This is a genomic window from Grimontia sp. THUN1695 (assembly GCF_059704325.2).
Genome location: NZ_AP046577.1, coordinates 173,015 through 403,700, shown reverse-complemented (window position 1 = coordinate 403,700; position 230,686 = coordinate 173,015). Strand labels below are relative to the sequence as shown.

The 230,686-nt window shown below is 50.7% G+C and carries 205 protein-coding genes, 18 tRNA genes, 3 rRNA genes, 1 other RNA gene and 3 pseudogenes (2 of these 230 cut by a window edge); 79 read left to right on the top strand and 151 right to left on the bottom strand.

What is annotated here, in order from left to right:
• A protein-coding gene (gene purL, locus AC6IB1_RS05360; protein ID WP_497568123.1) for a phosphoribosylformylglycinamidine synthase crosses the window boundary here: on the bottom strand, positions 1 to 402 show its 5' portion. 3,507 nt of this gene lie to the left of the window's left edge; only the first 402 of its 3,909 coding nucleotides appear in the window; the start codon lies at positions 400 to 402; its stop codon lies beyond the left edge, outside the window.
• A gap of 136 nt (positions 403 to 538) precedes the next feature.
• Between purL and AC6IB1_RS05355 the strand changes: the two genes are divergently transcribed.
• From AC6IB1_RS05355 to AC6IB1_RS05345, 3 genes are all read left to right on the top strand, one after another.
• Positions 539 to 706 (top strand): hypothetical protein, encoded by a 168-nt coding sequence (locus AC6IB1_RS05355; protein WP_497568122.1) that lies wholly within the window; start codon positions 539 to 541, stop codon positions 704 to 706.
• Positions 707 to 768: 62 nt separating this feature from the next.
• Positions 769 to 2,316 carry a membrane-bound lytic murein transglycosylase MltF gene (gene mltF, locus AC6IB1_RS05350; RefSeq protein ID WP_497568121.1) on the top strand — a complete coding sequence of 516 codons (1,548 nt, stop codon included), beginning with the start codon at positions 769 to 771 and terminating at the stop codon, positions 2,314 to 2,316.
• 99 nt (positions 2,317 to 2,415) lie between these two features.
• The gene (locus AC6IB1_RS05345; protein WP_005506833.1) at positions 2,416 to 2,577 is read left to right on the top strand and encodes a hypothetical protein; all 162 of its coding nucleotides are present in this window, start codon (positions 2,416 to 2,418) and stop codon (positions 2,575 to 2,577) included.
• Here the strand turns inward: AC6IB1_RS05345 and tadA are convergent.
• Positions 2,574 to 3,098, bottom strand: a complete 525-nt coding sequence (gene tadA, locus AC6IB1_RS05340; protein WP_497568120.1) for a tRNA adenosine(34) deaminase TadA — start codon at positions 3,096 to 3,098, stop codon at positions 2,574 to 2,576. The genes AC6IB1_RS05345 and tadA overlap by 4 nt on opposite strands.
• 42 nt (positions 3,099 to 3,140) lie before the next feature.
• Positions 3,141 to 4,028 (bottom strand): LysR family transcriptional regulator, encoded by an 888-nt coding sequence (locus AC6IB1_RS05335; protein WP_497568119.1) that lies wholly within the window; start codon positions 4,026 to 4,028, stop codon positions 3,141 to 3,143.
• A 171-nt stretch (positions 4,029 to 4,199) separates the two neighbouring features.
• Between AC6IB1_RS05335 and AC6IB1_RS05330 the strand changes: the two genes are divergently transcribed.
• Entirely contained in the window at positions 4,200 to 5,330 is a 1,131-nt protein-coding gene (locus tag AC6IB1_RS05330) for an S-(hydroxymethyl)glutathione dehydrogenase/class III alcohol dehydrogenase (protein ID WP_005506844.1), read from the top strand.
• A gap of 66 nt (positions 5,331 to 5,396) precedes the next feature.
• Positions 5,397 to 6,239 carry an S-formylglutathione hydrolase gene (gene fghA, locus AC6IB1_RS05325; protein WP_497568118.1) on the top strand — a complete coding sequence of 281 codons (843 nt, stop codon included), beginning with the start codon at positions 5,397 to 5,399 and terminating at the stop codon, positions 6,237 to 6,239.
• A 92-nt stretch (positions 6,240 to 6,331) separates the two neighbouring features.
• Here the strand turns inward: fghA and AC6IB1_RS05320 are convergent, their stop codons facing one another.
• From AC6IB1_RS05320 to guaB, 3 genes are all read right to left on the bottom strand, one after another.
• A complete protein-coding gene (locus tag AC6IB1_RS05320; protein WP_497568117.1) occupies positions 6,332 to 7,891 on the bottom strand; it encodes an AbgT family transporter in 1,560 nt (519 codons plus the stop codon).
• Positions 7,892 to 8,254: 363 nt separating this feature from the next.
• Complete coding sequence (gene guaA / locus AC6IB1_RS05315) at positions 8,255 to 9,832, bottom strand: glutamine-hydrolyzing GMP synthase (RefSeq protein WP_497568116.1); 1,578 nt, start codon at positions 9,830 to 9,832, stop codon at positions 8,255 to 8,257.
• A gap of 72 nt (positions 9,833 to 9,904) precedes the next feature.
• On the bottom strand, positions 9,905 to 11,371 hold the full coding sequence (gene guaB, locus AC6IB1_RS05310) for an IMP dehydrogenase (RefSeq protein WP_497568115.1): 1,467 nt from the start codon (positions 11,369 to 11,371) through the stop codon (positions 9,905 to 9,907).
• Between the two features lie 164 nt (positions 11,372 to 11,535).
• On the opposite strand from guaB, the gene xseA reads away from it, so the two are divergent.
• The gene (gene xseA, locus AC6IB1_RS05305) at positions 11,536 to 12,864 is read left to right on the top strand and encodes an exodeoxyribonuclease VII large subunit (protein WP_497568114.1); all 1,329 of its coding nucleotides are present in this window, start codon (positions 11,536 to 11,538) and stop codon (positions 12,862 to 12,864) included.
• Positions 12,865 to 12,900: 36 nt separating this feature from the next.
• On the opposite strand, the gene AC6IB1_RS05300 is transcribed toward xseA, so the two are convergent.
• Entirely contained in the window at positions 12,901 to 13,119 is a 219-nt protein-coding gene (locus AC6IB1_RS05300) for a YfgJ family double zinc ribbon protein (RefSeq protein ID WP_497568113.1), read from the bottom strand.
• 640 nt (positions 13,120 to 13,759) lie between these two features.
• A complete protein-coding gene (gene gmhB, locus AC6IB1_RS05295) occupies positions 13,760 to 14,317 on the bottom strand; it encodes a D-glycero-beta-D-manno-heptose 1,7-bisphosphate 7-phosphatase (RefSeq protein ID WP_497568112.1) in 558 nt (185 codons plus the stop codon).
• 158 nt (positions 14,318 to 14,475) lie between these two features.
• On the opposite strand from gmhB, the gene tsaA reads away from it, so the two are divergent.
• The 6 genes from tsaA to AC6IB1_RS05265 all read left to right on the top strand — a co-directional run bounded on the left by tsaA (position 14,476) and on the right by AC6IB1_RS05265 (position 19,804).
• Complete coding sequence (gene tsaA / locus AC6IB1_RS05290; RefSeq protein WP_497568111.1) at positions 14,476 to 15,180, top strand: tRNA (N6-threonylcarbamoyladenosine(37)-N6)-methyltransferase TrmO; 705 nt, start codon at positions 14,476 to 14,478, stop codon at positions 15,178 to 15,180.
• A gap of 66 nt (positions 15,181 to 15,246) precedes the next feature.
• On the top strand, positions 15,247 to 16,962 hold the full coding sequence (locus AC6IB1_RS05285; protein WP_497568110.1) for a proline--tRNA ligase: 1,716 nt from the start codon (positions 15,247 to 15,249) through the stop codon (positions 16,960 to 16,962).
• Between the two features lie 253 nt (positions 16,963 to 17,215).
• Positions 17,216 to 18,367 (top strand): patatin-like phospholipase family protein, encoded by a 1,152-nt coding sequence (locus AC6IB1_RS05280; protein WP_497569091.1) that lies wholly within the window; start codon positions 17,216 to 17,218, stop codon positions 18,365 to 18,367.
• Positions 18,368 to 18,474: 107 nt separating this feature from the next.
• Positions 18,475 to 19,329, top strand: a complete 855-nt coding sequence (locus tag AC6IB1_RS05275) for a GGDEF domain-containing protein (RefSeq protein ID WP_497568109.1) — start codon at positions 18,475 to 18,477, stop codon at positions 19,327 to 19,329.
• An 80-nt stretch (positions 19,330 to 19,409) separates the two neighbouring features.
• Positions 19,410 to 19,616, top strand: coding sequence for a YaeP family protein (locus AC6IB1_RS05270; RefSeq protein ID WP_005506875.1), 207 nt, complete (start codon positions 19,410 to 19,412; stop codon positions 19,614 to 19,616).
• A complete protein-coding gene (locus tag AC6IB1_RS05265; protein WP_497568108.1) occupies positions 19,616 to 19,804 on the top strand; it encodes a DUF4250 domain-containing protein in 189 nt (62 codons plus the stop codon). The genes AC6IB1_RS05270 and AC6IB1_RS05265 overlap by 1 nt, the downstream gene beginning before the upstream one ends.
• Before the next feature lie 69 nt (positions 19,805 to 19,873).
• On the opposite strand, the gene AC6IB1_RS05260 is transcribed toward AC6IB1_RS05265, so the two are convergent.
• From AC6IB1_RS05260 to rpsB, 19 genes are all read right to left on the bottom strand, one after another.
• A complete protein-coding gene (locus tag AC6IB1_RS05260; RefSeq protein ID WP_497568107.1) occupies positions 19,874 to 20,185 on the bottom strand; it encodes a c-type cytochrome in 312 nt (103 codons plus the stop codon).
• A 69-nt stretch (positions 20,186 to 20,254) separates the two neighbouring features.
• Positions 20,255 to 21,577, bottom strand: a complete 1,323-nt coding sequence (gene tilS / locus AC6IB1_RS05255) for a tRNA lysidine(34) synthetase TilS (RefSeq protein WP_497568106.1) — start codon at positions 21,575 to 21,577, stop codon at positions 20,255 to 20,257.
• 122 nt (positions 21,578 to 21,699) lie between these two features.
• Positions 21,700 to 22,662, bottom strand: coding sequence for an acetyl-CoA carboxylase carboxyl transferase subunit alpha (gene accA, locus AC6IB1_RS05250; protein ID WP_497568105.1), 963 nt, complete (start codon positions 22,660 to 22,662; stop codon positions 21,700 to 21,702).
• Between the two features lie 61 nt (positions 22,663 to 22,723).
• Positions 22,724 to 26,203 carry a DNA polymerase III subunit alpha gene (dnaE, locus tag AC6IB1_RS05245; protein WP_497568104.1) on the bottom strand — a complete coding sequence of 1,160 codons (3,480 nt, stop codon included), beginning with the start codon at positions 26,201 to 26,203 and terminating at the stop codon, positions 22,724 to 22,726.
• Positions 26,204 to 26,268: 65 nt separating this feature from the next.
• Entirely contained in the window at positions 26,269 to 26,871 is a 603-nt protein-coding gene (gene rnhB / locus AC6IB1_RS05240) for a ribonuclease HII (RefSeq protein WP_497568103.1), read from the bottom strand.
• 3 nt (positions 26,872 to 26,874) lie between these two features.
• A complete protein-coding gene (gene lpxB / locus AC6IB1_RS05235; RefSeq protein WP_497568102.1) occupies positions 26,875 to 28,014 on the bottom strand; it encodes a lipid-A-disaccharide synthase in 1,140 nt (379 codons plus the stop codon).
• Positions 28,014 to 28,802, bottom strand: coding sequence for an acyl-ACP--UDP-N-acetylglucosamine O-acyltransferase (gene lpxA, locus AC6IB1_RS05230; RefSeq protein WP_497568101.1), 789 nt, complete (start codon positions 28,800 to 28,802; stop codon positions 28,014 to 28,016). The genes lpxB and lpxA overlap by 1 nt, the downstream gene beginning before the upstream one ends.
• A 2-nt stretch (positions 28,803 to 28,804) precedes the next feature.
• Positions 28,805 to 29,257 carry a 3-hydroxyacyl-ACP dehydratase FabZ gene (gene fabZ / locus AC6IB1_RS05225; protein WP_497568100.1) on the bottom strand — a complete coding sequence of 151 codons (453 nt, stop codon included), beginning with the start codon at positions 29,255 to 29,257 and terminating at the stop codon, positions 28,805 to 28,807.
• A 141-nt stretch (positions 29,258 to 29,398) separates the two neighbouring features.
• The gene (lpxD, locus tag AC6IB1_RS05220; protein ID WP_497568099.1) at positions 29,399 to 30,424 is read right to left on the bottom strand and encodes a UDP-3-O-(3-hydroxymyristoyl)glucosamine N-acyltransferase; all 1,026 of its coding nucleotides are present in this window, start codon (positions 30,422 to 30,424) and stop codon (positions 29,399 to 29,401) included.
• Positions 30,425 to 30,432: 8 nt separating this feature from the next.
• Complete coding sequence (locus AC6IB1_RS05215) at positions 30,433 to 30,942, bottom strand: OmpH/Skp family outer membrane protein (protein ID WP_497568098.1); 510 nt, start codon at positions 30,940 to 30,942, stop codon at positions 30,433 to 30,435.
• A 21-nt stretch (positions 30,943 to 30,963) separates the two neighbouring features.
• Positions 30,964 to 33,363, bottom strand: a complete 2,400-nt coding sequence (gene bamA, locus AC6IB1_RS05210) for an outer membrane protein assembly factor BamA (protein WP_497568097.1) — start codon at positions 33,361 to 33,363, stop codon at positions 30,964 to 30,966.
• Between the two features lie 37 nt (positions 33,364 to 33,400).
• A complete protein-coding gene (gene rseP / locus AC6IB1_RS05205) occupies positions 33,401 to 34,756 on the bottom strand; it encodes a sigma E protease regulator RseP (RefSeq protein ID WP_497568096.1) in 1,356 nt (451 codons plus the stop codon).
• Complete coding sequence (gene ispC / locus AC6IB1_RS05200; RefSeq protein ID WP_497568095.1) at positions 34,753 to 35,949, bottom strand: 1-deoxy-D-xylulose-5-phosphate reductoisomerase; 1,197 nt, start codon at positions 35,947 to 35,949, stop codon at positions 34,753 to 34,755. The genes rseP and ispC overlap by 4 nt, the downstream gene beginning before the upstream one ends.
• 66 nt (positions 35,950 to 36,015) lie before the next feature.
• Positions 36,016 to 36,864, bottom strand: coding sequence for a phosphatidate cytidylyltransferase (locus tag AC6IB1_RS05195; RefSeq protein WP_497568094.1), 849 nt, complete (start codon positions 36,862 to 36,864; stop codon positions 36,016 to 36,018).
• Positions 36,865 to 36,875: 11 nt separating this feature from the next.
• Positions 36,876 to 37,646, bottom strand: a complete 771-nt coding sequence (gene uppS / locus AC6IB1_RS05190; protein WP_497568093.1) for an undecaprenyl pyrophosphate synthase — start codon at positions 37,644 to 37,646, stop codon at positions 36,876 to 36,878.
• Positions 37,647 to 37,727: 81 nt separating this feature from the next.
• Positions 37,728 to 38,285 carry a ribosome recycling factor gene (gene frr, locus AC6IB1_RS05185; RefSeq protein ID WP_497568092.1) on the bottom strand — a complete coding sequence of 186 codons (558 nt, stop codon included), beginning with the start codon at positions 38,283 to 38,285 and terminating at the stop codon, positions 37,728 to 37,730.
• Between the two features lie 57 nt (positions 38,286 to 38,342).
• Complete coding sequence (gene pyrH, locus AC6IB1_RS05180; RefSeq protein ID WP_497568091.1) at positions 38,343 to 39,071, bottom strand: UMP kinase; 729 nt, start codon at positions 39,069 to 39,071, stop codon at positions 38,343 to 38,345.
• Between the two features lie 86 nt (positions 39,072 to 39,157).
• Entirely contained in the window at positions 39,158 to 40,003 is an 846-nt protein-coding gene (tsf, locus tag AC6IB1_RS05175) for a translation elongation factor Ts (protein WP_497568090.1), read from the bottom strand.
• A gap of 131 nt (positions 40,004 to 40,134) precedes the next feature.
• Positions 40,135 to 40,863, bottom strand: coding sequence for a 30S ribosomal protein S2 (gene rpsB, locus AC6IB1_RS05170; RefSeq protein ID WP_005506915.1), 729 nt, complete (start codon positions 40,861 to 40,863; stop codon positions 40,135 to 40,137).
• Between the two features lie 330 nt (positions 40,864 to 41,193).
• Here rpsB and map point away from each other — a divergent pair, with 330 nt between their 5' ends.
• From map to AC6IB1_RS05155, 3 genes are all read left to right on the top strand, one after another.
• Positions 41,194 to 41,991 (top strand): type I methionyl aminopeptidase, encoded by a 798-nt coding sequence (gene map / locus AC6IB1_RS05165; RefSeq protein ID WP_497568089.1) that lies wholly within the window; start codon positions 41,194 to 41,196, stop codon positions 41,989 to 41,991.
• A gap of 48 nt (positions 41,992 to 42,039) precedes the next feature.
• The gene (gene glnD / locus AC6IB1_RS05160) at positions 42,040 to 44,661 is read left to right on the top strand and encodes a bifunctional uridylyltransferase/uridylyl-removing protein GlnD (RefSeq protein ID WP_497568088.1); all 2,622 of its coding nucleotides are present in this window, start codon (positions 42,040 to 42,042) and stop codon (positions 44,659 to 44,661) included.
• A gap of 119 nt (positions 44,662 to 44,780) precedes the next feature.
• Positions 44,781 to 45,158, top strand: coding sequence for a DUF3461 family protein (locus AC6IB1_RS05155; RefSeq protein WP_497568087.1), 378 nt, complete (start codon positions 44,781 to 44,783; stop codon positions 45,156 to 45,158).
• Positions 45,159 to 45,200: 42 nt separating this feature from the next.
• Here the strand turns inward: AC6IB1_RS05155 and truC are convergent, their stop codons facing one another.
• Positions 45,201 to 45,932: a tRNA pseudouridine(65) synthase TruC gene (gene truC, locus AC6IB1_RS05150; protein WP_497569090.1), complete on the bottom strand. Its 732-nt coding sequence runs from the start codon at positions 45,930 to 45,932 to the stop codon at positions 45,201 to 45,203.
• 5 nt (positions 45,933 to 45,937) lie between these two features.
• Positions 45,938 to 46,255 carry a YqcC family protein gene (locus AC6IB1_RS05145; protein WP_497568086.1) on the bottom strand — a complete coding sequence of 106 codons (318 nt, stop codon included), beginning with the start codon at positions 46,253 to 46,255 and terminating at the stop codon, positions 45,938 to 45,940.
• Positions 46,256 to 46,409: 154 nt separating this feature from the next.
• On the opposite strand from AC6IB1_RS05145, the gene AC6IB1_RS05140 reads away from it, so the two are divergent.
• From AC6IB1_RS05140 to AC6IB1_RS05125, 4 genes are all read left to right on the top strand, one after another.
• The gene (locus AC6IB1_RS05140) at positions 46,410 to 47,447 is read left to right on the top strand and encodes a DUF3549 family protein (protein WP_497568085.1); all 1,038 of its coding nucleotides are present in this window, start codon (positions 46,410 to 46,412) and stop codon (positions 47,445 to 47,447) included.
• A gap of 3 nt (positions 47,448 to 47,450) precedes the next feature.
• Complete coding sequence (locus tag AC6IB1_RS05135; RefSeq protein WP_497568084.1) at positions 47,451 to 47,759, top strand: DUF3301 domain-containing protein; 309 nt, start codon at positions 47,451 to 47,453, stop codon at positions 47,757 to 47,759.
• Positions 47,760 to 48,740: 981 nt separating this feature from the next.
• Complete coding sequence (locus AC6IB1_RS05130; RefSeq protein ID WP_497568083.1) at positions 48,741 to 48,980, top strand: DUF2789 family protein; 240 nt, start codon at positions 48,741 to 48,743, stop codon at positions 48,978 to 48,980.
• Between the two features lie 63 nt (positions 48,981 to 49,043).
• Positions 49,044 to 49,322: a hypothetical protein gene (locus tag AC6IB1_RS05125; protein ID WP_497568082.1), complete on the top strand. Its 279-nt coding sequence runs from the start codon at positions 49,044 to 49,046 to the stop codon at positions 49,320 to 49,322.
• Here AC6IB1_RS05125 and AC6IB1_RS05120 read toward each other — a convergent pair whose 3' ends face one another.
• Both AC6IB1_RS05120 and syd read right to left on the bottom strand, forming a co-directional pair.
• Complete coding sequence (locus AC6IB1_RS05120) at positions 49,323 to 50,096, bottom strand: Zn-ribbon-containing protein (RefSeq protein ID WP_497568081.1); 774 nt, start codon at positions 50,094 to 50,096, stop codon at positions 49,323 to 49,325.
• A 6-nt stretch (positions 50,097 to 50,102) separates the two neighbouring features.
• Entirely contained in the window at positions 50,103 to 50,648 is a 546-nt protein-coding gene (gene syd / locus AC6IB1_RS05115; RefSeq protein WP_497568080.1) for a SecY-interacting protein, read from the bottom strand.
• 62 nt (positions 50,649 to 50,710) lie between these two features.
• Here syd and queF point away from each other — a divergent pair, with 62 nt between their 5' ends.
• The 4 genes from queF to xni all read left to right on the top strand — a co-directional run bounded on the left by queF (position 50,711) and on the right by xni (position 56,094).
• The gene (gene queF / locus AC6IB1_RS05110) at positions 50,711 to 51,556 is read left to right on the top strand and encodes an NADPH-dependent 7-cyano-7-deazaguanine reductase QueF (RefSeq protein WP_497568079.1); all 846 of its coding nucleotides are present in this window, start codon (positions 50,711 to 50,713) and stop codon (positions 51,554 to 51,556) included.
• Positions 51,557 to 52,099: 543 nt separating this feature from the next.
• Positions 52,100 to 53,656, top strand: a complete 1,557-nt coding sequence (locus tag AC6IB1_RS05105; RefSeq protein ID WP_497568078.1) for a GGDEF domain-containing protein — start codon at positions 52,100 to 52,102, stop codon at positions 53,654 to 53,656.
• Positions 53,657 to 53,853: 197 nt separating this feature from the next.
• Positions 53,854 to 55,224 carry a nucleotide 5'-monophosphate nucleosidase PpnN gene (ppnN, locus tag AC6IB1_RS05100; protein WP_497568077.1) on the top strand — a complete coding sequence of 457 codons (1,371 nt, stop codon included), beginning with the start codon at positions 53,854 to 53,856 and terminating at the stop codon, positions 55,222 to 55,224.
• Between the two features lie 93 nt (positions 55,225 to 55,317).
• Positions 55,318 to 56,094, top strand: a complete 777-nt coding sequence (xni, locus tag AC6IB1_RS05095; protein WP_497568076.1) for a flap endonuclease Xni — start codon at positions 55,318 to 55,320, stop codon at positions 56,092 to 56,094.
• 27 nt (positions 56,095 to 56,121) lie between these two features.
• Here the strand turns inward: xni and rlmM are convergent, their stop codons facing one another.
• From rlmM to AC6IB1_RS05075, 4 genes are read right to left on the bottom strand one after another with little or no spacing between them, the layout of a single operon-like run.
• Complete coding sequence (gene rlmM, locus AC6IB1_RS05090) at positions 56,122 to 57,189, bottom strand: 23S rRNA (cytidine(2498)-2'-O)-methyltransferase RlmM (protein ID WP_497568075.1); 1,068 nt, start codon at positions 57,187 to 57,189, stop codon at positions 56,122 to 56,124.
• A 60-nt stretch (positions 57,190 to 57,249) separates the two neighbouring features.
• Entirely contained in the window at positions 57,250 to 57,624 is a 375-nt protein-coding gene (locus AC6IB1_RS05085; protein WP_497568074.1) for a DUF423 domain-containing protein, read from the bottom strand.
• Positions 57,621 to 58,247 (bottom strand): alpha/beta family hydrolase, encoded by a 627-nt coding sequence (locus AC6IB1_RS05080; protein WP_497568073.1) that lies wholly within the window; start codon positions 58,245 to 58,247, stop codon positions 57,621 to 57,623. Before AC6IB1_RS05080 ends, AC6IB1_RS05085 begins: the two co-directional genes overlap by 4 nt.
• Positions 58,244 to 59,149: a transcriptional regulator GcvA gene (locus AC6IB1_RS05075; protein ID WP_497568072.1), complete on the bottom strand. Its 906-nt coding sequence runs from the start codon at positions 59,147 to 59,149 to the stop codon at positions 58,244 to 58,246. Before AC6IB1_RS05075 ends, AC6IB1_RS05080 begins: the two co-directional genes overlap by 4 nt.
• 380 nt (positions 59,150 to 59,529) lie before the next feature.
• Between AC6IB1_RS05075 and csdA the strand changes: the two genes are divergently transcribed.
• The 6 genes from csdA to phaC all read left to right on the top strand — a co-directional run bounded on the left by csdA (position 59,530) and on the right by phaC (position 66,000).
• Positions 59,530 to 60,753, top strand: a complete 1,224-nt coding sequence (gene csdA, locus AC6IB1_RS05070) for a cysteine desulfurase CsdA (protein WP_497568071.1) — start codon at positions 59,530 to 59,532, stop codon at positions 60,751 to 60,753.
• A 25-nt stretch (positions 60,754 to 60,778) separates the two neighbouring features.
• Complete coding sequence (gene csdE / locus AC6IB1_RS05065) at positions 60,779 to 61,204, top strand: cysteine desulfurase sulfur acceptor subunit CsdE (RefSeq protein ID WP_497568070.1); 426 nt, start codon at positions 60,779 to 60,781, stop codon at positions 61,202 to 61,204.
• A 550-nt stretch (positions 61,205 to 61,754) separates the two neighbouring features.
• Positions 61,755 to 62,495 (top strand): SDR family oxidoreductase, encoded by a 741-nt coding sequence (locus AC6IB1_RS05060; protein ID WP_497568069.1) that lies wholly within the window; start codon positions 61,755 to 61,757, stop codon positions 62,493 to 62,495.
• Positions 62,496 to 62,512: 17 nt separating this feature from the next.
• Positions 62,513 to 63,724: an acetyl-CoA C-acetyltransferase gene (locus tag AC6IB1_RS05055; protein WP_497568068.1), complete on the top strand. Its 1,212-nt coding sequence runs from the start codon at positions 62,513 to 62,515 to the stop codon at positions 63,722 to 63,724.
• Between the two features lie 47 nt (positions 63,725 to 63,771).
• Positions 63,772 to 64,119 carry a phasin family protein gene (locus tag AC6IB1_RS05050; RefSeq protein WP_005506969.1) on the top strand — a complete coding sequence of 116 codons (348 nt, stop codon included), beginning with the start codon at positions 63,772 to 63,774 and terminating at the stop codon, positions 64,117 to 64,119.
• Between the two features lie 63 nt (positions 64,120 to 64,182).
• Positions 64,183 to 66,000, top strand: coding sequence for a class I poly(R)-hydroxyalkanoic acid synthase (gene phaC / locus AC6IB1_RS05045; RefSeq protein ID WP_497568067.1), 1,818 nt, complete (start codon positions 64,183 to 64,185; stop codon positions 65,998 to 66,000).
• A gap of 76 nt (positions 66,001 to 66,076) precedes the next feature.
• Here the strand turns inward: phaC and tcdA are convergent, their stop codons facing one another.
• On the bottom strand, positions 66,077 to 66,877 hold the full coding sequence (gene tcdA / locus AC6IB1_RS05040) for a tRNA cyclic N6-threonylcarbamoyladenosine(37) synthase TcdA (protein WP_497568066.1): 801 nt from the start codon (positions 66,875 to 66,877) through the stop codon (positions 66,077 to 66,079).
• Complete coding sequence (locus tag AC6IB1_RS05035) at positions 66,874 to 67,848, bottom strand: LysR family transcriptional regulator (RefSeq protein ID WP_497568065.1); 975 nt, start codon at positions 67,846 to 67,848, stop codon at positions 66,874 to 66,876. The genes tcdA and AC6IB1_RS05035 overlap by 4 nt, the downstream gene beginning before the upstream one ends.
• Positions 67,849 to 67,963: 115 nt before the next feature.
• Here AC6IB1_RS05035 and AC6IB1_RS05030 point away from each other — a divergent pair, with 115 nt between their 5' ends.
• From AC6IB1_RS05030 to AC6IB1_RS05020, 3 genes are all read left to right on the top strand, one after another.
• Positions 67,964 to 69,283 carry an aspartate aminotransferase family protein gene (locus AC6IB1_RS05030; RefSeq protein ID WP_497568064.1) on the top strand — a complete coding sequence of 440 codons (1,320 nt, stop codon included), beginning with the start codon at positions 67,964 to 67,966 and terminating at the stop codon, positions 69,281 to 69,283.
• Positions 69,284 to 69,292: 9 nt separating this feature from the next.
• A complete protein-coding gene (locus AC6IB1_RS05025; RefSeq protein WP_497568063.1) occupies positions 69,293 to 70,126 on the top strand; it encodes a beta-keto acid cleavage family enzyme in 834 nt (277 codons plus the stop codon).
• Positions 70,127 to 70,247: 121 nt separating this feature from the next.
• The gene (locus tag AC6IB1_RS05020; protein ID WP_497568062.1) at positions 70,248 to 71,216 is read left to right on the top strand and encodes a TAXI family TRAP transporter solute-binding subunit; all 969 of its coding nucleotides are present in this window, start codon (positions 70,248 to 70,250) and stop codon (positions 71,214 to 71,216) included.
• Between the two features lie 63 nt (positions 71,217 to 71,279).
• Here the strand turns inward: AC6IB1_RS05020 and mltA are convergent, their stop codons facing one another.
• Both mltA and AC6IB1_RS05010 read right to left on the bottom strand, forming a co-directional pair.
• Positions 71,280 to 72,362 (bottom strand): murein transglycosylase A, encoded by a 1,083-nt coding sequence (mltA, locus tag AC6IB1_RS05015; RefSeq protein ID WP_497568061.1) that lies wholly within the window; start codon positions 72,360 to 72,362, stop codon positions 71,280 to 71,282.
• Positions 72,363 to 72,452: 90 nt separating this feature from the next.
• A complete protein-coding gene (locus AC6IB1_RS05010) occupies positions 72,453 to 72,797 on the bottom strand; it encodes a DUF2850 domain-containing protein (protein WP_497568060.1) in 345 nt (114 codons plus the stop codon).
• 177 nt (positions 72,798 to 72,974) lie between these two features.
• On the opposite strand from AC6IB1_RS05010, the gene argA reads away from it, so the two are divergent.
• Complete coding sequence (gene argA, locus AC6IB1_RS05005) at positions 72,975 to 74,330, top strand: amino-acid N-acetyltransferase (protein ID WP_497568059.1); 1,356 nt, start codon at positions 72,975 to 72,977, stop codon at positions 74,328 to 74,330.
• Here the strand turns inward: argA and recD are convergent.
• From recD to AC6IB1_RS04985, 4 genes are all read right to left on the bottom strand, one after another.
• Complete coding sequence (gene recD / locus AC6IB1_RS05000; protein WP_497568058.1) at positions 74,296 to 76,293, bottom strand: exodeoxyribonuclease V subunit alpha; 1,998 nt, start codon at positions 76,291 to 76,293, stop codon at positions 74,296 to 74,298. The genes argA and recD overlap by 35 nt on opposite strands.
• A complete protein-coding gene (recB, locus tag AC6IB1_RS04995) occupies positions 76,280 to 79,861 on the bottom strand; it encodes an exodeoxyribonuclease V subunit beta (protein ID WP_497568057.1) in 3,582 nt (1,193 codons plus the stop codon). The genes recD and recB overlap by 14 nt, the downstream gene beginning before the upstream one ends.
• A gap of 135 nt (positions 79,862 to 79,996) precedes the next feature.
• On the bottom strand, positions 79,997 to 83,392 hold the full coding sequence (gene recC, locus AC6IB1_RS04990) for an exodeoxyribonuclease V subunit gamma (RefSeq protein WP_497568056.1): 3,396 nt from the start codon (positions 83,390 to 83,392) through the stop codon (positions 79,997 to 79,999).
• A gap of 127 nt (positions 83,393 to 83,519) precedes the next feature.
• On the bottom strand, positions 83,520 to 84,476 hold the full coding sequence (locus AC6IB1_RS04985; protein ID WP_497568055.1) for a TDT family transporter: 957 nt from the start codon (positions 84,474 to 84,476) through the stop codon (positions 83,520 to 83,522).
• Between the two features lie 128 nt (positions 84,477 to 84,604).
• On the opposite strand from AC6IB1_RS04985, the gene AC6IB1_RS04980 reads away from it, so the two are divergent.
• Complete coding sequence (locus AC6IB1_RS04980) at positions 84,605 to 85,513, top strand: LysR substrate-binding domain-containing protein (protein ID WP_497568054.1); 909 nt, start codon at positions 84,605 to 84,607, stop codon at positions 85,511 to 85,513.
• Here AC6IB1_RS04980 and AC6IB1_RS04975 read toward each other — a convergent pair.
• Positions 85,510 to 86,196 (bottom strand): DNA-3-methyladenine glycosylase I, encoded by a 687-nt coding sequence (locus AC6IB1_RS04975; protein ID WP_497568053.1) that lies wholly within the window; start codon positions 86,194 to 86,196, stop codon positions 85,510 to 85,512. The genes AC6IB1_RS04980 and AC6IB1_RS04975 overlap by 4 nt on opposite strands.
• Before the next feature lie 81 nt (positions 86,197 to 86,277).
• Here AC6IB1_RS04975 and AC6IB1_RS04970 point away from each other — a divergent pair, with 81 nt between their 5' ends.
• On the top strand, positions 86,278 to 86,574 hold the full coding sequence (locus AC6IB1_RS04970; protein WP_497568052.1) for a YebG family protein: 297 nt from the start codon (positions 86,278 to 86,280) through the stop codon (positions 86,572 to 86,574).
• Positions 86,575 to 86,800: 226 nt separating this feature from the next.
• Positions 86,801 to 87,832, top strand: coding sequence for a 2,3,4,5-tetrahydropyridine-2,6-dicarboxylate N-succinyltransferase (gene dapD / locus AC6IB1_RS04965; RefSeq protein WP_497568051.1), 1,032 nt, complete (start codon positions 86,801 to 86,803; stop codon positions 87,830 to 87,832).
• A 73-nt stretch (positions 87,833 to 87,905) separates the two neighbouring features.
• On the opposite strand, the gene AC6IB1_RS04960 is transcribed toward dapD, so the two are convergent.
• Positions 87,906 to 88,274, bottom strand: coding sequence for a DUF2799 domain-containing protein (locus AC6IB1_RS04960; protein WP_497568050.1), 369 nt, complete (start codon positions 88,272 to 88,274; stop codon positions 87,906 to 87,908).
• A 164-nt stretch (positions 88,275 to 88,438) separates the two neighbouring features.
• On the opposite strand from AC6IB1_RS04960, the pseudogene AC6IB1_RS04955 reads away from it, so the two are divergent.
• A pseudogene (locus AC6IB1_RS04955) lies at positions 88,439 to 88,556 on the top strand (transposase); the annotation flags it as partial.
• 235 nt (positions 88,557 to 88,791) lie between these two features.
• On the opposite strand, the gene AC6IB1_RS04950 reads toward AC6IB1_RS04955, so the two are convergent.
• From AC6IB1_RS04950 to rluD, 12 genes are all read right to left on the bottom strand, one after another.
• Positions 88,792 to 88,868 (bottom strand) — tRNA-Trp (locus AC6IB1_RS04950).
• A gap of 33 nt (positions 88,869 to 88,901) precedes the next feature.
• Positions 88,902 to 88,978: transfer RNA gene (locus tag AC6IB1_RS04945), tRNA-Asp, on the bottom strand.
• Between the two features lie 42 nt (positions 88,979 to 89,020).
• Positions 89,021 to 89,136: ribosomal RNA gene (gene rrf, locus AC6IB1_RS04940) — 5S ribosomal RNA — on the bottom strand.
• A gap of 131 nt (positions 89,137 to 89,267) precedes the next feature.
• A 23S ribosomal RNA gene (locus tag AC6IB1_RS04935) occupies positions 89,268 to 92,259 on the bottom strand.
• 254 nt (positions 92,260 to 92,513) lie between these two features.
• A tRNA-Ala gene (locus AC6IB1_RS04930) sits at positions 92,514 to 92,589 on the bottom strand.
• Positions 92,590 to 92,679: 90 nt separating this feature from the next.
• Positions 92,680 to 92,755: transfer RNA gene (locus tag AC6IB1_RS04925), tRNA-Val, on the bottom strand.
• A 67-nt stretch (positions 92,756 to 92,822) separates the two neighbouring features.
• A tRNA-Lys gene (locus AC6IB1_RS04920) sits at positions 92,823 to 92,898 on the bottom strand.
• Positions 92,899 to 92,900: 2 nt separating this feature from the next.
• A tRNA-Glu gene (locus AC6IB1_RS04915) sits at positions 92,901 to 92,976 on the bottom strand.
• Between the two features lie 170 nt (positions 92,977 to 93,146).
• Positions 93,147 to 94,698 (bottom strand): 16S ribosomal RNA (locus tag AC6IB1_RS04910).
• The 16S, 23S and 5S rRNA genes sit together here with 6 tRNA genes alongside, the layout of an rRNA operon.
• Positions 94,699 to 95,399: 701 nt before the next feature.
• Entirely contained in the window at positions 95,400 to 97,973 is a 2,574-nt protein-coding gene (gene clpB / locus AC6IB1_RS04905; RefSeq protein WP_497568049.1) for an ATP-dependent chaperone ClpB, read from the bottom strand.
• Between the two features lie 109 nt (positions 97,974 to 98,082).
• Positions 98,083 to 98,820, bottom strand: coding sequence for a peptidoglycan editing factor PgeF (pgeF, locus tag AC6IB1_RS04900; protein ID WP_497568048.1), 738 nt, complete (start codon positions 98,818 to 98,820; stop codon positions 98,083 to 98,085).
• 2 nt (positions 98,821 to 98,822) lie between these two features.
• Positions 98,823 to 99,800, bottom strand: coding sequence for a 23S rRNA pseudouridine(1911/1915/1917) synthase RluD (gene rluD, locus AC6IB1_RS04895; protein ID WP_497568047.1), 978 nt, complete (start codon positions 99,798 to 99,800; stop codon positions 98,823 to 98,825).
• A gap of 196 nt (positions 99,801 to 99,996) precedes the next feature.
• Here rluD and bamD point away from each other — a divergent pair, with 196 nt between their 5' ends.
• From bamD to pheA, 3 genes are all read left to right on the top strand, one after another.
• Entirely contained in the window at positions 99,997 to 100,728 is a 732-nt protein-coding gene (gene bamD, locus AC6IB1_RS04890; RefSeq protein WP_497568046.1) for an outer membrane protein assembly factor BamD, read from the top strand.
• Positions 100,729 to 101,096: 368 nt separating this feature from the next.
• Positions 101,097 to 101,438 carry a ribosome hibernation-promoting factor, HPF/YfiA family gene (gene hpf / locus AC6IB1_RS04885; RefSeq protein WP_497568045.1) on the top strand — a complete coding sequence of 114 codons (342 nt, stop codon included), beginning with the start codon at positions 101,097 to 101,099 and terminating at the stop codon, positions 101,436 to 101,438.
• A 292-nt stretch (positions 101,439 to 101,730) separates the two neighbouring features.
• Positions 101,731 to 102,900, top strand: coding sequence for a prephenate dehydratase (gene pheA / locus AC6IB1_RS04880; RefSeq protein WP_497568044.1), 1,170 nt, complete (start codon positions 101,731 to 101,733; stop codon positions 102,898 to 102,900).
• Between the two features lie 62 nt (positions 102,901 to 102,962).
• Here the strand turns inward: pheA and tyrA are convergent, their stop codons facing one another.
• The 9 genes from tyrA to ffh all read right to left on the bottom strand — a co-directional run bounded on the left by tyrA (position 102,963) and on the right by ffh (position 110,538).
• On the bottom strand, positions 102,963 to 104,090 hold the full coding sequence (gene tyrA, locus AC6IB1_RS04875) for a bifunctional chorismate mutase/prephenate dehydrogenase (protein WP_497568043.1): 1,128 nt from the start codon (positions 104,088 to 104,090) through the stop codon (positions 102,963 to 102,965).
• Between the two features lie 5 nt (positions 104,091 to 104,095).
• Positions 104,096 to 105,172 (bottom strand): 3-deoxy-7-phosphoheptulonate synthase, encoded by a 1,077-nt coding sequence (locus tag AC6IB1_RS04870; protein ID WP_497568042.1) that lies wholly within the window; start codon positions 105,170 to 105,172, stop codon positions 104,096 to 104,098.
• Positions 105,173 to 105,545: 373 nt separating this feature from the next.
• On the bottom strand, positions 105,546 to 105,989 hold the full coding sequence (locus tag AC6IB1_RS04865; RefSeq protein WP_497568041.1) for an HdeD family acid-resistance protein: 444 nt from the start codon (positions 105,987 to 105,989) through the stop codon (positions 105,546 to 105,548).
• Between the two features lie 192 nt (positions 105,990 to 106,181).
• A complete protein-coding gene (gene yjjG, locus AC6IB1_RS04860) occupies positions 106,182 to 106,856 on the bottom strand; it encodes a pyrimidine 5'-nucleotidase (protein ID WP_497568040.1) in 675 nt (224 codons plus the stop codon).
• 116 nt (positions 106,857 to 106,972) lie between these two features.
• Positions 106,973 to 107,326: a 50S ribosomal protein L19 gene (rplS, locus tag AC6IB1_RS04855; protein ID WP_497568039.1), complete on the bottom strand. Its 354-nt coding sequence runs from the start codon at positions 107,324 to 107,326 to the stop codon at positions 106,973 to 106,975.
• A gap of 26 nt (positions 107,327 to 107,352) precedes the next feature.
• Positions 107,353 to 108,108, bottom strand: a complete 756-nt coding sequence (gene trmD, locus AC6IB1_RS04850; RefSeq protein ID WP_497568038.1) for a tRNA (guanosine(37)-N1)-methyltransferase TrmD — start codon at positions 108,106 to 108,108, stop codon at positions 107,353 to 107,355.
• 37 nt (positions 108,109 to 108,145) lie between these two features.
• On the bottom strand, positions 108,146 to 108,673 hold the full coding sequence (rimM, locus tag AC6IB1_RS04845) for a ribosome maturation factor RimM (RefSeq protein ID WP_497568037.1): 528 nt from the start codon (positions 108,671 to 108,673) through the stop codon (positions 108,146 to 108,148).
• Positions 108,674 to 108,705: 32 nt separating this feature from the next.
• Positions 108,706 to 108,954, bottom strand: coding sequence for a 30S ribosomal protein S16 (gene rpsP / locus AC6IB1_RS04840; protein WP_002540065.1), 249 nt, complete (start codon positions 108,952 to 108,954; stop codon positions 108,706 to 108,708).
• Positions 108,955 to 109,176: 222 nt separating this feature from the next.
• A complete protein-coding gene (ffh, locus tag AC6IB1_RS04835; RefSeq protein ID WP_497568036.1) occupies positions 109,177 to 110,538 on the bottom strand; it encodes a signal recognition particle protein in 1,362 nt (453 codons plus the stop codon).
• Between the two features lie 270 nt (positions 110,539 to 110,808).
• On the opposite strand from ffh, the gene AC6IB1_RS04830 reads away from it, so the two are divergent.
• From AC6IB1_RS04830 to AC6IB1_RS04815, 4 genes and pseudogenes are all read left to right on the top strand, one after another.
• Complete coding sequence (locus tag AC6IB1_RS04830; RefSeq protein ID WP_497568035.1) at positions 110,809 to 111,606, top strand: cytochrome C assembly family protein; 798 nt, start codon at positions 110,809 to 110,811, stop codon at positions 111,604 to 111,606.
• Positions 111,607 to 111,729: 123 nt separating this feature from the next.
• Positions 111,730 to 113,004, top strand: coding sequence for an HlyC/CorC family transporter (locus tag AC6IB1_RS04825; protein WP_497568034.1), 1,275 nt, complete (start codon positions 111,730 to 111,732; stop codon positions 113,002 to 113,004).
• A gap of 184 nt (positions 113,005 to 113,188) precedes the next feature.
• Positions 113,189 to 113,956, top strand: a pseudogene (locus AC6IB1_RS04820) (PAS domain-containing protein); the annotation flags it as partial.
• A gap of 30 nt (positions 113,957 to 113,986) precedes the next feature.
• The gene (locus tag AC6IB1_RS04815) at positions 113,987 to 114,490 is read left to right on the top strand and encodes a methyl-accepting chemotaxis protein (protein ID WP_497569089.1); all 504 of its coding nucleotides are present in this window, start codon (positions 113,987 to 113,989) and stop codon (positions 114,488 to 114,490) included.
• Between the two features lie 60 nt (positions 114,491 to 114,550).
• On the opposite strand, the gene AC6IB1_RS04810 is transcribed toward AC6IB1_RS04815, so the two are convergent.
• The 5 genes from AC6IB1_RS04810 to AC6IB1_RS04790 form a co-directional block, all read right to left on the bottom strand.
• Complete coding sequence (locus AC6IB1_RS04810) at positions 114,551 to 115,651, bottom strand: ABC transporter ATP-binding protein (RefSeq protein WP_497568033.1); 1,101 nt, start codon at positions 115,649 to 115,651, stop codon at positions 114,551 to 114,553.
• A 5-nt stretch (positions 115,652 to 115,656) separates the two neighbouring features.
• Positions 115,657 to 116,538: a carbohydrate ABC transporter permease gene (locus AC6IB1_RS04805; protein WP_497568032.1), complete on the bottom strand. Its 882-nt coding sequence runs from the start codon at positions 116,536 to 116,538 to the stop codon at positions 115,657 to 115,659.
• Complete coding sequence (locus AC6IB1_RS04800; protein WP_497568031.1) at positions 116,525 to 117,430, bottom strand: carbohydrate ABC transporter permease; 906 nt, start codon at positions 117,428 to 117,430, stop codon at positions 116,525 to 116,527. Before AC6IB1_RS04800 ends, AC6IB1_RS04805 begins: the two co-directional genes overlap by 14 nt.
• Before the next feature lie 75 nt (positions 117,431 to 117,505).
• On the bottom strand, positions 117,506 to 118,753 hold the full coding sequence (locus AC6IB1_RS04795) for an ABC transporter substrate-binding protein (RefSeq protein WP_497568030.1): 1,248 nt from the start codon (positions 118,751 to 118,753) through the stop codon (positions 117,506 to 117,508).
• Between the two features lie 132 nt (positions 118,754 to 118,885).
• Positions 118,886 to 119,929, bottom strand: a complete 1,044-nt coding sequence (locus AC6IB1_RS04790) for a LacI family DNA-binding transcriptional regulator (protein WP_497568029.1) — start codon at positions 119,927 to 119,929, stop codon at positions 118,886 to 118,888.
• Between the two features lie 292 nt (positions 119,930 to 120,221).
• On the opposite strand from AC6IB1_RS04790, the gene AC6IB1_RS04785 reads away from it, so the two are divergent.
• Positions 120,222 to 121,457, top strand: coding sequence for a YbiU family protein (locus AC6IB1_RS04785; RefSeq protein ID WP_497568028.1), 1,236 nt, complete (start codon positions 120,222 to 120,224; stop codon positions 121,455 to 121,457).
• A gap of 77 nt (positions 121,458 to 121,534) precedes the next feature.
• On the opposite strand, the gene AC6IB1_RS04780 is transcribed toward AC6IB1_RS04785, so the two are convergent.
• The 21 genes and pseudogenes from AC6IB1_RS04780 to pncC all read right to left on the bottom strand — a co-directional run bounded on the left by AC6IB1_RS04780 (position 121,535) and on the right by pncC (position 140,512).
• Positions 121,535 to 122,143 (bottom strand): transglycosylase SLT domain-containing protein, encoded by a 609-nt coding sequence (locus AC6IB1_RS04780; protein ID WP_497568027.1) that lies wholly within the window; start codon positions 122,141 to 122,143, stop codon positions 121,535 to 121,537.
• Between the two features lie 85 nt (positions 122,144 to 122,228).
• Positions 122,229 to 123,782 carry a glutamate--cysteine ligase gene (gene gshA, locus AC6IB1_RS04775; RefSeq protein ID WP_497569088.1) on the bottom strand — a complete coding sequence of 518 codons (1,554 nt, stop codon included), beginning with the start codon at positions 123,780 to 123,782 and terminating at the stop codon, positions 122,229 to 122,231.
• A gap of 133 nt (positions 123,783 to 123,915) precedes the next feature.
• Positions 123,916 to 126,750, bottom strand: a complete 2,835-nt coding sequence (locus AC6IB1_RS04770) for a M16 family metallopeptidase (protein ID WP_497568026.1) — start codon at positions 126,748 to 126,750, stop codon at positions 123,916 to 123,918.
• Between the two features lie 19 nt (positions 126,751 to 126,769).
• Positions 126,770 to 127,201 (bottom strand): YqaA family protein, encoded by a 432-nt coding sequence (locus AC6IB1_RS04765; protein ID WP_497568025.1) that lies wholly within the window; start codon positions 127,199 to 127,201, stop codon positions 126,770 to 126,772.
• Entirely contained in the window at positions 127,188 to 127,775 is a 588-nt protein-coding gene (locus AC6IB1_RS04760; RefSeq protein ID WP_497568024.1) for a beta-phosphoglucomutase family hydrolase, read from the bottom strand. The genes AC6IB1_RS04765 and AC6IB1_RS04760 overlap by 14 nt, the downstream gene beginning before the upstream one ends.
• Positions 127,772 to 128,723: pseudogene (locus AC6IB1_RS04755) on the bottom strand (NADP-dependent oxidoreductase). The gene AC6IB1_RS04760 and the pseudogene AC6IB1_RS04755 overlap by 4 nt, the downstream one beginning before the upstream one ends.
• Before the next feature lie 104 nt (positions 128,724 to 128,827).
• Positions 128,828 to 129,958: a sodium ion-translocating decarboxylase subunit beta gene (locus AC6IB1_RS04750; RefSeq protein ID WP_497568023.1), complete on the bottom strand. Its 1,131-nt coding sequence runs from the start codon at positions 129,956 to 129,958 to the stop codon at positions 128,828 to 128,830.
• A gap of 10 nt (positions 129,959 to 129,968) precedes the next feature.
• Positions 129,969 to 131,750, bottom strand: a complete 1,782-nt coding sequence (oadA, locus tag AC6IB1_RS04745) for a sodium-extruding oxaloacetate decarboxylase subunit alpha (RefSeq protein ID WP_497568022.1) — start codon at positions 131,748 to 131,750, stop codon at positions 129,969 to 129,971.
• A 37-nt stretch (positions 131,751 to 131,787) separates the two neighbouring features.
• Positions 131,788 to 132,036 (bottom strand): oxaloacetate decarboxylase subunit gamma, encoded by a 249-nt coding sequence (locus AC6IB1_RS04740; protein ID WP_497568021.1) that lies wholly within the window; start codon positions 132,034 to 132,036, stop codon positions 131,788 to 131,790.
• Between the two features lie 440 nt (positions 132,037 to 132,476).
• Positions 132,477 to 132,553: transfer RNA gene (locus AC6IB1_RS04735), tRNA-Arg, on the bottom strand.
• A gap of 45 nt (positions 132,554 to 132,598) precedes the next feature.
• Positions 132,599 to 132,675: transfer RNA gene (locus AC6IB1_RS04730), tRNA-Arg, on the bottom strand.
• Positions 132,676 to 132,691: 16 nt separating this feature from the next.
• Positions 132,692 to 132,784, bottom strand: a tRNA-Ser gene (locus tag AC6IB1_RS04725).
• Positions 132,785 to 132,794: 10 nt separating this feature from the next.
• Positions 132,795 to 132,871: transfer RNA gene (locus AC6IB1_RS04720), tRNA-Arg, on the bottom strand.
• A 46-nt stretch (positions 132,872 to 132,917) separates the two neighbouring features.
• Positions 132,918 to 132,994 (bottom strand) — tRNA-Arg (locus AC6IB1_RS04715).
• Between the two features lie 12 nt (positions 132,995 to 133,006).
• Positions 133,007 to 133,099 (bottom strand) — tRNA-Ser (locus AC6IB1_RS04710).
• A gap of 281 nt (positions 133,100 to 133,380) precedes the next feature.
• Positions 133,381 to 133,578 carry a carbon storage regulator CsrA gene (gene csrA, locus AC6IB1_RS04705; protein WP_002537591.1) on the bottom strand — a complete coding sequence of 66 codons (198 nt, stop codon included), beginning with the start codon at positions 133,576 to 133,578 and terminating at the stop codon, positions 133,381 to 133,383.
• 539 nt (positions 133,579 to 134,117) lie between these two features.
• Positions 134,118 to 135,539, bottom strand: a complete 1,422-nt coding sequence (locus tag AC6IB1_RS04700) for an IS1182 family transposase (RefSeq protein WP_497568020.1) — start codon at positions 135,537 to 135,539, stop codon at positions 134,118 to 134,120.
• A gap of 134 nt (positions 135,540 to 135,673) precedes the next feature.
• The gene (alaS, locus tag AC6IB1_RS04695) at positions 135,674 to 138,256 is read right to left on the bottom strand and encodes an alanine--tRNA ligase (protein WP_497568019.1); all 2,583 of its coding nucleotides are present in this window, start codon (positions 138,254 to 138,256) and stop codon (positions 135,674 to 135,676) included.
• A 155-nt stretch (positions 138,257 to 138,411) separates the two neighbouring features.
• Positions 138,412 to 138,864: a RecX family transcriptional regulator gene (locus tag AC6IB1_RS04690; RefSeq protein WP_497569087.1), complete on the bottom strand. Its 453-nt coding sequence runs from the start codon at positions 138,862 to 138,864 to the stop codon at positions 138,412 to 138,414.
• A complete protein-coding gene (gene recA, locus AC6IB1_RS04685) occupies positions 138,861 to 139,904 on the bottom strand; it encodes a recombinase RecA (protein WP_497568018.1) in 1,044 nt (347 codons plus the stop codon). The genes AC6IB1_RS04690 and recA overlap by 4 nt, the downstream gene beginning before the upstream one ends.
• Before the next feature lie 110 nt (positions 139,905 to 140,014).
• Positions 140,015 to 140,512, bottom strand: a complete 498-nt coding sequence (pncC, locus tag AC6IB1_RS04680) for a nicotinamide-nucleotide amidase (RefSeq protein WP_497568017.1) — start codon at positions 140,510 to 140,512, stop codon at positions 140,015 to 140,017.
• 150 nt (positions 140,513 to 140,662) lie between these two features.
• On the opposite strand from pncC, the gene mutS reads away from it, so the two are divergent.
• Positions 140,663 to 143,200, top strand: coding sequence for a DNA mismatch repair protein MutS (mutS, locus tag AC6IB1_RS04675; protein WP_497569086.1), 2,538 nt, complete (start codon positions 140,663 to 140,665; stop codon positions 143,198 to 143,200).
• 89 nt (positions 143,201 to 143,289) lie between these two features.
• Here mutS and rpoS read toward each other — a convergent pair whose 3' ends face one another.
• The 9 genes from rpoS to AC6IB1_RS04630 form a co-directional block, all read right to left on the bottom strand.
• The gene (gene rpoS, locus AC6IB1_RS04670) at positions 143,290 to 144,267 is read right to left on the bottom strand and encodes an RNA polymerase sigma factor RpoS (protein ID WP_497568016.1); all 978 of its coding nucleotides are present in this window, start codon (positions 144,265 to 144,267) and stop codon (positions 143,290 to 143,292) included.
• A 54-nt stretch (positions 144,268 to 144,321) separates the two neighbouring features.
• A complete protein-coding gene (gene nlpD / locus AC6IB1_RS04665; RefSeq protein ID WP_497568015.1) occupies positions 144,322 to 145,290 on the bottom strand; it encodes a murein hydrolase activator NlpD in 969 nt (322 codons plus the stop codon).
• Positions 145,291 to 145,300: 10 nt separating this feature from the next.
• Positions 145,301 to 145,921, bottom strand: a complete 621-nt coding sequence (locus tag AC6IB1_RS04660; RefSeq protein ID WP_497568014.1) for a protein-L-isoaspartate(D-aspartate) O-methyltransferase — start codon at positions 145,919 to 145,921, stop codon at positions 145,301 to 145,303.
• Positions 145,922 to 145,931: 10 nt separating this feature from the next.
• Entirely contained in the window at positions 145,932 to 146,681 is a 750-nt protein-coding gene (gene surE / locus AC6IB1_RS04655) for a 5'/3'-nucleotidase SurE (protein WP_497568013.1), read from the bottom strand.
• Entirely contained in the window at positions 146,662 to 147,720 is a 1,059-nt protein-coding gene (truD, locus tag AC6IB1_RS04650) for a tRNA pseudouridine(13) synthase TruD (RefSeq protein ID WP_497568012.1), read from the bottom strand. Before truD ends, surE begins: the two co-directional genes overlap by 20 nt.
• The gene (ispF, locus tag AC6IB1_RS04645; RefSeq protein WP_497569085.1) at positions 147,713 to 148,195 is read right to left on the bottom strand and encodes a 2-C-methyl-D-erythritol 2,4-cyclodiphosphate synthase; all 483 of its coding nucleotides are present in this window, start codon (positions 148,193 to 148,195) and stop codon (positions 147,713 to 147,715) included. Before ispF ends, truD begins: the two co-directional genes overlap by 8 nt.
• Before the next feature lie 19 nt (positions 148,196 to 148,214).
• Positions 148,215 to 148,949, bottom strand: a complete 735-nt coding sequence (ispD, locus tag AC6IB1_RS04640) for a 2-C-methyl-D-erythritol 4-phosphate cytidylyltransferase (RefSeq protein WP_497568011.1) — start codon at positions 148,947 to 148,949, stop codon at positions 148,215 to 148,217.
• A 28-nt stretch (positions 148,950 to 148,977) separates the two neighbouring features.
• Entirely contained in the window at positions 148,978 to 149,250 is a 273-nt protein-coding gene (gene ftsB, locus AC6IB1_RS04635; protein WP_005501884.1) for a cell division protein FtsB, read from the bottom strand.
• 192 nt (positions 149,251 to 149,442) lie between these two features.
• Positions 149,443 to 150,078, bottom strand: a complete 636-nt coding sequence (locus tag AC6IB1_RS04630) for a LysE/ArgO family amino acid transporter (protein WP_497568010.1) — start codon at positions 150,076 to 150,078, stop codon at positions 149,443 to 149,445.
• 296 nt (positions 150,079 to 150,374) lie between these two features.
• Between AC6IB1_RS04630 and AC6IB1_RS04625 the strand changes: the two genes are divergently transcribed.
• The gene (locus tag AC6IB1_RS04625; protein WP_497568009.1) at positions 150,375 to 151,076 is read left to right on the top strand and encodes an oxidative stress defense protein; all 702 of its coding nucleotides are present in this window, start codon (positions 150,375 to 150,377) and stop codon (positions 151,074 to 151,076) included.
• Between the two features lie 97 nt (positions 151,077 to 151,173).
• Here the strand turns inward: AC6IB1_RS04625 and serA are convergent, their stop codons facing one another.
• The 5 genes from serA to zapA all read right to left on the bottom strand — a co-directional run bounded on the left by serA (position 151,174) and on the right by zapA (position 154,590).
• Positions 151,174 to 152,403: a phosphoglycerate dehydrogenase gene (gene serA, locus AC6IB1_RS04620; RefSeq protein ID WP_497568008.1), complete on the bottom strand. Its 1,230-nt coding sequence runs from the start codon at positions 152,401 to 152,403 to the stop codon at positions 151,174 to 151,176.
• A 267-nt stretch (positions 152,404 to 152,670) separates the two neighbouring features.
• On the bottom strand, positions 152,671 to 153,324 hold the full coding sequence (gene rpiA / locus AC6IB1_RS04615) for a ribose-5-phosphate isomerase RpiA (protein WP_497568007.1): 654 nt from the start codon (positions 153,322 to 153,324) through the stop codon (positions 152,671 to 152,673).
• A gap of 117 nt (positions 153,325 to 153,441) precedes the next feature.
• Entirely contained in the window at positions 153,442 to 154,044 is a 603-nt protein-coding gene (locus tag AC6IB1_RS04610) for a 5-formyltetrahydrofolate cyclo-ligase (protein WP_497568006.1), read from the bottom strand.
• Positions 154,045 to 154,079: 35 nt separating this feature from the next.
• Positions 154,080 to 154,262: non-coding RNA, 6S RNA (gene ssrS, locus AC6IB1_RS04605), on the bottom strand.
• Between the two features lie 16 nt (positions 154,263 to 154,278).
• The gene (gene zapA, locus AC6IB1_RS04600; RefSeq protein ID WP_497568005.1) at positions 154,279 to 154,590 is read right to left on the bottom strand and encodes a cell division protein ZapA; all 312 of its coding nucleotides are present in this window, start codon (positions 154,588 to 154,590) and stop codon (positions 154,279 to 154,281) included.
• A 271-nt stretch (positions 154,591 to 154,861) separates the two neighbouring features.
• Here zapA and AC6IB1_RS04595 point away from each other — a divergent pair, with 271 nt between their 5' ends.
• The 4 genes from AC6IB1_RS04595 (at position 154,862) to AC6IB1_RS04580 (ending at position 159,520) form a co-directional block, all read left to right on the top strand.
• Positions 154,862 to 155,431 carry a YecA/YgfB family protein gene (locus tag AC6IB1_RS04595; protein ID WP_497568004.1) on the top strand — a complete coding sequence of 190 codons (570 nt, stop codon included), beginning with the start codon at positions 154,862 to 154,864 and terminating at the stop codon, positions 155,429 to 155,431.
• A 42-nt stretch (positions 155,432 to 155,473) separates the two neighbouring features.
• On the top strand, positions 155,474 to 156,679 hold the full coding sequence (gene ubiH, locus AC6IB1_RS04590; RefSeq protein WP_497568003.1) for a 2-octaprenyl-6-methoxyphenyl hydroxylase: 1,206 nt from the start codon (positions 155,474 to 155,476) through the stop codon (positions 156,677 to 156,679).
• Entirely contained in the window at positions 156,679 to 157,890 is a 1,212-nt protein-coding gene (locus AC6IB1_RS04585) for an FAD-dependent 2-octaprenylphenol hydroxylase (protein ID WP_497568002.1), read from the top strand. Before ubiH ends, AC6IB1_RS04585 begins: the two co-directional genes overlap by 1 nt.
• Before the next feature lie 421 nt (positions 157,891 to 158,311).
• Positions 158,312 to 159,520: a deoxyguanosinetriphosphate triphosphohydrolase family protein gene (locus AC6IB1_RS04580; RefSeq protein WP_497568001.1), complete on the top strand. Its 1,209-nt coding sequence runs from the start codon at positions 158,312 to 158,314 to the stop codon at positions 159,518 to 159,520.
• A 175-nt stretch (positions 159,521 to 159,695) separates the two neighbouring features.
• Here AC6IB1_RS04580 and eno read toward each other — a convergent pair whose 3' ends face one another.
• From eno to rlmD, 5 genes are all read right to left on the bottom strand, one after another.
• Complete coding sequence (eno, locus tag AC6IB1_RS04575; RefSeq protein WP_005501903.1) at positions 159,696 to 160,997, bottom strand: phosphopyruvate hydratase; 1,302 nt, start codon at positions 160,995 to 160,997, stop codon at positions 159,696 to 159,698.
• A gap of 81 nt (positions 160,998 to 161,078) precedes the next feature.
• On the bottom strand, positions 161,079 to 162,713 hold the full coding sequence (gene pyrG, locus AC6IB1_RS04570) for a CTP synthase (RefSeq protein WP_497568000.1): 1,635 nt from the start codon (positions 162,711 to 162,713) through the stop codon (positions 161,079 to 161,081).
• A gap of 140 nt (positions 162,714 to 162,853) precedes the next feature.
• A complete protein-coding gene (gene mazG / locus AC6IB1_RS04565) occupies positions 162,854 to 163,672 on the bottom strand; it encodes a nucleoside triphosphate pyrophosphohydrolase (RefSeq protein WP_497567999.1) in 819 nt (272 codons plus the stop codon).
• A gap of 60 nt (positions 163,673 to 163,732) precedes the next feature.
• Entirely contained in the window at positions 163,733 to 165,943 is a 2,211-nt protein-coding gene (gene relA / locus AC6IB1_RS04560) for a GTP diphosphokinase (protein ID WP_497567998.1), read from the bottom strand.
• Positions 165,944 to 166,004: 61 nt separating this feature from the next.
• Complete coding sequence (gene rlmD, locus AC6IB1_RS04555; protein ID WP_497567997.1) at positions 166,005 to 167,321, bottom strand: 23S rRNA (uracil(1939)-C(5))-methyltransferase RlmD; 1,317 nt, start codon at positions 167,319 to 167,321, stop codon at positions 166,005 to 166,007.
• A gap of 191 nt (positions 167,322 to 167,512) precedes the next feature.
• Here rlmD and barA point away from each other — a divergent pair, with 191 nt between their 5' ends.
• A complete protein-coding gene (gene barA / locus AC6IB1_RS04550) occupies positions 167,513 to 170,257 on the top strand; it encodes a two-component sensor histidine kinase BarA (protein ID WP_497567996.1) in 2,745 nt (914 codons plus the stop codon).
• Between the two features lie 51 nt (positions 170,258 to 170,308).
• On the opposite strand, the gene acpS is transcribed toward barA, so the two are convergent.
• The 11 genes from acpS to rpoE form a co-directional block, all read right to left on the bottom strand.
• On the bottom strand, positions 170,309 to 170,692 hold the full coding sequence (gene acpS, locus AC6IB1_RS04545; protein WP_497567995.1) for a holo-ACP synthase: 384 nt from the start codon (positions 170,690 to 170,692) through the stop codon (positions 170,309 to 170,311).
• Positions 170,692 to 171,423, bottom strand: a complete 732-nt coding sequence (gene pdxJ, locus AC6IB1_RS04540) for a pyridoxine 5'-phosphate synthase (RefSeq protein WP_497567994.1) — start codon at positions 171,421 to 171,423, stop codon at positions 170,692 to 170,694. The genes acpS and pdxJ overlap by 1 nt, the downstream gene beginning before the upstream one ends.
• Positions 171,420 to 172,133, bottom strand: coding sequence for a DNA repair protein RecO (gene recO, locus AC6IB1_RS04535; protein WP_497567993.1), 714 nt, complete (start codon positions 172,131 to 172,133; stop codon positions 171,420 to 171,422). The genes pdxJ and recO overlap by 4 nt, the downstream gene beginning before the upstream one ends.
• A gap of 33 nt (positions 172,134 to 172,166) precedes the next feature.
• Entirely contained in the window at positions 172,167 to 173,081 is a 915-nt protein-coding gene (gene era, locus AC6IB1_RS04530; RefSeq protein ID WP_497567992.1) for a GTPase Era, read from the bottom strand.
• Positions 173,078 to 173,752: a ribonuclease III gene (gene rnc / locus AC6IB1_RS04525; RefSeq protein WP_497567991.1), complete on the bottom strand. Its 675-nt coding sequence runs from the start codon at positions 173,750 to 173,752 to the stop codon at positions 173,078 to 173,080. Before rnc ends, era begins: the two co-directional genes overlap by 4 nt.
• 11 nt (positions 173,753 to 173,763) lie before the next feature.
• A complete protein-coding gene (gene lepB / locus AC6IB1_RS04520; protein ID WP_497567990.1) occupies positions 173,764 to 174,663 on the bottom strand; it encodes a signal peptidase I in 900 nt (299 codons plus the stop codon).
• A 60-nt stretch (positions 174,664 to 174,723) separates the two neighbouring features.
• The gene (gene lepA / locus AC6IB1_RS04515; RefSeq protein WP_497567989.1) at positions 174,724 to 176,520 is read right to left on the bottom strand and encodes a translation elongation factor 4; all 1,797 of its coding nucleotides are present in this window, start codon (positions 176,518 to 176,520) and stop codon (positions 174,724 to 174,726) included.
• 75 nt (positions 176,521 to 176,595) lie between these two features.
• Entirely contained in the window at positions 176,596 to 177,090 is a 495-nt protein-coding gene (locus AC6IB1_RS04510; RefSeq protein WP_497567988.1) for a SoxR reducing system RseC family protein, read from the bottom strand.
• Positions 177,087 to 178,061, bottom strand: a complete 975-nt coding sequence (rseB, locus tag AC6IB1_RS04505; protein WP_497567987.1) for a sigma-E factor regulatory protein RseB — start codon at positions 178,059 to 178,061, stop codon at positions 177,087 to 177,089. The genes AC6IB1_RS04510 and rseB overlap by 4 nt, the downstream gene beginning before the upstream one ends.
• Positions 178,061 to 178,687: an RseA family anti-sigma factor gene (locus tag AC6IB1_RS04500; protein ID WP_497567986.1), complete on the bottom strand. Its 627-nt coding sequence runs from the start codon at positions 178,685 to 178,687 to the stop codon at positions 178,061 to 178,063. The genes rseB and AC6IB1_RS04500 overlap by 1 nt, the downstream gene beginning before the upstream one ends.
• Before the next feature lie 30 nt (positions 178,688 to 178,717).
• Positions 178,718 to 179,296 (bottom strand): RNA polymerase sigma factor RpoE, encoded by a 579-nt coding sequence (gene rpoE, locus AC6IB1_RS04495; protein WP_005501933.1) that lies wholly within the window; start codon positions 179,294 to 179,296, stop codon positions 178,718 to 178,720.
• Positions 179,297 to 179,759: 463 nt separating this feature from the next.
• Between rpoE and nadB the strand changes: the two genes are divergently transcribed.
• A complete protein-coding gene (nadB, locus tag AC6IB1_RS04490; protein WP_497567985.1) occupies positions 179,760 to 181,373 on the top strand; it encodes an L-aspartate oxidase in 1,614 nt (537 codons plus the stop codon).
• 54 nt (positions 181,374 to 181,427) lie between these two features.
• On the opposite strand, the gene AC6IB1_RS04485 is transcribed toward nadB, so the two are convergent.
• The 3 genes from AC6IB1_RS04485 to AC6IB1_RS04475 form a co-directional block, all read right to left on the bottom strand.
• A complete protein-coding gene (locus AC6IB1_RS04485) occupies positions 181,428 to 183,236 on the bottom strand; it encodes a methyl-accepting chemotaxis protein (protein ID WP_497567984.1) in 1,809 nt (602 codons plus the stop codon).
• A gap of 126 nt (positions 183,237 to 183,362) precedes the next feature.
• Positions 183,363 to 183,713 (bottom strand): protein YgfX, encoded by a 351-nt coding sequence (locus AC6IB1_RS04480; RefSeq protein ID WP_497567983.1) that lies wholly within the window; start codon positions 183,711 to 183,713, stop codon positions 183,363 to 183,365.
• A gap of 28 nt (positions 183,714 to 183,741) precedes the next feature.
• Complete coding sequence (locus AC6IB1_RS04475; RefSeq protein WP_497567982.1) at positions 183,742 to 184,002, bottom strand: FAD assembly factor SdhE; 261 nt, start codon at positions 184,000 to 184,002, stop codon at positions 183,742 to 183,744.
• Between the two features lie 183 nt (positions 184,003 to 184,185).
• Here AC6IB1_RS04475 and ygfZ point away from each other — a divergent pair, with 183 nt between their 5' ends.
• The 3 genes from ygfZ (at position 184,186) to AC6IB1_RS04460 (ending at position 186,128) form a co-directional block, all read left to right on the top strand.
• A complete protein-coding gene (ygfZ, locus tag AC6IB1_RS04470; protein WP_497567981.1) occupies positions 184,186 to 185,166 on the top strand; it encodes a tRNA-modifying protein YgfZ in 981 nt (326 codons plus the stop codon).
• Positions 185,159 to 185,647 (top strand): aminoacyl-tRNA deacylase, encoded by a 489-nt coding sequence (locus tag AC6IB1_RS04465; protein ID WP_497567980.1) that lies wholly within the window; start codon positions 185,159 to 185,161, stop codon positions 185,645 to 185,647. Before ygfZ ends, AC6IB1_RS04465 begins: the two co-directional genes overlap by 8 nt.
• Before the next feature lie 277 nt (positions 185,648 to 185,924).
• Complete coding sequence (locus tag AC6IB1_RS04460) at positions 185,925 to 186,128, top strand: DUF1107 family protein (protein WP_005501954.1); 204 nt, start codon at positions 185,925 to 185,927, stop codon at positions 186,126 to 186,128.
• Between the two features lie 82 nt (positions 186,129 to 186,210).
• On the opposite strand, the gene gcvH is transcribed toward AC6IB1_RS04460, so the two are convergent.
• The 7 genes from gcvH to tkt all read right to left on the bottom strand — a co-directional run bounded on the left by gcvH (position 186,211) and on the right by tkt (position 194,709).
• Positions 186,211 to 186,603, bottom strand: coding sequence for a glycine cleavage system protein GcvH (gene gcvH, locus AC6IB1_RS04455; RefSeq protein WP_497567979.1), 393 nt, complete (start codon positions 186,601 to 186,603; stop codon positions 186,211 to 186,213).
• 211 nt (positions 186,604 to 186,814) lie between these two features.
• Positions 186,815 to 187,648, bottom strand: coding sequence for a small-conductance mechanosensitive channel MscS (gene mscS, locus AC6IB1_RS04450; RefSeq protein WP_497567978.1), 834 nt, complete (start codon positions 187,646 to 187,648; stop codon positions 186,815 to 186,817).
• 219 nt (positions 187,649 to 187,867) lie between these two features.
• On the bottom strand, positions 187,868 to 188,761 hold the full coding sequence (gene mscS, locus AC6IB1_RS04445) for a small-conductance mechanosensitive channel MscS (RefSeq protein ID WP_497567977.1): 894 nt from the start codon (positions 188,759 to 188,761) through the stop codon (positions 187,868 to 187,870).
• A gap of 220 nt (positions 188,762 to 188,981) precedes the next feature.
• Positions 188,982 to 190,058, bottom strand: a complete 1,077-nt coding sequence (fbaA, locus tag AC6IB1_RS04440; RefSeq protein WP_497567976.1) for a class II fructose-bisphosphate aldolase — start codon at positions 190,056 to 190,058, stop codon at positions 188,982 to 188,984.
• 218 nt (positions 190,059 to 190,276) lie between these two features.
• Entirely contained in the window at positions 190,277 to 191,440 is a 1,164-nt protein-coding gene (locus AC6IB1_RS04435) for a phosphoglycerate kinase (protein WP_497567975.1), read from the bottom strand.
• 71 nt (positions 191,441 to 191,511) lie between these two features.
• Positions 191,512 to 192,540, bottom strand: coding sequence for an erythrose-4-phosphate dehydrogenase (gene epd, locus AC6IB1_RS04430; RefSeq protein WP_497567974.1), 1,029 nt, complete (start codon positions 192,538 to 192,540; stop codon positions 191,512 to 191,514).
• A gap of 171 nt (positions 192,541 to 192,711) precedes the next feature.
• Positions 192,712 to 194,709: a transketolase gene (gene tkt, locus AC6IB1_RS04425; protein ID WP_497567973.1), complete on the bottom strand. Its 1,998-nt coding sequence runs from the start codon at positions 194,707 to 194,709 to the stop codon at positions 192,712 to 192,714.
• Positions 194,710 to 195,137: 428 nt separating this feature from the next.
• Between tkt and metK the strand changes: the two genes are divergently transcribed.
• The 7 genes from metK (at position 195,138) to ruvX (ending at position 200,598) form a co-directional block, all read left to right on the top strand.
• Complete coding sequence (gene metK / locus AC6IB1_RS04420) at positions 195,138 to 196,292, top strand: methionine adenosyltransferase (protein ID WP_497567972.1); 1,155 nt, start codon at positions 195,138 to 195,140, stop codon at positions 196,290 to 196,292.
• Between the two features lie 99 nt (positions 196,293 to 196,391).
• Positions 196,392 to 196,883 carry a SprT family zinc-dependent metalloprotease gene (locus tag AC6IB1_RS04415; RefSeq protein ID WP_497569084.1) on the top strand — a complete coding sequence of 164 codons (492 nt, stop codon included), beginning with the start codon at positions 196,392 to 196,394 and terminating at the stop codon, positions 196,881 to 196,883.
• Between the two features lie 131 nt (positions 196,884 to 197,014).
• The gene (gene endA, locus AC6IB1_RS04410) at positions 197,015 to 197,707 is read left to right on the top strand and encodes a deoxyribonuclease I (protein ID WP_497569083.1); all 693 of its coding nucleotides are present in this window, start codon (positions 197,015 to 197,017) and stop codon (positions 197,705 to 197,707) included.
• Between the two features lie 84 nt (positions 197,708 to 197,791).
• Complete coding sequence (gene rsmE, locus AC6IB1_RS04405) at positions 197,792 to 198,523, top strand: 16S rRNA (uracil(1498)-N(3))-methyltransferase (protein WP_497567971.1); 732 nt, start codon at positions 197,792 to 197,794, stop codon at positions 198,521 to 198,523.
• Between the two features lie 13 nt (positions 198,524 to 198,536).
• Positions 198,537 to 199,484, top strand: a complete 948-nt coding sequence (gshB, locus tag AC6IB1_RS04400; protein WP_497567970.1) for a glutathione synthase — start codon at positions 198,537 to 198,539, stop codon at positions 199,482 to 199,484.
• A 109-nt stretch (positions 199,485 to 199,593) separates the two neighbouring features.
• Positions 199,594 to 200,157, top strand: a complete 564-nt coding sequence (locus tag AC6IB1_RS04395; RefSeq protein WP_497569082.1) for a YqgE/AlgH family protein — start codon at positions 199,594 to 199,596, stop codon at positions 200,155 to 200,157.
• Positions 200,158 to 200,166: 9 nt separating this feature from the next.
• Positions 200,167 to 200,598, top strand: a complete 432-nt coding sequence (gene ruvX, locus AC6IB1_RS04390) for a Holliday junction resolvase RuvX (RefSeq protein WP_497567969.1) — start codon at positions 200,167 to 200,169, stop codon at positions 200,596 to 200,598.
• A 36-nt stretch (positions 200,599 to 200,634) separates the two neighbouring features.
• Here ruvX and AC6IB1_RS04385 read toward each other — a convergent pair whose 3' ends face one another.
• Both AC6IB1_RS04385 and AC6IB1_RS04380 read right to left on the bottom strand, forming a co-directional pair.
• On the bottom strand, positions 200,635 to 201,750 hold the full coding sequence (locus tag AC6IB1_RS04385) for a PilT/PilU family type 4a pilus ATPase (RefSeq protein ID WP_497567968.1): 1,116 nt from the start codon (positions 201,748 to 201,750) through the stop codon (positions 200,635 to 200,637).
• Positions 201,751 to 201,752: 2 nt separating this feature from the next.
• Positions 201,753 to 202,790, bottom strand: coding sequence for a PilT/PilU family type 4a pilus ATPase (locus AC6IB1_RS04380; protein WP_497567967.1), 1,038 nt, complete (start codon positions 202,788 to 202,790; stop codon positions 201,753 to 201,755).
• 26 nt (positions 202,791 to 202,816) lie between these two features.
• Here AC6IB1_RS04380 and AC6IB1_RS04375 point away from each other — a divergent pair, with 26 nt between their 5' ends.
• The 7 genes from AC6IB1_RS04375 to hemW all read left to right on the top strand — a co-directional run bounded on the left by AC6IB1_RS04375 (position 202,817) and on the right by hemW (position 207,639).
• The gene (locus AC6IB1_RS04375) at positions 202,817 to 203,521 is read left to right on the top strand and encodes a YggS family pyridoxal phosphate-dependent enzyme (protein ID WP_497567966.1); all 705 of its coding nucleotides are present in this window, start codon (positions 202,817 to 202,819) and stop codon (positions 203,519 to 203,521) included.
• 49 nt (positions 203,522 to 203,570) lie between these two features.
• Complete coding sequence (gene proC, locus AC6IB1_RS04370; protein WP_497567965.1) at positions 203,571 to 204,389, top strand: pyrroline-5-carboxylate reductase; 819 nt, start codon at positions 203,571 to 203,573, stop codon at positions 204,387 to 204,389.
• Positions 204,390 to 204,398: 9 nt separating this feature from the next.
• Positions 204,399 to 204,965 carry a YggT family protein gene (locus AC6IB1_RS04365; RefSeq protein WP_497567964.1) on the top strand — a complete coding sequence of 189 codons (567 nt, stop codon included), beginning with the start codon at positions 204,399 to 204,401 and terminating at the stop codon, positions 204,963 to 204,965.
• Positions 204,966 to 204,968: 3 nt separating this feature from the next.
• Positions 204,969 to 205,274, top strand: coding sequence for a DUF167 family protein YggU (gene yggU / locus AC6IB1_RS04360; protein WP_497567963.1), 306 nt, complete (start codon positions 204,969 to 204,971; stop codon positions 205,272 to 205,274).
• A 77-nt stretch (positions 205,275 to 205,351) separates the two neighbouring features.
• On the top strand, positions 205,352 to 205,786 hold the full coding sequence (locus tag AC6IB1_RS04355) for a DUF4426 domain-containing protein (protein ID WP_497567962.1): 435 nt from the start codon (positions 205,352 to 205,354) through the stop codon (positions 205,784 to 205,786).
• Between the two features lie 92 nt (positions 205,787 to 205,878).
• Positions 205,879 to 206,478, top strand: a complete 600-nt coding sequence (locus AC6IB1_RS04350) for an XTP/dITP diphosphatase (protein WP_497567961.1) — start codon at positions 205,879 to 205,881, stop codon at positions 206,476 to 206,478.
• 6 nt (positions 206,479 to 206,484) lie between these two features.
• Positions 206,485 to 207,639: a radical SAM family heme chaperone HemW gene (gene hemW, locus AC6IB1_RS04345; protein ID WP_497567960.1), complete on the top strand. Its 1,155-nt coding sequence runs from the start codon at positions 206,485 to 206,487 to the stop codon at positions 207,637 to 207,639.
• 74 nt (positions 207,640 to 207,713) lie between these two features.
• Here hemW and AC6IB1_RS04340 read toward each other — a convergent pair whose 3' ends face one another.
• From AC6IB1_RS04340 to trmB, 3 genes are all read right to left on the bottom strand, one after another.
• Positions 207,714 to 208,475, bottom strand: coding sequence for a DUF2884 family protein (locus AC6IB1_RS04340; RefSeq protein WP_497567959.1), 762 nt, complete (start codon positions 208,473 to 208,475; stop codon positions 207,714 to 207,716).
• 83 nt (positions 208,476 to 208,558) lie between these two features.
• Positions 208,559 to 209,479 carry a glutaminase B gene (gene glsB, locus AC6IB1_RS04335; RefSeq protein ID WP_497567958.1) on the bottom strand — a complete coding sequence of 307 codons (921 nt, stop codon included), beginning with the start codon at positions 209,477 to 209,479 and terminating at the stop codon, positions 208,559 to 208,561.
• Positions 209,480 to 209,583: 104 nt separating this feature from the next.
• Positions 209,584 to 210,300 carry a tRNA (guanosine(46)-N7)-methyltransferase TrmB gene (gene trmB, locus AC6IB1_RS04330; RefSeq protein WP_005502009.1) on the bottom strand — a complete coding sequence of 239 codons (717 nt, stop codon included), beginning with the start codon at positions 210,298 to 210,300 and terminating at the stop codon, positions 209,584 to 209,586.
• 185 nt (positions 210,301 to 210,485) lie between these two features.
• Here trmB and mutY point away from each other — a divergent pair, with 185 nt between their 5' ends.
• The 7 genes from mutY to AC6IB1_RS04295 all read left to right on the top strand — a co-directional run bounded on the left by mutY (position 210,486) and on the right by AC6IB1_RS04295 (position 213,626).
• Positions 210,486 to 211,556 carry an A/G-specific adenine glycosylase gene (gene mutY, locus AC6IB1_RS04325; RefSeq protein WP_497567957.1) on the top strand — a complete coding sequence of 357 codons (1,071 nt, stop codon included), beginning with the start codon at positions 210,486 to 210,488 and terminating at the stop codon, positions 211,554 to 211,556.
• Positions 211,557 to 211,566: 10 nt separating this feature from the next.
• Positions 211,567 to 211,839 carry an oxidative damage protection protein gene (locus AC6IB1_RS04320; protein WP_005502015.1) on the top strand — a complete coding sequence of 91 codons (273 nt, stop codon included), beginning with the start codon at positions 211,567 to 211,569 and terminating at the stop codon, positions 211,837 to 211,839.
• Positions 211,840 to 211,997: 158 nt separating this feature from the next.
• Complete coding sequence (gene mltC / locus AC6IB1_RS04315; RefSeq protein WP_497569081.1) at positions 211,998 to 213,074, top strand: membrane-bound lytic murein transglycosylase MltC; 1,077 nt, start codon at positions 211,998 to 212,000, stop codon at positions 213,072 to 213,074.
• Positions 213,075 to 213,210: 136 nt separating this feature from the next.
• Positions 213,211 to 213,286 (top strand) — tRNA-Phe (locus AC6IB1_RS04310).
• Between the two features lie 72 nt (positions 213,287 to 213,358).
• Positions 213,359 to 213,434, top strand: a tRNA-Thr gene (locus AC6IB1_RS04305).
• Between the two features lie 33 nt (positions 213,435 to 213,467).
• Positions 213,468 to 213,543: transfer RNA gene (locus AC6IB1_RS04300), tRNA-Phe, on the top strand.
• 7 nt (positions 213,544 to 213,550) lie between these two features.
• Positions 213,551 to 213,626 (top strand) — tRNA-Asn (locus AC6IB1_RS04295).
• 60 nt (positions 213,627 to 213,686) lie between these two features.
• Here the strand turns inward: AC6IB1_RS04295 and AC6IB1_RS04290 are convergent.
• From AC6IB1_RS04290 to AC6IB1_RS04235, 12 genes are read right to left on the bottom strand one after another with little or no spacing between them, the layout of a single operon-like run.
• Complete coding sequence (locus AC6IB1_RS04290) at positions 213,687 to 215,378, bottom strand: PP2C family protein-serine/threonine phosphatase (RefSeq protein WP_497567956.1); 1,692 nt, start codon at positions 215,376 to 215,378, stop codon at positions 213,687 to 213,689.
• Positions 215,379 to 215,399: 21 nt separating this feature from the next.
• The gene (locus AC6IB1_RS04285) at positions 215,400 to 215,699 is read right to left on the bottom strand and encodes an STAS domain-containing protein (protein ID WP_497567955.1); all 300 of its coding nucleotides are present in this window, start codon (positions 215,697 to 215,699) and stop codon (positions 215,400 to 215,402) included.
• Between the two features lie 8 nt (positions 215,700 to 215,707).
• Positions 215,708 to 216,886 (bottom strand): methyl-accepting chemotaxis protein, encoded by a 1,179-nt coding sequence (locus AC6IB1_RS04280; RefSeq protein ID WP_497567954.1) that lies wholly within the window; start codon positions 216,884 to 216,886, stop codon positions 215,708 to 215,710.
• A complete protein-coding gene (locus AC6IB1_RS04275) occupies positions 216,879 to 217,922 on the bottom strand; it encodes a protein-glutamate methylesterase/protein-glutamine glutaminase (RefSeq protein ID WP_497567953.1) in 1,044 nt (347 codons plus the stop codon). The genes AC6IB1_RS04280 and AC6IB1_RS04275 overlap by 8 nt, the downstream gene beginning before the upstream one ends.
• Positions 217,922 to 218,569: a chemotaxis protein CheD gene (locus AC6IB1_RS04270; protein WP_497567952.1), complete on the bottom strand. Its 648-nt coding sequence runs from the start codon at positions 218,567 to 218,569 to the stop codon at positions 217,922 to 217,924. Before AC6IB1_RS04270 ends, AC6IB1_RS04275 begins: the two co-directional genes overlap by 1 nt.
• A gap of 43 nt (positions 218,570 to 218,612) precedes the next feature.
• Positions 218,613 to 219,464, bottom strand: a complete 852-nt coding sequence (locus tag AC6IB1_RS04265; protein ID WP_497567951.1) for a CheR family methyltransferase — start codon at positions 219,462 to 219,464, stop codon at positions 218,613 to 218,615.
• Positions 219,465 to 219,466: 2 nt separating this feature from the next.
• Entirely contained in the window at positions 219,467 to 221,842 is a 2,376-nt protein-coding gene (aer2, locus tag AC6IB1_RS04260) for an aerotaxis transducer Aer2 (protein ID WP_497567950.1), read from the bottom strand.
• Between the two features lie 5 nt (positions 221,843 to 221,847).
• The gene (locus AC6IB1_RS04255; RefSeq protein ID WP_005502037.1) at positions 221,848 to 222,321 is read right to left on the bottom strand and encodes a chemotaxis protein CheW; all 474 of its coding nucleotides are present in this window, start codon (positions 222,319 to 222,321) and stop codon (positions 221,848 to 221,850) included.
• A gap of 9 nt (positions 222,322 to 222,330) precedes the next feature.
• Positions 222,331 to 222,837 (bottom strand): chemotaxis protein CheW, encoded by a 507-nt coding sequence (locus AC6IB1_RS04250; protein WP_005502039.1) that lies wholly within the window; start codon positions 222,835 to 222,837, stop codon positions 222,331 to 222,333.
• Positions 222,838 to 222,845: 8 nt separating this feature from the next.
• Positions 222,846 to 224,939, bottom strand: coding sequence for a chemotaxis protein CheA (locus AC6IB1_RS04245; RefSeq protein WP_497567949.1), 2,094 nt, complete (start codon positions 224,937 to 224,939; stop codon positions 222,846 to 222,848).
• Between the two features lie 21 nt (positions 224,940 to 224,960).
• Complete coding sequence (locus AC6IB1_RS04240) at positions 224,961 to 225,320, bottom strand: response regulator (protein WP_040528169.1); 360 nt, start codon at positions 225,318 to 225,320, stop codon at positions 224,961 to 224,963.
• 43 nt (positions 225,321 to 225,363) lie between these two features.
• Positions 225,364 to 225,666, bottom strand: coding sequence for an STAS domain-containing protein (locus AC6IB1_RS04235; RefSeq protein WP_325064434.1), 303 nt, complete (start codon positions 225,664 to 225,666; stop codon positions 225,364 to 225,366).
• 336 nt (positions 225,667 to 226,002) lie between these two features.
• Between AC6IB1_RS04235 and AC6IB1_RS04230 the strand changes: the two genes are divergently transcribed.
• Positions 226,003 to 226,078 (top strand) — tRNA-Phe (locus tag AC6IB1_RS04230).
• A 72-nt stretch (positions 226,079 to 226,150) separates the two neighbouring features.
• Positions 226,151 to 226,226, top strand: a tRNA-Thr gene (locus AC6IB1_RS04225).
• Positions 226,227 to 226,371: 145 nt separating this feature from the next.
• Here AC6IB1_RS04225 and mrcB read toward each other — a convergent pair.
• Both mrcB and hrpB read right to left on the bottom strand, forming a co-directional pair.
• On the bottom strand, positions 226,372 to 228,714 hold the full coding sequence (mrcB, locus tag AC6IB1_RS04220) for a penicillin-binding protein 1B (RefSeq protein WP_497567948.1): 2,343 nt from the start codon (positions 228,712 to 228,714) through the stop codon (positions 226,372 to 226,374).
• A 10-nt stretch (positions 228,715 to 228,724) separates the two neighbouring features.
• Positions 228,725 to 230,686, bottom strand: the 3' portion of a protein-coding gene (gene hrpB, locus AC6IB1_RS04215; RefSeq protein ID WP_497567947.1) for an ATP-dependent helicase HrpB. Its footprint extends 495 nt past the window's final position; only the last 1,962 of its 2,457 coding nucleotides appear in the window; its start codon lies off the right edge, out of view — the gene reads right to left on this strand; the stop codon is at positions 228,725 to 228,727.

Sequence of the window (230,686 nt, the reverse complement as noted above, 5' to 3'; positions counted from 1 at the left end):
CCGATCATGAAGCAGCCCTGCCAGCTCTTTTTGCTGCTCTGCCGATAAGTCTGCTGACAGTTCAACATAATAAGCCGTGCCACGCTCAAGGCGTTTGACTTGACTCAGGCCACAGTTGTGAGCGATGTCAGTGGCTTTGGAGGACCAAGGAGAAATGGTGCCAGGGCGAGGCGTGACGAGGAAAAGGGTTCCGGTCGGTGTATGCTCGGCGATGGTCGGGCCGTAAGTAAGCAGGCGATCCAGCTTTTGTTTTTCGTCTTCACTCAAAGGAGTACTGAGATCAGCAAAATGAATATACTCAGCATAGAGGCTGGCTACTGGCAAATTATTACTTTTGCAGCTTTCCAGCAGTTTTTGGATTCGAAATTCAGACAGAGCGGGGGAACCACGCAAAATTTCCATGTGCGTACGTCTCTCGGTTAGCGATGGATTAAAGTGATATTGACCTAACCCCATGATTTATCACACAGGGAGTATTTATAGCAGTCATGCCAATATCACTTATAATGGCTTCGGGCCCGTATTATAGGGGAAAAAAGTGAGCGATGTAACACTTGACGCAACCGTTTGCGTAACTTTTTTTGCCTTGCTATTTTTGCGCAATTATTCACCACAAATGTTAATGACCTATCATTTAGATAACAACAGTTGGGTATACTTCCCTGCCACTATTCGCTACATTCGCCAAGTTGTAATTACCGCTTAACTTTCAGCTTTAAGCCAGCTTTGATATAACAGTCCCCAAACTCTAGATGTAGGCATAATTTTTTGAACGAGAACGCTGTAAAACAAATCTATCAACTGCTTACAGGCCTTTTTCTGGCGCTTCTTCTCGCGGGATGCGAATGGAAATATGATGACAGAACAGCACTGGAAAAAATTCGTGACCGTGGTGTTTTACGCGTAGGTACGCTGAATAACAAGCTTTCCTACTACATCGGCCCAGATGGCCCAACCGGTCTGGACTACGAACTCGCCTCCCAGTTTGCTCATAGCTTGGGCGTCAAACTTGAGATGCAGCCAGCCTATACGCTCTCAGGCCTTTTTCCTGCCTTAGAGCGCGACGATGTTGATATCATCGCCGCCGGCTTAACCATCACCAAAGATCGGCTCGAGCATTTTCGCCCTGGGCCAGCGTATTATTACGTCACCCAACAGCTGGTGTACAAAAATGGCCATTGGCGCCCGCGTAAAGTGACCGAGATAAACAAAGGTGGAGCCCGTGTCGCGGTAGTGGAAGGCTCCAGCCATGCTCTCACCCTTCAGACCATTCAACGTGAATCCCCCGAACTTGAGTGGGAGAGCGTCACAGATGCCGATGATGATGAACTGTTGAAACAAGTGGCCGACGGCAAGCTCGACTTCACCATTGCTGACTCAGTGGATATCGCCCTGGTACAGCGCACACACCCTTCGATCGCCGTTGCCTTAAGCCTCACAGAGGAAGAACCGATAGCCTGGTTTATGAAAAAATCACAGGACGACAGTGTGTATGCCTTGATGATCGAATTTTTTGGCAAAAAGGCCAAAAACGGTGAACTGGCAGCACTGGAAGAAAAATATTTTGGCCATGTCGACAGTTTTGACTTTGTTGATACCCGTGCCTTCTTACGGGCTATTGATAAAAAGCTTCCCAAGTGGGAACCACTGTTTAAAAAATATGCCGATGAATTTGACTGGCGTTTGCTAGCTGCGCTTTCCTATCAGGAATCACACTGGAACCCACGCGCCGTTTCACCAACCGGTGTACGCGGCATGATGATGTTGACCTTACCAACAGCAAAATCTGTCGGTGTTAAAAACCGACTCGATCCGGAGCAGAGTATCCGCGGTGGCGCTGAATACCTTCGCAAAATGCTCCACCGCGTGCCGGACAGTGTGAATGAGCACGAAAAAATCTGGTTTGCATTGGCCTCTTACAACGTCGGATTTGGTCATATGATGGATGCGCGCCGGCTAACCAAAGCCCAGGGTGGCAACCCTGATTCTTGGGCGGACGTGAAAGAGCGCTTACCTTTATTGGCTAAGCGTCAGTACTACAAGCAAACACGCTACGGATATGCCCGCGGCTATGAAGCACTGAGCTATGTGGAAAATATCCGTCGTTACTACCAGAGTATCGTCGGCTATGAACAGGACGAAGCGCAAGCTATCGCCAGCGACATGGCGGATAACCTTGATGGGTTACAAACCATCAAGGTTGATGAGCCGGATGACACTGTTAACAATGAGACCGAGAGGGTTGAAGAGCAATCCATTGGCGGTAAAAAAGCCAATGATGCCAAGTCGCAGGAAGAAGACGACAAATCTGGCTAAGCTTGTAGCATTGTCATCATCTATTCACACTCTGTGTTTATAAATGTAACCTCCGAGCGCAGAACAATGACTGCGCTTGTTTATTCAAAGGAAGTACGGATGTTTGCGAAAAAACGAAAAGCCCAAGCCAGTTTTGCCCGTAACTCCAGTGCAGCATTAAACCGCCGTAAGCGTAAGCGTAACGTCGCCCTGAAAAAAGTGCTGTGGCGACAGCGTACATTCGCAATCCGCGAATTTGCCATGATGGATGAACGTTATTAATTGCTGGTGTTTCGGGAAGGATCCTGCACCACTTTGCGCGCTTCTTTCTCTGCTTTTTTCTCCTGACGGCGACGGCGGAAAAAGGCCTGCAGTTGCTCACGGCATTCCTCTTCAAGCAGCCCCCCCTGAAACTGCACATGGTGATTCACACCGTCATAACTCAGCAGGTTCATCACACTCCCTGCTGCCCCCGTTTTATAATCCGGCGCGCCGAAAACCACCTTACCAATCCGGCTGTGCACCATGGCTGACGCGCACATTGGGCATGGTTCCAGCGTGACATACAGTACTGCATCTAACAGGCGGTAGTTTTGCAGCGTTTTTCCCGCCTGACGCAGTGCCATCATTTCAGCGTGTGCAGTGGCATCATGCTGGCCAATCAGGCGATTCCAGCCTTCACCTACTACCACACCGTTATGGACCACCACGGCACCGACCGGCACTTCTCCTTCTGCTTCGGCCTTGGCTGCCAGCGCTATCGCACGGCGCATAAACTGCTGATCTAATTCACTCTGTGTCACTGTATTTCAATCTCAAGTTTACTCTGCAGTGGAGTATAACACTCACTGTTTGTTAGGATGATACGCCAATTTCGCTGCCAGAAAATCCACCAGCAATTTCACCCGGAGTGGCTGTAAGCGGCGGTGAGGAAACAAGGCCCAAATCCCTTCTTCCATGTCTTCATAGGCATTGAGTACCTTGACCACTTTTCCTGAAGCCAGTGCATCGTTCAGGTAATAGTCAGGCAACTGGATAAGCCCTTTGCCACGAATCGCCGCATCCAGCAAAGCAATACCACTGTTACAACGAAGTAATCCCCTGACCCGCACCGAGCGCTCTTTCCCCTCTTCACGGAATCGCCAGTAATCATGCTGGCCACGAAGACAATTGTGCTGAGCCAATTCTGACAGGGTATGTGGCGTGCCATGTTTAGAGAGATACGCCGGAGAACCACAGACAATCAGACGGCGGGTTGAGAGACGTTTGCACACCATGGAAGAATCGGTTAAACGTCCCAGACGTAAAGCAACATCACAGGAGGCATCAACAAGATCCAAGGTGGCATTGGTCAGATCAACATCAATCTGGATCTCAGGATACGCATCCATGAAGTCAAGGATCAGCGGCATGACGACCTTTTCCCCATACGTCACCGGAGCAGTCAGCTTGATATGACCGTTGGGTGTTTCATGTAACTGGGTCACCGCGATCTCGGCTTCTTTTAAACCATCGGCCAACAGCCGGCAATGCCGGTAGTAAATATCCCCTTCTTCTGTGGTTGACACCTTTCGTGTGGTTCGGAATAAAAGTCGGGTATTTAAACGCTCCTCCAACAGGGAGATCTGTCGGCTGATATGTGCCGTCGACGCACCGAGGCGCTTTGCGGCTTTGGTAAAACTTGCCGTCTCCACCACCGCCAAAAACTCTGAAACCCCTTGCCACTCTGACATTGTTCCCTACCAGTAAAAGTCTATTGCCACTAAAGTGGATTATCACACAAACAGAAACAAATAGACTAAGTGTCACACTTAACGTGTCACAAAACTGAACTCGCTACCCCTGCATATATCACCTAGGGTTAGACGATAAGGGACTGACCAGATCAAAAAGAGGATGTATTCATGGCAGAACAATTTATTAAGTCTCGTGCAGCGGTTGCATGGGAAGCGGGCAAACCCCTCAGTATCGAGGAAGTGGATGTCATGCTACCCAAAGCAGGCGAAGTCCTGGTGCGTATTATTGCGACCGGTGTTTGCCACACCGATGCTTTCACCCTCTCCGGTGACGATCCTGAAGGAATTTTTCCGGCCATCTTGGGACACGAAGGCGGTGGCATTGTGGAAATGGTCGGCGAAGGCGTCACCAGCGTTGAAGTGGGCGATCATGTCATCCCGCTTTACACCCCAGAGTGCGGCGAATGTAAATTCTGTCTGTCAGGCAAAACCAACCTTTGCCAGAAAATCCGCGAAACCCAGGGCAAAGGCCTGATGCCAGACGGCACTACCCGTTTTTTCAAAGACGGTCAGCCTATCTATCATTACATGGGCACCTCAACGTTTTCTGAGTATACGGTATTGCCTGAAATTTCACTGGCAAAAGTGAACAAGGAAGCGCCTCTGGAAGAAGTGTGCCTGCTGGGCTGTGGTGTCACCACCGGTATGGGTGCCGTATTAAATACCGCGAAAGTGCAAAAAGGCGATACCGTCGCGGTATTCGGCCTGGGGGGGATCGGCCTTTCTGCCATCATTGGTGCCGCCATGGCAGGGGCCAGCCGTATCCTTGGTATCGATATTAATGAAAGTAAGTTTGCACTGGCGAAAAAGCTGGGAGCGACAGATTGCATTAACCCGAGCAAATACGATAAACCCATTCAGGACGTGATTGTGGAAATGACCGATGGCGGTGTCGATTTTTCCTTTGAATGTATCGGAAATGTCAATGTGATGCGCTCAGCACTGGAATGCTGTCACAAAGGCTGGGGGGAATCGGTGATCATTGGCGTGGCCGGCGCGGGACAAGAAATCTCAACCCGTCCATTCCAGTTGGTCACCGGCCGAGTCTGGCGCGGAAGTGCCTTTGGTGGTGTGAAAGGGCGTTCAGAATTGCCGGAAATCGTCGAACGTTACATGGCTGGCGAATTCAAACTGGATGATTTTATTACCCATACCATGGGTCTGGATGCCATCAATGAGGCATTCGATCTGATGCATGAAGGCAAGAGCATCCGCTCTGTCATCCACTATGATAAGTAAGCCGCTTTTCTCACTCAATAAAACCCCACGCAGGCGGCACAACACCGCCTGCTTTGGAGTCCAAACATGAGCCTTGAAAATATCAGCAGTAACCACAGTTTCGGCGGTTGGCATAAACAATATACCCACACCTCGCGCACGGTTCACTGCAAGATGCGCTTTGCGATTTTCCTGCCACCACAAGCATCAGAATCCAACCGGGTACCTGTGCTTTACTGGTTATCAGGATTGACCTGCAGCGACGAAAACTTTATGCAAAAAGCAGGAGCGCACCGCGTGGCTGCAGAATTGGGCGTAGCCATTGTGGCACCGGATACCAGCCCCCGCGGTGAAAATATTCCTGACGATCCGGACGGTGCCTACGACTTCGGTATTGGTGCAGGTTTCTACCTGAACGCGACTGAAGCCCCCTGGAACCGTTTTTACCAGATGTACGACTACGTAGTAAAAGAACTGCCTACTGTTATCGAAGCACACTTTCCGGTCAACAGCGTAAAAGCGATCGCCGGTCATAGCATGGGCGGTCATGGCGCATTGACCATTGCCCTGAAAAACAGTGACGATTACCGTTCAGTGTCGGCGTTTAGCCCCATCGTTAACCCAGCGGCTGTTCCATGGGGTGAAAAAGCCTTTACCCATTATCTGGGGGAAAACCGCGAAACCTGGTTCCAGTACGACAGTTGCGCTTTGATCAAACAAGCAGGTAAGCATTTGCCTATACTGATTGACCAAGGGGATGCAGATCAATTTCTGCATGAACAGCTCAAACCCGGAAATCTTTTGCAAGCGGCAGAAGACGCCGGTTATCCGTTAGAACTGCGCATGCAGGAAGGTTACGACCACAGCTACTACTTTATCGCCAGCTTTATTGAAGACCATCTGCGTTTCCACGCCAAACACATGGGCTAACGGCACCATATAATAACAAAACCCAGCATTGGCCGGGTTTTGTTGTTCGGGTCTGCCTTTACCGCCAATGGAATATTGGCGCAGGAAAACACTTAGAGCTGATAGGTATAAGGTGCCTGAATGCCCAGAGGAATACCCAGCGCCCAGTATGCCATAAGGAACAGTGACCAGCCGATCAGCATCGCAATCGAATACGGCATCATCATCGATGCCAGGGTGCCAATACCCGTGCTCTTCACATAGCGTTGGCAGTACACCACTACCAGCGGGAAAAACACCATCAGTGGCGAGATAATGTTGGAAACTGAGTCACCCACACGATATGCCGCTTGCGACAACTCTGGGGAAATACCCAGCGCCATCAGCATTGGAACCAGGATTGGACCAATCAATGCCCATTTCGCTGACGCAGAGCCAATTAAAAGGTTAACAGATGCCGTCAGCAGGATCATACCAACGATGGTCAGTTGCGCTGGCATATTTAACGCTTTCAGGAACGCCGCCCCTTCCAGTGCCAACAATGTGCCGATATTTGATTGGCTGAATGCGGCAAGGAATTGCGCACAGAAGAAAGACATTACCAGATACGCACCCATGGTTGCCATGGTATCACCCATAGCTTTGATGATATCGCCCTGAGTCTTAAACGTACCCGCCACTCGGCCATACACCACCCCTGGGATCACAAACAGGATAAAGATCAGTGGCACGATAGATTTCATCAATGGCGCAGAGAATGCGGTCAGCTCGCCTTCTGAGGAACGCAGTGCGGAAGATTCAGGGATCAAAGCCACCACCAGCAGCGCAATGCCCGCAAGCATCACAAGACCTGCACGATTGAACGCTTTACTTTCAATCGCCGAGAAGCTGCCCAAATCCGGTGCCTTTTCTGCATCGTCGTCGATAGGTAATTTGCTCAGACGTGGTTCGATAATTTTCTCTGTCACATACCAGCCGATCGCCACAATCAAAAATGATGATAAGCCGGTAAAGTACAGGTTTGCCAACGGGTTCACCACATAGTCTTTATCAAGCACCTGGGCAGCTGACTGGGTAAAGCCTGCTAACAATGGATCAATACCCGCAGGAATGAAGTTAGCAGAAAAACCACCGGACACACCGGCAAATGCCGCTGCAATCCCTACCAACGGATGACGACCAGCAGCGTGGAAAATAATCCCGCCAAGTGGGATCACTAGCACGTAGCCGGCATCTGCTGCTGTGTGTGACACAATCGCAACCAGAATCAGCGCCGGTGTCAGCAATTTCTTCGGTGTCACATTGAGCATTTTTTTCAGGCCAGTAGTGATAAAGCCTGAGGCATCAGCGACACCTACACCCAACATCGCCACCAAAACAATCCCCATGGGGGCAAAACTGGTGAACGTCGTCACCATATTGGCCAAGAAACTCGCCAGCGCTTCGCCCGTCAACAGGTTCTTAATTTCAACAGCCTGGCCAGTAACAGGATGGGTCAGGCCAAAATCGACCTGAGAAAGAATGGCGGACAGGCCCCATATAATTAGAAGTCCATAGAAGAACAGGAGAGCGGGTTCAGGGATCTTATTGCCTGCTTTTTCAATCCAGTTCAGGAACTTTTCCATACCGCCACTTGGCGCGTCAGGACGATTGCTCATGGCATGGTTACTCATTTAAAGCTCCGAGTTTTTACAGTGTGTTTGCATAGAATGATCGAATTCGCTGATAAGCTTGAAACGACGTCATAATTGGTAAGCAATACAAAATACACATATGAAACCAAATTGACAGTGACTAATCTCAATTAAAATCATTTTTTCAGCACATTAGTTCAATTTACACACCAATAAAAACACAAAACAAACAAGGATGGCCAGAATAAATAACACAGAAAACATCAGCGTTACTTTTGGCGTAAGCAGTGAGTATTAAACACCAGGCAAGGGAAAAGTGTCGTGGTACTGAGAGGGACTCAGAGAAAAGAAAAGACACGCGATGCGTGCCTTTATCTTTATATTGACAGGAAGTAAGGGAGCTTATTCCCACTCAATCGTTGCAGGCGGCTTACCGGAGATGTCGTAAACCACGCGGCTGATACCGTCAACTTCATTGATGATGCGGTTGGATACACGGCCCAGGAAGTCATACGGCAGGTGTGCCCAATGCGCGGTCATAAAGTCGATGGTTTCTACAGCGCGCAGTGACACAACCCAATCATACTTGCGGCCATCGCCCATCACGCCGACAGAGCGCACTGGCAGGAAGACGGTAAATGCCTGGGAAACCTTGTTATAAAGGTCTGCTTTGTGCAGCTCTTCAATAAAAATAGCATCTGCACGGCGCAGCAGGTCACAGTATTCTTTCTTGATTTCGCCCAGTACACGTACGCCAAGACCAGGCCCTGGGAATGGGTGGCGATACAGCATGTTGTATGGCAGACCCAGTTCCAGACCAATCTTACGTACTTCGTCCTTGAACAGCTCTTTAAGCGGTTCAACCAGACCCATTTCCATGTCATCCGGCAAACCACCTACGTTGTGGTGAGACTTGATAACGTGCGCTTTACCGGTCTTGGATGCGGCAGATTCAATTACGTCTGGATAGATAGTGCCTTGCGCCAGCCACTTCGCATTTTTCAGCTTCTTCGATTCTTCATCAAAGACATCGACAAACACATGACCAATCTTCTTACGCTTCTCTTCAGGATCTGAGATGCCTTCAAGCGCTGACAGGAAGCGCTCTTCCGCATCAACATGAATAATGTTCAGGCCAAAGTGGTCGCCGAACATTTCCATCACTTGCTGTGCTTCGTTAAGGCGCAGCAGGCCGTTGTCTACGAACACACAGGTTAGCTTGTCACCGATAGCACGGTGAATAAGCATCGCCACCACAGAAGAATCCACGCCGCCAGACAGGCCGAGGATCACTTCATCATCACCCACCTGTTCTTTGATTCGTGCAATCGCATCTTCAATGATAGAAGCCGGTGTCCACAGGCGTTCACAACCACAAATGTCTAGTACGAAGCGCTCCAGCATACGGTGCCCCTGACGGGTATGCGTTACTTCCGGATGGAACTGAACGCCATAGAAACGCTTCTCTTCATTCGCCATAGCAGCAAACGGGCAAGTCTCCGTCGATGCTACTTTGACAAAGTCAGCCGGGATTTCCACCACTTTGTCACCGTGGCTCATCCATACATCCAGCACGCCTTTGCCGTCTTCGTTAATGGCATCTTCAATACCTTCAAACAAGCTGCCCGCGTTATCCAGCGTCACTTTCGCGTAACCAAACTCGCGCTCTGTTGAGCCCGCGACTTTACCGCCAAGCTGCTCAGACATGGTTTGCATGCCATAGCACACCCCCAGTACCGGTACTCCTGCGTTAAACACATATTCAGGCGCACGTGGTGAACCTGCTTCTGTTACGCTTTCTGGACCGCCGGAAAGGATGATGCCGTTTGGGTTGAAGTCACGGATATCCTGCTCATCAACATCCCAGCCCCACAGCTCACAGTAAACACCGATTTCACGGATACGGCGCGCGATCAACTGGGTGTATTGAGAGCCAAAGTCGAGGATCAGAATACGTTGGTCATGAATATTTTGGGTCATTTTCAGCTTGTCTCAAAAAGTCTTCGATACAAGGGGGCTTGCACCCCCATGCTTTAAAATACGGGCGGTGAATTACTGGCCAGTACGGTAATTTGGTGCTTCTTTGGTGATGGTCACGTCATGTGCGTGTGATTCTGTCATGCCTGCACCAGTAATGCGCACAAATTCAGCCTTGGTACGCAGATCTTCAATGGTGGCAGAACCGGTCAGTCCCATGCATGAGCGCAGGCCACCCATTTGCTGGTGGACAATCTCTTTCAGGCGGCCTTTATATGCCACACGGCCTTCAATGCCTTCCGGTACCAGCTTGTCTGCTGCGTTATCACTTTGGAAATAACGGTCAGATGAGCCTTTAGACATCGCGCCCAGAGAGCCCATTCCGCGGTAAGATTTGTACGCACGGCCCTGATAAAGCTCAACTTCCCCCGGAGATTCCTCGGTACCGGCCAGCATTGAGCCCACCATCACACACGATGCGCCAGCCACTAACGCTTTACACAGGTCTCCGGAGAAACGGATACCACCGTCAGCGATAACAGGAATGCCATATTGTTCCGCCACTTCAACCGCATCAGAAATTGCCGTGATTTGAGGAACACCCACACCGGTAACGATACGGGTAGTACAGATTGAACCTGGGCCAATACCCACTTTCACCGCATTCACACCGGCTTCAATCAGTGCTTTTGCACCTACACCGGTTGCCACGTTGCCGCCGATAATTTGCAGATCAGGGTATTTTGCACGGGTGTCACGGATACGCTGGAGCACACCTTCGGAATGGCCATGGGACGAATCGATAAGCAGAACGTCAACACCCGCCTCAACCAGTGCTGCGATGCGCTCTTCGTTACCAGCACCGGCACCAACCGCTGCACCCACACGCAGACGGCCTTGCTCGTCTTTACATGCGTTTGGTTTGCGCTCAGCTTTCTGGAAATCTTTTGCTGTGATCATACCCGCGATGTGGTGGTCATCATTCACCACCAGAATTTTCTCTACGCGGTGCTTTTGCATCAGCTTTTGCACTTCTTCCGGGCTTGCACCCTCTTTAACCGTCGCCAGTCGCTCTTTCGGCGTCATCACTTCTGCCACTTTCAGGCTTAGGTCAGTGACGAAACGGACATCACGACCAGTAATGATCCCGACCAACTCGTTGTTTTCCGTCACCACTGGGAAACCAGCAAAGCCATGTTTTTCGGTCAGGGCTTTTACATCTGCAATGGTTTGCTCCGGCGTCACAGTGATAGGATTGGAAACCACACCGGCTTCGAAAATCTTCACCAGGCGAACCTGCTCAGCCTGTTGCTCGATAGACATATTTTTGTGGATAAAGCCAATGCCACCTTCCTGAGCCAGCGCAATCGCCAGACGCGCTTCGGTCACTGTGTCCATTGCCGCAGAGATCAGCGGAATGTTCAGAGAGATAGATTTGGTCAGCTGTGTGCGCAAGTCGGCAGTGTTCGGCAGAACTGTGGAGTGTGCTGGAACCAGCAGTACATCATCAAAAGTAAGGGCTTCTTTAGCTATTCGTAACATTGCAATATCTCACGCCAAAATAATATAAGGGACTTCAAAATATTGCCGCCGCATTATACTGACGGCGCAAACGTTTGGCTACAGATTTTTGCGAAATCATTTGGCTTTCAGATTTGCCCTCTTTAACATGGCTTCATCTTGCTGAAAAAAAGATGCATTTCGCTATGAATCTCACCAACAACAATATCTATACAGTCTCCAGACTGAATGCCGAAGTCCGTTTATTGCTTGAAAACGAAATGGGTATTGTCTGGCTGGTTGGCGAGATCTCAAACCTCACCATGGCAACCTCTGGCCATTGGTATTTCACCCTGAAAGACCGCCAGGCCCAGGTGAAATGTGCCATGTTCAAAGGTAATAACCGCCGCGTTGCATTCAAACCGGCTAACGGTAACCAGGTGCTGGTGCGTGCAAGGCTCTCTTTATATGAACCGCGCGGCGACTACCAGATCATTGTTGAAAGCATGCAACCGGAAGGTGACGGCCTGCTACAACAACAGTTCGAAAAACTGAAAATGCAATTAGCCACGGAAGGGCTCTTTGCTGCCAGCCTGAAAAAGTCGCTGCCCGAGCAACCAAAGCGCGTTGGTGTGGTGACATCCAGTACCGGTGCTGCACTGCACGATATCCTTCATGTACTGAAACGCCGTGACCCCAGCCTGCCGGTGGTGATCTATCCGACCCAGGTACAGGGTAAGGATGCCGCCATCCAGATTGCACAGGCGATTGGACGTGCCAACAGCCGCAATGAGTGTGATGTACTGATCGTCGGACGTGGCGGTGGCTCACTCGAAGATCTCTGGTGCTTTAACGAAGAAATTGTCGCCCGTACCATTGCCGCCAGCACGATTCCTATCGTAAGTGCTGTTGGCCATGAAATTGATGTAACTATCGCGGATTTCGTGGCAGATGTGCGCGCTCCTACTCCATCCGCTGCTGCAGAACTTGTCAGCCGTGATACCTCGGTTCGCGCACAACAACTTTCACAGCGCACAGACCGGCTTGCCCATGCCTTCAGTCGCCATCTAAGCCGCTCACTGGAGCAACTGACCCGGTTGCAACACCGTCTGGCATTGCAACACCCGAAAGCACGCCTGCAGCATCAGGCACAGCAGCTTGATGAGCTTGAAAGGCGTTTGCACCAATCCATACGCTACCGGCTGCAAACCGACGCACAGCGTCTGGACAGGGCGCTTGAGAAACTGGAACGCTACTCACCCGCCAATCAAATCCCCGGGCAGAAAGCCCAGCTGGGCTATATGGAGCAACGCCTTATTGACGCAATGCGCAGGCAATTACGCCAACACCAGCATGCACTGGCGCTTAAGATGGAAACACTGGATGCAGTCAGCCCACTGGCTACTCTGGCACGTGGCTATTCCATTACCCGTAACGAGAGAGGGGAAGTGATCCGCTCTGTATCCATGCTGAAATCCGGGGATCAGATCATCTCGTCATTTGGTGATGGTGAGATCCAGTCAACCATCAACTAGGATCAGGACATCACAGACGGTATCTCACACCGTTTTTTACGGCTCGAATACGATCTTCGCACTCGACTTCGATTTAAGCTCGTTGCAGGTGTGGCAAAAATAACTGGTCGATCCGCACGCTTGCAGCTTTTCCAACTGTGATTCACAAGCCAGACAAAACGCCTGTTTTAAAAAGCATTTTTCACATTTCTTGCAGTGATAAATGCCATCACCCCATGTCAGGTACGACCCACAGTCCGGGCAGTGATTTTCCATTGCAGCCTCTTTACCTCTTCCACTTCGCAGTTTGCTGACCCAAGGATGCACAAGGATCCTTCTGCCGCTATTCTAAACATTCCAAGGCGCTAAAACGAACAGCCAGACGCTGGATCCTATCAAGATCGTCAGATCACAGCGTTTATGGGATCCGATCAGCGATCACCCCTCAAAAAAATATTTATCAATACAACCCCCGAAAGCATAAGTTACATATTCTGTATTTGGATTTTATTTAGAATTTTATACTTATTAATTGCGTTAAAAAACAAAAAATACAATATTTTATAAATTAAAGATGGTTTATTAGCCGTGTATTAATTCGTCACTGTGGCCTGAAACGATATTTCCCGCCAATCCATCCTCTTTTTGTGATCAAGATCAATAAGTTCACATCCATAAACTGTCCGATCCCTAACGTCATTGTCCGGTAATAAGCATTTTTAACTCTTTGTTTTGCATAAAAATGGAGAAATAACTGCCATGAATTACAGGAAAATGCTCTCAATGCACAAATTACACAGGTTGTCATTCCATCTTCATGCTTCTGTCAATATCAACGGCGACAGGTATAAAAATACCCTCAGTCATTGGAATACTGAGGGTACTCTTCGGGTCAGTTGCTCGATGTCAATGCGCCTCATTTAGCATTGCGTAGGTAATCTGGCACATCCGCAATACTGTCTAACACGACAGTGGCTAATTTCTCACCTTCTTCTGATAACGCCTTCCCCGTACGAACCAGGATTTTCGTACCCACGCCAGCCGCTTCTGCTGCTCGCATGTCGTCGGCTTTATCACCTATCATGACAGACTTACCCATGTCGATATTCAGGAAGTCTCGCGCAGAAAAGAACATACCCGGTTGTGGCTTGCGACAATCGCACTCCTGCTTGTATCTGTCATCGCCATAATCAGGGTGATGTGGGCAATAATAAATGCCATCGAAATCCACGCCTTTATCGGCAAAATTCCAGTCCATCCACTCGGTCAGGCTCAAGAACTCATCTTCGGTGTAGTAGCCTCGTGCAATACCAGATTGGTTCGTCACCAACACAAGCAGATAGCCCATTTCCTTAAATGCACGGCATGCATCGAAGACGCCGTCTATATACTCAAAATCATCTGTGGTACTGACATAGCCGTGATCCACATTAATGACACCATCTCTATCGACAAAAACCGCTGGTCTGGCCAAAGCTCTACCCTCTATACATAGTTACAGGGCAATTATGACATGCATTGGGGGCGCAAGCACCCGCCATGATGGGGATAAAGACACGCATTCTTACCACTTGCTGGTGAGTTAGCTATCTATGGTAAAGTGCCAACGATTGAATTGAGAGATACTTGCTTATGAGCTATTCGCTGACACCTGTCGGTCATATACAGTCGCCCTTTAAAGAAAAGTTTGCAATACCACGCCAACCCGGTCTGGCCCCCAGTGCCATCGCTTCAATTGTCTTGGAAAATGACGCCAATAATCCCGATACCGTTCGGGGCATCGAGCAATTTTCCCATCTGTGGATACTGTTTTTATTTCACCAGAATCTGGAGCAGGGATGGACGCCTACTGTCCGCCCCCCCCGTTTAGGTGGAAATGAACGTATTGGGGTGTTTGCAAGCCGGGCAACATTCCGCCCTAACGGGATTGGTATGTCTGTGGTTCCGTTAAAAGGCATAAGACAAGAGAAAGGCCATATCATTATTGATATCAGCAGTTGTGATTTGGTCGATGGCACGCCAGTGATTGATATCAAACCTTATATCCCTTATTCCGATGCCATTGCTGATGCTATTGGCGGTTATGCAGCAGAAGCACCATCTACACTTGATGTCCAATTCAGTGAAGCTGCCATGCATATACTGTCAAAAGACCTATCAGGCCAGCATAAACAGCAAGTGATTAAAGAAGTCCTCGCCCAGGATCCAAGGCCTGCTTATAGAAAGGGGAAACCTGATACCAAAGAGTATGCGGTTCATTTATTTGACTTGAATGTAAAGTTTACCGTTGATGAACCCATTATCACTGTCACAGCGATAGAAGCCTTTGGTGAATAGGTCTCTCGCTGGTAATATGACGCACTCATACCCTCCTTACTGTAAATAGATAAACGGATAGCTTAGATGCGTACCAGTAAATACCTTCTTTCTACGTTGAAGGAAACACCAAATGACGCAGAAGTGGTCAGCCACCAGCTGATGCTGCGTGCCGGCATGATCCGCAAACTGGCTTCAGGCCTGTACACCTGGTTGCCAACCGGTTTGCGCGTGCTGCAAAAGGTTGAAAATATCGTTCGTCAGGAAATCAATAACGCAGGTGCGATTGAAACCCTGATGCCCGTGGTTCAGCCGTTTGAGCTATGGGAAGAGACTGGCCGTTCTGAAAAGATGGGGCCAGAGCTACTTCGCTTCACTGATCGCCATGAGCGTCCGTTTGTTTTAAGCCCGACAGCGGAAGAAGTGATCACGTCGCTGGTTCGCAATGAAGTGAACTCTTACAAGCAGCTTCCTTTGAACCTGTATCAAATCCAGACCAAGTTCCGTGATGAAGTGCGCCCACGTTTCGGTGTAATGCGTGCACGCGAATTCTCGATGATGGATGCGTACAGCTTCGACCTCGACAAAGAAGGCCTGCAAAAATCTTATGAAGCAATGCACACTGCGTATTGTGCAGCGTTCGACCGTATGGGCCTCGACTACCGCCCAGTGCTTGCTGATACCGGTGCAATCGGTGGTTCTGCTTCTCACGAGTTCCACGTACTGGCGAACAGCGGTGAAGACATCATTGCTTTCTCTAGCGAATCGGATTATGCCGCCAACATTGAAATGGCCGAAGCCGTTGCGCCTGCAGGTGAACGTGCGGCACCAACCCAGGAAATGACACTGGTCGACACGCCTGATGCAAAAACTATCGCGCAGTTGGTTGAACAGTTCGGCCTGCCTATCGAGAAAACCGTTAAGACCTTGTTTGTGAAAGCGTCTGACGCGGTTGATGCTGACTTGGTTGCCCTGCTGGTTCGCGGCGATCACGAGCTCAATGAAATCAAAGCCGAGAAACTGCCTCAAGTTGAAGCGCCATTGCAGTTTGCAACAGAAGAAGAGATTCGCGCAGTGGTTGGCGCAGGCCCAGGCTCTTTGGGTCCGGTTGGCCTGACAGTACCATTCATTGTTGACCGCAGCGTTGCGGTGATGAGTGACTTCGGCGCTGGCGCAAACATCGATGACAAACACTACTTCGGTATCAACTGGGGTCGTGATGTTGAACTGGGTGACGTGGCAGATATCCGCAATGTGGTAGAAGGTGACCCAAGCCCATGCGGCAAAGGCACTATCCAGCTGAAACGCGGTATCGAAGTGGGTCACATCTTCCAGCTGGGCACCAATTACTCTGAGAAGATGGGCTGTGGTGTTCTGGGCGCAGATGGCAAAAACGTGATCCTGGAAATGGGTTGCTACGGCATCGGCGTATCACGCGTTGTAGCCGCAGCCATTGAACAGAACCATGACGAAAACGGTATCATCTGGCCTGACGCCATTGCACCATTCACTGTGGCTATCGTGCCAATGAACATGCATAAGTCAGAGCGTGTGAAAGAAGCGGCTGAAAAACTGTATGCAGAACTGACTGCTGCAGGTATTGAAGTGCTGTTTGATGATCGTAAAGAGCGTCCGGGTGTTATGTTCTCTGACATGGAACTGATTGGTATCCCACATACTATCATTATCGGTGAGCGCAGCATGGACAACGGTGTATTTGAATACAAGCACCGCCGTGACGGTGAAAAAGTGCCGGTAGACATGGAAAACATGGTTGAGTTTGTAAAAGCAAAACTGGCTTAATGCTCTCCTGTTCTATCAAACGCCTCCAACTGGAGGCGTTTTTACAGGACGCCATTTTCGTTGAAACCTGCTGTTTCGTTCACAATCTCATATCCATAAAAGCGCCCCCAACGCCTTCTCTCTTCTTTTAACGGATAAGTGCCTTACCAGCATGGCTGAAGTAAGCTTCCCTCCTTTTTATACCCAAGCTTATACCCAAGCAACGCTTCTGGTTCATACTGAAAAGAAAGACAATCCAACAGGTAATCAGGTTATGGTAGCCAACCCCCCCCCACCTTCTCCACAGAAGCATATTGCCTTGCTGTTAACAGGCGGTGGTGCTCGTGCGGCATATCAAATCGGGGTATTGAAGGCCATTGCGGAATGGTATCCGCGGGTACATCACAGCCCATTTACCATTTATTGTGGCACCTCAGCCGGTGCGCTGAATGCCACCTCACTGGCTTGCCATGCGTCATGTTTCCGACTCGGCGTCAAAAAACTGTCTTGGCTTTGGACTCATCTTTCAACACCGGATATATTCAAAAGCTCATTTTCAGGCATGTTCTACCATATTGGCCGACAAGGCTTTGCGCGTATGCAGGCCCAGTATCATTGCGATCCCCCTTTTGGTTTGTTAGACAACCGCCCTCTTCGTACACTCTTAAATAATGTGCTTCAGTTCAATAAGATAGAACACCAGATAATGACAGGTAATTTACGGGGACTGGCGATCACCGCCTCCAACTACCAGACCAGCCGATCTGTCACGTTTTATCAGGGGCAACCGGATATTGAACCCTGGACGCGTTCACGGGCGATAGGTATTCCCAGCCAGATCACCACCGAACACTTGCTCGCATCCTCCGCAATTCCTATTGTATTCCCAGCCTCACAAATTGGTCATAGCTATTATGGCGATGGCTCCGTTCACCAAATCGCACCATTACGGCCCGCATTAAAAATGGGGGCAGAACGGGTACTCATCATTGATTTAAACCCCCGTCAATCTGAGCAAAGCCATGGCCTTGCCCATGCTCCCGGACTGGCCGCTCTGGGCGGACACTTGATGGATGCAATTTTTGCCGACACGTTATCGGCAGACCTTGAGCATCTTGATCGTATGAATGCTCTGGTTAACGCCATGCCAAAGACAAAAGCTGAAGCACTGTCATTGCGACAAGTCGATGCCTTCCACCTGTCTCCTTCCGAGCCCTTTGAGTCACTCGTCGAACGCTATTACTGCGACATGCCTATTGCAGTGAGAGGATTGATGAGAATACTGGGCATCAGTCCCGTTGAAGATACAGCCATGACCAGTTATCTGCTGTTTGAATCAAAATACATCAATCAGTTAATTGACATGGGTTATAAAGATGCTCAGGATCGTCGAACTGATTTAGCTGCATTTCTCGCTGGCGAGTGATCTCTATTCACTGATGAAGTACAAAAGCACCTCAAAATTGGAACGCTTTTTGCTTTTATTGATTAAAGCATAAACAGTGACAGTGTTAGGTTTCTGAGGCAAATTCGATGAGTACGCAACTGGAACAAATTAAAAAAGCGGCGATACAAACCCGTCGTGTTCCTTTGGGCGCGGATCAACGCCTGATGGTGATGCAGAAACTTCAAGGACAGCTGGATATCGCGCCGTTATTTGATGCATTCACCCAAGAGCTTGAAAAACAAATCGACATTACCCGCCTGATCTGGGAGCACCAAGAAATTTCCCATATCGTCCGGCGTGGAGGATCATCAGACTACCGCCAGACCTTCTCACTGAAATTCACCAACACCCCGCTGGGCATGCTGCAATACTGCACCCCTTACAAGCTCGATGATGACGAAACGGCCCTTATCCATACTTATCACCGTTTACTGGCTGGCCCTTTAAGTAATGCGATTGAATATAACCGCGTACGCAACATGGCCCTGCTTGACAGCCTGACCGGATTAAATAACCGAACCAGTTTTGAACAGGATCTCCGCCAGTCTATTGCAATGACCGAGCGGAACAACCATGGTCTGATCCTGATGATTTTCGACATGAATAACTTCAAGCAGGTCAACGATACCTATGGTCACTTAGATGGCGACAACGTGCTACGCCGCTTCTCCTTGTTACTAAAAGAAGCCATTCGCGCCTCTGACCGCTGCTATCGCATTGGTGGTGATGAATTCGCGGTCATTTTGACACCGGCTACAAAAGAATCTGCACAGTTGGTAAACGAACGTCTCAAATCCTTGGTTGCCAAAGACTTACTGTTGTCAGCCCACAACATTTCCAGCTCCGTCGGTTGTACCGCCTACCGTCAGGGCGACAATCATATGTCAATCTTTGAACGTGCCGACCGAAGCATGTACCGCAATAAATCTCGACATCGCTAACCCCCACCCAATCAAGCTTCAACGCTCCATTACGGCGCTTTTTGCGTTATATTTTCCTTGGTTTTATAAAAGGAGTGGCTATGAAAGTCTACGAATGTTGCGATTTGATCCGTCAACGCTATTCAGAAATTGGCAGCGGCGAACAGGGGTATATCCCAAGTGCCATTGCCTGCGCCATCCGCGCGTTGGATGCCATCGCATCTGATGAACGCATTCCGGAAGAAAAGCGTGAACAAGCCGCCTTTGCCGCCGCGAATCTGCTGATCAGTGACCACGAGGATGCATAATGAACCTAAAAAACTTTGAAGGCATGGATACCATCATGTTGATGAGTATCGTGAACATGAAATTACGTGATGAATTCAGCTCTCTGAATGAGCTCACCACATACTTCGATATTGATGAAGCCGCACTGAAAGCCAAACTGGCCACTGCAGGGTTTGAGTACCTGCCAGAGCACAACCAGTTTAGGTAATCGCACCACCAGAAACAAAAAAAGCCAAGGCAAAGGCCATGGCTCTCTACGTGATTGCTATTGAGGCGCCTATTTCATCTGCGAGAAGTAGGCTGCCAAGTTAGCCATGTCAGCATCACTCAGTATGTCTGCCTGAGGCTTCATGATCATCGCCTGTGCACTGGTACGCTCTCCGTTTTTATACGCTTTCAATGCCGATACCAGATACTGCTCATTCTGGCCTGCAAGATTAGGGTACCCCGGAATCAATGCAATACCGTCTGCGCCATGGCACGCTGCACAGATGGCTGCTTTTGCTTTTCCTGCTGCAGCATCGCCTGCTGCAAACGAAGGGGCTGCCATCATCAGTGCTGCCAGACCTAAAGGTAACAGTTGTTTCATCACTTCCTCGCTTTATTGTTTTTCAGTTAGTTTGGTTAATTTGACTAAATTGTTACACTTTACACGTATTCACGCATCGAAGGCATGGCATTTGTGCCAGACAAGCTCACACTCCCCGCCAACAAATCCCTCGCACACAAACAGACCGGCAACGGCCGCAATTTTTGGGCCATAGAATAGGATCGGGGTTCTGCGTCTTTCCCAGCTTGGCACTCCGTATTCCTGAAACAGCTTTTTAAGCTTTCGCTTACCCTGTCTTCCTGCAGGGTGGGCAGATAGCCCTTCAGGATTAAACGTAACGCTCACGGTTTCATTGGCAAACGGTGCTCTTATCTTGCCCCCAAATCCCACGGTTTGAAGTGCAATCTCCCCAAGGCCATCTGGTAAACCCAGTGTTTCTCCTCTCTCCAGCTGACCTGTCCATGCCGATACATCTTGGTGAGGAGGAACAACATAGAGTGTGCCTTGGTAACGACGCACCTCTACCGGGCCTAATTGAAGTGATGGGTTGGCATCTTGTGCCGATTCAATCACTGAAACCTGAAGCTCACGCATCTGCACTGACGAAGGTACGACACCTGCGGTCTTCTTCAGCCAGCGCCGTGTCATCGCTGTCTGCATGTTACCGGATAATGCCATCAACGCGCTGATAGAGAGCCCTCCGTCAGCCAGCATCACCTGATGGTCATAACCTGACAAAAGCGCATCCAGCAGCGCCTCTTGCTCAGCACAGTGACGCGCCGTGCGGTTGATCGCTTTCACCAGACCCGGCCAACGTTCTTGCGCCATAGGTAACCATTGTTGTCTGATAAAATTACGATCAAAGCGACAGTCCAGATTACTTTCATCTTCAAGCCAACTCAGCCCCTGATCATCAGCATAACGCTCTATTTCTCTTCGGCTGACACTGAGCAAAGGACGACATAACATGGCATGGCCCAATTGCCTTGTTACCGGCATGGCAGCAAGCCCGGCGGGGCCACTGCCACGTTTGAGAGCAAGCAGGAAGGTTTCAGCCTGATCATCAGCATGTTGTCCGGTCAGCACCAATGCGTCATTTTCTACGTGGTTGAGAATGGCTTGGTAGCGGGCCTCACGCGCCGCGTTTTCCAGATTCCCTTCCCGCTGATTCAGGGTGACGCAAACCCCCTTGAATGCAAAATCCGCTTCTGTCGCCCAAGCTTCACAGCGCATCATCCATTCGTCGGCATTTGGGCTCAAGCCGTGGTGAATATGAATGACGAGATAACGGTGCTGGGGGTGAATATCCCGGTAGGTCGCGAGCAAATCCAACATAACGCGGGAATCTACCCCACCACTGAAAGCCAGAACAATCTGACGCGGCTGGGGTGTATACGCATCAAGCACATTTTCAAACAGGGAGAACAACATACGTGCCTCTCAATACAGAATTATCCGAATCATAGCAGAAGAGTTACTCACCGGAACATGTTGTTGATGTTCCAAAAAACGGAAAAGGGCCCGCAGGCCCTTTCGGTATCAATCAAGATGACTTAGCAGTAACCATAGCTCATCAAACGCTGGTAACGACGCTCACGTAGGACATCAGGATCCATTTGTGTCAGCTCTTCAAGCTGAGTCAACAAGTGCGCCTTGATGTTTTCTGCTGTCTTCGCGAAATCGCGGTGTGCTCCACCCATTGGTTCTTCGATGATGTTATCGATAAGCCCCAACTCTTTCAGGCGCGGCGCCGTCATGCCCATTGCCTCTGCTGCCTGTGGTGCTTTATCAGAATCACGCCAAAGGATAGACGCACAGCCTTCTGGCGAAATAACCGAGTAGGTTGAGTACTGCAACATGTTGACATAATCACCCACGCCGATAGCCAATGCACCACCAGAGCCACCTTCACCGACGACATTGACAATAACCGGCACCGTCAGGCCTGCCATCTCTTTCAGGTTACGGGCAATCGCCTCAGACTGACCACGCTCTTCTGCCCCGACGCCCGGATAAGCACCAGCAGTGTCGATAAAGGTGATGATTGGCATCTTGAAGCGCTCCGCCATTTTCATCAGGCGCAACGCTTTACGGTAACCTTCCGGCTTTGGCATACCAAAATTGCGGATCACTTTTTCGCGTGTTTCACGGCCTTTCTGGTGGCCAATGATCATCACAGGGCGTCCGTCGATACGCGCCATTCCCCCCACAATCGCCTTGTCGTCTGCGTAAGCACGGTCACCCGCCAACTCTTCAAACTCGGTAAAGATCAGGTCCGCATAGTCGAGTGTATAAGGGCGACAGGGATGACGTGCCAGTTGTGCAACCTGCCATGCCCCCAGATCGTTGAAGATCTTTCTGGTTAACTCGGCGCTTTTGGTCTCCAATTGCTCGATTTCTTTATCCAGATTGACAGCCTCTGGATCGTCGCCGCGTTTGGACACTACACGCAGAGCTTCGATTTTTGCTTCCAATTCCGCGATTGGCTGTTCAAATTCAAGGAAATTAAGACTCATAGAGAAAGAATCCTGTTCAGGTAATAACGTCACCCCGCCCATTCCTGACGAGGCCTAAATATCAGTCAAATTCCAGCTCGACCTGTTTGTCGCCGAGCAGCGTTTTTAAATCGTCGATCAGCTTGTCATCCGGTGTAACACGCCACTCCGCACCTAAGACCAATTTGGCACGCGCATTGTCACGCTGATAGTAAAGGTTCACCGGTACCGTACCGGCACGGTGTGGCTCCAGAATATCACTGAACCGTTCAAAAAATTTGTTATCAATTTGCCTGTCAGTCACAGAGATAGCAAGACCACGCAGGTACTTTTCACGCGCTTGGGATATATCAAGCACTTCTCGTGCCGACATTTTAAGGCCACCGTTGAAGTCATCAAAGCTGACCTGTCCGGATACCACCAAAATTCGGTCTTTTTCGATGAGATCCAGATACTTTTCCAGCGCATCTGAGAACAACATCACTTCCATCCGGCCTGATCGGTCATCCAGCGTCAGGATACCGATACGTGTCCCCCGTTTGGTGGTCATAACACGGGCTGCAATCACCAGCCCCGCGACCGTTGATACCACATCACGTTTAGTGGCATGGGCATCCTCAAGGCGCCAGGTGATGTAATGTTTCAGCTCTTTCACATAGCTGTTTATCGGGTGACCTGTAAGATATAACCCTAAGGTCTCTCGCTCCCCTTCCAGCCAGACTTTATCCGGCCACGGCGGTACCTTGGTATATTTATATTCAACGTCTTCCGGTGCAGCAGTCAGCACGCCAAACATATCCGTTTGACCAAACGCTTCCGCCTGATGGTGTTGGCTGGCTGATTTCAGCGCGTCATCCAGTGATGCCATCATCGCGGCACGGTGTGGTCCCAGCCTGTCCATCGCGCCTGACTGGATAAGTTTCTCAATCACGCGCTTGTTCACTTTTTTGGTGTCGATGCGGGCACAGAAGTCGAACAAGTCGCGGAAGTATCCGCCTTCTTCACGGGCCTTGATGATGTTTTCAATCGGCGCTTCACCCACCCCTTTGATCGCCCCGATACCGTAAACAATCTCACCTTTCTCGTTCACATTGAAACGGTAAAGACCCGCATTCACATCCGGCGGCAGTATGGTGAGTTTCATCCGGCGGCACTCTTCCACCAGTCCCACAATCTTGTCGGTGTTATCCATATCAGCCGTCATCACCGCTGCCATGAATTCTGCCGGGAAGTGGGTTTTGAGCCAAAGCGTCTGGTAGGAAACCAGTGCATAGGCGGCAGAATGCGATTTGTTAAAACCGTACCCGGCAAATTTCTCTACCAGGTCAAAGATGCGCATCGCCAGTTCGCCGTCGACACCATTTTTGATCGCGCCCTGTTCGAAGGTTGCCCGTTGCTTGGCCATCTCTTCGGGCTTTTTCTTACCCATCGCACGGCGCAAAAGATCAGCGCCCCCGAGTGAGTAGCCCGCGAGCACCTGTGCAATCTGCATCACCTGCTCCTGATAGAGGATGATGCCGTAGGTGGGATCAAGGATCTCTTTCAGTGATTCGTGTTGCCACTTTTCATCCGGGTATGAGACTGCTTCACGGCCGTGCTTACGGTCAATAAAGTTATCTACCATGCCCGATTGCAGTGGCCCCGGACGGAACAGCGCCACCAGTGCGATCATGTCTTCGAAACAGTCAGGTTTCAGGCGCTTTATCAGTTCCTTCATGCCCCGCGATTCAAGCTGGAATACCGCCGTTGTCTCCGCGTTTTGAAGCAACCGGAATGACGCCTGATCATCCATTTTAATAGCGTCAATACGCACTGGCGCCTGACCCATTTTCTCCAGACGCGGGTTAATCATCGATAACGCCCAGTCGATAATGGTCAGGGTACGTAACCCCAGAAAGTCAAATTTAACCAGACCGGCGGTTTCCACGTCGTTCTTGTCAAACTGGGTTACCGGGAAATTGCCTTCACTGTCACAATACAGTGGTGCGAAATCCGTAATGGTTGTCGGCGATATCACTACGCCACCCGCGTGTTTACCGGCGTTACGGGTACACCCCTCAAGGATACGGCAAGTGTCAATAAGCTCACGAACTTCTTCGTCAGCTTCATAAAGTTCAGCCAGCTGGGGCTCTGCCTCAAATGCCTTCGCCAGTGTCATACCCGGATCGGGTGGCACTAACTTGGAAATACGGTCAACGAAGCCGTAAGGGTGACCCAGCACCCGACCGACGTCTCGGATAACCGCTTTTGCCGCCATGGTACCGAAAGTAATGATTTGTGATACTGCATCACGGCCATACATTTCGGCGACGTGATCAATCACCTTGTCACGTTTATCCATGCAGAAATCGACATCGAAGTCAGGCATGGAAACACGTTCCGGGTTAAGGAAACGTTCGAACAGCAGATCAAATTCCAGCGGATCCAGATCGGTGATTTTCAGGGCATACGCCACCAGCGAGCCTGCACCGGAACCACGCCCCGGCCCCACTGGAATGTTGTTGTCTTTCGACCACTGGATAAACTCCATCACGATCAAGAAGTAACCCGGGAACCCCATCTGGTTAATCACCTGAAGCTCGATATCCAGACGCTCATCGTATTCCGGACGTTTTTCGGCACGCACCTCAGGATCCGGGAACAGAAACTCGAGACGCTCCTCCAGCCCCTCTTTGGATTTTTTGATCAGGAACTCACCGATTTCCATGCCTTCTGTCGGGAAGTTTGGCAGGAAGTATTCATTCAGGCGAACCGTCACATTACAGCGCTTGGCAATTTCTACCGTGTTTGCCAGGGCTTCCGGAATGTCCTGGAACAGCTCACACATTTCCTCTTCGCTGCGAAGGTATTGTTGTGGGCTGTAATTTTTCGGCCTGCGCGGATCTTCAAGGGTATAGCCATCATGGATGGCGACACGGATTTCGTGGGCATCAAACAAATCCGGGTTCAGGAAGCACACTTCATTGGTGGCAACTACCGGCAATCCCTGCTCTTCTGCAAACTCCACGGCAAAGTGCAGGTAGGCCTCTTCGTCAGCACGACCGGTACGGATAAGCTCAATGTAGTAGGCGTCTGGGAAATGCGTCTGGTAAAAAGCCGCGCACTGCGCCGCCAGCGCCATATTGCCTTTCAGCAGCGCCTTGCCCACATCGCCATTTTTGCCGCCAGACAGGATAATCAGGCCTTCTTTAAGCTCTGCCAGCCATTGTTGGTCAATCACTGGCTGGTGCTGGATATGACCGCGAAGATAGGCTTTTGAAATCAGTAATGTCAGGTTTTTATACCCGGCATTATTGGCAGCCAGCACGGTAATTTGGCAAAGGTCATCACCAAAGGTGTCTGTCTGCATTTTAAAGTCAGCGCCGATGATCGGCTTCACACCGCTGCTTTGTGCCGTGTTGTAAAACTTCACCAAGCCACACAGGTTGGTAAAGTCTGTCAATGCCATGGCGGGCATACCAAGCTCTGCCACCTTTTTGACCAGTGGCGGTACTTTGCCAAGGCCATCAACCATGGAAAAGTCACTGTGAACACGGAGATGAATAAAGCGTGGGTCTGACATAGTACTCTTACGTGACTGATTTATTGTATTGAATGCAGGGAGAGTAAGCTCCTCCCCGACAAGCATTATGCAATGCCAAGCGCCGTCTTAACAGGCTTAAAGCTCTTACGGTGCTCAGGGATAGCACCATGAGTAGCCAGTGCTTCAAAATGCACCTTGGTTGGGTAGCCTTTGTGCTTGGCAAAGCCATATTGGGGATATTTGGCATCAAGCGCTTCCATTTCACGATCTCGCACCACTTTCGCCAGAATCGACGCGGCGCTGATTTCGGCCACACGAAGGTCTCCTTTCACCACAGCCTGTGCGGGAACCGTTAACCCTTGGGGCACTCGGTTACCATCAATCAGCACAAAATCAGGCTTGATGTTCAGACCCACAACTGCGCGCTCCATGGCCAGCATGGTTGCGGAGAGAATATTGAGTTCATCAATCTCTTCCGGTTCAGCACGCCCTAGTGACCAAGCCAGCGCTTTTTCTTTGATTTCATCAAACAGCACGGCACGCTTTTTGTCTGTCAGCTTTTTAGAGTCGGTCAGGCCTTCAATCGGGTTATTGGGATCTAAGATCACGGCAGCAGTAACAACCGCACCGACAAGCGGGCCACGGCCCACTTCATCCACGCCGGCAATCAGCCTGGCATCAGGATATACAAAAGGTTCGAAGTCCATCGACTAGCGTCCTATTAATCTCAATACCGCTTCTGCCGACGATTTATCGGCATCACAGCGGATGATGTCATGCAAACGGGTGAATTCAGCCATCAAAGCGCCATTGTCACTTTCCAAATACCCGGAAACATCTTGCGCCAGGATTTCTGGCACACAGGCCTCCTGCAACCGTTCTGGCACCAGCTCGCGGCCAGCAAGGATATTGGGCAAAGAAACAAACTCGGTTTTCAGCATGCGTCTGGCAATCCAGGCGGTAATGGCATTCACTTTGTAACCCACCACCATCGGCCGTTTGACCAGCATACACTCAAGTGCCACCGTACCGGACGCCAACAACACAGCATCAGAAGCGGTGATCACATTACGCGCAGTATCGTCAACCAACACAAAATCGATCTCTGGTGCTGTTTGGTGCCAGGCTTGTTCAAACTGCACCCGGCGCTTTTCATTCACCAGGGCAACCACAAATGCCAAATCGGGGTATTTTGCTTTGAGCAGTTTGCAGGTTTCAATGAACACCGGTGCCAGCAGTTTCATTTCGCCACCCCGGCTTCCCGGCAGAACAGCAAGGTAGCGTTTGTCCTGCTCCAGTCCCAATAAGGCTTTAGCGGCATCTTTGTCGCTGACCATAGGGATAGCATCCGCCATGGTATGACCAACAAAATGGCATGGCACATCAAATTTGTCGTAAAACGCTTTTTCAAACGGTAGGAGCGCCAACACAAGATCAGTCGCGGCGGCGATTTTAAAAATACGCTTCTGTCGCCAGGCCCAGACGCTGGGGCTGACATAATGCACCGTTTTTATTCCGTTTTCTTTGAGGGATTTTTCCAACCGAAGGTTAAAATCCGGCGCATCGATGCCGACGAACACATCCGGTGGATTGGCAATAAAGTAGTCCACCAGCTCACGTTTCACTTGCAGCAACCGACGCAATCGACCAAGCACTTCCACCAGCCCCATGACAGCCAGTTCTTCCATATCGAACAGGGTTTCACAGCCGAGGTCTTTCATGCGCGGCCCCCCGATGCCAACAAATTCAGCATCTGGATACTGTTCTTTTACCGCGCGGATAAAACCGGCACCTAAAATATCGCCGGAGAGTTCCCCGGCGACGATTCCAATTCGAAGTGGCTTGGTCATTAGCGAATGATGCCCCGGTTTGACTTGGCAAAGAAATCGATGAAAAGCTGAAGTGCTTCTTCTTCTTTTGCCATTTCCGCCACTTGCTGTTTGGCTTCCTCCAGGGTTTTCCCCGAACGGTAAAGCACCTTATAAACAGCACGAATCGCTTTAATGGCGCTCTTTTCAAAGCCGCGGCGTTTCAGCCCTTCTACGTTGATACCAAATGGTGCGCAGTGGTTACCCTGAGCCATCACGTAAGGCGGCACATCCTGAACCACGATGGAGCCACCGCCCAGCATGCAATGGCTGCCAATGGTGCAAAATTGGTGGATCGCACTCATACCGCCCACAATCGCATAGTCACCCACAGTCACATGACCCGCAAGAGTTGCATTGTTGGCAAAGATACAACGATCACCAATAGTGCAATCGTGCGCTACATGAGCGTTTATCATGAACAGGTTATCGCTGCCCACTTTCGTGACGCCGTTATCTTGAACCGTACCACGGTGCATGGTGACACTTTCACGGATAGTGTTGCGATCACCAATGATCAATGTGGTTGGTTCACCCGCATATTTCAAATCCTGACACTCTTCGCCAATAGAAGCGAACTGGAAGATCTTGTTGTCACGGCCAATCTTGGTTGGTCCCTTGATCACAACGTGAGTGTTGACTTCGGTGCCTTCACCGATTTCCACACCAGCACCAATGAATGAAAACGCACCAATCTTGACATTCGCGCCAAGCGTTACGCCTTCTTCAACAACGGCTGTTGGGTGGATTTGTGCGGTTTCATGAATCACGGTTAAAACTCTCTTCTGGCACATTTCAGATCAGCAGAGCATACGACTTTGCCGTCAACTTTTGCCACACCGGTAAACGCAGCAATGCCACGGCGCTCTTTGATAAATTCAACTTCCAGAACAAGTTGATCACCTGGGGTTACCGGCGTGCGGAATTTTGCGTTGTCGATGCTGGCAAAATAGTAAAGCTCGTTTTCTTTTGGTTGGCCAAACGTTTTGAACGCCAACAAGCCCGTTGCCTGAGCCATGGCTTCAAGGATCAGTACACCAGGGAAAACTGCCAGTTGCGGGAAATGCCCGGTAAATTGAGGCTCGTTGACTGACACATTTTTGATCGCATGAAGGTATTTGCCTTCTTCAAAATCGGTCACGCGGTCAATCAGCAAAAAAGGATAACGGTGTGGCAGCAAGTCTTTAATTTCGTTAACTGTCAGGATTTTATTTTCGCGACTCAAAGTTATATTCCCGTGTGAAATACTTATTATAGGTCGTTGAAGTGACTGAGAACACAAATGGCCTACACTGCAGGTTCACGGGCGTTTCCATTCAAAATCCACGCACACAAAACCACCAGAGTAGGCCATTGCGGACGGCTGTTACTCGCTGTCTTCCAGTTGTTTTTCAACGGCTTTCAATCGTTTATGCATCTCTTCAATCTTCAGGACCCGGGCAGCGGTTTTGCGCCACTCCTTGTTCGTCTGAAGAGGAATACCTGAAGAATACATACCAGGTTCAGTGATAGGTCGCATCACCATCGCCATACCGGTGATCGTGACACCATCTGTGATTTCCATATGGCCATTAAAGACGCTCGCACCACCAATGATGCACTGCTTGCCGACTTTAAGGCTGCCCGCCATCACCGTTGCGCCAGCAATGGCAGTGTTTTCACCGATCGAAACATTATGCGCGATCTGGCACTGGTTGTCGATAATCACACCATCAGCAATCACAGTATCTTCGAGCGCACCACGATCGATGGTCGTACAGGCACCAATTTCGACACGATCACCAATCACCACCCGGCCTACCTGTGGAATTTTCACCCAGCGCCCTTTGTCATTGGCATACCCGAAACCATCAGAGCCAATAACAGTACCAGATTGAATCAGGCAAGATTGTCCTATAACCACGTCATGGTAAACCGTCACATTCGCCCAAAGGCGTGTGTTTGCCCCTAACTTGGCATTTTTACCGACAAAGCAACCCGCACCAATCTGAACGTTGTCGCCCAGCTCAACACCGTCTTCAATCACTGCATTGTGACCGATGGATACACCATCACCCAATTGGGCTGAAGGTGAAACATATGCACTCGGTGCAATGTCAATCGCGCATGGAGGGGTACTGTCCAATAGTTGTGCTGTGAGTGCATAACCCAAATACGGGTCTTTCATCACCAATGCATTTCCGGTGCAGTAAGCGAGGTCGGCTTCCTTGACCATCACGGCACTTGCCTGGCATTCGGCAAGGTGCTTGCGGTATTTACTGCTGGACAGAAATGTAATTTGCCCTTCGCCAGCTTTATCCATACCTGCGATTGCGCTGATTTGTACGCTGCCATCACCGTGCAATTCAGCACCCAGTTTTTCCGCTAATTCAGCGAGCGTAATAGAAGCCATTCTCTACCTTATTTCATTGCTTTCAGTACTTTTTCTGACAGGTCATCTTCCGGGCTGGCATAAAGCACAGCCTGACGATCGATCACCATGTCATAGCCTTCTTTTTGGGCAATATCTGTAATTGTTTTCTGTAGCTTCTGAACAAGTTTACGCTCTTCTTCAACGCTACGCTTACGCTGATCTTCCTGAAGATTTTTTGCTTTCAGTTTAAACTCTGCATCCATAGACTGCAGTTCACGCTGCAGTTTTGTGCGATCTTTCTCGCTCATCAACTCGCCGTTACGTTGCAGTTTTTCAACGCCTTTTTCCAGATCAGCTTTCAGACGTTCAACCTGTGCAATTTGATCTTTGAACTCTTTGCGCAGCTTTTCGTTGATATTGCTTTCCTGCGCCATTTGCGCAATCACCGGCCCTGTTGCAACATAACCGATTTTTTGCGCAGCTTCCGCGGCTGTTGCATACATGGAAGCAGTAACAATGGCGAGACTAAGGCCCGCCGCTTTGATAGTAGGTTTCAAGCTTTTCTCCTAACGTTGAGATCAGAACGTACGGCCGATGGTAAAGGTGAAGAATTCCTCATCATCACCTTCATACTTCTTAATAGGTTTGGACAGCGAAAAGACCAGTGGCCCCATCGGTGAGCGCCATTGGATTGCTACCCCGTATGACGCACGGTAGTTTGACGGATCGCTGTAATCATAGATGTATTCCTGTCCGCTGATCACCCGGGCATTGTCTAAGTCGTACTCGGTATCCCAAACAGAAGCCGCATCAACAAATACACTGGTACGAAGTGAATTTTTCATTTCAGCAGAAACAAACGGTGTTGGCACAATCAGCTCAACGCTGGCCAAAGCAATAGCATTCCCCCCAACGGAGTCATTACTGCCCACCAATGCCGGGTTATTCCCCGCACCTTGGTCATATACAGCCCTCGGTCCTGCGGTGTTTGAGCGGAAGCCTCGTAATGTCGAATAACCACCGGCGTAGAAATTCTCATAAAATGGCAACAAGTAATCGTTATCACCGTTTTGACCATAGCCGTTACCGTACCCCAGTCGACCACGCATCAATAGTGAAAAATTATGGTCTTCATCAAGCGGAAAGTACTGGCGTATATCGTACTGTAACTTGAAATACTGGGTGTCAGACCCAGGCACAGTCATACGGAATGACGCGCGCTGATAGCTACCTGCTGTAGGAAAAAAGCCACGGTTGAGGTTATTCCGGGTCCAACTGACAGACCAATCAAAATCATCGACTTCAAGCCCCCCATCGTCCGTCACATTATCTTCCATCGAGTCCAGGAATTTCTGGATCTGGTAATATCCCCCCAGATTCTCAATCTGGCGGTGGGTATACCCCAAAGAGAAGTCAAAGAAATTGATTTCATCAAACGGGAAGCCCCAGGTCAGGCTAGTGCCATAGCTTTTATCCGTATAATCGACAATGTTTGCATCAGACGCTTCAAACTCATTGTAGAAAATCTTACCACCCAAACTGATGCCATCGAGGGTGAAGTAAGGATCACGGTAATCTAATGTCAGGTTTTTCTGGAAATCATTAACCATGGCGTTGATACCAAAGCGATTACCGGTACCTGCGAAGTTATCCTGCTGCAAGCCTGCCTGGAAGCTGATACCAGACTCAGTCCCGTAACCGATACCAAAGTTGACGCTACCCGAATTGGTTTCTTTTACAACATACTCAATATCGACCTGATCATCAGTACCCGGCACACGGGTAGTACGAACATCCACTGTCTCAAAGAAGCCCAGACGATTCAGACGGTCTTTACTGGTCTCGACAGATTTTGCATTCAGCCAGGAGCCTTCCATCTGGCGCATTTCACGACGCAATACTTCGTCTTTGGTGATTTGATTACCGGAAAACTTAATATTGCGAACGTAAATACGTTTACCCGGCTCCACATTCACATTCAGCGCAACCGTGTTGGCTTCATCATTAAAGTCTGGAATGGTCGAAACCTGTGGATAGGCATAGCCTTGCTCACCCAACTTGCGTTTGATTTCGTCTTCAAGGTGAGTAATTTTCTCGCCATTATAGGTCTCACCCACGTCAAACTGAACCAAAGACGCAAATGCTTCGCTGTCTTTACCGCCACGGAAATTGATTTCAGAGACCGTATAAGGTTCACCTTCATCGATATTCAGGGTGATATATACGCCCTTTTTGTCCGGAGAAATAGAGACATTGGCAGACTCAACACGGAATTTCAGGTAACCCCGGTTGAGGTAGAAAGAGCGGAGGTTTTCCAAGTCGCCGGCCAATGCCTGCTTTTGGTATTGCTCATTAGCCAGAAAATTCCACCAGGGCACATCAGCACGGAGCTTGAAATTACCTTTCAGCTCCTCATCAGAGAAGACATCGTTGCCGATGATATTGATTTGCTGAATCTTGGCAGACATACCTTCGGTAAAAACGAATTTCACATCGGCACGGTTACGTGGCAAAGGCGTGATCACGGTGTCTACCAACGCATTGTACTTACCGACACTGTAGTAAAAATCTTCCAGGCCTTTTTCAATCTTCGACAGCTTGGTGCGATCCAAAGACTCGCCCACGCGGAGCCCTGATGCAGCGAGATTCTCCTGGAGCATTTCTTCTTTAATGGCCTTATTACCTGAAAAAGAAATGCTGGCAATTGTTGGCCGTTCGATGACTTCCACCAACAGGTCATCACCATCACGATATACACGGACGTCCTCGAAGTTACCGGTAGAAAACAGAGATTTAATGATCCCGGACACATCATTTTCGTCGATGTTGTCGCCAACCCTTACCGGCATTGCGAGCAACGCAGCACCGAGGCTGACACGCTGAAGCCCCTCAAATCGAATATCATCCACTACGAACTCATCGGCCGTAACAGAACTGGAGAAGAGAAGAGAGGCCAATAGAAGTTTTTTCATCGCCATTGCTTGCTCTGACATTTCCTTGCTAAACGCTGAATGTTTATAGTCGGGCGAAATCGTTAAAAATCGCGACCGCCATCAATGCTACGATGACAGCAGTGCCTACCCGATATCCCATATCCTGTACTCGTTCAGAGACGGGGCGACGTGTCACGGCTTCAATACCAAAAAACAACAGGTGTCCGCCATCAAGAACCGGTAACGGTAACAGGTTTATAATGCCTAAATTAACGCTGATCAGTGCGAGAAAGCCAAGAAAGTATACCAGACCGAAGTCTGCGGTCATCCCTGCACCTTTTGCAATTGAGATAGGCCCACTCAAATTTTTCACTGCCACGTCACCGGTGAACAGTTTTTTAATCATGCCAGCAGTCAAAGTGACAACCTGCCAGGTTTTATCCAGTGCAGCAGGAATGGCATCCAATGGCCCATGTTGCAGCACCAGCTTGTGTGATTCAGGCCAAGGCGCCACTTCAGGTGCAAACCCGGCATAGCCAATCGCCTTGCCTTCTTGTTCTTTGGAATCAGGGGTTAACATCAGGGTCAACTCACGACCATCACGCAATACCACCATAGAAATGCCTTTGCCTGGATTAGCACGAATCAAATCAACCACTGCCTCCCAGCCAGAAACCGGCGTACCGTTGATAGCCAGCAGTTCATCGTTGACCATCAACCCCGCCCGCTCTGCCGCACTTCCTTCCATCACCTGGGCAATCACATTGGTGATATCAGGGCGATAAGGCATCATTCCCAGTGTACGCAGAGCCGATTCAGACTCTGGGTCAAAAGACCAGGCATCCAGTTCGAGCTTTTTCTCTAACACGTACCCGGCATTTTCATCAGGTTTAACCGCCAGCGTCATTTCATTGTCACCAATATGGGCAATGAGCTGGAGGTTAACCGATTCCCAATCTGGCGTTTTGATACCAGATATCTCAGTTAGTTCCATTCCCGGCTCGATCCCGGCCTGCGCAGCGATAGATTGTGGAACCACATCACCAATAATGGGTTTTACCACTGGTACGCCAATAAGCGCTACCAACCAGTAAGCGACAACCGCAAACAGAAAGTTAGCTATAGGGCCCGCCGCCACAATGGCGCTGCGCTGCCATAGTGGACGGTTGTTAAATGCCTGCTCACGAAGCGCCGGTGGTACATCGCCTACGCGCTCATCCAGCATTTTCACATACCCGCCAAGCGGTATCATTGCCAGGGTATATTCGGTGCCATCCTTGCCAGTTTTCTGCCAAATCGCTTTCCCAAAGCCAATGGAGAACCGCTCTACTTTGACGCCACATTTTCTGGCAACCCAAAAATGACCGTACTCGTGCACAGCGATCAAGATACCAAGGGCTATCAGGAAAAACAGTAAGTTCCAAAGTATGGCGCTCATTCTGCTAACTCCGTAATTATTTGATGTGCCATTGCTCGCGCTTTGTTGTCTATTTCTAAGAGACTTTCAATACAGGAAGGTTCAGACAGCTCTACACGTTGTAACACAGCATCGTTAACCTCAGCAATCTGCATAAAGCCAATATGCTGTTGCAAAAACGCGTCTACAGCCACTTCATTTGCGGCATTCAGTGTGGTGGTCGCTGCCTGCCCCACATAACAGGCATCAATGGCAAGCTTTAAGCAGGGGTAACGGTTGAAATCTGGTTTGAGAAAAGTAAATTCACCCACTTCGCTAAAATCAAGTGGTTTTACCCCTGCTTCAATACGTGCTGGATACGCCATGGCATAGGCAATCGGCGTGCACATATCGGGACGTCCCATTTGAGCCAGCACAGAGCCATCACGGTACTGAACCATAGAATGGATGACAGACTGAGGGTGAATGATCACGTCCAGCTGCTCACGCTGGGCATTGAACAACCATCTTGCCTCAATATACTCCAGCCCCTTGTTCATCATGGTCGCAGAGTCCACAGATATTTTGGGCCCCATAGACCAGTTAGGGTGGTCTATGGCCTGCTCAGGCGTCACTGACGGTAATATGTCCAAATCGGTATAGCGAAACGGGCCGCCAGAGCCAGTTAGCAGGATTTTACTCACCCCTTCAGCGGAAAGGTCGCAAATACCCGGTTGGGATTGAATACGTTGTGGCAGACATTGGAAAATCGCATTGTGCTCGCTATCCACCGGCAACAACTCAGCACCATACCGGTGAACAGCATCAATAAAGAATTGCCCAGACATCACTAAGGCTTCTTTGTTAGCCAGCAAAATACGTTTGCCTGCTTTCACGGCAGCCATGGTCGGTAACAAACCTGCGGCCCCAACTACCGCCGCCATCACGGTATCCACCTCATCATGCGCTGCCAGTGTGGACAAACCTTCAATACCGCTCAACACCTCTGTCGAACAGCCTTGGTTGCGAAGTGCCAGACGCAGTGCGTCTGCAGCATCCGGGTTTGCCATCGCAGCAAACTTAGGGCGCCACTTCAGGCACAACAGAATCATGTCATTCACATTGGCATTCGCCGCCAACGCAAACACTTCATAAGCGTGAAGATTCTTTTCAATCACAGAGAGCGTGCTGGTGCCAATGGAACCGGTCGCACCAAGAATCGTTATCTTACGCATAGCATTCTCAATTTTTTGTTTCATCAGGCCCAGATACAGGTCACCGACTGAACGTCGGTGACTTTCTTACACAAGCCAGAAATACAGAACGGTGAAAACTGGAAATGCGGCTGTCAGGCTATCAATCCTGTCCAGGATACCGCCATGTCCGGGCAAAATACTGCCACTGTCTTTCACACCTGCAACACGCTTAAACATGCTTTCGGCTAAATCACCCAAGACCGAAGCAAAGGCGGTCAGTAAGGCCACAAGGCCTAACATCGCAAGAGAAGAAAATGGAATGGAAAAATAATATGCAGCAGTAAGAGTCACAGCAACAGCGGCAATCACACCACCAATCAGCCCCTCGACTGTTTTGTTTGGACTGACGGATGGCGCCATCTTACGTTTACCAAAATTCTTACCTGCAAAATATGCCCCTGTGTCTGCGGACCAAACCAGTAAACAGACCAGAAGTACCATCTTCGCACCTAACAGAGGGGATTGTTCATACTGGTAAGCGCGAAGAAGCAACACACTCCACAGAAATGGCAAGAGCGTTAAAACGCCAAAGCCTTGCTGGACGATATTTTTATCTGACCAACCTGATGCGCCTTTGGGGTATCGGAGCACCATGACGGTCGCAACCAGCCACCATACCGCGCCAGCAATAGCGACTACACTGCCATTGACTGCCGATAATTCCAATCCATTGCCGGTCAAAGGAAGTGCAAACAGGGAGCCCCAAAGCAAGGCTGCAGGAAAAACAAAAGCTCGGAAACGGGTTGTGGTACCCACAAATTTGGTCCACTCCCAGAGGCCAAGCAAGGTCACGCCAGCCACAGCAATCATGAAAAGTTGTAACGGCAAAAAGAAAATACCGGCAACCACCAGCGGCGCCAGTATTGCAGCTGTTAAGACACGTTGTTTCAGCAAACGAAACCCTCTTATTTTTCTACTTGTAACATGGCCTTGATTTGCTCACCGGTGCAACCAAAACGGCGCTCGCGGTTAATATACCATGCAATGGCTTCTGTCAGACTGGTCTCGTCGAAGTCTGGCCAGAACTGGTCGGTAAAATACAGTTCCGCGTAGGCGGCTTGCCACAACATAAAGTTACTGATTCGGCATTCGCCACTGGTACGGATCATTAAATCCACATCGGGAAGACCTGCAGATGATAAATGCACCTGAAGATCGGCTTCAGTCAGTTGCTCAGCCGGAATTTCACCACGCTCAACCTGAGCCGCTAACTTTTTCACTGCCTGCATAATGTCCCATTGACCACCATAGTTAGCCGCCACATTCAGCACTAACCGGGTATTGTTTGCCGTCAAGGCTTCGGCGGCAGCAATTTTATCCTGTAATGATTGACTAAAGCGTGTGGTATCACCAATTACCTTGAGCCTGACACCATTTTTGTGAAGGCGTTTCACTTCACGTCCCAGCACAGTGACAAATAACTCCATCAGCAGACTGACTTCTTCTTCTGGGCGACGCCAGTTTTCACTGCTAAAAGCGAACAGTGTAAGCACCTGTACACCAAGTCGGTTTGCAGCAGATACCGTTTTACGAACCGCGTCTACGCCGGCTTTATGCCCAAACATACGGGCTTTGCCACGCGCTTTGGCCCAGCGTCCATTGCCGTCCATGATAACGGCAATGTGCTTGGGAAATAGGCTAGGGTCGAGTTCTTGATGGGAAGATATGGAGCTCATTCATAATCCTTCGCAAATAAAAAGCGCTGTGCTGCTTTGCTGGCACAGCGCTTTGGCAATGGAATCGGAGTGTAGCCGGAATTAAACTTCCATCAACTCTTTTTCTTTTGCTTCAAGAATTGTGTCAATTTCTTTGACCGCAGCATCAGTCAGTTTTTGGATGTCGTCCTGACCACGGCGTTCTTCATCTTCAGAAATCTCTTTTTCTTTCAGCAGTGCTTTCAAGTCGCTGTTTGCATCACGACGGATGTTACGCACGGCAACACGACCGCCTTCTGCTTCACCACGAACAATCTTAACCAAATCGCGACGACGTTCTTCTGTCAGTGGTGGCAATGGAACACGGATCACCGTCCCCGCCGACATTGGGTTCAAGCCTAGATCAGAGGTCATGATCGCTTTTTCAACGGCTTGGGTGATGGATTTGTCAAAGACAGTGATAGCTAGGGTACGCGCATCTTCAGCCACAATTGACGCCAGCTGTTTCAGCGGCGTTGATGCACCGTAATAGTCGACGGTTAGGCCATCAAGCAATGCAGGGTGCGCACGACCGGTACGGATTTTTGACAGGGTGTTCTTCAGCGCTTCAACGCTTTTCTGCATGCGTTCTTTCGCATCTGCGTTAATTTCATTGATCACGAGAATATCCTTGAAGATTCTTTTTTATAACGAGGGCGATTATGCCACTAATTTTGATTAACCGTTATTAATTAGTGTGCCTTCTTGCTCACCCATCACAACTCGGCGCAGTGCACCTGGCTTATTCATATTGAAAACACGAATTGGCATCTTATGATCGCGAGCCAGGGTAAAGGCAGCTAAATCCATCACTTTCAGCTCTTTTTCCAGAACATCCTGGTAGGTCAGATGGCTGTAGAGTTCTGCATCCGGGTTTTTCGCTGGGTCATCGGTGAAAACGCCATCAACCTTGGTAGCTTTAATCACCACATCTGCTTCGATTTCAATACCGCGCAGACACGCTGCCGAGTCTGTGGTGAAAAAAGGATTACCGGTACCGGCAGAGAAAATAACAACGCGGCCGTTGCGAAGCTGACTGATCGCTTCCGCCCAGTTATAGCTGTCACAAACACCATTCAGAGGAATAGCTGACATCAATCGCGCGTTCACATAGGCACGGTGCAGCGCATCACGCATAGCCAGACCGTTCATCACAGTCGCCAACATACCCATGTGGTCGCCCACAACCCGGTTCATACCCGCTTCTGCAAGGCCTGCACCACGGAAAAGGTTACCACCACCGATAACCAAGCCAACTTGTACACCAAGTTCAACCAGTTCTTTAATTTCTTGCGCCATACGATCAAGCACCGCCGGATCGATGCCGAAGCCTTCTTTACCTTGCAGCGCTTCGCCGCTCAATTTAAGCAAAATTCGTTGATAAGCTGGTTTTGGGTTTGTAGTCATTGTCACTACCTTTAGGCACTTACTTCTACGGATGGGATTGTGAAAAGACCGCAGGGTTCTGCGGTCTTTGAGGGCTCAAAGAGAAATTAACCTTTCTGAGCAGCAGCTGCAACTTCTTCTGCGAAGCTTGGGCCTTCAACTTTCTCGATACCTTCACCCACTTCCAGGCGTACGAAGGCAGAAATAGAAGCACCTTTCTCTTTCAGGATTTCACCTACAGATTTCTTAGGCTCCATGATGAAAGGTTGGCCAGTCAGAGATACTTCGCCGGTGAATTTCTTCATGCGGCCTTCAACCATTTTCTCTGCGATTTCTTTAGGCTTGCCTTCGTTCATCGCGATCTCAACCTGAACTTCGCGCTCTTTAGCCACAACGTCAGCAGGTACGTCTTCTGGTGTTACGTACTCAGGACGAGACGCCGCTACGTGCATAGCGATGTGTTTCAGGGTTTCCGCGTCGCCTTCACCAGAAACAACAACACCGATGCGCTCGCCATGGCGGTAAGAAGCCAGTGATGCACCTTTCACGTAAGCAACGCGACGGATAGAGATGTTTTCGCCGATTTTAGCAACCAGTGCTACACGGTCGTCTTCGAATTTCGCTTGCAGTTCTTCGATAGACGCTTTAGTTGCAGCAGCTTCATCCGCTACTGCATTCGCGAACGTGGTGAAATTGCTGTCTTTCGCAACGAAGTCAGTCTGGCAGTTCACTTCAACCAGTGCAGCAACACCGTCAGCTTCTTTGATGATGATTGCACCTTCAGCCGCTACGTTACCTGCTTTCTTAGCAGCTTTCGCAGCACCTGACTTACGCATATTTTCGATTGCCAGTTCGATATCACCGTTAGTTTCAACCAACGCTTTTTTACATTCCATCATGCCTGCGCCAGTGCGTTCGCGCAGTTCTTTTACCAGGGCAGCGGTAACAGCCATTGTTCATTCCTCGATTCGAAACTATTTGGGTAAAAATCAGGGGCCATAATGCGGCCCCTGCTAACCTACTTAGCTTACAGTACTGTCTGTGACAACCTGATGGCTAAGAACGCTCACAAGGAGCAAGTGTCTTACTCTGCGACTTCAACCAGTTCGTCTTCAGCTTGAGCGACGATGTCCTGGCTACGGCCTTCGCTGTATGCTTGAGCAGCAGCGTTCAGGTACAGTTGAACTGCGCGAATCGCATCGTCGTTACCTGGGATAACGAAGTCAACGCCATCTGGGTCAGAGTTGGTATCAACTACCGCGTACACTGGGATACCCAGGTTGTTTGCTTCTTTGATAGCAATGTGCTCGTGATCAGCGTCGATAACGAACAGCGCGTCTGGCAAACCGCCCATGTTTTTGATACCGCCCAGAGACTTCTCAAGTTTCTCCATTTCACGGGTGCGCATCAGGGCTTCTTTCTTAGTCAGCTTCTCGAAAGTACCGTCAGTTGACTGAGTTTCCAGATCTTTCAGACGTTTGATTGACTGGCGAACAGTTTTCCAGTTAGTCAGCATACCGCCCAACCAACGGTTGTTCACGTAGTACTGATCACAGCTTTCAGCTGCTGCTTTAACAGCTTCGCTAGCGGCACGCTTAGTACCAACGAACAGTACTTTACCTTTGCGCTCACCTACTTTGGTCAGCTCAGCCAGTACATCGTTGAACATTGGTACAGTTTTTTCCAGGTTGATGATGTGAACCTTGTTACGTGCACCGAAGATGAATGGCTTCATCTTAGGGTTCCAGTAACGGGTCTGGTGACCGAAGTGAACACCAGCTTTCAGCATGTCGCGCATTGAAACAGTAGCCATTTTAATTCCTCTTGGGGTTAGGCCTCCACATATCCCATACATCCGACCCTTCAAGGGCACCCCGGCGTATGTGCCGATATGTGTGTGAGTTAATAAATAAGTGTTTATCGAAACCACCTATACAGAACCGGGAAACCCGATTGACCATGAAGGCGCATTTCGGCGCGCTTTATACCATAAACATGGCCTGTGAATCCAGTATAAAAAAGTGCGCGAGTCGCTGGGCAAGGTTCCCTCATGGCGATGCGATTGATAATATGTACTAAATGCAGTCCTATCCTTCCTGAGCGAATTTGACCTAAATATCAGGGAGCCAACTGAGAGAAAGCAATGAGCGCCACTATTAAAACGGCTGAAGAAATAGAAAAAATGCGTGAGGCCGGTCGCCTTGCCGCAGCAGTGCTTGAAATGATTGAACCGCATGTCAAAGCAGGCGTGACCACGGAAGAGCTGGATGATATCTGCCACAAATATATCACCGAAACACAGCAAGCGATTCCCGCGCCGCTCAATTACCATGGCTTTCCCAAGTCTATCTGCACCTCCATCAACCATGTGGTGTGTCATGGCATTCCAAGCAAAAGTGATGTGCTGAAAGACGGTGACATCATTAATATTGACATTACTGTAATTAAAGATGGCTACCACGGCGATACCTCAAAAATGTTCCTGATTGGTGAGGTTTCTGCCGAAGACAAGGCACTGTGCCATGTAGCGCAAGAAAGCCTTTATCAAGCACTGAAAAAAGTGAAGCCCGGTGCGCGCATTGGTGATATCGGGACAGAAATTCAGAAATTCATCAAAAGCCGTCCAAGACGCTACTCTATCGTGAAAGATTATTGCGGCCATGGCATTGGCGCAGAATTTCATGAAGAGCCGCAAGTGGTCCACTATAAAAACAACGACCGTACGGTAATGAAACCAGGTATGTGCTTTACTATCGAGCCGATGATCAATGCCGGGAAGTTTGGTACCGTTTTGGATGAAGACGACGGCTGGACGGTGTACACCGTTGATGGTAAAAAATCCGCACAATGGGAGCATACCATTCTGGTCACCGACACCGGTTGTGAAATACTGACCTTGCGCAGTGACGAAACACTCCCTCGTTTCTTGAACAACGCATAATGAGTAAAAAGCCGGCCTCTGCGTCGGCTTTTTTCATCAAGGATGACAATGAACGACATTCTGATCTCACCTGACAAACTGAGTACCGAACAACTCAACCTCAACGAACTCAAGCAGCAACTGGCACTGTTTGGGGAACAACAAACGGCTGACTTTCTTAACCGTATACCTGTCACTGATCTGGTTTATCAGCGTGCTGACTATATTGATGCCCTGCTTAACCGCCTGTGGCAGCATTTTTCGTTTCACCACCATCCTACTCTCGCCCTGATTGCTGTCGGCGGCTATGGCCGCCGGGAACTCCATCCTCTTTCTGATATCGACCTTTTGATCCTCTCTGAAAACGGCATCGACAGCACCTACCAGGCACGGATCAGTGAATTTGTTACCTTGCTTTGGGATCTCAAACTCGAAGTCGGTCATAGCGTCCGCACTCTGGCTGAATGCATGGAAGTGGGTCAGGACGATTTGACCGTTGCAACCAACTTGCAAGAAGCGCGATTGTTGTGTGGTAGCGAGCGCGTTTATCACGAACTGAAAAGCCGTATCCATGCCAAGCAATTCTGGCCCAGTGAGCGCTTCTTCAAAGCCAAAGTAAAAGAACAAAAAGAGCGCCATGCCCGGTATCACGACACTGCCTACAACCTCGAGCCGGACATTAAATCCAGCCCCGGCGGGCTTCGTGATATCCACACTTTGAGCTGGATAGCGCGTCGTCACTTTGGTGCCACCAGCTTGCGTGAGATGAGCAAATACGGGTTTCTCACCGATGCCGAGTTCCGTGAACTGGATGAATGCCAGACCATGCTTTGGCGTATCCGTTTTGCCCTGCACCTCGAACTTCGTCGCTATGACAACCGGCTGACGTTTTCCCACCAACCGTCCGTTGCCGAAACACTGGGCTATCAGGGAGAAGGGAACCGCGGCGTCGAGCTGATGATGAAAGACTTCTACCGCACCCTCGGCAGGGTCTCGGAGCTGAATAAAATGCTGATCCGCCTGTTCGCCAAGGCGATTGAGGATGAACCGGACAGCAAAAAAATTGACGTGCTCAGTGAGGATTTCCAACGTCATGGAAAGCAGATTGAAGCGCGTAAACCGGCGCTGTTCCAGGCGCGTCCTGACACCATTTTGGATATGTTCCTCCACATTGCCGATGACAAATCCATTGAATCGATCTCAGCGCCAACACTGAGACAGCTGCGTACTGCTCGTCGCCGGCTCAACCGGTTTCTGTGCGATCTGCCGGAAGCTAAAGAGAAGTTTATTGCACTGACCCGGCATCCTAATGCACTGCATAAAGCCTTCCCCCTGATGCACAAGCATGGCGTTCTGTCAGCCTACTTGCCGCAATGGAGCCAAATCGTTGGCCAGATGCAGTTTGATCTTTTTCACGCCTATACCGTGGATGAGCACACTATCCGTCTACTCAAACATATCAACGGATATAGCCAGGAAGAAAACAGTGAAAAACACCCAATCTGTTGTGATGTCTATCCCCGCCTCGCCAAACCCGAATTGCTTTTACTGGCGGCTATTTTCCATGACATCGGCAAAGGCAGGGGAGGCGATCATTCTGAAATCGGCGCCGTTGAGGCATACAATTTCTGTATTGACCATGGCTTATCCCGCCCTGAAGCCAACCTGGTCAGCTGGCTGGTGGGCAATCACCTGTTGATGTCAGTTACCGCCCAGCGCCGCGATATCTACGATCCGGAAGTCATTACTGATTTCGCACAGAAAGTACGTGACGAAGAACACCTGGATCACCTTATTTGTCTGACAGTGGCAGACATTAATGCTACTAACCCGGAACTCTGGAACAGCTGGAAGCGCACACTGTTGGCAGAGCTGTATTATTCAACACAAAAAGCCCTGCGCCGGGGCCTGGAAAACCCGCCGGATATCCGCGAGCGTATCCGCCATAACCAACAGTTAGCCTCTGCATTACTGCGCAAGAATGGCCATTCACCGCGTGAAATATCACTATTGTGGCAACGTTTTAAAGCAGACTACTTCCTGCGGCATACCCACAAGCAAATTGCCTGGCACAGTGAAAATATCCTCTCGCATGAGGGGAAAGATCCCTTGGTGCTGATTAGCAAAAATGCGACCCGCGGCGGTACGGAAATCTTTGTCTACAGCGAAGACAAGCCCAGCCTGTTTGCCCGTGTCGTAGCGGCACTGGACAAGAAAAACCTCAGCGTTCATGACGCCCAGATCATGACCAGCAAAGACGGTTTTGCCCTTGATACCTTTATGGTGCTCGATGCCAATAATGAAGCCATTCAGCCGGATCGCCATGACAAGATTCGGGAAGGCGTGGCAGATGCTTTAATGCAAGAAGGCGCCATTACCATTCCGGTCAAACGCGCACCTAGAAAGCTGATGGCATTCAAAGTAAAAACCCAGGTGAACTTCCTGCCCACCCGCATTGGAAGGCGCACATTACTGGAACTGATTGCCCTCGACACTCCGGGCCTGCTTGCAAAAGTGGGAGCCGTCTTTGCCCGTGAAGGCGTTTCACTGCAGGCGGCCAAAATCACCACCATTGGCGAACGGGCAGAAGACTTTTTTATTGTCACAGACGGTGAGCGCCAGGCATTAACCGACGAGGCCCAGACTTCGTTGAAAAATGCACTCTTTGATGCGTTGAATGATGCGGGTTAACCGGGTTGGCGATCTCAGCCACAACTCTCAGGCATTGATCGTTGCCAGAGTTGGGGCTGCCGTCTGGATCCTGCTAAAATAAACAATGCCGTGATTTGGTAGAAGAAAGGGGTAATGCCATGTATCAGAACCTGAGAAATATCGGTATCGAACATCCTGAAAACATTGAACGTTATACCCTGCGCCAGGAAGCCAATTCTGACACACTGAAAATCTATTTCCATAAAGCCAAAGGTGAGCTTTTCGCTAAGAGCGTGAAATTCAAATATCCGCGCCAACGCAAAAATGTGGTCGTCGACAGTGGCAGTGGCCGGTTCCGTGAAGTAACCGAGATTAACCGCAGCCTGTCACTGGTGGTCGATGAACTCGACAAGATTGTTCGCCATGAACAAGCCGAACATGATGTAAAGCAGAAGATCCTTCGTGACCTCAGACATCTGGAAAAAGTGGTTGCCAGCAAGATCGCCGAGATCGAATCCGATCTGGAAAAATTATAGAAAGAAGGTCCTAGGAGCTAGGTTCCAGGGACCTGTTTTTCCTCAGAATTCTGCTCCCCACCCCAAGCCTTCCAAGACCCGTCGCCACACATCATCAATGTTTGCATCAATCACTATGTTTTCACCGGTAACCGGATGCTGAAACTCAGTGCGCGAGGCATGGAGCAGCAGTTGATGGCAGTTAAACACCTCACGGAACAGGCGGTTATGCCTGCCGTCACCGTGGTTAACGTCACCGATGATAGGGTGACTTAAATGGTGCATATGGCGGCGAAGCTGGTGCTTACGCCCAGTGTGCGGTTTCATTTCAACCAAGGTGTAGCGGCAACTCTGGTAGCGCCCCAATGGGATCGGCAGCTCAGCATGCGCCACCGGGCGATATTCTGTCACCGCTTCCTTGGCTTCAGGCTCTGCTGTCGCATATTTGTCCGCCACCTTATCCAGCTCTTCTTTGAGTGGATAATCGAGCGTCGCTCCTTCCTGAATCCAGCCTCTGACCACCGCATGATAGGTTTTGTGAATATCGCGACCGGCAAACTTTGGCATCATTTCAGCTGCTATTTCTGAAGACAACGCAAAGAGCAGCACGCCAGAGGTCGGACGATCCAGCCGATGAAGCGGAAACACATGCTGGCCAATCTGGTCTCGCAGTGTTTGCATCACAAAACGGGTTTCCCCCTTATCCAGCCAGGAACGGTGCACCAGCATGCCAGAGGGCTTGTTGACCGCGACCAACCACTCGTCACGGTAGAGTATTTCCAGTTCAGTCTGCATCATGTCTACGGTGTAAACAGCGCATCAAGATCTTGTGATACACGGGTAATGTCAACGTGGCCATCAAGGCCCTTCATCGCTTCTTCAATGTAAGGGGAAATCGCGAAAGAGGTAGGAAGTGGCTGCTGATGCTCAATCAAAAACGCCATCTTGGGAATAAAAATCCATTGCAGCCATTGTGCACAACTCAAGGTATCTACCGCAAACGGCTCAACGCTTGCCAGCGCCTGCACCGACGGCGGCTTATTTTCCCAGTGGCCATGCTTTTCCATGGCCGCCTTCAGTGCCAGAATCAAAGCGCCGGTTCTTTCGTGCTTGTTCATAGAATTGCTCTCTTTTGCGCGCGGTGGGTTGAAAAATCAAAGTGTCGCAAGCATATCACTAAATAGGGTCTGTTGACCTGCCACGCTCAGGATAGATGGTAAACTAGGGGAAATTACTCTCCGCCAATGAAGGCAATCCGAATTAGAAGTCACCATGGAAAATACGCTCTCTCTCAATACAATTCTCAGCCAGGCCAATTGTGAGTTTCTGGTTTTTGACCTCAGTCGCCGGGTCACACCGATTGAAACCAACGACTTTGTGGCGATTGAAGAAAACCGCATTCCTTACCCGTATCCTACGCAGCGACACGCACAGATGGGAATCGCCTTCTGGCAGCCTGATCAGGCGCCCTGGATTTGGTTTTTAAAAATGCCACTGGATGAACGGGGACTGTTAAACCAAGCTGCTTTGGGTGACTTTATCCAATACGTAGCACAAGCGATGGGCGCGACGCTGGGTACCCCCCCCACCGAAGAAGAGCAGGAAAAACTGGCCGCCAACCCGTATACCTTCACCCCGCAGGATGATAAGAAGGCGATATTCCATGCGTTCCTGACAGCCAAGCTCAACCAGCCTGCCAGCCAGTATTACGATCATGCCCAGCATTACATGTCTGGAGAACTGAGGTGGGATGCATGGCAAGGTGTTGGGCTTCAGGGCATTGCCGATCTCTGTGCCCGTATGGATAAACACAACAACCTCACCCATCTGCGAAAAGCGCTCTCTCATATGCCGCAGCCCCCAAAATATGCCGTGTTGGGATGTTTAGAACACTGCGCGATCGCGGATTCTCTGGCAATGCGGATTGAAGAAGAGATCCACGCCATGTTGTCAGCCGAAGAAACTGACCTGTTCCTGTTAACGGCCCATGTCCGTGCTCTGGCTGGAGCAAAACCGGAAATCGTCCAGCGCGTGGTTGAACACATGCTGTCACTGGATGCGCTGCGTCACCGTGAAATGTTGATCGCGATTGCCGGACGCTGCTGGCAGGCGCTGACAAAAGACACCTTACTGGATACTTTCCTAATCGCCGTTGCCGAACAAAACAACCAGGCTTTCTTCCAGCAAATGGTGGCAGATCTGGTGATGATCCCCGTACTTCGGCCACAGGTGTTGGCATTGCTCTATGGCTCAGCCTCGCCGGCGCTGCTGGATGCAGTGAAGCAATTACAACAATCTGTGAAAGCGTGATCTATGATTGGCGATCTGCTCTGGATACTCGTTATTGCACTGGTTGCCAGCCTGTTCTGGCAACAACGGCGCCAGAGTGAACTGGCTAAACACTATATCCAGCAACGCTGCCGGCAAACGCAACTACAGTTGATATCGATTGCCAGGGGCAGCCATTCATTGGGTTGGCCGAAAGGTCCACTTAATATCCAAACCCGCTACTACTTTGAATTTTCCGTCAACGGGCTGGATTGCTATCAAGGCTATGCCGTCATGCAGGGAATGCGGGTCAAAGAGATTTACATGCCAGCATATCCCATAGTGGAACAATAATGCACAGGGCATTGGATAGGTTTTTATGACCAATAAAAAAGAACGGGCGCGACTTTCGTCGCGCCCTTAAGGTCTTACTTGCAGCTATCCGGCTACGAAATTTGCTCCCTGCATCATTCCTTGATCAGTAGCTGATTCCTTCAGCGTTATCCCAATCTCTCCTTCCTGGAGGTGTCCTTCGGTCCTACCTTGACCCATCGAGCTATCCCGCTCTCGATTCTCATCCTCGTCCTGAGGGTGTCCTTAACTTCGTCCTGAAGTGGATTCCTTAAGCCCCCATCCTGGGTTGTCCTAAGTGTCTTCCTGACCAGTAAACATCCTGCCTACTGTACGGCTCCTTCCGTATCCCTAATCCGCTTTCCTTGCCTTGTCAGTAACACAATCTTTGCATTACCTGCTCATCCTGAGCTGCCAAAGTCCGTGGTGTTAGTTCCTGTTCCGTATGCCAGTATCCTTCCGACAACACAAAGATTACGCTAACCAATTTCCAAAACAACCAGCCAGCAGGTGATTAAAGTCACAATTTTATACAGGCTTAATGACGAGTTTTGTAACTTATTGTTTTTATTGTGATTGAAAAATCATCTTTTCTGGAAATCTGCGTCTCAAGCTGAAGAATCCCACGTCATTGTAAGAGATATCTCACAAGGGAGCGAGTCATGGTCTTGAAACGAAAATGCTGCGACAAAAATCTGGTCAAAAAAGAAACAGAATTTTCATCTGAAATACTATCGATAAGTAGACAGAATCCAAACCAAGAGACAATGAATCATAAATAATACATCAAAAAGAGAAGAGTGCGAAATGTCAGGGCGTTTATACATACAGGACAATTAGCGTCCTGTTTAGTGAGCGTTTTTTCCGTCCTCTCGCATGAAACATGCCCCTTACTGCACCTCATCCATATACCAACCACCCAAAATTATGGCTTCTATACTGACTGAATGTGCGGGATTATTACCCCAAAAGGAGGGGGCGCTTATGGAAATGTTTAACCACAATCTTGAAAACCTGTTTCGGCAACTCGGATTGGCATCCGATGCTAATTCGATCGACATTTTCATTGCCAGCCATTCGTTGCAAGCAGGGGAAAATCTGACAACCGCCACTTTCTGGACAGCCAGTCAAAAACAGTTTCTCGAAGAGGCGAAATGCCAGGATGCGGATTGGGTAGAACAAATAGACACCCTGGATGCCCTGTTGCGTAAGGGAAAAAGTTAGGGTATTCATGATGCTCTGTCTTCTTCGCTGCCATGGCGGACACGTGATTTTAGGGAAAACACAATGAGCATTGATTTTACCCCACAGCTCGAACAAACCATTCAATCTTTGGTCAACGATGGAAAAGAGCCCAGCGTGGCATTAATCAAAGGGCGGCTTACAAGCCCGGTTCCCATGCCACTGATTATCAGTGCACTTCAGCGTTGGAAGAAAAGTGGTACTGTGCCCAAAGTGGAATTAGTGAAAAAACAAGACGATGCCAATGCCCGCATACAGGCGTTGGAAGCACAGGTGGAAGCGCTGACCAAGCGCCTTGAAGCCCTTGAGCAACGCCATCCATAGTTATTGAAAGTCCCACGACAGGTTGGAGACCAGCCTGCAGCAATCACACTTGAAATGAAACACATCATGCAGCGGTGATTCGAGTAACCAGTCGCCGCCGCATTTCGGACACTTCCTCGCCAGCTCAGATTCCGCATCTGTCCCACCTACACGGTATTGGTAATAGTAGGTTGGCACCTTGGTCAGATATTCAATCCGCCCACGGATATCCCACCCTTTACGGAACAACAGGCTGTCTACATCCTGAATTTCTGCCAGTGCGGCATGCTCGGCTTTAAATGCACCGGCCATCTGGATTTCATCGCACGCCTGCCACTCTGTCTGCCACTTCACTTCCGCTTTATGATCGCCATTGAAGGTCGCTGGAATACGGTAAAGCGGAATGGGAAGCAAGGTTTCACCGCAGCGTAGCGGCGAGCAAGTATGCACATAGGTGGTGTACATGACCTGCCAGCTGCGTGCAACATCCGGCGCACTCTCTTCAGAATTGATATCCCGCCCCAGCACTTTGACTTTGGGTGATAGCAGGCAGGCATCGGTCAGTTGCAGGGTTTTCTGTTTTACCTGTGGGCTGTTGTATTTCGGGTTCAGGCTGTCTTTTTCCGGGCACACAGCGCGGACGTGAAACTGTCCATCGCCCATCACCATCGGAAATTCACGGCCCAGCACCTGACCGTTGTAACGCAGTGCGTCTATCAGGCCATTTACGGCACGATCAACGGCTGAGATGGTAGTATCGTCATAGCATTCAAAGGTAAGCTCAACCACATACATGGGCTGTCAGACCTCCGGCACCAGTTGACTAAGGAAGGTTTCAACATCCGGCGCCAGCACGTCACGTTGTTGGGTGCCAATGCGCTCTTTGATCACTTCACCGGAAACATTGCATATTGACACCACATCCAGCTCATCCTGGGTCGAGGCAATAAACACGGTCGGGTTTTGCTTAAGGCGCTTTTGCATCAGCAGGTGTCCCAGCATATTCTCCTGCAAGCGTGGCAGGTCTTCATCACTCCAGACCTGGACAATTTCCAGCGCCAGCCCATCAAAGCGTGCCGTCATATCACCACAGTACTGACCTGCATAAAACGCTTTGATGTCGTCATGCAGACGAATACCAATCCCTTCTTCTACGTTTGAAAAATCCGCCAGCGTCTCACGTTTTACCGGTTGCCAAATCACCACATCGTCGGTTTCCTGAACCACACAAGGCGATGCAAGGCCAAGATACCCCTCGCTTTGTGGTTTCGAACCATGTTTCTGGTCCCAGGCATCAACAAAGCGCGCACTGAAAGACCAAAGCGCATGGATGACAGAGTGATTCATTAGCAAGATTCCTCAAGATTCAGTAAACTTTGCGCATTCTAATCGATCCATGGCAAAACCGTATGAGCAAATATCAAGATGCAAAAGAACTTGCTGGCCTGACGCTGGGTCAGAAAACGGACTATCAAGAACATTATGCGCCAGGGCTATTGCAACCCGTACCACGAAGCCTTAACCGCGATGACCTGAATCTGGGCGATTCGCTGCCGTTTACCGGGTACGACATCTGGACGCTCTACGAACTGTCATGGCTGAACAGCAAAGGCCTGCCACAAGTTGCAATTGGTGAAGTCCGCCTCCCTGCCACCACACCCAACCTGATTGAATCCAAGTCATTCAAGCTGTACCTGAACAGCTTCAACCAGACCAAATTTGAAAGCTGGCAGGAAGTGGTTGATACCCTCGCCAAGGATTTGTCAGCCTGTGCCGGTGCGGATGTTGATGTCACTCTGTCGCCTCTGGAAGAGTTCACCAATACCCCGGTCGTTGCCTTCGGGGGAGAAAATATTGATGAGCAGGACATCGAAATTGACAATTACGATTTTAACCCTGCCCTGCTTGAAGGTGCTGCGGACGGCCCGGTTGTTACTGAAACCCTGAACAGTAACCTGCTCAAATCCAATTGCCTGATCACCAGCCAGCCTGACTGGGGTTCAGTTCGCATTGCCTACAAAGGCAAGCGCATTAACCGTGAAAAGCTGCTGCGCTACATTGTTTCCTTCCGCCGCCACAATGAATTCCATGAACAGTGTGTTGAACGCATCTTCACCGACCTGATGAAATACTGTCAGCCGGAACTTCTGACGGTGTATGCACGTTACACCCGCCGCGGTGGACTGGACATTAACCCATACCGCACGAATATGGGTAAAACACCAAGTGAAAACAACCGTCTAGCGCGCCAATAATCTGTCATGCAGGCTCTGGAAACAGGGCCTGTTTTTCTTATTTGGGGACGATATTTTCTGCCATGCGACTCTTGCCTGCAGCATAGCTTTCTTGCTCTTTGTCTATCAGCGCTTATGTGGACGCCCACCTCAATTCGACATCGTCTAGCTGAAACCTCAAACCATCACCACAGATCACTCCATCTGCGCACACTCAGAGAGGTTCATGCTAATCTCATTCGCGCCCAAGCGTACACCGCTCCGATAACTTGAAACAGGCCATGGAGCATGCCGAAGGACTCAAGCAACGCTAACTCATACTCGAACGTCCGACAGACATGTCTGGATGGCATCCACACTGGACAGATCACGGTTAAAACTTCGGCAGTCAGTGGTATTAACTGACAGATAGTTCACGAATCTGACAAAAACTGATGCCAATTTATTGATAGTCCTAGCATTAAACCGTTATAGCTAGTCGTTGCACGTGTAAATTCATGAATTGCAGCCTCATTTTCCGCCACTTCTGGTGCCGGACTGGTGTTTGGAGATGTAGTCCTTTTTATGTCCAACTTCTCGTCAGATGAAGATATCATCCAGCTAAAAGAAAAGTTGCAGCATTACAAGCTGGTTTCCCGCGATTTAGCCCTTAAATCGCGGCGCGAAGCGATGATCCTGAAACGATTGATCTCACGTTTAATTGCCGCATCCCGGGTAAATAACGACGACCGCCTTAGTGAGCGCCTCTCACAAATCTGCCGTGAACTTGACTCACAGGAAGATGTCAGTAGATTGATCCCACAACTTGCATTGGTGGAGCGAATGGTCAGTAGATACAATCAGGTAACAGAACGAGCCACAGATGCACTGGAATGCCAATTCCTGCAAAGCGGGGAAACGCTGAAATATCTGCCCGGCCTGCCTGCACAGCTAAAACGCGACTTACGCACACTACTGGCAAGTCCTGCTGCGCAACAAAAAGGCAGCACAGAAAAAGTGGTGTCACTGCTGCAACTTTATGAACGTGCACTCAAGTTACTCTCCTTGCCCGCCAACGGCATGAATGCCCGCGATCTGCTCAACATCGATCGCATCAACCAGCTTTGCACCGAACTTCAACACCTGATCACCGAACTCGACTTTGATGGCGAGGTAGGCGATCGACTTTTGGATATCCGCAGCAAACTGCTGCTTTCCCCTAACGCACAAACCTTGCTGGAGCTGACGCTGGAGTCCGTCCAGCTTATCCTTGACGGTACACGTAACGAACGGAAAGCCTCCCGGGTGTTCCTATCGCAGGTCAATGAAGATCTCTCTATAGTGCAGCGTCATAACGGCCGTTCAATTGACTGCTCACTGGCCATTGCCAATCAGCGTAACACCCTGAATGAAGAGCTGGCCGCGTCGGTGGAATCAATCCAATACCACCTTAAGGAAGCGGAAACCCTTGAGGATCTACGGCCTAGTATCTCCGAAGTATCAGTCGATCTTGCTTCTCTTGTTGCCCGCAACCGTGCACTGGAAGAGCGTGAGCAACAATTGCTTGAAAAGCTCCAGTACAATGAACAGAAACTGGAAGCGCTGTATCAGCAAACCATGGATTATCGTAAACGCCTTGGTGATCAAGAGAGAAAACTTCTGCTGGATCCTCTCACCAAGGTCTACAACCGGGCTGCGCTGGATGATCGTCTCGAACACGAGTACCGTTGCTGGATGCGCTACCAGACACCGCTTTGCCTGGCCATGATTGACATTGACCATTTCAAGAGCGTCAACGATCAATATGGTCATCTGGTGGGTGACAAAGTACTCAAAGTGGTCGCCCGCACGATTCATCAATGCCTGCGTGACACCGACTTTATCGCGCGCTTTGGTGGCGAAGAGTTTGTGGTACTGTTACCCAATACAGATGGGGAAACCCGCAATGTCCTGTTGAACAATGTCCGTGAAACCATTGCGAAGCTGCCATTCAAATTTAAAGATAACCGCCTGACGATCACTGTCTCTATCGGAGCCAGCATGTTCAAAGACAACGACAACACCGTTGACGTCCTTGAGCGCGCAGACAATGCCCTTTATAACGCCAAGGATAATGGACGCAACAAACTAATACTGGCATAGCCCATTAATTTTCAATGAGTTGATTGCTTAATAACTTACTTTTTTATCCCCTGCACTGGCTAAACCCTACATCTCTGTGTATGGTTAACTAACACACTGATTTTTAAGCCATTGAAAAGAAATTTTGATAATAATGAAATGGTGTCATCCACACCCTCCCCCTAATACAGTGTGCTTTCCCTACACAGGAGGTGATTATGATCACACATATCAGCCCAGTTGGGGCCATGGATCTTCTATCCCAACTTGAGGTAGACAGGCTTAAAGACACGGCCAAAAGTAACCTTTACCGCCTGTACCGTAACTGTTCGTTAGCGGTGCTGAATTCCGGCAGCCACACTGACAGCTCTAAAGAGTTGCTAGAACAATACAAGTCTTTCGACATCCGTGTAATGCGCCGTGAGCGTGGCGTCAAACTTGAACTGATTAATCCACCAGAGCATGCGTTTGTCGACGGTAAAATTATCCGTGGTATTCAGCAGCACATGTTCTCTGTGCTTCGGGACATTGTTCATGTCAACGTTCAACTTGAACATGCCAAAATATTTAACCTCACCAATTCCAGCCACATCACTAACCTGATTTTCGATATTCTGCGCAACGCCAACGCACTGGTACCGGGGAAAGATCCAAACCTGGTTGTTTGCTGGGGCGGGCACTCCATCAACCCGGTTGAATATCAATATACCCGTGAAGTTGGCCACGAGTTAGGACTGCGTGAGTTGAATATCTGCACGGGTTGTGGTCCAGGTGCGATGGAAGGACCAATGAAAGGCGCAGCGATTGGTCACGCCAAACAACGTGTAACGGGAAGCCGTTTTCTGGGGCTAACAGAGCCATCCATTATTGCCGCCGAACCCCCTAACCCTATCGTGAATGAGCTGGTGATCATGCCAGATATTGAAAAACGCCTGGAGGCCTTTGTGCGTATCGGGCACGGCATCGTTATCTTTCCTGGCGGAGCAGGTACCGCCGAAGAGCTCTTGTACCTGCTCGGTATCCTGATGCATCCAGAAAATGCAGACCAGCCGATGCCTGTGGTGCTGACCGGGCCAAAAGAGAGTGCAGATTATTTCCGGGTTATCGATGAATTTATTCGCGACGTACTCGGTAAAGAGGCCACTAAGTACTACCAGATTGTGATTGATGATCCCGTCAAAGCCGCACGCATTATTAAACAAGGAATGCCGGCAGTAAAAGAGCACCGCCAATCCACCGGGGATGCCTATTCATTTAATTGGTCACTGAAAATCGCCCCCGAATTCCAGTTGCCGTTCGAACCGACCCATGAAAACATGGCAAACCTTGATCTCCACATGAACCAGCGCCCTGAACTTCTCGCATCCGCCCTACGCCAGGCCTTCTCCGGTATCGTTGCCGGCAACGTAAAAGAAGAAGGGATCCGCATCATCGAGCGACACGGCCCGTTCAAAATCAACGGCGACGCACCGCTGATGAAAAAGATGGACAAATTGCTTCGCGGCTTTGTTGAACAGCAACGGATGAAACTGCCAGGTTCTGAGTACACTCCATGTTATGAGATTATTCGTGGTTCTGACGGACGATAATACCCGTCGTATTCAATGACCCGTCATTCTGCTTTCATTTACCGCTCAACAAATTAGAATGGCCCCATCGGGCCATTTTTCTTTGGGTAATCCATGTCAATCCATCTTGTTATCATTGATGCCATGAACCTCATTCGCAGGGTACACGCAGCGCAACCCAATCCAGAGGACATTGCATCGACGGCACAAGTCTGCACCCGGGCATTACACAAGATAATCCGCTCTTCTGAGCCGACCCATATTGTCGCTGTGTTTGACCATACCGGGCAGGACCGGGGGTGGCGCGCGAAACTGGTCCCCGAATACAAACAAGGCCGCAAACCGATGCCTGAAGCACTGCAACAGGGTCTGGATAGCATTCAGGATGCATTCTGGGAAGAAGGCGTGGATTCGCTGCTCTCATCTGGTGACGAAGCCGACGATATGATTGCCACACTGGCCATCAAAGTAGCAAACCATGATGGTCAGGTGACAATAGTGTCAACCGACAAAGGCTATTGCCAGTTACTGCAGCCCACAGTCCGGATTCGTGATTACTTCCAGCAACGCTGGCTCGACAGCCCCTTTATTGAAAAAGAATTCGCCGTACAACCTGAGCAGTTGACCGATTACTGGGGCCTGACCGGGATTAGCTCGAGTGGTGTTTCCGGTGTACCGGGTATTGGCCCCAAAACAGCCTCAACCCTGTTGCAACGTTATAGCACGCTGGAACAGCTCTATGCTGCTGAAGACATCGAACCCAAATGGCAGAAAAAGCTGGAAGGCACTCAGGAACTGGCGCTTCGCTGTAAGCAGGTCGCGACACTGAAAACCGACATCACATTGGGCTTTAACCTCCAGGATATCCGCTACTCCGCGCAGAGCGCATAAAAAAGGCAGCCAACTGGCTGCCTCCCATCATTTCAGCACGCGTATGTGCACAGTGACTTCTTCACGGTCGTGATAAAGGTGCTTGGCCTGCATCTCAAATTTCACGCCGTTTTCAATCAGGAATATCTTCAGGTTCTGTAAGTCATCTTTCACCTGCTCATAACGGCGGCTCATCGGCAGTTTCAGATTAAAAATGGTTTCTTTTGCCCAGCCAGCGATCAGCCATTCCCCCATCAGCTGGGCCACGCGATAAGGCTTTTCAATCATGTCACACACCAGCCAGTATACATTTTTTCGCGGTGGTTCGAATTTGAAACCATCGACGGCATGGTGTTTCACCTGCCCGGTTTCCATCAAGCTTTCTGCCATCGCACCGTTGTCCACTGCATGAACAAACATCGATCGTTTCACCAACTGATAGGTCCAGCCACCGGGACAGGCGCCCAGATCAACCGCCCACATGCCAGGAGCCAGACGTTCATCCCACTCTTCACGTGGAATAAAAGCATGAAACGCCTCTTCCAGCTTCAGGGTTGAACGGCTCGGCGCTTCGGGCGGGAACTTCAAACGGTGGATTCCCATATAATGTGGTGAGTTGTTGTTAGTCAGTGAGTAACCGACAAAGCAGCAACCTGGCGCGGTAAAGCAAACATGCAATACCGGTTTTTTCGGGTTTTCTTTTGCCAGCAGCACGCCGCGCTTTCGCAGTGCCTGACGCAGCGGCACTGTAAACTTACGGCAGAATTTCAACAGCTCTTTCGCCTGCGCCGTATCCGGGGTTTCAACCCGCAGATCACCACATTTTGGCAGCTCACCACCAAACGCTAAAATCGGCGAGATACGATCGCCCGGATCCAGATCCGACAAACAGCCAACCACCGCAACCATCTGACGCGCAAAAATCAATGAGCTCAGTGGCAGTGTCTTGAGCAGTTTTTCTGCATCACCTTGCTGGTAACATTCAAACAGTACATAGCCAGTGTTTTTTTCCACGCGTGGAAAACCATACACCTCAACATCGGCTGCTTTGTCCTGAATCTCACCGGCGCACTCTTTTTCAAAGCCCTGGCGGCAATACAATAAAATCTGGTTCATCTCGGGCCTGCTGTTAGCAATAAAAATGACGCGACATTATGATCAAGGGCGTCAATGAACTCAAGCCTTGCGCCAGAGCGCAACAGCGGCCACGCCCCAGCCAACCAAGAAACAGCTCCCACCCAATGGCGTGACGGGCCAAAGCCATGTCCAGTCCGTCAGCGCAAGCCCGTACAAACTTCCACTGAAACAAAGAATACCGACAGCAATAAACCCACAGGCAACTGGCAGTAAGCGTAGCGGCTGGTATTGATGCCAAAGACCAAGGGCAATCAAGGCCAAGGCATGCCAGAATTGATACTGGACGCCTTTCTCTACTATCGAAAGCTCATAAGCAGGCAACTGCGCTTTCAGTGCGTGCGCGGCAAACGCGCCCAACGCCACAGCCACACCCGCCAGCACACAGCCAAGTACAGCATATTGTCGTCCATTCATTGGCATACTCTCTGGATAAAATTTGCTATCAAATCTGCCGCCAACTGGCGGTTTCCGCTTTCAGTGTGACCAGACACTTTTCTCGGTTTAAAGCTGTGGTCCCCGTCAGGAATAAACGTCAGCTGCACATTCGCTGACAGCGGGTAAGTTTCCAGCTCAACGCGGTTACCAAACGTATCGCGCTCTCCCTGTAAAATAAGGGTCGGCACAAACAATGTCGCAAGGTTCTCCCCTTTGTTTTTTTCTGGTTTACCCGGCGGATGGAAAGGAAAGCCAAGGCAGACAATACCTTTCAGCCCATCGATATCGCCGAGGTGGCTTGCCATTCGCCCGCCCATCGACTTCCCGCCAATGACGGTTTTTTCCGTGCCATATTCGGCGATAATGTCACGGAAAGTGTCCAGCAACACAGGGGCGCGGTCAGGTGGGCGTTTCTTACCATCTTCTGCACGCTTGATCATGTAGGGAAAATTAAAACGCACCACACGAACACCCTTGCAGGCAACCCTCGCCGCGACATCAGCCATGAAGTCATGTTCCATGCCAGCACCGGCACCGGCACCGTGGGCAAAAATAAACGTATGTTCAGCCAATTCCGGTCCATCAATGATAACTGTACTCATGCCGAAATGCTCTCCTGTTCTGCGGCGGCTTTTGCCAGAACCCAATCCCTGAATGCCGCAATACGGCCAGAGTCTGCATCTTTTTGTTGGCTCACCAGATAAAAGGCATTTTTACTCATCAGGAAATGCTCAAACGGACAGACAAGGCGGCCAGATTCCAGTTCCGGCTGGGCCAGCACATTATTGCTCAGTGCGACCCCCTGCCCTAGGGCCGCTGCCTGTAACACCATGGCAGAGTGACTAAAAATCGGTCCATAGTTTAGATTAATGTCACTAATCTGATAATGCTTGGCATAGGCCTTCCAATCCTTCCTTGAGCGATCATGCAGCAATATATGATGTTTCAGATCTTCCAGACTATGGAGGGGGTTGGGGCCGTTCAGTACTTCGGGGCTGCATACAGGCAGCAGAAACTCCGGATACAACTCGTCACAACGCAATCCCGGCCAGTTTCCCCGGCCATAGTAAATCGCCACGTCAACATCATCAGTCAACGAGCCATCTTCCATGTCCACGGCTTTGATCCGCACATCGATTTCAGGGTGTTGTTGGTTAAAGTCAGCCAGTCTCGGTACTAGCCACTGGATGGCAAAACTTGGCGGCAAACTGATGGTCAATGCACCCTTGGCTCCCCGCTCCAATACACGGTCTGTGGCATCCGCCAAGTAAGTAAAAATATCTTTTATATCAAGAAAATAACTCTGACCTTCTTCTGTTAACAGCAATGAGCGATTGCGCCTTCTGAACAATTTGAGCCCAAGAAATTCCTCCAGTGCTTTGATCTGGTGGCTGACTGCCGCTTGTGTAACAAAAAGCTCTTCGGCAGCACGGGTAAAGCTCAGGTGTCGGGCTGCAGCCTCAAACACCCGAAGTGAATTTAGTGGTGGAAGGCGACGGGCCATTGTCCTTTCCTTATAGATAAGATTTTCTAATGAGCAACATTATAAAATGTCAATTGTTCTGGCTCCAGAGAAAACCTATAGTTTGCGCGCACCACGGGATTTTCGTTCCCTATGTACGACAGATTTTGTGGCTGCGATGTTGTGTTTGCATATTTCGGTTTTTACCGAATCTGGTAGAGACATCTACCTTTCATACTTGCTGTATTTTTTGAAACCTATCAATCAAAAAATTTATCGTAGCACTGAGGTTTTCTCGGTGCTTTTTTTTACCCGCAGTTTCTCCGTGTAACACATTTATATCGATGACTTTCCCTTGAGTTAATATCACGAAAAGGCGATCATTTCCCCCTGTTAGTGACACATTCAGGCGAAACAAGATCATGACGACCCACCCTTTTGATGCAGCGCTTATCCGCCGTGATTTTCCGGCGCTGCAGCAGCGTATCCATAACAAGCCTCTGGTGTACCTGGACAATGCGGCCACTGCCCAAAAGCCTCAGGTCGTTATCGACAGTATCAGTCAGTATTATTCCAGTGCTAACGCCAATGTTCATCGCGGTTCCCACGCATTAACCGCGGCTGCAACCAACCGCTTTGAACTGGCTCGCTGTCAGGTTGCCCGCTTTCTGAATGCGCCAGAGAAAGGGATCGTCTGGACCCGGGGAGCGACAGAAGCATTGAACCTGATCGCCCAAAGCTATGCCCGGCAGATACTCCAGCCCGGTGATGAGATCATTGTGAGTGAAATGGAACATCACGCCAACATCGTCCCCTGGCAACTGGTCGCAGAGCAAACCGGCGCCAAAGTGGTAAAGTGGCCGATCAACGTCACCACCTGCCAACTTGAATTATCTGGGCTTGAAAAACGCTTGAACCCCAAAACCCGCCTGGTGTGCATTGCTCATATCAGTAATGTGACGGGTACGCGCAACCCCATAGAGGCAGTCATTGAACGGGCGCATCAAGCCGGGGCTATTGTTGTTGTTGATGGCGCGCAAGCCGTGGTGCACGAGAAAGTGGATGTATCAGCCATGGATGCAGATTTCTATGTTTTCTCAGGCCATAAATTGTTTGCGCCGGCAGGGATTGGCGTGCTGTATGGCAAGCCGTCACTGCTTGAAGCAATGCCGCCATGGCATGGTGGCGGTAAAATGGTGGAAAAGGTGAGTTTCTCCGGTACACAATATGCGGATTCCCCTGCAAAATTCGAGGCAGGCACACCCAATATTGCCGGTGCTATCGCCCTGTCTGAAGCCATTCAATGGGTTGAAAATATAGACAGAGACGGTGCAGAAGCCCATATCGCATCACTGCAACAACGCTTGGTTAAAGGTATCGAAGACATCGAAGATCTCACCATTATCGGCTTACAGCCGGGCGCCAGTGTTGTGGCCTTTAACGTTGAGGGTGTTCATCACTCTGACATCGCAACACTTCTCGATCAACAAGGCATTGCAGTGCGCTCCGGTCATCATTGCGCTCATCCGCTGATGGATGCCCTGAACATTAACGGCTGTGTCCGCATCTCTATTGCCCTGTATAATACCGAGGATGATATTGATCACTGCATCACCGCCATTCAAAAGGCGTGCGACATCCTCTAACTCCTGACATTTGAAGGCCGATACTATGACGAGTACTTTTCCATCCCATCCCTTTGGCACCGCGATTACTGTCGACGACATCATTCACCAAATGGCGCAATGTCGAAGCTGGGAAGATAAGTATCGCCTTGTTATCCAGATGGGTAAAAAACTGCCAACGCTTGACGAGTCATTAAAATCGGAAAGTATTTCCGTATCAGGTTGTGAAAGTAAAGTGTGGCTGATCTGGCGAAAACAAGACGAAAAGTACATTTTCGCTGCAGATTCCGATGCACGTATCGTTAAAGGATTGTTAGCTATTGTATTGGCGGCCGCAGAAGGCAAGTCACAACAAGCACTTCGCCACTTTAATTTTGAGCATTACTTTGAACAACTGGAGCTCCTCACTCTCCTCAGTCAATCCAGAAGTAATGGTATCCGCTCCATTGTTGAACAAATAAAAAATATATAAAACCTACTGCACGGCGGTGTATTCACCTGAAAAACATCGCCAAAAGTGACTATTTCACCATACAAAAAACACAATAAAACTGAGACTTCTGGTCAATTATCCTAAAATTCTGTTTTATAACTCCACGCTTTATTTTGTAACTTAAATGACTTTCATTTTTATCCGTTTCACTGAAACCGTAAAGTGGTCACAAAAGGAGATATAAGCGAGCAAATCACCCAAAACCAAACCACAACCTAAAAGAACTCAACAGAAAACCAAAAAATTAACACGCGGTTAACTTATATCACTTTATTGTCGATCAAGATCTTATTTTTCTAAATCTCCTCTCTTTCTTTTTGCCTTACTCAATAGATTGTATATCTTTGATCTCTGTGGTCATAAAACCATCACACACAATAACTATTATATTCAGAGATGAGTTGAGTTTCCGTCATCTCAGCCCTTATTGCGCTAAATCATAAAATTATAGGTGCCTGTATTTTTGGACAACCAAATGCAATTACAGGGGTCATGTTTCAATTGCTTGTTGTTAAGAATGGAGTCATCAATGAAGAAACTCGCGCTCATCACCGGTTCAAAAGGTGGTATTGGTTCGGCGATCACGGAAAAGTTGGTCAGTCAGGGCTATCGCGTGATTGCTACCTACTTTACCGGTAATCTGAAATGCGCCAAGGAGTGGTTCGAAGAAAAGTCGTTCAACACCGATCAAGTCCGCTTGTTTGAACTGGACGTCACCAACACCGCCGAATGTGCAGAGCGTCTCCCAAAACTTCTTGAAGAAGAAGGCACTATAGACATAGTGGTCAACAATGCTGGCATTACCCGCGACGGTCTTTTCAAGAAAATGGCCGCGGATAACTGGCATGCTGTGATCAATACCAACCTCAACAGTCTTTTCAATGTCACCCAGCCACTTTTTGCTGCCATGTGCGAGAAAGGGGGTGGCCGCGTCATCAACATTTCTTCGGTTAATGGCCTGAAAGGTCAGTTTGGACAAACCAACTATGCAGCCGCCAAAGCTGGCATGATTGGCTTTACCAAATCTCTGGCTTTTGAAGGTGCGAAATATGGTGTGACCGCCAACGTTGTCGCCCCAGGCTATACAGCAACGCCCATGGTAGAAGCTATGCGCGATGAAGTGCTTGAATCGATAAAAAGCGAGATTCCAATGAAGCGACTGGCTCGTCCGGAAGAAATCGCCGATGCCGTCGCATATCTTGCCAGTGATTCAGGGGCTTACATCACCGGGGAAACGCTGTCAGTCAATGGCGGCCTGTACATGAACTAACGGGAAAAAGGTTACACATGGAAAAAGTGTTTATTGTCGCGGCGAAACGTACCGCGATCGGTGCATTTACCGGTTCTCTCAAAGATGTACCCGCAGGACAACTGGCCGCAGCGGCCATAAAAGGGGCACTGGAAGCAGGAAATGTCGCACCGGAAACTGTTAATGAAGTCATTCTCGGTAACGTCGTCAGCGCAGGCCAAGGTATGGGAATTGGTCGCCAGGCTGCTCTCTTTGCTGGTCTTCCTGAATCGGTACCGGCTTATGCGATCAACATGGTTTGCGGCAGCGGAATGAAAGCGGTTATGGATGCGGTTTCGCACATCCGTTGTGGCGATGCAGAAGTCGTGGTTGCTGCCGGTGTTGAGAACATGTCACAAATCCCGTTTGCTGCGTCAGGTTCACTGCGCGGCGGACAAAAGATGGGTGACATTGGCCTTAAAGATCTGTTGATCAACGATGGCTTAACTGACGTCTACAACCAATATCACATGGGTGTCACTGCGGAAAACGTCGCCAAACAAGTCGGCCTGAGCCGTGAACAGCAGGACGCATACGCACAACAAAGCCAACAAAAAGCCGTTGCTGCAGTTGAAGCTGGCCGTTTCAAAGACGAAATCGTGCCGGTAGAGGTCAAGCAACGCCGCCAGACCGTGCTTTTTGATACCGATGAATACCCCAAAGCAGATTGTACACAAGAAGGTCTGGCAAAACTCCGTCCAGCCTTTGACCGCGAAGGAACAGTGACTGCCGGTAACGCATCGGGCCTGAATGACGGAGCAAGTGCAGTGATTGTTGCCTCAGAGGCTGCCATTCAACGGCTAGGCCTTAAACCATTGGCAGAAATCACCAGTTATGCGCAAGTTGGACTAGATCCCAAAATCATGGGCCTAGGCCCAGTAGGTGCAGTAACACAAGCTCTGAAAAAAGCAGAGCTTTCTATTTCTGACGTGGATCTGTTTGAGCTCAACGAAGCCTTCGCTGCCCAGGCGTTGGGGGTTGTCCACCAATTGGCAGACACACACCATGTGAGCGCAGACAGCATTTTGCAAAAAGCGAATGTCAATGGTGGCGCAATCGCTTTGGGTCACCCTCTTGGTGCATCAGGTAACCGCATTCTGGTCTCCCTGATCCACGAACTGGAAAAACGCGAAGGCACAGTGGGTGTCGCATCGCTTTGCATTGGCGGCGGCATGGGTACAGCAGTCGTCGTGAAACGTGTTGATAGCTAAGAACGTTAACCCCCTTGGATCTAATGACTACATTTAGGAGAAACACCATGTACACCGATATGTTTAAAGCATTCTCTGAGCAAACTGAAAAAACATTGGCACCTTATATAAAGTTCAACAAGTTGGTCGCTAAAAATGTTGAAACCCTGACTGAGCTCCAACTGAGCGCAGTGAAAACGTACAGCGAAATGGGTTTGGCGCAAGTAAAAGCGGCAAGCGAAGTGACTGACGTAACGTCAATGACCGCATACAGCAGCCAGCAACTGGCCGCATTAACCAAACTGTCTCAGCAAATGATGGACGACAGCGCGAAGCTGCAATCTATCGCCAAAGAGTTTAAAGATGATCTGGAGCAGCTAACTGCAGAAAACCTGAAAGCTGGTCAACCAGCTTAATTTTAGGTAGACACGCCCTCTCGCTGCAGAGGGCGCGTTATTTCCGATCAAGAGGGTTTACACATGTATCAGAACTTCTTCTCGGACTACCTTGTAAAACTCCAAGAGAGTAACCAGCAATGGTGGAAGGATCTTGAGCAAGGCAAGGCAGCCGTAAACACCCCCCTGAATAAAGCCATGCAGGAGCAAAGTATCGAAGATACCGCCAAGCTCCTTGAAGGCGCGGCAAATCAACCCGCTGCAATGCTGCAAATTCAAATGCAGTGGTGGGAAAAACAACTGCAAATCTGGCAAAGCGTTGCTTTGGCTGCAAACAGCCAGGAAATTGTATCTCCGGAAAAAGACGACAAACGTTTTCAGGATAACGCATGGCAAGACGAAGTGTTCTATAACTTCATCAAGCAATCTTACCTGTTGTTTGGACGCACGTATCTGGAAACCATCAACGCTGTCGAAGGGCTGGATGATAAAGCGAAAGAACGCCTGAACTTTTTCTCCCGTCAGGCGATCAATGCCATGTCACCCAGCAATTTCGTCGGTACCAACCCTGAGCTGTTGAAGCTCACGATGGAAAACAATGGCGAGAACCTGGTGAAGGGATTACAAAGTCTTCAGGAAGATATTGAGTCGAGTGCGGATATCCTCAAAGTTCGCATGACCAATAACAATGCATTTCGCATTGGTGAAGACATTGCAAACACCCAGGGCGACGTTGTATTCAAAAATGAGCTCTTTGAGCTGATCCAATATCGTCCACTGACTGAAAAAGTGAATGCAACACCGCTGTTGATCGTGCCCCCGTTCATCAACAAGTACTACATTCTCGACCTGCGCGAGAAAAATTCGATGGTACGTTGGCTGGTTGAACAGGGTCATACCGTATTCATGATGTCCTGGCGCAACCCAGGGGCTGAGCAAAAAAACGTTGAATTTGGCGACTATGTCACGGAAGGCGTGGTGAAAGCGGTATCGGCGATCGAAGACATTACCGGCCAGCAGCAAATAAACGCAGCAGGTTATTGCATTGGCGGCACTGTACTGGCAAGTACCATTGCCTACTATGCGGCGAAACGCATGAAAGCCCGCATCAAGTCAGCTTCCTTCTTTACCACCTTGCTTGATTTTGCACAGCCGGGAGAAGTTGGCGCTTACATCAACGATAACCTGATCAGTGCAATAGAGTTGCAAAACAACACCCGCGGTTATATGGATGGACGCTCACTGAGCGTGACGTTTAGCCTGCTGCGTGAAAACAGCCTGTACTGGAACTACTACATAGATAACTACCTCAAGGGCAATAGCCCGGTAGACTTCGATTTGTTGTACTGGAACAGCGACAGTACCAACGTCGCGGCAGCCACGCATAACTTTTTATTGCGCGAGTTGTACCTGAACAACAAACTGGTTCAGGACAAAGGTGTAAAAGTGGGTGGCGTTTGGATTGATCTAAACAAAATCAAAGTGCCAAGCTACTTCATCTCTACCAAAGAAGACCATATTGCCCTTTGGCAAGGAACATACCGCGGTGCCCAGAATGTGGGAGGGAACAAAACCTTCGTACTGGGTGAATCAGGGCACATTGCCGGTATTGTTAACCATCCTGCAAAAGGCAAATACGGCTTCTGGGTCAACGATGAACTGAGCAAGTCTGCCGACGAATGGTTTGAGTCAGCTGAGCACAATGCCGGTTCGTGGTGGACACACTGGGATGCATGGCTGTCTGCTTATAACCCGAAAGAGAAGGTCGAACCTTATGCGCAAGGTTCTGAAAACTTCCCAGTGATTGGTGCAGCACCCGGTGAATACGTGAAGCAGGTGCTTCCTGTTCAACCCACTGCTAAGCCAGACACACAGAAGTTACGTGCGAAAGCTGACGCATAACAGCGTTACTTGAAACGTGCTGAAAGAAGAAGGTCGCGAATATTCGCGGCCTTCTTTTATTAAGAAAGATATCGACTTACTTTTTCGCCGTAAGCTTGGCAATGATGCGCGAGACAGCCACAAATCCAAAGGTCGCGGTCACCATGGTTGCCGCACCAAACCCGCTGGCGCAATCCATCCTTTTAGGCCCTTCCGCGGTCGCCTTGGTTTCACATACTGAACCATCCGGTTGTGGATATTTGAGTTGCTCAGTAGAGAAAACACAGTCAATACCAAACTTCCGGCCCTGGGTTTTCGTGAAATTATGAAAACGGCGCAGGTTGTTGCGCAGCTTTGCCGCCAACGGATCCTGAATAGTTTTGGTCAGGTCAGCGACCTGAATTTGTGTCGGGTCGATTTGTCCACCCGCCCCACCCACGGTGATAACTTTAATCTTGTTACGTTTGCAGTATGCCAGCAACGCAGTCTTTGGCTTAATGCTGTCAATAGCATCAAGCACATAATCGTAATCTTTGGTGATGTATTCGGGAATATTGTCTTCTGAGATAAAATCATCAATCAAATTGACTTTGCAATCTGGGTTTATGCCCCGGACACGTTCTGCCATCACCTCAATCTTACTCTGGCCAACCGTCCCGGACATTGCATGGATTTGCCGGTTGATGTTGGTAACACAAACGTCATCCATATCAATCAGTGTCAGTTCGCCGATACCACTGCGCGCGAGTGCTTCAACGGCCCATGAACCAACACCGCCGATACCGATCACACAGACATGTGACTGGCGCAGTATCTCAAGCCCGGTCGCCCCGTAAAGACGGCGCGTTCCACCAAAACGTTGCTGGTAGCTTTCTGATGCAGCTTGTGTCGTTGTCATAGTTGTTTGCTCTGTTTCCCAGTTTCCGTCGTGGACTGCGGTTTATACTCGCTTGGCCGCAAAATGTCCACGGATTCGCGCCGGGAACTTGGCGGCACCATCTCCCGCTTCAACCAGTCTATCACTTGCTTTACAGGCCCCAGCCGCCTTTTATAGCCATGACTGAAAAGAAAATACCCATACAGGCTAGAAAAGCCCAGTGACAGTGGATTGGTAACCTCGCCTCGTTGAAGGGCATCCTGAACCATAAACTGGGGGATCAACGCCATTCCCTGCTGATATTTCACCGCTTCCAGTGCCATGTAGAAATGCTCAACCCCCGTGCCATACGTCGGGCCATTTGGCGCAACACCCAGTTCATGCCAAAACTGATTCCAGATCTGCGGCCGGGTGATATGGCTGATAGCAGGTAAGGGTAAAAGATCGCCGACACCCGAAAGTCCTTCAATCGCTGGAGGTGAAGCCACCAGCATCAGCCGCTCCCGAACAAGCAGCTCAGCGTCTTCTTCATGTGTAGACAGCGGCAGGCAATGGATCGCAATATCGCCCTGATAGCGGTTGTGACTGTCTGATGTCACGCTTGCGCGTACCGCCAGCGCGATATTTGGGTGAGCACACCTAAATGCACTTAGCCTTGGGATCAGCCACAGGCTCGCCAAGGATGGGGGTACCGAAATCTCAATCCGGCTTTTGGTTTCAGACGTCTGCATCACGGTAGAAGTGGCATGCTGCAGGTTTTCCAATGCCTCAACCACTGAGGGTAAATACCGCCGCCCCGCTTCCGTCAGCTCTACTTTCCCCCCGGCACGTTCAAACAATGCACAACCCATCAACTCTTCCAGGTGTTGAATCTGTTTGCTGATGGCACTTTGAGTCAGGTTCAACAACTTTGCCGCTTTGGAAAAACTCAGCGTTTGCGCCACTACGGTGAAGGTGCGCAATGTTTTCATTGGCGGTATTGTCATAGCCATACATGATCCTTATGAATTTTTGGCATACCCCACAAATTTATATCGTTTGCTGTTCAATTTCCAACCCGCCCATACTGGTTAAAATAACAACAGGGATTCATCATTAAGGGATATCATGACACACATACTTCAAAGACATTGTCACTCAGCATTGCCCACAGTCGCAGGCGGAGATGGCGTATTTCTCTTCGACAATGAAGGCCACCACTATCTCGATGGCTGTGGAGGCGCAGCCGTATCCTGCCTTGGCCACAGCCACGCCGGCGTTCTGGGCGCAATAGAAGCCCAGCTCCGTACCATTCCATACGCTCATACTGGTTTTTTCACCTCGCCTGTGGCTGAAGAATTGGCGGCACGATTGGCCGACAAAGCCCCCGGCCCCCTTAACCATGTCTATCTGGTCAGTGGTGGGTCGGAAGCGGTTGAAGCCGCACTGAAAATGGCACGCCAGTATTTTCTGGAAAAAGGTGAAACAACACGAACCCGCTTTATTGCCCGCCGCCAGAGCTATCATGGCAACACACTGGGTGCACTGGGTGTCGGTGGCAATATGTGGCGAAAAGAACCTTTTGCTCCCCTAATGCAGAATGGGGAATTGATAGCACCATGTTATGCCTACCGTGATAAACGCGATAACGAAACACATTTCGAATACGGCCAGCGCGTTGCCAATGAACTGGAAGAACGCCTCATTGCTGTCGGCCCGGAAACGGTCGTCGCATTTATGGCAGAACCAGTGGTAGGAGCAACGGCAGGTGCCTTAGTTGCAGAAAAAGGCTACTTCAAACGTATCCGGGAAATTTGTGACAAATACGGCATCCTACTGATCCTTGATGAAGTGATGTGTGGCTGCGGACGCATCGGTACTTACTTCGCCTACGAACAGGAAGGCATCGTGCCAGATTTAGTCACCATGGCAAAGGGACTGGCTGCCGGTTACCAGCCTATTGGCGCGGTGATGATCCACGATAAAATCTATGATGCCATTTTTCATGGCACGGGATATTTCCAGCACGGGCACACTTTTATGGCCCACCCTTTGGCATGTGCCGCTGCTTGTGCCACCCTTGATGCATTGGAATCTGGCGTGCTCAGTGAAGTGGCTGACAAGGGCATGTATCTGATCAATCAACTGAACCAAACCTTTGGCGATCACCCTTTCGTTGGCGATATTCGAGGTCGGGGGTTGTTTATCGGTATGGAATTTGTCGAAAACAAACCCGGGAAAACGCCCTTTGATCCCTCCCGGCCACTGCATGCCGAAGTGAAAAAGACAGCAATGGCGAATGGGTTAATGTGTTACCCCATGGGCGGCACAATCGATGGCAAACGTGGACACCATGTGCTGCTTGCGCCGCCCTTTATCATCAAAGAAAAAGAAATGGATGAATTGGTCAAGCGTCTGGCAATCACATTGGATCACGTATTTAGATAAGGAAATCAGGTGCAAAAAGGACGAACGATTATTGTTGCGCCTAATGGTGCAAGACGTGGCAGAGATGACCACCAGCAATTACCGCTGACCATAGATGAAATGGCAACCTGTCTGTCACAGTGTGCCTCTGCCGGTGCCGCCATGGCGCATATGCATGTACGCGACAAACAAGGTAAACACTCGCTGGATGTTGGGTTAAACAAAGAGTGGCTCGTGGAAACACGGGCCCGTTTTGATGCTGAACTTGTTATCCAGTTAACGACAGAGGCTGTTGGCCTTTACCAGCCAAACGAACAGATGGCACTGGTGCGTGGCACTGAGCCCGAGGCTGTCTCCCTTGCGCTTCGCGAATTACGGCCAAATGCCTCGTTTGAGAAAGAGGCCAGTCGCTTTTTCCATGAACTGAATGAGCGCCAGATCTATGTGCAGTACATTTTGTATGACGCCGCTGACTTGTCGCTTTATTTTCAGATGGTTAATGACAAAATGTTGCCGAATAACGGCCATCACCTACTATTGGTACTGGGCAAGTACAAAAAAGACATGTTGTCTTCACCGGCGGACTTACTGGAATTCGATCTTAAACGCATAGCCAGAGAGAACATTTCCTGGGCAACCTGTGCATTCGGCCAGTTTGAACACCAGTGTCTGGCAGCAGCGATGTCGCTTGGCGGCGATGTGCGTGTAGGTTTTGAAAATAACCTAATAAATTTAAAGGGACAGCATGCGGAGAACAATGCTGAACTTGTACAACAAATCGCCAACTTGTCTCAAAGCATGGGGTTATCTATCAACTCTGCGGAAGATTTAAGAAAAAATATCTTCTGTAGCTTTGAATCGTGAGGCATATCTCTTGCGATCGAAAAACTAACTATCAGATAATTTCGTCGCAAAATGGACTCACATTTTATTAACAGCGGATTCTCACCGCGTTAGCAATCACATCATCGACAAGGACTAAAGCATGAAAGCGTTAAAACCAACTTTGGCCGCAATGAGCTTTGCAGCTGCTTTAACTGCCGTACCCGCACAGGCTAACCAATTTGTGACTATCGGTACCGGTGGCGTCACTGGTGTTTACTATCCAACAGGTGGTGCAATCTGTCGTCTGGTAAACAAAACCAAGAAAGAACACGGCATCCGTTGTTCGGTTGAGTCTACCGGGGGTTCCATCTACAACATCAATACCATTCGTGCTGGTGAGCTGGACATGGGCATCGCCCAGTCTGACTGGCAGTTCCACGCCTACAACGGCTCAAGCAAATTCAAAGACCAGGGCGCTTACAAAGACCTGCGTGCCGTTTTCTCTGTCCACCCAGAACCATTCACCGTTGTGGCGCGTGCCGACGCCGGTATCAAAACGTTTGACGATCTGAAAGGTAAGCGTGTCAACGTGGGTAACCCAGGCTCTGGTCAGCGCGGTACTATCGAAGTACTGATGGCTGAAATGGGCTGGACCATGGACGATTTCAAACAGGTTTCTGAGCTGAAAGCAGCAGAACAGTCAAAAGCACTGTGTGATAACAAAATTGATGCCATGGTTTACACCGTTGGCCACCCAAGTGGTGCTATCCAGGAAGCAACCACAGCGTGTGACAGCGTGGTGGTAGAAGTAAACAACGCCGCATCAAACAAACTGGTTTCTGACAATGACTACTACCGTACCGCGACTATTCCAGGTGGTATGTACCGCGGTAACGACGGTGACGTGCAAACCTTCGGTGTAGGTGCAACGTTTGTTTCTTCTGCGGAAGTACCAGAAGAGGTGATCTACCACGTAACGAAGGCCGTGTTTGAGAACTTTGACGATTTCCGTCGTCTGCACCCAGCATTCGCAAACCTGAAGAAAGAAGAAATGGTGTCTGACGGTCTGTCAGCCCCTCTGCACCCAGGTGCGGCGAAATACTACAAAGAAGTTGGCCTGATTAAGTAAGTCACTCTTATAAAAAGAAAAAGGCGGGTTTGAAACCCGCCTTTTTTATCGCAAATATCTCGGTTATGGCTGTGCCAGTGCTTTGTTCCCCGCAGGCTTTGTCAGCTTCCAGACCCGGCCAAAATGCTTGTGGTGGCCGGCTTTAATGCCCGCTTCCTCACCCATGCCATGATAAAGATCGAGGTGGTTTTTCTTCACCGCACCGCCAGTATCGAGCGCCATCAACAGCTTCAACACATGTTGTCCGTTCCAGTTACCTTCCTCATTCAGCTGTGGCACTTCTGCCAGCAAGACAGTCCCCATCGGCAGGTATTCGCGATCGGCGGCAACAGAGGCGCCGGAAAGCAAGGGAATACCCGCAGTTCCTGTCACCGGGTGCGCGGCTTTCGGGGTAAAGAACACATAGGACGGATTCTGGTTCAGCAGTTCAATAACAGCTGCCTCATCCTGCTCCGCAACCCAGTCTTTGATCGCTTTGAGTGACATTTTCTCACGCGGTACTTCGTCGCGCTCAATCAACACTTTGCCGATGCTGACATAAGGGTGGCCATTCTTGCCGCCATAGGCAAAGTACTCAAGCTGGTCAGTATCACCAAAATGAATAAAGCCGCTGCCTTGCACTTCCATGATGAAATTGTCGATCAATGACGCGCTGTATCCCAGCTCAAGGCCTAACCCTTCCAGCGCGCCGTTGTAAATCTCTTCCCGGGTCGGGCAGCGCTCCCCGCACGCCGGCATGGCATAGACTGGGTAGCGGAACAATGCATCCGGCTGATGACGCATTTCAATCACGGGCGAAAAATAACCGGTAAACAGCACGTTGCCGTAGCCATCACCACCGCCCATTTGTTCCAGTGAGAGCCCGTAATCCGCAAGCGCCGTTGGCTCACCGCTTTCGGCCAGCCAGGCCTTTACCGCTTCATAAACAGGCCTGTTAGTGTTAACCAGTGACGGGGAGAGGGTTTCGACTTTCTCCAATTGCGCCGGAAACAGGGAGTAATCCTTTGGTTTGTCAGAGGCCACTGTATCAACCGGGTTCAGAACATCGTCGAAGCGTCCATCGATATATTGCTGGCCGCGATCGGTTGGACGGGCACAAGCAACAAGCAGTAAAGAGATACCGATAACAGAAAGTGCTTTTTTCACAGAAATTCCTGAGTGTGAAATCAATGGAGAAAGGGTGACAGAAGCCCGTGATTTCTGCAATCAAAAGCCAATGATCAGCGCGAAATGGCTTCAGCGTCTGGCAAAAGGGGTACTGTAGTGATAAGGCTTTTCACGCTGGAGAGTATTTGTGTCTTCAACGGTGTAGAGATAGGTGTTGTTACCGACTGTGTAAATCAGCTTACTGCCAGTAAATTCATAATGGCTGGTGGTGCGCGCTCCCTTGATGTAGATACCGTCTTTGCGCACTTCGAAACGGTCAGCCGCGTACGAAGGAACGCCCTGCTCTACCCACTCCCCGTATATCGCGGTTTGAGCCACTTCTGTGAAGATAGGAATATCGTTCGCCACAAGGTAGCCAACGGTTCCGCCCACCAGCACGACAAAAAGCGTTAAAGATTGTCCGATGATGCCCACAAATAGAATCTCAGATAAGAGAAAATAGTATCAATTAATAACAATAATATTATAAAAGAGACATTCATGCCGACCAACTCAGGCATTGAGAGTTTGAACCTGCGTCACTATGCTTGCCAAAACAAGAATAATTAGTCACTATCTAAGCATATAAAATCAAACTTATGGAGTAAGGTGTTGAAACTTCGCAGTACAGCACTCGTAAATGGATTTAGGCAATCAGCGCCCTACGTCAATGCACACCAAAACAAGACCATTGTTATCATGTTGGGCGGTGAAGTGATTGCAGATGCCAATTTTAGCAATATTGTCAATGATATAGCGCTATTAAATAGCCTTGGCCTTCGGCTGGTTCTGGTTTATGGGGCCAGACCCCAGATAAGCCAGTTACTCGAAAAACAGGGCATGGATACGCCGTATCACAAAGGAGTAAGAGTGACCGATTCAGCTGCACTGGAAGTCGTCAAACAGGCCGCTGGTCAGCTTCAGCTGGATATCACTGCCCGGCTTTCCATGAGCCTGAACAATACGCCGATGGCGGGTGCCCAGATCAATGTCGTCAGCGGCAACTTTGTTATCGCGCAACCGTTAGGTGTGGATGAAGGCGTCGACTACTGCCACAGCGGACGGATCCGCCGGATCGACATTGAAGGCGTTCACCGCCAGCTTGATCAGCACGCGATCGTATTGCTTGGCCCAGTCGCAAGTTCGGTGACCGGTGAGTGTTTTAACCTCACCTCAGAAGAAGTGGCGACCCAGCTTGCGATTCGACTCCATGCCGACAAGCTCATTGGATTCTGTTCTTTGCAGGGCGTGATTGGGCCTGACGGCAATGTGCTGTCAGAACTCTTCCCCCACCAGGCCGAAGAAATCCTGCGCCAGCGTGAAGTGGCTGGGGATATAAATTCCGGGACAATCCGCTTCCTGCGCGGCGCAGTGGCTGCTTGCCGATCAGGTGTGCCACGTTGCCACCTGTTAAGCTATAAAGTCGACGGTTCGTTGATTCAGGAACTGTTCTCGGTGGAAGGTATCGGCACCCAAATTGTCACCGAGAGCGCTGAGCGTATCCGCCAGGCTACCATTGATGATATCGGTGGCATACTTGAACTTATCCGCCCACTGGAAGAACAGGGTATCCTGGTGCGCCGTTCCAGAGAGCAACTCGAGCAGGAAATTCCCCGCTTTACCGTGATAGACAGGGATGAACGGATCATCGGCTGTGCTGCACTTTATCCCTACCCCGAATCACAAAGTGCGGAAATGGCCTGCGTGGCAGTGCATCCCGAGTACCGCGACAGCGACCGAGGCACTAACTTGCTGCAATACATTCAGCAGCAAGCCGTGCAATCAGGGCTAAAAACGATTTTTGTGCTGACGACCCGGAGTATTCACTGGTTCCGTGAACACGGGTTTGTCGAGGCTGACGTCAGTGCCTTACCGGATGCCAAGCAGGAGCTGTATAACCTGCAGCGTCGCTCCAAAGTACTGACGCTAGCCCTTAACGGGCGCGTAATGCGTCTGCCAGCCCGCTGAAACGCTGGGTTTTCCTTTTCACTGCCCGCGCCAGACTGGCGCGGGTTGCATACACATCCAGTCTGTCTTTGGCACGCGTAACCCCGGTATACACCAGTTCCCGCGTCATTACTGGTGTCGGCGTTGGCGGCAACACCAGAATGGTGTGACTGAATTCAGAGCCCTGTGATTTATGGATAGTCATGGCATACGCAGTCTGGAGCTCCGGCAGCCGACTGGGCAAGAAAGCCCTTACCGTGCCATCAGCCATTTCAAACACCACGCGAAGCCCCTCTTCCTGTTTCACGACAATACCGATATCACCGTTATACAAGCCAAGGCCGTGATCGTTTTGCGTCACCATCACCGGGCGTCCCGGATAGAAACTCTCTTCGCCGGGTGAAACCAGCCCTGCTTTGGCCAGCGCCTTTTCAATCACGCTGTTCAACCCTTTAACACCAAACGGCCCATCACTGAGGGCACAGAGCAGTCGGCATTCTGAAAAGCGCCGCAACACATCACGGGGCGGTAAGCCATCCACCATCGCCGTAAGGTAGGGCCGGTAGCCCTGAACAGCCAGCTGGATTGCCTCACTGTAGATATCTGTGTCGAGCTCGTGAAGGGCAATATCACGAAAACCGGATTGAATAACACGATCCAGGGTTCGGGTATCTCCGGCATTGATGGCATATGCCAGTTGCCCTACCCCAGACTGGGCATGGAAGCGGTAACTTTTCCTCAGCAAACAGACACTGTCTGAAACTGCCGGGAGCCCAGCCGCTTCCGGGAGCACAAAACCAGTCAGTGCTGACAGCAACTTCGCCCGCGATGGGCTAAAACCCTGTCCTGCCCCCAAACAGATATCGCCCAGCACAGCTCCGGCTTCTACCGACGCCAGCTGGTCTCGGTCACCAAGCAGAATGACCCGGGCATGCTCTGGCAACGCAGACAACAGCCTTGCCATCAGGGGCAAGTCCACCATTGACGCCTCGTCAACCACCAGTACATCCAAGTGCAGTCGGTTTCCCTGATGATGCCGAAACTCGACGCGGTTAGGAATGGCGCCCAGCAGACGGTGAATCGTCGAGGCCTGCGCCGGGATTTTACGCCGCACACTGTCTGTAACAGGCAATGCCTCTACCGCTTTACCAATGGATTCTGTCAGGCGGTTAGCCGCTTTCCCGGTGGGTGCCATCAGCTTGATTTCCGGCCCATTTGGGTTATCGCTGCTGCTGACAATGGCTGCAAGCAGCTTCGCCACCGTGGTGGTTTTTCCTGTTCCCGGGCCGCCGGATATGACAGCAAAGCGCGAACTCAGTGCGACTGCTGCCGCGACTTTCTGCCAGTTAAGCCTTGCACTGTCAGGCACGTGGCTGAGCACGTCATTATCACTGACACCAGCATCCAACGCTGCCTGAAGTGCGTGATAATCAATTTGGCTGCTGTCTGTGATATCAAAAAAATCTGCCAGCTTCGCCGCTTTTTCTTCGTCAGCCCATTGCGGATAGCGCGCCCGCAGAAAAGCCACATCGGGTGTGAACAGCTCATCCAGCACCGAACGTAAGTTCATTGGAAGCGGCAACTCCCCGCTCCGCTTGGCAATCTCACTGACAACCAGACACTCAGCCGCCCAGTAGCGATAGAGATAGAGGCGGCTGCCACTCAGCACCAGAGGGGTAGGCTGCGAGCCATCGCCGACAACCGGGGAGGCAGAGAGCAGCGAAAGGGCATTTTCCGGTGCCATTACCACGGCCAGCGACGCAGATTCAGCCGGCATCAGATCAAACAGTCTCGCGCCTTCCAGCGCAGAGAGATCGACACAGACATTTCCTTTCCCCAGCTCAAAGCTCACCAATGCTGCCCAGCCAACAACCGGGGAGTTTTCATCCCCCAGCTGCTCGCCGATAAACTGGGAAAACTGGCGATCAATGGCCCGGATGGCGTTGCGTTTATACAGAGCCTCGAGTTTTTCACTTATCACCATTCAGCACATCTCCGTCAGAAAACAATGCATCCAACCCATCCAGCAGTGCCTGCGAGGGGGTAGTGTAAAAAATGCCGTGGCGGGTTCCCGCCTCAATTCCACGGACAAACAGGTAATAAACACCGCCAAAGTGGCAGGCAGGATCATAGTCCGGCAGCCGCTGGCGCAGGAAACGGTGGAGTGCCAGTGAATAAATCTGGTACTGGAAGTCATAGCGATGCTCAACCATTGCCTGACAAAGAGCCTCTTCGGTGTAATCCGCTGGGGAATCCCCGAGATAGTTGGACTTCCAGTCAAGGACGAAATAACGCCCCTGCCAGCAAAATACCAGGTCAATAAACCCTTTTAACATGCCACTTGCAGTTTCAAAATGCAGCTCCCCCGCCTGTGCCGATAAGGGATCGTGTTCCGCAATCAGACGGTTCAGCCGCCCGCTGTCGAGCCGCTCTACCGGCATGACAAATTCCATTTCGGTTAAACGTGCTGGCGCATCAATGTGCGCCAGCGTCAGCCCTTGCGCATTCAGCGGTTGGTTCACCACATCTGACAGCAGTTTTTGCAACACCGGCACCCAGTGTTCGTCGTAATTCTCCAGCAGCAAGGCATGGCGGATCATCTCTGCGACATCCTCGCTGTACATATCATCGCCAAACCCGACGTTTTCAAACAGGGTATGCAAGAACGTGCCGGGTCGCGCCCCTTTCGGAAACTGGAAAATCGACAGCGCGGCTTCCGTTTGGGTTTCTTCTGTCTCTTGCTTTTCCTCGGCAGCATCGATATCGAAGGCCGGCAAATCCGGCAGTGCACTGACATGCCCTTGTTTGACAAGACCAGAATAACTGGTCAGGCGCCAGTCCCGGCGGATATGGCCAGTAAAATTGCGGGCTTCAATGGCTTCACCGCTCGCCGCTTCTACCACCAGCTGGCCTTCCACACGCGGTGGCGGCGGGCGCCTTACCATGCTGTCTGTGCTGGCGACCAATGCATCCACCGCTGCAACCAATCCGTTGGCGTCTGTCGCGTCGCCTTTCTGGAGAAGATAGCCCAGCGCAGACTTATGAAGCCCGGTATCACCGGACGATTTCTTACCGTCTTTAAGGGGGGCCAGGCCAATAAAACAGCCATATACCGCACGGGTCAGTGCCACATAGACCAGACGTAAGTCTTCAGCCAGGCGCTCTTTATCAGCCTGTTCAATCGCAACATCCGGCTCGCTCAACGACAGGGTTGGCGTGTGGTTCTCATCGTGGAAGAAAGGACGATCTGACGGACGGAAGTTGCAGGCAAACGGCAGGTAAACCAGATTGTATTCCAGACCTTTGGATTTGTGGATGGTCACAATCTGCACCAGATCGCGCTCTGACTCCAGTCGTACCTGCTGTTCTTCGCTGTTGCCATTGGGATTATCGATATGATCGGCCAGCCAGCGAATTAAGGCATGGTGGCTGTCCAGTGTCTGACTGGCCTGTTGCAATAGCTCACCCAAGTGCATCAGGTCAGTCAGTGCCCGCTCACCCTGATCTTCACTCAGCAAGCGCTCCGCAATACCCCGGCGCTGCATCACCTGACGCAGCATCGGCATGACGCCACGGCTGAACCAGACACTCTGGTAGGTGGAGAATTCGACAACCGCCCGTTCCCACGCCTTTTCATCGTGGTTGAGGGTATCAATCTCACCTGCTGTTAACGCGAACAGCCCACTGGCAAGTGCCGCGCGAAGTGTCCGCTCACTATCAGGCGTCAGGACAGCCATCAGCAGCCTTTGTACATCTGCCGCCAGAGGGCAGGAAAACACGCTGTCTCGGTTGGAAAGGTAGACGGAAGCAATCCCCTGTCTTGCCAGTGCCCGCTTAACTTTCGCCGCCTCACTGCCTGTGCGGACCAGCACTGCAATGTCACCCGCCTTCACTGGGGTGCGGGCCTCTCCCTTGGCAAAAAAGGCGTTACCTTCAGCGGCTTTTGTCAGCACCTCGCGGATGCTGCTTGCTGTGGCATCTGCCATTTGGGTTTCGTAATCACCACGGGTCACTAAGCCCAAGGTTTCATCGAGCCAGAATGTCATCGCAGCTTGCTTGACGCCGTCCACTTCCCACTGTTTTTTTTCTGCGCCCGGTGAATGCGCCACCGGCGTGAAAGGAATGTCGTCGTCATAAACGAACGGCGACGCTGCTTCTTTAAACACATGGTTGACGGCATCAACCACACCGGCGGTGGAACGCCAGTTGGTACCGAGGTTGTAGTGATCAGCGACCTGACGGCGCGCATGGATATAGGTAAAGATATCCGCACCGCGGAAGGCATAGATAGCCTGTTTCGGGTCACCAATCATAAACAGGCCACACTCAGGCTGGGCCATATAAATGTCGCTGAAGATCTGGTACTGCTGCGGGTCGGTATCCTGGAACTCGTCAATCATCGCAACCGGGTACAATTCACGGATACGCGCTGCCAACAGCCCTTGTTCATCCTGCACTAAAGCCTGGGAGAGCTGGGAAAGCAGGTCATCAAATGACAGCCAGCCAAAACGCCGCTTCTCCTGCGCCAACAATAACCGCACCTCACGGATGGCATGGGCTGTCAGCGCGTCTTTCAACGTTGGGGGATTTGCCACCAGCGTATCAATCGCGTCAAAAACCGGATGGACAGGCGCTTCCCCTTTCTTGGTTTTCTCTGCCAACATCGATGCAGAAAAACGGTCAAGGTTTTTGGGTAATCCATACCCTGTGGTTGGACGCGAAGCCCAGTCTGTGACTTCCCCCAACCAGTTTGGCAGGGATTTCTTGCTGTAGCTGCGCTTATCAACGCCTGAACCGGCAATTAACGCCGCCACATCGGCGGCAGCGGCCAACCACGCAGTTTTCACCCCGTCAATACGCGCCAGGTTTTGCTGGTGCAAGGCATCAAGGCTTTCCGGCATGTCCGGAGCCTTGATGGTAACCATAGGCCCGGACAGATAAGGAGCAATCTCTTTAAGCAGTGACAGAGGCGATGCCCAATAACCACACACCACACCTGCCAGCGATTTAGGTAACGGGTAGAACTGACGACGCCAGTAATCCGCCACTGCGCGCTCACGCAGAGCGCTCTCATCAGTGATAAATTCGTTGGTAAACAGGCTGCCAGACTCAAAGGCATTCTGGGTCAGCATTCGCTGGCAAAAACCATGGATGGTATAAATGGCGGCCTCGTCCATTTGCTGCTCAGCCCTCATCAACAGTAATTGAGCTTGCTTATGATTGGAGCATTCAGATAAAAGCTGATCTATAACAATAGCTTTACCCGGATCGATGCCATCAGTATTGCCTCGAGTAAATGCTAACCGACCATCGTGGATCCAGCTTCGTATCCGGTCACGGAGCTCCTGAGTCGCCGCTTCGGTAAAGGTCACCACCAGAATTTTATCGACACTCAGTGGCCGGGGGTGTGCGGTATCTTTATTGCCATGCCCCAACAGCAGGCGCAGGTATAAGCCGGCAATGGTGAAGGTTTTCCCGGTACCGGCTGAGGCTTCAATCAATCGCTGCCCATGAAGGGGAAATGTCATGGGTTCAAGAAGTTGGGTTGACATGCAATGTTGGCTCAAGGGAAAGAATGTCCTTAGTTTATCAATGCGGTGACAGTTTGTAATTGAGTTGCACGCCAGGCAGTTACCAGTGTGCAAACGTAGAATTCAGACTAATGCAATCACTCACAGATCTCGGGTTTAGTCCGGTTTTTTCTCACCGTCCAGCGCCGGCAACAGCACTGCCTTACCCAGTTCAAACACGGTATCAAGCAGCGCATCATCGGCTTGTGGCCAGACACGCGCTACATAGGTGTTTTCCCCCTCTCCTGACACCATATACCCCCCTTCAAAAGCCGCGCGCATCTTACTGCGTGCCTTGTCCATGGTGACATCATCTTCTGACCAGTGACCGTCTTTATCGATACACGCGGAAAGGCCTGCCATGGCGGTATTGGGCAAAAACGCCAACGGGGCTTCTGTACCTGCCAGGTAATACTCAACATAATCAACAAGCGCCGTTATCGCGCTTTCTGCACTGACCGGCGCCCACACCACCTCTTCGTCAACACCGATAAAGCAGGTATCCAGTGCCTCTCCCGCAGCACACTGGCAAAGGTGGTCAATCCAGGCTGAAAGCCTGTCCTGTGCCCTTACCTTGCCGCTTCGGTACAGAATTCGTCCTGCACGGTAGCGCTCATCCAGCCACCCCTGCAGTTTCACGGTACCCCGGGATGTCACAAGGGTGAGGTTAATTTCAAGGGCCTGACGTTTGTCAGCAATCATAGGTTTCAGGCGCTGGTACTGTGCCAGAATACCTGCCTGCTCACTTTCCAGCGCCAGTTCACCGAAATGACTCAATGGCAGGGCACCACTGGCTTTCTGCTGTTTAAAAAAGGCGTCCAGCGAGGCCTCGCTGTCACCGTTTGCCATCACATGGGTGAGGAGCGCATCTCGTAACTGGTAGCGGCGAAGGTTATCAAGCGCAAAAGGCTCTGCCTCTTCCATCGCCCCTTCCGGAGATTCAAAAAACACTTTCAGGCGACGGTTGAAGAAATACTGCACTGGTAGCCGCCAGAAACGCTGAAGCTCAGCCAGCTCAATGACCCCGACATCCAGATCCGGTGCCGGATTTAATGCACGGCCATCAAGGAACGGGGCCGCCGCATGACCTTCACCGCGCGCTGCTGGCAGCCATTCTGCCGCATAGCTGCGCCGGTTCTGACTGAACGCCTGTTTACTGAAGGGCACCAAAGGACTGTGATGCACCAGTGTGTCCAATAAACGCAGGCCTGACTCATGTTCAGGCAGGGACTGGTCGCCTTCCAGACAGTACCCCTGGCGACAATAATCCAGCAGCTCCGTGACCAGCACGGATGGCACTTTTTCGCTATTGTCCTGCACCGAGCGTCCAACATAGCTGATGTAAAGGCGTTGCTGTGCCGATTGCAGTGCTTCAAGGAACAGGTAGCGGTCATCATCACGGCGGGAGCGATCGCCTGCACGGGTGCGCCCTGCCATCAGATCAAAGCCGACCGGGGCAATGGTACGGGGATAGTCGCCATCATTCATACCGAGAAGACAAACCACCTGAAAGGGAATCGAACGCATTGGCATCAGGGTACAAAAGTTCACCTGACCGGCCAGAAAACGCTGGCTGACCCGCTCGCCGCCCAGCTTTTCTTTGAGGTAGTCACGGACAATCGGCAAGGCCAGCGTCTGCGTGAATCCTGCATCGTCCAATTGCGTCAGCCAGTTATCCATCTGGGTACGTATCAACTGTCCGGCAAGCTCCTCGTCAGTATCCAGCGCAAACATGTCATCAAACAGTGAGGTCAAAGCCTGTATCCAGCCTTCGCCATTTTTGGCATCGAGCAAGGCAGTTTGGGTCGCGGTCATCACCCTGAAAAATGCCCCAAGCTTGCCGGCAAGCTCGGCTTCCAGCCCCTGCACTTCATCATAGGCCAGTACATCGTTATAAAGGCCGGCGCTACTTGGCATTGCATATCCCAACAGCATGCGGTTTAAGCCAAACAGCCAGGTGTTCTGGTGCTGATGTGGGAGGGAAAAATGTGAGGCGGTGGTATCATCGAGTCCCCAGCGGATACCGGCCTCTTCAACCCAGAGTTTCACTTTTTCAAACTGGCGATTGTCGAAACCAAATTTGCGCATTACGGCCGGTAATTCGAGAATTTCCAGCAACTCTGCTGCGCTGCAACGGCTATCAGGCAAACTCAACAGGCGCAGGAAAGTGGTCAGGATCGGGCTTTCCTGATCGGCCGTGCGGTCAGAAATCGAAAACGGAATAAAACGCTCACCGGGTGCATTGCCAAACACCGCCTGAATGGCCGGGCTGTAAGCATTGATGTCCGCCACCATCACGATAATATCCCGTGGTGACAGGGCTGGATCGCTTTCCAGCATGTCCAGCAACCTGTCATGCAATACTTCCACCTCGCGCATTGGGCTGTGGCAAACTTCAACCATCAGGGAACGATCATCGGCAGACACCGGCAACTTACTTTCGCTGGTCAGGGTTTCCTGGATATTCCCCGGCTCAACCAGGTCGAGGATGTCTGCCTGAATATGATGAAGAAGACTGTCACGGGGAACCTCGACAAACCCCTGGTCGACTTCATGACACTGAAGCTCTGAAATCAGCAATAAGTTATCGCGCCCCAGTTTGCCCATCGAGGCCAGCAAGCTGTTCCCGACTTCTGCGGTGTCATCTTCCCCGATAAGCGGCAAGGCAAATTGTGCCGGTTCTTCCGTATCGCTGGCACGGCTGATTCGCGGCACCATGCTGGCGGCGCGCTTTGCCAGATACCGCTTATCCCGGATATCCCCCCAGTAGTAGCGACACGGGTTGGTAAACATGTAGTGGACATCAATGTGCTCACCAAGCGCTTTCAATGCATCCAGATAACGCGGTGGTAGGGCAGAAATACCAAACACAAACACCCGGTCAATACCCTGCAGCCCTTCCGGCTTTTCCTTGCGGGAAGAAAGCACATCAATGAACTCTTCATACAGGTTTGCCCGGTGGAAAGGTGATTGCCCCAGTTGCAGGGTGTAGTCGTAAAGCGCCTGCCAAAGCACAGCTTGCCAGCGCTTTTCCTCAGCCAGCTCATCAACCAGCTGTTCATTCTCCCACGCTTTTATCCATTCAGGGCGGTATACCAGATACTGGTCATAAATATCGGCAATCTTACCTGCCAGTTGATAAAGCTTTTGTTGGTCGTCATCACCATCAAGGTAACGCCTAAGTTCGTCAAAATCGGGCTCACCGAGCTTTTCCGGCAGTACTGTCATCAACTTCCAGGTCATCGCCTCTTTGTTGAAAAAGCTGCGCTGTGGCACATCATCCAAAATCTGGGTAAACATCTGCCAGATAAAGGTGGCGGGAAGCGGAAACTCGACGTTGGCAGCAATGCCCTGCTCTTTCGCCATTTCCAACTTAAGCCACTGCGCCATCCCCGGACTTTGTACCAGAATCACCTCTTTCTGGAACGGATTATCCAACGGCTTACTCTGAATGATGGTAACCAGCAGGCTTTTCAGCAGATCCAATTGGTTAGAGTGATAGACAGTAAACACAGGTGAGACTCTTGAGAACGATCATGCTGAGATTGTGGCGGAATGCTCTCAAGAGTGCAATTGAATGCGCGTGGCGTAACTCATGGAACCTAAAATGAAAAAGCCTGCGCGAGGGCAGGCCTTGTTTTTATGCAATTGCTGGTGTTTTCCATTGCAGAGAGATAAAGCGGCGATAGTGCATAGCTACATAGACGACTACCAAGGTCGCCACCACTAACTCAATCACACCTATGACAAAAACCTGATTCACGTAGTGAGCGGCAACACCGACCGATTCAAGCCAAGCCGCCGTTTTAAACAGTGCTGTTGCACCAATCACCATCGGGAAGGTAAAAGCGGCATATCCCGGAGAAAATGGCAACCGGAGCAATTTTGCAAACGACACATAGATAACCAGCGTCATCAGCAATGCAATACCCAGCAACACAGAGACAAGTACAGGCGATGGCGACGAATTTACGGTCAGATACCCAGCCAAAGACAGGCTTGCTGGCGCGGCTAGAATCGCAATGGTCGGTTTTGCAGCATCAGGCACTTCACTGCAGAAGATCAGGCGATACAGCATTAAGGGCAGCAGCACTGCATAAGCCAGCAACCCAAACAGCATAATGGCATCTGCCACTGGACGAAGCACCGGATTACCTGAGAAAGCCACATCCGCAACAATCAACCCTACAGGCGGTACAAACCAGCTTGGCACCATATGTGTCAATGAAAAGTCACGTGTCCGGTGATAAATAAATGAAACCAAGAACGCAACATGCGCAACAATTGCAAGCATCCACAATGTATCACCAACCAATGGAGACCATTTTCCGATGGACGCCGATACAATCATCATTCCCATCGCAAACGTCGGCACCACACTCCCCACAACAGGATGCTGTAAATCGTTCCACAGGCCTTGGGGGGAGAAAGTAAATTTCAGTGCGATCATCAGTAGCATCACACCACCAATTATTGCGCCCACTGTCTGGGCATGACCACCAAAGTTACCTACGTTTTCCCAGCTCCAGCCAAGGCTGGCTATCGCCAGCGCCAGACCGGCCATGGGGGTAGGAAGTAAGTTGAGACGTCTACGCATTGTTCTGCCACATCTTTAGAAGAAATACACATAAAATATAATAGAACGGCATTGATATTTAGTATATCTGAATATTTTTAACCTTAAGTTAAGTTAAAATTAAAAAAAGAATGACTCAGGTATCCACCATGTCGGTATCACTTCGCCAGTTGCAGGTATTCGTTGCTGTTGCTCAAGAAAAAACCATTACTGCTGCATCCAGCCTGCTTTATTTGTCCAAGCCGGCAGTCAGCATGGCCATCACTGAACTGGAAAACCAGCTCGGCCACAAGCTGTTTGAACGGGTTAATAATCGATTAATTCTCAACGAGCAAGGGCGACGACTATTACCACTGGCCGATGAACTTCTAACCCGGACAGATGAAATCTCTAAAGTGCTCGATTCCAATGAAGCATTAACCGGCCATTTGCGGATTGGAGCCAGTGATACTATCGGTAACCAACTGGTCCCTTTTCTGTTGCGGGATTTCCGGGCAGAGAGTCGTCATGCTGATCAAGCGTTAGTGATTTCAAATAGCCAATCGATTATCGACCGGATTCTCGCCTTTGAGCTCGATATTGGACTTATCGAAGGTCAAGGCGAAAATAAACACTATCTGGAAAATGAAGATCTGGAAATAGAGCCTTGGCTGTCAGATGAAATGTGTATTGTTTGTGCGGTTGACCATTCTTTGGCAGGGCAGGAGAAGATCACGCTGCTTGACCTTGAAAACCATCACTGGTTACTGAGAGAAACCGGCTCGGGCACGCGGGAACACTTTCTTTCACAAATCGCGCCCCGGCTGGAAAACTGGAGAGTTGCTTTTGAACTTCGTACCACAGAAGCCATTATTAACTGCGCAGCGGCAGGGCTCGGGCTGGCGTATCTGTCTACTTTGGCTGCCCGCCACGCGATTGCAAATAAGCGATTGCACAAACTGACCTTGCCCCTTGATTTACAGCGCCAATATTGGCTCGTCCACCATAAAAGCAAATACCACTCACCTTTGTTTGAGCGTTTTCTCTCATTTGCGGCAAAGTGGCAAATCCGTGATTAGTAACGGTTATCACCCACGCTGAAGGCAATAATCTGACTGATTTGACAAAGCGGACGACCACTTTCCTCTTTCCAGTGGTTAAACGCGGCCTGTGCAGCATTTAATGATTTTCGGGTATCACGTCCGCCATCAATTATCTTGTGCGCACGTAAATACGCTTCAACATCTCCGGATAGAATAAACGTATCCTTCTCCATCAAACGCAGGGAGTAAGGCCCGGTATTCCCGCCTAACCTGCTGCCGTGTTTCTTCAGGTACGCCCACAAACCAATAATGTCGTCTTCCGGCCATTCTGCAATAAACCGGGAGAAACTGCCGTGCTGCTTGGCGATACGCTGAATCATTTGTGCGTTATGGGGAATCGTCATGACCTTACCAAGATGACGGATAATCGCGGGATTGGTGGCTTTTTCTTCCCACATTTCAGGCGGTGTCAGACACATCTTTTCGATATCAAACCCCCAGAAGACCTCTTCAAAGCCCGGCCATTTGTTTCGTACCACCTGCCAGTTCATGCCAGACTGGAAAATCGTCTGGCTAAACGTTGCCAGCCAGCGATCATCGGTGATTTCACACAATTCTTGTTGACGTTTGGGATAAGCAAGGCGTTGCTCTAAATCACTGTTGCTTCCCTTTCTTGTTGCAGCTCGAAGATAGATATCTGAGAATTTTTCCAATGCCATCACAGTAATCACGGTTAGACTAGACAGGTCGATCTACTCTACTGTATAAACAGCCAGTAGACAAATTAAGAGGGGTTAACCATGGCCGTTATCGTCAAATATGTGGTTGAACGCAACGGAGAAGAGAAGATGACTTTTACCTCTAAAGCGGAAGCTGATGCGTATGACAAAATGCTGGATATGGCAGATGAGCTGTTTGAACTGCTGGGTAAAAGCGATGTGGTAGGTGATGAAGGACAGCGGGAAGAACTGTCTCTCTTCCTGGCACAAAACCGTGAAGAAGTCCTCTTTGCTCTGGGCGCAAAACGCAAACCTGCGCCAAAACCAACAAAAAAGAAAGCCGAAGCGACCAAAGATGATGATGCGGAAGCTGCTTGAACCTGACAAACGCTCCTGACACGGAGCGTTTTTTATTTTACGTTTGTGCTATTTTTCGGTCTATCACTCGCCATTTTTACCCAAGTACCGTTAATCCCGTGTATTCTCCCCAGATACCCTTCAATCTTGCTGAAGTTCACTTTAAGATGTCTCCAGCAATCACAATTATCATGCTGCTTCTGGTTTACTCAGCAGCAGATTAAAAAGACAAGGAGATTCCCGCATCATGGCCAGTTTTGCTCTTGCGTTTGGCACCGCGACAAAAAACAAAGACGGAAAAATCATTGAAGCGTTTTTCCCAACGCCAGTATTGAATCCTTCAGACGCACTGGTTTCTGCGCTTTCAAGTGTTGTTGGCTACAGTGAAGGCAATCAGGTATTCGACATCGACGCCTCTCAATGCGGCGCGATTTCTGCCGCATTTTCTTCAGCGGATGAACAAGCAGCAGCCAGCTTCGCAGCAAAAGCGGCAGACTCCAAACAGCCTCTGGTACTGGTTATTCTGGGTACGGATGAGAAGCCGGCAAGTGTTGCAGAGGGCTTTCTGAAGCTTCAGTTGATCTCCCACCGTCTGGCAAAACCGCATAGCATTGTGCTGGATGGTATTTTTGGCCTGCTGCACAACATTGCCTGGACCAACCAGGGACCTATCGACCTGCCAGAGCTGGCAGAGCGTCAAATGGAAGCCCGCCTGAAAGGCGAAACACTGACCGTTGACTGTGTTGATAAGTTTCCGAAGATGGTTGACTACGTGGTTCCTGCGGGCGTTCGTATTGCAGACACCGCGCGTGTACGCCTGGGTGCACATGTAGGTGAAGGCACAACCGTGATGCATGAAGGCTTTATCAACTTTAACGCCGGTACGGAAGGTGTAAGCATGGTTGAAGGCCGCATTTCTGCAGGTGTCATGGTGGGTAACGGCAGTGACATTGGCGGCGGCGCGTCCATCATGGGCACCCTGAGTGGCGGTGGTCAGATTGTCATATCTATCGGCGAGAATAGTTTGCTGGGCGCTAATGCTGGCCTTGGTTTCCCATTGGGCGATCGCTGCACCATCGAATCTGGTCTTTATGTGACTGCAGGCACCAAGGTCACCATGCTGGATTCAAGCGGCCAGGAAGTGGAAACCGTAAAAGCACGCGACCTTGCAGGCAAACCAGACCTGTTGTTCCGCCGCAACTCTATCACCGGTAAGATTGAATGCCTGACCAACAAGTCGGCCGTTGAACTGAATGCAGAGCTCCACGCGAACAACTAAGTATTCAACCTGTTGTAACGAAAAAAGCTGACATCTTTATGTCAGCTTTTTTGTGTTTTTGACTCAAGAAACACTAGAGGGAGATGCGATCCATTTGTGATGCACCTCTGCCAATATTCCAGTTTTGGTAAAAGATCCAACCGTCCTTCCGATCGTCACAGAAACCATCGTATCTTTCCCCCATAAACCCCATCTTAAATGCACGCGAAGGGTCACAAAAAGCATCTTTCGACACTTGATATGCAGAGATATAGAGTGCTTGTTCGGCGGGATCGATTGCCCCTAATTCTGAAAGTGATGATTCAGATCTCTGAGGATGCTGTAAAGAGACATCGCGCTCAGCAAGGCCTTCCCAATCCTGATGTAGAGCAACGTTAAGCGTAGATGTGCTGGTACACCCAACAACGAGTAGAACAGGCAAAAATAATACCAGTTTTTTCATTGTCACTTTCCTCTCCACTAGAACGGTAATTTAACACGCTTTCATAAACAAAAACTGAACGGCATCGTAGATAGTACCCACTTGTCATCATGGGTACGAGCCTGCTGGCATCTGTCGTATCTTGCTGACCGGGTTCAGTAACGCGGCTATTATCTAACATGATGCCTTATTCTCCAGAGCTAAATCCTATAGAGCAGATATGGAGCTGGCTACGGCAAAAACGAAGTAACCAATCGGCGCTTTGAGAGTTATGAAGATATCATCAATAAGCCTTGCAGCCTGAGAGCTGTTTAGAAAAGATAAACACAGGGCCATGTCACCTTGCTTTAGGAGCAGGGCGAATCTGATTAGCTAATTAATGGAATTTGCATAAGTCTAAGGGAAAAAGAGAAAGCTTCAGCAGGGTTATTTTGGAGAATGAGGAAGTGCACTCTCCTGTATAGCAGTATGCTCCATTCATGAGAATGTTGCATAAAAATATAATAAGGCCTCATCAGGTATGCTGAGGCCTTATATATGGCAGGGGTGGAGGGATTCGAACCCCCAACACGCGGATTTGGAATCCGCTGCTCTGCCAATTGGAGCTACACCCCTATTACTTTTTAAGAGTTAAGATCTTGAAATAAGTGGCGGAGCGGACGGGACTCGAACCCGCGACCCCCGGCGTGACAGGCCGGTATTCTAACCAACTGAACTACCGCTCCACTCAGATTACTGTGTATTAAACACAATAACCTAAATTAGACGCCTGGCGATGTCCTACTCTCACATGGGGAGACCCCACACTACCATCGGCGCTGTTACGTTTCACTTCTGAGTTCGGCATGGAGTCAGGTGGGTCCATAACGCTATGGTCGCCAAGCAAATTCTTTATTGGGGTTCTCGGTCCTGGGTAACTCGGCTCTGGGAACACCCATTAAAATCTTGGAAAGCTGTCTGTTCTCAACACATTCAATGTTCTGTTTGAGTCCGCCAAAACCCCTTGGGTGTTGTAGGGTTAAGCCTCTCGGGCAATTAGTACAGGTTAGCTCAACGCCTCACAGCGCTTACACACCCTGCCTATCTACGTCGTCGTCTCCAACAACCCTTCAGGATACTTTAAGTATCAGGGAGAACTCATCTCGAGGCTCGCTTCCCGCTTAGATGCTTTCAGCGGTTATCAATTCCGAACTTAGCTACCGGGCAATGCCACTGGCGTGACAACCCGAACACCAGAGGTTCGTCCACTCCGGTCCTCTCGTACTAGGAGCAGCCCCTCTCAATTCTCCAACGCCCACGGCAGATAGGGACCGAACTGTCTCACGACGTTCTAAACCCAGCTCGCGTACCACTTTAAATGGCGAACAGCCATACCCTTGGGACCGACTTCAGCCCCAGGATGTGATGAGCCGACATCGAGGTGCCAAACACCGCCGTCGATATGAACTCTTGGGCGGTATCAGCCTGTTATCCCCGGAGTACCTTTTATCCGTTGAGCGATGGCCCTTCCATTCAGAACCACCGGATCACTATGACCTGCTTTCGCACCTGCTCGAACCGTCATTCTCGCAGTCAAGCGGGCTTTTGCCATTGCACTAACCTCACGATGTCCGACCGTGATTAGCCCACCTTCGTGCTCCTCCGTTACGCTTTGGGAGGAGACCGCCCCAGTCAAACTACCCACCAGACACTGTCCTCACCCCAGATTATGGGGCCAAGTTAGAACATCAAACATACAAGGGTGGTATTTCAAGGATGGCTCCACGGCAACTGGCGTCACCGCTTCTTAGCCTCCCACCTATCCTACACATGTAGGCTCAATGTTCAGTGCCAAGCTGTAGTAAAGGTTCACGGGGTCTTTCCGTCTAGCCGCGGGTACACAGCATCTTCACTGCGATTTCAATTTCACTGAGTCTCGGGTGGAGACAGCGTGGCCATCATTACGCCATTCGTGCAGGTCGGAACTTACCCGACAAGGAATTTCGCTACCTTAGGACCGTTATAGTTACGGCCGCCGTTTACTGGGGCTTCGATCAAGAGCTTCTCCCTAAGGATAACCCCATCAATTAACCTTCCAGCACCGGGCAGGCGTCACACCGTATACGTCCTCTTTCGAGTTTGCACAGTGCTATGTTTTTAATAAACAGTTGCAGCCACCTGGTATCTGCGACTGCCCATAGCTCCATCCGCCAGGGACTTCACCGCGGGCAGCGTACCTTCTCCCGAAGTTACGGTACCATTTTGCCTAGTTCCTTCACCCGAGTTCTCTCAAGCGCCTTGGTATTCTCTACCCGACCACCTGTGTCGGTTTGGGGTACGGTTACTGATAACCTGAAGCTTAGAGGCTTTTCCCGGAAGCAGGGCATCAATGACTTCACTACCGTAGTAGCTCGACATCGTGTCTCAGTGTATAGCAAGCCGGATTTGCCTAACTCGCCCACCTACGCACTTGAACCAGGACAACCGTCGCCTGGCCCACCTAGCCTTCTCCGTCCCCCCATCGCAGTTATCAGCAGTACGGGAATATTAACCCGTTTCCCATCGACTACGCCTTTCGGCCTCGCCTTAGGGGCCGACTTACCCTGCCCCGATTAACGTTGGACAGGAACCCTTGGTCTTCCGGCGAGGAGGTTTTTCACCCCCTTTATCGTTACTCATGTCAGCATTCGCACTTCTGATACGTCCAGCATGCCTTACAGCACACCTTCAACCGCTTACAGAACGCTCCCCTACCCAATGTGCCTAAACACACTGCCGCAGCTTCGGTGTATCGCTTAGCCCCGTTACATCTTCCGCGCAGGCCGACTCGACCAGTGAGCTATTACGCTTTCTTTAAATGATGGCTGCTTCTAAGCCAACATCCTGGCTGTCTGAGCCTTCCCACATCGTTTCCCACTTAGCGATAACTTGGGGACCTTAGCTGGCGGTCTGGGTTGTTTCCCTCTCCACGACGGACGTTAGCACCCGCCGTGTGTCTCCCGGATACTACTTACTGGTATTCGGAGTTTGCAAAGGGTTGGTAAGTCGGGATGACCCCCTAGCCTTAACAGTGCTCTACCCCCAGTAGTATTCGTCCGAGGCGCTACCTAAATAGCTTTCGGGGAGAACCAGCTATCTCCGGGTTTGATTGGCCTTTCACCCCTAGCCACAAGTCATCCGCTAATTTTTCAACATTAGTCGGTTCGGTCCTCCAATTGATGTTACTCAATCTTCAACCTGCCCATGGCTAGATCACCCGGTTTCGGGTCTACGTCATGCAACTGAACGCCCAGTTAAGACTCGGTTTCCCTACGGCTCCCCTATACGGTTAACCTTGCTACATAACGTAAGTCGCTGACCCATTATACAAAAGGTACGCAGTCACCCCATCACTAAGCCACCTCTGCTTGATTGGGGAGGTTGACCAACGCGTCGCGTTGTTAACCGCCTTTCAAGTAAGGTACCTGGACCACTAAGTCTCAGTAACTTAGTGATGGGGCTCCCACTGCTTGTACGTACACGGTTTCAGGTTCTATTTCACTCCCCTCACAGGGGTTCTTTTCGCCTTTCCCTCACGGTACTGGTTCACTATCGGTCAGTCAGGAGTATTTAGCCTTGGAGGATGGTCCCCCCATCTTCAGACAAGATAACACGTGTCCCGTCTTACTCGTTTTCACTCACTGTGCGTTGTCGTGTACGGGGCTATCACCCTGTATCGCGCCACTTTCCAGAGGCTTCCACTAACGCACAATCAGCTTAAGGGCTGGTCCGGGGTCGCTCGCCGCTACTGCCGGAATCTCAATTGATTTCTTTTCCTTCGGGTACTTAGATGTTTCAGTTCCCCGAGTTCGCCTCATTAACCTATGGATTCAGTTAATGATACTGGCTTATGCCAGTGGGTTTCCCCATTCGGAAATCCGAGAGTATCGTGACTCTTACCGTCTTCTCTCGGCTTATCGCAGGTTAGCACGTCCTTCTTCGCCTCTGACTGCCTAGGCATCCACCGTGTACGCTTAGTCACTTAACCCTACAACCCCAAGAGGTTTCGTAGCTTTAAACAACCAAGGTTTGTCATCGTTCGATGACGATTTCGCCGGACTCAAATTCCAAGAACACTTGAATGTGTTTGGTGTTAACTCTTAAGAGTTAACATTTGAGAACTTTCACAAACAATCTTCACTTCTTTCGAAACAAAGTTGTTTAGTCAGCTTTCCAGATTTTTAAAGAGCAAAGTGATGTTAAAACCACTTTTTAAATATTCTCGCAAGAACACTTAAAGAGTGGTGGAGCTATGCGGGATCGAACCGCAGACCTCTTGAATGCAAATCAAGCGCTCTCCCAGCTGAGCTATAGCCCCATCAAATGACCTTTTCCTTTCGGCAAGGCGAAGTATTCCGACGTTTAGCTCGCTAAACGAGAAAACCTTCAACGCAGCATAAAGGAAAAGTGGTGGGCGATACCGGGCTCGAACCAGTGACCCCCTCCTTGTAAGGGAGGTGCTCTCCCAACTGAGCTAATCGCCCACATTGTTTGTTTTCACCTTTGAAAAGGCAAAACCCAAACTGCGTTTTACATCCTCTGTGGGGAAGATGGTGGGTCGTGCAGGATTCGAACCTGCGACCAATTGATTAAAAGTCAACTGCTCTACCAACTGAGCTAACGACCCAATGGCGTCCCATAGGGGAGTCGAACCCCTGTTACCGCCGTGAAAGGGCGGTGTCCTAGGCCTCTAGACGAATGGGACACAACGTTTGTCAGCGAAACATGTTTCGCTAACGTTGTGTTAGTGGAGTGACGAGCTTGCGAGAAGCGACATCATACCGAAAAACACAATGTCTGGTATTGGGATACCAAACCACTCTTTACTTTTTCAACCTATACAATCTGTGTGAACACTCGCATTCATAGCTTCGTTAAGGAGGTGATCCAGCCCCAGGTTCCCCTAGGGCTACCTTGTTACGACTTCACCCCAGTCATGAACCACACCGTGGTAAACGCCCTCCCGAAGGTTAAGCTATCTACTTCTGGTGCAGCCCACTCCCATGGTGTGACGGGCGGTGTGTACAAGGCCCGGGAACGTATTCACCGTGGCATTCTGATCCACGATTACTAGCGATTCCGACTTCATGGAGTCGAGTTGCAGACTCCAATCCGGACTACGATGCACTTTCTGGGATTCGCTCCACCTCGCGGTCTCGCTGCCCTCTGTATGCACCATTGTAGCACGTGTGTAGCCCTACTCGTAAGGGCCATGATGACTTGACGTCGTCCCCACCTTCCTCCGGTTTATCACCGGCAGTCTCCCTGGAGTTCCCACCCGAAGTGCTGGCAAACAAGGATAAGGGTTGCGCTCGTTGCGGGACTTAACCCAACATTTCACAACACGAGCTGACGACAGCCATGCAGCACCTGTCTCAGAGCTCCCGAAGGCACCAATCCATCTCTGGAAAGTTCTCTGGATGTCAAGAGTAGGTAAGGTTCTTCGCGTTGCATCGAATTAAACCACATGCTCCACCGCTTGTGCGGGCCCCCGTCAATTCATTTGAGTTTTAATCTTGCGACCGTACTCCCCAGGCGGTCTACTTAACGCGTTAGCTCCGAAAGCCACTGTTCTAGACAACAGCCTCCAAGTAGACATCGTTTACGGCGTGGACTACCAGGGTATCTAATCCTGTTTGCTCCCCACGCTTTCGCATCTGAGCGTCAGTCTTTGTCCAGGGGGCCGCCTTCGCCACCGGTATTCCTTCAGATCTCTACGCATTTCACCGCTACACCTGAAATTCTACCCCCCTCTACAAGACTCTAGCCTGCCAGTTCAAAATGCCACTCCCAGGTTAAGCCCGGGGCTTTCACATCTTGCTTAACAGACCGCCTGCATGCGCTTTACGCCCAGTAATTCCGATTAACGCTCGCACCCTCCGTATTACCGCGGCTGCTGGCACGGAGTTAGCCGGTGCTTCTTCTGCCGCTAACGTCAAATTACGCAGCTATTAACTACGTAACCTTCCTCACGGCTGAAAGTGCTTTACAACCCGAAGGCCTTCTTCACACACGCGGCATGGCTGCATCAGGCTTGCGCCCATTGTGCAATATTCCCCACTGCTGCCTCCCGTAGGAGTCTGGACCGTGTCTCAGTTCCAGTGTGGCTGATCATCCTCTCAAACCAGCTAGGGATCGTCGCCTTGGTGAGCCTTTACCTCACCAACCAGCTAATCCCAACTGGGCCCATCCTGACGCGAGAGGCCCGAAGGTCCCCCTCTTTGGTCCGAAGACATTATGCGGTATTAGCCACCGTTTCCAGTGGTTATCCCCCTCGTCAGGGCAGGTTCCCAGCCTTTACTCACCCGTCCGCCGCTCGCCGCCCAATAAATCATCCGAAGAATCTTTATTGTCGCTGCCGCTCGACTTGCATGTGTTAGGCCTGCCGCCAGCGTTCAATCTGAGCCATGATCAAACTCTTCAATTAGAATCTTTTCTGCCCTTCCTCACTTTGAAAAAGTGAACAAAGGCGGCTCGATGAAATACTGTATAAATTGACTGTGCCGATAACCCCGAAGAGCTTTCGTTTTGGTCACTCAGTTTCATCGATAAATCTTTTGTCTATCAATGACGAGTGCCCACACAGATTGCATAGGTCAAATTGTTAAAGAACGTTGACTTTAAGAAGCTGCGCTTCTCACCGTCAGGGCTGCGAATTTTACGCTGCCGGGCGATGAAGTCAAGAAGAAATTTTGAGATTTTTCAGCGTGATTTGCACAAACCTCAAAACACCTTGTTGACTTGCCTCTCAGGGTGATTCCCCCTTCGAAGCGGGCGGCCATTTTACTGTTCTACTTTAACGCGTCAAGCGTTTATTTTCGTCTCAGTTTTTAAGGCCTTCGCCGTACCGGTTTGGATGAACATTTCCGCATTGGGAGCCGCTCTCCGTGTCGGTGAGGCGGCATTATAGGGAGGCGAAAAAATCTGGCAAGGGCTTTTTTGCGATTTTTTTGTGGAAAAAACATCACTCGAGCATATTTTGCGCGAAAGACTCACTTTCACACACTTTATCCATACCAACCCCACAGAAGGTTATGGATAATATTTAAAATTAAGCACAGCCCTTACCATCATGTAAAAGAAAAGAGGCCAAAATGGCCTCTTTCACAGACGTTCTATAAAACACGTTTATTGCACAGCTTTGATTTGCTCATCTTCTACGATGAGTTTCACTGGCAAGCCCAGTTTCACTTCCCCACGTAGGATAGATTGCGCCAATGGGTTCTCAACACTTTGCTGAATGGCGCGTTTCAGTGGACGAGCGCCGTATACCGGATCAAAGCCAGCATCCGCAATAAGTGTCAGCGCTTCGTCAGTGACTTCCAGTATCAAATCACGTTCAGCCATACGCTTCGCCAAATGCGCCAACTGGATACTGGCAATTGACTTGATGTGCTCCTGACCCAGCGGATGGAAGACCACACACTCATCAACGCGGTTAATGAACTCTGGACGGAAATGCTTACTCACCACATCCATTACCATGGCTTTGATACCACTGTAATCCAGTTCACCGAAGTGCTCCTGGATACGATCAGAACCTAGGTTGGAGGTCATAATGACGACTGAATTACGGAAATCAACAGTGCGGCCCTGTCCATCCGTCAGGCGGCCATCATCCAGAACCTGCAGCAGAAGGTTGAAGACATCAGGATGCGCCTTCTCTACTTCATCCAGCAAGATCACGGAATAAGGACGGCGACGGACAGCTTCGGTCAGATATCCACCCTCTTCATACCCTACATAGCCCGGAGGTGCCCCCACCAGCCTTGCCACTGAATGTTTCTCCATAAACTCTGACATGTCGATACGCACCATGGCATCACTGCTGTCAAAGAGAAACTCCGCCAGTGATTTACAAAGCTCAGTTTTACCTACCCCGGTTGGGCCAAGGAACAAAAACGAGCCAATAGGACGGTTTGGATCGGCCAGACCCGCACGGCTGCGGCGAATGGCGTTTGCCACCGAAGTCACCGCTTCTTCCTGTCCTATCACACGGCTATGAAGCTCCTCTTCCATATGAAGCAGCTTTTCTTTTTCACCTTCCAGCATCTTGGCAACAGGAATACCAGTCTGACGAGACAGCACTTCTGCAATCTCAGCATCTGTCACGCGGTTTTTCAGCAATGTCATTTCTTGCATTTCTGCCTGGCTTGCCAGATCGAGCTGTTTCTCCAGCTCTGGAATACGGCCATACTGAAGTTCGGACATGCGGTTCAGATCACCAGCTCGGCGGGCAATCTCCAAATCGGTACGAGCCTGCTCCAAGGCGCTCTTGATGTGTTGGGTACCGGAAAGCGCCGCTTTCTCAGCATTCCACACTTCTTCCAGTTCCGCATACTCGCGCTCTTTCTCGTCGATTTCGCTTTGCAGGGTTTCCAGACGCTTCTTACTTGCTTCGTCGTTTTCTTTCGCCAGCGCCTGCTGCTCAATCTTGAGCTGGATTAAACGACGTTCGAGGCGATCAAGCTGCTCTGGCTTGGAGTCGATTTGCATACGAATGCTTGACGCCGCCTCATCAATCAGGTCGATAGCTTTATCTGGCAGTTGCCTGTCAGAAATATAACGATGGGAAAGGCTCGCCGCAGCCACAATCGCCGGGTCTGTAATTTCCACTGCGTGATGAAGCTCATAACGTTCTTTAAGGCCACGTAGGATAGCAACGGTATCTTCAACCGTTGGCTCATCCACCAGCACTTTCTGGAAACGACGCTCAAGGGCCGCATCTTTCTCTACATACTGGCGGTATTCATCCAAGGTGGTTGCACCAACACAGTGAAGCTCGCCACGCGCCAGCGCAGGCTTGAGCATGTTACCTGCATCCATTGCGCCTTCTGCTTTACCCGCCCCCACCATGGTGTGGATTTCGTCGATAAACAGAATGACGTTGCCTTCTTCTTTTGCCAGTTCATTCAGCACAGACTTCAGGCGCTCTTCGAATTCTCCGCGGTATTTGGCACCGGCAACCAGAGAGCCCATGTCGAGAGAAAGCACTCGCTTGTTGCGGAGCCCTTCCGGCACTTCACCGTTGACGATGCGCTGTGCCAGACCTTCCACAATGGCGGTTTTACCCACTCCAGGTTCACCGATAATCACGGGGTTGTTTTTGGTTCGGCGTTGAAGCACTTGTACGGTACGGCGGATTTCTTCATCACGGCCAATGACTGGATCAAGCTTGCCCTGCTCGGCTTTTTCGGTCAGGTCGATGGTGAACTTTTCCAGTGCCTGACGCGCTTCTTCCGCATTGGGATCGTTAATAGCCTGGCCGCCGCGCACTTTGTCAATCGCATCTTCCACTTTCTTGGTGGTCAGACCGAGGCTTCTTAACAGCTCGCCTAGCACGCCTTTTTCTTCAACGGCAGCAAGAATGAATAGTTCAGAAGAAATGTACTTGTCTTTGCGCTTCTGGGACAGCTTGTCACACATATTGAAAAGCATGCCCATGCTGTGAGACAGCTGGACATCACCACCGGTGCCAGTCACTTTTGGCAACCTGTCGAGCATTTCGCTCAGGCTGGAGCGCAATTGGGTCAGATCCACATTCAGGAGCGTCATCAATGGACGGATGGTACTGCTGTCCTGATTGAGAAGAGACACCATCAAGTGAACAGGCTCGATATACTGGTGATCGCGCCCTAACGCCAATGACTGAGCGTCAGAAATGGCTAATTGGAATTTGCTGGTAAATCGGTCAAGGCGCATAGCCTCCCCCTTTAATTACGTCGACAATTGCTTCAAGAATGACTTAACAAAAAAATGGGAGCGGCTATGGCTGATTTCAAGTTGATTGGCGAAAATTTTATCTATGGGGTCAGCCACATTCTGTACTGATCCATATACAGCTGGCTTGACGGCCTGTACGGTTTTCCCTGCGGTAAGAAAAAAATGCTTCTGGTGATGACACTGTACAATATTGACCCCCATAGATTTGGGTAACGCCGGAGGCCATCAAACGCTGTCTTGCCAGCAAATAGATATCTGCCAGCCAACGATCCCGCTGTGGTTTGAATGCTGCTTTCGCATCAGGATAATGCGCCATAAACAGCTCGCGCACTTCATCACCCACCTCAAAGGCATCCGGTCCAATGGCAGGCCCAAGCCATGCCATTACTTTCCCCGGTTCATCAAACTTGCTGAGTGTCTGTTCCAGCACACCGTTTACCAGCCCACGCCATCCTGCATGGGCTGCTGCGACCTGTGTACCCTCTTCGTTACAGAAAAGCACAGGCAGGCAATCTGCCGTCATGACAATACAGACCTGACCATGAACATCAGTAAAAGAAGCATCCGCATCAGGAATTGTGCCTGAGGGCAAAGGCAGTGTTACCACATCTGTTCCGTGCACTTGATTAAGCCAGGCTGGCGATGTAGGCATCGACATTGTATCCGTAAGTATCTGGCGGTTTACCGCCACTCGGTCCTTGTCGTCACCCACATGAGCCCCAAGGTTCAAACTGTCAAAAGGGGCATGACTAACGCCCCCCTGTCGGGTAGTGCTCACAGCCTTAATCCATTTGGGCACCGGCCAGTTTGGCGTAATCCAATCCACGATCAGTAGTCCTCACCGCCATGCTCCAGCACGTCTGCACGCAGCACTTCTGTCAGGTTTACCATGTCATCAGGGATAGGCGCATGCCACTCCATCACTTCTTTAGTGGTAGGATGTTCGATACGTAACATCGCAGCATGAAGCGCCTGACGGTCAAATTGGCGTAAGGTTTGGATTAGCTTATCTCCAGCATTACGTGGCGGACGCGGACGACCACCGTAGAGTGGATCACCCACCAAAGGATGGTTCAGATATGCCATATGGACACGAATCTGATGCGTACGGCCGGTTTCCAAGCGCAGGCGCAGGCGGGTGTGGGCACGGAAGTGTTCAACCACACGGTAATGCGTAATGGCTGGTTTACCCAACTCCTGCACCGCCATGTGGGTGCGTTTTGTTGAGTGACGGCCAATCGGCTTTTCAATCATGCCCCCCCCAGTCATGTTCCCCAATGCAATTGCTTCGTATTCACGGGTGAACTTCTTGCGCTTTTGCAGGGCACGTACCAAGCGGGTCTGGGTCGGGATATTCTTCGCCGCCACCATCAGGCCGGTGGTGTCTTTATCCAGACGGTGAACGATGCCTGCACGGGGCACTTCGGCAATGTCCGGGTAGTGATACAGCAAGCCATTTAACACGGTACCGTCAGGGCAGCCTGCACCAGGATGAACCACCAGATCTCTTGGTTTATTGATCACGATAATATCGTCATCCTCATAAACAATGTTCAATGGGATGTCTTGCGCTTCAAAACGTTGCTCATCTTCAATTTCTGTCTGAACGACGATGGCTTCACCGCCCATCATTTTCAGTCGCGGTTTGTTGACGATCTTGCCATCGACGCTTACTTTGTCGGCCAGGATCCATTCTTTGATGCGTGATCGAGAATAATCCGGAAATAACTCAGCCAATGCCTGATCCAGACGCTGACCCAGTTGATTCTCATTTACTGTGCTCTTTAACTCTAACTGCTGTGCCATAACGAACTTTTTGATTCTCAATGAGACTAATACCACAGGGTATTGAATAAAGCCCTTGGAATTGGTCACGTTAACCAGTTGGTATTATATTTGGTCGATGGGTAGAATAGCCCATAATCGCGCCATTGTAGCTTTTTGCAGCTGACTCCGTAATGGCAAAGGCTGAAAATATTCTTTCAAGGAAGCACCCTTAGTAATGAAACGTCTTACTTTATCCTCTTTACTTGTCATTTCCTTGCTGGCTGGATGTGCCAGCAAGGAAGAGATCGTTCCTGATATCCCGCCGTCTGAACTGTATCAGGAAGCGCAGGTTTCCCTGAATGAAGGCAACTGGAACACCGCAATCCAAAAACTTGAAGCGTTAGACTCCCGTTATCCGTTTGGCGCCTATTCAGAACAAGTTCAGCTAGACCTCATTTATGCCTATTACAAAAATGATGATCTGGCACTGGGTGAAGCGACGATTGACCGCTTTATACGCATGAATCCCGGTCATCCTGAAATGGACTGGGTGTTATACATGCGCGGCCTGACTAACATGGCGCAAGACAGAAGCTTAGTCCATGACTTGCTCAGTATGGAACGAGAAGACCGCGATCCTGAACCGGCCCGCCGTGCCTTCGTCGACTTCCGCCGTCTACTCGAGAGATACCCGGACAGTGATTACGCCGCTGATGCCGCAAAGCGTTTGGTTGCCCTGAAAAACCGTTTGGCAGATTATGAACTGGCGACAGCAGATTTCTATGTACGCCGTGAGGCTTGGGTCGCCGTCATCAACCGCTGCCAGCAAATCCAGCGTGATTTCCCGGATACTAACGCAGCGAAACGATCATTGCCGATGATGTTGAAAGCCTATGAAGCGCTGAAATTGGAAGAGCCCGCACAACGCATCCGTGAGTTGATGAAGCTCAACAGCGTTGATGCGTAGAAAATCCTTTTGAGCGGAAAAAAGAAAAAGCAGCCATTGGCTGCTTTTGGGTTTTTAGGGTGTGAGATTATTTCCTGTCCGGGTGATTTTGTGAACTGCTGCATTCTTCACCAACACCATTTCTGGCATGAACAGTGCCCCTAACGTCCAATGTTCGCTAGCGACCTTAACCTCCACATCTTGCAATATTTATCTGCTAAGATTCAAGCACTTTCCAGATATTTAAAATCGAAGTTAAACACAGGATCACAATTCATTCGACCGCTAAAAACTCGTAGCATAAAAGTGATATTGATCACATTATTTCCTCACCAGAAACGTAATCTGAAAGTGAGCCCAGCAAAGGGCAAGCAAAAGAGGAAACACCTATGAGAGTAGAAATTACTGGTAAAAATATCGACATCACTACAGCCATTCGCGATCGCATTACTACTCGGTTTGAAAAGCTGGAGAAATGGCAAGTTGCTCTCATTAATCCTCATGCTGTGATCAGTGAAGAACCCGGCAATAAGTTTAAAATCGAAGCAGACGTGTCTGTACCCGGAGCGAAGCTGATTGCCTCCGCAGAGCATGAAGACATGTATGCCGCCATCAATGAAGTGGGCCAAAAACTGGAGAAACAGCTGAATAAACAGGTTCACAAAGGCGAAGCGCGCCGTGCAAGTCACGCTGAGGTGGAAGTGCCGGAGGAGGAATCTGAAGCACTTTAATCACGTCAGAAAATTAAATCAGTCAGCCCCGCTCCGTGCGGGGCTGATTCGTCTTGACATGATAACACCGTGACAATATGGTTGAACAATAATCGAACCAACAAAATACTGTATTGATGACGCTTAACCGCTTCACTTCCCCCCGTTTCTTTTTCCATTTCTGATGAGGTGGGGTGTAAGGGCATATATTGATAACGAAAGATTCCCGAGAAGCCTCCCTCACGCAGGGAGGCTTTTTTTCAGGGTCAGTCACAGACTCCCGAGCGCTAAATAGAATGAGCAGGAACAAGGAATGAACAAACCAACACTGTCACTGGACGAAATAAGGACTAACGTCAGCCGCATTGACCAGGAACTGTTGTCGCTGTTAGCCGAGCGGCGCAAACTCAGCCTCGAAGTGGCCAAGAGTAAAATCCAGACACAAAAACCGGTTCGTGATATTGAGCGTGAACAAGTACTTTTGGAAAGGCTGGTTGCAGAGGGTAAAAGCCATGATTTAGATCCTCAATACGTAACCAAAATATTCCATACCATCATTGAAGATTCTGTACTGTACCAACAGGCATTCCTTCAACGCTTAGCAAACCCAGAAAATGAACAACCTCTTGCGCGTGTCTCATTTCTTGGCGGGAAAGGATCATACTCCAACCTTGCTGCCCGCAACTTCTTTGCCCGCAAGCACACCAAACTAGCTGAGATCCAGTGCCAGAGTTTTAAGGACGTGCTGGAGATGGTGGAAACCGGAAATGCCGATTACGGTGTACTGCCGATTGAAAACACCAGTTCAGGCTCGATCAACGATGTGTACGACCAGCTTCAACATACACGCTTGTCGATTGTTGGCGAAATTACCCAGCCGATCGAGCATTGCCTGCTGACCGCGGTAGACACAGAGATTGATAAAATTGATGTGCTTTACTCGCACCCCCAGCCACACCAGCAATGCAGCGAGTTTGTGCGATCGTTAGGTGATATCAAGCAGGAATATTGCTCAAGCACAGCGGAAGCGATGAAAGAAGTTGCCGCCATTGCTAAACCCAATGTGGCCGCAATCGGTAATGCTTCCAGTGGTGAATTGTATGGTCTGAAGCCTTTGAAATTTGGGATTGCCAACCAACAGGAAAATCACACGCGTTTTATCGTGGTTGCCAGAAAACCGGTGGAAGTAACCGCCCTTATCCCGGCCAAAACGACCTTTATTATGTCAACCGGCCAAACTGCAGGCTCATTGGTGGAATGTCTGCTGGTACTTCGAAACCACGGTATCAATATGACTAAACTGGAGTCCCGCCCTGTGCTGGGTAACCCATGGGAAGAGATGTTCTATGTCGATGTCGAAGGCAACATGCGCACAGATGTAATGAAAGATGCATTGGAAGAGCTCACCAAGATCACCCGTTATATCAAGGTGCTCGGCTCCTACCCGATAGAAAATGTCGCCCCGACGGAAATCGATGTTTAAAGGTATTCGACTCCAGAAACAGACAAGAAGCCAATTCAGCTCCTTGTCTTTTGGCAGAATGATTACCCACGATGGGTGGTGTCATTGGCCTGACGCAGCAGGTTCTGGCTTTCTTTCATAAAGCGTGGTGCAAAATCACCAAACCAGTTTTCCACCTGGTTGAACGCTGTGATAAACCCATCTTTATCCTGTTTATCCAACAACTTAATGGCTTCACCAAAGCGCGCGTGAAAGCGTTTGATCATGTCAATATTCTGGGTTGATGACATGATGATGTCACCATACAGCTGTGCATCCTGTGCGAATAACCTGCCCACCATTGCCAGTTCCAGGCGGTAAATGGGCGAACTGAGGGCAGTCAGCTGCTCCAGATTGGCATTTTCTTCTGCCAGATGCAGGCCATAGACAAAGGAAGTGAAGTGGCGTAGCGCCTGGATCAGCGTCATGCCCTGATCGTGCTCAATCGCACTGATACGATGCAGGCTCGCCCCCCAGATGCGGAACTGCTCTAACAGCCACTGGTAGGCTTCCGGGTTACGGCCGTCACAATAGACAATCACCTGTTTAGCGAGACTGGAAATATCCGGACCAAACATGGGGTGCAACCCCACAACTGGACCTTTATGAGATTCCAGCATGGCTTGCAGGGGTTCACTTTTAATCGATGTAAGGTCGGCCAGCAGACAGTCATCCGGCAATTTACTCAAAGAGCGGATCACGCTATCGGTTTTGTTGATAGGCACCGTGATCACCACCATACCGGCATCGCTCAGCATTTCATCGGCTTTATGCCAATCCTGCGATCCCAGTACTTTGACGTTGTAGCCCGAAAGGCGGAACAACTTACAGAACACATTACCCAGTTGACCATTGCCACCAACCACCACGATAGAGCGCAGATCAGGGTTCAGGCATTTAAAGCCAGAGTCATTTTCGCTGGCATAAGACTCACGCATGGTCCGGCGCAAAATATCTTCAATCAGATCCGGAGGAACGCCTTTAGATGCGGCTTCTTCACGGCGAGAAGCCAACATAGCCGCTTCCCTATCCGGTGCATAAATAGGTAAACCGTGTTTACTTTTCACCTCGCCCACTTCCGCCACCAGAGCCAAGCGGCGGGCAAGCAATTCGACCATCTGCTTATCGACGTCGTCAATCTGGTCCCGAAGATGGGTCAACTCTGCAACCATGAGGCTTAGTTTCCTTTTAAACGCTGTTCCAGGAAAGGGGTCAGTTCATCATGGGCGCGGCGCAACAGGTTTTCCGTATCCTGCCAGCCAATACATGCATCTGTGATTGACACCCCATAGGCCATCTCTTCTTTCGGCAAATCAGCCGACTGATTCCCTTCGTTGATATTGCTTTCAATCATCAAGCCAATAATAGAGCGATTCCCTTCACGGATTTGATGGAAAACATCCTCTGCAACAAGCGGCTGGCGACGGAAATCTTTTCGAGAGTTGGCATGGCTGCAGTCTACCATCAGTGACACCTCAAGCCCTGCTTCTTTCATCTCATTTTCACATTCAGCGACGGAGACAGAATCATAATTAGTTTGCTTACCGCCACGCAGGATCACATGACCATCGGGATTTCCCTGTGTGGTGAGCAATGCGACCTGGCCTTCTTTATTTATACCCATAAAACGGTGGCCAGATGCAGCGGCCTTCATCGCATTGATGGCGGTAGACAGGCTACCATCTGTGCCATTTTTAAAACCAATTGGCATAGACAGGCCACTTGCCATCTCACGGTGGGTTTGAGATTCCGTAGTGCGTGCACCAATCGCCGCCCAGCTGAACAAATCGCCAATATACTGGGGACTGATAGGATCCAAGGCTTCTGTCGCCAACGGCAATTCCATGTCCGCCAGAGTGATCAACAGTTCACGCGCTTTGTGTAGACCAGCTTCAACATCAAAGGATCCATCAAGGTTTGGATCGTTAATCAGACCTTTCCAGCCAACGGTTGTACGCGGCTTTTCAAAGTACACACGCATCACGATATAAATCTGATCATTTAAAACCTCAGCAAGCACTTTGAGTTTTTTAGCATATTCAATCGCCGCGTCGGTGTCGTGAATCGAACATGGCCCACATACCACCAAAAGACGGTGATCTTTCTTATGGATAATATTAGCGATTTCCTGGCGAGCCTTGGAAATAAAGGCCAGAGTCTCTTCTTTGACTGGCAGTTTTTTACGCAGTTGATCTGGGGTGATCAGAACAGTTTCGTCCTGAATGTGAATATTAGTGAGCAGATCTCTTTCCATGACAAATGTCCTCTACAATGTTTTTCGCACGTAAAATGGTTATTGATCGTGCAACTGCCCATACAATAACAACCTCAAAGATGATTGCAAGAATATGTAAAGAAAAATCAACATTGTAAATTATTTCTTACATTCAAAGACAAATAGTCAACATAACCCTAGATGTAAGAATTTGTTACACCGTTCCACGGAAAAAAATATGTAAAGTAAAGTATACGAAATCAGATTTTCCGGTCTTCTATGATTCCTATCTATTTTACGATCCAAGCTTCGCGGGTCTAAAACCTCCCGGTTCACCAACGACCAGCTAATCGCTGTTTTATACCATTCATTTATACCAACAGTTCAGTACCTGTTGGTACGCAGTCCACCGTCAAAGAGACGAAGTATGCTTTAGCCCTCTCAGTTTCAAAGATAACGCCGCAAACACAGCGCCAAACACAAAGGCATAGGTAGCAATCACCCAGATTATTGCCACCGCGCCAGCAGCCGGGTTAGCCATCAAAAATCCCCCAAATACAATGGAGAAGATGCCACCCAGAATAAGTAGCCACTCCCCAGCAATCTCTTTGCGAAGACGGATTGCAGCAATCATTTCCAGCACGCCTTTGGCAATTGCCCAGATAGCGATATAAAACAGCAATGCGATCGCTGTGATCCCGGGCATGGTGAATGTCATGATACCGGCAACAATACTCACCACACCCCAGAGCAAAAGGAGTATCCAGTTTTCACGATCTTTTCGCTCAATGATAGCGGTCCAGCTCTGAAGTAAGCCATCAGCCAGTTGTTTATGCAATGTTTCAGACGGTTCCATAGCCACTCTCCTCTATCGTTTTGTTCAATGAGATGCTGTGTAGTGAAGTCATTGATATGCAAAGAGTGAAGCGTGACTTGGCGGGAAACGGTGTCCTAAGTTTGAAACCGGGGATGAAATGCTGGATTTATGGAAGCAAACGCATACTAAGAAATTGAGAAATGGCGGGAAAGTTACCCGCCATCATGACGGTTAGCCAAGAAGCCGGGCGCGTATTTCTGCCCATGAAGTTGCAATAAACGTTGGCTCAATATCTTCAGGCAAGGATTTGCCATCAACATTTAGCCAGCAGGTATCAATACCCGCATTGATACCGCCGCGGATATCAGAGTCAGCATTGTCACCCACCATCAGGATACGCGCTTTGTCAGGGTATCCCATCAACTGGAAAGCATGCTCGAAAATTGCCACATCCGGCTTTGTCACCCCGACTTCCTCTGAAATCACCACCCACTCGAAATATTCACGCAGGCCGGTTTTTTCAAGGCGGATTTGTTGGAGCTGTACAAAGCCGTTGGTGATGATGCCAAGCTTCGCTTTTTGCGCCAACAAAGGCAGTATTTCTCGAACACCATCCAGCGGCTGGCACACATCCGCCATCGCCTTCAGGAAACGGCGGTTAAGTTCAGCCGGTGCGATGTCCAACCGGTTTGCCCACACCATAAACCTTTCTTCCTGAAGTTGTTTCGCGGTAATTTCACCATTCTGGTATTTCACCCAAAGTGGCTTGTTCACAGCTTCATACTCCGCAAAATCCTGCTCGGTAAAATCCACGTCCATTTCGTTGAACATGGTTTTGAGGCCCGCGAGGGCATCAAAGGAAAACAAGGTTTCATCAGCGTCAAATAAAATCCAATCGTACTGCACGTTATCTCTCCTGTGTAACGCTGGCATTATTGCATGCACCCTCTTGTTTAAAAAAGAAAAAGCCCACCTTTACAGGCGGGCTTTCTGTCCCTTTCGGGAGGTAAACGCCGGAGCGATTATTTCTTAGCCAGACGCTCTTTGATACGAGCTGCCTTACCAGAACGCTCACGCAGGTAGTACAGTTTGGCACGACGTACTGCACCGCGGCGTTTAACAGTAATGCTGTCAACAACTGGTGAGTGAGTTTGGAATACACGCTCAACGCCTTCACCGTTAGAGATTTTACGAACGGTGAAGGCAGAATGTAGACCACGGTTACGTTTTGCGATTACAACACCTTCATAGGCCTGCAGACGCGTACGTTCACCTTCTTTTACTTTAACCTGAACAACAACAGTGTCACCCACTTTGAATTCAGGAACGTCTTTCTTTAGTTGCTCTTCTTCGAGCGCTTTGATGATGTTACTCATTTTCTATACCCTAGAATAAACTGATACTAAATATCTTTAGGTACTTGACTGTGTTCATTGATGAACTCAGCAAGCAGTAATTCCTGTTCGTCAGTCAGAGCTAGGTTTTCCAGGAGCTCTGGTCTTCTGAGCCAGGTACGGCCCAGCGATTGTTTCAATCGCCAGCGGCGAATGTCCTTATGGTTTCCGGACTTCAGTACCGAAGGTACCTCTAATCCGTCCAACACCTCAGGACGCGTGTAGTGGGGACAATCCAACAAACCATTGGCGAAAGAATCTTCTTCCGCTGACGCAAAGTCTCCGAGGACACCCGGCACAAACCGGGCAACCGCGTCAACCAAGGTCATGGCTGGCAGTTCACCACCACTGAGCACAAAATCCCCGATAGACCATTCTTCATCGACTTCGGTTTGTATAATGCGCTCATCTACCCCTTCATAGCGTCCACAGATAAGAATCAGCTTCTCGTTCTGCGCCAGCTCCTCGACCCCAGCTTGGTCAAGCTTTCGGCCTTGAGGTGAAAGGTAAATCACTTTCGCCTTGCCATCAGCGGCTTTCTTGGCAGTGTGAATGGCATCACGCAAAGGCTGTACCATCATCAACATGCCCGGGCCTCCACCATATGGGCGGTCATCAACCGTCCGGTGTTTGTCGTGGGTAAAATCGCGGGGATTCCACGTTTCTACCTCGAGCAGGCCTTTTTTTACCGCCTGGCCAGTTACCCCAAATTCAGTAACAGCACGGAACATTTCAGGAAAAAGGCTGATAATACCAACCCACATTTTTCCGCTCCTATTGCTTTACATGTTACTGGGGGAATTAAAATCCAGGATCCCAGTCAACTTCGATCCGTTGAGCAGAGCGATCAATCGACTTGATGACTTGCCCATCGAGGAACGGTATTAAACGTTCCTTCTGGCCAAAAGCATCTTTGGGGTTCGCTTGAACCACTAACACATCGTTAGAGCCGGTTTCCAGAATGTCTGTGACTTTACCTAGGTTATACCCTTTAGTGGTCACCACTTCCATTCCGAAGAGCTCACGCCAGTAGAATTCTTCATCTGACAGCTCAGGCAATACTTCTGCGTTGATCGCGATTTCGGCATTGGTCAGCGCCTGGGCGTCTTCACGCTGATCCAGACCTTTCAATTTACCGACATACCCCTGATTGTGACGTTTCCAGTCTTCAAGACTGAATTCCTGCCACTCGCCACGCACTTTGATAAACCAAGGTGAGTAGCTAAAGATGTTTTCAGCGTTTTCAGTGTAAGAAAAAACTTTGAGCCAGCCACGGATGCCATAAGAAGCACCTAGCTTGCCTACTACAACCTTTTCTTGCTCACTCATGTCTTTTTTCTTTCAACCCTGACACTGATCAATTAAGCAGCTTTAGCCGCGTCTTTGATCAGCTTAGCTACGCGGTCAGAAACAGCCGCACCTTCGCCAACCCAGTGGTTAACGCGGTCCAGGTCCAGGCGCAGTTTCTCTTCTTGACCCTGTGCAACTGGGTTGAAAAAGCCTACTTTCTCGATGAAGCGACCGTCGCGCGCTTGGCGGCTGTCTGCAACAACGATTTGATAGAATGGACGCTTTTTAGCGCCGTGACGTGCCAAACGAATGGTTACCATATCGTCCTCTTTGCATTACTAAATTAAATTGGCCCCGCGCTAATACGGGGCCTCGTGCCAAAATAAAGCTCCGGAATTTTACGCTTTCTGTGATCGAATGCAACTGCTTTAGCTAAAAAAGCACCAGCCATGATTATACTTCAGTCACTTAGCGATTCCGTCGCTTTATTGATTAATGGCAGGCCTTTCCAGACCCGCCAATTTTTAGGTTCTCTAAGAGGGTTAGCGTGGGAACATCCCACCGCCCATCATACTTTTCATATTGCGCATCATGTTCTTCATGCCACCCTTTTGCATCTTCTTCATCATTTTCTGCATCTGGGTAAACTGTTTAAGCAGGCGGTTAACATCCTGAACCTGGGTACCTGACCCGGCAGCAATACGCTTTTTACGTGAACCTTTGATGAGATCTGGACGCGCACGTTCTTTCGGGGTCATGGAGTTTATGATGGCTTCCATCTGAACGAAGATTTTATCGTCTACCTGGTTTTTCACATCATCAGACAGGTTTGACATCCCCGGCAACTTGTCCAGCATGCCCATCATACCGCCCATGTTCTTCATCTGCTGAAGCTGGTCACGGAAGTCCTGAAGATCGAACCCTTTCTTTTCTTTGAACTTCTTCGCCAACTGCTCAGCTTTGTCTTTATCAACATTACGCTCGAGCTCTTCAATCAGCGACAGCACATCACCCATGCCGAGGATGCGGCTGGCAACGCGGTCTGGGTGGAAAGGTTCCAGTGCGTCAGTTTTCTCACCCACACCTAGGAACTTGATAGGTTTGCCGGTGATATGTCGGACAGATAACGCCGCACCACCACGTGCGTCACCATCCACTTTGGTCAGAACCACACCCGTCAATGGAAGTGCATCATTAAATGCTTTCGCCGTATTCGCCGCATCCTGACCTGTCATGGCATCCACAACAAACAGGGTTTCAACCGGATTGATGGCTGCATGGATGTCTTTGATCTCATCCATCATCTCTTCATCAACGTGCAGGCGGCCTGCGGTATCGACGATAACGACGTCATAGAATTTCAGTTTGCCATGATTAAGTGCCGCTTTCGCGATCTCTACCGGCTTCTGATCCGGTGTTGATGGGAAGAAATCGATGCCAACATCACCTGCCAGGGTTTCCAGTTGTTTGATTGCCGCAGGACGGTAAACGTCAGCAGAGACCACCAACACTTTCTTCTTATGACGCTCTTTGAGCATCTTACCCAGCTTACCAACACTGGTGGTTTTACCGGCACCCTGCAAACCCGCCATCAGCACTACCGCCGGTGGCTGTGTGGCCAAATTCAGCTCTGCGTTGGACGCTCCCATCACCGCTTCCAGTTCAAACTGGACAATCTTGATGAATTCCTGTCCTGGCGTCAGGCTCTTTGAAACTTCTAGGCCCACGGCACTTTCTTTTACCTTCTTCACAAAGTCACGCACTACCGGCAACGCGACATCTGCTTCCAGTAGCGCCATGCGCACTTCGCGCAGGGTCTCTTTTATATTGTCTTCAGTGAGGCGACCACGACCGCTGATGTTCTTCAGCGTGCGGGATAGACGATCTGTTAAGTTTTCAAACATGTCTTACTCGCTTATCTACGCGACAGTACCACGTGACCAAACCCTGTCAGGTGGCAATAAACAAAAATTGGCGCGATTATATCTCATTATTGCTCTTGCTTACATGCTGGCATCACCGATAGTTTTAAAAGGATAGCGGGGGTTTTTGGTGGTATTTGCAATGGATAAGACAGGTTTACATCCTAAAGATCGGCGCGCGTTGATAGCGGCTCTCAATTGCACAGGGTATACTGAAGGCTTTCTTTTTGACGCGATGTTGTTGAAAGGCACATGGATATTTTCTTAGCACTTACTGCTGCCCTGCTGTACTTTGCAGCACTTATGCAAATTATTCCCGGCTTGTCCGGCCCAAACCAGATCCCGGCGCGTAACGTCTTTTTGAGTGCTGCCGGCGCGTTGGCGCTTCATGTCTATCTATTATCTGATCTGATCTTTGCCGGGAGTGGGCAAAACCTCAGCATTCTAAATGTTGCCTCGCTGATCAGCTTTATTGTTGCGATCATCACGACCGGTTTAATGTTCAAAATGCGTATCTGGGTGCTTCTGCCTGTGGTCTATAGTTTTTCGGCCATTAATCTAACAGCAGCCACCGTGCTTCCCGGCGCCTTTATTACCCACCTGGAAGCGCAGCCAGAAGTACTGGTTCACATCTCGCTGGCGCTATTCTCTTATTCCACGCTGATGATTGCCACCCTGTACGCCATTCAGCTGGCCTGGCTTGACCATCAGCTCAAACACAAAAAGAAACGGGTGATGAACCCAAACCTGCCACCATTAATGGCCGTAGAACGGCAACTGTTCAATATCATCCTTATCGGAGAAATCCTGCTGACCCTCACCCTGTTGACTGGCCTTGTCTTTGTTCAGGATATGATTGCTCAAGGCAAAGCACACAAGGCATCGCTCTCGACCATGGCTTGGGTAGTGTATGGCGTGCTACTTTGGGGCCATTATCAATCAGGCTGGCGGGGACGCCGCATCATTTGGATCAGCATTGTGGGCGCATTCTTGCTCACCCTTGCTTATTTTGGCAGCCGGTTTGTCCGCGAGATCATCATCGCCGCGTGACAATCATGTTGTATTTTTAGCATTGGGTTTGACAGCTGAAGTAATTCTGGCCCTTAATGAGGGGCTGTTAACCTTTTGAGATCAACAGCCCCAGGGCTAATCAAACAAGAAGGAACTTGCAATTTGGACGACATATCGACGGGAACGTTAGCGACCGTTTTGGTATTGCTCATCTTTATTTCTGCGTACTTTTCCGGCTCCGAAACCGGCATGATGGCATTAAACCGATACCGGCTTCGGCACTTATCCAACCAAGGGCACAAAGGCGCCAAGCGTGTAGAAAAATTGCTGGAACGTCCTGACAGGCTGATTGGCCTGATCCTCATCGGTAATAACCTGGTCAACATCCTGGCTTCTGCGATAGCAACTATTCTTGGTATGCGCCTGTTTGGCGATCTTGGCGTGGCCATCGCGACCGGCGGCCTGACACTGGTTATTCTGGTCTTTGCAGAAGTCACCCCTAAGACGCTCGCCGCGCTCTATCCCGAAAAAGTCTCTTACACCAGCAGCTTTTTACTCAATGTCCTAATGAAAGTGCTTTATCCATTGGTGTGGATAATAAATGGCATTACCAATGGTTTTCTCAAGCTTATGGGCCTTGCGACCAGTCATGACGGCAAAGATCATTTAAGTTCAGAAGAGCTGCGTACTGTGGTCAACGAAGCCGGTGGGCTGATCCCGCGTCGCCACCAAAGTATGCTGCTGTCGATTCTGGAGCTTGAAGAGATCACCGTAGATGACATCATGGTGCCACGTAACGAAATCACCGGGATCAACGTGAATGACGACTGGAAAGCCATCATGCGACAGCTTACCCACGCCCCACATGGCCGAATGGTGCTCTATCGCGATACCATCGATGAAGTGGTCGGTATGTTGAGGGTTCGTGAGGCTTATCGCATGATGGTGGAAAACGAGTTCAACAAGGAGAATCTGCTTCGAGCCGCTGACGAGGTCTACTACATTCCTGAGGGAACCCCGCTCAATGTGCAGATGCTGAAGTTTCAGCGTAACAAGTCCCGCATTGGTCTGATTGTTGATGAGTATGGCGAAATCATCGGCCTGGTCACCTTGGAGGACATTCTCGAAGAGATCGTGGGTGAGTTCACTACCTCCCTCTCTCCAAGCCTTGCTGAAGAGATAACTGCATTACCCGATGGCAGCTACATGATTGAAGGCAGTGCCAACATCCGCGATTTGAACAAGAGCCTCAACTGGAACCTGCCCACTGATGGCCCAAGAACCCTGAATGGGCTGATACTGGAACATTTAGAAGACATTCCCACCAATTGTTTGAGTATTGAGGTGGAAGGCCACCAGATGGAGATCATTGAAGTCGCGGAGAATATGATTAAGCAGGTGAAAATTCTCCCTGTGCCGAAAGAACTGCACTCCTAAACGCCCCAACACTTCCTACTAAGCCAGCCGTACGGCTGGCTTTTTTATTGACCGCCCAATTTCTCACTCTTAAGCCTAAAGATGCGTGTAGTTAGCACATCTATCAAAAGTGGACTATTTTTAGATGTAAATCACACGATGTGAAATGTCGGTGTTCAGCGACATTTTGACCTGAGGAAAGAAGATGTTTAACGGGAAACTCAAGAAAGCATTCGAAGCGTTGCAAGAAGAAAGTAGCCGCAATAAGGCCGTGTTAGAAGCCATTAACAACAGTGTTGCAACCATTTACTTCACCCCTGAAGGGGTCGTTAAGCATGCAAACCAACATTTGTTGGGCGCTGTAGGCTTTACACTTGAAGAACTGGTTGGGAAACATCACCGAGAGCTTTGTGACCCTGAGTACGCGCAAAGCGCAGAGTACACAAAATTCTGGGAGCGACTACGTGCTGGTGAAGTCATCAGCGGCCAGGTCCCCCGGCGCAACGCCAAAGGTGAGCGGCTTTGGCTAGAAGCCACGTACTTTCCCATCAAAGAGAACGGCGCAGTCACAGAAGTGATGAAGATCGCGTCTGATATAACGAAAGCGAAAACTCGGTTGGATGACCAATCTGCCGTGTTTACAGCACTAGATAAGTCGATGGCCGTGATTGAATTTGAACCCGATGGAACCATTATTCAGGCGAACGCTAACTTCCTCGGGGCTGTAGGCTACGCATTGGATCAAGTTGTCGGAAAACACCATCGCATGTTTTGTCCCGACCATTTTTATCAAGAAAACCCCGGCTTTTGGGGTGAACTTGCTGCGGGCGACTTTAAAGCAGGCCAGTTTGAACGCATAGACTCGATGGGCAACGTGCTTTGGTTACGGGCGACGTATAACCCGGTTTTTGACAGCAAAGGGAAAGTAATACGCGTAGTGAAATTTGCCACCAACATCACCGAAAAAGTCACGCAAGAGCAAGCGATACGCTCAGCGGCCGAAGTGGCATATTCAACATCCGTAGAAACGTCGCAAATCGCCAAACAAGGTGCTGATGTACTGGCTGACACAGTGTCGACCTCACAATCTATTTCAGAGCAAGTCGCTGAAACCGCGTCTTCCATTGCGCAGCTCAATGAACAGTCCCAAAATATCGAGGCGATTCTCTCAACCATCAGTGACATCGCAGACCAAACCAACCTTTTGGCGCTTAATGCCGCGATAGAGGCGGCACGTGCTGGCGATCAAGGTCGTGGTTTTGCTGTTGTAGCCGACGAAGTCCGCCAATTGGCAGCAAGAACCAGCCAATCAACGGCAGAAATCTCCGAGGTCGTGAAGAAAAACAGAGAGTTGACGACAGAAGCCACGCGCAAAATGGCGAGCGTGTCAGACTCCGCAGCGAAAGGTCAGCAACAGATAGCAGAAGCCTCATCCGTGATGGAGGAAATTCGTTCCGGAGCAGAAAATGTGGCACAAACAGTCTCCGGATTAAACGTCGGTAACTGATCATTTCTTCACTCACAAAAAACGCTCCACAGGGAGCGTTTTTAGGTTGAGCAGAACAACCTAACGGATTCGGCTACCACTCTCAGCATCAAACAGCACCAGTTTTTCAGGGTTAAAGCCCAGATGTGCCATGTCGCCAGCATTCAGTGCGACATTCGCCGGCATACGCGCCACCACTTCTTTCCCGCCCAGAGATGTAATCACGTAGGTATCCGCGCCGGTAGGCTCGGTGACATCAACCTTACAGTGCAATGTGCCCTCACCGCCGTCCTGTTCAGTGATATCTTCAGGGCGCACACCGAGACTGACGGTTTTCCCGACATAAGAAGACAGTGTCTTAAAACCGGTATTAATGACAACCGACTGGTGCTCACCATCAAACCCTTCCAGCTCGAGCACGGTTCTGCCATCCCCCGCTTCCAGTACCCTGGCGTCAACCAGGTTCATTGACGGGCTTCCCATAAAAGTAGCCACAAACGTATTGGCAGGATCGTCATACACCTCGGCGGGCGATCCCAGCTGTTGCAATTCGCCATCTTTCATCACTGCTATCTTGGTTGCCAGCGTCATCGCCTCAATCTGATCGTGGGTGACATAGACAATGGTGGCATTCAGGCGCTGGTGAAGACGCTTGATTTCGGTGCGCATATCGACACGCAGTTTGGCATCGAGGTTCGACAACGGCTCATCGAACAGGAAGATCTTCGGATCACGCACCAACGCCCGCCCCATGGCAACCCGCTGGCGCTGGCCACCAGACAGTTGTCCCGGTTTGCGGCTTAACAGGTGTCCGATTTGCAGCATTGAGGACACCTCACCGATTTTGCGCTCCCGTTCAGGTTTGGGCACATTGCGCATTTCCAGACCAAACGAGATATTCTGCGCCACCGTCATATTGGGATACAACGCATAGGACTGGAACACCATAGCAATGTCGCGGTCAGCCGGGTGCAGGTCATTGATCACCACATCACCGATAGAAACCTCTCCATCGCTGATGCTGTCGAGCCCGGCAATCATATTCAGCAAGGTCGATTTACCGCAGCCTGACGGCCCCACCAACACCAGAAAATCGCCATCATCAATCGCGATATCAATCCCCTTTAAAACTTCAATATGGCTAAAGCGTTTTTTTACGTTATTAAGCGTCAAAGAAGCCATTCACATTATCCTTTTACTGAACCCGCCATCAGACCGCGTACGAAATAGCGTCCGGCCAAGACATAAACCAAAAGGGTAGGCAGCGCTGCAATCATGGCCCCTGCCATGTGCACGTTGTATTCCTTTACACCCGTGGAAGAATTCACCAGGTTGTTCAGGGCCACCGTAATCGGTGCGGTATCGCCTGATGCAAACGATGCCCCGAAAAGAAAGTCATTCCAGATATTGGTGAACTGCCAGATGATGGTCACCACAATGATTGGCCCCGAACTTGGCAACAGAATGCGGAAAAACATGCGAAAGAATCCTGCCCCATCAATCATCGCCGCCCGGATAAGCTCACTGGGAAACGCTTCGTAATAGTTACGGAAAAACAAGGTGGTAAAACCCAGACCGTAAACCACATGAACCAGCACCAGTCCCGGCGTGGTGTTAGCAATCCCAAGTGTCCCAAGCACCTGACTCATGGGCACCAGCACCACCTGAAACGGAATGAAACAGCCAAACAGCATCAGGCCGAATACCCATTTGTGCCCCGGAAAGCGCCATTTCGTCAGTACATACCCGTTGAGCGCCCCCAATAGGGTGGAAAGCAACACACCGGGCACTGTAATAGCAATCGAGTTGGTAAAATAACCGCTGATTCCCTCACAGGTAAGGCCGATACAGGCCGTACCCCATGCCGCTTTCCACGGTTCGATGGTCCATACCTGAGGCAGTGCCAGCATGTTGCCCTGACGGATTTCATCCAGCTCTTTAAACGAGGTCACCAGCATCACAAACAACGGCAGCAGGTACATACAGGCGAACACCAGCAAGGTGGTATAAATCAACACCCGCCAGAATTTTGCCCCCTGAAACGGGGCGTTGTTATCAATGCTGTCCATGCTTCGGCTCCTTCAACTCGCTGTAAAGGTAAGGCACGATGATGGCGGCAATGGTCATCAGCATGACGATGGCACTCGCCGACCCCACCGCCATCTGGTTACGGGAGAAGGTGTAGGAGTACATAAACGTGGCGGGAAGCTCAGTGGCATTGCCCGGCCCGCCGCCCGTCAGGGCGATAACCAGGTCATAACTTTTGATCGCCATATGGGCGAGTACAATAAAGGCACTCAAAAACACAGGCCGTAACTGTGGAATGATGATCCGGCGATACATCTGGAATGACGACGCACCATCAAGCTGCGCCGCTTTCAGCACTTCACTGTCGATGCCACGAAGCCCGGCAAGGAACATCGCCATCACAAAGCCTGATGTTTGCCACACGCCGGCTATCACGACTGTGTATATCGCCATCTCAGGATTAATCAGCCAGTCAAAACTGAAGCTTTCCCACCCCAGTTCATGCATGGTTTTCTCAAGCCCAAGTCCGGGGTTTAAGAACCACTTCCAGGCAGTCCCTGTGACAATAAAGCTCAGCGCCATGGGGTAGAGGAAGACAGGGCGAAGCCCGCCCTCAAAGCGGATTTTCTGGTCGAGCAAGATAGCCAGAAACAGACCAAGCACACAACAAATCACAATATACAGGATGCCGAATACCGCAAGGTTTTCGAGTGCCACCTGCCAGTTCAGACTGTTCCAGAGTTTTTCATAGGGACGGATCCCATCCAGATTGTAATTGGGGAGCATCCGAGAACGGCTAAGCGAAATATAGGCTGTCCAGGCAATAAAGCCATACACAAAAAACAGGATCAGCGCGAACGAGGGTGCAATAACAATTTTTGGCAACAGTTGCTGCCAGAAGCGGCGCGAACTGTACTTTCCTTGTGAAGCCATAGTTGGTCCTTCAAACGACGAGAAACGACTATATGTGGAATAAAAAAGGAAGGGCTTTACCCCTTCCCTATTGGATTACTGCGCATCCTGAACGGCAGCAACCAGTGCTTTTGTCGCTTGCCTGGCGTCCATACCGCCATTGAAGTGGTTGGTCACCACGTCATAGACCGCATTTTTCACCGCTGCTGGAGCCGCGTGTCCATGGGCCATACTGCCGACGAGAGTGTCGTTTTTATCGGCTTCTGCCAGATCGGCCATGCCTTTCTGCCCGCAAGCATCAAACGCTTCGTTGGAGACATCGGTACGTGCCGGCACCGACCCTTTCACCACGTTGAACGCCGACTGGAACGCCGGAGACATGATGGCTTTTGCCATGGCTTTTTGCGCATCAGAGTCGCCCACATCAAACATCACGAATTGATCAGAGTTGAACGTGACCATGCCCTGGGTGCCCGGCATACGGAAGCAAAGGAAATCCTCATTCGGTTTTTTACCGGCTTTGAGAAACTCACCTTTCGCCCAGTCGCCCATGATCTGCATACCGGCCTTATCTTCAATCACCATGGCAGATGCCAGGTTCCAATCCCGACCCGGGAAGTTTTTGTCCACATAACCCCGAAGCTGCGACATGCGATCAAACACTTTCACCATGGTGTCTGAACCCAACGCTTTTGGATTCAGATCGACCATCGCTTTTCTATAAAAATCGATACCGCCAGTGGTCAACACCACACCGTCAAAAATGGTGGCATCCTGCCAGGCCTGGCCACCATGGGCGAGTGGGATATAGCCAGCTGCTTTAAGTTTATCCAGCGTATCAATCAGCTCATCCCAATTGGTTGGCTGTTTGGCACCCACTTCATCCAGCAGTTTTTTGTTCGCCCAAATCCAGTTGGTGGAATGCACATTTACCGGTGCCGACACCCACTTACCATCGTATTTAGCAAAGTTTTGCAGCGCATTCGGCACCACAGTATTCCAGCCTTCGGCATCGGCGACACGGTTAAGGTTAGCCACCACATCTTCTGCCGCCCAGTCCTGGATATCAAACCCCAACATTTGCACCGCAGTGGGGGGATTGCCCGAGGTTACCCGCGCACGCAATACAGTCATTGCATTCCCGCCACCGCCACCAGCAACAGGCATATCCTGCCAACCGATCCCCTGAGCTGCCAAATCGTCTTTGAGAACGTTCAGCGCTGCAGCTTCACCGCCAGACGTCCACCAATGCAGCACTTCGACATCTTCTGCCTGAGCGACAGTCGCTGATAACAGCAAAGTACCTGCGAGCGGCAGGATTTGCATCATGTTGTTCTTTATCATGATAGTTGTCCCATTGTTGTTAATCTGTCATCCCAAGCCATCTGAATGACCTATCCAGCCTGCTTCTATTGCCTGGGAATCTACAGCAGTCTTCCTTTCCAAACCGGGAACCAAGGCCAGACTTCCGGCCCTTTATCCCACTACCGAACAACATGACGAACGAACCACAAGCTCCACACCCACAAGAGCATTTTCCGGTACTTTCTGGTTCTCTCGCCATTGTTGCAAGCATTTACATGCCATCTGCCCAATGTCCCCGGCCCTGACCCTGACAGTGGTTAGGGCTGGTGACATCAACCGGCTATCCTCCAAATCATCAAACCCCACCACCGCGATATCTTTTCCCGGGGTTAACCCCCTGGCCTGCAAGGCGCTGTACACGCCATAAGCGATCACATCGGTAAAACAGATCACACCCGTGATGGACGGATCCCTGTCAAGCACCCGGTGAATCGCCACAGTACCGCCTTGACGCTTGGTTGAGCCGGGTTCAATGTCACTGCTTTTCACTGTTAAACCGGCTTCCTGCATCGCTTTCAAAAAACCCGCCTTACGCCCGTGATAATCTGAAATTGCCGTCACGCCACCAACAAACGCGAGCCGCGTGTGGCCAAGCCTAATAAGATGGCGCGTTGCCAGATACATACCCTGCTCGTTGTCAGGCATCACTGTCGGCAGCCCAGCCCCTTCTACATCCCGCATCAGGCACACCACAGGCTGAGAAGCACTGGCCAGCCCCGCTAGCCATTCCGGCTGGGTGCCCGGTGCCGGAGTCATAAAAAAACCGGTCACATTGTGTTCTTTCAGTGATGTCACCATGGTGCGCTGGCGCTCAACACTCTCATTGATATTGACGACAACAGGCATATAGCCTTGTTGTTCCAGTTCTTGCTCTAACGCAATGATCACCTGCGCCAGATACGGGTTAGCCAGATCATTAGCCACGATAGCCACCAGATTGGACTCACGGCTTCTTAACCCCGCTGCATCACGGTTATAGACATAGCCCAGCTCACGTATAGCACGATTGACTTTGTCGATGGTATCGACCTTGACGCCGCTCCCCCCTCGAAGCACCAAAGACACCGTCGACTTTGATACGCCCGCTGCTTTCGCAACGTCAATCACTGTGGCTTTTTTAGGACTTCCATATCCCGCTCTCTGGTTTACGGCCACGCGATCGTTACTCCTGCTCAGACTATTCCGCCCTGAAAAATTACCGTTCAGTTACAAATATATGCGATAAAAAACATTAATTGATCAAAAAATAAACTGGAACGTTCCAATAAAGGTAGTATATTTGTTCAGACAAGGTTGCAGTTTGGTTAAAAGATAAATTAAAAATCAGCCTTCGATCACACCATCACCACGAGTAATGTGAAGATGGTTTAAGGACGTGACAAACGCAGAATAAACACCCTGATTTCATTGTGGTTTTGTCTGCGATTGAGTAGCAAAAGGAGGACGTATGACACTATCCACAGAAAATCTTCCCCAGCAGATCCGTGAATTCAAACAAGCATTAAAAGCACAAGTGCCAGATTACCAAAACAGATTTCAACAGATTTCAGAAGCCATGGAGGAGGAAATTGCCCGGATCCGGCAGGAGGAAACAAGAGGCTCTGCCATTCCACAATTTGATTTTGCCAAGATCGAAAAGCAGGGATTCTGTGACGAACAAAGGCGGCAAGTTCACCGCGCCGGTTGCTGCATTATCCGCAACACATTGCCAGCCGGGGAAGTCAGTGACCATAACGAGGCTATTTCCCGTTACATCATCGATAATGGTTACTATGAACACACCCCAACAGTAGAAGATAATTACTTCAGCCAATTGAAATCTGACAAGCCCCAGATTTTTGGGATCTATTGGTCACAAGCCCAGATCTGGGCGCGCCAGCATACGAATATGGCCACCGTCCGAAAACACCTCAATCACCTCTGGACATGGCAAGACGGCGAAAAGACCTTCTTTAACCCCGATCTGGAAGTGAGCTATGCCGATCGGGTCCGCCGCCGAGAACCGGGTGATGCCACCCTCGGACTGTCTCCCCACGTAGACTCAGGTTCAATTGAACGCTGGATAGAACCCCATTACAGGGACGTTTACCGTGACGTGTTCCGGGGCGACTGGCAGAAGTATCAGGCTTTCCACGGCGCCAACCGCATCGACGTGGAAGAGTACCCGTCACCAGCGGTATGCAGTGTATTCCGCACGTTTCAGGGCTGGGTGGCACTCACTGCCCAAGGCAAAGGCGATGGCACATTGCAAATGGTCCCTTCAACACTTGCTATGCCCTACATGCTGCTGCGCGCCATTCAGGATGATGTTCCTGACGATGATCTTTGCGGCGCGTCACCCGGCCGGGCATTAACAGTATCGCCGAAATGGCACCCTTTATTGCTCAAAGGGCTGTTGTCTATCCCGAAAATGCACCCCGGCGATACGGTATGGTGGCACCCGGATACCATTCATGCCGTAGAAGACAAGCATAATGGTGATGGATACAGCAATGTGCTGTTTATCGGTGCGGCACCGGATTGCGAAAAAAACCGCCGCTTCCTTGCCAAACAACGCAACGCGTTTCTCGCTGGTGAAAGCTGCCCAGATTTTGCGCCGGAGCACCATGAGAAAAACTATGTGGGACGTGCCACAGTGGATGATTTATCTGATCTTGGCAAACGCCAGATGGGGTTTAGATAGCGATTTCTCTAGAACAGGAAGCGCCATCGAAAGGCGCTTCCTGTCTATGTTTTGTCTGCCTGGGCGGTTTATTGCCCCTAAAACGGCCACCAACTGCGGTTATCTTCCAGCTCTTCCCGGCAACTTCTCAGCTGACCACCATACGTTTTAGCCTGACGTTCAACCTTCCTTGCCACCTGCATGACCTTGGGTTTCGATTTATAAGTACCGCGTTTAAAACCACCCCGCCCTTCGTGGTAAGCCAGATATTGGTTGTAGGCATCCCATTTTGAAATGCCCAGCTGGCGTTGGGTTTCGCTGGTATACCAGCCGATAAACTGCAAGGCATCGCCGAAATCGGTACGGGAACCTCCGTTGCGCGTCGCCTTCTGGTAATCAGACCAGGCAGGATCCTGCGCCTGTGCGTAACCATAGGCACTGCTCACCCGCCCCCATGGGATCACCCAGAGCATATAATCACGCGGTGGCAAGGCGTTATGCACATACGCACTTTCCTGTTTCACAAACGCCATGGCGATATGAATGGGGGTACCCCACTCGTCTTCCATATCGACAGCATCTTCATACCAATCGTCATACTGGCGGAAAATGCTGCAAAGGTTATCTGGATTTTTCGGTGGAGGGGTTGCACAACCGGTCAAAGCCAGCGCACAGAACATAAGCAGCCATTTAGAAGTAACGCGCATGAGTGTCCTTTCTATTTATGCTTTTTGTAGACAAACAAAAACAGGCTGGGGATACCAGCCTGTTTTTTATAAAAGAGGTATCGTATCAAAGCGATACACTATCACCAAAATACGCCATCAGATACTGATCGAAGCTGATAGCATCGCTTTGCTCCACATCTTGTTGACGTTTCAGGCTGGCTTGGCTTTCTTCTTCAAATTGCTGGGCCGAAAAATACAGGTAATCACCGTCGGCAAACAGGGAACGGTTATCATTGGCGATAGACAGGCCCACCTGACCAATGCTTTTCTTCTCAAGGATCGCATTAAGTAATCTCGCTGACAGGGTTTTCTCTGGTTCATCAAACCAGGTGACCAGTTCCTGACAGACAGCCTGATACTTCTCACCACCATATGCTTTGTCCATCACAACGGCCAGCTCTGCCAAATCTGCAAATACTCTGCGACCCCATTCAGCCTGTGTCAGTTGTTCACCTTCACAGCCAATTTGCAGGGTCAGACCCGGCTTGCGTCCTTCCAACACTACCTTGTTCCAGTTTTCGCGCCAGCACTGCAATTCGCAATCAGTCATTGGTTCGGACTCTGACAGCACGCACCAGGTCAGGAATAGATCCAGAAAGTAGACTTGGTTTTCATCGATGCCTACCGGACTGAACGGGTTAACATCCAGCGAACGGACTTCAATGTATTCTACCCCGCCACGTTCCAGTGCTTCAGACGGCTTTTCACTGCTTTTCGCGACGCGTTTGGGGCGGATAGGTGCATACAACTCGTTTTCAATTTGCAATACATTACTGTTGAGCTGACGATAGCCATTTTCGTCTTTGACACCAATTTTGGAAAAATCGTCTGACGGTGTACCAATCGCGGCACGCACGCCCTGAAGATACTGCTCCAGACTGTTAAATCCGATTTTGAGGCTGCTTTGCGCATTGTTGGTGTACCCCAAATCACTTAGGCGTAATGAGGTGGCATATGGCAGGTAGTAGGTGCCATTGCCGACGGTTTCAAAGGCCAGTGTTGAATCGGTTTTGTTAACAAACGATCCGCACAGCGCCGGAGACGCACCAAACAGGTAAGGGATCATCCAGCCAAAGCGGTAGTAGTTCCGGATCAAACCGAAATAAGCCTCAGACACGGATTCCTGCCTGTCATACAACGCCTGCTCACCAAACAACTGCTGCCAGAAGCTTGATGAGAAAGAAAAGTTGAAATGTACCCCGGAGATGATTTGCATCACGCTGCCATAGCGGTGCTTCAGTCCCTGACGGTAGAGGGTTTTCATCTTTCCTATGTTGGAAGATCCATACTGTGCCAACATAATGTCATCTTCATTACCTACGTAGCAGGGCATGGATAACGGCCATAGCGATTCCTCACCCAATGCGCGGTAGGTAAAGCGGTGAATATCTTGCAGTTGGGACAGCATTTCCGATACGGAATAGGTAACTGGCGTAATGAATTCCAGTAACTGTTCGGCAAAATCGGTAGTGATCCACTGGTGCGTCAAGGCAGAGCCTAGCGCTTTCGGGTGGGTGTCGGATGACAAGGCACCTTGTGGTGTAATGCGCAACGCTTCACGCTCAACACCCCGGCCAATGCTTTTTAGCGCTTCCGGATGCTCAGAAAACGCTTCCAACCTTTTTGAGAAACTAGTCAAGGCTGCACTCGTTTATTGTAATAAAGCAGTAAGATGGCTAAGCATAATCACCTTTTCATGCAAATGCCATCTCACTGTTTCCGCTGTTAGCTTCCCTGCCACGATTTAGTGTTTAATTCTCAATCACTAAACGTTTTACGGGCAGTCCCAGTGTCGATAATGCCGGCTCAAGCGATGCTGCATCACCCACAATAATGATCTGATAGTCTTCAGGCCTGAACCATTTGGCAGCCAGTTTATTGAGAGTGTCTTTGCTCACCGTCTCAATGATTTTTTTCTGCTGCGCCTTATAATCTGGCGGCAGTTGGTAACGCAACATATTGTCAATAAGACCGGCTTTATCCCCAGGTGTTTCATAGCTGAGCGCATCTTTTTGCCCAGCCGCGAGACGCAGGAATGCCAGTTCCTCATCTGTCATGCCACTTTCTGCCATCGTGCGCAATTCATTTTGCATTTCCCGCACCGCATCTACCGTGCTGTCAGCACGTACTTGCGTCTGGTAGACAACACGGCCATGATCCTGATTTCCTACAACATAGCCACCCGCTCCGTAAGTGTAGCCCTTGTCTTCCCGTAAGTTGAGATTCAGGCGCGAATTGAAATTGCCCGCCAGGTTAAAGTTAGCTAACTGGGTCTGGAACATTTCCCCTGTAGCGTCATAGGGCATGGCATGACGTACCATTTGCACCACACTTTGTGGTGCCCCGGGTTTATCCACCAACCAGATTTGCGATTGCGAATAGCGCTTGGGTTTTACACGCGCAGGCTCAGTCGCTTTACTGCCCTGCCATAAACGAAGTCCATTGAGTTTTGCCAGTAAGGTTTGTCTATCAATGTCGCCAACCGCAATCAAGCGTGCGTTGTCCGGCGTATAATGCGCAGCATAAAACTGCTTCACATCGTCCAGTGTCAACTGGCTCAGTGTTTCTTTTGTTCCTTCAGAAGGCAGAGCATGCCAAGGGTCAGCATAGAGCACTTCTCGCCTTGCCTGCCCGGCCAGCCATTGTGGTGTTTGGTGACTAAACTGGATGCCTTCCAGTGACTGCTTTTTCAAACGGTCAAAATCGGTTTCACTGAATTTAGGGTTAAACAGTATATCCCCAGCAAGTATCAGGGTTTCCCTGAGATGCTTTTTCAGGGAAGAAACACTGACGATGGTGTTTCTGGAAGACGCGGTAACGCTGATACTGGAGCCGAGGCGATCAAGTTCTGCTGCGATCTCCTCACTGGTACGGTTGGTGGTACCTTCTGCCAACAAGTCCGCAGTGAGTGACGCCAGACCATTCTTCCCTTCCGGCTCCATCAGGCTACCTGCCTGTAGCACCAAATGTACCGTAACCGTTGGGGTTTCCTTGGATTCCGACCCGGTGATTTCAATGCCATTTTCCAGGGTAGCCTGATAGAGTTCGGGCATATTGACAGTAACCGCGCCATTCGGGGACGGTGGCGTACTGCGATCAATGGTCTCCGGCGTATAACGCATCGGTGTTTTTTCACTCCCGCCAGCAACCTGTTTCACTCTGACGGCCGTAAAATTCTGAGGGGCAGCTTCCAATGCGGTATTACCGACGGGGACAACAGACACATTCACTGAAGGCTGGTGCCAGATAAAACGTTTAAATGCTGCTTCTACATCCTGGGTCGTCACCGCATCCAGTTCAGCCAGCCAACGGCCAAGACGGTCAGGTTCGCCATAGAAGGTTTCATTGGAGGCAAGCTGTGAAACCTTACCCTGAACACTCTGTAAGCCAAACACAGCACTGGCTTCTGCGCTACCTTTCACTTGCGCCAGGTCGTCCTCTTTAATGCCGCGCACCTTGAGCGAATCCAGCACTTTCATCACGTCTTCGCGAAGCGCTTTCAGGCTTTGTCCCTGGTTGCCCAATACGTAAAGCTGAAAGCTACAGGCAAGTTCAGCACAATCCTGATAGGCACTGGCACTGAGTGCTTTTCCCGGTTTCACCAAATCCTGATACAGGAGGCTGTTTCTCCCCTGTCCCAGCACAGAGCCCAACATGTCGAGTGCAACCTGTGATTCTGCACCGGGGTACTCGGTCGGCCAGCTCATCATCAGCATCGGTTGGCGGATATTGTCTTCCAGCGTCACAAAACGATCAGCATCAATGGTCACCGGCCATTTATCGGCCGCCTTCACCTCTGGTCCCCTTGGAATATCGCCAAAGTACTTTTTCACCCACGCCAGCGTCTGGTCGATGTCGATATCACCACCAATGGTCAGTGTCGCGTTGTTAGGCCCATACCAGCGAAGAAAGAAGGCTTTCAGATCGTTAACATCAACCCGGTTGAGATCCTCGACATAACCAATAGTTGACCAACTGTAAGGATGAGTAGGGGGGTAAAGGGCAGCTGCCAGCGTTTCATGCACCAATCCATAAGGGCGGTTTTCGACACTCTGTGCCCGTTCGTTTTTCACTGTATCACGCTGGATTTCAAACTTGCGCTGCGAAACGGCTTCGAGCAAAAAGCCCATACGATCCGATTCCAACCACAGCATTTTTTCCAGCTCATTGGCAGGCACCGTCTGGTAATAATTAGTGCGATCCCTGTTAGTAGCGCCATTGACACTGCCGCCGGACTCGGTGACAGTTTTAAAATGCTGCTGATCACCAACGTGCTTAGAGCCCTGGAACATCATGTGTTCAAAGAAATGGGCGAATCCAGACTTACCCGGCTCTTCCCGGGCAGATCCAACATGGTAGGTGACATCAACGTGCACCAGAGGATCAGAATGATCCGGATGGAGAACAACCGTCAGGCCGTTATTAAGCTGGTATTTCTGATAAGGAATGGCAGGAACATCACCGCCTGCTTGTTTTTGTTCTTCAACAAAGGTGATGCCTTCAGGAAGTGACGCATCTGTTGATGTCTGGTAAATGCCACATCCCGATAGCCCAAGCAGGGCTGCAGAAAGGATTAAGTAACGCACACACTGTCCTTTTCGGTAGTTAAAACAAAATGCCCCGGGTGATCAGCGACAGGATCAAATATCTCAGTGCCTTACCGGTCGCAATCAGGATCCAGCACCAACGTTGTTTGAGTCTCAGCCACCCAGCCGCAAGGCAAAGCGGATCGCCAATCACTGGTAGCCAACTGAACAGCAGTGTCCAGTACCCGTAGCGTTGAAGCCAGTTAATGGCTTTTTGACCATATTTTTGTTCAAGGGTTCGCACAGGGATCACACGGCCAATCCAGTAATTGGTCATTCCCCCGAGCGTATTGCCAAGGGTAGCGACAAGCACCAGAATGCCGACACCAAATTCGCTCTGTTTCAGCAGGTAAACCAGATTAGCTTCAGAGCCACCGGGCAATAAGGTTGCACTCAGAAAACCGGTGGATAACAACACCCAAAGTGCAGACTCCCCGTTAATCCAATCCAATGTCTGTCACCCTGACATCAATGACATCCATCCCGGCTGATGCGGCGGCATCAATGCCAAATTGCGCATCTTCAAATACCAGACATTTTTCCGGTGACACATTCAAAAGCGTCGCACAACGAAGAAAGGTATCCGGCGCCGGTTTGTGGGCAACGACCTGATCTGCGCCAACAACATAGTCAAACAAGGGAAGAAGTTGGGACTTTTCCAGCATCCTGACGGCGATATTGGTTAATGTCCCGGTACCTACTGCCATCGGCTTTTTACCGGCATAGCGACGGGCGACCACCGCAAAAGGGAGGACTTCGAGATGGTCTTCCATCAATCCCGCAAAATGCTGTAGCTTTCTGTCGGCCAGCACCTGTGGATCAACATCCAGCTTCAGCGTGTCCACCAGCGCTTTTGCCGTCAGGATCGTCGGGCTGCCGCCACGGGTGTGGTACCAGCTTTCGTCAACTGAAAAGCCAAAGTCTGCCGCTGTTTGTTGCCATGCAGCAAAATGCGCCGGCATCGAATCCAGCAAGGTGCCATCCAAATCGAAAATCAATGCATCATAGTGATCGTAACGACTCATGACTGGGGGATCTCCAACAACATTTTTCCTCGGGTCCTGCCGCTCTGGATAACAATGTGCGCCTGAACACCCTGCTCAAGCGGATAAATCTGACTGATTTCAATATTGAGCATGTTATCAGAAATAGCATTCAGCAACGCATCCAACTGCGCCGTGTTCGGTTCAACCAGCATGCCCTGGGCATCAATGTCCCGTTTTTCCGCCGCCTCGATGATGCGTGGAGCCGTTATTGTCGGCACGGTGACAACCCGCCCGCCCACTTTAACGGCAGCCAATGCCGCTTCACCGACATCGCCCCCCATCAAATCGATCAACACATCAATATCCTGAACCTGCTCTTCCACGGGTGCCTTGGTGTAATCCAGCGCCCTGGCGCCCAAAGATTCCACAAAGGCGAGGTTTTTTTCAGAGCAACTGGCGTAAACTTCAGCGCCCTTTGCCTTGGCGAGCTGGATGGCAATGTGTCCCACTCCGCCTGCCCCGGCAAGGATCAGTATTTTATCGCCTTTTCCGGCATTCACTTGTTCCAGCGCCTGAAGCGCAGTCAATCCCGCCACGGGCAATGTGCAGGCTTGCTCCAGAGTGACCTCTTCCGGAATCAAAGAGAGTGCATCCGCCGGAGCACAAAGGTACTGACCATAGCCGCCCCCTTCCACAATGCGCCCGACAACACGATCGCCCGCTTTGAATATACCACTGTCATGAACCACGACCCCTGCCGCCTCAAACCCCGGAGTCCAGGGCAGGCTGTCTTTAATTTTTTCAGCGCCCCAGCCAAGTCCGGCACGGGTTTTAGCATCAATGGGATTGACCCCGGCAAAGGCCACTTTCAAAGGCCACTTTCACCAGTACCTCGCCTTCGGATGGGGTTGGAATGTCGGATTTTTGCAGTTTGAGCGTGTCAGGTTCACCGAAAGCAGTGATCACAAGTTGAAGGTTCTGGGGCATGGTTTCATCCTTTTCTACGCCAGCGTTAGCGTCCAGTGTTAATAAAAAAGGCGGAAGACTCAATGCCTTCCGCCTTATTATTTGAGTGAATGTGCTATTTGGGTCTAGCCAACCAGTGCAAGCAGAACGCCGGCAGCAACTGCCGAGCCCAGTACACCGGCCACATTGGGCCCCATCGCATGCATCAGCAGGAAGTTGTGGGGGTTTGAATCCAGCCCCACCTTGTTCACGACCCGCGCTGCCATCGGTACTGCTGACACACCTGCCGCACCAATCAGTGGGTTGATGTTATCTTTGCTGTACTTGTTCAAAAGCTTCGCCATTAAAACACCTGCCGCCGTACCGATACTGAATGCCACCGCCCCCAGCACCAGAATGCCGAGGGTTTCAAACTGCAGAAATGCATCTGCCTTCAGCTTCGAGCCCACCGCCAGCCCGAGAAAGATGGTGACGATATTAATCAATTCGTTTTGTGCTGTGTTCGACAGACGGTCAACCACACCACACTCACGCATCAAATTACCCAGACAGAACATGCCTACCAGCGGAGTGGCTGATGGCAGGAACAAAATCGCCATCATCAGTACAGCCAATGGGAAGATAATTTTTTCTGTCTTCGAGACATGGCGCAACTGCTGCATTTCAATCTTGCGCTCTTCCTCGTTGGTCAGCAGCTTCATGATAGGCGGCTGGATAATCGGCACCAATGCCATATAGCTGTAGGCTGCCACCGCAATCGCGCCGAGTAAATCTGGCGACAGGCGACTGGCCAGGAAGATAGCAGTTGGGCCATCTGCGCCCCCGATGATAGCGATAGAGGCCGCATCCGCCAGGGTAAACTCCATCCCCGGTACCAGATTCAGCAAAATCGCCCCAAACAGGGTAGCGAAAATACCAAACTGCGCGGCCGCTCCCAGCCACAGGGTCCGTGGGTTGGCGATAAGCGCGCCAAAGTCGGTCATCGCACCGACCCCCATGAAAATCAGCAGCGGGAAAATGCCTGACTCAATACCGACGTAATAGATGTAATACAGCACCCCGCCCGGCTCGGTAAAGCCGGCGTTTGGAATGTTCGCGAGGATAGCACCAAAGCCGATTGGCAAAAGCAGCAAGGGCTCAAAGCCCTTGCGGATGGCAAGAAATAACAGGATACAACCTACGGTGATCATCACCAGCTGGCCAAAGTCAAAGTTAGCCAGACCTGTTTCACGCCAGAGGATTAACAAACCTTCCATGTTTTCCCTCTTACGCCAGACTCAGCAGCGGTGAGCCGACAGTGACAGAATCACCCTCTTTCACCATCACGTCCTGCACAATCCCGGCACGGGTTGCACGAACTTCTGTTTCCATCTTCATCGCTTCCAGAATAAGCAGCACATCGCCTTCCTGAACCTGATGCCCTTGTTTCGCGACCACTTTGAAGATATTACCGGCCAGAGGTGCAGCAACGGCCTCAGAAGCACTTGCGGTGGGAGCCGGGGCTGCCGCTGGTGCACTCGCCGCAGGTGTAACCGATGTCAGCTCACCTTGCGGGCCAACAATCACATCATAAACCTGACCGTTCACCTGCACGCTGTAAGCTTCTGTGTCGCCAGCCGATGCTGGTGCAGTTGCTGGCACTGGTGCGACTTCAGGTTCAGTACCCGGTGCAGGCTCAAACGCATCCGGGTTTCCACGGTTTTTCAGGAACTTCAGACCAACCTGTGGGAACAGAGAATAGGTCAGCACATCATCAACCTGTGCTTCAGCCAGCAAAATACCTTCAGCTTTGGATTTTGCAATCAGTTCATCAGTCAAGATGTGAAGTTCAGGCTCAAGCAGATCGGCTGGGCGGCAGGTAATCGCTTCACCACCATCCAGCACCCGCGTCTGAAGCGCCTTGTTCACCGCCGCCGGTGCCGCGCCATACTCGCCTTTCAGCACACCGGCAGTCTCTTTGGTAATGCTTTTGTAGCGCTCGCCGGTCAGTACGTTAATCACCGCTTGCGTACCCACGATTTGGGAGGTCGGTGTGACCAATGGGATGTATCCCAGATCTTCGCGAACGCGTGGGATTTCTTCCAACACTTCATCGAGACGATCTGCTGCACCTTGCTCTTTCAGTTGACCTTCCATGTTGGTCAGCATGCCGCCCGGCACCTGAGCAATCAGGATACGTGAATCCACACCTTTCAGCTGGCCCTCAAATTTGGCGTACTTTTTACGGACTTCACGGAAGTAGGCAGCGATGGGTTCAATCTTCTCAAGTTGCAGCCCAGTGTCACGTTCGGTGCCCTGCAGCATGGCGACCACGGTTTCAGTCGGGGTGTGGCCGTACGTTTGGCTCATGGATGAAATCGCTGTATCCAGCACATCCAGCCCCGCTTCCACCGCCTTAACCGCAGTTGCCGTAGAAAGGCCGGTCGTCGCATGGCAATGCAGCGCAAGAGGGATATCACAAGAGGCTTTGATGCGCTTGATCAGCTCTTCAGCCTCATAAGGCTTGAGCAAGCCAGACATGTCTTTAATACACAGAGAGTGGCAACCGAGATCTTCCAGGCGTTTCGCCAAATCGGTCCAGGTATCAATCGTATGGTAAGGGCTGGTAGTATATGAGAGCGTACCCTGTGCGTGAGCACCGACATCCACCGCCGATTTCACCGCTTTTTCAAAGTTTCGCACGTCATTCATCGCATCAAAAATACGGAACACATCCATACCATTGGCGTGCGCACGCTCAACAAACTTCTCCACCACGTCATCCGCGTAATGGCGGTAACCCAACAGGTTTTGACCGCGCAGTAACATTTGCATGGGAGTTTTGGGCATCGCCTTTTTCAGTTCACGCAGGCGAACCCAGGGATCTTCGCCCAGAAAACGGATACAGGCGTCAAACGTTGCCCCGCCCCAGGTTTCCAATGACCAGTAACCGACATCATCTAACTCAGCGGCTATCGGTAACATATCGTCCAGACGCATGCGGGTCGCAAACAGCGATTGATGCGCATCACGCAAGACAACGTCTGTAATAGCAAGTGGCTTAGACATACGACAAAACTCCTTGTAATTGTATGTTTCACATCAGCTAGCGCTGACGGTTACGATATTTATGAACAGCAGCTGAAATAGCGGCAATGGTTTCCCCGGATATCTGGCCATGATTGTTACTTAAAGGGGGGGGCGTGGCGGTGGTTGCCTGCGGCGGCAACTCTTCGGGGATCAAACGGGACATCAGTTTGACCAGACCAACCAAAATAGTAAGAAAAACGAAAACCACCACCATGCCTGTCAGCATAAGTGTGGCAGCGTGTTGGAGTGTACTACCCAAATCCATATGCGTATTTCCCTGCTGATGCTACCCTGTCTTCCAAACACCGGGCAGCAAAACACATTCCCACAAAATGGCGTGTTACATTTTGTGGAGAATTTACTTACTCAGTTAAGTTGTTGGTCAAAATACTAACAAAAAGCAATGATGACAATCCTGCTGTACTCATCATTTGCTCCATTTTCGGCCTCTAACGCAATAAAGACGCGAAATTGTTGCTGCACTGTTAAAAGCGGAGTGGTAAATAGGCGTTATTCTTGTTGCAGAAAGATCACCACATAAAACCGCAGGTTTTCATGCAATTAATCTCGTTTTTCAGTGTGATGGGACAAAGTTCGGCCGAAAACCAGCGAAAATGCAGAAACGGGAAAATGCTACGCTAAGTCAGCTTTTTGAGACAATGGAGAGTTAGTCGAAAAGATGAAATAAAAATGCGGAAAAGGAAATGGCGCGTCCGGGAGGATTCGAACCTCCGACCGCCTAGTTCGTAGCCAGGTACTCTATCCAGCTGAGCTACGGACGCGCAGGCACTGATTGAAACAGATATCAATCAAGGTAAGGGTTAGGATGGCGCGCTCGGGAGGATTCGAACCTCCGACCGCCTGGTTCGTAGCCAGGTACTCTATCCAGCTGAGCTACGAGCGCGCAACGTATTTACAAATGGCGGTGAAGGAGGGATTCGAACCCTCGATACGGCTACAAACCGTATACTCCCTTAGCAGGGGAGCGCCTTCAGCCTCTCGGCCACCTCACCGCACAAATCATGGCGCGCTCGGGAGGATTCGAACCTCCGACCGCCTGGTTCGTAGCCAGGTACTCTATCCAGCTGAGCTACGAGCGCACAACAATTCGGGCTTATTCTCCGGCATCCACCAAAGAAAAAATCATGGCGCGTCCGGGAGGATTCGAACCTCCGACCGCCTGGTTCGTAGCCAGGTACTCTATCCAGCTGAGCTACGGACGCGCAGTGCAAGAATGGCGGTGAAGGAGGGATTCGAACCCTCGATACGGCTACAAACCGTATACTCCCTTAGCAGGGGAGCGCCTTCAGCCTCTCGGCCACCTCACCGTCTTGCGGAGGCACATATTACTTTGAGCCAAGAATATGTCAAACATTTTATCGGGAAAAACCGGCAACCCCGTTGCGTTTGCACACTTCTCCGCCACTCCACGCGATAACCGGACAAAATTCCCACCAATTGCATTTTAAATGAACGACATGAGCAAACTTGGTCTATCTGATCACTGGCAAGAAAAGCGAGATTAATGCTATCGGTTTTTTTATCGGCTATAAAAAGAAGAAAAGGCCGAGTACAACTCTGGCCTTTCTGAAAACATCTTGCACAGTGCTTAGAAGTTACCACCAGTGGGTGCTGGGTTACCTTTCTCTGCCTGTATACGCATATAGATTTCTTCACGGTGAACAGACACTTCTTTAGGCGCGTTTACACCGATACGTACCTGATTACCTTTTACGCCCAGCACAGTCACAGTCACTTCATCACCAATCATCAGCGTTTCGCCGACGCGACGAGTCAAAATCAGCATTCTTCTACTCCTTGAGTATTTACAACTTTCTTCTAGTTGAATCTGTTTGGTCTTTTTACTGCACGAGATTAACTCACACGGCAGCATAAGCCCCGAGATGGACGTTCAACTACTTTCCTTCCTGGCGAGCATCCGTTGCAGGCACCAGTAAGTTTCGTGTGCCTGTCTGGCATAACAATATGGCCCATTTCACTGGCTAACTCCAGTTAACCAATGAGATTTCCACTATCGAATCCAGACATTGTGACCCCTGTGCCCAGAAGATCACGTTGTCAGATGCTGCGAAGCAGGAGAAGTTCATCCTACCGGCGCAAAAATCGCATCGTATGGTTGAAAATTGATAGCCATACTTACATTAAGGCGATGCACTATACAGCGTTAAAATAAAAGTGCAATTAATAAACTCTGTGTTGTATTAGATAAAAAAAAGGCTTCCAGAGGAAGCCTCAGATTGCTGACTAACCCCGCTTTTTCAAGCGGGGTTTTCTTTTGTTAGCGGCCGAAGGCCGCGATCGCGCTATTTTTCCATATTGTTATGTTCAGGCTGCTTTTAGCCCATAGACGCTAAATTGCGTCACTATCTGGACTATTTGCCGTGTATTGAGCCCGATTTTTCGAAGATAAGCCTCCAGTAAGGCTATCTTCTTGATGTTTTGCGCTGCTGCCGCCAACCAGCATTGGATTTGTACTTTCAACAGACCACGGAACCTCGCATAGCGATGGCCATGATGTTGTTTGGCATCTGCGAAGCTTCGCTCCACCGTCTCTGCCCGTCGTCGGTACACTTTCTTTCCCCAGGCTGTCAGCCTCAAGGCATTGGCATTCTCTACCGATTTCTCGAACAGGTGCCGGGTTATCACCCGTTTGTGATTCTTGCTCTTGGTGCAATCATCGCGCAGCGGACAGGTTTTGCATATCTGTGGGTCAGAGTGATACTCGCGGTATGCCTGACGGTTGGTGGTCTTGTAAACCAGCTCCTGTCCCTGAGGACAGAGATAGCGGTCCGTCTCTTTGTCGTAATGAAAGTGCTTTTTCTTGATAGGATTCTTCGTACGGTGCGGCCGGCGGTATCCCATCACCGGCAGCATTTGGCGCTGCTCCAGTTCATGGCAGATAGTCGCGGTGAAGTAACCGGCATCAAGCCCGGCGGCAACAGGCGAGAGCGTAAAGCGCGCTAACGTGGTATCCAGACGGGCGATATACGGTTGGGCGTCATTCACATTGCCTGGCGTGACATGGGTGTCGAGGATGATGCCGTGTTTGCCGTCGACGGTGCGATGGTCAAGGTAGAAGAAGCTCTGTGGTTTTTGGTCCCGTGTCATGAACCCGCTGTCTGGGTCGGTGGTGCTGACTTTGGTGTTTTTCTCAATGTGACCATCTTTCGGTTTGAGTGGGCGTTTTCCTTCTGCTGCACGGTCAGCGTCAACCGCTTCATCTAACAGCTCGGCATAAGCACTGACGTTTTGTTTCACCAGTTCGTTACGGTATTTACGCTTGTTGGCATTGGCTTTCAGGTGAGTGCTGTCGGTAAATAAGACGCGTCCCTCGACCATGCCTTTGTTCATCGCCTGCTCGACGATGCGGATGAAGATGCGCTCGAACACGTCGGTATCGTTGAAGCGACGGCGGCGGTTCTGGCTCAAGGTGGACGCATCAATCACCTTTTCGGTTAGCGACATGCGAAGGAACCAGCGGTAAGCGACATTGACCTCGATATCTTTGACGAGCTGGCGTTCACTTTTGACGCCGAAGAGGAAGCCTAGGAGCAGGATTTTGAAAAGGCGAACGGGGTCTATCGCCGGACGGCCATTGTTGTGGCAATAGAGGTGGGCGACTTCGTCGCGGATAAATTCAAAGTCGACGGCGGCATCGATTTTACGAACGAGATGGTTTTTGGGGACCAACTGTTCGAGTGTCACCATCTCGATTTCATATTGCTGAGGGCCAGGGTCTTTAAGCATGTCACCACATCCATGATTGATTTGCTTACCCCTATTAGATCAAAGCCCCAGCCAAATGGCTAGGGCTTTGTCAGCAGTCTGAGGCTTCCAGAGGAAGCCTTTTTTTACAGTTGATTTTTAGATTGCAAAGCTGGTTACAGTCGCTCTGCCAACCAAGGTGTTACGGTTTCCAGAGCCGCTGGCAACGCTGCGACATCAGAGCCTCCTGCCTGAGCCATATCAGGACGACCGCCCCCTTTACCACCCACTTGTTGGGCCACCATGTTAACCAGTTCACCGGCCTTCACTTTACCCGTCAGGTCTGTGGTCACACCGGCAATCAGGCCAACTTTGTCATCCGCCACATTAGCAAGGAATACTACACCGCTGCCCATCTGGTTTTTCAGGTCATCAACCATGGTACGCAGTGCTTTGCTGTCGGCACCGTCCAGTTTACTGATCAACACTTTGATGCCATTGATTTCCTGAACGTTATTGATCAGGTTTGCGCTTTCCTGAGCTGCCAGTTTCTCTTTCAGAAGCTGGATTTCTTTTTCCAGCAACCTGGCACGGTTTTGCGATTCAGACACTTTCTTCGCAAACTCTTGCTGTTGGCTGTAGAAGACTTCTTCCGCGCCTTGGCCAGTAACAGCTTCAATACGGCGTACGCCTGCCGCAATACCGCCTTCAGAAACGATCTTCAGCATGCCGATATCACCGGTACGGTTGGCGTGAGTACCGCCACAAAGCTCAATCGAGAAATCGCCCATGGTCAGTACGCGCACGTTGTCGTCATACTTCTCACCAAACAGGGCCATGGCACCTTTGGCTTTCGCCGCTTCGATGTTCATGATTTCGGTCGACACTTTATGGTTACGGCGGATATGTTCGTTCACCAGTTTCTCAACCGCGCGCAGTTCTTCCGGTTTCACCGCTTCAAGGTGAGAGAAGTCAAAGCGCAGGCCTTCTGCACGAACTAGTGAACCTTTCTGCTGTACGTGTTCACCCAATACAACGCGCAGTGCTTCATGAAGCAAGTGTGTCGCCGAGTGGTTCAGGGCAATCGCCTGACGACGCTCAGCATCCACTTTCGCCTCTACAGTGTCACCAACGCTTAGTGTACCGTCGACCAGTTTACCGCGGTGGCCAATGGCTGCCCCGTATTTCTGGGTATCGATGACTTCGAACTTGCCCGCTTCTGTAACGAGAAAGCCTGTGTCACCGCACTGACCACCTGATTCTGCATAGAATGGTGTTTGGTCAAGGATAATCACCGCTTCGTCTGCCGTTGCCAGCGCTTCAGACGCCATGCCATCAACAAAGATATTGGTGATAAAGCCCTTGCCTTCCGTCGCGCCGTAACCGGTAAACGCTGACTCACCGTCCACTTTAATCACCGCGTTATAGTCGGTACCGAACTGGCCCGCTTCTCGCGCGCGCTGGCGTTGCGCTTCCATTGCAGACTCGAAACCTTCCTCATCGATAGAGAAACCACGCTCACGCGCAACGTCATTGGTCAGGTCAGCCGGGAAGCCGTAAGTGTCATACAGTTTGAAGACGGTTTCGCCGTCCAGCACCTTGCCGTCCAGTGCTTCCAGTGCGTCATTCAGGATTGCCATGCCGCGATCCAGTGTGCGACCGAAGTTTTCTTCTTCAATCTTCAGCACTTTTTCAACCACAGCTTGCTGCTTTTTCAGTTCTTCACCGGCAGAACCCATCACCTCAGCCAATGGCCCAACCAGTTTGTAGAAGAAGGCACCGGTTGCACCCAGCTTGTTACCGTGACGCACGGCGCGGCGGATAATACGGCGCAGCACATAACCACGGCCTTCGTTTGAAGGCATCACACCATCAACAATCAGGAATGCACACGAACGAATGTGGTCAGCCACAACACGCAAAGACTGGTTGGACAGATCGTCATAACCAATCACTTCCGCCGCGGATTTGATTAGGGTCTGGAAAACATCAATTTCATAGTTTGAGTGAACGCCCTGCATAATGGCAGCAATACGCTCAATACCCATACCGGTATCAACTGATGGTTTAGGCAGTGGCTCCATCGTGCCATCAGCATGACGGTTGTACTGCATGAATACGTTGTTCCAGATTTCAATGAAACGGTCGCCGTCTTCTTCTGGTGAGCCCGGAGGACCGCCCCAGATGTGATCACCATGATCGTAGAAGATCTCAGTACAAGGACCGCAAGGACCGGTATCACCCATCTGCCAGAAATTATCTGACTCGTAAGGCTTACCACCTTTCTTGTCACCAATGCGGACAATGCGGTCTGCCGGGAGACCGATTTTCTCGTTCCAAAGGGCAAACGCTTCATCATCGGTTTCGTACACAGTCACCATCAGGCGATCTTTTGGCAGCTTGAGCACTTCAGTTAAAAATTCCCAAGCAAAAGAAATGGCATCTTCTTTAAAGTAGTCACCGAAGCTGAAGTTACCCAGCATTTCAAAGAAAGTGTGGTGACGGGCAGTGAAACCTACGTTTTCCAGATCATTGTGCTTACCACCCGCACGGACACAGCGCTGTGCAGTTGTTGCTCGGTTGTAGGCGCGTTTTTCTAGGCCTAGAAAGCAATCTTTAAACTGGTTCATACCTGCATTTGTGAACAACAGCGTTGGGTCGTTGGCAGGCACAAGCGATGAGCTAGGCACAATAGCGTGCCCTTTGCTTTCAAAGAATTCGAGAAACGCACGGCGGATCTCGTCGGTGCTCATGTACATTGGCTAATCCTGAAAAATGGAGTTGTAGTAATCACTGCGTCGCCTAATAAGCGACGTGATCAGCGTCAATTGGCGGTCATTGTAAACAACCTGACCCATGGCGAAAAGAGGCAGAAACAAGATAGGTCGCAGACTATGCCTGCAACGACAGGGTTTCACTCTTCATTAGAGAGGGCATAATTGATCTGATCGAAACTGAATCCGCGGCTTTGCAGGTAGCGGGTCCACCTAGCGCGCTGTTTAACATCGACCTTTGGCAACGTGCCATCAAAATGGCCAAAACGGCGATGGGCGAGATCTTTGGCTAATTCAAACCAATCGTGTTGTTGATTTTCCTGTGCAGCTTCCAGCAAGGCGACACTGATGCCTTTTCGCTTGGCATCAAAACAGATGCGTTGCCAGCCATGTCCCTTAGAGGCACCGTGGCGCAGTAGCATTTCCGCAAAGCGTTTATCATCCAGCCAGTTGTGGGCAAGGCAATGTTCTATCGCTGCATCAATGTCTTCAGGTGGGCACTGCCGCTGCGCCAGTTTCTGGCGCAGTTCCAGCTCAGAGTGATCGCGGCGGGACAACATGCCCACCGCTAATTCTTTGGCGGTTAAATTCAGAATGCTTCCTCTTCTGGCAGTTCTGCATCCTTGTTTTCTGCTTGTGGCTGACCGGTTTGCAGCAACATATCACGCAGGGTTTTATCCAACTCTTTGGCAACTTCCGGGTTTTCTTTCAGGAACTTACACGCGTTCGCTTTACCCTGACCTATCTTTTCGCCGTTGTAGCTGTACCATGCACCCGCTTTCTCAACCAGTTTGTGTTTCACACCCAGGTCAATCAGCTCACCGTAAAGGTTGATGCCTTCACCGTACAGAATTTGGAACTCAGCCTGTTTAAATGGTGCTGCAATCTTGTTCTTCACCACTTTCACACGGGTGTCGTTACCCACCACTTCATCGCCTTCTTTGATAGAGCCGATACGGCGGATATCCAAACGTACAGACGCATAGAATTTCAGTGCATTACCACCGGTTGTGGTTTCTGGGTTGCCAAACATCACACCAATCTTCATCCGAATCTGGTTGATAAAGATCATCAAGGTGTTGCTGTTTTTAATGTTCGCAGTCAGCTTACGCATCGCCTGGGACAACATACGTGCTTGCAGACCCATATGCGAATCGCCCATTTCACCTTCGATTTCCGCTTTTGGTGTCAGTGCAGCCACGGAGTCGATGATGATGACGTCAACGGCACCCGAACGTGTCAGTGCATCAGCAATTTCCAGTGCCTGCTCACCGGTATCTGGCTGAGATACCAACAGGTTATCAATATCAACGTTCAGCTTGCGTGCGTAGATAGGATCCAGAGCGTGCTCAGCGTCGATAAATGCACAGGTTTTGCCTTGCTTTTGCGCTTCCGCAATCACTTGCAGTGTCAGCGTGGTTTTACCTGAAGATTCAGGACCATAGATTTCAACAATACGGCCATATGGCAGACCACCCGCGCCCAGCGCGATGTCCAGAGACAGTGAGCCGGTCGAAACGGTTTCGATGTCCATGGTGCGGTCATCACCCAGACGCATGATCGAACCTTTACCGAATTGTTTTTCGATCTGACCCAGGGCTGCGGCTAACGCCTTCTGTTTGTTGTCGTCCATTTGATTCTCCAACGGAAGCAATAATCGCTGATAACTGTGAATTGCTGTTAAGTATACTGTCCATTTATACAGTGTCTAGCCCTGTATAAACTTTTTCTTTGCTTTTCGTGTCACAGCTCTGTTTTTTCACTGTCCAGGTAAGCCAGCAAACGACACAAACTGTGTGCAATGGTATTGCGACGAATTTCGTGCCTGTCGCCCTCAAACAGACAGGTTTCAGTCACTGTTCCTTTTCGGGTTGCCCAGCCGAAACAAACCATGCCCACTGGCTTTTCCTCACTGCCTCCTGTCGGGCCAGCAATGCCACTGACTGCCAGACCAAAATCGGCATTCGCCGCTTTCATGGCCCCTAACGCCATCTCAGCGGCAACCTCTTCACTGACGGCACCGTGTTTTGCCAAGGTGTCTGTGGCTACACCCACCAGCTCTTGCTTGGCATAATTGCTGTAGGTCACAAAAGCACGTTCAAACCAGGCAGAGCTTCCCGCCACTTCCGTTAACACATACGAAATACCACCGCCGGTACAGGACTCTGCGGTCGTCACTGTCTGGTTGTTCGCTTTTAACCGGTCACCAATTTGCGTGGCGATTTTCACTAACTGTTCCATGCTTTTCCTCATTACGGCTATTTTTCCGTCATCGCGATATCGGTACTTTACCCGTTCGCCGCGATTCACGTATCCTTGTTGCCTTCTCTATATCTTTGTAATTTTGCAGGCCAGATAGTGACAATACAAGCGACAGCAAATCACACACCGATGATGCAGCAATACTTGAAGATCAAGGCGCAGCATCCCGAAGAACTTTTATTCTATCGCATGGGTGATTTTTACGAGCTGTTTTATGATGACGCCAAACGCGCATCCCAACTGCTTGATATATCACTGACCAAACGCGGTGCTTCTGCCGGGGAACCTATCCCAATGGCAGGGGTTCCGTATCATTCTGTAGAAGGATACCTTGCCCGTCTGGTTCAGCTCGGAGAATCCGTGGCGATTTGTGAACAGATTGGCGATCCGGCCACCAGCAAAGGGCCGGTTGAACGCCAGGTTGTCCGAATTGTTACGCCGGGTACCGTATCTGACGAAGCGCTTCTGAGCGAGCGTGTTGATAACCTGATTGCTGCCATTTTCGCCCACGGCGAACGCTTTGGTTATGCCACACTGGATATCACGTCCGGCCGCTTTCTGCTCTGTGAGCCTGCCACCGAAGAAGACATGCAGGCGGAGCTTCAGCGTACCCGTCCTGCAGAGCTGTTATATCCAGAAAACTTCGCTTTTCCGGCACTGACTGAAACGTGCAAAGGCAGCCGTCGCCGTCCCATTTGGGAATTCGATCTTGAAACCGCCAAGCAGCAACTTAACCAGCAGTTTGGTACCCGGGATCTGGTGGGATTCGGCGTTGAGGAATGCACGTTGGGCCTCGCTGCGGCAGGCTGTCTGATGCAATATGTTAAAGACACACAGCGTACGTCCCTTCCCCATATTCGTTCCTTGGTGAAGGAAAACAAAGACCAATCGGTGATTCTGGATGCGGCAACCCGCCGTAACCTGGAACTGACCCAGAACCTGTCCGGCGGATTGGAAAACACCCTCGCCTCCGTACTCGATAGAACCACCACCCCGATGGGGAGCCGTCTGTTGAAGCGTTGGCTGCACCAACCAATGCGCGACTTCAAAATCGTCAACCGCCGGTTGGATGCCATCACCGCCCTGAAAGATACCGGCCTCTATGTCGATTTAGCCGCCGCCCTTCGCCCAGTCGGTGATATGGAACGTATCCTTGGCAGGCTGGCTATCCGCTCTGCCCGTCCCCGTGACATGGCAAGGCTTCGCGGTGCGCTGCAACAATTACCGGAAATTGAAAGCCTTCTGGAAGAGGTGCAGGACAGCGCCCTTGCGCCACTGAAAACGGCGTCAGCCCCCATGCCTGAGCTTGCTGAGCTTTTGGAGCGTGCGATTGTTGAAGCACCGCCAGTCGTCATCCGCGATGGCGGGGTGATTGCACCAGGCTACAACGCCGAACTGGACGAATGGCGTGACCTTGCAGACGGTGCGACCCGCTATCTGGAAGAGCTCGAAGCGCGCGAACGCGATCGCCATGACATCGACACCCTGAAAGTAGGTTTCAATCAGGTACACGGTTTCTACATTCAGGTCAGCCGGGGCCAAAGCCACTTGGTGCCGCCTTACTATGTGCGCCGCCAGACTCTGAAAAACGCCGAACGTTACATCATCCCAGAGCTCAAAGAGCACGAAGATAAGGTGCTGAACTCCAAGTCGAAAGCACTGGCGCTGGAGAAGAAACTGTGGGAAGAGCTGTTCGACCAATTGCTGCCACACCTTGAAAAGCTTCAGCTTGCGGCTGACGCCCTTTCCACCCTCGATGTGCTGGCAAACCTGGCAGAGCGCGCGGAGTCACTGAATTACTGCCGCCCAACACTCACAGAAACACGGGGCATTGATATCGTAGGAGGCCGCCACCCTGTGGTTGAGCAGGTTATGGATGCGCCATTTATTGCCAACCCAACCGCTTTGCACCCAGACCGCCGCATGTTGATCATCACCGGCCCCAACATGGGCGGTAAATCAACGTACATGCGCCAGACTGCGCTGATCACCCTGATGGCTCACATCGGTTCGTATGTGCCTGCTGAATCCGCCACCATGGGACCGGTAGATCGCATCTTTACCCGTATCGGTGCGTCAGACGATCTGGCGTCCGGCCGTTCAACCTTCATGGTTGAAATGACGGAAACCGCCAATATCCTCCACAATGCCACAGAAAACAGCCTGGTGTTGATGGATGAAATTGGCCGTGGAACCAGCACCTATGATGGCCTGTCGCTGGCATGGGCCAGCGCTGAATGGCTGGCGGAGAAGCTCAAGGCCATGACGCTGTTTGCCACCCACTACTTTGAGCTGACTGAACTGGCCGGTCAGGTGCCAGGATTGGTGAATGTTCATCTGGATGCGGTTGAGCACGGGGATGAGATTGCGTTTATGCACGCCGTGCAGGAAGGAGCCGCCAGTAAATCTTACGGCCTTGCCGTCGCAGGCCTCGCCGGAGTACCTAAAGCCGTGATCCAGCGGGCGAAAACCAAGCTGCGCCAACTTGAAGCCAGCGGTCATGAAGTTGTGACCGGTGAGCATACTGCACCACACCAAGCGACAGCACAACTTTCCCTGTTGCCGGAGCACAGCGAAGCTGAGAAAGCCTTGGCAGCGTTGGAGCCGGACAACCTGACACCGCGTCAGGCACTGGATGCCTTGTACCGGCTCAAAGCCTTGCTGTAATACTTAATAACTGATTGTAATACCTAAGAAACAGAAAAGCCCCATCAGGGGCTTTTTTCATGAGCACAAAACAGAGGAATCAAAAGATTTTAATGCTCCTGATTGAACAGTGATTCAATGTTCAGGCCCTGGTGAGTCAACATATCGCGCAGGCGACGCAAACCCTCAACCTGAATCTGGCGAACACGCTCACGGGTCAAACCGATTTCACGGCCCACATCTTCCAGCGTAGACGCTTCATGACCGAGCAGACCAAAGCGGCGTGCCAGCACTTCACGCTGTTTCGGGTTGAGTTCCTGCAACCAATGGACAATCGACTTTTTCATGTCGTCATCCTGAGTTGTGCTCTCCGGCCCGCCTTCTTTCTCATCCGGGATGATATCCAGTAGCGCCTTCTCAGAATCCCCACCAATCGGATTGTCGACCGAACTGATACGCTCATTCAGGCGCAGCATTCGGTTAACGTCTTCAACCGGTTTGTCGAGTTGGAAGGCGATGTCTTCTGCTGTTGGTTCATGATCCAGCTTTTGAGCCAGCTCACGGGCAGTACGCAGATAGACGTTAAGCTCTTTCACTACGTGGATGGGCAGACGGATGGTACGCGTCTGGTTCATGATCGCACGTTCAATGGTCTGGCGAATCCACCAGGTTGCATAGGTAGAGAAGCGGAAACCACGCTCTGGGTCAAACTTCTCTACTGCACGGATAAGCCCAAGGTTACCTTCTTCAACCAAGTCTAAAAGTGCCAGTCCACGGTTTGAGTAACGCCGGGAAATCTTGACCACCAAACGAAGGTTACTTTCTATCATGCGTTTACGTGCTGCTTCATCACCACGTAGCGCGCGGCGTGCATAAAGCACTTCCTCTTCTGCAGTCAGTAAAGGAGAGTAGCCTATCTCACTGAGATAGAGTTGTGTCGCGTCGAGTGCCTTTGTAGATGTGGCAAACGATACCGACTCTTCAACCTCTTCAACTACTTCGTCTTCCGACTCAATGGCGAGTTGTTCCATGTCAACGTCGTCAACACCCAAGTCTTCGACTTTCTTTGCAGTATTATTCTGACTCATAGCGCCTCCCAATTTGGCGTAGCAGCTAGACAGTACAGCAAAATCTGTCCCGGATTACCGCTTTGGTAAATACCTTAACGGATTAACCGATTTTCCTTTATAGCGAATCTCGAAGTGCAACCGGACACTGTTTGTACCAGAGCTGCCCATTGAGGCTATTCTTTGCCCCTTCTTGACACTCTGACGTTCTGAAACAAATACACGGTCATTGTGCGCATAAGCACTCAAGTAATCATCATTGTGTTTGATGATGATTAAATTGCCATAGCCTCGAAGCGCATTACCCGCGTAAACCACTTTCCCATCAGCAGAAGCATTCACGCTTTGACCGCGATTACCCGCAATGTCTATCCCTTTGTTACCCAGCTCTGAGCTGGAAAATCCAGAGACAACCCGTCCTTTAGATGGCCATTGCCAACTAATTTCCTGTGACGTTGCAGATGGCTTAATTGCCAACTTATCAACAGATGATTTATTTTTTGTTACAGCCTGACTGTACTCCTTCACTTTTTGCTGTTCAACATTTTTCTTATTTTGAGAAGATGATCCCGACTTATTTTTCGAAGCGATTTTTTGATTATTGGGTTTAGCGTCAGCAGAAGATCCTGAAACAGCAGGCGGTTTCGCTATCACTACGGCAGGAACCGTTGCCGCTGCGCCCGTTGACGTTGCGACAGCTACTGCGGCCCCTTCACCACCGCTGACTTTTTTCCCATACGAGGGAGGGGTGTATTTTTCATGCCACAGGTTCAGTTTCTGGCCTGGGAATATAGTGTAGGGTGCACTCAGTTTGTTGGCGGAGATAATGTCATTGACATCCCGGTCAGTGATATAGGCGATATAATACAAGGTATCGCCCTTTTGCACCTCATAGTAACTGCCACGATAGCTTCCACGCTTAATTTGGCCATAGTCCGGCCCGACGCTTGAAACGGGCGCCGGGCTAGTTATCGAGCACGCAGACAATAACCCCAAAACAGAGAGAAAAACTAAAATTTTCAACTGAATTGAAACCACTGTCACCGAAAGATACCTATGCCAAATCACCAGCGACAAGAGGGACAAAACGTACCGCCTCAATGGCTGTTGTTTCAATGTCATCACCACAACGCGTCACCCGGTAAAGCGTTTGCTCTATCTCGCCAACAGGCACAATAAGAGATCCACCGTCCGCCAGCTGTTCAATTAATGCCTGAGGCATACTAGAGGCTGCAGCGGTTACAATAATGGCGTCGAAAGGTCCTTTACTGGCCCATCCTTGCCAGCCGTCACCATGTTTTGTTGAGATGTTGTAGAGCTCAAACTGCTTAAAACGGCGCTTGGCAACCATTTGTAATTGCTTAATTCGCTCCACGGAATAAACATGCTCAACCAGTTGCGCCAGTACACATGTCTGGAAGCCTGACCCCGTGCCTATCTCCAGCACACGGCTGTCGTGCCTGAGGTTAAGAAGCTCAGTCATTTTTGCAACGATATAAGGCTGGGAAATGGTTTGCCCAAAACCGATGGGCAGCGCATTGTTATCGTAGGCTTGGTGAGCCATAGCTTCAGAAACAAAAAGGTGTCTGGGTAAGCGTGCGATGGCATCCAGTACACGTTGATCTGAAATTCCCTGTTGTCGAAGTCGTTGAATAAGTGAATGCGAGTAATTCACCAATATCACCTTATTGTTTCGTTGCTTGTGTTACCCAGTGGTTCAAAGTATCAATAGTGTCATGCGCTGTCAGATCGACCTGAAGCGGTGTCAGTGAGACACAATTATGCTCAATGGCATAAAAATCCGTACCCGGCCCAGCATCCTGCTTGGCCCCCGGAGGTCCAATCCAGTAAATAGCATGGCCGCGCGGATCTTTATCTTCAATCATATCTTCTGCACGGTGACGCGCACCCAGCCTGGTGACCTGCCAGCCCTGGATCTCTTCCCAGGGCACATCAGGCACATTAATGTTTAGCAGGCGGTTGCGCGGCAATGGTTGCACATTGTCACTAAGCACCACTTTTTTTACCACCTGTGCAGCAGTATGGAAATGCGTGTTGCCGCAAAGGGAGACCGCTATCGCAGGCACGCCCATGAAAAAGCCTTCTGTCGCTGCTGCCACCGTACCAGAATACAGTACATCATCACCCAGGTTAGCGCCGTGATTGATCCCGGCAATGACAAAATCCACTTTGTCTTTCACCAGCGCGTTTAAAGCGACATGGACACTGTCTGTCGGTGTGCCCTGAACAGCGAACCGGTTTTCTGCCACTTCACGCAAGCGAAGTGGATTTTCCAATGTCAGGGAGTTGGACGCACCAGAGCGGTTTCTGTCGGGCGCAACAACAGTCACCGTCGCAATCTCAGACAGCACTTCTGCCAGCGCATTGATACCGTCGGCAAAGACGCCATCGTCGTTACTGATCAAAATGTGCATCTGTCTCTCCCTCGTTATTCTCTTCTATGACTTCGCGCATCACGGCAGTGGCAAAGCCGCCTGCCGGCAATGAAAACTCCACACTCAGTGTGTCGCCTTCATGTTGCCAGCGCATGTCCTGCGGGTAGAGCAGCAACGCACGGCGTTCATGACGCATACGGTTGCCACGTATCACAGCCAGCAGGTGCGGCTCCGTATCCACGATGGCCTGTTCAAACGCTTGTGCTTCCCCTTGTGTCGGCAGCGCATTGTCGCCGGTCATCGGGCCGGTGATTTGCCAATCCTTATTTGCCAACAATGTCTGAGCTGTGGCGATATCTTCCACCAGCAATGTCTCTTCCTGCTCATTGATAAGCAGGTCACCCATCATAGGGGTATGACACAATGATTTTTCGATCCGGGCAGAGAGTACCTGATTGAACAGGTAAGATCGTGCGGCAGACAGGTAGAAACTACGTTTACTCTTGTCCCGGACACGGAACTTGTCCTGTCCCCAGTCGCGTGCGGATGTCACATTGTTTCCGTTGCGGCCAAAACGCTGGCTGCCAAAGTAGTTAGGTACACCTTTGTCACGAATGTCAGCTAGACGCACGTCAATCGTCTCATCGCCATCAAATTCTGTGACCACCAGCTTAAAGCGGTTCCCCGTCAAATCGCCCGGTCGCAGTTTTTTATCGTGACGGGCGGTTTCCAAAATAGCATCCACGCCTTCGTGAGTCGCAACAAACGCTGTGAGATCAGGATCCGGTTGCCCCGGAAGATGCACGCTGAACCATTGTTCTGTCACTGCGTGACGATCTTTCAGCCCCGCCCAGCTCACATCGCAGGATTTCACACCACAGGCTTTCGCCAGTTCATTGGCAACATATTTGGTGTTTTCGCCCACCTTGCGGATACGCACCAGAAAGTGTTCGCCGTGACCAGCCGGGGTGAAACCCAGTGTTTCACTGACAAAAAAGTGTTCGGGTCTGGCTTTAAGGCACCCTTTTGCTGTTGGCTTACCGTGCAGATAAGCCAGAGCACTCATTACATCACTCATTGGAATCCTTACGGATAATCACCACCGCTTCGCAGGCAATGCCTTCTTTGCGGCCAGTGAACCCCAGTCGTTCAGTGGTTGTCGCTTTGACATTAATGTTGCTGACATCCGTTTCCAGATCCTCAGCGATCACGGCACGCATCGCATCAATATGGGGGGCCATCTTGGGTGCCTGCGCCATGATCGTGACGTCCAGGTTGCCAATGACATAGCCTTTGGCTTTCACTTTGGCGTAAACGTCACGCAGCAGGAAACGGCTGTCTGCCCCTTCCCACTCAGCATCGGTATCCGGGAAATGACGGCCAATATCACCGGCAGCAATCGCGCCCAACAGGGCATCGCAAACCGCATGTAAGGCCACATCGCCATCCGAATGGGCAAGCAGGCCCTGTTCATACGGCACGTTCACGCCACCAATAATCACCGGGCCTTCGCCCCCAAATTTGTGAACGTCAAAACCGTGTCCAATACGTATCATTGTTCTTCCTCGTGTCTCACTGGCCGCGTTTGCGCAGGGCCAGAAAAAAAGCGGCGAGCGCGATATCTTCCGGCTGCGTCACCTTGATATTGTCTGCATGTCCTGCCACCAGTTTGGGCGCCCCGCCGGTAAGCTCAATCGCAGAGGCTTCATCAGTCACTGCCAGCGACTGATCCCGCGCCGTTTCAAGTGCGGCCAATAACTGGTCACGCAAAAACATTTGTGGCGTCAGCGCGTGCCAGAGGTTGTCACGACACACCGTTGTTTCAATCTTGCCATCAAGGCTGCTACGTTTCATGGTGTCACGCACAGGAGTCGCGAGAATAGCACCATGGGTGTGGCTAACCGCAGCGTCAATCAGGGCATCAATATCACTGTGGCGGACACAGGGCCGGGCGGCATCATGCACCATCACCCATTGCGCATCCGTCGCTTTCAGTCCTGCCAATACAGAATCGGCACGCTCTTGCCCGCCAGTGGTCACCATCACTCGCTTATTGTGGGCAAGGGATGTGGATTGGAAATAGGCATCTTCAGCACCAATTACGACCACCACGTTTGAAATTCTTGGATGCTCAAGCAGGTAGTGCACTGTGTGCTCAAGCAAGGTTTTATCTTCAATGGTGAGATATTGCTTGGGTAGGTCAGCACACATGCGCTTACCCACCCCTGCCGCAGGAACAATAGCAACGACGTCAGACACGACGGGTTGCGGCGAGCTTAGCGTTTCTTCACTGGCCGGGGTTTTCATGTTTCTCTACTTTGTTTGACGAGAGGGATTAATCACTGACGATCCGAAAGAAGGTTTCTCCCGGTTTGATCATGCCCAGTTCATTGCGGGCACGTTCTTCAATCGCTTCCTGCCCGCGTTTGAGATCAGCAATTTCTGCATACATTTGCTGGTTGCGCTGGTGAAGCTTTTCGTTCGCCTGAGCCACAGACTCAGCAACGGCTGTCACGGCGAAGTAATCCTCTACCCCGTTTTTGCCCCACCAAAGGTGATATTGGAGCCATCCAAACAACACGAACAGCAACACTGTCAGCATTCGCATTGAATTCATCCTCCGTTATCCACACAAACCATTTCCCCCGCCAATAGCGGGGTCAGAAAGACCTAATAATCCCACATTCGTCCCTATCGCACCAGTAATGGCAATGTCAGATCAACGAATTGGGATAAGTATGGTGAAGAATTGCCCGAGAGCAAACAATCTCAGCGCCACAGATGGGCTAAGGGATGGACATTATATGGAAAGGCTGAACAGCCATTTTTGCATCAACAGGAATGCCACATAGAGCATCATGGCAGACACCAATAGATCAACGATCCTTTGTACCTTTGGCCTGGAAAGAAACGGAGACATTTTCGCCGCGCCAAGGGCAATGCCATAAAACCAGACCAGTGAGGCCAGCATCGTACCCACAGCAAATGCCATGCGCTGTGAGGATTCAAGCTGCCCGCCAATCGACCCCAGCACCACCACAGTGTCGAGATAAACATGAGGATTGAGCAGGGTCACCGCCGCCGCACCAAGCAACACCGCCAACAAGCCTTTCCCGGTTTTACCTGTTTGTGTCTGTTCTTTGGCAGGCTCGGCACGCCAGGCACTTTTCAGTGATTGCCATGCATAGGTCAGGAGAAAGGCAATGCCCCCCAGCGTCACCACACTGAGCAGGGTTTCGTTATCCGCCAGCATTGCGCCACCACCAAACACCCCCAGGGCAATCAAGGCAAAATCGCAGAGAAAGCAAAGCGTTGCCGTTGCAATGTGGTGATGCCGACGGATTCCCTGATTAAGCACAAACGCATTTTGCGCCCCGATCGGGATAATCATCGAAAGCCCCAAGCCAAATCCCTGCAGTAATACTGTGCTACTCATTGCTGTATCCCATGACTTTCATCCCGTGGGGTTAAATTAGTCACATGATAAGTGATCCTAATGAGGTACGCACGAGAGGGATAGGTTACTGCTGGTGTAAACGCAGATCATTCAACGGGCATTCATTCAAGAAACGCCACCGAAAGCGGGGTATTGGCAGAGATGACCTCGGCCTGCCTACGTTATGCGCGAACGGTGTTCGACAATGGAAAAATATCCCGCGAAGTGTGAATCTTTTCTATACCCGTGGAGTCATATAGTCAGATAATCTCGAAAAACAACGTGGAAACAAGACCATGAAAAAACATCTGATTGCCTCGCTCGTTGGCGCAGCGCTTGCGTTCACCGCCCCTTTCGCCTCTGCCTCAGCTCCCGAATTTCCCCATCTGGAAACAACAGGTGTCGGGGAAGTGGTTGCGCAACCAGACACGGCCACCATCAATGTCGCGGTTTCACTGACCCGCGACACTGCACAGGCGGCAAAAAAAGCCTCTGACGATGCAGTTATTGCCTTACTCGGACGCCTTGAAAAAATGGGGGTAGCCCAGAAAGATATCGAAAGTGCCAACCTCAATATCCAGCCACAGTACACGTACCCGAAAAATGGCGAGCCCAAACTGGATGGCTACCGTGCCAGCCGCAATGTCACCGTCACCCTCACTGATCTGGCCATGCTCAACAACGTTTTGGACGGCGCACTGGCTGATGGTCTCAACCGTGTGAACGGCATCCAGTTTTCCTCCAGTAAAGAAGCCGAATTAAAAGAGCAGGCCAGAATAGCGGCCATCCGGGATGCACAGGCCAAAGCCGCCTCACTGGCTAAAGGCTTTGACCTGGATCTTGGTGGCGTATGGGAAATCCGTTACATGGATGCAAGCCCGAACCGTCCGGTCGTAATGCGAATGGCAGAGTCGTCAGCCAATGTGGGCGCGAGTTACCAGGATGCGGAAATCACCGTCCGCGATCAGGTGGAAGTGGTATATAAGCTGGGACGATAAGTTTCCGCAACGCTTTCGTCCAAAACCAAAATGGCCGCAGGTGCGGCCATTTTTATGGTCAGTAAGACGTGTTGCTTTGGAACAAACAGACAATCTATCAGTGGAGAATCCGCGCGCGAAGGGTGCCTTCAATCGCTTTAAGTTTCTCCAGCGCTTTCTCTGACTGCTCCGTTTCAACATCAATCACCACATAACCGTATTCTGCATTGGTCTGCAGGTACTGACCGGCGATGTTGATACCTTCTTCTGCAAAGATGGTGTTGATCTTGGTCAGGATGCCCGGCTTGTTCTGGTGAATGTGCAGCAGGCGCGAGGTGCCTGTGTGTTCAGGCAACGACACTTCCGGGAAGTTGACACAAGACAGGGTCGAACCGTTGTCTGAGTACTTCACCAGTTTACCGGCCACTTCGATCCCAATGTTTTCCTGCGCTTCTTGCGTCGAGCCACCGATGTGTGGTGTCAGGATAACGTTGTCAAACGCCTGAAGTGGCGACGTAAATGGGTCGCGGTTGGTTTTGGGTTCGGTGGGGAACACGTCAATGGCCGCACCGCCAATATGTCCGCTTTCTAGTGCACCGCACAGGGCATCGATATCCACCACTGTACCGCGCGCAGCATTGATGAAAATCGCGCCCGGCTTCATACGCGCAAACTCTTCACTGCCCATCATGTTCTGGGTGGAATCGGTTTCCGGCACATGCAGGGTGACCACATCACTTTTATTCAACAGCTCTGACATCGAAGCCACCTGCTGAGCGTTCCCCAAAGAGAGCTTGTTTTCAATGTCATAGAAGAAAACCCGCATTCCGAGGTTTTCCGCCAGAATACCCAGCTGGGTACCAATGTGGCCATAACCAATGATACCAAGGTTTTTACCGCGCGCTTCAAATGAACGGTCAGCCGATTTCATCCACTCGCCGCGGTGTGCCATGGCATTTTTCGCCGGAATGCCGCGAAGCAGAAGCAGGATTTCGCCGAGAACCAGTTCAGCAACACTGCGGGTATTGGAGAATGGGGCGTTGAATACCGGAATACCGCGTTTCGCAGCCGCGTTTAAGTCAACCTGGTTGGTACCGATACAGAAACACCCTACCGCCACCAGCTTCTGGGCTTTTGCAAATACCTGTTCGGTCAGTTGAGTACGGGAACGAATGCCAACGAAATGCGCATCAGCAATGGCCGCTTCCAGCTCTTCGCCCGACAGGGAACCTTTGTGATACTCAATGTTGCTGTAACCTGCGCCCTGAAATACTTCCAGCGCCGTTGGGTGAACACCTTCAAGGAGAAGGATTTTTATTTTGTCTTTTTCAAGCGACACTTTAGCCATGCAATTCTCATCCTTAAAAAAACCTGCATAAGAAACCTGTTTATGTCTTCCAGACTGCGGTACCTTTGGCGTTGTTTTCTATTAGGTCCGCTCAATTAGTGACTAAGGTAACAAAAATTTTTTTACATGGGTAAGAATATTACGTCATAAGTACGAAAAAAAACGGTGCCAGAAAGGCACCGCTAACGTGTTGAGTTACTTAAACGCAAACGTTTGGCTTTTACTTAAAAAAAAGTAAACACTTAAGCCGCTATTGATTAACAATTTTCAGCTTTTTACTACACCGTTTGCCGTGCCTTCCAGCACCACATCTGCACCACGGTTAGCAAACAGACCCACAGTGACAACCCCCGGGATCGCATTGATCTTGTCTTCCAGCTCTTTCGCATTGGTGATTTTCAGGTTGTGAACGTCCAGAATGACGTTACCATTGTCGGTAATACAACCTTCACGGTAACAAGGATCGCCGCCCAGTTTCACCAGTTCACGAGCCACATAAGAGCGCGCCATTGGGATCACCTCTACCGGCAGGGGGAACTGGCCCAGTACATCCACTTTTTTGCTGTCATCAATAATGCAAATGAACTGCTTGGCGATCGCGGCAACGATCTTCTCGCGGGTCAGGGCTGCGCCGCCGCCTTTGATCATTTCATTGTTTGGGTTGATCTCATCAGCACCATCAACATAGATATCCAAGCTGTCTACCTCATTGGCATCAAACACCGGGATGCCAATTTTCTTTAGGCGTTCGGTCGAAGCCTCTGAGCTGGACACCGCACCTTTAATTTGCTCTTTGATGGTTTCAAGCGCATCGATGAAGTGATTAACGGTTGACCCAGTGCCGACACCGACAATACTGCCTTTGGTCACGTATTCCAGTGCAGCCCAGCCAGCCGCCTTTTTCATTTCATCCTGAGTCATGAGGATCTCCTGCTAAAATAGGGGAAAAATTGCGAGGCCGATTATACAGCTCTCACTCTCGCACGGGCAGGTTTTTATAAACCCAGATCCCATTCTTGCCGATCCATACTGATCGTGTCAGATCGGCCATATCCAGTGTCTGGAAGGTGTCAGGATCTCCGGCAGCGGCACATCCCACGCTTCAACAGGCAGTGCACTTACCTGCTGACAATCATGGGCAATACCGATAGGTTTCGCACCACAGCGTGATGCATACCAGGGGGCAAGCGTGCGGTCATAATAACCGCCGCCCATGCCAAGGCGCTGACCATGGTCATCGAACGCCACAAGCGGGGTGCAAATTACATCGAGCCGGTGGGCTGGCAACACATCAAGCACGCTCAGTTTAGGTTCCAGAATGCCATACCGGTTTGCTACCAGCGTGGAATCAGGATGGTAATGCAGAAACAACAGGTGGCCTTTACTGAAAGGATGAATCACCGGCAAATAAACCGCCTTGCCTTCACGCCAGCAATGTTCAATTAAAGGTTGGGTATTCAGTTCGCCGTCAACAGACAGGTAAAGCGCGATGCATTGGGCTTGGCGGATGCAGTCTGCGTTCTGGAAATGAGTCAGCACGTCGCGGGCAGCCTGACATTGCTGCTCATCTGTCAGTGACTGTCTTTTAGACCGGATGGCTTTTCGCAGTTCATTGCGCAGGGAAGACGTGGTTGCTTGCATCGGCTTTCCTTGCCGCAAAGCGGGTTGATGTTAGGGAAAGCCCCGGAGTGCCGTTGGGATCTTTTGCCCTTGAACCCTGCGGTTCAAGGCGGATGAGAAGAATAAACCGCAGGCTTCTCGGTACGGGCCGAGCTTGCTCAAAAGTCTATAACATCCCACCCTTAGGTGTGCTTATCGGCTCAGGGACGCGGATCCGCTGACGCACACTCCAGGGTCAACTTGGTGTGGAAAGGCTCACCCTTCCCTCGACGCGCTGTGTTTTAACAACGCCTCTTCAATCGTCTGTTGCAACAGCGAGATACGCTGTGCCATGTCAGCCTGCTCATCAATGCTCTTTTGCCTTTCGGCCCGTAACTCGTAGCAGACGTTCAGGGCAGCAATCGTCAATAACTGCTCTGTATTCGTTACTTTAGTGCGCTCAGACAATTCATGCAACCGTTGATCAAAGTCGTTTGCAGCATCCGTCAACGCCTGCTCCTGCCCGGTTGGACAGTTTACACGCATTGTTTTGCCTAGGATTCGAATTTCAACAGCCTGCGTAGTCATATTTTTTCTGGGCTCCCTTCAAAGCACGAGATCGCACCCTGACGTGACGGGCGCAAACTATAGAAAATGGCAGATTAAACTGCAAGTCTATCCTATAGCGTATTGGCTCACGACGCACCAATCAGACGAAAAGTCGTCAATATGATGAAAATCAGAGCTATCGAGATCCTGTTTAACGGTTTTGCTTTTTTCAATCAACAAGAACAGTTCAGTGACTTGGCCCGAAGTGTTAGGATACTGGCAATAAATAACCGGTACCCAAGGTGACCCCGTGACCCAAGTAACTTTACCTGAATACAGCAGCATGGCTGCCACACTAAACGCTGATTCCCTGGCCGTAACCCCAGCGGAAATGCATGGACTACTCAGTGGTATGCTGTGCGGCGGACTCGACCCGGAACGGGGTAACTGGATGCCGATGCTTTATGACTACACCAATGATGGCGCAGGCTGGCCCCATCAATCCAAGGCACTGGCAGCAACCAGTATTGGCCTTGCGAGCGCCGCACTGACCAGTGGACAGATGGATTTTAACATCCTGCTGCCGGAAGAAGGTGTGTCACTGCTTGACCGTGCCGATGCCCTGTCCGAGTGGTTGAATGCATTTATCGCCGGTATCGGTCTGGTGGGTATTACTGCCGGTAAGCTGTCTGAAGACACCAAAGAAGTGCTTTCCGATCTGTCTGAAATTGCCCAGCTTGGCATTGATGAAGATGACGATATGGAAGAGCAGGCACAGCTGCTGGAACAGGTGATTGAACACGTTCGTATCTGTGCCATGACCCTTCATGCAGAGTTGAGTACCAAACCACAGACTGAAGAAAAACCGACCCTTCACTAAGGTCTGTTGACCCAAAAGGGCATTGCCAGAGAGTGACACAGAATGGACGCAAGCGCGCCTTCCACACACACCTTTGATGTTGTTATCGCAGGCGGTGCGATGGCGGGGGCTACCCTGGCCCTGGCTATTGAGCGCCTGACAGGGGCCGGGCTGTCGGTTGCCGTGGTTGAAGCAGCCATTCCCGACCACAGCCATCCGGGTTACGATGCCCGCAGTATTGCCCTGTCTTACGGGAGTTGCCAGCTACTCGAACAGATTGGCATCTGGCCGGTGCTGGCACCGTTTGCAACCCCCATCAGCGCGATTCATGTTTCTGACCGCGGTCACTTTGGACTGACAGAAATGCACGCCTCAACGGAAGGTGTCCCCTTCCTTGGCAATGTGATTGAACTTGCTGATGCCGGACGCGTGTTCCATAACGCGCTGGGCGATGCCCAAAACATTACGCTTTTCTGCCCTGCCTTTGTTTCTGAGATTGAACGCGACACAGACAAGGTAAGCCTGACACTCAATGACGGCCAGACACTGACAACCCGGCTGGTGGTTGCCGCAGACGGTGCCCTTTCCTCCTGCTGCGATAAAGTGGGTATTGACCGCCACGAGCATGATTTCGAACAAATTGCGCTGATTGCCAATGTGACCACTGAGCTTGCCCATCAGGGGCGGGCGTTTGAGCGGTTCACCGAGACCGGCCCTGTCGCCCTGTTGCCGATGTCAGAAGGCAGAAGCTCACTGGTATGGTGCGTGAAACCCCACGAAGCGCCAGCCCTGCTCGCCATGTCCGATAACGAATTCGTGCAGGCACTGCAACGTGCCTTTGGCTGGCGTCTGGGAAGGCTACTTCATGTCGGCCAGCGAGGCAGCTACCCACTGGTTTTACGCCAGGCAACCCGTCTTATCAGCCACCGCTTTGCCGTGGTGGGCAACGCTGCACAAACCCTGCACCCTATCGCCGGTCAGGGCTTTAACCTTGGGCTTCGTGATGTGGTAACACTGGCAGAGGAAATCGCAAACGCCCACCTGAACCAAAAAGATTGTGGTGAAATGCCGGTCTTGCAATCCTACCTTGCCCGCCGTGAGCCGGATCGTGATGCCACGGTCGCCATGACGTCAGGATTGGTTCATGGTTTTTCAAATACCGCTGCCCCGTTGATTCTGGGGCGCAATCTGGGACTGGCAGCCATGTCAGTCTGTAGTGAATTGAAAGCCCCCCTGCTTAAACGGGCGATGGGTCTGGTAGAACGATAATGAAAATGACAAATGTAGACATCGCCATTATCGGCGGTGGTATGGTTGGCCTGACACTGGCAGCGGCACTGGCTGAAAGCGATCTCCGTATCGCCATCATTGAAGGCAAGATGCCCGAACCGGAACTGGACACCCTGCCCGACCTTCGCGTTTCGGCCCTGAGCCGCGCCAGCGAACGTATCCTGAAAAACGTGGGAGCGTGGGACGGCATCCTTTCCCGTCGCTACAGCCCGTATCACAAAATGTCAGTGTGGGAGCAGGACAGCTTTGCCGCCATTGATTTTGATGCCACCGATCTGGGGCAACCTAACCTTGGCTGCATTGTTGAAAACCGTGTGATTCAGCTGGCGCTGATGGAACGCGTCAAACAGCAGCACAACGTTACTCTGTTTTGCCCGGAACGCTGCCAGAGCATGATGTTCGGTGAAACCGAAGCCTGGCTGACGCTGGAATCCGGCAATGCCATTACCACCAAACTGGTCGTGGGTGCAGACGGTGCCAATTCCTGGGTGCGAAACCAGCTTTCGATCCCCCTGACCCATTGGGATTACGGCCACAGTGCGCTGGTGGCGAATATCCGCACCGAAGAGCCTCACGGTGGTGTAGCGCGCCAAATTTTCACCCCGGATGGCCCGCTGGCATTCCTGCCTTTGCCTGACCCACACCTGAGCTCGATTGTCTGGTCGCAATCACCGGAACAGGCTGACGCCCGCTGCACCATGCCCGCAGAAGAATTCAACAAAGCACTGAGCGCAGCGTTTGATCTTCGCCTTGGCCTTTGCAAAGTCGAAGGTGAACGGGCGGCGTTCCCCCTTAAAATGCGCTATGCGAGGGATTTTGTCGTTGATCGCGTCGCGCTGGTTGGCGATGCAGCCCATACCATTCACCCGCTGGCTGGTCAGGGCGTCAACCTTGGGTTGTTAGATGCCGCTACGCTGGCACAGGAGCTGGTTCGCCTGAGCAATGAAGGCAAAGACATCGGTGAAAAAGCCAGCCTGCGCACCTTTGAACGCTGGCGCAAGGCCGAAGCGGCGCAAATGATTGCCGCCATGCAGGGCTTCCGCGATCTGTTTGCCGGCGAAAACCCTGCGAAGAAACTTATCCGCGGAATTGGACTGATGGCAGCCGCCACGCTTCCGGGCATCAAAACCCAGTTTATTAAGAGAGCGCTTGGGCTGACGGGCGATTTGCCGGAGCTGGCAAAGAAATAAGTCCGAGGTTCGTCAAAGTAATAGTAATTGGATGAAAGCGAGCAACGCTATTATCCATATAGATTAATGTGCATTTAACCTGTCAGTTTTTAAGTCACTATGTGATCAAGTCTGGCAGGTTACTCATTCTCATTTATGCTTAATTTTTACGTTACAGAAAATAAATCTCATCAGTCTCACTTCAAGATGTTTCGATAGAACTCCTAATGCCAAACAAGAGGTATGTAAAAATACCTCATCTTGTTGTATTTTCTCGTTCGTAAATTTTCGGGACATGGTGATACTCTATTTAAAACATAAACTTGCGCTAAAATCGAGTATTGGGTGGACGCATGCCCCCAAAAAAAATGGGGTATAACTGTCCCTGATAAATTGTTATAAGCCAAAGTTAGTTGGTTAGATAATTAATAAAGAGAAAAATATGTACGATAGTGAAGTAATTGAGTATGCGAAAGAGCAAGAGAACATAATCTCTAAACTTGAGTATCGAGTGCACGAGCACGATGATGGACGTTCTGAGAATCGCCAGGATCTGATGCGTGACTATGCGCGAGTTCTATACTCATCATCCTTTAGACGTTTGCAAGGTAAGATGCAATTGCTTGGCGTAGACGCCAACAAGTTTAATCGAAATCGACTCACTCATAGTTTGGAAGTAGCACAAATCGCTCGCTCCATTGCTTACGATCTCAAACTACAACACACTGTTGTAGCTGAAACTGCATCACTTGCACATGATATTGGTAACCCCCCTTTTGGGCATTATGGTGAAATTGTACTTAACGACTTAAGCGCAGGGTGTGGTGGTTATGAAGGGAATGCTCAAGCATTCCGAATCTTACGCACGTTAGAAAAGAAGCATTATGCGTATCCGGGGTTAAACCTAAACGTACGTACTCTGATGGCTATAACCAAATACTTCTTCAACAAGCAGCAGAACAGTAAAAAGTTCTTATACGACGCCGATTATGACTTTTTAAAAGCAGCACTAGCAAGTAAAGGAGTAACTGTCACCAAGAGTATTGACGCTGAAATAATGGATTTAGCCGACGAAATTGCTTATGCAGCACATGATCTAGAGGACGCACTAAGCTTTGGCATGATCAGTTTAGGTGAAATAGTTCATGAGTTTAGTATTAGCGACAAGTTTAAAGATGCATACCCAACTATGGCGAAGATTGCGAAAGATGTGCAAGGTGTCGCGATGAAAGCTAGTCGTAGTGGCACATCTGAAGAGTATGCAATTGTGCTCAAGAAAGAGCTGACGTCAAAAATAGTTAATACCTTATGCTCTGATATTGGTTTAGTTAATGGTTGTTTAGGTTACAAACAACATGCAAAACTAGCTGAAGGACTGAAAAAACTGTTATTTAAAGCAATACTCCGTAAGAAAGACATTCAGCTTTACGAGCGACGAGGTGAGCAAATTATTCGTGGCTTATTTGAGGTATATACTGATGAAAAATACAACAAAGATAATATATTGCTACCATCAGAATTGCGTTCAATTAATGACTGTAAAACTCGCCTAGTTACTGACTACATCTCAGGTATGATGGATTCATATGCTGCCCAGGAGTATGAAAAGTACTTTGGTAAGGGTAGTGCAGATAAGCTTTACTTTAATTAAAATTGTAACGGGAACAGGGAAGTGGACAAGCACACATCATGCTTTTATCTTTTTCTGGCGGAGGATATTCATAGCTCTGTGGCGACTTGAGACAGCTCTTTCTCGCTTTCTATAACGCAAAAAAACGGCGCCTTTTCAGCGCCGTTTCTTATTTAGAAAGCTTCAGGTCAGCGATTTACGCTTGGCCTTTTACTTCTTTCAGACCGTTGAAAGGTGCTTTGCCAGCCAGCGCTTCTTCGATGCGGATCAGCTGGTTGTACTTAGCAACACGGTCAGAACGGCTCATAGAACCGGTTTTGATTTGGCCTGCTGCAGTACCTACCGCCAGGTCAGCGATAGTTGCGTCTTCAGTTTCGCCGCTGCGGTGAGAGATAACCGCGGTGTAGCCTGCATCTTTCGCCATCTTGATCGCAGCCAGGGTTTCAGTCAGAGAACCGATCTGGTTGAACTTGATCAGGATAGAGTTCGCGATGCCTTTCTCGATACCTTGCGCCAGGATCTTGGTGTTGGTTACGAACAGGTCGTCACCCACCAGCTGGATTTTACCGCCCAGCAGTTCTGTCTGGTGCTTGAAGCCGTCCCAGTCAGACTCATCCAGACCGTCTTCGATAGACACGATTGGGAACTGCTCTACCAGGCCAGCCAGGTAGTGGTTGAACTCTTCAGAGGTGAAGGTTTTGCCTTCGCCTTTCATGTTGTAGATGCCAGCTTCTTTGTCGTAGAACTCAGATGCTGCACAGTCCATTGCCAGGGTGATGTCTTTGCCCAGCTCATAACCTGCTGCTGCAACAGCTTCTGCAATCACTTCCAGCGCTTCAGCGTTAGATTTCAGGTTAGGCGCGAAACCACCTTCGTCACCCACTGCTGTGTTGTAGCCTTTAGACTTCAGTACTTTTGCCAGGTTGTGGAACACTTCTGAACCCATGCGTACTGCTTCTTTCAGGGTTGCAGCGCCAACTGGCTGGATCATGAATTCTTGGATATCAACGTTGTTGTCTGCGTGCTCACCACCGTTGATGATGTTCATCATTGGCAGAGGCATAGAGAATACGCCTGGCGTACCGTTCAGCTCAGCGATGTGCTCGTACAGTGGCATGCCTTTCGCAGCAGCTGCTGCTTTTGCGTTTGCCAGAGAAACCGCCAGGATTGCGTTAGCACCGAGTTTAGATTTGTTGTCGGTACCGTCCAGGTCGATCATGATCTGGTCGATTTCAGCCTGGTTTTTCGCGTCTTTGCCTTCCAGCGCTGCTGCGATTGGGCCGTTAACCGCTTCAACCGCTTTCAGTACACCTTTACCCAGGAAACGTGCTTTGTCGCCATCACGCAGTTCCAGTGCTTCGCGAGAACCGGTAGATGCACCAGAAGGCGCAGCTGCCATGCCTACGAAACCACCTTCCAGGTGAACTTCCGCTTCTACAGTTGGGTTACCGCGTGAATCGATAATTTCGCGGCCCAGAACTTTAACGATCTTAGACATTGTGTTTCCTCTCGTATGTCATATAGCTTAAGAATGCGAAAAAGCGGCCGCACTACCTTCGCGACCGCTTCCTTTTTTCAGTTACAGCTCACCACGCTGGTATTTACCCGCTGCCGCCACAAAGCCTGCAAACAGCGGATGGCCATCGCGTGGGGTTGAGGTAAATTCAGGGTGGAACTGGCACGCCACAAACCATGGGTGCGCAGGGTTTTCGATAATCTCAACCAGCTTTTTATCCGCAGACAGGCCAGATACTACGAGACCTGCTTTTTCGATCTGCGGGCGCAGTACGTTATTCACTTCATAACGGTGACGGTGACGCTCGTGAATCGTCGCGTTACCGTACAGCTCGCGCGCTTTTGTTCCTTCTTTCAGGTGACACAGTTGGGCGCCAAGGCGCATGGTGCCACCCAGATCAGATTTTTCGCTACGCTCTTCAACCTTACCGTCATTGTCGACCCATTCCGTGATCAGGCCAACGACCGGGTACTTACAGTTTTTGTCGAACTCGGTGGAGTTTGCACCTTCCATGCCTGCCACGTTGCGCGCGTATTCAATCAGCGCAACCTGCATGCCCAGACAGATGCCAAGGTATGGGATTTTGTTTTCACGGGCGTATTTTGCCGCCAGGATCTTGCCTTCAACACCGCGGTCACCGAAGCCACCCGGTACCAGAATCGCGTCCAGACCCTGCAGTGCTTCTTCGCCTTTGCTTTCTACGTCTTGTGAATCAATGTATTTGATGTTCACTGTCAGGCGGTTTTTCAGGCCACCGTGTTTCAGTGCTTCGTTCACTGACTTGTAAGCATCTGGCAGTTCGATGTATTTGCCCACCATACCGATAGTCACTTCACCGGTTGGGTTGGCTTCTTCATAAATAACTTGTTCCCACTCAGACAGGTCTGCTTCTGGCGCTGTGATACCAAAGCGCTGACAAATCAGGTCATCAAGACCTTGTGAGCGGATCAGTGAAGGGATTTTGTAGATAGAATCTACGTCCTTCATCGAGATAACCGCTTTTTCTGACACGTTACAGAACAGGGCAATCTTCGAGCGCTCATTAGCAGGAATAACGCGGTCGCTACGGCAAACCAGAATGTCTGGCTGGATACCGATAGACAGCAGTTCTTTCACTGAGTGTTGGGTAGGCTTGGTTTTCACCTCACCGGCGGCTGCCAGGTAAGGGACCAACGTCAGGTGCATGAACATCGCGCGCTCACGACCCAGCTCAACCGCCAGCTGGCGGATCGCTTCCAGGAACGGCAGTGATTCAATATCACCCACGGTGCCACCGATTTCTACGATAGCAACGTCGTGACCTTCGCCACCGGCAAGCACACGTTCTTTGATAGAGTTGGTAATGTGTGGAATCACCTGAATGGTTGCACCCAGGTAGTCACCGCGGCGCTCTTTGCGCAGCACGTCGGCGTACACACGGCCAGAGGTGAAGTTATTGCGTTTGGTCATCTTGGTGCGGATGAAACGCTCATAGTGACCCAAATCCAGGTCAGTTTCTGCACCATCTTCCGTAACGAATACCTCACCGTGCTGGGTTGGGCTCATAGTGCCCGGGTCCACGTTGATGTAAGGGTCAAGCTTCATGATGGTCACATTGAGACCACGCGCTTCTAAAATTGCCGCCAGTGACGCTGCTGCAATACCCTTACCTAGGGAGGAAACCACCCCGCCCGTAACAAAAATGTAATTCGTTGTCATGCTAAACCTGAGAGTTGGATTTAGGGGAAATTATTGGAAATCTGGACGGGACGACATGTTACCAGAGCCAGAAACTTCCCACAACGTGAAAACTATCACACGGAATGCCGTTTTTTTTTGTCGTAAATCAATTGAGTGATTTACGACGATGTGTTGCCCTCATCACGTTTTACTTCCTGCCACAACATTTCGAGTTCATCTTGATGACTTTCCTGCAAATTTTTACCGTTTTCGCGTAATTTCATTTCAACATTACGAAAACGTTTTTCGAATTTCAGGTTGGCTTTGCGAAGCGCCATTTCCGGATTGGTGCCAAGATGCCGTGCCAGATTGACCACGGCGAACAGCAAATCGCCAACCTCTTCATCCACACGCTGTTGGTCAATATCCACCATCAGCGCCTCTTCCATCACCTCTTCTAGCTCTTCCTGCACTTTTTCTGCGACAGGGCCAACAGAGTCCCAGTCAAAACCAAACCGTGCGCACCGTTTTTGCAGTTTGGCCGCCCGCCCCAATGCCGGGAGCGATGTCGGTACATCATCGAGAATGCTGGGTTCAGCATCCGGTTTGGCTTTTGCTGCACGTTCCTGGGCTTTGATGCCTTCCCAATCGGCTTTTTCCAGCGGATTGCCCTCGGCATCTTTTTCACCAAACACATGCGGATGCCTGCGCACCAGCTTGTCGCAAATCGCACCGGCGATGTCCTCAAAGTCGAACAAGCCCTGCTCTTTACTGAGTTGACTATAGAACACAATCTGGAACAGCAGATCGCCCAGCTCGTCGCGCACATCGGCCCATTCCTGGCGCTCAATGGCATCCACGGCTTCAAAAGTTTCTTCGACGGTGTAAGGAATTATGGAATTGAATGTTTGCTTCCTGTCCCACTCACAGCCGTTTTCCGGGTCCCTGAGTGTGGCCATAATTTCCAGCAATTCTTGCATTCGTGACAGTGTTTTCATCTGCTACCTTCTGTTGCCACAACGAAAAAGGGAAAGCCGTGCTTTCCCCTTTGATGATTGTTAGTGAAGCCGCTTGGCTTCATGCACATCCTTGACCTGTTCAAGGCGGGAAATCACCCGGCTCAATACATCAAGGTCGCCCAGTTCCAGATCAAAGTCCATGATCGACAACTGCTGTTTAAAATCGACCCGGCTTTGCATGCCGGAAACTTTCACTTTCTCGTTGGTCAGCACATGGGTGAGATCTTTGATAAGACCGCTGCGCTCTGAGGCGGATACCCGCACCGTGATTTGGTAACTGCCGATGTAGCCACTGCCCCAGACGGTATCAATGATACGCTCAGGCGCATGATGGCGAAGCTCGGCAAGCTGCTCACAATCGGCGCGGTGAACCGAGATACCGCGGCCCTGGGTGACATAGCCTTCAATGTCATCACCCGGGATAGGCTGGCAACAGCGAGCCAGGTGAGTCATCAGGTTATCCACCCCTTCCACTACCACAGCATCGCGGCGCGGCCGCTTGGTGGAGGTGACCGCTTCGGCCTGTTCCAGCTTTTCGCGAAGCTGCTGGTCTTCCTGTTCCTTGGTCAGTTTGTTGACCACGGAATTGATGTAGTTAATCACCTGGTTGATGCGCAGATCACCGCTGCCCACACCGGCATAGACTTCATCCAGACTATTGACGTTAAAGCGCTTCATGGCAAGGGCGGCGTCTTTGCTGGCAGCGCCGATTTTCGCCAGCTCGGCATCCATGATTTCCTTGCCCGCCTCAACATTTTTCTCACGCGCCTGCTTGCGGAACCAGGCGTTGATCTTGGCGCGCGCCCGGCCTGATGTGACAAAACCAAGGCTTGGGTTTAGCCAGTCGCGGGACGGATTGGGCTCTTTCTGGGTGATGATTTCAACCTGATCGCCCATGTTAAGGTGGTAGGTAAACGGCACAATGCGCCCTTCCACCTTGGCACCGATACAGCGGTGGCCCACTTCCGAGTGAATGTGGTAGGCAAAATCAAGCGGTGTGGCACCGCTTGGCAAGTCCACCACATCCCCTTTCGGGGTGAAGGCGTAGACGCGATCGTCAAACACCTGGCTGCGCAGTTCATCCAGCATTTCGCCGGAATCCGACATTTCTTCCTGCCAGGCCAGCAGCTTCCGCAGCCAGGTAATTTTCTCGTCGTAACCGCTTCGGCCCGCTGATGCCCCTTCTTTATATTTCCAGTGCGCGGCCACACCCAGCTCAGCATCATCGTGCATCTGCTTGGTACGGATTTGGATTTCTACTGTTTTGCCTTCCGGCCCCAGCACCACGGTGTGAATGGACTGATAACCGTTAGGCTTGGGGTTGGCGACATAGTCATCAAATTCTTTCGGCAGGTGGCGGTATTTGGTGTGCACGACCCCAAGGGCGGCGTAGCAGTCCTGCAGTTGGTCAGCAATAATGCGCACGGCACGCACATCGAACAGCTCATCAAACGCCAGCCCTTTTTTCTGCATCTTGCGCCAGATGCTGTAGATGTGCTTCGGGCGGCCGTAGACCTGGGCGTTGATGTTGGACGCTTCCATCGCGTTTTGCAGATCGGACACAAAAGCCTCGATGTATTGCTCGCGGTCAATGCGTCGCTCCGCCAGCTGTTTGGCGATTTGCTTATAGGTAGTGGCGTGCTGGTAACGGAAGGCGTAGTCTTCAATTTCCCATTTTAACTGGCCAATGCCCAGCCGGTTTGCCAATGGCGCATAAATATTGGCGCACTCTTTGGCCACCGCCTGGCGTACCTCGTCCGGCTCGTTTTTCACTTCACGCAGGTAGGTAATGCGCTCGGCAAGCTTGATCACCACGCAGCGAAAATCATCCACCATTGACAGCAGCATGCGTCGCACATTATCCACTTGCGCGGCAGTGGCCTGTTCATTGTTGGCATTCAGGTGGCGAATTGCCGCCATTTCCTGAACCCCTTCCACCAGTTTGGCAATATTGCTGCCATAGCGCTCTTTTAACAGCTCAAGGCTGAGCACGCCATCTTCAACCATAGGGAACAGCAAGGCTGCAAGGAGGGTATCCTTGTCCATGCTCAGGGTGACCAGGATTTCAATCATCTCCCGGCCACACCAGAGTGACTGTGCAAGCGTTTGCTCATCCCCCAGTGTCTGGCAATAGTGATAGGCTTCCGTTAAAGCCTGAGACACAACAGCATCCTGGGCAAGGCCTTCCACCCAGCGTTCAAGCACAAATTCTTTATTGTTGTTTAGGTGCGCGCCACGAATTGCGACCATTTCACTTTCCTGTTTTTCTTATCCTTAAACCGGCCATCACCATAACAGCCAGATAGGCAACTTACTCTCTGACAAACAGTGCCATTGACTCCAAATGCCCGGTATGAGGGAACATGTCCAACATGCCCAGCCGAACCAACTGATACCCATTTTCGAGCAGTACCTGACTGTCCCGTGCTAGGGTCGCCGGGTTGCAGGACACATACACAATCCGCTCAGCCCCGGATTGTGCCACATAAGGCATCACCCCTAAAGCACCGGAACGTGCGGGGTCGAGCAAAATTTTATTGTACTGCTCTTTTCCCCAGACCGTGCCTGTCACATCAAGTTCCAGGTTGGCATGGTAAAAACGTGCGTTTGCCTGATTATTGCTCAACGCATTCTGCGAGGCACGTGCAACCATCTCTTCCACCCCTTCAATGCCCACCACGGCTTTCACTTTTTCCGCCAGCGGCAAACTGAAGTTACCCAGTCCACAGAACAGATCAAGCACCTTGTCTGATTCATCCAGCGCCAGCCAGTCTAACGCCTGTGCGATCATCTTTTCATTGATGTCAGCATTGACCTGGATAAAATCCTGCGGCTCAAACGCCAGGGTTTGCCCTCCGATGGAATACGCGGGCTGCTGCCCTGTCAGGCGGACAGCCTCGCCGTCAGCCTGTTGCAGGTAAAGCACCAGATTATGTTCTTCGGCAAAGGCTTTGAGGCAGCGGGTGTCTTCATCGTGCAACGGCTTGGTAGCACGCACCAGCAGAACACGCCCGGCATCCGAGTCCACCAGCTCGATATGACCAATAATGCGACGGCCACGCAGCCCATCAAGCAGGGAATACATCCCGGGCAGCAACGCATTCAGTTCGGTGCTGAGCACCGGGCAGTCTGTCACCATCACAATGTCGTTCGTGCTGCGCTGGCGAAATCCCATTTCCAGCTCGCCCTGTTTGCTGACTTTCACACTGAGGCGGGCGCGGCGGCGATACGCCAGCGGCTTAGAAATAACCGGGGCATCCTGCGCTAGATCCGCCGACGCAAATTTCTTCATCAACTGCGAAAGGGTGGCTTGCTTGGCCTTGATTTGCGCTTCATGGCCCAGATGCTGGAGGTTACAGCCTCCACACACGCCATAATGCCGGCAGAAAGGTTTGATACGCTCGGCACTGGCTTTCACCACTTTGATCAGACGCGCGCGGGCAAACTGACGTTTGTCTTCGGTCAGTTGCACCACCACCTCTTCGCCCGGCAAGGCACCAGCAACAAACACCGGCTTCTTACCATCAAATGCCACGCCTTCCCCCTGGTGATCGAGACGCACTACCGAGAGGGCTTTATGTTTGGTATCGAGAGTTTTTTTCTTCTGTGGCTTAAAAAAACGCGCCATGGCTCTTGGTTCCAGCTTTCTGCGCAAACCGGTATGGCGGTCTGTGCATAGATTCGAATATTGGCGGCCAGTCAGTTGTGATAACCTGCTGAATTCTCGCCGTCAGCTTTGGTGTTGATGCGCACCTCTGTTTAGAATGGTTCTTAGGTACACCGCAAAATTGGCGGCAATTCTCCCACAGAATAGACAGCATGACCAAATACGGACTTCGCGCCAGAGTAATCACCCTGACACTCGCCCCGACACTTATCATCGGCATCTTACTGAGCGCCTATTTTATCAAAAACCGCTATCAGGAGCTGGAGCAACAGCTTGCCGTTGCCGGTCAGGCGATCATTGAACCACTGGCCATTGCCAGCGAAATCGGCCTTGCCAATGAAAGTCGGGAGAATGTGCAGCGCCTGATTGGGCACACCCATCGCCATCACTCCCAGTACATCCGCAGTATCGCGGTCTTCTCCAGCCAAAATGCGCTATTTGTCACGTCCAACTATCACCGAAACCTGGACATACTCTCCGTGCCACAGGGACAGCCCTTGCCAGACCGGCTGGACATTATCCACCTGAAGGACACCATTTTGCTGCGCGCCCCCATCCGTGCTATCGCGGGTTTTAACAATGTACAGGTGCAGGATAAGCCCATTGGTTACATCGCCATGGAAATGGACATTTCCTCTGTCAAACTCAAGCAATACCGGGAAATTATTTCTGCTGGCGTGGTGCTGGTTCTGGGCCTGATCCTGTCCTGTTTCTTTGCCTACCGCCTGCTGCAGGATGTGGAAATGCCGATCAAGCAGATGATAAGCATGATTGACCGGATCCGCCGTGGACACCTTGATGTCCGGATTGAAGGCAAATTACTCGGTGAGCTCGATACGCTGAAAAACGGCATCAACGCGATGGCCATTTCGCTGTCGGAATATCACCTGGAAATGCAGCAAAGCATTGATCAGGCAACGTCAGATTTGCGTGAAACACTCGAGCAGCTCGAGATCCAGAACGTTGAGCTGGATATCGCCAAGAAAAACGCCCAGGAAGCGGCGCGGGTAAAATCGGAATTCCTCGCCAACATGTCGCACGAGCTGCGAACCCCGCTCAATGGTGTCATTGGCTTTACCCGCCAGATGCTGAAAACCCAGCTTTCCAGCAGCCAGCAGGATTACCTGCAAACGATTGAAAAATCTGCCAATAACCTGCTGACCATCATCAACGACATTCTCGATTTCTCAAAACTTGAAGCGGGCAAGCTGCTTTTGGAAAACATTCCGTTTGATTTTGAGGACTCGCTGGATGAAGTGATGCGGCTGCTGGCGCCGATGGCGCATGAAAAAGGGCTGGAGCTCAACCTTCGAATCGATCCACGTATTCCTGCCGGGGTGATTGGCGACCCACTGCGCATCCAGCAAGTGCTCACTAACCTGATTGGTAACGCCACCAAATTCACGGAACGGGGTCACATCAATGTCAGTGTCGAGCTCAAGCAGCAACGGGACGAACGGCTGGAGTTGCAATTCGTGATCCGTGATACCGGCATCGGGATTTCCGAGCGCCAGCAATCGCAACTGTTCCAGGCATTCCGTCAGGCCGACACCAGCATCAGCCGACGCTATGGCGGGACAGGCTTAGGACTGGTGATCACCCAGAAGCTGGTGCAGCAAATGGGCGGGGATATCGGTTTCAGCAGCCGGCTTCATCAGGGATCCACCTTCTGGTTCACGATAACCCTGATTAAAACCGACCTGCCACTGGTACAGCCGATAGATGCAGAAGGACTGAAAGGCCAGAGCCTGTTGCTGATTGAGCCCAACGCAGAAAGCCGCCACATGATGCGCGACCGCCTTTCTCACCTCAGTATCGACATTGTCGATTACGCCGAGCTGCCCGACAATGCACCGTTCACGTCCTGCGCCCTGATCTGTGTCGATGCCGCCGAGGTACCGACGGCTGACACCCTTGCTGCTATGGCCAAGCAGGCTGAATCATTCACAGATAAAGTGATTTTCTGTCTCCCTACCACCGAACTTGCCCTGTCGGAGTCCTTGCTGTCTTCCGGTGTCGCCGCCTGTCTTGCCAAGCCACTCTCGGTACGCAAACTGATTGAGCAATTACAGGGGCAACTGCACTCACTCGCTCCTCTGCCACCAGCCGTAGAAACCCAGACAGATAAAGTGCCCATTTCGGTGATGGCTGTGGATGATAACCCAGCTAACCTAAAGCTTATCACTGCCCTGCTCAAAGAACGGGTTACCCATGTGGTGACAGCGTCAGACGGAAAACAAGCGGTCGAACAGGCACAAACCCAGAAGTTTGATCTCATCTTGATGGATATCCAGATGCCGGAAATGGACGGCGTGACGGCCTGCCATGAGATCCGTCAAACGCCGATGAATCACCTGACGCCGGTGGTAGCGGTTACCGCTCATGCCATGAGCGGAGAGCGTGAACGCTTACTCAATGAAGGCATGGACGATTACCTGACCAAGCCGATTGAAGAACATATTCTTGAGCAGGTCTTGCATCACTGGACCCATCCACACGCTGGCGAAGCCCAGCCGAACTCCCCCCTTATCACCCCGAACAAACTGGGAGAATCACTTAGTATTGACTGGTCACTGGCGATGAAGCAGGCGTCGGGAAAGGACGATCTGGCCAGAGAGATGCTGCAGATGTTGGTACGTTCATTCGATGAGGTGGAAGAAAAGGTCAACCTCGCCCTCAAAGAGAGCGATGTGAACCTTGCCCCGGCAATCCACAAGCTCCACGGCAGCTGCGCTTATAGCGGTGTGCCACGGCTAAAAAGCCTCTGCCATGAGCTGGAAACCCAGCTAAAACGCGGGGCCACTGTTGAAGAGATTGAGCCGGAGCTGTTTGAGCTGTTGGATGAAATGCAAAACATTCGGGACCAGTCACCGCATTACCTAGAGGATAACACCTGAACCTAAAAGCAAAACGCCCACACACGGGGCGTTTTAGTCATGGTGTATGGGCTAACTGGACTCCAGCAGTACCGTCGCCACTGCGTAGCGTTTCTCATCAGCAAGGGTGAGAAAAATATTTTGCACCCCACGTTCGTCCGCGAGCTTTCGCGCGATGCCGGAAAATTCGACGACAGGCTTACCCAGCGCATCATTGGTCACTTCAAAGTCTTGGAAGGTGACGCCACAGGCAATGCCGGTGCCTAACGCTTTTGACGCGGCTTCTTTCACTGCAAAACGCTTGGCTACAAAACGGGCCGGGAAATTGGAGCTGGAATAGGTCTCCAGCTCCTTGTCGGTCAGAACACGTCTGGCAAACGCATCCCCGGTGCGCGCAATGACTTTCTCAAGGCGGGCAATTTCAACGATGTCAGTCCCAAGGCCCACCACTGCCATCAGCGACGTGCTTCCAGCATCAGGGCTTTCATGTCCGCCACGGCTTTGTGCAGGCCATCAAACACCGCGCGGCCAACAATCGCATGACCAATGTTCAGCTCATAAATCTCAGGGATTGCCGCAATCGGTTTCACGTTGTGATAAGTCAGGCCGTGGCCTGCGTTCACTTTGATGCCCAGATCTGCCGCATAACTCGCACCTGCGGCAATTTTCTTCAGCTCTGCCTGCATCTCTTCGTCGGTCGAGGCCTCCGCATAACGGCCGGTGTGCAGTTCTATAAACGGGGCACCACAGGCTTTCGCCGCATCAATCTGGGCGCGGTCTGCATCGATAAACAGGGACACTTTGATACCGGCAGCGGTCAGGGTTTCGGTGGCCGCTTTCACTTTCTCAAGCTGGCCAGCCACATCCAGGCCACCTTCTGTCGTGAGTTCTTCACGCTTTTCAGGCACCAGACAGACATACGCCGGTTTTACCTCGAGTGCGATGTTCACCATCTCGTCGGTCACCGCCATTTCCAGGTTCATGCGGGTCTGAATGGTCTCTTTCAACAGGTAAACATCGCGGTCTTTAATGTGGCGACGGTCTTCACGCAAGTGAACGGTAATACCATCTGCACCGGCACGCTCTGCAATCTCTGCGGCGTGGACAGGATCAGGATATTGGGTGCCACGCGCATTACGGACGGTCGCAACGTGGTCAATATTAACGCCCAGGTAAAGGGTATTCATTGCGTTGATTTCCTTGTTCTTAACAAAAATAGCTCACGGCTTTTCAGCGGTTTAGGGCCAAGATAAGGCTTAAGGGCCAGCCGTGTAAAGCGCTTGGCGGCCTTTAGCTGTTCTGCCGTCGAGAATTGACGGGTTGCCAGCGCCTTCAGGTCGCTGCCCGTAAACGTAAGCGTATTGCTTTTCATCAGCGAGGCAACAAACCCTTGCTGCTCACGAAAAATATACGTCATGGTTTCATCAACGGGCTCACCGCTGCCGGCGCAGTGGAGAAAATCCACCCCATAACCGAGTGAGTCGAGCAAGGCAAGCTCAAACCGGCGTAAGGCGGGTTCAGGGTTGCTGTGCTGGGCAAGCTCTGTCAATGCAGTGACGTAATCATAGAAAAGCTGATGGTACGCGGTTTCCGGCTCTACAACCCGGCTCAGGATCTCATTGAGATAAAAACCCGAAAACAGGGCATTGCCAGAAAGAGGGATCGCAAGCCCCATGGCTTCTGCATGGCGCAAGGTATGCATTTCGCCACGGCCGGACCATTTCATTAACAGCGGGGTGAAGGGCTGAAGCGCCCCTTTCAGGGGAGAGCGTTTACCACGGGCGCCTTTTGCCATCAGGCTGACGCGCCCGTGATTTTCGCTGAACACATCCAGGATCAGGCTGGTCTCACTGTAGGGTCGTGAGTGCAGGACAAAGCAGCGCTGCAAACCTTCCATAGTGCTCCTGGATTTTCTCTGGTAGTGCGGCAGTTACAGGTCGTCGATGTAACCGAGGCTGCGCAGTGCGCGCTCGTCGTCCGCCCAACCGGATTTCACTTTCACCCAAAGCTCAAGGTACACCTTGCGCTCAAACAGTTCTTCCATATCAAGGCGGGCTTCACGGCCAATGGTTTTGATTTTATCGCCACCTTTGCCGATCACCATGCGCTTCTGACCGTTACGCTCAACCAGGATCAGGCCGTTGATTTCAAAGCCGTCGGTTTCCGGGTTGTAGTCAAAACGCTCGATTTCCACGGTCACTGAGTAGGGCAGTTCGTCACCGGTAAAACGCATCAGCTTTTCACGGATAATCTCCGAAGCCATAAAGCGTTGTGAGCGGTCAGTCACGTACTCTTCCGGGAAATACCACTCACCTTCCGGCAGGTGTTTACGTACCAGTTTTTCTACCACATCGATATTGGTACCGTGCTTCGCCGACACCGGCACGACATCGATAAAGTCCATTTTCTGGCTGACTTCCTGCAGGTGCGGGAACAGTTCGCTTTTTTCTTTGACGTTATCGACTTTGTTCACCAGCAATACAGTAGGCAACTGCGCTTTTTTCAGCTTGTTCAGCACCATCTCATCATCTTGCGTCCAGTGGGTACCGTCCACCAGGAACAATACCAGCTCAACATCGGTCAGGGAGCTGGATGCTGCACGGTTCATCAGTCGGTTGATGGTGCGTTTTTCTTCAATGTGAAGCCCCGGGGTATCCACATACACGGCCTGATAAGCGTCACGGGTGTCTACCCCCATGATGCGGTGACGGGTGGTTTGCGGTTTACGCGAAGTAATAGACAGCTTCTGCCCAACCAGACGGTTGAGCAGGGTTGATTTACCCACGTTGGGGCGGCCTACGATGGCAATAAAGCCACAGTGACGTGTTTGCGGTGTATCTGTCATGAGTCCAGCTTTTGCAATGCCAGTTCCGCAGCCGCTTGCTCTGCCTTGCGGCGACTGCTGCCTTTACCTACTACAGGCCGATCCAGTCCTGTTACCTCACATTCCACTGTAAACTGCTGGTTGTGTGCTTCACCTTGTACCTTAGTGACATTATAGGCCGGCAGTGGCTTACGACGCCCTTGCAGGAACTCCTGCAACCGTGTTTTCGGATCTTTCTGGTTCGCGCCCGGCTGAATAGTTTCCAGACGTTGTTTGTACCAGCTCAATACAATTCCACGTACCGTTTCCAGAGAGCTGTCGAGGTAGATAGCACCGATGATCGCCTCTACGGCGTCTGCCAAGATGGAATCGCGGCGGAAGCCACCACTTTTCAACTCTCCAGGCCCCAATTGCAACACATCGCCCAGTTCAAACTCGCGGCCCAACTCAGCCAGCGTGTTACCACGAACCAGCGTTGCACGCATACGGCTCATATCACCTTCATCAACGTTCGGGAAACGATGGTAGAGATCGTCAGCAACAACGAAACTCAAAATAGAATCGCCCAAAAACTCCAAGCGCTCATTGTGGTTTCCACTGGCGCTTCGGTGTGTCAGGGCGAGACTGAGAAGCGTCGTATCGGTAAATGTATAGCCGATACGACGCTGTAATCTATTCATTGGTGTTGTCATGTTGTTCCAAGTTAATCAATGCCGCCGATGCGGTTGAAGCGCACCCCGACAGGTACCCAAGACGGCAGGAAGCTGTCGCCTTGCTCATCAAATTCAAAACTGATCCAGATACCGACAGCTTTACCTACCAGGTTCGCTTCCGGCACAAAGCCCCAGAAACGGCTGTCTTTACTGTTGTCGCGGTTATCGCCCATCACGAAATACTGGCCTTCCGGCACCACCCACTCACCCAGACCCGGCGTTGGATAATACTGCCCGGTTTGGTTTGGTATGAAAGGATTCACCAGGATTTGATGCGGCTCAGCGCCAAGGTTTTCCTGCGCCTGAACCAGATTAACGCCACGCTGGACAAATTCACTCTTGTGAACATCGTCGACCGGCACCAGCTCACAGCTAGACTCACCTTGCTTTTGAACACAAAGGCGTTTGTCTTCGTTGTAGCGCACCGTGTCGCCCGGCAGGCCGATAACACGCTTGATAAAGTCAATATTGGGCTGTGGCGGGTATTTGAACACCACCACATCACCGCGTTCCGGTTTTCCGGTTTCCACCAACTGATGGCGGAACACCGGATCTTTCAGGCCGTAGGCAAACTTCTCGACCAGAATGAAGTCGCCCACCAGCAATGTCGGCATCATGGAGCCAGAAGGGATCTGGAACGGCTCATAAACAAAAGAGCGCAATACCAGAACAAGGCCAATCACGGGGAACACAGAAGCGGACGTTTCCACCCAGTTTGGTTGAGGGGCAACCTGTGCCACCTGCTCCGCACTCAGCTCGCCGCTGTCCATGTTTAGCACCTCAGCCGCTTTTTGCTGGCGGCGAGGCGCCCACTTGAACTTATCCAGTACCCAGATAATCCCAGTAAACAGGGTGACAAGCACCAGAATCAGCGAGAAAGTATTAGCCATCGTGTACCCCTAAACCTCTATTCCCTTTGTTACATCACCTTCGCTTTCGTAAAGCTCAGGTTATTTATCTTTGCCTACGTGCAGAATCGCCAGGAACGCTTCTTGTGGCAGCTCGACGTTACCGATCTGCTTCATGCGTTTCTTACCTTCTTTTTGTTTCTGCAGCAGTTTTTTCTTACGGCTTACGTCACCACCGTAACACTTCGCCGTCACGTTCTTACGCAACTGTTTTACGGTAGAACGCGCAATAATGTGGTTACCGATGGCAGCCTGAATCGCGATGTCGAATTGCTGGCGGGGAATGAACTCTTTCATTTTCTCAACCAGATCACGGCCACGGCTTTGTGCCTGATCTTTATGGGTGATGATGGCCAGCGCATCGACGTTATCGCCATTAAGCAGCACATCTACACGCACCATCTTCGACACTTCATAACGCTGGAAATTGTAATCCAGTGATGCGTAACCGCGTGAGGTGGATTTCAGGCGATCGAAGAAGTCCAGTACCACTTCGGCCATTGGGATGTCATATGTCAGTGCCACCTGGTTACCGTGGTAAATCATGTCGACCTGTGTACCACGTTTTTCAATACACAGGGTGATCACGTTACCCAGGTATTCAGATGGCACCAGAATATTACAGCGTGCAATCGGCTCACCAATGTGCTCAATGTCGTTCACCGCTGGCAGTTTTGCCGGACTGTCTACATACAGTACGTCACCATTGGTTTTCTTCACTTCGTACACCACCGTCGGTGCAGTGGTGATCAGGTCCAGGTCGTATTCACGCTCCAGACGTTCCTGAATGATCTCCATGTGCAGCATGCCAAGGAAACCACAACGGAAACCAAAGCCCAGCGCCGCTGAGTTTTCTGGCTCATAAAACAGGGAGGCATCGTTCAGGCTCAGTTTACCCAGCGCATCACGGAAAGCTTCGTAATCGTCTGACGATACCGGGAACAGGCCCGCATAAACCTGTGGCTTCACTTTTTTAAAGCCAGGCAATGGCGCGTCTGCACCGTGTTTTGCGTGGGTCAGGGTATCACCGACTGGTGCGCCCAGGATGTCTTTGATACCACAGACAACCCAGCCCACCTCACCGGTACGCAGCCCCTGGGTATCGGTTTGTTTAGGTGTAAAGATACCAATGCGATCAACACCCCACACCTGACCGGTGCTCATGACCTTGATCTTGTCACCTTTCTTCAACTCACCGTTTTTAATACGTACCAGAGACACAACGCCCAAGTAGTTGTCGAACCATGAGTCAATAATCAGTGCCTGCAATGGCGCTTCGGGATCGCCTTCCGGTGGTGGAATGTTCTTAACAATGTCTTCCAGAACCAGATCAACACCCAGACCGGTTTTTGCCGAGCAACGGGTTGCTTCGGTGGCATCGATGCCGACAATGTCTTCAATCTCTTCTGCTACGCGATCCGGGTCAGCGGCAGGCAAGTCGATCTTGTTCAGGATTGGCACCACTTCCAGGTCCATTTCAATCGCGGTGTAGCAGTTTGCCAGTGTCTGAGCTTCAACACCCTGACCCGCGTCCACCACCAGCAAAGCACCCTCACACGCCGCCAAGGAGCGCGATACCTCGTAAGAGAAGTCAACGTGTCCCGGAGTGTCGATGAAGTTCAACTGATAGGTTTCCCCATCCTTTGCTGTGTAATTCAGCGTCACACTTTGTGCTTTGATGGTGATACCACGTTCGCGTTCCAGATCCATGGAGTCCAGAACCTGTGCTGCCATTTCACGATCGGTCAAACCGCCACAAACCTGAATCAGACGGTCTGAAAGGGTCGATTTACCGTGGTCAATGTGGGCAATAATCGAAAAGTTACGAATGTGCTTCATAAATGGTGTGACTAACTCGTTAATGAAAATTAAAGATCGTACGATCAAGTGGCGGGATTCTACCGAAATAAATGGCTAGTCGCTATCCTCTGTTGCGGCATTTATCACCGTGGCAGTATTCATCGCATTGCCAAGGATACGTAACAGTTTGGGCGTAGTCCCAATTTCTTGTTCCAGCTTTCGCGAGAAACGGCGTGCAACAACGACACCCAACACGCCAGCAAGTAAGGAAGACAGAATGATAACGCCCTCTCCTGCTGCCATTAAATCTGCGAGGGCCTGTCCCAAAAGCGCACCGGATACCGCAAATAACAAGGGCAGGATATACACCACAACGGCCGATTTAAGTATCGTTTGTTCTTCAAGGCCAATTTCCACCAGCGTGCCGGCGGCGATCGCTTTTTCACTCGGTACCCGGATATCCATTACCTTGCCCGGTAAGGCATTGCTGACAATTCCGGTGCCACAAGTGTTTTTAGACGCACAGCTGCCACAGCTGGTTTTCTGCTGGCAGCGTACTGTCAGATACCCATCGCCACTACCGGTCACTTCAGCCAGTGCGGTGATCATGGTGCCTGTTTCCCCTTAGTCTTGTTCGGTGCTGTCATCCGGACTGATTCCGCCACACGCTTTGCCGTTGCCGGAGGAATATCACCAACAACCGTAATTTCTGCATTGCCGGAAACCTGACTGTGCAGTGTACGGCGCCCTTTTCTCACCAACTGCTCCCGTACAGAGAAGTCATCGGCTTCAGAAAGGTAAACAGAGAAACTGAACAGACCATCACTGAACATCTGGCTTTCAACCGGGCGTTTCGTGATCATCAAGCGATGGCGGTTGCTGTAAATCGGCGAAAAGCCGTCCGGCAAGGCGGTGACTTGCCAGTTCAACCCCAGATCCTGTTGCTTGGGCACCTGCACCACAGGTGGCAGTTCAATCGATGACATCTGCTTCATCATCTCGCCAACTTGTGACGAGATCACCAACGAAAGTGCGCGATACTGTTCAATCGGCTCGCCATCACGGTCCAGCAGATCCGAACGAACCAACAGCTTGGTATTCTCATCTATCCAGAGCACGTAGGAATAACGTGTCCCATCTTTCGGAGACACACGCACAACATCACACGCCAGCCCCGCTTCCCGGGCACGGCCAAGCGGCACAAAATCATACAAGGTCGCAAGGTGCTCAATGTCAGACTGCATGATGGCTGGCAGCGGTGCCACCATTTGATTGCTTTCAATCGTGAAAGGATCGATCCCCGGCTCGAAGTAACTCACTTCATCCCCCCGACGGATCACTTCACGGGGAGGGCCTGCCAGATAAGCAATGTGTCCAAACGATTTATCGTCAATCCGTGCATGACGAAAGCGAAGGGGCTCAATGCTGTTCTTGCGAACCAGAATATAGGAGAGTTCGTAATCCAGTTGCTCGGTTGCCTGGTCCATCTGATGCAACAATGCCTCGGCGGGATTTCCTTCCGTCGAGGCATTCGCTACCAGACTGACCAGTGCACAGGCACCGATCAGAAGATGTTTCATCAATCTTGTTTGCTCACTTCTGGTGATAGCTTCTCGTCTCGTTCCATCATTTCATCAGCATTGAGGCGAAGCTGCAACTCATAGTCCTGGAACATGGCATTCACACGACGTCGCTGTTCCATTAACTTTGCTTCAGTCGGATCACCCTGAAGCGACTCCCGGCTCAGGCTCACCGGCTCAGCAGACCCTGACAATGGAATGGTCTGCAATACGGGAGGCTGAGAACCTGCCAATACCGGATCCGCCTGCTCACCACCGTTATACTGCTGCACACCGACAATCACGGCTAATGATACCGCTGCCGCCATACCGACCTGAGTAAGTTGTTGCAGCCAGGATGGCAACCCTCTCCGTGCCACCTGCGGTACTGGCTGGGACGCCTGCATTGGCACTACATTGGGTATAGATTGCGGGCTGTGCGCTGGCTCGTCTTCAAGCGCTAACGCAACACGGGAGGCAATATCCCAGCCTGTATGACTTGGCGCATCTCCACGCATCACATCCCGGGTGACGGCAAAGCTTTTCCATGCTTGCTGCGCAGACTGATCGTTTTCCAGCACATCAATCAGCGCCTGATCAATCTCATCACCATCGAAGAGAGCGGAAAGGTTTTCTTTTTCAGCCATTTATTTCACCGTAATCAACAGATAACACTGTTAGTGGTTCATCAAAGGACGAACACGCTTGTCTACCGCTTCCCTGGCACGGAAGATACGAGAACGCACCGTTCCCACCGGGCAGTCCATCACTTCTGCGATCTCTTCATAACTTAAGCCATCAATCTCACGCAGGGTGATTGCCGTTTTCAGATCATCAGGTAACGCTTCAATCGTACTGAAAACGACCTGCTTCAACTGTTCAGACAACATAAGGTTCTCAGGGTTCGAAATTTCTTTCAGGGCTCCCCCATTCTCATAATTTTCTGCTTCTTCCGCGTCAATATCACTCGATGGTGGACGGCGTCCCTGGGCAACCAGATAATTCTTCGCTGTGTTGACCGCTATGCGGTAAAGCCAGGTATAAAACGCACTTTCACCGCGAAACCCCGGTAAAGCACGGTACGCTTTAATAAAGGCTTCCTGGGCAACATCGGGCACGTCCCCGTTGTTACTGACGTAGCGAGAGATCAGATTGCATACCTTGTTTTGATATTTTACGACCAGCAGGTTGAACGCCTGCTTGTCACCATTCTGTACGCGCTCAATTAAGGCTTGATCGGTTAACTGCTCGCTCATTCGAGCGCCTTCTCCTTATTATTGATACCGTTAGTCGGCGTTTGTAAGTGCCAGTGTCGCTGCAAAAGGTCAAGGCACTGTCAACTACCGGTATTTCTTCTCGCTCGTTGCCACTGTGGTGCACGACATCTTTAAGGTCGCGCGATTTTGTTAAATGAGCACAGTGTATGAGTGAAACATTAAAAAAAAAGTTCCTTTAGCGGTTCTGATTAATTTGATGATTAGATCCCACTCGCAAAGTCTACCAGAATGTTTGGCTACGCCCTAACCCGCGCCCATGCCTTATTTTCAACACTGCTTCATCATGGCATATCCGATAACGGAAAGAAGGTTGTAACCGGAAGTTGCAGGCGGATAAGTGAATTGCACAGCAACATTAGTGTAAACTCACTGACATGACTCGAACTCGTTGTTCCAGATGAAGGGATATTCCGTTCATTTGAGCGAAAGGAATACGTAATCAATGAGCAATCAAGAACACGTATGTGACGTGCTGGTGATTGGCAGTGGCGCTGCCGGCCTTTCCCTGGCGCTCCATTTAGCACCGACACAAAAAGTCATGGTGCTGAGTAAAGGACCACGCAGTGAAGGGGCGACGTATTACGCGCAAGGAGGTATTGCTGCGGTATTTGATGAGAGTGATTCGGTCGAGTCCCACGTGGAAGATACCCAGATTGCCGGCGATGGTATCTGTGATACCGAGGTGGTGAAGTTTATTGCTGAAAACGCCAAGGAATGTGTTCAGTGGTTGATTGATGGCGGCGTCCCATTCGATCGCGAAGATGACAACGACGGCGATGAGCCCAGGTTCCACCTCACCCGCGAAGGCGGGCACAGCCACCGGCGTATCCTTCATGCCGCCGACGCAACCGGTGCCGCAGTGCAGACATCACTGCAGGAAAATGTCATGCGGCACCCTAATATCCGGGTCATGGAACGCCATAATGCCCTGGATCTGATCACCCGCAAGAAAATCGGTATCTCCGGTCCAAACCGTGTCCTCGGTGCCTATGTCTGGAACCGTGACCGTGAAGCGGTGGAAACCGTTCGTGCAAAGTTCGTGGTGCTGGCCACCGGTGGTGCGTCGAAAGTTTACCAATACACCTCTAACCCGGATGTCTCTTCCGGTGACGGTATCGCCATGGCGTGGCGTGCAGGATGCCGGGTTGCCAACCTTGAGTTTAACCAGTTTCACCCGACTTGCCTGTTCCACCCAGAAGCGCGCAATTTCCTGCTGACTGAAGCCTTGCGTGGGGAAGGGGCTTACCTGCGCCGTCCAGATGGTTCACGCTTTATGCCGGATTTTGATGAACGTGCCGAACTTGCCCCACGCGATGTCGTTGCCCGTGCGATTGACTATGAAATGAAACGGCTGGGGGCTGACTGTATGTATCTCGACATCAGCCACAAAGACCCGGAGTTCATTACCAAGCACTTCCCCACTATCAATGAAAAGCTCCTATCTTTTGGCTTTGATTTGACCAAAGAGGCAATCCCGATTGTGCCTGCGGCCCATTACACCTGTGGCGGGGTGATGGTGGACAAAAACGGCCAGACGGATCTGGAAGGCCTCTATGCGGTTGGTGAAGTGAGTTACACCGGTCTGCACGGTGCCAATCGCATGGCCTCTAACTCCCTGCTGGAGTGTGTGGTGTATGCCTGGTCAGCCGCAAAACACATTGGTGAACACGCCACACAAGCGGAGCTACCGCCAACACTGCCACACTGGGATGACAGCCTGGTTACCTGTTCAGATGAAGAGGTGGTTATCCAGCACAACTGGCATGAACTACGCCTGTTTATGTGGGACTATGTCGGCATTGTGCGCTCCACCAAACGTCTGGAACGCGCACTGCGCCGCATCGAACTGTTAAAGCAGGAAACCCACGAGTATTACAGCAATTTCCGGGTTTCAAACAACCTGCTGGAACTGCGTAACCTGCTACAGGTAGCAGAACTGATGGTACGCTGTGCCATGGCGCGAAAAGAAAGCCGGGGCCTGCATTACACCATCGATTACCCGGACAAAGCCGAAAATTCCGGCCCAACCATCTTAGTGCCGGATTTCCCCTGTTAACGCGCCCTGATGAACAAAAGCCCTCGGATTGAGGGCTTTTTGAGTCGGGAATATTTAAGAGCGAAAGGCCAAAACTGCCGTTTCCAGCTCACCACTTTGGGCGGCAACCCTTGCCGCTGCCTGGGCATTTTCACTGGTCGCTACCGTATTTTCCGAGGTGATTGACTGGATCGAATGCACGTTTTGGTTGACTTCCTTCGCCACCATGCTCTGCTCTTCCACCGCAGCGGCAATCTGGGTACTCATGTCCATGATCTGCTGCATATCAATAATAATGTTATCCAGCTCTGACGCCGCCTCTTCAACATGGCTGACCGATTGGTCACTGTCATTTTTGCACGCATTAATGCGCTCTACCACACTGTTGGTCTGCTCTTGCAGAGACAAAATCATGGTGGCTATTTCATCGGTGGATTGATTGGTACGGTTCGCCAGCGAGCGCACTTCATCGGCGACCACCGCAAACCCCCGCCCCTGTTCACCGGCCCGGGCAGCTTCAATTGCCGCATTCAACGCCAGCAGGTTGGTCTGCTCAGAAATGTCTTTGATAACATCGACCACTGTCCCAATTTTTTGCGATAGGGACACCAGGCCGTGAATGTCGTTACTGGCGGTACAAAGGCCTTCTGACAAGGTAAGAATGGCCTCTCGTGTCGCCTGAACCGTTTGATGCCCTTTCTGGGCGCGCGTCAGGCTTTGTCCGGCATTGATTGCCGCCGTTTCGGTATTGCTGGCAATTTCACGGATAGTCGCTTCCATTTCATTGACCGCCGTCGCCGCCATATCGGCTTCTGAATGCTGCTTGCCAAGAGCCATCTCGGCACTGTGGCTGCGTGACTGAACATCAGACGCTGTAGCATTCAACGTAGTGATTGATGCTTTCACGCCGACAATCAAAGTCTGGCAATGTTCCAGTACCAAGTTAAAGTCTTTCGCCACCAGAGCGATTTCATCGTTTCCTTCTGTCGCTGCACGCAAGGTTAAATCCCGATTAGTGGCCACGTTGTCCATGGTTGCTGTCAGGTTAGTCAGGCGACGCTGGATATAACGGTTCAGCAGAACACTGGCGGTAATTAAAAGGGCTGAGATAATGGCCAAGACGATAATCGCCCCAACAACCAGGATATGTTGGGCACTATCTAACTCATTGGCAAGGTGACTGCGCATATCATCAAAATCAGCTTCCACCTGATGAGTCTGGCTACGAATAGCGCCGAGCAAGCCCGATTTATGATCTAGTCCGACATCGCGACTCAACTGCATGTAACGCTCAACCAACCCTTTTTGTACATCAAGGGCTGGCAATCCGGTCTTCGATTTTACGCCCTGCCAGACACGTCCAAACTCTTCAAACGAAGCCTCGCTGACATCATTGATCAAAAGGCGGCTTAATGTGACAAGGTACGCGATGTCACTGACAACAGGATTATTTTCAAGCAATTGTGCATTGACCACACTGAGTTCTCCCCGAATACCCGATTGGGTATCAAGGCCGAGTTTTTCATAGCCACCGGCCAGCGTCATAAAGCCTTGGTGATATTGCTTCATCGCCTGAGACACAGCACTGATCTGTGGAAGTGGAATGTTCAGTCTTTTCGCTTCTTCGTCCAGGGTATTAAGTAGGGTATTAAAGGTGTCCACGTTATCAACAAAATGATCGATGTATTTCTTATCCATCCGTGCCAGAAAATCTTTCTCATTGCGGCGCAAGTTCAACAGGCGCACTTCCAGATCAGCCACCAGAGATTGTTTGGTTTTCAAATCAATCAGGCGCTCAGATGCTTGCCAACCAATAAAAGCAAACAACAATAACGACACGGCTGAAAATGCCGTAAGACCATATAATTTCGTTCTAATTTTCATGTCACCACTTCCCTTTTCCACATCATGAGCCGGTGGCAGCCCGTATGGCTGCTGATTTAGGTATCGGCGTACTCAAGGTTTTTTTTAGGAATCGCGTACGATAAACAACTAACGTGGCGATCTTTGTCACACTTTCAATGCCAGACACACACGGCAAAGGTGTCTGAATGCGTATGGGGGAAACGCATCAAAAGACAGCACTAAACGGCGATTTTCCCCGTTACAGGCAATATCCAAAACGATGAGATAACGGCTGAAAAACACCCTCTTCACGACGTTATATTCCTGCCCTTGATACCGACAGGTGCCATCAATATGGAGCGAGAGCTCGCCGCGATTCTGGGCAGCCAGCGTTTGCCACCCCCGGGCTTCACGTAACAGAAAGCAGAGAAGGAGAGATTTGACTTCAAGCGGAAGGGCGCTGGCGGCAAAAAGCAGGCTTGCCGCCAGCAAGTAAAGACAAATAATCCCGCTCACACACAAGCGGGATGACCGGACCTCAGTATTAACGAAGCTTGCGGCGGTTGTGCTCAACAATCTTGTCAGTCATCGCCGCCAGCGCAGGATTTTCACTGCGGCCATGTCCCATTAACCAAGTGAACAAATCAGGATCATCGCATTCCAGCAATGCCACAAAATCCTGCTTTTCATCTTCAGATAACATATCGAAACACTCTTCAAAAAACGGCATGATAATGACATCAAGCTCCAACATACCTCGGCGGCATGCCCATTTGATACGCGCTTTGTCTTCTGCGCCCAGCATGAGTACCTCTGAAATTAGGTTGTAATAACTGGCCCAAATAGTATCAGTGAGGTGGTGGCCTTGCTACGGCTGAAGGATTGAATCTTGTAACCCTGTGATCTGCCCCCATATCAGGGGCATATTGCTGACTTTACACGTTAATAGCATTAACATAACCCCCCTAATTTTTAAGCGAGACACACCATGACTAACTGGTACCAAACACACGCTTTCCATCGGCTTCCCCTGTCGTCAGACAGCGCACTGCCAGCCCTGTCAGTGATTGCGCTCGATCATCTGGCACTGATCACGGCAGTGGGTCAGGACACCATTCCATACCTGCAAGGACAGCTCACCTGTGATCTGGTGTCGCTTGAAAAAACACGCTCAACCCTTGCTGCACACTGTGACGCCAAAGGCAAGGTGTGGTCTGCTATCCGGATTTTCCACCACGGTAACGGGGTTGCCTACGTTCAACCCGCTTCTGTGACCGAAAAACAGCTGGCGGAGATTAAAAAATACGCAGTATTTTCTAAAACTGAGTTCACCCTTTCAGAACAGGTTCTCATTGGTATTGCCGGTGAGAAGGCGAACAATGCCGTCGAGTCCCGCTTTATCGGTGAAGGAGATGTCAGGCCGACACAAACCGGCACGGCAGTGCGCATTGATGGTAACCGCTGGTTACTCGCTCTCGACAAAGAAGAAGCCGACACCCTGATAGCTGAGCTAGGTGAGCGCGCCACCCTGAGCGATAACGCACTTTGGACACTGCTCGACCTACGTGCAGCCCTGCCTGCTATCGAGGATGTCACTACCAACGAGTTCATTCCTCAGGCCCTGAACCTTCAGGCGCTGGATGGTATCAGCTTTAAAAAAGGCTGTTATACCGGTCAGGAAACCGTGGCGCGTGCCAAATACCGTGGCATCAATAAACGTGCAACCTACTTACTTCAGGGTAAAGCCGAAGACGCCCCCAAAGCGGGTGATGTGTTTGACCGCAGTGTGGGCGAAAACTGGCGCACCGGCGGTACCGTGCTGACCGGCTACCGTTTTGAGGACGGCCAGGCATTGGCATTGGTTGTGTTGCCCAATAACTTGGACGATAACAGCCAGTTCCGTCTGCCGGAAACAGACACGTTGTGGCAAAAGGTCGACCTGCCGTACAGCTTGGAAGACGATGCCTGAGTTGGACACCCCTATCCTCTCTGTCCTTCGTGATGCCGGGATCCCTTTCCGGCTGTTACCGCATCAACGTGCGGCAACCACGATTCAGGACGCCGCCGAGCAGCGTGGCGTCCTACCACAGCAATTGGTGAAATCCATGCTGCTTCGAGACATGGGCGGACAAATGGCATTGGCTTGCGTTCCAGGAACAGCGTCGGTTGATCCCCGTAAAGTACGGGCTCTGCTTGGCTGCCGACGCATGACCATGGTTGATAGCCAGCATGTTCAAAGCATTACCGGCTACTCTCCCGGCACGGTAACCCCCCTTTCCGTGCTGGGAGTGGTACCCATTTTCTTTGATCCGTCACTCAGTGCGTTTGAACGGGTCAATATCAGTAGCGGCTCACCCATGGCGGGGGTTGAACTGCGCTATCAGGATTTGGCCAATATCTGTCAGCCCGAGCTTGCGGACATTTGCCGCGATCACAAAGACGATCCTTGAAACTATTCACCATACGGTTCGATAAAAAGGGCGTAATTTACGTGCCAGAAAGCCACTTACATTTGTCTTATTTTCCATACTGTGAGCTACCCCAAACTCACGATATTGTCTTTCTGAAAATTCAATTAAGTGTCTTGCCTGTCACAATGTAGTCATACCCGCATCGCTATAATGCCGCCCGCCCAAACCGGACCAAAAGCGTGGCGGTTAACCCTCACAGTTCGTCTTACTGGTTTTAGGTTGTTGACGAGCAAAAAATACACAAAAGGAATAGCGAATGCGGATGTTTAATCGTTATGTCCCTTCATTGATTGCGAAACACGTTTACCGGCTGTTCAGTGGACGTATTCATATTGATGGCCGGGGCGATTTCGACTTTCATCAGGGAATGGTGCAGGCGCAGTCAGATGGAAATATTGAACATTACCGGACAGTCAAGGAAATCAACGCTGAAATCCGTAAACTAAAGGAAATGTATTGATAATTTTTGGGGTTGTTTCCCCAGCACTTCGCTTGAAAAAACACCGCGTTTATGCGGTGTTTTTTTCTCTGGCCCAGAGAAGTTACTCTTCTTCGTCAATGGAATCCTGATACGCTTCTGCGTCCAGCAACTCGTCAATTTCACCTTGATCGCTGATACGGATTTGGAACAACCAGCCGTCGCCATAAGGATCGCTGTTGACCAATTCAGGCGCACCATCAAGCTCCTTATTAATCGCAACGATCTCGCCCGTCAAGGGTGAATAAATATCAGATGCCGCCTTTACAGATTCTGCCACTGCACAATCATCACCAGCATCAACGGTGTCGCCCACATCCGGCAAATCGACAAAAACCATGTCACCCAGCAGCGCTTGAGCATGATCAGAAATACCCACGGTATAAACACCGTCACCTTCTGGCCTCACCCATTCGTGAGAGGAGGTAAATTTTAGCTCTGAGGGGATATTGCTCATAAATCAGATTCCTTCTAAAAAAATGCAGCGATGCCCGACAAATTAGGAAAGCCTTAAGCCATTAGCAAGAAAAATCACCGTACAAAAAGCCATTGTTTTAACTCGATCATGCCTTGATATTATGGTCCATGATCCGGGCCGCACCTCACCGTTTTCTTCCCAATATAAACGCCAGCGACTGTCTCCATATCGCTGGCGAATAGCCAAAGACTTAACCGTTGACTTTGTTGACATGCACATCCATTTGTGGGAAGGGAATTTCAATACCTTCTGCATCCAGTGCTTCTTTCATCGCTTGCAACAGGTCGAAATACACTGCCCAGTAATCTGCTGTGCGTACCCAAGGACGTACCACCAGGTTAACAGATGAATCGGCCAGTTCTACCACACCGATAGTTGGAGCCGGGGTGCTCAGCAGGCGAGTTTCTTTTGCCAATACATCTGCCAGCACGTGTTTGGTTTTCTGCAGATCAGCACTGTAGGAGACCCCTATTATATAATCGATTCGACGGGTATCGTGGCGAGAATAGTTAGTGATGGGACTCGAGATAATCGCACCGTTGGGTACCACCACCATTTTGTTATCTGGTGTTTTCAGCACAGTAGAGAAAATTTGGATCGAGTCAACAGAGCCTGAGACGCCAGCCACTTCTACATAGTCGCCACTCTTGAATGGACGAAACGCCACAATCAATACACCCGCAGCAAAGTTTGACAGTGAGCCTTGCAGGGCCAGGCCAACCGCCAGGCCTGCGGCACCAATAACCGCAACGACGGATGCGGTCTGGACACCGAGACGGCCCAACGCGGCAATCAACACGATAACGAACAGTAAGTAACGAACAAAAGTATGCACGAAGTCGACAACGGCTTTGTCGAACCCTTTTTTGCGCATCACATTGGCGGCACTATTAGCAATGGCTTTAACAACCCAGTTACCAATAATAAGAATGAGAAGCGCGGAGATGATGTTGACACCATATTGAAGTAGCAGATCCTGATTATTATTAAACCAGTTCATTGCTTCATTTGTAGCATTTTCCATTGCAGTTTCCTTGGTGTTGTTACGCCTTAAAAATATCATCCTGAACCTGACGAACTTGCCCGGATGAAAATCAGAGCAGAGTGTACAGTTTAATCAGCAATAAAAAGTGTCTCAAATTTAACACGAAAACGCTCTAGTCATGTGCTTTCGCGAGAGCTTAAACAAAAAAACCCTGCCAACTGGCAGGGTTTCAACATCAAGATTGCTGGTATCCGCAATTTATGCTGCTTGCTTCTCTTCTTTCTCGGTGCTTGTGGCTGTTGCCGCGTAATAATGCACATCCATTTGTGGGAACGGGATTTCGATACCTTCGTTGTCCAGCCCCTCTTTAATCGCTTGCAGCAGATCAAAGTATGCTGGCCAGTAATCTTCCGTTTTAACCCAAGGACGGACGACAAAGTTAACGGATGAGTCCATCAGTGCTGAAACGCCAACTGTTGGCTCTGGCTCAGGTAATACACGGGGATCGGCTTTTACAATACGGGTCAGTACTTCTTTGGTCTTTTTCAGATCTGCTTTGTACGACACGCCGATAATAAAGTCGATACGACGGGTAGCATGACGGGAATAGTTGGTGATAGGGCTGGAGATCACCGTACCGTTTGGCACCACCACCATTTTGTTGTCGGTGGTCTTCAGCACGGTAGAGAAAATCTGGATTGACTCCACCAGACCCGCAACGCCACCCACTTCGACATAATCACCGGATTTGAATGGACGGAAGGTAACAATCAGCACACCGGCAGCAAAGTTAGACAGTGAGCCTTGCAATGCCAGACCAATTGCCAGACCGGCAGCACCAATAACGGCAACGATAGACGCAGTTTCCACGCCAACACGGCCCAGTGCGGCCATTAGGACAACCGCAAACATCACATAGCGAACCAGGTTCTCGATAAAGTCGATTACAGCCTGATCCAGGTTACGTTTTTTCAGCACAACCTTGAGCGAACCGGCCACTTTCTTCACCAGCCAGTTACCAATAAACAGGATCAGCAGTGCTGTCAAAATGTTCACCGAGTACTGGATTAACAGTTCTTGATGTGATTCCAGCCAGCTAATAACTTGGGTTGCTGTTTGTTCAACAGACTCTACTGGGTTTTGTTCAATCATTTACTTCTCTCACCACGTCCAATAACCATTGGCACACAAAATCACGCTGCCAGACTCAATGCCTACTGATAAAACAAAACGTTATACTTAATTCGTATCAGCAGAATAAGCATCAGGCAACAAGAAAAAAGCGCCTACCGAAAGAGCGCCCAATAAAAAACCCGCTAAATTTAGCGGGTTTTATCACATTTTTTAACTGTTATTTTTGGCGTGTCAGCAATTACAGCACGTCGATCGCGTTAAGATCTTTGAACGCTTGCTCAAGACGCGCAACCATAGACTCCTGACCTGCACGCAGCCATACGCGAGGGTCATAGTACTTCTTGTTCGGAGCATCTTCACCGGTTGGGTTACCGATTTGGCCTTGCAGGTAGTCGTGATTCTTCGCTTCGTACTGACGGATACCATTCCATGTTGCCCACTGGGTGTCGGTATCGATGTTCATTTTGATCACACCGTACGAGATAGACTCTTCGATTTCTGCCTGAGAAGAACCAGAACCACCGTGGAAAACGAAGTTCAGTGAGTTTGGTGCAAGACCGAATTTCTCTGCGCAGTAGGCCTGAGAATCACGCAGGATGGTTGGGGTCAGCACAACGTTACCTGGCTTGTAAACGCCGTGTACGTTACCGAAGGATGCTGCGATAGTGAAACGATGGCTAATCGCACTCAGTTTCTCGTAAGCATAGGCAACGTCTTCTGGAGAGGTGTACAGCTCAGACTGCTCCATGTGAGAATTGTCTACGCCATCTTCCTCACCACCGGTACAACCCAGTTCGATTTCCAGCGTCATGCCCATCTTTTCCATGCGAGCCAGGTACTGAGCACAGATTTCGATGTTTTCTTCCAGAGATTCTTCAGACAGGTCAATCATGTGAGAAGAGAACAGCGGTTTGCCTGTTGCAGCAAAGTGCTCTTCGCCTGCAGCCAGCAGACCGTCAATCCATGGCAGCAGTTTCTTCGCAGCGTGGTCAGTGTGCAGGATAACTGGCACACCGTAAGATTCAGCGATAGCGTGAACGTATTTTGCACCCGCTACTGCGCCTTTGATTTGCGCTTCCTGGCCTTCCAGTTTCAGACCTTTACCAACGAAAAAGCCTGCGCCACCGTTAGAGAATTGAACAACAACTGGCGCTTTAACCTTCGCAGCCGCTTCCAGTACTGAGTTGATAGAGTCAGTGTTTACTACGTTTACCGCTGGCAGAGCAAATTTGTGCTCTTTAGCAATTTCAAACACTTTCTGAACGTCGTCACCAGAGATAACGCCAGGTTTTACGAAATCAAAAACTTTAGACATAACAATAGTCCTATTTACTCTGTTGTCTTGAGTGAAATCCTATCCAAGCCAGTTTTCCTGCTAGCTTGTTTCAATTCGGCAAACGTTTGCGAACAATGCTATGCATTGTACCCAAACGTGATTCCAAACACAGTATTTTTTGCACTCGGATATGCATCAATATGATAAATATTTAACTGAGATGCATAAAAAACGGGGGCTACTACCCCCGTCAACGATTACGCCTTCGCGCGTTTTTCCAGCATTTCTACTGCAGGCAGCACTTTACCTTCAACGAACTCAAGGAATGCACCACCACCGGTTGAGATGTAAGACACGTCAGCTTTGATACCGAACTTGTCGATCGCCGCCAATGTGTCACCACCGCCCGCAACAGAGAAACCTTCAGACGCTGCAATCGCTTCGGAGATACCTTTAGTACCTGCTTCGAAGTTCTTGAATTCGAACACGCCTACAGGGCCATTCCACAGAATGGTCTTTGCATTTTTCAGGATGTCTGCCAGCGCCTGGGTAGATTCAGGGCCCAAATCGAAGATCATGTCATCGTCCTGAACGTCAGAAACATGCTTGATTTCTGCTTCTGCGTTTTCGTCGAATGCTTTCGCACAGGCAACGTCAGTTGCAACAGGAATAGCACATTCTTCCATCAGTTTCTTCGCGGTATCAACCAGGTCAGCTTCGTACAGAGACTTACCGACGTTGTGACCTGCTGCCGCGATGAAGGTGTTTGCGATACCACCGCCCACAACCAGCTGGTCAGCGATTTTAGACAGGGATTCCAGAACAGTCAGTTTGGTTGATACTTTTGAACCACCAACGATGGCTACCATTGGGCGTGCCGGGTTATCCATTGCTTTACCCAGTGCTTCCAATTCTGCCGCCAGCAGAGGGCCTGCACACGCAACAGGGGCAAACATACCGACGCCGTAGGTTGACGCTTGTGCACGGTGAGCCGTACCGAATGCATCCATTACGAAAACGTCACACAGCGCTGCGTATTTCTTCGCCAGTTCGTCGTCGTTTTTCTTCTCGCCTTTGTTGAAACGCACGTTTTCCAGAACAACCACTTCACCAGCATTCAGCTCCAGACCATCCAGGTAGTCTTTTGCCAGCTTAACGTCGCAATCCAGCATGTCGTTCAGGTAGTTAACCACAGGCTGTAGAGAGAATTCTTCTGCGTACTCACCTTCTGTCGGGCGGCCCAGGTGAGATGTCACCATGACTTTCGCGCCGGCTTCCAGGCAGTGCTTAATGGTTGGCAGCGACGCCAGGATACGCGCGTCAGAAGTCACTTTACCGTCTTTTACTGGTACGTTCAGATCGGCACGGATAAATACACGTTTGCCAGCCAGATCCAGATCGGTCATTTTGATTACAGACATTTTCGTCCTCTCTCTAAGTTGCAAAAATTAAAAAATTTGCGGAGGCTTTCGTTACTTCAGAAAGCCGTGGCTCAAGCCTTCGAGCCACCGGTAACGGTTGCCATGGCCAGCGCCGTATCCAGCATACGGTTGGCAAATCCCCATTCGTTGTCGCACCACACCAACATCTTCACCAGATTGTGGTTACTGACCCGGGTTTGCGAGCCATCGACAATGGCACTATGGGGATCATGGTTAAAATCTATCGAGACAAGCGGCGCCTCGGTATAGTCGACGATGCCGTTCAATGTACACCGAGCGGCCTCCTCGAGTGATTGATTTACGTCATTAACTTTCACTTTCGTGTGAACTGTGACACTTAAATCCATTGCAGTGACGTTAATTGTTGGCACTCTAACCGAAATCGCCTCAAATTTGTCAGAAAATTTCGGAAAGATCCGTCCAATTCCTAAATGTAATTTGGTGTTGACTGGAATAATAGACTGACTGGCAGCGCGTGTGCGTCGCAAATCTGGGTGATAGGCGTCAATCACCTGCTGGTCGTTCATCGAAGAATGGATGGTGGTGATGGTGCCGGATTCAATCCCAAACTTCTCATCGAGTACTTTTATCACAGGCACAATACAGTTGGTGGTACAGGAGCCGTTCGACACGATGCGATCGCTGGGTTTCAATGTGTCTTCGTTCACACCGAAGATAATGGTGTTGTCGAGATCATTACTGCCCGGATGGGAGAACAGGACTTTTTTAGCGCCAGCATCCAAATGGGCCTGACCATGTTCGCGGGTTCCAAACACACCGGTACAATCAAGCACAATATCGATGTCGAGATCACGCCATGGCAACAGGTGAAGATCGCTGAGATGGAGGATCCTGATACTGTCGTCGCCGACAAAAAGAAACTCCTGACTGTTGGTCACCTTTTTGAAAAAACGCCCATGGCTGGAGTCATATTGCAGAAGGTGCGCCATGGCATCCGGCTCTGCCAGTTCGTTGACTGCAACCACTTCTATCTGGTCACGTTTATCACTTTCATACAGCGCACGGAGCACGCTACGGCCAATACGGCCAAATCCATTAATTGCGACGCGTAATGCCATATCCCTGTCGATCTTTGTCGTTAATGAAATACGGCTGACAGTCTATCCCAAGCCTATGAATTTCGCACGCAATACGTGATGGGTCTCTCATCAAACATTGGGAAGCGTTCAGGACGACTATCCCAAGAAAAAACCCGCCGGTTGGCGGGTTTGGAAAGGGGGTTTTAGCGCTTATGCCAGCAGCTCTTTGGCTGTCTCCACCACGTTTTCAGTGGTGAAACCGAACAGCTTGAACAGCTGGTCTGCCGGTGCAGATTCACCAAAGGTAGTCATACCGATGATGCGGCCGTCAAAGCCCACGTACTTGTACCAGAAGTCGGCAATGCCCGCTTCAATAGCGATACGTGCTGTCACGTCTGATGGCAGTACGGCTTCACGGTAAGCCGCGTCCTGCTTGTCGAAGGTGTCAGTCGATGGCATAGATACCACACGAACCGCTTTGCCTTCTGCGCTCAGCTGTGCAGCGGCTTCTACTGCCAGCTCTACCTCTGAACCGGTGGCAATCAGGATAAGCTCTGGCTTGCCTGCGCAATCTTTCAGGATGTAACCACCCTTGGCGATGTCAGCCACCTGCTCAGCAGTGCGGTCTTGTTGCGCCAGGTTCTGGCGCGAGAAAATCAGCGAGGTTGGAGCATCTTTACGCTCAATCGCCAGTTTCCATGCCACGGCAGATTCTACCTGGTCACACGGACGCCAGGTGCTCATGTTTGGTGTCAGACGCAGGGATGCGATTTGCTCAACTGGCTGGTGGGTTGGGCCGTCTTCACCCAGGCCGATAGAGTCGTGGGTGTAAACCTGAATGTTCTGCACTTTCATCAGTGCCGCCATACGCATGGCGTTACGCGCGTATTCCATGAACATCAGGAAGGTGGCGCCGTAAGGCACAAAACCACCGTGCAGGGCGATACCGTTGATGATGGCGGTCATGCCGAACTCACGCACACCGTAGTGGATGTAGTTGCCGGAGGCATCGTCAGCAGTCAGCGATTTGGAGCCAGACCACATGGTCAGGTTTGAAGGCGCAAGGTCAGCAGAGCCCCCCATAAATTCTGGCAACAGTTTGCCGAACGCTTCCAGTGCGTTTTGCGACGCTTTACGTGAGGCAATGTTCGCAGGGTTGGCTTGCAGGTCAGCAATGATTTGGTTCGCTTGCGCTTCCCAGTCTGCTGGCAGTTCACCGCTCATGCGGCGTTTGAATTCTGCCGCCAGTTCTGGGTAAGCGGCTTCATACGCGGCAAACTTCTCGTTCCATGCTGCTTCTTTGGCTGCACCGGCTTCTTTGGCATCCCATGCGCCGTAAACGTCTGCCGGGATGTCAAATGGACCGTGTTCCCAACCGAGGAATTCACGCGCTGCTTTGATTTCATCATGGCCCAGTGGTGCACCGTGACAGTCGTGAGAGCCGGCTTTGTTTGGCGAACCGAAACCAATGATGGTTTTGGTACAAATCAGGGTAGGACGACCGGTTTCTGCTTTCGCCGCTTCAATCGCAGCGTTGATAGCGTCTGCGTCGTGACCGTCTACTGCCGGGATAACCTGCCAGCCGTAAGATTCGAAACGCTTCGGCGTGTCGTCAGTGAACCAGCCTTCAACGTGACCGTCAATAGAGATGCCGTTGTCATCCCAGAAGGCGATGAGTTTACCCAGGCCCAGTGTACCCGCCAGTGAACACGCTTCGTGGGAGATACCTTCCATCAGACAGCCATCGCCCATAAATACGTAGGTGTGGTGGTCAACGATGTTGTGGCCATCACGGTTGAACTGGGCAGCCAGCGCTTTTTCTGCAATCGCCATACCCACCGCATTGGTGATGCCCTGTCCCAGCGGGCCGGTAGTAGTTTCTACGCCCGGTGCATAACCGTATTCCGGGTGACCCGGGGTTTTGGAGTGCAGCTGGCGGAAGTTTTTCAGATCGTCGATAGACAAATCATAACCGGTCAGGTGCAGCAGGGAGTAAATCAGCATCGAGCCGTGGCCGTTAGACAGCACGAAGCGGTCACGGTCAGCCCACGCAGGGTTTTGTGGGTTGTGGTTCATGTGGTCGCGCCACAGCACTTCGGCGATGTCTGCCATGCCCATGGGGGCGCCTGGATGACCAGAGTTAGCTTGTTGTACACCGTCCATGCTGAGGGCACGGATTGCATTGGCTAAAACCTTGCGGGAAGACATGTCTGCTCCTGGGATCATTGAGGGTCTGATGACCTTTTGGGGTTTGAGTTATGGGCAATCCGGCACAATACTTATACCCAAGCAAACTTGAATATGCTTGGGCACCGCAGTAACACAGCCAGATTGCTGAATTCGGCGGGTAAGTATTGTCGCAAGACTCCGACAGTACTGCAAACGTTTACTTGGTCGATTTTTTCGAGATCTTGTACGTTTAGTAACGAACGTGCTGCCTCTGGTTGCTTGGGTATAGCTGGGGCATAAACGTTTTCTATTTTTATCGACAAAAAATGTACGGTTGATTTATGTGTAACTCTACGTAAAATAGACGTCCAGACGGAAAAGCATCTATACTTTTAAACGGTCAAACATCCAAAGATGCTTTTACAAACATTCGATATCAACCATTTATTTATTGCTAGGAAAAAGACATGGCTAAACACCTGTTTACTTCTGAGTCAGTATCAGAAGGTCATCCAGATAAAATCGCAGACCAGATTTCAGACGCCGTTCTTGACGCAATTCTGGAGCAGGATCCAAAAGCACGCGTCGCCTGTGAGACTTACGTAAAAACCGGCATGGTCATGGTTGGTGGTGAGATCACCACATCAGCATGGGTTGATATCGAAGAACTGACCCGAGAAACGGTGCGTGAGATCGGCTATGTACACTCAGACATGGGTTTTGACGCAGATTCTTGTGCGGTTTTGAACACCATTGGTAAACAGTCACCAGACATCAACCAGGGTGTTGATAAGGCGGATCCGAAAGAACAAGGCGCGGGTGACCAAGGCATCATGTTCGGTTACGCCTGTAACGAAACTGATGTGCTGATGCCAGCACCGATTACCTATTCACACCGACTGGTGCAGCGCCAGGCGGAAGTGCGCAAAAACGGCACCTTGCCATGGCTGCGCCCAGATGCCAAATCTCAGGTTACTTTCCAGTACGACCAAGGCAAGATCGTAGGCATTGATGCAGTCGTTTTGTCTACCCAGCACTGTGATTCCATCTCAACCCCAGATCTGCGCGAAGCAGTCATGGAAGAGATCATCAAGCCGGTTCTGCCAGCAGAGTGGCTAAACAAAGACACCAAGTACTTTATCAACCCAACCGGTCGTTTCGTTATCGGTGGCCCAATGGGTGACTGTGGCCTGACTGGTCGTAAGATCATTGTTGATACCTACGGCGGCGCAGCACGCCACGGTGGCGGTGCATTCTCCGGTAAGGATCCATCGAAAGTTGACCGTTCAGCGGCTTACGCAGCGCGTTACGTGGCGAAAAACATCGTTGCGGCTGGCATGGCTGACCGCTGCGAGATCCAGCTTTCTTACGCTATTGGTGTCGCTGATCCAACGTCTATCATGGTGGAAACTTTCGGTACTGAAAAAGTGTCTCACGACATCATTATCGAGGCGGTTCGCCAGCACTTCGACCTGCGCCCATATGGCCTGCAGGAAATGCTGAACCTGCTGCAACCTATCTACAAAAAGACCGCGGCATACGGTCACTTCGGTCGCGAAGAATTTCCTTGGGAGAAAACCGACAAAGTGGCAGCACTGCGCGACTTTGCAAAAATCAAATAAACGCACTGGAAAGTCCGTGTTAAACAAAGAGGCCACTTGGCCTCTTTGTTGATTTGGGCAGAAGACGACAGCAACAGGAACAAACTGAAAAATCACCCCATGAATGAACTGGAATATCAGGTTATCCAAGCAGTAACTCGCTGTATCAAGCATGCAGGCGCATACTTCCAGTGCACGTTTCCCGTCCCACAGGTACTTTTCAACCAACGGGGAAAATCGGCAGGCACCGCCCGACTGCAAACCTGGCAACTGCGCTTTAATCCGGTGCTTTTGCGGGAGAACCCCCAGGCGTTTCTTGATGAAGTGGTTCCCCATGAAGTCAGCCATCTGGTGGTGTATGCCCGGTTTGGGCGTGTAAAGCCACACGGCAGGGAGTGGCAGGCGGTGATGTCTCAGATATTTGGGGTAGCGCCGAAAACCACCCACAGCTTTGATATCTCATCGGTACAGGGAAAAACCTATACCTACCAATGCGGCTGCGACCGGATAGCGCTTTCTGTCCGCCGTCACAACAAGGTGCAACGGGAACAGGTGCAATACGTGTGTCGTCGCTGTCAGCAACCGCTGCTCTTTGTCCAAACTGAACAATAAGCGACAGCCCCTCTTATCAACAACCTTTTCAATTAACGCTCATTTAATGAGATTTCACTCGCAATAGTCTGTAATAATCAACACACATTATTTCAATATCGAGTGCCAAATCCATGATGAGAACACGATTGATGCTGCTTTCAGCGCTGCTGGTGACCTCCCTTTCCGCAGCGGCTGAGCATCCCCAATCCTTCAGCAAAGCCAAACATATCGCGCAAAAAATCTATCAGGACTACCCAATCTCGTTTTACTGCGGCTGTGACATCGACTGGCAGGGCAAGAAAGGGGTGCCTGATCTAGAAAGCTGCGGCTATAAAGTGCGTAAACAGGAAGGCCGTGCCAGCCGTATCGAGTGGGAACATGTGGTTCCTGCCTGGCAATTCGGCCACCAGCGCCAATGCTGGCAGGAAGGTGGGCGTAAAAACTGCAGCCGCAATGACGTGGCATTCCGGCTGATGGAAGCCGACCTCCACAATCTGGTACCGGCTATCGGCGAGGTAAACGGTGACCGCTCCAACTTCCGTTTCTCACAATGGAATGGCGATAACGGTGCTTTCTATGGTCAGTGCGCGGCAAAAGTAGACTTTAAGCAGCGGGTTTTTGAGCCACCGGCGCAAAGCCGTGGCGCCATTGCACGCATCTATAAGTACATGAACCAACAGTATGATTTCCGTCTGGCATCTGCCCAGAAAAAGCTGATGGACGCCTGGGACAAAACCTATCCCGTGACAGCATGGGAATGTGAGCGTGACCGCCGTATTGCCCGGGAGCAGGGGAACCACAACCCCTTCGTGCAAGCTTCCTGCGACAAAGCCGGTCTGTAACTGTTCGTACGGCGTGTAAGACTACAGTCAATAGGCAGCCGCGTGATACACTGCTGCCTATTGTTCTCCAGTCATTAAAATACCATGCGTATCCCAAGAATATTCCATCCTGAACCCTTGCCAGACACTGGCCGTGTTGCTCTGAGCGACGATGCCGCCAACCACGTTGGCCGTGTGCTTCGCATGCAGGCCGGTCAGGAGGTTCTATTATTTGATGGCAGTGGCGCGGAGTTTCCGGCAGTGATTGCGGAATCAGGCAAAAAGTCAGTCACGGTCGATGTGGTTGAGCGCGTTGAACGCAGTATCGAATCACCACTGGACTTGCATCTGGGGCAGGTCATCAGCCGCGGCGACAAGATGGAATTTACTATCCAGAAATCGGTCGAACTTGGCGTGAATGTGATCACCCCACTTATTTCTGAGCGCTGTGGGGTCAAACTCAATGCCGACCGTTTTGATAAGAAACTGCAGCAGTGGCAGAAAATTGCGATTGCCGCATGTGAGCAGTGTGGCCGCAACATCGTGCCGGAAGTCCGCCCTGTGATGTCTTTGGATGCGTGGATGCAAGAACCTTTCGACGGACTGAAACTCAATCTTCATCCCCGTGCGAAATACTCTATCAACACCCTGCCGGAGCCTGTCAGCCGGTTGCGTTTGCTGATTGGCCCGGAAGGCGGCCTGTCATCAGAAGAAATTGCGCGAACCCGCGAGTTCGGGTTTGAAGAAACATTATTGGGGCCACGTGTTCTGCGCACAGAAACCGCAGCACTGACGGCGATAACAGCCTTGCAGGTTCGCTTCGGCGACCTCGGTTAATAAGGATAATTCAATGATCAAACTGGGCATAGTGATGGATCCGATTGAGTCCATCAACATCAAAAAAGACTCCACCTTTGCCATGATGCTGGAAGCACAAAAGCGCGGCTGGGAAATTCACTATATGCAGATGAATGACCTGTCCATGGAGCAAGGCAAAGCACTTGCGCGCACCAAAGTCGTGACCCTTGAAGAGAATCCGGAGAAGTGGTTCGAAGTGGTCAGCGAGCAGGAGATCGCGCTGGCGGATCTGGATGCGATGTTGATGCGAAAAGACCCACCGTTTGACACTGAATACATCTACGCAACCTACATTCTGGAGCGTGCAGAGGTAGAAGGCTGCCTTATCGTCAACAAGCCGCAGAGCCTGCGTGACTGTAACGAGAAACTGTTCACTGCCTGGTTCCCGGAACACACTCCAACAACCCTGGTGACACGCCGTGCTGAGCACATCAAAGCGTTCCAGGAAAAACATGGCGACGTGATCCTGAAGCCATTGGACGGCATGGGCGGCTCGTCTATCTTCCGCGTGAAACAGGGCGATCCTAACCTCTCAGTGATCATTGAAACCCTGACTGGTCTCGGTAACAACTACTGCATGGCCCAGACCTTTGTGCCTGACATCAGTAACGGCGACAAACGCATTCTGGTGGTAGACGGTGAACCTATGCCTTACTGTCTGGCCCGCATTCCAGCCAAAGGTGAAACCCGTGGTAACCTTGCAGCCGGAGGCCGTGGCGAAGCGCGCCCACTGAGTGACACCGACTGGGCGATTGCCCGTGCGGTTGCCCCTACACTGAAAGAAAAAGGGCTGATCTTTGTTGGTCTGGATATTATCGGCGATAAACTGACAGAAATTAATGTCACCAGCCCGACGTGTATCCGCGAAATTGAAGCCGCATTTAATATTAATATCAGCGGTAAACTGATGGACGCTATCGAAGCACGCCTGCAGAAATAACCCCAATATGATCTGGGCAAAGCAATTGCCCAGATCTGATTTTCCCAGGCTTACTGCCCATACTGGAAGTAAGCCTATACGCAATAAAGGGCACAATGTGAAAGGAACAATAAACCTAAAAAACCATTTTTTAGTCGCAATGCCCAGCATGGCAGATAAACGCTTCCAGCACAGCGTTGTTTACATGTGCGAACATAACGAAGACGGTGCAATGGGATTGGTGATCAATCAACCCATCAACATTTCGATTGCCAATATGCTGGAGCAGATTGAGGTAGAGCGTGATCAGGATGTCACCCATCCGGTCAGTCTGAATCAACCTGTGTTGTTTGGCGGCCCGGTGTCGGAAGATCGCGGATTTGTCCTGCACAAGAATACAAAACTATTTGGCTCCAGCATCCAACTCTCCGAAGAGCTGACCGTCACCACCTCAAAAGATATTCTCAGTATTCTCGGCACCAACGAAGAGCCTGAGCAATTTATTGTTGCATTGGGTTACGCCGGTTGGGATGCAGGCCAGCTCGAGCAGGAACTGGCAGAGAACAGTTGGCTGACGATTGAAGCCGATCCAAAAGTGATTTTTGACACCCCGATCAATGAACGCTGGGAAAAAGCCCTCAAACAACTGGGCATTGACGCCCTGAACCTGTCCGCGGATGTCGGGCACGCATAAGAGTTTTCCATGAGTAACATTCAAACTGTGCTGGGTTTTGACTACGGTACCAAAAGCATTGGCGTGGCGATTGGTCAGGCCATTACCGGCACCGCCCGCCCACTTAAAGCACTGAAAGCCAGAGACGGTATCCCAAGCTGGGAAGCCATTGAAGCCATATTGAAAGAGTGGGCACCGGATCTGGTGGTCGTGGGCTTGCCGCTTGATTTACATGGCGGCGAGCTGGAAACCATTACCCCCCGCGCCCGTAAATTTGCCAACCGCCTGAAAGGACGTTTCGGGGTCAATGTTGAACTGCATGATGAACGTCTGACCACCACTGAAGCCCGTGCTTCCCTGTTTGAATACGGTGGTTATAAAGCGCTGGGCAAAGGGGAAATCGACAGCCAGTCAGCGGTGATCATTGTCGAAAGCTGGTTTGAGAACCGATACGGTGCATAAAAGAAAGGTGCCTTGAGCACCTCTTTTATGCACGAATCACTGCCCTTCGATGCTCACATTGGCCAGTGACAACCCTCCAGAAGACTGCTCCGCCATTTTCATCATCAGTTTCAGATCGTTTCGGGAGTCAGCATGATGCAGAGCCTCTTCCTTCGACACTTTGCCCGCTTTAAAAAGGTCAAACAGGGACTGGTCGAACGTACACATCCCCGCGTTTTTGCCTTTGCGGATGGTTTCCTTCAGTTCATGCAGCTCGCCACGGCGAATCAAATCCGATACATGGGATGTGTTCAGCAGCAGCTCATAAGCGCCATGGCGGCCAATACCGCTGACATCTGGCACCAGCTGTTGCGCCAGAATGCCCCGCAAGTTAAGTGAAAGGTCAAACAGGAACTGTTCACGCCGCTCTTTCGGCACCAGATGCAGCACCCGCTCCAGCGCCTGGTTGGCATTGTTAGCGTGAAGGGTCGCAATACACAGGTGACCGGTTTCAGCAAACTGCATGGCGTATTCCATGGTTTCACGGGTGCGGATTTCGCCAATCATGATCATATCCGGCGCCTGACGCAGTGAGTTTTTCAGCGCCACTTCATAGCTTTCGGTATCAATCCCAATCTCCCGCTGGGTGACGATGCATTTGTTATGCGGGTGGATAAATTCAATCGGGTCTTCCACCGTCAGGATATGACCGCTGCGGTGGCGGTTACGGAACCCCACCATTGCCGCCATCGACGTCGATTTCCCCGAACCGGTCGCCCCAACAATCAGCACCAGACCGCGTTTGGCAATCGACAGATCCTGAATCACATCTGGCAAGCCGAGGGAATGAATATCCGGGATCTCAGTTTCAATACGGCGAAGTACCATGCCGGGCAAATCCCGCTGCCAGAATGCGCTGACCCGAAACCGGCCATTCGGGATCACCAGTGCGAAATTTGCCTCCCGCTCTGAATAAAATTTTTGCCGGGTTTCACCGTCCATGGCTTGATCAACCAGTGCTTTCACACCGTCAAGATCCAGCACATCTCCCACAGGTTTCAGATTACCATCAACCCGCAGCATACAGGCAGCTCCCACTGTGATGTAACAGTCAGAGGCGCGCTGCGCCAGCATATTTTCAAGAAGTGGCTGAAGCCTGTTTTGTTCCTGCATGATTAAAAACCCATTCCTGCGTTATCCATGGCCTTGTTTGCCTCCGCCGTGTCCACCAGACCCTGCATCATCAGGTTCCGCAATGATTGCTCCATGGTCTGCATGCCAAGGCCTGAACCGGTCTGGATCATCGAGTACATCTGCGCGACCTTGTCTTCACGGATAAGGTTGCGGATTGCAGGTGTGGCAATCATCACTTCATGGGCGGCAATCCGACCCCCAGCGACTTGCTTCACCAGTTTTTGCGATACTACCGCGCGCAGCGATTCTGACAGCATCGAACGCACCATCGGCTTATCGGCCCCTGGGAAGACATCAATAATACGGTCAATGGTTTTTGCAGCACTTGACGTATGCAACGTGCCAAATACCAGATGACCGGTTTCAGCTGCGGTCAGCGCAAGGCTGATGGTCTCTTTATCACGCAGCTCACCGACCAAAATCACGTCCGGATCTTCACGCAGTGCCGAGCGAAGCGCGTTATTGAAAGAGTGGGTATCGCGGTGCACTTCACGTTGGTTGATCAGACAGTTTTTCTGCGCATGAATAAACTCAATCGGATCTTCGATAGTCAGGATATGGCGGTGCTGGCTGTTGTTTATCTGGTCGATCATCGCCGCCAGCGTGGTGGATTTACCGGAACCTGTGGGGCCGGTTACCAGCACCAGCCCTTTCTGGTACTCGGTAAATTGCTTGAATACTGCTGGCGCATTGATGGCTTCCAGTGTCGGAATATTGGAAGGAATACTACGGAACACTGCCGCACAGCCACGGGACTGGTGAAAGGCATTGACACGGAAGCGGCCCACGGCTGCCAGCTCAAAAGAAAAGTCGACTTCGAGGTTTTGTTCAAACTCCCGTTGCTGGGCTTCGTTCATGATATCAAAAACAAGACGGTGCACGGCATTGTGGTCCAGTGGCGGCAAGCTCAGCTTGCGGACATCACCATCTACGCGGACCATTGGAGGAACGCCAGCTGAAAGATGTAGATCTGATGCGTTATGCTTTACACTAAAGTCCAGTAATTCAGTTATATCCATTAACCCGTTTCCTCGCAGAATGAATCATGTGTAGTATCAGACAAAACCTAAAGCAGGTCACCAGCCAAATAGACAGTGCCGCACAAAAATGCGGGAGAAACGCCTCCAGCGTGCAACTGCTGGCTGTCAGTAAGACCAAACCCTTTCAGGCTATCGCAGAGGCGGTGGACGCCGGACAGATCCGCTTCGGTGAAAACTACGTACAGGAAGGGGTAGAGAAAATCACCTACTTCCGTGACATTCACCCTCACCTTGAGTGGCATTTTATCGGCCCTATCCAGTCCAATAAAACCCGCCTGATAGCGGAACATTTTGACTGGGTACACTCCATTGACCGCAGTAAGGTCGCCCATCGCTTAAGCGAACAGCGTCCAGCAGACTTACCACCGCTACAGGTGCTTATCCAGGTCAACACCAGTGGCGAAGCGTCGAAATCCGGCATTGGATTTGATGATGTTAAAGCCCTGGCTGAGGAAATTGATGCGCTGCCAAACCTGACCCTGCGCGGGTTAATGTGCATTCCCCAACCGGAAGACGATCACCAGAAGCAGCTTGATGCTTTTGCACCGCTGGCTGCGCTGTTTGAAGCAATGAAAGCCAGCCGCCCTGACTTTGATACCCTGTCGATGGGCATGAGTGGTGATATGGATGCCGCGATAGCTTCCGGTAGTACTATGGTGCGTATTGGCACCGCCATTTTTGGTGCGCGTGACTATAGCAAGCACCAGTAAAACACGATACAGCGGCGTTGACACCGCCTCACCAAAGGAACAGAGATTGATGGAACACCGTACAATCGCCTTTATCGGTGCCGGGAATATGGCCCGTTCAATCATTGCCGGGCTGGTTCAATCCGGTTATCCGGCAGAAAACATTACCGCCGTTAACCGTACAGCGGAGAAAAGTGCTGCCTTCCGTGATACTTTTGGCGTTCATGCCAACGAAGATGCGGTTGCCAGCGCAAAACAGGCTGACGTGGTGGTCCTTGGGGTTAAACCACAAGGGATGGAAGAGCTGCTGGCTTCGATGCAAGACGTTGACTGGTCAGAAAAACTGGTTATTTCCATTGCGGCAGGCATTTCAATCGCCCGCCTGTGTGAAATGGCTGGCGCGCCGCTGAAACTGGTTCGCGTGATGCCAAACACCCCGTCACTGGTAGGGGAAGGAATGAGCGGCCTGTATGCACCTGATTCAGTCTCTGACGCAGACCGCTCTTTCTCTGGCAATCTGCTCAGCGCCGTAGGCAAAGTGTGCTGGGTCGGAGATGAATCCGGCATCAATGGCGTGATTGCTGCCGCAGGCAGTGCCCCAGCTTACTTCTTCCTGTTTATGGAAGCGATGCAAAAAGAAGCCGAGCGTCAGGGCTTTGATAAACAGACTGCGAGAGCGCTTGTGCAGCAGGCAGCGCTCGGCGCAGCAAAAATGGTGGTTGCCAACCCGGATACGGAACTGGCAACCTTAAGGGAACAAGTTACGTCCAAAGGCGGCACTACCGCCGAGGCACTGAACGTATTCAATAACAACCGACTCACGGAAACGGTCTCTGAAGCCATGCAGGCTGCAGTGCGCCGCGCCGAAGAGATGGAATCGCTATTTTAGGGCTACTTTATGAACTCGATGACTTTTCTCGTTTCAACCCTGTTCGACCTTTACATCATGGTGGTGTTGCTCCGGGTCTGGTTGCAATGGGCACGTGCAGACTTCTATAACCCATTCAGCCAGTTTGTGGTCAAAGCCACCCAACCGGTGGTTGCACCACTGCGCCGTCTTATTCCATCCATTGGCAGTCTGGATTTAGCAACGGTGCTGTTCGCGTACCTGCTGTGTGTGGCGAAGTTTTTCACCCTACAACTGGTTGGCTCAGGCACCCTGGTGTTTGATTCCAGCTACTTACTGATTGGTCTGGTGGCGGTGATTAAAGCTGCCGGTGGCCTGCTGTTCTGGGTGCTGATCCTGCGCGCTATCCTGAGCTGGGTCAGCCAGGGGCGCAGTCCTATCGAATATGTGATGATTCAGCTAACTGAGCCGCTGGTGGCGCCAATCCGCCGTGTTATCCCACCACTGGGTGGACTGGATCTCAGCATCCTGTTCCTGTTTATTGCGCTGCAGTTCCTGAATTTCTTTATCGGCGACCTGCTGAGCCCATTCTTCGGCAACCTGTGGTTTGTGCTGTAAGTTATGAGCGCGCCACACCCTGCCTGGCTGGAAAACGATGACCTGATCTTAAGGCTCTACATCCAGCCCAAGGCAAGCCGGGATCAATGGATGGGGCAACATGGCGAGGAGATCAAGCTCGCCATCACTGCCCCACCGGTTGATGGTAAAGCCAACGCCCACCTTACCAAATTCCTGTCGAAACAGTTCAAAGTGGCCAAAAGCCAGATTGAGATTGAAAAAGGTGAGCTTGGCAGGCACAAGCAGGTGCGAATTCACCGTCCGGTGCTTTGCCCGGATGCCATCAGTGATCTGATCCCTGCCTTTTAGATATACTGCAAAGTGCGCCCTGCTGGGTTTACCCCGTGCCGGGCGCACAGGTTTCACCAGACAAGGACACTTGAGTCATGAAACGTTTCTTCTTGCCCCTTATCAGCGCCCTGATGCTACTCTCACCTTTGACACAGGCCGGACAGTCCAGAGACATCGGCACGCTGGAAGTCCACTACTCTGCGTTTAACTCGACCTTTATCACCCCGCAGGTTGCCAAGGCCTACGACCTGACACGCAGCGGCGTGAACGCCATCATTAACATCGCGGTGCTCGATAACGCCCAGGCCGGCAAACCTGCCCTGACCGCCACGCTCACCGGTGAAGCACGAAACCTGCTCGGTACCCGAAAGCCGCTGGTTTTTCGCGAGGTGCGGGAAGGTGACGCGATTTACTACCTGGCAGAACTTCGGTTTGCCAACGAGGAAAATTACACCTTCACTATAGATATCAGCGCGGAAGGAAACCGCAGCGGAAAACTGACCTTTAACCAGGTGTTTTACGCTGACTGAATACAGGGATTTCAGGTATCATGGCGCCCGATTGCGGCGCCTTTTTTATTGGAACAACGCATTCGCAGCCGTATTAATTTCAGGAGAAAACGATGAGCAAAGTGGTTCTGGCGACAGGTAACGCCGGCAAAGTGAAAGAAATGGCTGATCTACTGCAGAATTTCGGCCTGGAGGTTTTCGCACAAAGCGAATTCTCGGTAAAAGACGCCGAAGAAACCGGCACCACTTTTATCGAAAATGCCATCATCAAAGCGCGCCATGCGGCCAAGGAAACCGGCCTGCCTGCCATTGCTGATGATTCCGGTCTGGAAGTGGATTACCTCAACGGTGCGCCGGGCGTTTACAGCGCACGTTTTGCCGGAGAAGGCAAAGGCGATCAGGCGAACCTGGAAAAACTGCTGGAATGCATGGCAGATGCACCGGATGACAAACGCACGGCCCGCTTCCATTGCGTACTGGTTTACATGCGTCACGCCAATGACCCAACACCACTGGTTTGCCACGGCACGTTTGAAGGCTCCATTGCCCGCGAGCCATCCGGCTCACACGGCTTTGGCTACGATCCGGTGTTCTTCGTTGAAGAGTACGGCTGCACCCTGGCAAACATCGAGCCTGCGGTGAAAAAACAAATCTCACACCGTGGCCAGGCGCTGAAAAAGCTGTTTGCCGCCATGCGCGAAGAGAAGAAGTAAATCCCGATGGCGGTTCACATTCCCCTGAGTCTTTATGTCCACATCCCCTGGTGTGTACAAAAGTGCCCGTATTGCGATTTCAACTCCCATGCCCTGAAAGGCGAGGTGCCGGAGCGGGATTATATTGATGCCCTGCTCGATGACCTGAGAAAAGACCTCAACCGTTTCCATGGGGTCAGTGGACGCGCGTTGTCTTCCATTTTCATCGGTGGCGGCACGCCAAGTCTGGTGTCACCAGAGGAAATCGCCCGTTTGCTTCAGGGCATTGAGGCACAAATTCCGTTTGCAGATGACATTGAAATCACCATGGAAGCCAACCCGGGCACGGTGGAAGCAGACAAGTTCGTCGCTTACCGTAAGGCGGGGGTGAACCGCATATCCATCGGCGTACAGAGCTTTGATAACCAGAAGCTCGCCCGCCTTGGCCGTATCCATGGCGCAGACGAAGCCATCCGTGCTGCCAGACTGGCGCATGAAGCCGGTCTGAACAGCTTTAACCTCGATTTGATGCATGGCCTGCCTGACCAGACACTGGAAGGGGCGCTGGACGATCTCAAGCAGGCGATTGCGCTTAATCCGCCGCATCTTTCGTGGTACCAGCTCACCATCGAACCCAATACCCAGTATTACTCCAAGCCGCCAACACTGCCGGACGATGATGACCTTTGGGACATCTTTGAACAGGGCCACGCACTGCTGACAGAGGCCGGTTACGTGCAGTATGAAACCTCAGGTTACAGCAAACCGGAATTCCAGTGCCGTCATAACCTCAACTACTGGCGTTTTGGTGATTACCTTGGTATTGGTTGTGGAGCACACGGAAAGATCACCCTGGAAGACAATACCGTAAAACGCACTGTAAAAGTGAAACACCCTCGCGGATATCTCGACCCGGATAACGCGTACCTCAGCGAAATCATTACCGTGGAAGCCAGTGAGCTGCCATTCGAGTTTTTCATGAACCGGCTCCGTCTGGTTGAACCCTGCCCGAAAGCGGATTATCCGGCGAGGACAGGGTTGTCCCTGGATACTGTGGAAGCCCCTCTTCGCCGTGCGATCAAAGAAGGCCTACTGACTGAAACGGAAACACATTGGCAAGTCACGGAAAAAGGCCGCCTGTTCCTGAACGATCTTCTCGCCAACTTCATCGGCGAGCAGTGACGGTTCCCGATTGAATTAGGGATAAAAAAACAGCGCGGACACCATCCGCGCTGTTTTTTATTGCAGGCTTTCTATTAACGTACGGTGACGATTTTCCAACCGTTCAGTGCCGGGATCAGTGCTGCTATTTCAGCTTCCTGCGCCTGCCATTTATCCAGCCGCGAACACAACTCCCTGCGTACACCTGACGTCCGGTCGCGCTGCACTTTCACTTCATCTGCCAGTTTGTTTTGCAGCGTCGCCATTTTATTGGAAATAAATTCCATGCGGTTGTTCTGTCCCGCACTCAGCGCCGCGATATCCATCAGCCCCCGGCTTGAAACCGTAGCAATTAACTGTGGCAGGCTCGCTTCCAGCTCACGCACAGCATTGGTCAAAACCCGGTGCTTAAGCTGGGGAGAGAAATTTTCAGAATAAAAAGAGGCAGTCACGCTGCGCTGGAGATGCTGGTAAAACTGACCAAATTCACCGCGCAGGCTGCTGCGGTCGCCCAGCTCTTCCGCCAACACGCTGTCCAGCGCCTGCCAGGACGTTTGTAACTCGTCAGACAACGATTTGCTGAAATACGGCAAATCAGACCGCACCGTTTTGCTGTATGCCGTCAGCGAGGCTTTCTGCGCCTCATTCAGGTTAACCCGGTGCACATCCACAAATAGATTACCATCAGGCTCTATCCGAAACCTGTTGTTGTTCTGCTCGATGAAAATACTGTTGGATTTAATTTCGATATCGCCATGCAGCTCCGGACGACAACTTTCCGCCGCCGCCAAAAAAGGCAACACCGCCATTAAAACGCAGGATAACCGCAGCATGTTGGTCAGACTCACTATTCCCATAAACCTTCTCCGCATCTTGTGCTTAGACAGGGTGACGGCTGTTTGGGTCACACCTGCCCGAGCATCGGGATCGCTTTACGATCCTAAAAGATTGAACGGCCGATGCGCTCTGCCAGCAGTTCTAACGCTGCTGTACCAGCCAGTGAGTTACCTGAGGGATCCAGCTCCGGTGACCAGACGGCAATCGACATTTCGCCCGGTACTATCGCTATGATCCCGCCACCGACACCGGATTTACCCGGCATGCCAACCCGGTAGGCAAACTCACCTGCACCATCGTACAAACCACAGGTCGCAAGAAGCGCGTTAACCTGCTTACACTGAGTCTGGCTGACAATTGTTTTTTCTGCGCCTAAAGGAAGTCCCTTGTTGGCCAGATAGTTAAAGGTCTTTGCCAAATCCACACAGCTCATCCGCAGCGCACAGTAGTGGAAATAGTTGGCCAGCACCGGCATCACTTCGTTCTCGAAGTTACCGAACGCCCGCATCAGGTATGCGATAGCGGCATTGCGATCGCTGTGATCCATTTCTGACGCCGCCACCACTTTGTCATAGCAAATGTGTTCATTACCGGACAGGCGACGGACAAATTCCAGCATCCGCTGGCGCGGTGCCGAAAGGCGGCTGTGGAGCATGTCGCACACCACCAGCGCACCGGCATTGATAAACGGGTTACGCGGGATCCCGTGTTCCATTTCAAGCTGGATCATCGAATTGAATGCCTGGCCGGAAGGCTCTTTTCCAACACGCCGCCAGATCTCTTCTGGCTGGTAATTTTGCAGGGCCAGCGTCAGGCTAAGTACCTTGGAGATAGACTGGATAGAGAAGGCTTCTTCAGCATCACCGGCTTTGATGATTTCACCGTCGTTGTAACACACTGCAATACCGAGTTTCGATGCTGGCACTTTTTTCAGGGCCGGAATGTAATCGGCCACTTTGCCTTGTCCGATCAGCGGGCGAACTTCTTCCAGAATATTGCTTAAAAGCGCTGGGGTAGGTTTCATTGCTATCTCCAGTGGTCAAAAAAGCCAACACAAGGTTGGCTTTAAACGTTCAGGCTCAGCGCTACATGACAGAATGTAAACGCTGGGAAAAAATGACATTATGACTAATCGATACGAACGTATTTCATGTCCCAGACACCATGGCCGAGACGGTGACCACGGGCTTCGAATTTGGTCAGAGGACGCTCTTCTGGGCGCGGAATGTAAGGGCCATCTACCGCCGTATTTTTGTAACCCGGCGCCGCATCCATCACTTCAACCATATGCTCAGCATAGTTTTCCCAATCCGTTGCCATGTGGAAGATGCCACCGATTTTCAGCTTGCTGCGCAGCATTTGAGCAAAACCCGGCTGAACGATACGGCGTTTGTGGTGACGCTTCTTGTGCCAAGGATCAGGAAAGAACAGCTGTACTGTCTCCAGGCTCTCCTCCGGCAGCATCTGCTCAAACACTTCCACCGCGTCATGGCACATCACACGCAGGTTAGTCACACCAGCATCACGCGCCGCCATCAGACATGCACCGACGCCCGGGCTGTGCACCTCAATGCCGATGAAGTTTTTCTCTGGGGCATTTTTTGCCATCTCAACCAAAGAGGCACCCATACCAAAACCGATTTCCAGCACCACCGGATTGTCATTACCGAAGACCTCTGCCCAGTCCAGCTTCTTCGCGTCGAAGTCGATACCCATGGTTGGCCAGCAATCGTTTATTGCCTGTTCCTGCCCTTTGGTCAAGCGTCCTTCACGACGTACAAAGCTTCTGATTTTACGAAGAACTTTACCGTCTTCAGTCAATTCGGTTTTGATGACTTCTACCATGGTGTTATGCCTGCAACTCAGTAATGAAGAAAAGTTAAGCGGATCGCGCATTATCCAAAGATCGGGCCCCGGTGCAAGCCTTGTGCACAGGGTGAACAAATCTTTCCGTTATTCATGGTCTTTTTTGACCGTCTACCGTAGTAGACTGGTCGCCAATCCCATAAAGATAACAAAGAGCAAGCAAAGTGAGTCAGTCTTTTTCCGATGCCATTTTGACCTGGTATGACAAATACGGCCGTAAAACCCTGCCGTGGCAGCAAGAAAAAACGCCGTACAAAGTGTGGCTGTCTGAAATTATGTTGCAGCAGACACAGGTGGCAACCGTTATTCCTTACTTCGAACGCTTTATGACACGCTTTCCTACTGTGGTCGATCTCGCCCATGCGGAGCTTGATGAAGTGCTCCACCTCTGGACAGGACTGGGTTATTACGCCCGAGCCCGTAACCTGCATAAAGCCGCGCAGAAAATTGCGACCGACTTTAATGGTGAATTCCCCACCACCATTGAAGATGTCATAGCGCTGCCAGGCGTGGGACGCTCAACCGCCGGCGCGGTACTTTCACTCTCACTCGGCCAACACCACCCTATCCTTGATGGCAACGTGAAACGCACCCTGTCCCGCCACTTTGCGGTAGAGGGCTGGCCGGGGAAAAAACCAGTGGAAAAACGCCTTTGGGAACTGGCCGAAGAAAACACGCCCGCCGAGGGCGTGCATCGCTACAACCAAGCGATGATGGACATGGGAGCAATGATCTGTACCCGCAGCAAACCTAAATGCGATCTCTGTCCGGTCAACCACAGCTGTGAAGCCAATGCCATGGGTCGCCAGAGCGATTTTCCGGGCAAAAAGCCAAAGAAGACCCTGCCGGAAAAAGAAACTTGCTTTGTCCTGTTCCAATACCGGGATCAAATCTGGCTGGAGCAACGGCCACCGGCAGGATTATGGGGTGGCTTGTGGTGCCTGCCGGAAACATCTGAGCAAACCGCAGCCAGTTTTGTTGCCAGTAAACTGGCTGCCAGCAGCTTTGAAAAGCCAGAACATCTGACCGCGTTTCGCCACACCTTCAGCCACTTTCACCTTGATATCGTGCCGATTCGCATCAAACTGCACCATAAACCCAATAACATTGGGGATAACGGGATCATGGAAGGCAACCGTGGGCTTTGGTATAACTTAAACCAACCGGCGAAAGTCGGGCTGGCAGCACCGGTACAAAAGCTGCTGGAAAGCCTGACCCGAGAACTCAATAACTAGGAGCTTAATAATGAGCCGCACTGTATTTTGCCAGCGTCTGAAAAAAGAAGCAGAAGGTCTGGATTTTCAACTGTACCCGGGTGAGCTGGGTAAACGCATTTTCGACAACATTTCCAAAGAAGCCTGGGCGCAATGGCAAGGTAAACAAACCATGTTGATCAATGAGAAGAAACTCAACATGATGGAACCAGAACACCGCAAGCTGCTGGAAGACGAAATGGTGAAATACCTGTTTGAAGGTCATGACACTGTGATCGAGGGCTACATGCCACCTTCTGAATAAGGCTTTCTGCACATAACGTGCACTTATCATTTTGTAAATAAAGGCATCCTGATTACGCTACTCAGGATGCTTTTTTGTTTTTAACGGAATCTATCGCCTTGCGCTGCTTACTCACCATTTTACTTCTGACAATCATCACATCTGGCTGTAGCCGTGAAATGGTTGAATCGACCTTCGGTGTCAACTACGAAACCACCAACCGCTTTGCGAAAAATCTCGCGCCGCTTCCCGGCCAGTTTGAAAAAGACCATGCCGCACTCGATCATCTCATCAACAGTTTCACCGGCGATATCGAGGCCCGGTGGGGTAAGGATGAAATCTATGTCTCGGGAAAAAGTGATTATGTAAAGTACACAGACAATTACAAAAGCCGTGCACGTGTCGATTTCGCCAATGGTCTGGTCACCATTGAAACTGTCGCCACCACAGAACCTAAACAACACCTCAAACAAGCCATTGTCACAACCCTGCTGACACCGAACGATCCTGCCTCAGTAGATCTTTACTCCGCCGCAGAGGTAACACTGTCAGGCGCGCCTTTCCTACAAGGACAAATTCTCGATCATGACGGCAAGGAAATCGCGTGGGAATGGCGTGCCAACCGTTACGCTGACTATCTGATTGCCCACAAAATGAAAACAAAATCACTAAAGTTCCAGAAAGTCTTCTATGTCGAAATCCCCATGGTGCGCGATCACTCCAGCAAACGCCGTTATCAATATGCCAATATTATCCGTGAGGCATCCAAACGCTACGGGATACCGGAAGATCTGATCTACGCCATTATCAAGACAGAAAGCAGCTTCAATCCTTATGCTGTCAGCTGGGCCAACGCATACGGTTTGATGCAGGTAGTACCGAGAACAGCAGGGCGTGATGTGTTTAAACTGGTGAAAAAACGCCCCGGTGAACCCTCGCCCGAATACCTTTTCGATCCGGCCCGTAATATCGATGCAGGCACCGCCTACTTCTATATACTGAAAACCCGCTATCTCAAAGACGTGCGTGATCCGCTGTCAAAACACTACAGTATGATCTCTGCCTACAATGGCGGGACAGGCAATGTGCTGAAAACGTTTCACCGTTCTGACCGTAAACGGGCGATGAATGATTTAAACCGGTTAAATCCCAACCAGGTGTACTGGGCACTGACCAATAAGCACCCCTCTTCAGAGTCAAGACGCTACTTGCAGAAGGTCACTAAGTTCCAAAAAGAATTCCGGACCATGCAATAAAAACGTGGGAAATACCGGAAAAGCTGAGGTTTTTTAAATCAAATAGATGAAAAAGACACCAAACGGACTTATTTGACGTTTTTTTTAAAAAAAGGTGTTGACGGTAAGGCTCAAAATCCGTTTAATGGCGCTCGTTGCCTCGATAGCTCAGTCGGTAGAGCAGGGGATTGAAAATCCCCGTGTCGGTGGTTCGATTCCGCCTCGAGGCACCATATTTCAGCAATCGATAATTTGGTTGCAAGGAAATGTGGCTCAGTAAGAAGCAACGTTTCCACAGTTTGTGTGCCGGCTTAGCTCAGTTGGTAGAGCAACTGACTTGTAATCAGTAGGTCACCAGTTCGACTCCGGTAGCCGGCACCATTTTTTAATATAGAGTCTTGCGCTTATAAAATTGCCTCGATAGCTCAGTCGGTAGAGCAGGGGATTGAAAATCCCCGTGTCGGTGGTTCGATTCCGCCTCGAGGCACCATTACACTTCCCCCTTAGTTCAGTCGGTAGAACGGCGGACTGTTAATCCGTATGTCGCTGGTTCAAGTCCAGCAGGGGGAGCCACTTAAGAAAACCTGCTATCGCTAGCAGGTTTTTTTCGTTTGGTGTTTAGAAAAAAGAAAGCTATATGTTGTATTCCATGCCAGCGGCGAGACGGAAAGTGCCGCGGGCGGTACGCCCTTCATCCTGATAGGTAAAATTTTCACAAAGTTCTGTCACCAGCGCGATCCCTCTGCCACACCGGGCCACAGCATCTTCTAAAGTGCTATCGGCGTCCTCAAAATAAAAACCTTCGCCGTTGTGTGAGACATAGAATGTTAGCTCCCGTTTGTCGGGATTAAAGGAAATACCCACTTCCATAAAAGCAAATTCGTCCAGCGCGTCCAGCCTCGCCTGCCTTTTGAGGTAATAATCAAGGAAACCGTCGCTGTCCACCTTAAGATTGGACGCCAGTTTCAACAGCCCATGCTCAAGAGCATTATTGGCGAGTTCGGACATAATGGTACACATCAAATCCAAATCGATATTGCTACCAAGGGTGCCTTTGAGCATGCGCCTGATCTCCCCCACCAGGTTTACTTTTCTCAACTCTTTCGCACCGAAGTACACGGTCAGTTGGGCGGGTGAACGGCGCGCATAATATTCTGGTTCACCAGGCTGATGTTCTACGCGGCTGCGGATAGGCGCGGTCATTTCAAGCATAGACATATCGTCACCAACACCACCTCCTTGAGTGAAATGGGTCACATGATCACGGGTTGCTTTTATCATGCTGGAAAAGTGATCGCCAAACATGGCCTCCAACCCTTCTTCACCAAGTTCCCTGCCATTGGCATCACGTGCTTCAATCACGCCGTCAGTAAAAAAGAACAGTTTGTCCCCTTCAACCATTTTCAACGCGACTACATTGGCTTCAAACTCGTCTGAATTCATCGCACCCAGTGCCATGTGCGCTGATGGCAGGCGTGTTTTTATCTCACCGTTTTTATCCAGCAGATACCCATCGGGCATTCCTCCCCCCCACCAATTCACATCCAGACCGCTGGCAGACACTTCAAACAAGTTTGCGGCCACCAGCATGCCGGGCGGAAGAAATCTCTTCAGCGTCTCGTTCATCTCTTTCACGATATCACCGAGAGCGAAACCGTTTTTAGTCATAGCAAAAAACGCTTTGGTGGCAGGAATGGTCGAAATAGCGGCGGGAAGACCATGGCCAGTAGCATCAGCCAGCATGGCATAAATTCCCCCCTGTGGTCTGGGAGTGACGAGGATGACATCACCGTTAAAGTTGGTAAAAGAGCTGGTATAAAATTCAACCCCTTCTGCTTCCTGATAACACGCTTGCATCAGGTTACTGAAAATGGTTTCGGCCATCGTATGTTCATACAATGTATGTGCCTGAAAATGCTTAAGCTTGTCGCGCTGGATCGCAACTTCATTGTATAAACGGATGCTGCGACAGTGTGCGCGAACCTTAGCAACAATGGTGGTACGGCTGACTGGTTTGGTGAGAAAATCATCCCCCAGCGTCATACAGCGATTAAACGCATCGTTGTCGACGATACCGGTCAAAAATACGATCGGTAAATAGTGGGCTTTGTAGCGCATCCGTATTTGCTTGGCCGCCTCAAATCCATCCATCACCGGCATCAACACATCCATGATGATCAAACTGGGAAGCTCATCGAGTGACGCCAGTATATCCAGCGCCATTTGACCATTATCTGCAATTAACAGCTCATCAAATTCATCCTTAAGCACATGCTCAAGGAAGCATTGCAGCGAGACTTCATCTTCAACGATTAACGCTTTCACCCGCTACCTCCATCAACCGGCTTATTCGATCACAAACTTCTTCTCAAAACGGGCAATAACCAAAACACGTTTGATTTGTGGCATGGTGTTGATCAGGCGGATGTCCCTTTCTTTTTTGTTCAGGAAACTTTGCATATTCAGCAACATCCCTAGCCCGGCACTGTCTATATATTCAGCGCCCCGAAAGTCGACGACTATCTCTTTACCGTGACAGTCCTGATATGCATCACGAAATTCTTGCACAACGCTGAAGTCAAACTGCCCATTTACATGGATTACCACTTCCTTACCGTCACTTTTTTCTTCACGACTGATGGCCATAGTGTCTCCTAAAACAGTTCTATGTCGCCCTCATCTGCGGACATTTGTTTTGCTGGGGCTCGCTCCGCTGAGCCAGCCATTTTTTCAATATCGTCCACGGCTTTGTGCAGTGCGACCCAGTCCACATTGCCAGAATCCAGACTCGCCATGATAAGCGCGTTCAAATCTTCCAGAATATGGAGGTTATTTAACACATGCTGGCCCTGCTGGGACACAATGTCTGCAAACTGCAGGCCTTGAATACTCTTGGACACTTCCGCCCGTACCGCTTCCCCTTGTTCGGTCATCTTGCCGATTTCCAAGGCCACTTGACGATTCACTTCCTGAACCCCTTTTAACAGGGATTCGATTCGGGTTTTAGACTCAATCGAGGACGTCATGTCCAATGTGGCTATCTCACCCACAATGGCATTGGTTTGTTTGACGGTATCCTGCGCCAGATTGATGTCTCGGTGGATTTGGCTATTGAGCGTTGATGCCCGGTTGGCAAGATCCCGTACTTCTGAGGCCACAACACCAAAACCACGCCCCTGCTCACCAGCCCTTGCTGCCTCTATTGCCGCATTCAATGCCAATAGGTTGGTTTGATCTGACATCGCCTGAACCTGGTCGAGCAAGCCAAACACTGCTTCAAGCTTTTCTGACATGTCATGGATGCAATGGATGGCCGTGATAGACTTTTCTGATACCTTAACCAATAGATCAATATATTTATCAATCGCTTGCTCTGTTTCAGGCAGTACTTTAGTGAGGTTAAATTCACTCTCTTCATTATTGAGAAGTTCGGTCACCATGTGCTTGGCAAGCGCTGACTGCTCGCTGACCGCGCGCTCCATACCAAAAAAGCTGGCATTGAGGTTTTGTACAGATTTGTTAATCACTTCCTGTTGGCGGTCAAGCTGTTCACGAATTGGAATGAGTTCAATGTTGAGGATGCTGTGGATCTTGTGCAGAATCGCCGTAGATTCATAAGACACGGTCGTATCATCCTGAAGATCCCCCAGCTCGCCCGCACCATCTTGCGATGAGCCAGAACTGCCACTGCCCTGCTTTACCAACATCAAAATAGTCATAATGACAATGGTTGATGCCGCAACATTTGTCAGGCTTTGTTCAACCAATAATGGGAACCCGCCTGCTGCTATGCCCAGCAGCGCGATAATGATGCTTCTATTTTTTCTAGCCATACACTTTACCTACGAGGTAAGTCGCAATTTTTTCTAATGGCAACACGTGTTGTGCTGCTTCTATTTCTATCGCTGCCCTTGGCATCCCCCATACCACAGAACTGTTTTCATCCTGTGCTACGGTCACGGCACCGGCCTGCCGCATTTCCAACATACCTTCAGCTCCATCCCGGCCCATACCCGTCAAGAGAACAGATAACGCCTTACTACCTGCGGCATCCGCAATCGAGGAAAACATGACATCCACGGAAGGTTTGTGTCGCTGTACCGGTTCAGCGTCATTTTTTACGCAATAATAGCGCCCGCTATGCTTAACCACTTGCATATGATGATCGCCCGGAGCCACGTAAACACGCCCCGTGACTAAAGGTGCTTTGTCGGTTGATAGTTCTTCAACGTGTAAGTTGGAAGCTCTGTTTAGCCTTTCTGCAAAGGATTTGCTAAACACGGCTTTGATGTGCTGGGTAATTACGATAGGTGGCATCACGCCTGGCAGGGCTTCCAGCACATGACGGATAGCTTCAGTGCCGCCGGTTGATGCACCAATAGCGATGATATCGAAGTCAGACCGCAACTGTCGGCCAGAAACACTGACTTCACCAGAGGAGTAACGCGCCGCACCAGTGATATTTGCCGTTGCAGCCATCTGGACTTTTTCAATCACCAACTGGCGGTATTGACCCATTTCTGCCACCACGTTCTCCGTGGGTTTGGGGAAGTAATCAATCGCACCAATATCCAGCGCTGCCAGCGTGGCATCGGCACCGTGCTGGGTCAATGTCGATATCATCACCACAGGCATAGGGTGTAAGCGCATCAAATTACGCAAAAACTGGACACCATTCATCTTAGGCATTTCGATATCCAACGTGAGCACGTCAGGTTTCAGTTTTTTAATTTTTTCCCTCGCGTCATAGGGGTCAACAGCAACACCCACGACCTCGAGTCTAGAATCTGAATCGATAATTTCACTGAGCAATGCTCTAAAAACGGCAGAGTCATCAACAATCAGTACTTTATGTACCCGTTTTCCCATTAGAAAAGCTCCGCGCTGTTGCTATTATTCTGTTCCGCCTCGTGTATCAGGCGTCGTTTGTAGCTGTTTTCTTCGGCTTCTACCTCACCACGATACCCACGCAATTTTTTTACCCAGGCTTTTCCCGTTATCGGGTCAAACACCACTTTTCGTGGATATTCACTGCCAAGATCTTCGCTGACTAAATGCAATCCTTCGTTTTTGATGTAGTTTTTAATGAATTCAATGTTCTTTTGGCCAATGTTGGCTTGTTTACCCATGCCCATTACCATGCCACCGCCAAATAACTTCACTTGCAGGCGACTTTTAACCGCCCCTTGCTGGATCAAGGTGTTGATCAAAATCTCCATGGCATAGTTGCCATACCGGGCAGCCTTCGAGCGCCATTGGGTCGGATCCCAGTTATCGATATCGTCTGAGTCTCCCAACGGCAGCATAAAGTGGTTCATTCCACCCAACTCGATGAACGGATCCCACACGCAAGCAGAAATACAGGATCCCAGCCCTGTCGCAATCAGCTCTCGTTCTGAAGTCACATAGACTTCACCGGGCTGGATTTTGACCATCATCATTTGCTTACCAGGATGGAAGAAGCGTTTCGCACCCGCTCCAACCGGACATCCCGTAAGCTCTAGGATCTTATGCATACCAAGCTCTGTTCGCAGTAATCAGGACGGGGAAATCAATACCTCAGGGTTTACGGAACATCGTTTGTCCCAGATTCTCAAACCTGCTTCCCATTTGCCCGATACTCTCTGAGTGACCGATAAAAAGAATGCCGCCGCTCCCAAGCTTTTCCCAGAAACGGTGAATGAGCTGCTGCTGTATATCTTTTTCAAAATAAATCATGACATTGCGACAAAATATGGCATCAAGCGGACCCTTGTGTGGCCAATGGCCCATCAGGTTTAATTGCTTGAAAGTGATTGCCTGTTGCAGCAAGGATTTGGCTTTCAGCAATTCCTGTTTTTTGCCTTTCCCCCGGATGAACCCGTGTTTGAGCTCCTGAGTCGGGATCGCCTTGGCAGCCTCAATGCCGTAAGTGCCATTTCGGGCAACATCCAGCACCTGGGTATCAAGGTCAGTAGCCAAGATCTTGCAGTCATAACTGGCAGAGAGCATGCCACCTGCAGCGAGTGTCGAGGCGATGGTATATGGTTCCTCACCAGTTGAGCAGCCTGCTGACCAGATACGAATGCGGTGCCTATGTTGCTGTTGCCACGCAGGTATCAGGGTATTTGCCATATAATCAAAATGGTGCTTTTCACGAAAGAACTGGGTTTTATTCGTGGTCAACGCATTGATAAATGCCACTCGCTCATCCAGTTCTTTTTCCACCCTGGCAAAGTAATCTTTGAAGTTTCTCAACCCGGTACGGCGAAGCCGACGCGCCAACCTGCCATACACCATGGCGTTTTTACGCTCAGAGAGAGAAATTCCCGTCTCCCTGAGCATAAACTCCTGAATGAACCTGAAGTCCTTGTCAGTGAACTCAAACTCGCGCTGCTCTTCAATTTGGCTTAGCGCCTGAATTGCGCTCACCGTTAGAACTCCTCCCAGTCATCTTCATCGGTCATTGGCGATGGACCATTGGCGACTTTTTTGATTGGCTTGGCAGGACTATTGGTTTTGGTTGTGGGCACTGTTCCTGAAAAACTCTTTATTGGCTCTTTACCCTCGCCAAGATTAGCTTTGCTGCTGTCGACCTGGAAAAAGCTGATCAGATTCAGCAGTTCACTGCCTTCATCACGCAGTGACTGGCTCGCGGCAGAGGCTTCTTCCACCAGCGCAGCATTCTGCTGGGTCATCTCATCCATCTTGACCACCGCTTTCGAAATTTCATCAATACCGGTTGCCTGCTCCTGACTTGCCGCATTGATCTTGCCAATCAGGGTGCTCACTTCTCCGACTGCATCAACAATTTCGTTGAGCATGGCACCGGATTCATCTACCAGTCTTGAGCCTTCCGAGACTTTCTCGACACTGTCTTTAATCAGATCTTTGATTTCTTTCGCTGCCCCCGCACTTCGCTGTGCCAGGTTACGCACTTCGCCGGCAACCACGGCAAAACCGCGACCTTGCTCCCCTGCCCGCGCTGCCTCAACGGCCGCATTCAACGCTAACAAGTTGGTTTGGAAAGCAATTTCATCAATAACACTGATGATGTCAGAGATGCGCTTGCTTGCTTTGTTGATTTCCCCCATGGCTTCCACTGTCTGCTTGACCACTTCTCCACCTTTGTGGGCTTTGGAACTGGCATCTTGCGACAGACGGTTGGCGGCATTGGCGCTCTCTGCATTCTGTTTCACGGTCGAGGTCATCTCTTCCATACTGGCAGCCGTTTGCTCCAGGCTCGCAGCCTGTTCTTCAGTGCGCTCACTGAGATCCGAATTCCCTTCAGCAATTTCACCGGATGCAGAAGCCACACGGGCTGATGAGGCAGTGATCTTCTCTACCATGTCACGCAGGTTGGTGATCGAGGTATTAACGGCATTACTCAACTGGGCGAAATCCCCCTTATAGTCATCAGGCATGTTGATCTTGAGATTACCGGCCGACACTTTAGACATCACATCCTTACAGTTGTTAAGGGGCTCAACCATGCTGTCGAGCAGGCCATTGATGCCATCACTGAGGTTAGCCATGAAACCGGTGTACTTGGCAGTATCCATCCGTGTGTCCAGCCTGCCTTCAGAAGCCGCGGTGATCAGGCTCTGAACATCACGTTGGCCCGCCATTTGTTCAGTAATGTCTTCCCACTGGAGTGCCGGGCCAATGTAGTTACCCGCCGAGTCATACATCGCGATACAGGTAAGGGAGAATTCAAGATCACCCACCTTGATTTCAGCGGTATAAGGCAGTCGATCAGGATTGCTGATAATGTTGCGTTGGTGCGAAGGGTTTTTATGAAAAATATCAATATTCTTGCCCACCAGGCCGTCAGCCTGGAAACCCGGCAAGAAGCTGCGAAGATCGTTTTCACGGTTACGCAGCAAATTCTTTAGCGCCGGGTTGTAATAGGTAATGTTTCCGTCTTTGTCCGCCATCATGATGTTGGTGGTCATCCCTTCTACAGCGGAAACCAGACGCCCAACTTCAACCTCTCGATCGCGAATCGCGGTCACATCCCGCCATTCCAGGCTGTTGCCAATATAGTTACCGCTGGCATCAATGATGGCCGCAACATTCAGTTCAATGGTGATCCCCGCAACTTGAATGTCCGTTTTGTAGGGCAGGTTGTTGGGATCAGACAACAGTTTGCGCTGATGCGCCGGGTTCTTGTGAAACTCATCAATACAGCGTCCCATCAACCAGTCTTTAGTGGCCGTAAATCCCGGCCAAATCTGTCTGAACGATGCCTGATGGATCCCAAACAGTTCCACCGTTTGTTCATTGACATAGGTGATAGCTAAGTCCCGGTCAATCAGCACCATTGCCGTCAGAGACTGGTCAATCGCAGCTTGCAACCGAGCACGCTCGTTGTTTGCTTTCAGCTCTTCTGTGATGTCATCCCACTCAAGAGTATTCCCGATGTATTCACCGTTTTCATCCGAGACCGCGCCCACTACCAGCTTTAAGGTGACATCTTCAACCTGGATGTTGGTTTCATAAGGAAGGTTGGCAGGATTCGACAACAGCTGGCGCTGGTGTGCTGGGTTCTTGTGGAACATATCAATACAGGTGCCTTCAATCCACGCCTTTTCAGCACGGAAATTGGGCCATTTGGAACGGAACAAGGTTTCATGTGTCTGCAACAGCTCAACGGATTTATTGTTGACGTAGAACACTTTGAAGTCCCGATCGACCATCATCAAAGCGGTTTGCGCCGTATCCAGAGCGGAAACAATATGCGCTTTCAATCCTTGATCTTTTTGTGTGTTTTCAGTGACAACTGCTGTTTCTTTTTTCCACCACGACATAATTGCTAACCCTCGCTCACGAGATCTGGCTGCGTTACTTCCTGCAACTCTTCAAAATCAAACAGGTTTTCTAACCGGATAAGTACCACATGCTTGCCATCCACTGACGCGATCCCTTCGATATAACGCTCGTCGATCTTCACAAAACCGGGGGCTGGTTTAATGTGGTTTGCTGAAAGCTGGTACACCTCAGCAACGGCATCCACAATGATCCCCAGTAACTGCCCTTTGGCGTTCCTGACAATCACCACCACCGTGGTTTTACTCAGTACCGATGGATCCATGTTGAACCGTTGCCGGAGATCCACGATAGGGATGTATTCACCGCGAAGTTCAAGCACACCCAACAGATAACTTTCGCTGTTGGGCAACCTGCGCACTTCTGACCACCCGCGCACTTCTTTAACGTCAAGGATATTCAATCCATATTCCTCGTCGTCGATAAGAAAGCTGAGGTATTCCATGACTTCATCAGACATAACGCCTCCTCAATGCACCAGACTGTCAATGTCGAGTAAGGCATCAACATTCAATAAGCTCATCACCTGCGTATCAACATTCAGTAGCCCACTAACAAAAGGCATCACCACAGAGTCTCCGATCGGTGGCATCAGGCCGTTATTTCCCATATCGATAACATCTGATACCGCATCGACCACAATGCCCATCATACGGTTGCCCGTCTCTGCCCCTGATTTGAGGATCAACACCACTGTGGTCGGCAGATATTCGACGTTGCCAATGTTGAAACGGACACGGAGATCCATAATAGGCACGATCATCCCGCGAAGGTTAATAACCCCCAGAATGAATGCCGGCGCGCGTGGGATCAGGGTAGGCTGCTCCCACACGCGGATTTCCTCAACCGTCTGGATATCAACACCATACAGCTCATGGGCCAGGTCAAAACTCAGGAAATCAGACCCCTTGAGCCTGTCTTCACTGCCAATCAACGTGTCCGAGCTTTCTGCAACAGCCAGAGCTTGTTCACCCATGTAGCCTCCTATGCTGCTATGTGCGTGTTGCCGTCGCCAACACGACTGAGAAAACCGGCCATCAATCCCTGCACGTCCAGAATGAGCGAAACAGATCCATCACCCAGAATCGTCGCCCCTGAGATGCCGTTAACCCGGGTGTAGTTGGACTCCAAGCTCTTAATCACCACTTGTTGCTGGCCTAATAATTCATCCAGCAGCAACCCAATCCGGTTTCCCCCCGCTTCCACCAGACACAACAATTGCTTGTCGAGCGCACCCGAACCGCCGAGACCGAACTCTTCCTTAAGCCTGAGGATAGGAATGTTTTCGTCCCGTAGCCGATAAAGCTCTACGCCACCGGTGGCGACTTTTACGCGTTCTGATTCAATCTGGATCGATTCGATGATAGAGATAAGTGGCACCACAAACACTTGGTCAGCCAGTTTCACCAACTGTCCGTCGAGAATGGCCAGAGTCAGTGGCAGGCTGATACGGAATACACTGCCTTTATCCGGCTTGGAGTTCACTTCAATGTGACCACCGAGATCTTCTATGTTGCGTTTGACGACATCCATGCCCACACCACGCCCAGAAACATCGGACACCACCTCTGCGGTTGAGAAGCCCGGCGCAAAGATCAGGTTGTAGATCTGATGATCGGAAAGATCGTCCAATGCGATATCAGCGTGAATAAGCCCTTTTTCCAGCGCTTTTTTCCAAACCCGTTCTTTGTTGAGCCCTGCGCCGTCATCACGCACTTCAATCACTATCGAACCGCCCTGATGATAGGCAAAAAGATCCACCCGCCCCGTTTCTGACTTACCCTTGTCGCGGCGCACTTGCGGCAACTCTAAGCCATGGTCTACCGCGTTTCGTACCAGATGAACCAAAGGGTCGGTAATCCTTTCCAACACGGTTTTATCCAACTCTGTCTGCTCACCTTCAATCACCAGTTCAACACTTTTTCCTAACTGGGAAGAGAGATCGCGGATCAGACGGGGGAAACGGTTGAAGGCAAAACTGATGGGTAGCATGCGAATATTCAGCACGCTTTCCTGCAATTCTTTGGTGTTTTGGAGAAGCTGATCAAGGCCCGCCTGTAAACGTTCCAGCTTGTTTTCAGAGAAGTTCTGGCTAAGTTCAGTCAACATGGATTGGGTGATCACCAACTCGCCAACCAGGTTGATAAGATTGTCTACTTTGTCAATTTCCACCCGGATAGACGAAACCGCATCCACTTTCGCTGTCGGTGCTTTAGCTTTTGTGGCACTAGGCGGAGCTGACACGGCAGGAGTATTTGCCGAAGCGTCTTTCGATGGAGAGGTATCCTGTATCGGTTGTGATTCAGTCTCTAAAGATTCTGTGTCTGAAAGACCAGTGGACATTTGCTGAGAGATGTCGAGCTCACACTCATCTTCGACCCATTCGAAGATCTCTTCAATCTGTTCACGCCCAACAATGCCATCCACCATGATCTTCCAGCTGAGATAACACATCTCTGGCTCAATTTCATGAAAGGCGGGAAGTGTATCCTGAATACATTCGATGACACAGTCTGCGCCAAGATCGAACATTTCCCGGAGAATCCGTACCGGATCATTGCCTGAGAAAAACATGTCTTTATGCGGAACAAACTGCACGACCCAGCCACCGGCATTCGCATAGGCTGGCTCTGCCGGGGTGTCTTCACCTGCTGGGGGAGATGCGACACCAGAACTGGCTGGCAAACTGTCATTAAGCAAGATATTGAGCTGTTCGGTTAATGCATCCCTGGGCGCATGATCGAAATCGGACTCGGTCTCATAAGCCACTAACATGCTGTTGATGCAATCGCCCCCTTTTAGGAGCAAATCTATGGTGCTGGCATCAAGGCGACGTTTTCCTTCTCTGGCTTCATCAAGCAATGTCTCCATGACATGTGTAAACTGGCTGATTTCATTGAGATTAAAAGTAGCCCCCCCTCCCTTTATAGAGTGGGCAGCCCGGAAAATCGTATTGATGATGTCAAGGTCAACGTCAGCATCCGGGTCCAGGGCAAGCAGCTCACGCTCCAGAATTTCAAGGTTCTCACGACACTCCTCGTAGAAAATCCGACGCAGTTGGTCCATATCCAAAGCCATAACGGTCTCCCAGATGGAACACTAAATAACGCGTTGCAAGGTTTTCAACAGGGTGTCGGGATTGAACGGCTTAACAATCCAGCCGGTCGCACCGGCGGATTTCCCCATGCTTTTTTTCTCCGCTGATGTTTCAGTGGTCAACATCAGAATCGGCGTAAATTTGTATTGCGGCACGGCTCGAACCTGGCGGACGAACTCCAGACCATCCATGTTCGGCATATTGACGTCTGAGATAATGACATCATACTGACCGGATTTGGCCTTTTTCAGCGCCTCAGCACCATCGTTAGCCGTTTCAACCTGATAGCCCGCTTCTTTGAGCGTATGGCTTACCATTTGACGAATAGATACCGAATCGTCCGCAGCTAGAATTTTTCGCATACTGTCACCCTGATTGAACTACCTAAGAACTACGTGAAAAAACTCACTCAGCAAAATCAGTCAAGCCAAGCAGCTCGACCATCCCTAATGTCTTTGCGGCTCCTACCAGTTCGCTGGACGCCCCTTCCCATGTCCAATCAATGGACTGGCTGAGACACTGCTTTTTGGCGGCAAGTAGAAGCTGTAATCCCGGCGCATCAACACGTGATACATCGCTACCATCGATCAGCAAGCGGTTGGACTGCTTTAACTCAGCTTGCAGGCGACCTTTCAGGTCCATCACCTGTGTAATGTCTAATTGCTCCCCCAATGAGAATCCCATCGCAGAATTCCTTCTTTTGACGATTGACTTGCGTCGAAAAGCTTCCGTACCACTAAGTGTAGCAACAATGAGAGAAATGAAAGTTTTTTAACCAATTGGTTTTAAAGTGAGACGTTGTGATAAAAACACTGACGATGCCAACCACAGCATCAATCTAAGTTTTGGAATGAAATACGCTTTATAAGCAGAACGACGAACTAGAAAGTACGGTTACACCTGTCGCAATACGGTAAATAGGTTTCAATAAGAAACCTATGTGCACAAATTCAAACCGTTATAGGTAAAAAAGCAGCAGTCATGCACTTGGGATGATAAATTATTTTGACAAGCACCCAGCTCTGCTATTTAATGACGCCCGTTGCCTCGATAGCTCAGTTGGTAGAGCAGGGGATTGAAAATCCCCGTGTCGGTGGTTCGATTCCGCCTCGAGGCACCATATTTCAGTAATCGATGATTCGGTTACAAGGAAATGTGGCTCAGTAAGAAGCAACGTTTCCACGGTTTGTGTGCCGGCTTAGCTCAGTTGGTAGAGCAACTGACTTGTAATCAGTAGGTCACCAGTTCGACTCCGGTAGCCGGCACCATCTAAAAACAAAAAAGCCTCGTCAATTTGACGAGGCTTTTTTGTTTTTGGCGTTCGCTACTGCGAAGAAAAAAGGGTTGAGCGTTTGCCCAACCCTGATTCTTCATACTGCCTAGGGGCTGTTGACCTTTGGTGGTCAACAGCCCCTAGTTAAACAGCGATTGCAGCCAGCCTACCGGGTCTGGCTTGTCACAGCGCTTGCGCCAGTAACCATCCGGGTCCCACATCGGCAATTTACTGTCACTGAAGCAGTCTGTCACAAACTGTCCGTCCCTGACCTGATACGGCACGCTGGCAAGTTCAGACGGCCAGTTCAGTACCAGAGGTTCAGGCTGCCTTGCCTTGATATAATCCGCATACAGGCGCAATGCGCCGGATGAGCCGGTCAGTTTGGTGGATTTGTTATCATCACGCCCCAGCCACACCGTCACTACCTCACGGCCATCAATACCGACATACCAGCTGTCGCGGTTGTTGTCTGTAGTACCGGTTTTCCCCGCAAGCCCTGCCCAGCCAAATGACGGATTAAGATACCGGCCGGTGCCGCTTCTCACGACTTCTTTCATCGCATACATCGTCAGCCAGCTGGCCTGCTCGGAAACCGCCTGGCTCGATTTCGGCCAGTTCCGGTAAAGCACTTGCCCATCCTGAGTAACAACGGCACGGAGCGCAGTCAACTTGGCTTTCTTGCCGCCGCTGCCGATGGTCTGGAACATTTGTGTCACTTCCATCGGTGTTAAGGTAAATGCCCCCAGCAACAACGAAGGAACGCGGGTGATTTGATCAGGATCGACACCCAGCTTTTCATAGGTTTCTATCACTTTGCCAAGGCCCAAAGACAGACCAAGGTTCACTGTCGGGATGTTGTAGGAGTTCGCCAATGCTTTCAGCAGTGGCACCTGACCGCGGAATTGACGATCATAGTTCCGGGGCTTCCATTCACTTCCCCGATCGCCCTTGAGTACAATCGGTTTATCCTCTAGCGGTGACGCCAGATTGTATCTGTCCGGCTGCGAAAGTGCCGCCAGATAGACGGCAGGTTTGGAGAGCGAACCAATCTGTCGGCTCGCATTCAGTGCCCGGTTAAAACCGGCATACCCCGGACGGCTGCCGCCCACCATGGCGCGGATTTCCCCACTCAGGCGATCGGCAATCACGACCGCCGCCTCCAGATCCTTGCCCGCCACTTTCTTCAGTTCATTCACCTTGTTAACCACCGTCTTATCAATGAGGGACTGCGACAGCGGATCCAAAGTACTGAATACACGAAGGCCACTTTCCGGATTGAACTGACTGCCAACCCGTTCACGGATTTCACGGGTCAGTTGTTCAAAGTAGGCAGGCTGGCGGCTGCTAAGACTGGGTGACGTCTGAACGCCCAGCTTACGTGCTGCCGCTTCCGCATATTGCCTAGAAGTGATGAAGCCATTTTCCATCATCATTCGCAGGATGAGGTCTCGCCGCTCCAGTGCGCGCTCAGGATAGCGCCAGGGGTTGTAATATGACGGTCCTTTCACAATGCCCACTAGCATCGCCAGCTGATCGATACTCAGCTCTTCAATCGGGCGGCCAAAATAGAGCCTCGCCCCCAGCGGGAAGCCGTGCACGGCCTGACCACGCGCCTGACCGAGATACACTTCATTCAGGTAGGCTTCCAGAATACGGTCTTTGCTGTAACGGTAATCCAATAATAGGGCGATGTAAGCTTCCTGCACTTTTCGCCACAGGGTGCGGTCACGGGTCAGGAACAGGTTCTTCGCCAGTTGCTGGGTGAGAGTTGAGCCCCCCTGTACTGTACGGCCCGCTTTCAGGTTCACGACCAGTGCCCGGGCAATAGCCAGTGGTGATACACCGTCGTGATGATAGAAATCCCGGTCTTCTGTGATCAGCAAAGTATCAACAAGAAACTCAGGGAAGCGCTCACGCGGCAGGAAAATACGCTGCTCATCGGTATTGGACTCCATCATGCCAAGAAGCTTAGGTTCAATGCGCAGATACCCCAGTTGTTTACCGCTATCGAGCTGCTTAAGGCTCTGAACCCCGTCATCGCTGAACGACACCATGACATGCTGGGCCGCCTCCGGGCCATCTTCAAATTCAAACGGGCGGCGGATGATTTCCACCCGGGTCTTGGATGTCGAATACTCGCCGGGGCGTTTCGGATTGCGTACCCGCTTGTAGTTCAGTAGCTCAAGTTCACGCTTGAGGGTATCAATGCTGACGGCCTCGCCCGGCGCCAGATGGAGAATGCGGCCGTAGACCACAGCAGGCAACTGCCAGATCTGGCCATCAAAGCGCTCACGAATTTTGCCATCGAGATAAATACCCCAGATAGCCATGGCGGCAACAAAGACCAGCGTGCATTTCAGGCCAAGGGAGAGCAGCGTTTTACCCCAGTTTTTTTTTGTCGGGGCCGCTGTCTTGTTGTTACTGCGCGGGCTGGCTTTACGCCGCGTGCGCGGTTTAGTGTTTTTAGTTTCTTTTGTCATGAAGTCTGTTTCAGGCTTCCGGTTTAAAATGTTTTTTAGTTAAGCGTGTCGGCTGGTGATTGGCAGGATCGTCTGGCCAGACATGCTTTGGATACCGGCCTTTCATCTCTTTCTGGACCTCGCGGTAAGCACCCTGCCAGAACCCGGCTAGATCCTGGGTAATTTGCAGCGGCCTTTGCGCCGGACTCAGCAACTCGACCACCAGGGTTATCTGGCCATCGGCGATGGTTGGCGAGGTCGCCTGCCCGTACATTTCCTGCATCCTGACCGCCAATACCGGTTTTTGCTCCGGCTGGTAGCGGATGGCATAGTGCGAGCCGGTCGGCACCTCGTACGTTTCCGGTAACAGCCGGTTCAGTTGCTTGGTTGACTCCCAGCCAAACCAGGCTTCCAGCGCACTGTAAACATCGATTTTTTTTAGATCCTGCATGCTGCGCAGCCCGATCATGAAAGGCGCCAGCCACTCATCCAGTGCATCCAGCAGTGAAGGCTCATCCAAGGGTGGCAAGGAAACCGGAAGCGCCCAGTGTTGCGCGCAACGGGCACGGTTTAAAAGACTCTGCGCTTTCTCCGACATCGGCAACGACGCTTCCCCCTTCCGCTTTATGGCCTGGACCAGTGCGCGGATCAGCATGTCGTCACTTAAGCGGGAAAGCACTTTCCGTGTCACCACAATTTCGCCACAGCAAAGGTGTTGCTCCGCCACTAACGCGCCTTTCTTTTCATCCCAGTCTACCCATTCCCGCTCAGAAAACAGTGAGGGCAGCCTTGTTTGCAGGGTTGCGAAGTCTGTACTGCAAGCGGTAAAGATGCGGCTGTCGCCCTGCGTCACGCTCATCAGGTCCACGGCGACCAGTGCCTCTTCACAAGCCAGCGGGTGATCATTATCAATCTGCGCGCCATGACCGTTACTCAATAGAAAGCGACCATTATTGCCACGGGATTTAGCCACGCGATCCGGCCAGGCAGCAGCAGCCAGAACCGGGAGCCAATTGGCAGACACGTCAGTATCCAATGTCACATTGAGCTTGGCGGCCAGTTGTCCGGCACGCTGACGGTAAGAGGGCTTTTTCATCACCATAGCAACCTGAATGCGAAGATCCGGGTCGACATTGCCCCTTAACGGTTCTTCTGCCCAGGCGGCCAGCCAGCAGGCGGCAGATACGGCTTCAGCACCAAAGTCCTGTGCAGCCGCCAACATCGCCCCAAGACGGGCATCAGTACCCAGCCCGGTTACATATTTTCCTTTGGCGGTCAGCGCGTCGTTTTGATCCAGTATCCCCAACTGGCGCAGGAGGGTAACAGCCTGTTGCCAGTGTTGGGTAGGCGGCAGGTCAAGCCAGTGTAAATCTTTGGGCGAACAGCCCCACTGCACCACTTCCAGAGCCAGTTGCATTAAATCACTGGTGACGATTTCCGGATCCGGCACCGCGCGCATTCGCTGGTACGTTTCTTCAGTGTAGAGTCGAAGACATATCCCTTCCGACAAACGCCCTGCCCGCCCCATACGCTGTATTGCTGATGAGCGCGCAATCTGGACCGTTTCCAGTTTGGTGATCCCGGTTTTACGGTTAAACCGCGCCACACGTTCAAAGCCAGAGTCCACCACCAGCTTGATACCTTCAATCGTCAGACTGGTTTCGGCAATATTGGTGGCCAGCACGACCTTACGCAGCCCTTCTGGCGCCGGCGCAATCGCGGCCTGCTGCGCTTTCGCATCCATCTGGCCAAACAACGAACAAATCATCACACTGTCCGGCACTTTCGCTGCCAGCGCTTCTGCTACCCGGTTGATTTCTCTGGCACCCGGCAGGAATACCAGCGCAGAACCGTCTTCTTTCTGCATCAGTGTTGCGATGGAAGAGGCCACGTCATTCTCGTAGCCAAACTGGCGGGATACTGGCTGGTAACGCACTTCCACCGGAAAGCTCCGTCCCTCTGAGCTCAGCACCTTGGCGTCGGGCAGCAGTCC

Excerpts from the sequence above, each read along its gene's own strand:
- AC6IB1_RS05345 (WP_005506833.1), top strand. The coding sequence starts at position 2,416 with ATGTTTGCGAAAAAACGAAAAGCCCAAGCCAGTTTTGCCCGTAACTCC.
- AC6IB1_RS05335 (WP_497568119.1), bottom strand. The coding sequence starts at position 4,028 with ATGTCAGAGTGGCAAGGGGTTTCAGAGTTTTTGGCGGTGGTGGAGACG.
- AC6IB1_RS05330 (WP_005506844.1), top strand. The coding sequence starts at position 4,200 with ATGGCAGAACAATTTATTAAGTCTCGTGCAGCGGTTGCATGGGAAGCG.
- fghA (WP_497568118.1), top strand. The coding sequence starts at position 5,397 with ATGAGCCTTGAAAATATCAGCAGTAACCACAGTTTCGGCGGTTGGCAT.
- AC6IB1_RS05320 (WP_497568117.1), bottom strand. The coding sequence starts at position 7,891 with ATGAGTAACCATGCCATGAGCAATCGTCCTGACGCGCCAAGTGGCGGT.
- guaA (WP_497568116.1), bottom strand. The coding sequence starts at position 9,832 with ATGACCCAAAATATTCATGACCAACGTATTCTGATCCTCGACTTTGGC.
- guaB (WP_497568115.1), bottom strand. The coding sequence starts at position 11,371 with ATGTTACGAATAGCTAAAGAAGCCCTTACTTTTGATGATGTACTGCTG.
- xseA (WP_497568114.1), top strand. The coding sequence starts at position 11,536 with ATGAATCTCACCAACAACAATATCTATACAGTCTCCAGACTGAATGCC.
- AC6IB1_RS05300 (WP_497568113.1), bottom strand. The coding sequence starts at position 13,119 with ATGGAAAATCACTGCCCGGACTGTGGGTCGTACCTGACATGGGGTGAT.
- tsaA (WP_497568111.1), top strand. The coding sequence starts at position 14,476 with ATGAGCTATTCGCTGACACCTGTCGGTCATATACAGTCGCCCTTTAAA.
- AC6IB1_RS05285 (WP_497568110.1), top strand. The coding sequence starts at position 15,247 with ATGCGTACCAGTAAATACCTTCTTTCTACGTTGAAGGAAACACCAAAT.
- AC6IB1_RS05280 (WP_497569091.1), top strand. The coding sequence starts at position 17,216 with ATGGTAGCCAACCCCCCCCCACCTTCTCCACAGAAGCATATTGCCTTG.
- AC6IB1_RS05275 (WP_497568109.1), top strand. The coding sequence starts at position 18,475 with ATGAGTACGCAACTGGAACAAATTAAAAAAGCGGCGATACAAACCCGT.
- AC6IB1_RS05270 (WP_005506875.1), top strand. The coding sequence starts at position 19,410 with ATGAAAGTCTACGAATGTTGCGATTTGATCCGTCAACGCTATTCAGAA.
- AC6IB1_RS05265 (WP_497568108.1), top strand. The coding sequence starts at position 19,616 with ATGAACCTAAAAAACTTTGAAGGCATGGATACCATCATGTTGATGAGT.
- AC6IB1_RS05260 (WP_497568107.1), bottom strand. The coding sequence starts at position 20,185 with ATGAAACAACTGTTACCTTTAGGTCTGGCAGCACTGATGATGGCAGCC.
- tilS (WP_497568106.1), bottom strand. The coding sequence starts at position 21,577 with ATGTTGTTCTCCCTGTTTGAAAATGTGCTTGATGCGTATACACCCCAG.
- accA (WP_497568105.1), bottom strand. The coding sequence starts at position 22,662 with ATGAGTCTTAATTTCCTTGAATTTGAACAGCCAATCGCGGAATTGGAA.
- dnaE (WP_497568104.1), bottom strand. The coding sequence starts at position 26,203 with ATGTCAGACCCACGCTTTATTCATCTCCGTGTTCACAGTGACTTTTCC.
- rnhB (WP_497568103.1), bottom strand. The coding sequence starts at position 26,871 with ATGGACTTCGAACCTTTTGTATATCCTGATGCCAGGCTGATTGCCGGC.
- lpxB (WP_497568102.1), bottom strand. The coding sequence starts at position 28,014 with ATGACCAAGCCACTTCGAATTGGAATCGTCGCCGGGGAACTCTCCGGC.
- lpxD (WP_497568099.1), bottom strand. The coding sequence starts at position 30,424 with ATGGCTTCTATTACGCTCGCTGAATTAGCGGAAAAACTGGGTGCTGAA.
- bamA (WP_497568097.1), bottom strand. The coding sequence starts at position 33,363 with ATGGCGATGAAAAAACTTCTATTGGCCTCTCTTCTCTTCTCCAGTTCT.
- rseP (WP_497568096.1), bottom strand. The coding sequence starts at position 34,756 with ATGAGCGCCATACTTTGGAACTTACTGTTTTTCCTGATAGCCCTTGGT.
- ispC (WP_497568095.1), bottom strand. The coding sequence starts at position 35,949 with ATGCGTAAGATAACGATTCTTGGTGCGACCGGTTCCATTGGCACCAGC.
- uppS (WP_497568093.1), bottom strand. The coding sequence starts at position 37,646 with ATGAGCTCCATATCTTCCCATCAAGAACTCGACCCTAGCCTATTTCCC.
- pyrH (WP_497568091.1), bottom strand. The coding sequence starts at position 39,071 with ATGACTACAAACCCAAAACCAGCTTATCAACGAATTTTGCTTAAATTG.
- tsf (WP_497568090.1), bottom strand. The coding sequence starts at position 40,003 with ATGGCTGTTACCGCTGCCCTGGTAAAAGAACTGCGCGAACGCACTGGC.
- rpsB (WP_005506915.1), bottom strand. The coding sequence starts at position 40,863 with ATGGCTACTGTTTCAATGCGCGACATGCTGAAAGCTGGTGTTCACTTC.
- map (WP_497568089.1), top strand. The coding sequence starts at position 41,194 with ATGAGCGCCACTATTAAAACGGCTGAAGAAATAGAAAAAATGCGTGAG.
- glnD (WP_497568088.1), top strand. The coding sequence starts at position 42,040 with ATGAACGACATTCTGATCTCACCTGACAAACTGAGTACCGAACAACTC.
- AC6IB1_RS05155 (WP_497568087.1), top strand. The coding sequence starts at position 44,781 with ATGTATCAGAACCTGAGAAATATCGGTATCGAACATCCTGAAAACATT.
- truC (WP_497569090.1), bottom strand. The coding sequence starts at position 45,932 with ATGCAGACTGAACTGGAAATACTCTACCGTGACGAGTGGTTGGTCGCG.
- AC6IB1_RS05145 (WP_497568086.1), bottom strand. The coding sequence starts at position 46,255 with ATGAACAAGCACGAAAGAACCGGCGCTTTGATTCTGGCACTGAAGGCG.
- AC6IB1_RS05140 (WP_497568085.1), top strand. The coding sequence starts at position 46,410 with ATGGAAAATACGCTCTCTCTCAATACAATTCTCAGCCAGGCCAATTGT.
- AC6IB1_RS05135 (WP_497568084.1), top strand. The coding sequence starts at position 47,451 with ATGATTGGCGATCTGCTCTGGATACTCGTTATTGCACTGGTTGCCAGC.
- AC6IB1_RS05130 (WP_497568083.1), top strand. The coding sequence starts at position 48,741 with ATGGAAATGTTTAACCACAATCTTGAAAACCTGTTTCGGCAACTCGGA.
- AC6IB1_RS05125 (WP_497568082.1), top strand. The coding sequence starts at position 49,044 with ATGAGCATTGATTTTACCCCACAGCTCGAACAAACCATTCAATCTTTG.
- AC6IB1_RS05120 (WP_497568081.1), bottom strand. The coding sequence starts at position 50,096 with ATGTATGTGGTTGAGCTTACCTTTGAATGCTATGACGATACTACCATC.
- syd (WP_497568080.1), bottom strand. The coding sequence starts at position 50,648 with ATGAATCACTCTGTCATCCATGCGCTTTGGTCTTTCAGTGCGCGCTTT.
- queF (WP_497568079.1), top strand. The coding sequence starts at position 50,711 with ATGAGCAAATATCAAGATGCAAAAGAACTTGCTGGCCTGACGCTGGGT.
- AC6IB1_RS05105 (WP_497568078.1), top strand. The coding sequence starts at position 52,100 with ATGTCCAACTTCTCGTCAGATGAAGATATCATCCAGCTAAAAGAAAAG.
- ppnN (WP_497568077.1), top strand. The coding sequence starts at position 53,854 with ATGATCACACATATCAGCCCAGTTGGGGCCATGGATCTTCTATCCCAA.
- xni (WP_497568076.1), top strand. The coding sequence starts at position 55,318 with ATGTCAATCCATCTTGTTATCATTGATGCCATGAACCTCATTCGCAGG.
- rlmM (WP_497568075.1), bottom strand. The coding sequence starts at position 57,189 with ATGAACCAGATTTTATTGTATTGCCGCCAGGGCTTTGAAAAAGAGTGC.
- AC6IB1_RS05085 (WP_497568074.1), bottom strand. The coding sequence starts at position 57,624 with ATGAATGGACGACAATATGCTGTACTTGGCTGTGTGCTGGCGGGTGTG.
- AC6IB1_RS05080 (WP_497568073.1), bottom strand. The coding sequence starts at position 58,247 with ATGAGTACAGTTATCATTGATGGACCGGAATTGGCTGAACATACGTTT.
- AC6IB1_RS05075 (WP_497568072.1), bottom strand. The coding sequence starts at position 59,149 with ATGGCCCGTCGCCTTCCACCACTAAATTCACTTCGGGTGTTTGAGGCT.
- csdA (WP_497568071.1), top strand. The coding sequence starts at position 59,530 with ATGACGACCCACCCTTTTGATGCAGCGCTTATCCGCCGTGATTTTCCG.
- csdE (WP_497568070.1), top strand. The coding sequence starts at position 60,779 with ATGACGAGTACTTTTCCATCCCATCCCTTTGGCACCGCGATTACTGTC.
- AC6IB1_RS05060 (WP_497568069.1), top strand. The coding sequence starts at position 61,755 with ATGAAGAAACTCGCGCTCATCACCGGTTCAAAAGGTGGTATTGGTTCG.
- AC6IB1_RS05055 (WP_497568068.1), top strand. The coding sequence starts at position 62,513 with ATGGAAAAAGTGTTTATTGTCGCGGCGAAACGTACCGCGATCGGTGCA.
- AC6IB1_RS05050 (WP_005506969.1), top strand. The coding sequence starts at position 63,772 with ATGTACACCGATATGTTTAAAGCATTCTCTGAGCAAACTGAAAAAACA.
- phaC (WP_497568067.1), top strand. The coding sequence starts at position 64,183 with ATGTATCAGAACTTCTTCTCGGACTACCTTGTAAAACTCCAAGAGAGT.
- tcdA (WP_497568066.1), bottom strand. The coding sequence starts at position 66,877 with ATGACAACGACACAAGCTGCATCAGAAAGCTACCAGCAACGTTTTGGT.
- AC6IB1_RS05035 (WP_497568065.1), bottom strand. The coding sequence starts at position 67,848 with ATGGCTATGACAATACCGCCAATGAAAACATTGCGCACCTTCACCGTA.
- AC6IB1_RS05030 (WP_497568064.1), top strand. The coding sequence starts at position 67,964 with ATGACACACATACTTCAAAGACATTGTCACTCAGCATTGCCCACAGTC.
- AC6IB1_RS05020 (WP_497568062.1), top strand. The coding sequence starts at position 70,248 with ATGAAAGCGTTAAAACCAACTTTGGCCGCAATGAGCTTTGCAGCTGCT.
- recD (WP_497568058.1), bottom strand. The coding sequence starts at position 76,293 with ATGGTGATAAGTGAAAAACTCGAGGCTCTGTATAAACGCAACGCCATC.
- recB (WP_497568057.1), bottom strand. The coding sequence starts at position 79,861 with ATGTCAACCCAACTTCTTGAACCCATGACATTTCCCCTTCATGGGCAG.
- AC6IB1_RS04985 (WP_497568055.1), bottom strand. The coding sequence starts at position 84,476 with ATGCGTAGACGTCTCAACTTACTTCCTACCCCCATGGCCGGTCTGGCG.
- AC6IB1_RS04980 (WP_497568054.1), top strand. The coding sequence starts at position 84,605 with ATGTCGGTATCACTTCGCCAGTTGCAGGTATTCGTTGCTGTTGCTCAA.
- AC6IB1_RS04975 (WP_497568053.1), bottom strand. The coding sequence starts at position 86,196 with ATGGCATTGGAAAAATTCTCAGATATCTATCTTCGAGCTGCAACAAGA.
- AC6IB1_RS04970 (WP_497568052.1), top strand. The coding sequence starts at position 86,278 with ATGGCCGTTATCGTCAAATATGTGGTTGAACGCAACGGAGAAGAGAAG.
- dapD (WP_497568051.1), top strand. The coding sequence starts at position 86,801 with ATGGCCAGTTTTGCTCTTGCGTTTGGCACCGCGACAAAAAACAAAGAC.
- AC6IB1_RS04960 (WP_497568050.1), bottom strand. The coding sequence starts at position 88,274 with ATGAAAAAACTGGTATTATTTTTGCCTGTTCTACTCGTTGTTGGGTGT.
- clpB (WP_497568049.1), bottom strand. The coding sequence starts at position 97,973 with ATGCGCCTTGACCGATTTACCAGCAAATTCCAATTAGCCATTTCTGAC.
- rluD (WP_497568047.1), bottom strand. The coding sequence starts at position 99,800 with ATGGCACAGCAGTTAGAGTTAAAGAGCACAGTAAATGAGAATCAACTG.
- bamD (WP_497568046.1), top strand. The coding sequence starts at position 99,997 with ATGAAACGTCTTACTTTATCCTCTTTACTTGTCATTTCCTTGCTGGCT.
- hpf (WP_497568045.1), top strand. The coding sequence starts at position 101,097 with ATGAGAGTAGAAATTACTGGTAAAAATATCGACATCACTACAGCCATT.
- pheA (WP_497568044.1), top strand. The coding sequence starts at position 101,731 with ATGAACAAACCAACACTGTCACTGGACGAAATAAGGACTAACGTCAGC.
- tyrA (WP_497568043.1), bottom strand. The coding sequence starts at position 104,090 with ATGGTTGCAGAGTTGACCCATCTTCGGGACCAGATTGACGACGTCGAT.
- AC6IB1_RS04870 (WP_497568042.1), bottom strand. The coding sequence starts at position 105,172 with ATGGAAAGAGATCTGCTCACTAATATTCACATTCAGGACGAAACTGTT.
- AC6IB1_RS04865 (WP_497568041.1), bottom strand. The coding sequence starts at position 105,989 with ATGGAACCGTCTGAAACATTGCATAAACAACTGGCTGATGGCTTACTT.
- rplS (WP_497568039.1), bottom strand. The coding sequence starts at position 107,326 with ATGAGTAACATCATCAAAGCGCTCGAAGAAGAGCAACTAAAGAAAGAC.
- trmD (WP_497568038.1), bottom strand. The coding sequence starts at position 108,108 with ATGTGGGTTGGTATTATCAGCCTTTTTCCTGAAATGTTCCGTGCTGTT.
- rimM (WP_497568037.1), bottom strand. The coding sequence starts at position 108,673 with ATGAGTGAGCAAGAAAAGGTTGTAGTAGGCAAGCTAGGTGCTTCTTAT.
- rpsP (WP_002540065.1), bottom strand. The coding sequence starts at position 108,954 with ATGGTAACCATTCGTTTGGCACGTCACGGCGCTAAAAAGCGTCCATTC.
- ffh (WP_497568036.1), bottom strand. The coding sequence starts at position 110,538 with ATGTTTGAAAACTTAACAGATCGTCTATCCCGCACGCTGAAGAACATC.
- AC6IB1_RS04830 (WP_497568035.1), top strand. The coding sequence starts at position 110,809 with ATGGATATTTTCTTAGCACTTACTGCTGCCCTGCTGTACTTTGCAGCA.
- AC6IB1_RS04810 (WP_497568033.1), bottom strand. The coding sequence starts at position 115,651 with ATGGCTTCTTTGACGCTTAATAACGTAAAAAAACGCTTTAGCCATATT.
- AC6IB1_RS04805 (WP_497568032.1), bottom strand. The coding sequence starts at position 116,538 with ATGGACAGCATTGATAACAACGCCCCGTTTCAGGGGGCAAAATTCTGG.
- AC6IB1_RS04800 (WP_497568031.1), bottom strand. The coding sequence starts at position 117,430 with ATGGCTTCACAAGGAAAGTACAGTTCGCGCCGCTTCTGGCAGCAACTG.
- AC6IB1_RS04795 (WP_497568030.1), bottom strand. The coding sequence starts at position 118,753 with ATGATAAAGAACAACATGATGCAAATCCTGCCGCTCGCAGGTACTTTG.
- AC6IB1_RS04785 (WP_497568028.1), top strand. The coding sequence starts at position 120,222 with ATGACACTATCCACAGAAAATCTTCCCCAGCAGATCCGTGAATTCAAA.
- AC6IB1_RS04780 (WP_497568027.1), bottom strand. The coding sequence starts at position 122,143 with ATGCGCGTTACTTCTAAATGGCTGCTTATGTTCTGTGCGCTGGCTTTG.
- AC6IB1_RS04760 (WP_497568024.1), bottom strand. The coding sequence starts at position 127,775 with ATGAGTCGTTACGATCACTATGATGCATTGATTTTCGATTTGGATGGC.
- AC6IB1_RS04750 (WP_497568023.1), bottom strand. The coding sequence starts at position 129,958 with ATGGAAGGTTTGTTAATCCTCTGGCGTGAAACAGGTCTGGCTAACTTT.
- oadA (WP_497568022.1), bottom strand. The coding sequence starts at position 131,750 with ATGTCTAAGCCACTTGCTATTACAGACGTTGTCTTGCGTGATGCGCAT.
- AC6IB1_RS04740 (WP_497568021.1), bottom strand. The coding sequence starts at position 132,036 with ATGGATTTGGGTAGTACACTCCAACACGCTGCCACACTTATGCTGACA.
- csrA (WP_002537591.1), bottom strand. The coding sequence starts at position 133,578 with ATGCTGATTTTGACTCGTCGCGTCGGCGAAACGCTGATGATTGGTGAT.
- AC6IB1_RS04700 (WP_497568020.1), bottom strand. The coding sequence starts at position 135,539 with ATGCTTAAAGACCCTGGCCCTCAGCAATATGAAATCGAGATGGTGACA.
- alaS (WP_497568019.1), bottom strand. The coding sequence starts at position 138,256 with ATGTACATGAGCACCGACGAGATCCGCCGTGCGTTTCTCGAATTCTTT.
- recA (WP_497568018.1), bottom strand. The coding sequence starts at position 139,904 with ATGGACGACAACAAACAGAAGGCGTTAGCCGCAGCCCTGGGTCAGATC.
- pncC (WP_497568017.1), bottom strand. The coding sequence starts at position 140,512 with ATGGAACAGTTAGTGAAAATCGCCACGCAAATTGGTGACCGGTTAAAA.
- mutS (WP_497569086.1), top strand. The coding sequence starts at position 140,663 with ATGATGCAGCAATACTTGAAGATCAAGGCGCAGCATCCCGAAGAACTT.
- rpoS (WP_497568016.1), bottom strand. The coding sequence starts at position 144,267 with ATGAGTCAGAATAATACTGCAAAGAAAGTCGAAGACTTGGGTGTTGAC.
- surE (WP_497568013.1), bottom strand. The coding sequence starts at position 146,681 with ATGCACATTTTGATCAGTAACGACGATGGCGTCTTTGCCGACGGTATC.
- truD (WP_497568012.1), bottom strand. The coding sequence starts at position 147,720 with ATGAGTGATGTAATGAGTGCTCTGGCTTATCTGCACGGTAAGCCAACA.
- ispD (WP_497568011.1), bottom strand. The coding sequence starts at position 148,949 with ATGAAAACCCCGGCCAGTGAAGAAACGCTAAGCTCGCCGCAACCCGTC.
- ftsB (WP_005501884.1), bottom strand. The coding sequence starts at position 149,250 with ATGCGAATGCTGACAGTGTTGCTGTTCGTGTTGTTTGGATGGCTCCAA.
- AC6IB1_RS04630 (WP_497568010.1), bottom strand. The coding sequence starts at position 150,078 with ATGAGTAGCACAGTATTACTGCAGGGATTTGGCTTGGGGCTTTCGATG.
- AC6IB1_RS04625 (WP_497568009.1), top strand. The coding sequence starts at position 150,375 with ATGAAAAAACATCTGATTGCCTCGCTCGTTGGCGCAGCGCTTGCGTTC.
- serA (WP_497568008.1), bottom strand. The coding sequence starts at position 152,403 with ATGGCTAAAGTGTCGCTTGAAAAAGACAAAATAAAAATCCTTCTCCTT.
- rpiA (WP_497568007.1), bottom strand. The coding sequence starts at position 153,324 with ATGACTCAGGATGAAATGAAAAAGGCGGCTGGCTGGGCTGCACTGGAA.
- AC6IB1_RS04610 (WP_497568006.1), bottom strand. The coding sequence starts at position 154,044 with ATGCAAGCAACCACGTCTTCCCTGCGCAATGAACTGCGAAAAGCCATC.
- zapA (WP_497568005.1), bottom strand. The coding sequence starts at position 154,590 with ATGACTACGCAGGCTGTTGAAATTCGAATCCTAGGCAAAACAATGCGT.
- ubiH (WP_497568003.1), top strand. The coding sequence starts at position 155,474 with ATGGACGCAAGCGCGCCTTCCACACACACCTTTGATGTTGTTATCGCA.
- AC6IB1_RS04585 (WP_497568002.1), top strand. The coding sequence starts at position 156,679 with ATGAAAATGACAAATGTAGACATCGCCATTATCGGCGGTGGTATGGTT.
- AC6IB1_RS04580 (WP_497568001.1), top strand. The coding sequence starts at position 158,312 with ATGTACGATAGTGAAGTAATTGAGTATGCGAAAGAGCAAGAGAACATA.
- eno (WP_005501903.1), bottom strand. The coding sequence starts at position 160,997 with ATGTCTAAGATCGTTAAAGTTCTGGGCCGCGAAATTATCGATTCACGC.
- pyrG (WP_497568000.1), bottom strand. The coding sequence starts at position 162,713 with ATGACAACGAATTACATTTTTGTTACGGGCGGGGTGGTTTCCTCCCTA.
- mazG (WP_497567999.1), bottom strand. The coding sequence starts at position 163,672 with ATGAAAACACTGTCACGAATGCAAGAATTGCTGGAAATTATGGCCACA.
- relA (WP_497567998.1), bottom strand. The coding sequence starts at position 165,943 with ATGGTCGCAATTCGTGGCGCGCACCTAAACAACAATAAAGAATTTGTG.
- rlmD (WP_497567997.1), bottom strand. The coding sequence starts at position 167,321 with ATGGCGCGTTTTTTTAAGCCACAGAAGAAAAAAACTCTCGATACCAAA.
- barA (WP_497567996.1), top strand. The coding sequence starts at position 167,513 with ATGACCAAATACGGACTTCGCGCCAGAGTAATCACCCTGACACTCGCC.
- acpS (WP_497567995.1), bottom strand. The coding sequence starts at position 170,692 with ATGGCAGTGGTGGGCCTTGGGACTGACATCGTTGAAATTGCCCGCCTT.
- pdxJ (WP_497567994.1), bottom strand. The coding sequence starts at position 171,423 with ATGAATACCCTTTACCTGGGCGTTAATATTGACCACGTTGCGACCGTC.
- recO (WP_497567993.1), bottom strand. The coding sequence starts at position 172,133 with ATGGAAGGTTTGCAGCGCTGCTTTGTCCTGCACTCACGACCCTACAGT.
- era (WP_497567992.1), bottom strand. The coding sequence starts at position 173,081 with ATGACAGATACACCGCAAACACGTCACTGTGGCTTTATTGCCATCGTA.
- rnc (WP_497567991.1), bottom strand. The coding sequence starts at position 173,752 with ATGACAACACCAATGAATAGATTACAGCGTCGTATCGGCTATACATTT.
- lepB (WP_497567990.1), bottom strand. The coding sequence starts at position 174,663 with ATGGCTAATACTTTCTCGCTGATTCTGGTGCTTGTCACCCTGTTTACT.
- lepA (WP_497567989.1), bottom strand. The coding sequence starts at position 176,520 with ATGAAGCACATTCGTAACTTTTCGATTATTGCCCACATTGACCACGGT.
- AC6IB1_RS04510 (WP_497567988.1), bottom strand. The coding sequence starts at position 177,090 with ATGATCACCGCACTGGCTGAAGTGACCGGTAGTGGCGATGGGTATCTG.
- rseB (WP_497567987.1), bottom strand. The coding sequence starts at position 178,061 with ATGAAACATCTTCTGATCGGTGCCTGTGCACTGGTCAGTCTGGTAGCG.
- AC6IB1_RS04500 (WP_497567986.1), bottom strand. The coding sequence starts at position 178,687 with ATGGCTGAAAAAGAAAACCTTTCCGCTCTCTTCGATGGTGATGAGATT.
- rpoE (WP_005501933.1), bottom strand. The coding sequence starts at position 179,296 with ATGAGCGAGCAGTTAACCGATCAAGCCTTAATTGAGCGCGTACAGAAT.
- nadB (WP_497567985.1), top strand. The coding sequence starts at position 179,760 with ATGAGCAATCAAGAACACGTATGTGACGTGCTGGTGATTGGCAGTGGC.
- AC6IB1_RS04485 (WP_497567984.1), bottom strand. The coding sequence starts at position 183,236 with ATGAAAATTAGAACGAAATTATATGGTCTTACGGCATTTTCAGCCGTG.
- AC6IB1_RS04475 (WP_497567982.1), bottom strand. The coding sequence starts at position 184,002 with ATGCTGGGCGCAGAAGACAAAGCGCGTATCAAATGGGCATGCCGCCGA.
- ygfZ (WP_497567981.1), top strand. The coding sequence starts at position 184,186 with ATGACTAACTGGTACCAAACACACGCTTTCCATCGGCTTCCCCTGTCG.
- AC6IB1_RS04465 (WP_497567980.1), top strand. The coding sequence starts at position 185,159 with ATGCCTGAGTTGGACACCCCTATCCTCTCTGTCCTTCGTGATGCCGGG.
- AC6IB1_RS04460 (WP_005501954.1), top strand. The coding sequence starts at position 185,925 with ATGCGGATGTTTAATCGTTATGTCCCTTCATTGATTGCGAAACACGTT.
- gcvH (WP_497567979.1), bottom strand. The coding sequence starts at position 186,603 with ATGAGCAATATCCCCTCAGAGCTAAAATTTACCTCCTCTCACGAATGG.
- mscS (WP_497567978.1), bottom strand. The coding sequence starts at position 187,648 with ATGGAAAATGCTACAAATGAAGCAATGAACTGGTTTAATAATAATCAG.
- mscS (WP_497567977.1), bottom strand. The coding sequence starts at position 188,761 with ATGATTGAACAAAACCCAGTAGAGTCTGTTGAACAAACAGCAACCCAA.
- fbaA (WP_497567976.1), bottom strand. The coding sequence starts at position 190,058 with ATGTCTAAAGTTTTTGATTTCGTAAAACCTGGCGTTATCTCTGGTGAC.
- AC6IB1_RS04435 (WP_497567975.1), bottom strand. The coding sequence starts at position 191,440 with ATGTCTGTAATCAAAATGACCGATCTGGATCTGGCTGGCAAACGTGTA.
- epd (WP_497567974.1), bottom strand. The coding sequence starts at position 192,540 with ATGGCATTACGCGTCGCAATTAATGGATTTGGCCGTATTGGCCGTAGC.
- tkt (WP_497567973.1), bottom strand. The coding sequence starts at position 194,709 with ATGTCTTCCCGCAAGGTTTTAGCCAATGCAATCCGTGCCCTCAGCATG.
- metK (WP_497567972.1), top strand. The coding sequence starts at position 195,138 with ATGGCTAAACACCTGTTTACTTCTGAGTCAGTATCAGAAGGTCATCCA.
- AC6IB1_RS04415 (WP_497569084.1), top strand. The coding sequence starts at position 196,392 with ATGAATGAACTGGAATATCAGGTTATCCAAGCAGTAACTCGCTGTATC.
- endA (WP_497569083.1), top strand. The coding sequence starts at position 197,015 with ATGCTGCTTTCAGCGCTGCTGGTGACCTCCCTTTCCGCAGCGGCTGAG.
- rsmE (WP_497567971.1), top strand. The coding sequence starts at position 197,792 with ATGCGTATCCCAAGAATATTCCATCCTGAACCCTTGCCAGACACTGGC.
- gshB (WP_497567970.1), top strand. The coding sequence starts at position 198,537 with ATGATCAAACTGGGCATAGTGATGGATCCGATTGAGTCCATCAACATC.
- ruvX (WP_497567969.1), top strand. The coding sequence starts at position 200,167 with ATGAGTAACATTCAAACTGTGCTGGGTTTTGACTACGGTACCAAAAGC.
- AC6IB1_RS04385 (WP_497567968.1), bottom strand. The coding sequence starts at position 201,750 with ATGCAGGAACAAAACAGGCTTCAGCCACTTCTTGAAAATATGCTGGCG.
- AC6IB1_RS04380 (WP_497567967.1), bottom strand. The coding sequence starts at position 202,790 with ATGGATATAACTGAATTACTGGACTTTAGTGTAAAGCATAACGCATCA.
- AC6IB1_RS04375 (WP_497567966.1), top strand. The coding sequence starts at position 202,817 with ATGTGTAGTATCAGACAAAACCTAAAGCAGGTCACCAGCCAAATAGAC.
- proC (WP_497567965.1), top strand. The coding sequence starts at position 203,571 with ATGGAACACCGTACAATCGCCTTTATCGGTGCCGGGAATATGGCCCGT.
- AC6IB1_RS04365 (WP_497567964.1), top strand. The coding sequence starts at position 204,399 with ATGAACTCGATGACTTTTCTCGTTTCAACCCTGTTCGACCTTTACATC.
- yggU (WP_497567963.1), top strand. The coding sequence starts at position 204,969 with ATGAGCGCGCCACACCCTGCCTGGCTGGAAAACGATGACCTGATCTTA.
- AC6IB1_RS04355 (WP_497567962.1), top strand. The coding sequence starts at position 205,352 with ATGAAACGTTTCTTCTTGCCCCTTATCAGCGCCCTGATGCTACTCTCA.
- AC6IB1_RS04350 (WP_497567961.1), top strand. The coding sequence starts at position 205,879 with ATGAGCAAAGTGGTTCTGGCGACAGGTAACGCCGGCAAAGTGAAAGAA.
- hemW (WP_497567960.1), top strand. The coding sequence starts at position 206,485 with ATGGCGGTTCACATTCCCCTGAGTCTTTATGTCCACATCCCCTGGTGT.
- AC6IB1_RS04340 (WP_497567959.1), bottom strand. The coding sequence starts at position 208,475 with ATGGGAATAGTGAGTCTGACCAACATGCTGCGGTTATCCTGCGTTTTA.
- glsB (WP_497567958.1), bottom strand. The coding sequence starts at position 209,479 with ATGAAACCTACCCCAGCGCTTTTAAGCAATATTCTGGAAGAAGTTCGC.
- trmB (WP_005502009.1), bottom strand. The coding sequence starts at position 210,300 with ATGGTAGAAGTCATCAAAACCGAATTGACTGAAGACGGTAAAGTTCTT.
- AC6IB1_RS04320 (WP_005502015.1), top strand. The coding sequence starts at position 211,567 with ATGAGCCGCACTGTATTTTGCCAGCGTCTGAAAAAAGAAGCAGAAGGT.
- mltC (WP_497569081.1), top strand. The coding sequence starts at position 211,998 with ATGGTTGAATCGACCTTCGGTGTCAACTACGAAACCACCAACCGCTTT.
- AC6IB1_RS04285 (WP_497567955.1), bottom strand. The coding sequence starts at position 215,699 with ATGGCCATCAGTCGTGAAGAAAAAAGTGACGGTAAGGAAGTGGTAATC.
- AC6IB1_RS04280 (WP_497567954.1), bottom strand. The coding sequence starts at position 216,886 with ATGGCTAGAAAAAATAGAAGCATCATTATCGCGCTGCTGGGCATAGCA.
- AC6IB1_RS04275 (WP_497567953.1), bottom strand. The coding sequence starts at position 217,922 with ATGGGAAAACGGGTACATAAAGTACTGATTGTTGATGACTCTGCCGTT.
- AC6IB1_RS04270 (WP_497567952.1), bottom strand. The coding sequence starts at position 218,569 with ATGCATAAGATCCTAGAGCTTACGGGATGTCCGGTTGGAGCGGGTGCG.
- aer2 (WP_497567950.1), bottom strand. The coding sequence starts at position 221,842 with ATGTCGTGGTGGAAAAAAGAAACAGCAGTTGTCACTGAAAACACACAA.
- AC6IB1_RS04255 (WP_005502037.1), bottom strand. The coding sequence starts at position 222,321 with ATGTCTGATGAAGTCATGGAATACCTCAGCTTTCTTATCGACGACGAG.
- AC6IB1_RS04250 (WP_005502039.1), bottom strand. The coding sequence starts at position 222,837 with ATGGGTGAACAAGCTCTGGCTGTTGCAGAAAGCTCGGACACGTTGATT.
- AC6IB1_RS04245 (WP_497567949.1), bottom strand. The coding sequence starts at position 224,939 with ATGGCTTTGGATATGGACCAACTGCGTCGGATTTTCTACGAGGAGTGT.
- AC6IB1_RS04240 (WP_040528169.1), bottom strand. The coding sequence starts at position 225,320 with ATGCGAAAAATTCTAGCTGCGGACGATTCGGTATCTATTCGTCAAATG.
- mrcB (WP_497567948.1), bottom strand. The coding sequence starts at position 228,714 with ATGACAAAAGAAACTAAAAACACTAAACCGCGCACGCGGCGTAAAGCC.